General features: G+C 57.0%; 220 protein-coding genes, 1 pseudogene and 2 riboswitches (2 of these 223 only partly in view). Of the genes and pseudogenes, 121 read left to right on the top strand and 100 right to left on the bottom strand.

The genetic code is table 11. From position 1 onward, the window contains the following. Together ACQY4Z_RS08085 and ACQY4Z_RS08080 are read left to right on the top strand one after the other, a co-directional pair. Positions 1–649, top strand: the 3' end of a protein-coding gene (locus ACQY4Z_RS08085; protein WP_428528245.1) for a glutamate--cysteine ligase. The gene continues 725 nt to the left of window position 1, outside the view; only the last 649 of its 1374 coding nucleotides appear in the window; its start codon lies beyond the left edge, outside the window; its stop codon occupies positions 647–649. Between the two features lie 140 nt (positions 650–789). Next, positions 790–1548, top strand: coding sequence for a DUF937 domain-containing protein (locus tag ACQY4Z_RS08080; protein WP_428528243.1), 759 nt, complete (start codon positions 790–792; stop codon positions 1546–1548). 84 nt (positions 1549–1632) lie between these two features. On the opposite strand, the gene ACQY4Z_RS08075 is transcribed toward ACQY4Z_RS08080, so the two are convergent. Beyond that, complete coding sequence (locus ACQY4Z_RS08075; RefSeq protein ID WP_428528241.1) at positions 1633–1959, bottom strand: DUF1127 domain-containing protein; 327 nt, start codon at positions 1957–1959, stop codon at positions 1633–1635. Between the two features lie 246 nt (positions 1960–2205). Here ACQY4Z_RS08075 and ACQY4Z_RS08070 point away from each other — a divergent pair, with 246 nt between their 5' ends. Both ACQY4Z_RS08070 and ACQY4Z_RS08065 read left to right on the top strand, forming a co-directional pair. After that, positions 2206–3081, top strand: coding sequence for a LysR substrate-binding domain-containing protein (locus ACQY4Z_RS08070; protein ID WP_428528239.1), 876 nt, complete (start codon positions 2206–2208; stop codon positions 3079–3081). A gap of 101 nt (positions 3082–3182) precedes the next feature. Then, on the top strand, positions 3183–4073 hold the full coding sequence (locus ACQY4Z_RS08065) for a LysR substrate-binding domain-containing protein (protein WP_428528237.1): 891 nt from the start codon (positions 3183–3185) through the stop codon (positions 4071–4073). A gap of 34 nt (positions 4074–4107) precedes the next feature. Here ACQY4Z_RS08065 and ACQY4Z_RS08060 read toward each other — a convergent pair whose 3' ends face one another. From ACQY4Z_RS08060 to ACQY4Z_RS08050, 3 genes are all read right to left on the bottom strand, one after another. Next, the gene (locus ACQY4Z_RS08060; protein WP_428528235.1) at positions 4108–5019 is read right to left on the bottom strand and encodes a DMT family transporter; all 912 of its coding nucleotides are present in this window, start codon (positions 5017–5019) and stop codon (positions 4108–4110) included. A 184-nt stretch (positions 5020–5203) separates the two neighbouring features. After that, the gene (locus ACQY4Z_RS08055) at positions 5204–6340 is read right to left on the bottom strand and encodes an alpha-hydroxy acid oxidase (protein WP_428528233.1); all 1137 of its coding nucleotides are present in this window, start codon (positions 6338–6340) and stop codon (positions 5204–5206) included. Positions 6341–6356: 16 nt separating this feature from the next. Beyond that, positions 6357–7133 (bottom strand): FadR/GntR family transcriptional regulator, encoded by a 777-nt coding sequence (locus tag ACQY4Z_RS08050; RefSeq protein ID WP_428528231.1) that lies wholly within the window; start codon positions 7131–7133, stop codon positions 6357–6359. Between the two features lie 145 nt (positions 7134–7278). Here ACQY4Z_RS08050 and ACQY4Z_RS08045 point away from each other — a divergent pair, with 145 nt between their 5' ends. After that, positions 7279–8661 (top strand): DUF3422 family protein, encoded by a 1383-nt coding sequence (locus ACQY4Z_RS08045; RefSeq protein ID WP_428528229.1) that lies wholly within the window; start codon positions 7279–7281, stop codon positions 8659–8661. Positions 8662–8724: 63 nt separating this feature from the next. On the opposite strand, the gene ACQY4Z_RS08040 is transcribed toward ACQY4Z_RS08045, so the two are convergent. Both ACQY4Z_RS08040 and ACQY4Z_RS08035 read right to left on the bottom strand, forming a co-directional pair. Continuing rightward, positions 8725–9123: a c-type cytochrome gene (locus ACQY4Z_RS08040; RefSeq protein ID WP_428528227.1), complete on the bottom strand. Its 399-nt coding sequence runs from the start codon at positions 9121–9123 to the stop codon at positions 8725–8727. A 136-nt stretch (positions 9124–9259) separates the two neighbouring features. Further along, complete coding sequence (locus tag ACQY4Z_RS08035; protein ID WP_428528225.1) at positions 9260–10204, bottom strand: LysR family transcriptional regulator; 945 nt, start codon at positions 10202–10204, stop codon at positions 9260–9262. Between the two features lie 170 nt (positions 10205–10374). Between ACQY4Z_RS08035 and ACQY4Z_RS08030 the strand changes: the two genes are divergently transcribed. Both ACQY4Z_RS08030 and glcE read left to right on the top strand, forming a co-directional pair. Further along, the gene (locus tag ACQY4Z_RS08030; protein WP_428529486.1) at positions 10375–11856 is read left to right on the top strand and encodes an FAD-linked oxidase C-terminal domain-containing protein; all 1482 of its coding nucleotides are present in this window, start codon (positions 10375–10377) and stop codon (positions 11854–11856) included. Positions 11857–11865: 9 nt separating this feature from the next. Further along, complete coding sequence (gene glcE / locus ACQY4Z_RS08025) at positions 11866–13056, top strand: glycolate oxidase subunit GlcE (protein WP_428528223.1); 1191 nt, start codon at positions 11866–11868, stop codon at positions 13054–13056. Between the two features lie 56 nt (positions 13057–13112). On the opposite strand, the gene ACQY4Z_RS08020 is transcribed toward glcE, so the two are convergent. Beyond that, positions 13113–13742: a hypothetical protein gene (locus ACQY4Z_RS08020; protein ID WP_428528221.1), complete on the bottom strand. Its 630-nt coding sequence runs from the start codon at positions 13740–13742 to the stop codon at positions 13113–13115. Between the two features lie 264 nt (positions 13743–14006). Here ACQY4Z_RS08020 and glcF point away from each other — a divergent pair, with 264 nt between their 5' ends. After that, on the top strand, positions 14007–15344 hold the full coding sequence (gene glcF / locus ACQY4Z_RS08015; RefSeq protein WP_428528219.1) for a glycolate oxidase subunit GlcF: 1338 nt from the start codon (positions 14007–14009) through the stop codon (positions 15342–15344). A 3-nt stretch (positions 15345–15347) separates the two neighbouring features. On the opposite strand, the gene clcA is transcribed toward glcF, so the two are convergent. The 3 genes from clcA to ACQY4Z_RS08000 form a co-directional block, all read right to left on the bottom strand. Continuing rightward, complete coding sequence (gene clcA / locus ACQY4Z_RS08010) at positions 15348–16685, bottom strand: H(+)/Cl(-) exchange transporter ClcA (RefSeq protein WP_428528217.1); 1338 nt, start codon at positions 16683–16685, stop codon at positions 15348–15350. Positions 16686–16862: 177 nt separating this feature from the next. Then, entirely contained in the window at positions 16863–17633 is a 771-nt protein-coding gene (locus ACQY4Z_RS08005; RefSeq protein ID WP_428528215.1) for a L,D-transpeptidase, read from the bottom strand. Positions 17634–17881: 248 nt separating this feature from the next. Then, on the bottom strand, positions 17882–18619 hold the full coding sequence (locus tag ACQY4Z_RS08000; protein ID WP_428528213.1) for a DUF2927 domain-containing protein: 738 nt from the start codon (positions 18617–18619) through the stop codon (positions 17882–17884). 256 nt (positions 18620–18875) lie between these two features. Between ACQY4Z_RS08000 and ACQY4Z_RS07995 the strand changes: the two genes are divergently transcribed. After that, positions 18876–19631, top strand: a complete 756-nt coding sequence (locus tag ACQY4Z_RS07995) for a protein phosphatase CheZ (RefSeq protein WP_428528211.1) — start codon at positions 18876–18878, stop codon at positions 19629–19631. 139 nt (positions 19632–19770) lie between these two features. Next, positions 19771–20439: a DNA-3-methyladenine glycosylase I gene (locus tag ACQY4Z_RS07990; protein WP_428528209.1), complete on the top strand. Its 669-nt coding sequence runs from the start codon at positions 19771–19773 to the stop codon at positions 20437–20439. 19 nt (positions 20440–20458) lie between these two features. On the opposite strand, the gene hisG is transcribed toward ACQY4Z_RS07990, so the two are convergent. Genes hisG through hisS form a run of 3 tightly spaced genes read right to left on the bottom strand, consistent with a single transcriptional unit; the run spans position 20459 to position 24131 of the window. Next, positions 20459–21427, bottom strand: a complete 969-nt coding sequence (gene hisG, locus ACQY4Z_RS07985; RefSeq protein WP_428528207.1) for an ATP phosphoribosyltransferase — start codon at positions 21425–21427, stop codon at positions 20459–20461. 3 nt (positions 21428–21430) lie between these two features. Further along, positions 21431–22585, bottom strand: coding sequence for an ATP phosphoribosyltransferase regulatory subunit (locus tag ACQY4Z_RS07980; protein ID WP_428528205.1), 1155 nt, complete (start codon positions 22583–22585; stop codon positions 21431–21433). A gap of 1 nt (position 22586) precedes the next feature. After that, positions 22587–24131 carry a histidine--tRNA ligase gene (hisS, locus tag ACQY4Z_RS07975; protein ID WP_428528203.1) on the bottom strand — a complete coding sequence of 515 codons (1545 nt, stop codon included), beginning with the start codon at positions 24129–24131 and terminating at the stop codon, positions 22587–22589. Positions 24132–24503: 372 nt separating this feature from the next. Here hisS and ACQY4Z_RS07970 point away from each other — a divergent pair, with 372 nt between their 5' ends. From ACQY4Z_RS07970 to ACQY4Z_RS07955, 4 genes are all read left to right on the top strand, one after another. Then, positions 24504–25664, top strand: a complete 1161-nt coding sequence (locus ACQY4Z_RS07970; protein WP_428528201.1) for a glycosyltransferase — start codon at positions 24504–24506, stop codon at positions 25662–25664. 7 nt (positions 25665–25671) lie between these two features. Further along, entirely contained in the window at positions 25672–27171 is a 1500-nt protein-coding gene (locus ACQY4Z_RS07965; protein ID WP_428528199.1) for an ArnT family glycosyltransferase, read from the top strand. Positions 27172–27273: 102 nt separating this feature from the next. Further along, positions 27274–28071 (top strand): ChbG/HpnK family deacetylase, encoded by a 798-nt coding sequence (locus tag ACQY4Z_RS07960; RefSeq protein ID WP_428528197.1) that lies wholly within the window; start codon positions 27274–27276, stop codon positions 28069–28071. A gap of 207 nt (positions 28072–28278) precedes the next feature. Continuing rightward, a complete protein-coding gene (locus tag ACQY4Z_RS07955) occupies positions 28279–28968 on the top strand; it encodes a Crp/Fnr family transcriptional regulator (RefSeq protein ID WP_008195708.1) in 690 nt (229 codons plus the stop codon). 16 nt (positions 28969–28984) lie between these two features. Here the strand turns inward: ACQY4Z_RS07955 and ACQY4Z_RS07950 are convergent, their stop codons facing one another. After that, complete coding sequence (locus ACQY4Z_RS07950) at positions 28985–29419, bottom strand: RrF2 family transcriptional regulator (protein WP_209179344.1); 435 nt, start codon at positions 29417–29419, stop codon at positions 28985–28987. A 72-nt stretch (positions 29420–29491) separates the two neighbouring features. Between ACQY4Z_RS07950 and ACQY4Z_RS07945 the strand changes: the two genes are divergently transcribed. The 3 genes from ACQY4Z_RS07945 (at position 29492) to ACQY4Z_RS07935 (ending at position 30783) form a co-directional block, all read left to right on the top strand. After that, entirely contained in the window at positions 29492–29965 is a 474-nt protein-coding gene (locus ACQY4Z_RS07945) for a group III truncated hemoglobin (RefSeq protein WP_428528194.1), read from the top strand. A 12-nt stretch (positions 29966–29977) separates the two neighbouring features. Further along, positions 29978–30196: a hypothetical protein gene (locus tag ACQY4Z_RS07940; protein ID WP_133948456.1), complete on the top strand. Its 219-nt coding sequence runs from the start codon at positions 29978–29980 to the stop codon at positions 30194–30196. 230 nt (positions 30197–30426) lie between these two features. Next, positions 30427–30783 carry an acyl-CoA thioesterase gene (locus ACQY4Z_RS07935; RefSeq protein WP_133949632.1) on the top strand — a complete coding sequence of 119 codons (357 nt, stop codon included), beginning with the start codon at positions 30427–30429 and terminating at the stop codon, positions 30781–30783. On the opposite strand, the gene ACQY4Z_RS07930 is transcribed toward ACQY4Z_RS07935, so the two are convergent. From ACQY4Z_RS07930 to ACQY4Z_RS07905, 6 genes are all read right to left on the bottom strand, one after another. Continuing rightward, positions 30784–31080 carry a hypothetical protein gene (locus ACQY4Z_RS07930; RefSeq protein WP_209172628.1) on the bottom strand — a complete coding sequence of 99 codons (297 nt, stop codon included), beginning with the start codon at positions 31078–31080 and terminating at the stop codon, positions 30784–30786. It abuts the gene before it with no gap. Between the two features lie 40 nt (positions 31081–31120). Next, positions 31121–31244: riboswitch (SAM-I-IV-variant riboswitch) on the bottom strand. A gap of 60 nt (positions 31245–31304) precedes the next feature. Next, positions 31305–32018: an ABC transporter ATP-binding protein gene (locus tag ACQY4Z_RS07925; protein WP_428528191.1), complete on the bottom strand. Its 714-nt coding sequence runs from the start codon at positions 32016–32018 to the stop codon at positions 31305–31307. 1 nt (position 32019) lies between these two features. Beyond that, a complete protein-coding gene (locus tag ACQY4Z_RS07920; RefSeq protein WP_428528189.1) occupies positions 32020–33258 on the bottom strand; it encodes an ABC transporter permease in 1239 nt (412 codons plus the stop codon). After that, positions 33255–34271, bottom strand: a complete 1017-nt coding sequence (locus ACQY4Z_RS07915; protein ID WP_428528187.1) for an efflux RND transporter periplasmic adaptor subunit — start codon at positions 34269–34271, stop codon at positions 33255–33257. Before ACQY4Z_RS07915 ends, ACQY4Z_RS07920 begins: the two co-directional genes overlap by 4 nt. A gap of 165 nt (positions 34272–34436) precedes the next feature. Next, entirely contained in the window at positions 34437–35438 is a 1002-nt protein-coding gene (locus tag ACQY4Z_RS07910; RefSeq protein ID WP_428528185.1) for an NADP-dependent oxidoreductase, read from the bottom strand. A gap of 199 nt (positions 35439–35637) precedes the next feature. Further along, positions 35638–35850 carry a SlyX family protein gene (locus ACQY4Z_RS07905; RefSeq protein WP_428528183.1) on the bottom strand — a complete coding sequence of 71 codons (213 nt, stop codon included), beginning with the start codon at positions 35848–35850 and terminating at the stop codon, positions 35638–35640. A 642-nt stretch (positions 35851–36492) separates the two neighbouring features. On the opposite strand from ACQY4Z_RS07905, the gene ACQY4Z_RS07900 reads away from it, so the two are divergent. Further along, a complete protein-coding gene (locus ACQY4Z_RS07900; protein WP_428528181.1) occupies positions 36493–36951 on the top strand; it encodes a cache domain-containing protein in 459 nt (152 codons plus the stop codon). Positions 36952–37041: 90 nt separating this feature from the next. Then, positions 37042–38742, top strand: coding sequence for a methyl-accepting chemotaxis protein (locus ACQY4Z_RS07895; protein WP_428528179.1), 1701 nt, complete (start codon positions 37042–37044; stop codon positions 38740–38742). A gap of 386 nt (positions 38743–39128) precedes the next feature. On the opposite strand, the gene groL is transcribed toward ACQY4Z_RS07895, so the two are convergent. From groL to ACQY4Z_RS07875, 4 genes are all read right to left on the bottom strand, one after another. After that, entirely contained in the window at positions 39129–40772 is a 1644-nt protein-coding gene (gene groL, locus ACQY4Z_RS07890) for a chaperonin GroEL (RefSeq protein WP_428528177.1), read from the bottom strand. A 55-nt stretch (positions 40773–40827) separates the two neighbouring features. Further along, complete coding sequence (gene groES / locus ACQY4Z_RS07885) at positions 40828–41115, bottom strand: co-chaperone GroES (protein ID WP_141188295.1); 288 nt, start codon at positions 41113–41115, stop codon at positions 40828–40830. Between the two features lie 302 nt (positions 41116–41417). Next, complete coding sequence (locus tag ACQY4Z_RS07880) at positions 41418–41993, bottom strand: hypothetical protein (RefSeq protein ID WP_428528175.1); 576 nt, start codon at positions 41991–41993, stop codon at positions 41418–41420. Between the two features lie 109 nt (positions 41994–42102). Beyond that, the gene (locus ACQY4Z_RS07875; protein ID WP_428528173.1) at positions 42103–43593 is read right to left on the bottom strand and encodes a sigma-54 dependent transcriptional regulator; all 1491 of its coding nucleotides are present in this window, start codon (positions 43591–43593) and stop codon (positions 42103–42105) included. Positions 43594–44376: 783 nt separating this feature from the next. Between ACQY4Z_RS07875 and ACQY4Z_RS07870 the strand changes: the two genes are divergently transcribed. Further along, positions 44377–45885, top strand: coding sequence for an EAL domain-containing protein (locus ACQY4Z_RS07870; protein ID WP_428528171.1), 1509 nt, complete (start codon positions 44377–44379; stop codon positions 45883–45885). A 173-nt stretch (positions 45886–46058) separates the two neighbouring features. Here ACQY4Z_RS07870 and ACQY4Z_RS07865 read toward each other — a convergent pair whose 3' ends face one another. The 5 genes from ACQY4Z_RS07865 to ileS all read right to left on the bottom strand — a co-directional run bounded on the left by ACQY4Z_RS07865 (position 46059) and on the right by ileS (position 53287). Then, complete coding sequence (locus ACQY4Z_RS07865) at positions 46059–47396, bottom strand: M16 family metallopeptidase (protein WP_428528169.1); 1338 nt, start codon at positions 47394–47396, stop codon at positions 46059–46061. A gap of 2 nt (positions 47397–47398) precedes the next feature. Next, on the bottom strand, positions 47399–48916 hold the full coding sequence (locus tag ACQY4Z_RS07860) for a M16 family metallopeptidase (protein WP_428528167.1): 1518 nt from the start codon (positions 48914–48916) through the stop codon (positions 47399–47401). A gap of 55 nt (positions 48917–48971) precedes the next feature. Further along, complete coding sequence (locus ACQY4Z_RS07855; protein ID WP_133948426.1) at positions 48972–49694, bottom strand: hypothetical protein; 723 nt, start codon at positions 49692–49694, stop codon at positions 48972–48974. Positions 49695–49783: 89 nt separating this feature from the next. Beyond that, positions 49784–50308 (bottom strand): signal peptidase II, encoded by a 525-nt coding sequence (gene lspA, locus ACQY4Z_RS07850; RefSeq protein ID WP_428528164.1) that lies wholly within the window; start codon positions 50306–50308, stop codon positions 49784–49786. A gap of 18 nt (positions 50309–50326) precedes the next feature. Continuing rightward, entirely contained in the window at positions 50327–53287 is a 2961-nt protein-coding gene (ileS, locus tag ACQY4Z_RS07845; RefSeq protein ID WP_428528162.1) for an isoleucine--tRNA ligase, read from the bottom strand. A 382-nt stretch (positions 53288–53669) separates the two neighbouring features. Between ileS and ACQY4Z_RS07840 the strand changes: the two genes are divergently transcribed. Further along, complete coding sequence (locus ACQY4Z_RS07840) at positions 53670–54902, top strand: glycosyltransferase family 87 protein (RefSeq protein ID WP_428528160.1); 1233 nt, start codon at positions 53670–53672, stop codon at positions 54900–54902. Here ACQY4Z_RS07840 and ACQY4Z_RS07835 read toward each other — a convergent pair. Together ACQY4Z_RS07835 and ACQY4Z_RS07830 are read right to left on the bottom strand one after the other, a co-directional pair. Then, on the bottom strand, positions 54862–55785 hold the full coding sequence (locus ACQY4Z_RS07835; RefSeq protein ID WP_428528158.1) for a DMT family transporter: 924 nt from the start codon (positions 55783–55785) through the stop codon (positions 54862–54864). The two genes, ACQY4Z_RS07840 and ACQY4Z_RS07835, sit on opposite strands and share 41 nt — an antisense overlap. After that, the gene (locus tag ACQY4Z_RS07830; RefSeq protein WP_428528156.1) at positions 55782–56780 is read right to left on the bottom strand and encodes a bifunctional riboflavin kinase/FAD synthetase; all 999 of its coding nucleotides are present in this window, start codon (positions 56778–56780) and stop codon (positions 55782–55784) included. The genes ACQY4Z_RS07835 and ACQY4Z_RS07830 overlap by 4 nt, the downstream gene beginning before the upstream one ends. Here ACQY4Z_RS07830 and ACQY4Z_RS07825 point away from each other — a divergent pair. Continuing rightward, positions 56779–56925, top strand: coding sequence for a hypothetical protein (locus ACQY4Z_RS07825; protein ID WP_428528155.1), 147 nt, complete (start codon positions 56779–56781; stop codon positions 56923–56925). The genes ACQY4Z_RS07830 and ACQY4Z_RS07825 overlap by 2 nt on opposite strands. Positions 56926–56930: 5 nt before the next feature. Here the strand turns inward: ACQY4Z_RS07825 and ACQY4Z_RS07820 are convergent, their stop codons facing one another. Next, a complete protein-coding gene (locus tag ACQY4Z_RS07820) occupies positions 56931–57377 on the bottom strand; it encodes a MaoC family dehydratase (protein ID WP_286182821.1) in 447 nt (148 codons plus the stop codon). Between the two features lie 253 nt (positions 57378–57630). On the opposite strand from ACQY4Z_RS07820, the gene ACQY4Z_RS07815 reads away from it, so the two are divergent. Together ACQY4Z_RS07815 and ACQY4Z_RS07810 are read left to right on the top strand one after the other, a co-directional pair. Then, complete coding sequence (locus tag ACQY4Z_RS07815; protein ID WP_006935666.1) at positions 57631–58014, top strand: response regulator; 384 nt, start codon at positions 57631–57633, stop codon at positions 58012–58014. Positions 58015–58191: 177 nt separating this feature from the next. Next, positions 58192–58893 (top strand): protein phosphatase CheZ, encoded by a 702-nt coding sequence (locus ACQY4Z_RS07810; protein ID WP_209002308.1) that lies wholly within the window; start codon positions 58192–58194, stop codon positions 58891–58893. Positions 58894–59027: 134 nt separating this feature from the next. Here the strand turns inward: ACQY4Z_RS07810 and ACQY4Z_RS07805 are convergent, their stop codons facing one another. Beyond that, a complete protein-coding gene (locus tag ACQY4Z_RS07805; protein WP_428528151.1) occupies positions 59028–60041 on the bottom strand; it encodes a zinc-binding alcohol dehydrogenase family protein in 1014 nt (337 codons plus the stop codon). A 23-nt stretch (positions 60042–60064) separates the two neighbouring features. Continuing rightward, positions 60065–60355: a putative quinol monooxygenase gene (locus ACQY4Z_RS07800; RefSeq protein WP_428528149.1), complete on the bottom strand. Its 291-nt coding sequence runs from the start codon at positions 60353–60355 to the stop codon at positions 60065–60067. 99 nt (positions 60356–60454) lie between these two features. Here ACQY4Z_RS07800 and ACQY4Z_RS07795 point away from each other — a divergent pair, with 99 nt between their 5' ends. Further along, entirely contained in the window at positions 60455–61387 is a 933-nt protein-coding gene (locus ACQY4Z_RS07795; RefSeq protein ID WP_428528147.1) for a LysR family transcriptional regulator, read from the top strand. A gap of 110 nt (positions 61388–61497) precedes the next feature. On the opposite strand, the gene ACQY4Z_RS07790 is transcribed toward ACQY4Z_RS07795, so the two are convergent. Continuing rightward, a complete protein-coding gene (locus tag ACQY4Z_RS07790) occupies positions 61498–62373 on the bottom strand; it encodes a TIGR01459 family HAD-type hydrolase (protein ID WP_428528145.1) in 876 nt (291 codons plus the stop codon). Positions 62374–62485: 112 nt separating this feature from the next. On the opposite strand from ACQY4Z_RS07790, the gene mutL reads away from it, so the two are divergent. Both mutL and ACQY4Z_RS07780 read left to right on the top strand, forming a co-directional pair. Next, the gene (mutL, locus tag ACQY4Z_RS07785) at positions 62486–64381 is read left to right on the top strand and encodes a DNA mismatch repair endonuclease MutL (RefSeq protein WP_428528143.1); all 1896 of its coding nucleotides are present in this window, start codon (positions 62486–62488) and stop codon (positions 64379–64381) included. Positions 64382–64437: 56 nt separating this feature from the next. After that, positions 64438–65322 (top strand): alpha/beta hydrolase, encoded by an 885-nt coding sequence (locus ACQY4Z_RS07780; RefSeq protein ID WP_428528141.1) that lies wholly within the window; start codon positions 64438–64440, stop codon positions 65320–65322. A gap of 89 nt (positions 65323–65411) precedes the next feature. On the opposite strand, the gene ACQY4Z_RS07775 is transcribed toward ACQY4Z_RS07780, so the two are convergent. Both ACQY4Z_RS07775 and ACQY4Z_RS07770 read right to left on the bottom strand, forming a co-directional pair. After that, positions 65412–66569, bottom strand: coding sequence for a porin (locus tag ACQY4Z_RS07775; RefSeq protein WP_428528139.1), 1158 nt, complete (start codon positions 66567–66569; stop codon positions 65412–65414). Between the two features lie 130 nt (positions 66570–66699). Further along, a complete protein-coding gene (locus ACQY4Z_RS07770; RefSeq protein WP_428528137.1) occupies positions 66700–67167 on the bottom strand; it encodes a nucleoside deaminase in 468 nt (155 codons plus the stop codon). A gap of 159 nt (positions 67168–67326) precedes the next feature. On the opposite strand from ACQY4Z_RS07770, the gene ACQY4Z_RS07765 reads away from it, so the two are divergent. Both ACQY4Z_RS07765 and rsmD read left to right on the top strand, forming a co-directional pair. Continuing rightward, positions 67327–68823 (top strand): pseudouridine synthase, encoded by a 1497-nt coding sequence (locus ACQY4Z_RS07765; RefSeq protein WP_428528135.1) that lies wholly within the window; start codon positions 67327–67329, stop codon positions 68821–68823. After that, positions 68820–69380: a 16S rRNA (guanine(966)-N(2))-methyltransferase RsmD gene (rsmD, locus tag ACQY4Z_RS07760; protein WP_428528133.1), complete on the top strand. Its 561-nt coding sequence runs from the start codon at positions 68820–68822 to the stop codon at positions 69378–69380. The genes ACQY4Z_RS07765 and rsmD overlap by 4 nt, the downstream gene beginning before the upstream one ends. A 12-nt stretch (positions 69381–69392) precedes the next feature. Here the strand turns inward: rsmD and ACQY4Z_RS07755 are convergent, their stop codons facing one another. The 6 genes from ACQY4Z_RS07755 to purD form a co-directional block, all read right to left on the bottom strand. Beyond that, on the bottom strand, positions 69393–70253 hold the full coding sequence (locus tag ACQY4Z_RS07755; protein WP_209179371.1) for an MBL fold metallo-hydrolase: 861 nt from the start codon (positions 70251–70253) through the stop codon (positions 69393–69395). A gap of 192 nt (positions 70254–70445) precedes the next feature. Beyond that, on the bottom strand, positions 70446–70787 hold the full coding sequence (locus tag ACQY4Z_RS07750; RefSeq protein ID WP_428528131.1) for a hypothetical protein: 342 nt from the start codon (positions 70785–70787) through the stop codon (positions 70446–70448). Between the two features lie 110 nt (positions 70788–70897). Next, a complete protein-coding gene (locus ACQY4Z_RS07745; RefSeq protein WP_428528129.1) occupies positions 70898–71752 on the bottom strand; it encodes a patatin-like phospholipase family protein in 855 nt (284 codons plus the stop codon). 121 nt (positions 71753–71873) lie between these two features. Beyond that, entirely contained in the window at positions 71874–74987 is a 3114-nt protein-coding gene (locus ACQY4Z_RS07740) for a putative bifunctional diguanylate cyclase/phosphodiesterase (protein ID WP_428528126.1), read from the bottom strand. Between the two features lie 289 nt (positions 74988–75276). After that, on the bottom strand, positions 75277–76182 hold the full coding sequence (locus ACQY4Z_RS07735) for an alpha/beta fold hydrolase (RefSeq protein ID WP_428528124.1): 906 nt from the start codon (positions 76180–76182) through the stop codon (positions 75277–75279). Between the two features lie 77 nt (positions 76183–76259). After that, complete coding sequence (purD, locus tag ACQY4Z_RS07730; protein WP_428528122.1) at positions 76260–77531, bottom strand: phosphoribosylamine--glycine ligase; 1272 nt, start codon at positions 77529–77531, stop codon at positions 76260–76262. Positions 77532–77696: 165 nt separating this feature from the next. On the opposite strand from purD, the gene ACQY4Z_RS07725 reads away from it, so the two are divergent. Further along, positions 77697–78158, top strand: coding sequence for a GNAT family N-acetyltransferase (locus tag ACQY4Z_RS07725; protein WP_428528120.1), 462 nt, complete (start codon positions 77697–77699; stop codon positions 78156–78158). Positions 78159–78349: 191 nt separating this feature from the next. After that, the gene (ubiA, locus tag ACQY4Z_RS07720) at positions 78350–79300 is read left to right on the top strand and encodes a 4-hydroxybenzoate octaprenyltransferase (protein WP_428528118.1); all 951 of its coding nucleotides are present in this window, start codon (positions 78350–78352) and stop codon (positions 79298–79300) included. A 22-nt stretch (positions 79301–79322) separates the two neighbouring features. On the opposite strand, the gene ACQY4Z_RS07715 is transcribed toward ubiA, so the two are convergent. Next, complete coding sequence (locus tag ACQY4Z_RS07715; protein ID WP_428528116.1) at positions 79323–79913, bottom strand: DUF6101 family protein; 591 nt, start codon at positions 79911–79913, stop codon at positions 79323–79325. Between the two features lie 309 nt (positions 79914–80222). Between ACQY4Z_RS07715 and ACQY4Z_RS07710 the strand changes: the two genes are divergently transcribed. From ACQY4Z_RS07710 to lpxK, 6 genes are read left to right on the top strand one after another with little or no spacing between them, the layout of a single operon-like run. After that, on the top strand, positions 80223–81566 hold the full coding sequence (locus ACQY4Z_RS07710) for a TldD/PmbA family protein (protein WP_428528114.1): 1344 nt from the start codon (positions 80223–80225) through the stop codon (positions 81564–81566). Continuing rightward, positions 81553–82353 carry a 3'(2'),5'-bisphosphate nucleotidase CysQ gene (locus ACQY4Z_RS07705; RefSeq protein ID WP_428528112.1) on the top strand — a complete coding sequence of 267 codons (801 nt, stop codon included), beginning with the start codon at positions 81553–81555 and terminating at the stop codon, positions 82351–82353. Before ACQY4Z_RS07710 ends, ACQY4Z_RS07705 begins: the two co-directional genes overlap by 14 nt. A 33-nt stretch (positions 82354–82386) precedes the next feature. Further along, positions 82387–82626, top strand: coding sequence for a DUF4170 domain-containing protein (locus ACQY4Z_RS07700; protein WP_428528110.1), 240 nt, complete (start codon positions 82387–82389; stop codon positions 82624–82626). 32 nt (positions 82627–82658) lie between these two features. Continuing rightward, on the top strand, positions 82659–83357 hold the full coding sequence (locus tag ACQY4Z_RS07695) for a lysophospholipid acyltransferase family protein (RefSeq protein ID WP_428528108.1): 699 nt from the start codon (positions 82659–82661) through the stop codon (positions 83355–83357). Beyond that, on the top strand, positions 83350–84669 hold the full coding sequence (locus tag ACQY4Z_RS07690; protein WP_428528106.1) for a 3-deoxy-D-manno-octulosonic acid transferase: 1320 nt from the start codon (positions 83350–83352) through the stop codon (positions 84667–84669). The genes ACQY4Z_RS07695 and ACQY4Z_RS07690 overlap by 8 nt, the downstream gene beginning before the upstream one ends. Further along, entirely contained in the window at positions 84653–85675 is a 1023-nt protein-coding gene (lpxK, locus tag ACQY4Z_RS07685) for a tetraacyldisaccharide 4'-kinase (protein ID WP_428528104.1), read from the top strand. The genes ACQY4Z_RS07690 and lpxK overlap by 17 nt, the downstream gene beginning before the upstream one ends. Positions 85676–85689: 14 nt before the next feature. On the opposite strand, the gene ACQY4Z_RS07680 is transcribed toward lpxK, so the two are convergent. Next, positions 85690–85911: a DUF2093 domain-containing protein gene (locus ACQY4Z_RS07680; protein ID WP_040452894.1), complete on the bottom strand. Its 222-nt coding sequence runs from the start codon at positions 85909–85911 to the stop codon at positions 85690–85692. Between the two features lie 106 nt (positions 85912–86017). Then, positions 86018–86245: a hypothetical protein gene (locus ACQY4Z_RS07675; protein ID WP_428528102.1), complete on the bottom strand. Its 228-nt coding sequence runs from the start codon at positions 86243–86245 to the stop codon at positions 86018–86020. A gap of 507 nt (positions 86246–86752) precedes the next feature. Between ACQY4Z_RS07675 and tldD the strand changes: the two genes are divergently transcribed. Further along, entirely contained in the window at positions 86753–88177 is a 1425-nt protein-coding gene (gene tldD, locus ACQY4Z_RS07670; RefSeq protein ID WP_428528100.1) for a metalloprotease TldD, read from the top strand. Between the two features lie 82 nt (positions 88178–88259). Here the strand turns inward: tldD and ACQY4Z_RS07665 are convergent, their stop codons facing one another. After that, complete coding sequence (locus ACQY4Z_RS07665) at positions 88260–88829, bottom strand: hypothetical protein (RefSeq protein WP_428528098.1); 570 nt, start codon at positions 88827–88829, stop codon at positions 88260–88262. Between the two features lie 90 nt (positions 88830–88919). Between ACQY4Z_RS07665 and ACQY4Z_RS07660 the strand changes: the two genes are divergently transcribed. Beyond that, positions 88920–89549, top strand: coding sequence for a glutathione S-transferase family protein (locus ACQY4Z_RS07660; RefSeq protein WP_428528096.1), 630 nt, complete (start codon positions 88920–88922; stop codon positions 89547–89549). A gap of 186 nt (positions 89550–89735) precedes the next feature. Further along, entirely contained in the window at positions 89736–91526 is a 1791-nt protein-coding gene (locus ACQY4Z_RS07655; protein WP_428528094.1) for a monovalent cation:proton antiporter-2 (CPA2) family protein, read from the top strand. Between the two features lie 48 nt (positions 91527–91574). Here the strand turns inward: ACQY4Z_RS07655 and ACQY4Z_RS07650 are convergent, their stop codons facing one another. Further along, complete coding sequence (locus tag ACQY4Z_RS07650; protein ID WP_428528092.1) at positions 91575–92126, bottom strand: invasion associated locus B family protein; 552 nt, start codon at positions 92124–92126, stop codon at positions 91575–91577. Positions 92127–92661: 535 nt separating this feature from the next. Here ACQY4Z_RS07650 and coxB point away from each other — a divergent pair. From coxB to ACQY4Z_RS07610, 8 genes are all read left to right on the top strand, one after another. Beyond that, positions 92662–93564: a cytochrome c oxidase subunit II gene (gene coxB / locus ACQY4Z_RS07645; protein ID WP_428529484.1), complete on the top strand. Its 903-nt coding sequence runs from the start codon at positions 92662–92664 to the stop codon at positions 93562–93564. Between the two features lie 79 nt (positions 93565–93643). Then, positions 93644–95239 (top strand): cytochrome c oxidase subunit I, encoded by a 1596-nt coding sequence (ctaD, locus tag ACQY4Z_RS07640; RefSeq protein WP_428528090.1) that lies wholly within the window; start codon positions 93644–93646, stop codon positions 95237–95239. A 150-nt stretch (positions 95240–95389) separates the two neighbouring features. Further along, a complete protein-coding gene (locus tag ACQY4Z_RS07635) occupies positions 95390–96325 on the top strand; it encodes a heme o synthase (RefSeq protein WP_133948355.1) in 936 nt (311 codons plus the stop codon). Positions 96326–96330: 5 nt separating this feature from the next. Beyond that, complete coding sequence (locus ACQY4Z_RS07630) at positions 96331–96492, top strand: hypothetical protein (RefSeq protein ID WP_166672681.1); 162 nt, start codon at positions 96331–96333, stop codon at positions 96490–96492. Positions 96493–96503: 11 nt separating this feature from the next. Further along, positions 96504–97109 (top strand): cytochrome c oxidase assembly protein, encoded by a 606-nt coding sequence (locus ACQY4Z_RS07625; RefSeq protein WP_133948353.1) that lies wholly within the window; start codon positions 96504–96506, stop codon positions 97107–97109. A gap of 48 nt (positions 97110–97157) precedes the next feature. After that, positions 97158–98018: a cytochrome c oxidase subunit 3 gene (locus ACQY4Z_RS07620; RefSeq protein WP_209172681.1), complete on the top strand. Its 861-nt coding sequence runs from the start codon at positions 97158–97160 to the stop codon at positions 98016–98018. Between the two features lie 93 nt (positions 98019–98111). Further along, positions 98112–98513 (top strand): DUF983 domain-containing protein, encoded by a 402-nt coding sequence (locus ACQY4Z_RS07615; protein WP_428528086.1) that lies wholly within the window; start codon positions 98112–98114, stop codon positions 98511–98513. A gap of 15 nt (positions 98514–98528) precedes the next feature. Further along, positions 98529–99293: an SURF1 family protein gene (locus ACQY4Z_RS07610; RefSeq protein WP_428528084.1), complete on the top strand. Its 765-nt coding sequence runs from the start codon at positions 98529–98531 to the stop codon at positions 99291–99293. On the opposite strand, the gene ACQY4Z_RS07605 is transcribed toward ACQY4Z_RS07610, so the two are convergent. Both ACQY4Z_RS07605 and ACQY4Z_RS07600 read right to left on the bottom strand, forming a co-directional pair. Further along, entirely contained in the window at positions 99290–99772 is a 483-nt protein-coding gene (locus ACQY4Z_RS07605) for a peroxiredoxin (RefSeq protein ID WP_209172686.1), read from the bottom strand. The genes ACQY4Z_RS07610 and ACQY4Z_RS07605 overlap by 4 nt on opposite strands. 112 nt (positions 99773–99884) lie before the next feature. Beyond that, on the bottom strand, positions 99885–100697 hold the full coding sequence (locus ACQY4Z_RS07600) for a protein-disulfide reductase DsbD domain-containing protein (RefSeq protein WP_428528082.1): 813 nt from the start codon (positions 100695–100697) through the stop codon (positions 99885–99887). 185 nt (positions 100698–100882) lie between these two features. Between ACQY4Z_RS07600 and ACQY4Z_RS07595 the strand changes: the two genes are divergently transcribed. The 5 genes from ACQY4Z_RS07595 to ACQY4Z_RS07575 all read left to right on the top strand — a co-directional run bounded on the left by ACQY4Z_RS07595 (position 100883) and on the right by ACQY4Z_RS07575 (position 107983). Continuing rightward, complete coding sequence (locus ACQY4Z_RS07595) at positions 100883–101479, top strand: YqgE/AlgH family protein (protein ID WP_209172690.1); 597 nt, start codon at positions 100883–100885, stop codon at positions 101477–101479. A gap of 204 nt (positions 101480–101683) precedes the next feature. Then, complete coding sequence (thrC, locus tag ACQY4Z_RS07590; protein ID WP_428528078.1) at positions 101684–103090, top strand: threonine synthase; 1407 nt, start codon at positions 101684–101686, stop codon at positions 103088–103090. Between the two features lie 4 nt (positions 103091–103094). Then, positions 103095–104384 carry a M16 family metallopeptidase gene (locus ACQY4Z_RS07585; RefSeq protein ID WP_428528076.1) on the top strand — a complete coding sequence of 430 codons (1290 nt, stop codon included), beginning with the start codon at positions 103095–103097 and terminating at the stop codon, positions 104382–104384. Positions 104385–104400: 16 nt separating this feature from the next. Next, positions 104401–105039 (top strand): GNAT family N-acetyltransferase, encoded by a 639-nt coding sequence (locus ACQY4Z_RS07580; RefSeq protein WP_428528074.1) that lies wholly within the window; start codon positions 104401–104403, stop codon positions 105037–105039. 31 nt (positions 105040–105070) lie between these two features. After that, positions 105071–107983, top strand: coding sequence for an EAL domain-containing protein (locus tag ACQY4Z_RS07575; protein WP_428528072.1), 2913 nt, complete (start codon positions 105071–105073; stop codon positions 107981–107983). A 13-nt stretch (positions 107984–107996) separates the two neighbouring features. Here the strand turns inward: ACQY4Z_RS07575 and ACQY4Z_RS07570 are convergent, their stop codons facing one another. The 4 genes from ACQY4Z_RS07570 to ispH all read right to left on the bottom strand — a co-directional run bounded on the left by ACQY4Z_RS07570 (position 107997) and on the right by ispH (position 111644). Continuing rightward, positions 107997–108923: a diacylglycerol/lipid kinase family protein gene (locus ACQY4Z_RS07570; protein ID WP_428528070.1), complete on the bottom strand. Its 927-nt coding sequence runs from the start codon at positions 108921–108923 to the stop codon at positions 107997–107999. A 299-nt stretch (positions 108924–109222) separates the two neighbouring features. Continuing rightward, complete coding sequence (gene rnhA / locus ACQY4Z_RS07565; protein ID WP_209172709.1) at positions 109223–109675, bottom strand: ribonuclease HI; 453 nt, start codon at positions 109673–109675, stop codon at positions 109223–109225. Continuing rightward, entirely contained in the window at positions 109672–110637 is a 966-nt protein-coding gene (gene thrB / locus ACQY4Z_RS07560) for a homoserine kinase (protein WP_428528068.1), read from the bottom strand. The genes rnhA and thrB overlap by 4 nt, the downstream gene beginning before the upstream one ends. A gap of 5 nt (positions 110638–110642) precedes the next feature. Then, positions 110643–111644 carry a 4-hydroxy-3-methylbut-2-enyl diphosphate reductase gene (gene ispH / locus ACQY4Z_RS07555; protein WP_428529482.1) on the bottom strand — a complete coding sequence of 334 codons (1002 nt, stop codon included), beginning with the start codon at positions 111642–111644 and terminating at the stop codon, positions 110643–110645. A gap of 178 nt (positions 111645–111822) precedes the next feature. Here ispH and ACQY4Z_RS07550 point away from each other — a divergent pair, with 178 nt between their 5' ends. The 6 genes from ACQY4Z_RS07550 (at position 111823) to gcvPB (ending at position 117820) form a co-directional block, all read left to right on the top strand. Continuing rightward, positions 111823–112407: a hypothetical protein gene (locus ACQY4Z_RS07550; RefSeq protein ID WP_428528066.1), complete on the top strand. Its 585-nt coding sequence runs from the start codon at positions 111823–111825 to the stop codon at positions 112405–112407. 144 nt (positions 112408–112551) lie between these two features. After that, a riboswitch (glycine riboswitch) is annotated at positions 112552–112644 on the top strand. A gap of 184 nt (positions 112645–112828) precedes the next feature. Further along, positions 112829–113980, top strand: a complete 1152-nt coding sequence (gene gcvT / locus ACQY4Z_RS07545) for a glycine cleavage system aminomethyltransferase GcvT (RefSeq protein WP_428528064.1) — start codon at positions 112829–112831, stop codon at positions 113978–113980. 26 nt (positions 113981–114006) lie between these two features. Beyond that, positions 114007–114378: a glycine cleavage system protein GcvH gene (gcvH, locus tag ACQY4Z_RS07540; protein ID WP_133948321.1), complete on the top strand. Its 372-nt coding sequence runs from the start codon at positions 114007–114009 to the stop codon at positions 114376–114378. Positions 114379–114381: 3 nt separating this feature from the next. Next, entirely contained in the window at positions 114382–114867 is a 486-nt protein-coding gene (locus ACQY4Z_RS07535) for an OsmC family protein (RefSeq protein WP_306149917.1), read from the top strand. A 17-nt stretch (positions 114868–114884) separates the two neighbouring features. Beyond that, the gene (gene gcvPA / locus ACQY4Z_RS07530) at positions 114885–116231 is read left to right on the top strand and encodes an aminomethyl-transferring glycine dehydrogenase subunit GcvPA (protein ID WP_428528061.1); all 1347 of its coding nucleotides are present in this window, start codon (positions 114885–114887) and stop codon (positions 116229–116231) included. Continuing rightward, the gene (gcvPB, locus tag ACQY4Z_RS07525; protein ID WP_428528059.1) at positions 116228–117820 is read left to right on the top strand and encodes an aminomethyl-transferring glycine dehydrogenase subunit GcvPB; all 1593 of its coding nucleotides are present in this window, start codon (positions 116228–116230) and stop codon (positions 117818–117820) included. The genes gcvPA and gcvPB overlap by 4 nt, the downstream gene beginning before the upstream one ends. Positions 117821–117875: 55 nt before the next feature. On the opposite strand, the gene ACQY4Z_RS07520 is transcribed toward gcvPB, so the two are convergent. Further along, entirely contained in the window at positions 117876–119882 is a 2007-nt protein-coding gene (locus ACQY4Z_RS07520) for a hydantoinase/oxoprolinase N-terminal domain-containing protein (RefSeq protein ID WP_428528057.1), read from the bottom strand. A 310-nt stretch (positions 119883–120192) separates the two neighbouring features. Between ACQY4Z_RS07520 and ACQY4Z_RS07515 the strand changes: the two genes are divergently transcribed. Continuing rightward, the gene (locus ACQY4Z_RS07515; protein ID WP_428528055.1) at positions 120193–121734 is read left to right on the top strand and encodes an acetolactate synthase large subunit; all 1542 of its coding nucleotides are present in this window, start codon (positions 120193–120195) and stop codon (positions 121732–121734) included. Positions 121735–121756: 22 nt separating this feature from the next. Here the strand turns inward: ACQY4Z_RS07515 and ACQY4Z_RS07510 are convergent, their stop codons facing one another. Further along, positions 121757–122629, bottom strand: a complete 873-nt coding sequence (locus ACQY4Z_RS07510; protein ID WP_428528053.1) for a LysR family transcriptional regulator — start codon at positions 122627–122629, stop codon at positions 121757–121759. A 134-nt stretch (positions 122630–122763) separates the two neighbouring features. Between ACQY4Z_RS07510 and ACQY4Z_RS07505 the strand changes: the two genes are divergently transcribed. Further along, positions 122764–123828 carry a sodium-dependent bicarbonate transport family permease gene (locus tag ACQY4Z_RS07505; protein ID WP_428528051.1) on the top strand — a complete coding sequence of 355 codons (1065 nt, stop codon included), beginning with the start codon at positions 122764–122766 and terminating at the stop codon, positions 123826–123828. A 55-nt stretch (positions 123829–123883) separates the two neighbouring features. On the opposite strand, the gene ACQY4Z_RS07500 is transcribed toward ACQY4Z_RS07505, so the two are convergent. After that, positions 123884–124585 (bottom strand): glutathione S-transferase family protein, encoded by a 702-nt coding sequence (locus tag ACQY4Z_RS07500; protein WP_428528049.1) that lies wholly within the window; start codon positions 124583–124585, stop codon positions 123884–123886. A 132-nt stretch (positions 124586–124717) separates the two neighbouring features. Here ACQY4Z_RS07500 and ACQY4Z_RS07495 point away from each other — a divergent pair, with 132 nt between their 5' ends. The 4 genes from ACQY4Z_RS07495 (at position 124718) to tyrS (ending at position 127900) form a co-directional block, all read left to right on the top strand. Beyond that, the gene (locus ACQY4Z_RS07495) at positions 124718–125137 is read left to right on the top strand and encodes a MarR family winged helix-turn-helix transcriptional regulator (RefSeq protein ID WP_428528047.1); all 420 of its coding nucleotides are present in this window, start codon (positions 124718–124720) and stop codon (positions 125135–125137) included. 103 nt (positions 125138–125240) lie between these two features. Then, on the top strand, positions 125241–125723 hold the full coding sequence (locus ACQY4Z_RS07490; RefSeq protein WP_428528045.1) for a MarR family winged helix-turn-helix transcriptional regulator: 483 nt from the start codon (positions 125241–125243) through the stop codon (positions 125721–125723). A 19-nt stretch (positions 125724–125742) separates the two neighbouring features. After that, positions 125743–126414, top strand: coding sequence for a cysteine hydrolase family protein (locus ACQY4Z_RS07485; RefSeq protein ID WP_428528043.1), 672 nt, complete (start codon positions 125743–125745; stop codon positions 126412–126414). A 208-nt stretch (positions 126415–126622) separates the two neighbouring features. Next, a complete protein-coding gene (gene tyrS, locus ACQY4Z_RS07480; protein ID WP_428528041.1) occupies positions 126623–127900 on the top strand; it encodes a tyrosine--tRNA ligase in 1278 nt (425 codons plus the stop codon). A gap of 50 nt (positions 127901–127950) precedes the next feature. Here the strand turns inward: tyrS and ACQY4Z_RS07475 are convergent, their stop codons facing one another. The 3 genes from ACQY4Z_RS07475 to ACQY4Z_RS07465 are packed head-to-tail and all read right to left on the bottom strand — an operon-like array spanning position 127951 to position 129163. Continuing rightward, positions 127951–128163: a tautomerase family protein gene (locus tag ACQY4Z_RS07475; protein WP_428528039.1), complete on the bottom strand. Its 213-nt coding sequence runs from the start codon at positions 128161–128163 to the stop codon at positions 127951–127953. 2 nt (positions 128164–128165) lie between these two features. Further along, positions 128166–128552, bottom strand: a complete 387-nt coding sequence (locus ACQY4Z_RS07470; RefSeq protein ID WP_428528037.1) for a nuclear transport factor 2 family protein — start codon at positions 128550–128552, stop codon at positions 128166–128168. Then, the gene (locus tag ACQY4Z_RS07465) at positions 128549–129163 is read right to left on the bottom strand and encodes a glutathione binding-like protein (protein ID WP_428528035.1); all 615 of its coding nucleotides are present in this window, start codon (positions 129161–129163) and stop codon (positions 128549–128551) included. The genes ACQY4Z_RS07470 and ACQY4Z_RS07465 overlap by 4 nt, the downstream gene beginning before the upstream one ends. Before the next feature lie 208 nt (positions 129164–129371). Between ACQY4Z_RS07465 and ACQY4Z_RS07460 the strand changes: the two genes are divergently transcribed. Then, on the top strand, positions 129372–129710 hold the full coding sequence (locus ACQY4Z_RS07460; RefSeq protein ID WP_428528033.1) for a winged helix-turn-helix transcriptional regulator: 339 nt from the start codon (positions 129372–129374) through the stop codon (positions 129708–129710). Positions 129711–130260: 550 nt separating this feature from the next. Here the strand turns inward: ACQY4Z_RS07460 and ACQY4Z_RS07455 are convergent. After that, a complete protein-coding gene (locus ACQY4Z_RS07455) occupies positions 130261–131058 on the bottom strand; it encodes a transporter substrate-binding domain-containing protein (protein WP_428528031.1) in 798 nt (265 codons plus the stop codon). A 197-nt stretch (positions 131059–131255) separates the two neighbouring features. Here ACQY4Z_RS07455 and ACQY4Z_RS07450 point away from each other — a divergent pair, with 197 nt between their 5' ends. Continuing rightward, complete coding sequence (locus ACQY4Z_RS07450; protein WP_428528029.1) at positions 131256–132767, top strand: AMP nucleosidase; 1512 nt, start codon at positions 131256–131258, stop codon at positions 132765–132767. A gap of 399 nt (positions 132768–133166) precedes the next feature. Here the strand turns inward: ACQY4Z_RS07450 and bcmE are convergent, their stop codons facing one another. The 4 genes and pseudogenes from bcmE to mutY form a co-directional block, all read right to left on the bottom strand. Then, positions 133167–134681, bottom strand: a complete 1515-nt coding sequence (gene bcmE / locus ACQY4Z_RS07445) for a thiamine pyridinylase (RefSeq protein WP_428528027.1) — start codon at positions 134679–134681, stop codon at positions 133167–133169. 165 nt (positions 134682–134846) lie between these two features. Beyond that, positions 134847–135332, bottom strand: coding sequence for a bacterioferritin (bfr, locus tag ACQY4Z_RS07440; protein WP_040451567.1), 486 nt, complete (start codon positions 135330–135332; stop codon positions 134847–134849). 246 nt (positions 135333–135578) lie between these two features. Continuing rightward, complete coding sequence (locus ACQY4Z_RS07435) at positions 135579–136061, bottom strand: fasciclin domain-containing protein (protein WP_428528024.1); 483 nt, start codon at positions 136059–136061, stop codon at positions 135579–135581. 219 nt (positions 136062–136280) lie between these two features. Further along, a pseudogene (gene mutY, locus ACQY4Z_RS07430) lies at positions 136281–137363 on the bottom strand (A/G-specific adenine glycosylase). Positions 137364–137639: 276 nt separating this feature from the next. Here mutY and ACQY4Z_RS07425 point away from each other — a divergent pair. From ACQY4Z_RS07425 to ACQY4Z_RS07390, 8 genes are all read left to right on the top strand, one after another. Continuing rightward, positions 137640–138098 (top strand): DUF721 domain-containing protein, encoded by a 459-nt coding sequence (locus ACQY4Z_RS07425; protein ID WP_428528022.1) that lies wholly within the window; start codon positions 137640–137642, stop codon positions 138096–138098. A 170-nt stretch (positions 138099–138268) separates the two neighbouring features. Further along, entirely contained in the window at positions 138269–138904 is a 636-nt protein-coding gene (locus ACQY4Z_RS07420; protein WP_428528020.1) for a thioredoxin domain-containing protein, read from the top strand. 87 nt (positions 138905–138991) lie between these two features. Beyond that, positions 138992–142450, top strand: a complete 3459-nt coding sequence (smc, locus tag ACQY4Z_RS07415) for a chromosome segregation protein SMC (RefSeq protein WP_428528018.1) — start codon at positions 138992–138994, stop codon at positions 142448–142450. A gap of 207 nt (positions 142451–142657) precedes the next feature. Further along, on the top strand, positions 142658–143047 hold the full coding sequence (locus ACQY4Z_RS07410) for an AtpZ/AtpI family protein (RefSeq protein WP_209179418.1): 390 nt from the start codon (positions 142658–142660) through the stop codon (positions 143045–143047). 65 nt (positions 143048–143112) lie between these two features. Further along, positions 143113–143862 carry a F0F1 ATP synthase subunit A gene (locus ACQY4Z_RS07405; RefSeq protein ID WP_133948274.1) on the top strand — a complete coding sequence of 250 codons (750 nt, stop codon included), beginning with the start codon at positions 143113–143115 and terminating at the stop codon, positions 143860–143862. An 85-nt stretch (positions 143863–143947) separates the two neighbouring features. Next, positions 143948–144175, top strand: a complete 228-nt coding sequence (locus ACQY4Z_RS07400; RefSeq protein ID WP_008191441.1) for a F0F1 ATP synthase subunit C — start codon at positions 143948–143950, stop codon at positions 144173–144175. A gap of 79 nt (positions 144176–144254) precedes the next feature. Then, positions 144255–144800 carry a F0F1 ATP synthase subunit B gene (locus ACQY4Z_RS07395; protein ID WP_428528015.1) on the top strand — a complete coding sequence of 182 codons (546 nt, stop codon included), beginning with the start codon at positions 144255–144257 and terminating at the stop codon, positions 144798–144800. A 10-nt stretch (positions 144801–144810) separates the two neighbouring features. Next, positions 144811–145290, top strand: coding sequence for a F0F1 ATP synthase subunit B (locus ACQY4Z_RS07390; RefSeq protein ID WP_008194478.1), 480 nt, complete (start codon positions 144811–144813; stop codon positions 145288–145290). Positions 145291–145529: 239 nt separating this feature from the next. Here the strand turns inward: ACQY4Z_RS07390 and ACQY4Z_RS07385 are convergent, their stop codons facing one another. After that, complete coding sequence (locus ACQY4Z_RS07385) at positions 145530–145991, bottom strand: GNAT family N-acetyltransferase (RefSeq protein ID WP_428528012.1); 462 nt, start codon at positions 145989–145991, stop codon at positions 145530–145532. A gap of 197 nt (positions 145992–146188) precedes the next feature. Between ACQY4Z_RS07385 and ACQY4Z_RS07380 the strand changes: the two genes are divergently transcribed. Further along, positions 146189–147574 carry a DUF3179 domain-containing (seleno)protein gene (locus ACQY4Z_RS07380; protein ID WP_428528010.1) on the top strand — a complete coding sequence of 462 codons (1386 nt, stop codon included), beginning with the start codon at positions 146189–146191 and terminating at the stop codon, positions 147572–147574. 6 nt (positions 147575–147580) lie between these two features. Here the strand turns inward: ACQY4Z_RS07380 and ACQY4Z_RS07375 are convergent, their stop codons facing one another. Together ACQY4Z_RS07375 and ACQY4Z_RS07370 are read right to left on the bottom strand one after the other, a co-directional pair. Beyond that, the gene (locus ACQY4Z_RS07375; RefSeq protein ID WP_428528008.1) at positions 147581–148237 is read right to left on the bottom strand and encodes a ribonuclease HII; all 657 of its coding nucleotides are present in this window, start codon (positions 148235–148237) and stop codon (positions 147581–147583) included. A 157-nt stretch (positions 148238–148394) separates the two neighbouring features. After that, the gene (locus ACQY4Z_RS07370) at positions 148395–149459 is read right to left on the bottom strand and encodes a PA0069 family radical SAM protein (RefSeq protein WP_428529749.1); all 1065 of its coding nucleotides are present in this window, start codon (positions 149457–149459) and stop codon (positions 148395–148397) included. A 176-nt stretch (positions 149460–149635) separates the two neighbouring features. Here ACQY4Z_RS07370 and ACQY4Z_RS07365 point away from each other — a divergent pair, with 176 nt between their 5' ends. Continuing rightward, the gene (locus tag ACQY4Z_RS07365; protein WP_428528006.1) at positions 149636–150328 is read left to right on the top strand and encodes a glycosyltransferase; all 693 of its coding nucleotides are present in this window, start codon (positions 149636–149638) and stop codon (positions 150326–150328) included. A 337-nt stretch (positions 150329–150665) separates the two neighbouring features. Here the strand turns inward: ACQY4Z_RS07365 and ACQY4Z_RS07360 are convergent, their stop codons facing one another. Further along, the gene (locus tag ACQY4Z_RS07360) at positions 150666–151724 is read right to left on the bottom strand and encodes a saccharopine dehydrogenase C-terminal domain-containing protein (protein ID WP_428528004.1); all 1059 of its coding nucleotides are present in this window, start codon (positions 151722–151724) and stop codon (positions 150666–150668) included. A 315-nt stretch (positions 151725–152039) separates the two neighbouring features. Here ACQY4Z_RS07360 and ACQY4Z_RS07355 point away from each other — a divergent pair, with 315 nt between their 5' ends. After that, complete coding sequence (locus ACQY4Z_RS07355; RefSeq protein ID WP_428528002.1) at positions 152040–152462, top strand: Lrp/AsnC family transcriptional regulator; 423 nt, start codon at positions 152040–152042, stop codon at positions 152460–152462. A gap of 45 nt (positions 152463–152507) precedes the next feature. On the opposite strand, the gene ACQY4Z_RS07350 is transcribed toward ACQY4Z_RS07355, so the two are convergent. Then, a complete protein-coding gene (locus ACQY4Z_RS07350) occupies positions 152508–152939 on the bottom strand; it encodes a YHS domain-containing (seleno)protein (RefSeq protein ID WP_428528001.1) in 432 nt (143 codons plus the stop codon). A gap of 259 nt (positions 152940–153198) precedes the next feature. Between ACQY4Z_RS07350 and ACQY4Z_RS07345 the strand changes: the two genes are divergently transcribed. Continuing rightward, positions 153199–153387 carry a hypothetical protein gene (locus ACQY4Z_RS07345; protein WP_428527999.1) on the top strand — a complete coding sequence of 63 codons (189 nt, stop codon included), beginning with the start codon at positions 153199–153201 and terminating at the stop codon, positions 153385–153387. A 251-nt stretch (positions 153388–153638) separates the two neighbouring features. Here ACQY4Z_RS07345 and moaB read toward each other — a convergent pair whose 3' ends face one another. Next, positions 153639–154196 (bottom strand): molybdenum cofactor biosynthesis protein B, encoded by a 558-nt coding sequence (moaB, locus tag ACQY4Z_RS07340; protein ID WP_428527997.1) that lies wholly within the window; start codon positions 154194–154196, stop codon positions 153639–153641. Between the two features lie 155 nt (positions 154197–154351). Beyond that, positions 154352–154630, bottom strand: a complete 279-nt coding sequence (locus ACQY4Z_RS07335; RefSeq protein WP_428527995.1) for a GIY-YIG nuclease family protein — start codon at positions 154628–154630, stop codon at positions 154352–154354. 281 nt (positions 154631–154911) lie between these two features. Between ACQY4Z_RS07335 and ACQY4Z_RS07330 the strand changes: the two genes are divergently transcribed. From ACQY4Z_RS07330 to ACQY4Z_RS07300, 7 genes are all read left to right on the top strand, one after another. Beyond that, entirely contained in the window at positions 154912–156138 is a 1227-nt protein-coding gene (locus ACQY4Z_RS07330; protein ID WP_428527993.1) for a PLP-dependent aminotransferase family protein, read from the top strand. Positions 156139–156177: 39 nt separating this feature from the next. Beyond that, positions 156178–156822 (top strand): ceramidase domain-containing protein, encoded by a 645-nt coding sequence (locus tag ACQY4Z_RS07325; RefSeq protein ID WP_428527991.1) that lies wholly within the window; start codon positions 156178–156180, stop codon positions 156820–156822. A 107-nt stretch (positions 156823–156929) separates the two neighbouring features. After that, positions 156930–159233 (top strand): NADP-dependent malic enzyme, encoded by a 2304-nt coding sequence (locus ACQY4Z_RS07320; RefSeq protein WP_422019261.1) that lies wholly within the window; start codon positions 156930–156932, stop codon positions 159231–159233. An 86-nt stretch (positions 159234–159319) separates the two neighbouring features. Next, the gene (locus ACQY4Z_RS07315; RefSeq protein ID WP_428527989.1) at positions 159320–159673 is read left to right on the top strand and encodes a chorismate mutase; all 354 of its coding nucleotides are present in this window, start codon (positions 159320–159322) and stop codon (positions 159671–159673) included. Positions 159674–160245: 572 nt separating this feature from the next. Then, entirely contained in the window at positions 160246–160971 is a 726-nt protein-coding gene (locus tag ACQY4Z_RS07310) for a hypothetical protein (protein WP_428527987.1), read from the top strand. 187 nt (positions 160972–161158) lie between these two features. Continuing rightward, on the top strand, positions 161159–162268 hold the full coding sequence (locus tag ACQY4Z_RS07305; RefSeq protein ID WP_428529747.1) for a PQQ-dependent sugar dehydrogenase: 1110 nt from the start codon (positions 161159–161161) through the stop codon (positions 162266–162268). Positions 162269–162637: 369 nt separating this feature from the next. Next, positions 162638–163936, top strand: coding sequence for a DEAD/DEAH box helicase (locus ACQY4Z_RS07300; RefSeq protein ID WP_428527985.1), 1299 nt, complete (start codon positions 162638–162640; stop codon positions 163934–163936). Between the two features lie 860 nt (positions 163937–164796). Here the strand turns inward: ACQY4Z_RS07300 and ACQY4Z_RS07295 are convergent. After that, the gene (locus ACQY4Z_RS07295) at positions 164797–165174 is read right to left on the bottom strand and encodes a winged helix-turn-helix transcriptional regulator (protein ID WP_428527983.1); all 378 of its coding nucleotides are present in this window, start codon (positions 165172–165174) and stop codon (positions 164797–164799) included. A 148-nt stretch (positions 165175–165322) separates the two neighbouring features. Between ACQY4Z_RS07295 and ACQY4Z_RS07290 the strand changes: the two genes are divergently transcribed. After that, a complete protein-coding gene (locus ACQY4Z_RS07290; protein ID WP_428527981.1) occupies positions 165323–166123 on the top strand; it encodes a nuclear transport factor 2 family protein in 801 nt (266 codons plus the stop codon). Between the two features lie 86 nt (positions 166124–166209). Here the strand turns inward: ACQY4Z_RS07290 and ACQY4Z_RS07285 are convergent, their stop codons facing one another. Next, positions 166210–167886: an electron transfer flavoprotein-ubiquinone oxidoreductase gene (locus ACQY4Z_RS07285; protein WP_428527979.1), complete on the bottom strand. Its 1677-nt coding sequence runs from the start codon at positions 167884–167886 to the stop codon at positions 166210–166212. Between the two features lie 396 nt (positions 167887–168282). Here ACQY4Z_RS07285 and ACQY4Z_RS07280 point away from each other — a divergent pair, with 396 nt between their 5' ends. From ACQY4Z_RS07280 to ACQY4Z_RS07265, 4 genes are all read left to right on the top strand, one after another. Continuing rightward, a complete protein-coding gene (locus ACQY4Z_RS07280) occupies positions 168283–169182 on the top strand; it encodes a uracil-DNA glycosylase (RefSeq protein WP_428529745.1) in 900 nt (299 codons plus the stop codon). 283 nt (positions 169183–169465) lie between these two features. After that, positions 169466–170101 (top strand): PilZ domain-containing protein, encoded by a 636-nt coding sequence (locus ACQY4Z_RS07275; RefSeq protein WP_428527977.1) that lies wholly within the window; start codon positions 169466–169468, stop codon positions 170099–170101. 91 nt (positions 170102–170192) lie between these two features. Continuing rightward, positions 170193–171050, top strand: a complete 858-nt coding sequence (locus tag ACQY4Z_RS07270; RefSeq protein ID WP_428529743.1) for a S49 family peptidase — start codon at positions 170193–170195, stop codon at positions 171048–171050. A 48-nt stretch (positions 171051–171098) separates the two neighbouring features. Beyond that, a complete protein-coding gene (locus tag ACQY4Z_RS07265; protein ID WP_428527975.1) occupies positions 171099–171284 on the top strand; it encodes a hypothetical protein in 186 nt (61 codons plus the stop codon). Positions 171285–171336: 52 nt separating this feature from the next. On the opposite strand, the gene ACQY4Z_RS07260 is transcribed toward ACQY4Z_RS07265, so the two are convergent. Next, entirely contained in the window at positions 171337–172737 is a 1401-nt protein-coding gene (locus ACQY4Z_RS07260; RefSeq protein WP_428527973.1) for an MATE family efflux transporter, read from the bottom strand. A 290-nt stretch (positions 172738–173027) separates the two neighbouring features. On the opposite strand from ACQY4Z_RS07260, the gene ACQY4Z_RS07255 reads away from it, so the two are divergent. Next, complete coding sequence (locus ACQY4Z_RS07255; protein ID WP_428527971.1) at positions 173028–173261, top strand: hypothetical protein; 234 nt, start codon at positions 173028–173030, stop codon at positions 173259–173261. 139 nt (positions 173262–173400) lie between these two features. Here the strand turns inward: ACQY4Z_RS07255 and ACQY4Z_RS07250 are convergent, their stop codons facing one another. The 3 genes from ACQY4Z_RS07250 to ACQY4Z_RS07240 form a co-directional block, all read right to left on the bottom strand. After that, a complete protein-coding gene (locus ACQY4Z_RS07250; RefSeq protein ID WP_428527969.1) occupies positions 173401–173991 on the bottom strand; it encodes a hypothetical protein in 591 nt (196 codons plus the stop codon). A 94-nt stretch (positions 173992–174085) separates the two neighbouring features. After that, on the bottom strand, positions 174086–174472 hold the full coding sequence (locus tag ACQY4Z_RS07245) for an MAPEG family protein (RefSeq protein WP_428527967.1): 387 nt from the start codon (positions 174470–174472) through the stop codon (positions 174086–174088). Positions 174473–174667: 195 nt separating this feature from the next. Continuing rightward, positions 174668–174985, bottom strand: a complete 318-nt coding sequence (locus ACQY4Z_RS07240) for a hypothetical protein (protein WP_306149963.1) — start codon at positions 174983–174985, stop codon at positions 174668–174670. Positions 174986–175094: 109 nt separating this feature from the next. Here ACQY4Z_RS07240 and ACQY4Z_RS07235 point away from each other — a divergent pair, with 109 nt between their 5' ends. Next, positions 175095–175691: a TetR/AcrR family transcriptional regulator gene (locus tag ACQY4Z_RS07235; RefSeq protein ID WP_306149964.1), complete on the top strand. Its 597-nt coding sequence runs from the start codon at positions 175095–175097 to the stop codon at positions 175689–175691. Positions 175692–175807: 116 nt separating this feature from the next. Here ACQY4Z_RS07235 and ACQY4Z_RS07230 read toward each other — a convergent pair whose 3' ends face one another. The 3 genes from ACQY4Z_RS07230 to ACQY4Z_RS07220 are packed head-to-tail and all read right to left on the bottom strand — an operon-like array spanning position 175808 to position 177499. Then, positions 175808–176422: a transmembrane anchor protein gene (locus ACQY4Z_RS07230; protein WP_428527964.1), complete on the bottom strand. Its 615-nt coding sequence runs from the start codon at positions 176420–176422 to the stop codon at positions 175808–175810. Between the two features lie 12 nt (positions 176423–176434). Next, positions 176435–177166: a HupE/UreJ family protein gene (locus tag ACQY4Z_RS07225; RefSeq protein ID WP_428527962.1), complete on the bottom strand. Its 732-nt coding sequence runs from the start codon at positions 177164–177166 to the stop codon at positions 176435–176437. A 54-nt stretch (positions 177167–177220) separates the two neighbouring features. Next, positions 177221–177499, bottom strand: a complete 279-nt coding sequence (locus tag ACQY4Z_RS07220; protein ID WP_428527960.1) for a hypothetical protein — start codon at positions 177497–177499, stop codon at positions 177221–177223. A 526-nt stretch (positions 177500–178025) separates the two neighbouring features. Here ACQY4Z_RS07220 and ACQY4Z_RS07215 point away from each other — a divergent pair. From ACQY4Z_RS07215 to ACQY4Z_RS07180, 8 genes are all read left to right on the top strand, one after another. Next, entirely contained in the window at positions 178026–178478 is a 453-nt protein-coding gene (locus tag ACQY4Z_RS07215) for an ABA4-like family protein (protein WP_409689343.1), read from the top strand. A 37-nt stretch (positions 178479–178515) separates the two neighbouring features. Beyond that, entirely contained in the window at positions 178516–179280 is a 765-nt protein-coding gene (locus ACQY4Z_RS07210) for a hypothetical protein (RefSeq protein ID WP_428527958.1), read from the top strand. 263 nt (positions 179281–179543) lie between these two features. Beyond that, a complete protein-coding gene (locus tag ACQY4Z_RS07205; protein WP_428527956.1) occupies positions 179544–180509 on the top strand; it encodes a glycine--tRNA ligase subunit alpha in 966 nt (321 codons plus the stop codon). Between the two features lie 337 nt (positions 180510–180846). Continuing rightward, the gene (locus ACQY4Z_RS07200) at positions 180847–181404 is read left to right on the top strand and encodes a LemA family protein (protein ID WP_428527954.1); all 558 of its coding nucleotides are present in this window, start codon (positions 180847–180849) and stop codon (positions 181402–181404) included. 22 nt (positions 181405–181426) lie between these two features. After that, complete coding sequence (locus tag ACQY4Z_RS07195) at positions 181427–183388, top strand: DUF2207 domain-containing protein (RefSeq protein ID WP_428527952.1); 1962 nt, start codon at positions 181427–181429, stop codon at positions 183386–183388. 258 nt (positions 183389–183646) lie between these two features. Then, a complete protein-coding gene (gene gltS / locus ACQY4Z_RS07190; RefSeq protein ID WP_428527950.1) occupies positions 183647–184867 on the top strand; it encodes a sodium/glutamate symporter in 1221 nt (406 codons plus the stop codon). Between the two features lie 137 nt (positions 184868–185004). Then, positions 185005–187092 (top strand): glycine--tRNA ligase subunit beta, encoded by a 2088-nt coding sequence (glyS, locus tag ACQY4Z_RS07185; protein ID WP_428527948.1) that lies wholly within the window; start codon positions 185005–185007, stop codon positions 187090–187092. Between the two features lie 66 nt (positions 187093–187158). Continuing rightward, complete coding sequence (locus ACQY4Z_RS07180) at positions 187159–187599, top strand: 6,7-dimethyl-8-ribityllumazine synthase (protein WP_428527946.1); 441 nt, start codon at positions 187159–187161, stop codon at positions 187597–187599. Between the two features lie 72 nt (positions 187600–187671). Here the strand turns inward: ACQY4Z_RS07180 and ACQY4Z_RS07175 are convergent, their stop codons facing one another. After that, the gene (locus ACQY4Z_RS07175; protein WP_428527944.1) at positions 187672–188907 is read right to left on the bottom strand and encodes an MFS transporter; all 1236 of its coding nucleotides are present in this window, start codon (positions 188905–188907) and stop codon (positions 187672–187674) included. A gap of 409 nt (positions 188908–189316) precedes the next feature. Here ACQY4Z_RS07175 and nadA point away from each other — a divergent pair, with 409 nt between their 5' ends. From nadA to nadC, 3 genes are all read left to right on the top strand, one after another. Further along, complete coding sequence (gene nadA, locus ACQY4Z_RS07170; RefSeq protein ID WP_428527942.1) at positions 189317–190399, top strand: quinolinate synthase NadA; 1083 nt, start codon at positions 189317–189319, stop codon at positions 190397–190399. 99 nt (positions 190400–190498) lie between these two features. Next, complete coding sequence (locus ACQY4Z_RS07165; protein ID WP_428527940.1) at positions 190499–192103, top strand: L-aspartate oxidase; 1605 nt, start codon at positions 190499–190501, stop codon at positions 192101–192103. Positions 192104–192117: 14 nt separating this feature from the next. Continuing rightward, positions 192118–192978 (top strand): carboxylating nicotinate-nucleotide diphosphorylase, encoded by an 861-nt coding sequence (nadC, locus tag ACQY4Z_RS07160; protein ID WP_428527938.1) that lies wholly within the window; start codon positions 192118–192120, stop codon positions 192976–192978. A 6-nt stretch (positions 192979–192984) separates the two neighbouring features. Here nadC and ACQY4Z_RS07155 read toward each other — a convergent pair whose 3' ends face one another. Continuing rightward, entirely contained in the window at positions 192985–193578 is a 594-nt protein-coding gene (locus tag ACQY4Z_RS07155; protein WP_409689369.1) for a HupE/UreJ family protein, read from the bottom strand. 332 nt (positions 193579–193910) lie between these two features. Between ACQY4Z_RS07155 and ACQY4Z_RS07150 the strand changes: the two genes are divergently transcribed. Continuing rightward, positions 193911–194411 (top strand): YqhA family protein, encoded by a 501-nt coding sequence (locus ACQY4Z_RS07150; protein ID WP_133948196.1) that lies wholly within the window; start codon positions 193911–193913, stop codon positions 194409–194411. Between the two features lie 36 nt (positions 194412–194447). Then, entirely contained in the window at positions 194448–195485 is a 1038-nt protein-coding gene (locus ACQY4Z_RS07145; protein ID WP_428527935.1) for a GlxA family transcriptional regulator, read from the top strand. A gap of 37 nt (positions 195486–195522) precedes the next feature. Here the strand turns inward: ACQY4Z_RS07145 and ACQY4Z_RS07140 are convergent, their stop codons facing one another. From ACQY4Z_RS07140 to ACQY4Z_RS07120, 5 genes are all read right to left on the bottom strand, one after another. Further along, the gene (locus ACQY4Z_RS07140) at positions 195523–196683 is read right to left on the bottom strand and encodes a cell wall hydrolase (protein WP_428527933.1); all 1161 of its coding nucleotides are present in this window, start codon (positions 196681–196683) and stop codon (positions 195523–195525) included. Positions 196684–196999: 316 nt separating this feature from the next. Continuing rightward, complete coding sequence (locus ACQY4Z_RS07135; protein WP_409689376.1) at positions 197000–197983, bottom strand: NUDIX hydrolase; 984 nt, start codon at positions 197981–197983, stop codon at positions 197000–197002. A 12-nt stretch (positions 197984–197995) separates the two neighbouring features. After that, complete coding sequence (locus ACQY4Z_RS07130; RefSeq protein WP_409689378.1) at positions 197996–198505, bottom strand: tyrosine phosphatase family protein; 510 nt, start codon at positions 198503–198505, stop codon at positions 197996–197998. A gap of 69 nt (positions 198506–198574) precedes the next feature. Beyond that, positions 198575–199237: a YfbR-like 5'-deoxynucleotidase gene (locus tag ACQY4Z_RS07125; protein WP_428527930.1), complete on the bottom strand. Its 663-nt coding sequence runs from the start codon at positions 199235–199237 to the stop codon at positions 198575–198577. A 25-nt stretch (positions 199238–199262) separates the two neighbouring features. After that, positions 199263–200153: a YgfZ/GcvT domain-containing protein gene (locus ACQY4Z_RS07120; protein WP_428527928.1), complete on the bottom strand. Its 891-nt coding sequence runs from the start codon at positions 200151–200153 to the stop codon at positions 199263–199265. Between the two features lie 364 nt (positions 200154–200517). Between ACQY4Z_RS07120 and ACQY4Z_RS07115 the strand changes: the two genes are divergently transcribed. The 3 genes from ACQY4Z_RS07115 to ACQY4Z_RS07105 all read left to right on the top strand — a co-directional run bounded on the left by ACQY4Z_RS07115 (position 200518) and on the right by ACQY4Z_RS07105 (position 203839). Further along, positions 200518–201759, top strand: a complete 1242-nt coding sequence (locus tag ACQY4Z_RS07115; RefSeq protein WP_428527926.1) for a L,D-transpeptidase family protein — start codon at positions 200518–200520, stop codon at positions 201757–201759. 144 nt (positions 201760–201903) lie between these two features. Then, entirely contained in the window at positions 201904–203166 is a 1263-nt protein-coding gene (locus ACQY4Z_RS07110) for a DUF3419 family protein (RefSeq protein ID WP_428527924.1), read from the top strand. 19 nt (positions 203167–203185) lie between these two features. Beyond that, complete coding sequence (locus ACQY4Z_RS07105; protein ID WP_428527922.1) at positions 203186–203839, top strand: class I SAM-dependent methyltransferase; 654 nt, start codon at positions 203186–203188, stop codon at positions 203837–203839. 10 nt (positions 203840–203849) lie between these two features. Here ACQY4Z_RS07105 and ACQY4Z_RS07100 read toward each other — a convergent pair whose 3' ends face one another. Next, the gene (locus tag ACQY4Z_RS07100) at positions 203850–204539 is read right to left on the bottom strand and encodes a hypothetical protein (RefSeq protein WP_428527920.1); all 690 of its coding nucleotides are present in this window, start codon (positions 204537–204539) and stop codon (positions 203850–203852) included. Between the two features lie 171 nt (positions 204540–204710). Here ACQY4Z_RS07100 and ACQY4Z_RS07095 point away from each other — a divergent pair, with 171 nt between their 5' ends. After that, the gene (locus tag ACQY4Z_RS07095; RefSeq protein WP_209172809.1) at positions 204711–205349 is read left to right on the top strand and encodes a LysE family translocator; all 639 of its coding nucleotides are present in this window, start codon (positions 204711–204713) and stop codon (positions 205347–205349) included. Positions 205350–205436: 87 nt separating this feature from the next. On the opposite strand, the gene ACQY4Z_RS07090 is transcribed toward ACQY4Z_RS07095, so the two are convergent. The 4 genes from ACQY4Z_RS07090 to ACQY4Z_RS07075 all read right to left on the bottom strand — a co-directional run bounded on the left by ACQY4Z_RS07090 (position 205437) and on the right by ACQY4Z_RS07075 (position 207354). Further along, complete coding sequence (locus tag ACQY4Z_RS07090) at positions 205437–205709, bottom strand: hypothetical protein (protein WP_008193146.1); 273 nt, start codon at positions 205707–205709, stop codon at positions 205437–205439. 192 nt (positions 205710–205901) lie between these two features. Next, a complete protein-coding gene (locus ACQY4Z_RS07085) occupies positions 205902–206315 on the bottom strand; it encodes a TIGR02301 family protein (RefSeq protein ID WP_428527918.1) in 414 nt (137 codons plus the stop codon). A 69-nt stretch (positions 206316–206384) separates the two neighbouring features. After that, the gene (locus ACQY4Z_RS07080; RefSeq protein WP_428527916.1) at positions 206385–206813 is read right to left on the bottom strand and encodes an NUDIX hydrolase; all 429 of its coding nucleotides are present in this window, start codon (positions 206811–206813) and stop codon (positions 206385–206387) included. Between the two features lie 28 nt (positions 206814–206841). Continuing rightward, positions 206842–207354: a hypothetical protein gene (locus ACQY4Z_RS07075; protein WP_209172812.1), complete on the bottom strand. Its 513-nt coding sequence runs from the start codon at positions 207352–207354 to the stop codon at positions 206842–206844. Between the two features lie 118 nt (positions 207355–207472). Between ACQY4Z_RS07075 and ACQY4Z_RS07070 the strand changes: the two genes are divergently transcribed. From ACQY4Z_RS07070 to ACQY4Z_RS07055, 4 genes are all read left to right on the top strand, one after another. After that, the gene (locus ACQY4Z_RS07070; protein ID WP_428527913.1) at positions 207473–208219 is read left to right on the top strand and encodes an SOS response-associated peptidase; all 747 of its coding nucleotides are present in this window, start codon (positions 207473–207475) and stop codon (positions 208217–208219) included. Positions 208220–208501: 282 nt separating this feature from the next. Then, positions 208502–209293 (top strand): prephenate dehydrogenase/arogenate dehydrogenase family protein, encoded by a 792-nt coding sequence (locus ACQY4Z_RS07065; protein ID WP_428527911.1) that lies wholly within the window; start codon positions 208502–208504, stop codon positions 209291–209293. 200 nt (positions 209294–209493) lie between these two features. After that, positions 209494–210921, top strand: coding sequence for a DUF1254 domain-containing protein (locus ACQY4Z_RS07060; RefSeq protein WP_428527909.1), 1428 nt, complete (start codon positions 209494–209496; stop codon positions 210919–210921). A gap of 131 nt (positions 210922–211052) precedes the next feature. Further along, positions 211053–211250, top strand: coding sequence for a tetratricopeptide repeat protein (locus ACQY4Z_RS07055; protein ID WP_428527907.1), 198 nt, complete (start codon positions 211053–211055; stop codon positions 211248–211250). Here ACQY4Z_RS07055 and ACQY4Z_RS07050 read toward each other — a convergent pair. Beyond that, complete coding sequence (locus tag ACQY4Z_RS07050; RefSeq protein WP_428527905.1) at positions 211231–212118, bottom strand: LysR substrate-binding domain-containing protein; 888 nt, start codon at positions 212116–212118, stop codon at positions 211231–211233. The two genes, ACQY4Z_RS07055 and ACQY4Z_RS07050, sit on opposite strands and share 20 nt — an antisense overlap. A gap of 83 nt (positions 212119–212201) precedes the next feature. Between ACQY4Z_RS07050 and ACQY4Z_RS07045 the strand changes: the two genes are divergently transcribed. The 3 genes from ACQY4Z_RS07045 (at position 212202) to ACQY4Z_RS07035 (ending at position 215026) form a co-directional block, all read left to right on the top strand. After that, positions 212202–213413, top strand: coding sequence for a hypothetical protein (locus tag ACQY4Z_RS07045; protein WP_428527903.1), 1212 nt, complete (start codon positions 212202–212204; stop codon positions 213411–213413). Next, positions 213410–213925 (top strand): N-acetyltransferase family protein, encoded by a 516-nt coding sequence (locus tag ACQY4Z_RS07040; RefSeq protein ID WP_428527901.1) that lies wholly within the window; start codon positions 213410–213412, stop codon positions 213923–213925. The genes ACQY4Z_RS07045 and ACQY4Z_RS07040 overlap by 4 nt, the downstream gene beginning before the upstream one ends. 231 nt (positions 213926–214156) lie before the next feature. Beyond that, on the top strand, positions 214157–215026 hold the full coding sequence (locus ACQY4Z_RS07035; RefSeq protein WP_428527899.1) for a methyltransferase: 870 nt from the start codon (positions 214157–214159) through the stop codon (positions 215024–215026). A 50-nt stretch (positions 215027–215076) separates the two neighbouring features. Here the strand turns inward: ACQY4Z_RS07035 and ACQY4Z_RS07030 are convergent, their stop codons facing one another. The 3 genes from ACQY4Z_RS07030 to ACQY4Z_RS07020 all read right to left on the bottom strand — a co-directional run bounded on the left by ACQY4Z_RS07030 (position 215077) and on the right by ACQY4Z_RS07020 (position 219728). After that, on the bottom strand, positions 215077–215511 hold the full coding sequence (locus ACQY4Z_RS07030; protein ID WP_428527897.1) for a glyoxalase superfamily protein: 435 nt from the start codon (positions 215509–215511) through the stop codon (positions 215077–215079). A gap of 352 nt (positions 215512–215863) precedes the next feature. Continuing rightward, positions 215864–217324 (bottom strand): chromosomal replication initiator protein DnaA, encoded by a 1461-nt coding sequence (dnaA, locus tag ACQY4Z_RS07025; RefSeq protein WP_409689402.1) that lies wholly within the window; start codon positions 217322–217324, stop codon positions 215864–215866. Positions 217325–218315: 991 nt separating this feature from the next. Continuing rightward, entirely contained in the window at positions 218316–219728 is a 1413-nt protein-coding gene (locus tag ACQY4Z_RS07020; protein WP_428527895.1) for an FAD-binding oxidoreductase, read from the bottom strand. A gap of 171 nt (positions 219729–219899) precedes the next feature. On the opposite strand from ACQY4Z_RS07020, the gene fabI reads away from it, so the two are divergent. The 3 genes from fabI to ACQY4Z_RS07005 all read left to right on the top strand — a co-directional run bounded on the left by fabI (position 219900) and on the right by ACQY4Z_RS07005 (position 222775). After that, on the top strand, positions 219900–220718 hold the full coding sequence (fabI, locus tag ACQY4Z_RS07015; RefSeq protein WP_428527893.1) for an enoyl-ACP reductase FabI: 819 nt from the start codon (positions 219900–219902) through the stop codon (positions 220716–220718). A 99-nt stretch (positions 220719–220817) separates the two neighbouring features. Next, entirely contained in the window at positions 220818–221471 is a 654-nt protein-coding gene (locus tag ACQY4Z_RS07010; RefSeq protein ID WP_428527891.1) for a histidine phosphatase family protein, read from the top strand. A gap of 122 nt (positions 221472–221593) precedes the next feature. After that, positions 221594–222775 (top strand): DUF3095 family protein, encoded by a 1182-nt coding sequence (locus ACQY4Z_RS07005; protein WP_428527889.1) that lies wholly within the window; start codon positions 221594–221596, stop codon positions 222773–222775. 30 nt (positions 222776–222805) lie between these two features. On the opposite strand, the gene ACQY4Z_RS07000 is transcribed toward ACQY4Z_RS07005, so the two are convergent. Beyond that, complete coding sequence (locus ACQY4Z_RS07000; RefSeq protein WP_428527887.1) at positions 222806–225064, bottom strand: putative bifunctional diguanylate cyclase/phosphodiesterase; 2259 nt, start codon at positions 225062–225064, stop codon at positions 222806–222808. A gap of 268 nt (positions 225065–225332) precedes the next feature. On the opposite strand from ACQY4Z_RS07000, the gene aroC reads away from it, so the two are divergent. After that, on the top strand, positions 225333–226418 hold the full coding sequence (gene aroC / locus ACQY4Z_RS06995; protein ID WP_428527885.1) for a chorismate synthase: 1086 nt from the start codon (positions 225333–225335) through the stop codon (positions 226416–226418). 18 nt (positions 226419–226436) lie between these two features. Here the strand turns inward: aroC and ACQY4Z_RS06990 are convergent, their stop codons facing one another. Next, entirely contained in the window at positions 226437–226997 is a 561-nt protein-coding gene (locus ACQY4Z_RS06990) for a hypothetical protein (protein WP_428527883.1), read from the bottom strand. Between the two features lie 24 nt (positions 226998–227021). After that, positions 227022–227707 carry the 3' portion of a 3,4-dihydroxy-2-butanone-4-phosphate synthase gene (ribB, locus tag ACQY4Z_RS06985; protein ID WP_209176947.1) on the bottom strand. 634 nt of this gene lie beyond the right edge of the window, so 686 of the gene's 1320 nt are visible here — the last part of the coding sequence; the start codon falls outside the window, past its right edge; its stop codon occupies positions 227022–227024.

Raw genomic sequence — 227707 nt, 5'->3', positions numbered from 1 at the left:
CATGCCCTTTGCCTTTGACGACGGCTTCGGCTTTGAACGCTATGTCGAATGGGCGCTGGATGTGCCGATGTATTTCGTTAAGCGGGGCACTGAATATCACGATGTCACCGGAACCACGTTCCGGGCCTTCATGAATGGGGCACTTGAGGGCAAGATCCCGGATGCTCGTCCGAGCCTTGGTGACTGGAACAACCACTTGTCGACCTTGTTCCCGGATGTGCGGCTGAAGAAATACATCGAAATGCGGGGTGCCGATGGAGGCCCATGGCGGCGGATATGCGCGCTGCCGGCCTTGTGGGTCGGACTGCTCTACGACACCGGTGTTTTGGATCAGGCGTTTGAACTGGTGAAAGACTGGACAGCAGAAGAGCGAGCAGCGTTGCGGGCAGGTGTGCCGGAAACCGCATTGCAGACACCGTTCCGCACTGGAACCGTGCTGGATGTAGCCAAGGACGTCTTGGCGTTGTCTCAAGAAGGCCTCAAACGCCGCGCGCGCATGAGTGATGGCGACCTGGATGAACGGGTCCATCTGGCACCCGTTGAGGAAGGTCTGGCAGCAGGCATGTGCCCGGCCGACATTCTTCTTCAGCGGTACAACGGATCGTGGAACGGAGATCTCTCGCAGATCTTCCGGGATTACGCTTACTGATCCTCTCAAAAGCCTAAGTGGTTTTTCTTATCCCGGCAAAAGCTTTGCCGGGATCAATTGACGTTCTGCCGTGAAGCAGTCACTGTGAGCGAGATAGCCTTGTTTCTCAGGGCCTTGCGCAAGACAGTCGAGGCAGCGTGATGACAGCACATGACAAGGCGGCGCCGCCGTTCGATATCTTCTCCTTGAGCAAAGATATGCAAGAGCGCTTTGGCTGGTCCAATGACGACCTTAATCGTGTCATGGAACATCTGATGCCTGCCGCGCTGTCCGGGTTTCAGCATTTCGGTACGCCGAGCAAAAGCATGCCAGACTGGTTTGCTCAGGCAGCGCAACTGTCAGCCGGTTCCGGCAATCCTTTTGCTGACTATGCAAAATTCTTCCAAGCCCCCACACAACAATCCCTGACGCCATTCTTCGGTCCGGAAGCCGTTCAGCAGGCCGTTGCTGCGCAGATTTCCACGATGACCGGGGTTCAACGAGACGCTGTGCAGGAGTTGATGCCGGTTGCGGCAACACTTGCCTTTGGGCAAGCGGCAAGACCCTTCCTGCAAGGCGAGGCTCAGGTTCTTTTGGATGCCTACCTACGCGGCTTTGCGCGCGGGCGGCCAAAACGGGCGCCAGCCCCAATCGATTACCTTCAAGGGTACACGGAAGCAATGAACGCCTTTTGGGGGTCGTTCCTGCAACCTGCCGCGGCGCGCGATGCTGAGGAAGAAGCTGAGCTGGAGCCGGAGCTCGAAGACGATCTGGTCGATGAAGAGGTCGAGGAAGACGAGGCGTCGGAATTCGATGAAATGGTGTCCGGTTGGATGTCGGCGGGGCGAGACCTGCAGTCCAGCCAATTCAAGGCGTTTGACGATTTTTTCGCAACTGCAACCAAAAACCTCGGCAAATAAGAAGAACAAAAAAAGACCCGCCAAAAAGGCGGGTCAGTTGACGTCAGCAAGGCTTGCCGACAGGGGCTGCTAATAAGTTTCCAATCAAGCTGCGATTTCCGGCCGGGGATGTGCCGGAATAACTGTCAGTCTCGGAGCTTTGGGACCCTCGTTGGCGGCACGGGGCATAGACTGCAGTGCGGCAGTGCAGTGCCCGTTGGCCATCTGCGTCAAAAAAGGTACCGGATCGGTGTGAACCGGTAGCGCGATGGCTCGTCGAACATCGCTTCGGGTCAGTCCAATGTCCTTCAATGCTGCGTCGCTCAACTCCGAGAGCTTGCCCATTTGGCGGCGGTTCTTGAACACGCGCAGGGCACGGGCAACCAGCTGCCCGGAAAGAGCGAAAATGGGGTGGTGTGCGATATGTGACATGGCGTAATTCTCCTGTGAGCCGCCGGAGGAATTTCCGGCTGCTTGTTCCGCGCCCTTGGGGCCGTCCTTTGTTTGGAACACGCTCTAAATGCGATGAATTAATCCATTATTCCAACGAATGTTTTTGATATGAATAATCAGATATTGTGATATGAAGGCTGTGTCTTTGGAAAAACTCCCGGATTCGAGCCAATTTGGATGGCTTGGGTCCGATTTTGAATCTTCAGAAATTATCGGTGAAGCGGCATGTTAGACTTGGATCAGCTGCGGACATTTGTTGCCATTGCAGAAAGCGGAAGCTTTACCAAGGCTGCTGACAACGTGCACAAGACCCAATCTGCAGTCTCCATGCAAATGCGGCGGCTTGAAGAGCGGATCGGAAAACCGCTGTTTGTTCGTGTCGGGCGGCAGTCCCGCCTGACCGAGCACGGGGAACGTCTTCTGCACTATGCCCGTAGGCTTGTGCAGCTGAACGACGAAACGCTTGCGGCCTTTGACGACACAGAACTTGCCGGCCTTGTTCGTTTGGGCACACCGGATGATTACGCTGACCGGTTTCTACCAGAGATCCTCGCAAGGTTTTCAAGGTCCAATCCAAAGGCCGAAGTGAGTGTTGTATGCGCGCCGACGCCGAACCTTGCGGATATGATCGGCGAGGGCGAGCTTGATGTGGCGATCATCACGCACGTACAAAAAAAAGGCCGCAAAAACGTTGATATCCTTCGCCGCGAGCCATTGCTTTGGGTCGCGTCCGCGCGCCATGCAACGGAAAACGAGGCGGTTCTGCCGATGGCATTGGGCCGGGCAACATGCGATTGGCGAAAGGCTGCATTGAGCGCATTGGAGGATCAGCTGCGGGAGTACCGGCTTTTGTATTCCAGTTGGAATTCCACTGCCGTTGGCGCCGCAGTTTTGGCCGGCCTTGCGATTTCTGTTCTACCGGAATCTGCTCTTCGTTCCGGAATGCGTGTTCTGACAGAAGCGGATGGGTTTCCAAGGCTGCCGGACTGCGAGATTGGCATCATGCGCTCCTGGCACAATAATTCCCGTGTGACAGATGCCTTGGTGGAGCACATCATGTCGTCACTCGACAACCTTTCCGTTCCGCAGGCGGCGGAATGATCATGAATTGAAGTGCCATAGGAATTGATGTAAGAAAAGGTAATTAATCATATTTTGTGATGGGCTTGTGACTGTGTTTTGTGTCCATACAGGAGGGCTTCATGAGCCACGCGCTGGATATTGATCAGCTTAGGACCTTTCTCGCAATTGCCGAGCTCGGCAGTTTCACAAAAGCTGGAGAAGCCGTTCACAAAACACAGTCCGCAGTTTCCATGCAGATGCGCCGCCTGGAAGAACGGGTCGGTCAACCCATTTTCCTCAAAGATGGCCGGCAGTCGCGATTGACTGAACAAGGTTTGCGGCTGGTGGAATATGCCCGCCGCATGATCCAGTTGAATGACGAAACCTTACTGGCGTTTAACGGCAAGAAAGAACTCGGTTTCGTCAAGCTGGGCGTTCCTGATGACTATGCTGATCGACTGCTGCCCCAAGTGCTCGCCGCGTTCAACCGGCTCAATCCTTCCATTGAGGTTCAGGTTGAGTGCACCAGCAGCGCGAAGTTGACAGCCGCGGTGCGGAACAATGAACTCGATGTAGCCATCACGACATCGGGTGACACCAGCGAGTTGCGCGGTGAGATCATTCGGCGTGAACCTCTCTATTGGGTCACATCGGAACAACACTGTGCGCATACACAAGACGTTCTGCGGCTTGCCCTTGGCCCGTCCAGCTGCAGCTGGCGCCGGTTGTCCATGGATGCTTTGGACCGCGCCGGACGCCAGTACCGCGTGTCCTATACGAGCGCGAGCGGCTCTGCCCTGATCGGGGCTGTGCAAGCTGGACTGGCGCTAACGGTGTTTCCCGAAAGCGCTATCCGGGATGGCATGCGCATTCTGGACGAGAGGGACGGTTTCCCGGCGTTGCCGCATTGTGATATTGCCATGCTGCGTTCAGACAACGCCCGCCTGCCAATGCATGACCGGCTGTGCAATCACATCATCGCCGCCATTGGCAATGTGGGGACCGTGTCCTCTCGCGAGGCGGCTGAGTAACTCTTCGTTTCCCGGATCACTTTTGAAATCTTATCTATCGGGTGCGCAGCATCATGACATTGCCGCCAATGACACAGGCGAGGCCACCGATTGCCAGCGGGGTCCAATGATAGCCTTCAAAGATCGTTGACAGAGCCAGCGCGACAATCGGAAACAACACTGTGGCGTAGCCAGCCCGGGCAGAACCGATCCGTCCAAGGAGTGTCAGATATGAGGTTAACGCGATGACTGAGGCGATCAAAGCCAGATAGACCAGGCTGACGATATAAGGCAGGGTCCAGTTAACGGCAAAACTCTGACCACGGATTGCGGAAAACAGTCCAAGAAATACCATCCCATAAACCATGCCCCAGGCGGTTGCCGGCATAACTCCAATCCCGCGGCGTTGGGTATCAGCGGCCAACATGTTGCCGAAGCAGAACGATAGAGTGCCGCAGATACAAAAAACCAGCCCGATCGCGGTGTTTGTATCAAACTGCGTTCCGGCCATCTCTTGCAAAAACATCAGCGCAATGCCTGCAACGCCAAGAAAACCAGCGGTAAGAGTGAGTGCGCTCGGGCGTTGCCGGAAGAGGACAAGTCCCAGAAATACGTTGAAGACAGAGGCGGTTGAAAACACAACGGCCAAAAGCCCGGACGGAAGATAGCCCGCTCCGTAGTAGAACAGGGTGAAGTTCGTGGAGAACAAGAGCGCGCCGAGTCCAGCGAAGCGAAAGTGATCCTTCAGCGGAAAGCTCAATGGATAGTCTCTTAACCGCACCCAGGTCATCATAATCGCAGCGGCAACGACGAAACGCCAGAACACCGATACTTCCGGGGCTACACCAGAAATCTGCCCTTTCATCGCAATCCAGCTGAAGCCCCAGGCAAAAACGGTGACGGCGTAGAGGCCAAGGTCGGTGGAGTCCATACTGGACCGGTTCAGCGTTGGCTGGGCAATGCTCATGGAAGATACTCGTTTGTGCAGGAACATGCACAATCTGAGCTCAAGAATACTTCAGCGCAAATGACAGTTTTTGATAAGATAATCAGCTTTATGAATGATTGGGGAGGTCACGGTATGCGCCGCCTGGTGGTGCATCATCCTCAAGCGGCGCAGATTTTTCCGTTAGGCCAAGCTTCGGGAAACCCTAAAGCACAAGATTGTGTCTACCAACCTTCTTGATGTCAGTTTCGCCACATAGGCCCATGGTGACATCGAGTTCTTTGTGCATGATCTCAAGGACTTGACGGACGCCAGGCTTGCCCATGGCGCCAAGACCGTAGATGAAGGCACGCCCGATGTAGGTGCTGTGGGCTCCCATTGCGACAGCCTTGAAGACGTCCTGGCCGGAGCGGATTCCACCGTCGACATGAACTTCGATCTTGTCGCCGACCGCATCGACAATGTCCCGCAAGATGTCATAGGAGGCGAGGGCACCATCCAGCTGCCGGCCGCCGTGGTTCGACACAACGATCGCATCTGCACCGAGATCCGCTGCAATCCTGGCATCTTCAACGTCGTTAATGCCTTTCAGGATCAGTTTACGGTCCCAGTGTTTTTTGACCCACTCGACTGACGACCAGTCTAGCGTCGGGTCGAACTGGCTGGCCGTCCATTCGGCAAGCGAAGTCATATCCTCAACACCGGAAACATGACCTACGATGTTGCCGAACTCGCGCCGCTTGGTTTGCAGCATGTTCCAGCACCAGCGTGGCTTGAAGGCAAGATCAACGAGTACATGCGGCTTTGGTTTTGGCGGCGTGCTGAGCCCGTTCTTGATGTCGCGGTGGCGTTGACCAAGAACTTGAAGATCCAGTGTCAGGACGAGGGCCGAACAGCCAGCCGTGTGAGCGCGTTGCATCAGGTTTTCAGAGAAGCCTCGGTCGCGCATCACATAGAGCTGAAACCAAAATGGATTTTTAGTGTGTTCGGCAACATCCTCGATGGAGCATACGCTCATGGTTGAAAGCGTGAAGGGGACCCCGAACTCCTCGGCGGCCTGTGCCGCCAGAATTTCACCGTCCGCATGCTGCATCCCGGTCAACCCGACCGGCGCGAGTGCCACAGGCATGGCGACATCCTGCCCGATCATGGTTGTTTTGACCGATCGGTTGTCGATGTTGCGCGCAACGCGCTGGCGCAGCTTTTGCCGCTGAAATGCCGCCTCGTTGTCCCAATAGGTGCTTTGGGTCCAGGAACCCGTGTCGGCATAGTCATAAAACATTTTTGGGACTCGCCGTTTGGCAAGAGCCTGCATATCGGCGACATCAGTTACAATCGGCATTACTCGTTCCCCTGACCTATTTCTTGACCGCTCGATCGGATGCTTGGGACCGGCGCAGGCCGGCCAGTTTCTCGCGCTGATCCTGCTGTTCCGTAGCAGCGAGTGTGGCGCGAACGTAGTCGATGTGTTCTTCCGCACAGCGCTGTGCGAGTTTTGGGTCCCCCGCGGCGATTGCTTGAAAAATCGCCTTGTGCTGTTTCAAGACCTCTTTCCGTGCCGATGGGTGATGGTAGAGACGGTCTCGATTGTAAAAAACGCCATTTTCCAACAGCCGGTAACAGGAATGAAGCGTGTGCAGCAACACCACATTATGTGCAGCTTCCCCAACTGCATGGTGGAAGCCGACATCCAGGCGGCCCTCCAGGTGGAGATCTTCCGCCGCAAATGCTGTCTCCATCTGGTCAACGATGTCGTTCAGTCTGCGAATGTCCGACGGGGCTGCGCGCATCGCCGCCATAGCTGAGGCTTGACCCTCAATGCCACGGCGGAAATCAAAATAGTCGCTTACCGCAGACGGGTGCCGGGAAATCAGTTGCACGATTGCTTCGGAAAAGATCGGCCCAATGAGGTCACAAACAAATGTTCCGCCCCCCTGACGTGCTTCAATAAGGTCCCGGTCTTCAAGAGTTTTTAGTGCGTCCCGTAACACGGGTCGGGACACATGAAGCTGCTCTGCCAACACGCGTTCCGCCGGGAGCCGGTCACCGGATTGAAGGACTCCTTTGAGGATCAGTTCTTCAATTTGATTGACAGCTGCGTCGGCAGTTTTGTGGGTGTTGATTGGCTGAAACATCGGTTTTTTCGCTGTTGTATCGACGCGAAACTAATCGAAATCCGAAAATTGGTCAAATAATTTATCCAATTTTGAGGTTGCTGTCGATGCAAACAAGCCAAAAAAGGCCGCACGTGCGCTTATGTCATCTTTCAAGAATCTCAAAATGCCTGTGGTCTTGAGCAATCGAAACCGCCATGCTGTACCGGCTGTTGAGCGCAAGGAGGGGCTGTCGTTGGAAAACAACCTGGAAACCGGTGGGGCATTGCCCACATTCCGCGCTTCGCCTTTACGGCAAAAAGTTCTCGGTGAAGTTCACGCGCGGCCTTTCCGGCCACTTGCGACCCCGCGAACGGTTCTCCACTACGCCTTTCTGACCAACAGTGATGAGGCGGCAGCTGACAAGGAATGGCTGAAGGAATTCGGTACATCCCGAGGCGTTCCCGGTCCGGCAGACGGTGGCCGTTATCATACCTTGGAGTTTGGGGAAGGCCACTTGAGCTGGGAGCAGCACGCGGAATTCACCACCTACACCTGGGATGGTTCTGCGGATATTGAACACTTGTTTGGCGCGCCCCCGGCTGGTCACCCCTTCGGAGCAGCTTTCCGGGCTCCGGGCGAGCTGCTCGTTGCTGTGCGTCTTGAGTTGCGGGACGAGATTGATGAAAGCCGCTGGCGGCCCACCTTCGAAGAAGGCAGCTTGACGGTCTCGTCGCTGGAGCGGGGGCAAGCGACCGTTGCAACGGACTTCCGCCAGGACGGCGATGGGCTATCCCGCTTTCTGGTGTTGAACCACTCCATGAGCGACGTGCAGACCGGGGCGATTGTTCAACGGCTTCTGGAACTCGAGACTTATCGAACACTGGCCATGCTGGGCCTGTTCGAGGCGAACACTCTGTCACCCGACATTCGAAAGTTTGAGATAGAGCTTGCCGATTTGACCGAACAAATGAAAACAGCGGCTGGTCTCGACAGCAATCGCGACTTGCTAAACAAATTTACCGAACTTGCGGCCTCCCTTGAGGCGGGTGCAACTGCGAGCACCTTCCGCTTTGGCGCAAGCCGCGCCTATTATGAGATTGTGAAAATCCGATTGTCTGCCCTCCAGGAAGAGGCCATGCCAGGCGAGTTGACGATGTCGTCTTTCTTGTCCCGCAGGTTGTCGCCTGCGATGCGCACTTGTCAGGCTATTGAAGATCGTCAGGCGATGCTGTCGCGCAAGTTAGCAAGAGCGACCAATTTGCTGCGCACGCGGGTTGATGTGGATCTGGAACAGCAAAACCGCTCACTTCTGGAATCCATGAACAGGCGGGCACGGCTGCAATTGCGTCTGCAGCAGACAGTTGAAGGTTTGTCTGTCGCCGCGGTCAGCTATTACATCGTGGGGCTGTTTTCCTACCTTGCGAAAGGGGCAAGCGGATCTGGACTGCCATTACCGCAGCCCTCAGTCACCACGGCAATAGCTGTACCAATTGTTGTTTTGTTCATTTGGTGGATGGTGCGCAGAATACGGGCACATCACGTCACACAAGACAAAGACGACGTGTGATGCACAAAAAGAAAAGGCCGGATCCAAGACCCGGCCTTTTTTGAATTCAACCTATTTAACAGCTTAGTTGGTTGTGCCGTCTTCGCTGTATTGTGCCAAATATGCAATGACATCGGCGCGATCTGCGTCCTTACGAAGACCAGCAAAAGCCATACGGCCCTTCGGGATAACGTCGCGTGGTTTCAGCAGATAGGCGTCAAGGGTTTCAACATCCCATACGCGGCCCTCACCAGCACCTTCCATCAGGGTTGCTGAGTACTTATAACCGTCAATCGTGCCCCAGGCGCGTCCGACGACACCGTTGAGCTGCGGGCCGACTTTGTTCTTGGCGTCTTCGCCAACGGCATGGCAAGCCGCGCACTTTCTAAATACTTTTTCGCCCTTGGCCGGGTCGCCCTCAGCGCTGGCGTGTGCGGTAAATGCAATTAGCGCAGTGCCGGCGATCATCAGCATTCGCTTCATGTGTATCTCCCTCAAATTGGGCAATGCCTGCCCCTTCACAAATCAACAGTATGTTGCGTTTGGATGCAAGCGACGTGCCGTCGCAGGCAGAACCAAGCCGCAGATGCTCCAGACTCAAACGGCGAAAACTGCTCCCTCAGCTCGCTTTCGCAGTTCTCGGCCGGTGTAACCAATCCTCCAGACCGGCATCCCAGTAAGGCGAAGAGCCGTAAAGGGCGGCAAGAAAGTCAATAAACACCCGAACCTTCGCAGGCAGGAACTGCCGACTTGGGTATACGGCATAAAGCCCCACATCTTTGGAGGCTCTGTACTCAGGAAGAAGGATTTGCAGCTTTCCCTCACGTAACTCCGGTCCGATGTCCCAAGTCGATCTCAAAGCAATTCCGACGCCTGACAAAAGGCATTCACGCACCACTTCACTTGAGTTTGTTTTGACCGGCGATTGCGTCCGCACGGTCTCAATGCCGTTCGGGCCTGCCAGACGCCACGGATCCTGATTGGCCGCGGCCAATGTCACGTGATTGGCAAGGAGGTCATCAATTGACTCCGGCGTGCCATACCTTTCAAGATAGTCTGGGCTTGCACACAAAATACGGTGAACCGGCGCAAGACGGCGTGCGACAAGGCTGGAATCACTTAATTCCGCGATCCGGATCGCCAGGTCGTAGCCTTCGCCGACGATGTCAACGAACTCGTCCGACAAGTCCAGATTGATGGAGAGATCCGGATTGTTGGTCAGAAACTTGCCCACATGTGGGGCAATGTGTAGTCGCCCGAAGGATGTGGGTACGGCTACCTTTAGGTTCCCTCGCGCTTTGGCCGACCCACGCGAGACAAAGGACTCCGCTTCTTCAACCGAAGCGAGGATCGCAATAACCCGTTCGTAAAATCCTTGGCCGGCTTCTGTCATCGCAATTTGGCGGGTCGTGCGTTGGAGCAGGCGGCTGCCCAGCTTTTCCTCTAATCGGCGGATCCGTTTGGAAACGACAGCTGGTGATAGGTTCATCTCGCGGCCCGCCGCCGACATGCTGCCTGCGCCAACGACCCTTGCGAAAATCTCCATGTCAGTCAGATTGCTCATTTTCAAACTCTCAGAAAGACAACTTGTGTGCCTTTAACCGTTTTCCTTGCGTCTGAAATCTGCCAGACTCAGGAACAATTAGGGATGTAAGCGTTTTTACGCACCGATGGCTCATGTGGATCAAATAGGGTCCGCGAAAGGGAAGGGAACCGCCCGTGACTGCAATTGCAATGCCCGCTCCGGACCAGGGCGTACTCGATCGGCGACAGGAAATTGTCAAGGCTTTGCAGGCTATTATACCCGGTGAAGGTGTCATACACGATGAGCGTGAAATGCGGGCTTACGAGACCGATGCACTCACAGCTTATCGCCAGTTGCCTTTGATAGTTGCTCTCCCGGAGACCGTCGACCAGGTGTCGAAGGTCCTGAAATACTGTCATGAGAACAATGTTAAGGTGGTACCGCGCGGTGCTGGCACCTCGTTGTCAGGCGGCGCATTGCCGCTTGAAGATGGCGTTCTCCTATCGATGATGAAATTCAATCAGGTGCTCGATATAGACTTCGACAACCGCGCTGTCGTTGTTCAGCCGGGCGTTACAAATCTCGGGATCACGCGTGCGGTTGAGCATGAAGGCTTTTATTACGCACCGGATCCGTCATCCCAGATTGCCTGTTCCATCGGCGGGAACATTGCCGAGAACTCCGGCGGTGTGCATTGCCTGAAATACGGCTTGACCACCAACAACGTTCTTGGGCTCGAGATGGTCCTGATCACAGGCGAGGTCATTCGCTTGGGTGGCAAGCACCTCGACAGCGAAGGATATGACCTTTTGGGGCTCATGACCGGATCTGAGGGTCTTCTTGGTGTGGTGACCGAGGTCACCGTTAGAATTCTGCAAAAACCGGAGACAGCCCGCGCCTTACTTATTGGGTTCCCGACCAGCGAAGACGGAGGGCGCTGCGTTGCGGAGATCATCGGTGCGGGCATCATTCCAGGTGGCATGGAAATGATGGACAAACCGGCGATCCACGCGGCGGAAGACTTCGTGCATGCAGGATATCCGCTGGACGTGGAAGCGCTTTTGATCGTCGAGCTGGACGGTCCGGAGCGCGAAGTCGATTACCTTATCGGACGTGTCGAGGAAATCGCCAAGGCCAACGCCGCCAGCCATCTTCGGATCTCCGAGAGCGAAGAGGAGCGCATGACCTTCTGGGCGGGCCGAAAGGCAGCGTTCCCGGCTGTAGGGCGAATCTCGCCGGATTATCTTTGCATGGACGGAACGATCCCGCGCCGGGAACTTCCCAAGGTTTTGGCCCGAATGCGTGAACTGTCTGAGAAACACGGGCTTGGCGTTGCCAATGTTTTTCACGCCGGCGACGGCAATCTGCATCCGCTCATTCTGTATGACGCCAACAAACCCGGTGAACTCGATGCCGCGGAGGCATTCGGTGCCGACATTCTCCGACTGTGTGTTGAGGTCGGTGGTGTCCTGACCGGCGAACATGGCGTTGGCATTGAAAAACGTGATCTGATGACGGACATGTTCACAGAAGCTGACTTGAAACAGCAGCAGCGCGTTAAATGTGCCTTTGATGAAAAACATCTCTTGAACCCGGGCAAGGTGTTCCCGGTGCTCCATCGGTGCGCGGAGCTTGGCAAGATGCATGTTCACAAGGGACAGTTGCCATTTCCAGATATCCCGCGGTTCTGAGGTTAATAGATGGGTTCTGCATTGAAGCCGCGCACTGCGCGCGAAACAGAAGACGCAGTCAAATGGGCTGCGGCGGAAGAACAGCCTTTGGAAGTCATCGGAGTAGGGTCCAAGCGAGCCTTGGGCCGGCCGGTTCAGACCGCACATGTTCTGGATCTGTCGGACCTTAATGGCGTCGTCAGTTATGAGCCGGCTGAACTGGTTTTGACGGTTTTGGCAGGCACACCGATTGCCGATGTTGAGAAGCTTGTGGACGACAACGGGCAGGAGTTGTCATTCGAGCCACTGGACTATGGTCCCTTGTTTGGCACAGAGAACGGCAAGGGAACCATCGGCGGAGTGCTTGCGGCCAATCTTTCAGGCCCCCGGCGCATTAAGGCAGGAGCGGCGCGCGACCATATCCTTGGAATGGAAGCCGTCTCTGGCCGTGGCGAGATTTTTGTGTCCGGCGGAAAGGTGGTCAAGAATGTCACGGGTTATGATCTCCCGCGTGCCCTGTGCGGTTCTTTCGGCACCCTGGCGGTAGCGACGGAAGTCACCCTCAAGGTGAATCCCAAGCCTGAAACCTCTGCGACTTTCCAGATCGAAGGGCTTGATGACCAGGCCGGTGTAGCTGCGTTGTGTGCCGCGCTGGGCTCGTCGGCCGAGGTCTCCGGTGCAGCGCATCTGCCGTTCGATTTAGGCGGATCGAAAAGCAGGACCGTTCTGCGGTTGGAGGGGTTCGAGACCTCTGTCGATTATCGTTTCAAGACCTTGGAAAAACTGCTGGGCCGGCAGGGAAGTGTTTCAAGGCTCGCGGAAGAGCAGTCCGTCGATCTTTGGCGCGGAATTCGGGATTTGCAGCCGTTTACCGGTAAGAACACACCCGTGTGGAAAGTCTCAGTTGCTCCCACCAGCGGACCGCAACTTGTGCGCATGCTGAAGGAGCGGATCGACATTCGGGCACTTTATGATTGGAGTGGCGGTTTGGTCTGGTTCTCGTGTGAAGATGGAGACGATCACTCGGACTTTGTGCGCAGCGCCGTTAAAAACGTTGGCGGGGGCCACGCTACATTGGTTCGCGCGGAGGCCTCAACGCGCACAAGTCTGCCCGTCTTCATGCCGCAGCCGGCTCCCCTGGCAGCCCTGTCGGCGCGTTTGAAAGAACAGTTTGACCCCAAGGGCATCCTGAATCCCGGACGTATGGTTGCCGGCAGATAACGTGAAGTGACCGGGCGGGCAGGGATCCCGCCCAGTCCATTCATGACATACTTCGATCAAACACTCTTGCGGCATTTGACGCGAACTTCATACCCGTAACCATCGCGTTGGTTTGTGGTGTTTTTGATGTTCCATTTGTTGTTTTTGGCTTTGCCTTTCTTGGCAGCCACAGCATCAAGCTCAAAATAGGCCTTTGCGGTTGTGATCCATTCTTTGGATAAGACTTCCGATTTGCTCATGCCGGACTTGATTTTCTTGTCCATATTCAGAGCGCAGGCCTGACGCGGGTCCCAGCCCTGCCAACGAAGTTTGTTCACCGGAATAGTCGGTTTGTAGGTGGTGGCGACAGTTCTTTTGGACCCCGAACCGACATCGCGGTGCTGAAAGCTTTTGCTCCAGAGCGCGCCATCAGCTTCGAAATACCGGACACCCTTGAAGGTGCCAAGCTTCATGGCAACGATCCTTTTGCCGCTTGTCGCTTTACCGTAAAGGCGCAACAAGAACCGGTGAGAATTCGATGCAATGCCGGTGTAGGCGTTGGAATTGGCGGTCACCTCAACCGGGATGACATCAATCCCATCCTTTTTCACTTGGACTTTTTCAATCCAATCCTTGGCCGTCGCTCCGCCGCTCAAGCCGGCCAGTGTGAGGACAACAATTGCTGTCTTGGTAATCATTCTAATCATCAGTCACATCCTAACGAGTTTCTCTCTCGCCCACTGATGATCACATTAAGAGTGGCGCCTTGAACCGGAACTGAGCGGTCTATTTAGGTCAGGTTCATATGAAGGTGGAAGAAAAAAGGTTCCCAAGCGGCATTTCCGCCTAAGCGAAACGGTTGTGACGGAAAGGTACCTTGTCTGACTCAGTCGCAGTCCTTACGATCCGCGCAAATAGAGATAACGGGCCAATGCTTGCCGAAAGAGGCCGTTGAGGGAACGATACGTATCATGCAGACGAACTTTACCGCAGAGCAGTTGAAAGACAGCCATGTCGCGGAATCGGAGAAGATTCTTCGCAAATGCGTGCACTGCGGTTTCTGCACGGCGACCTGTCCAACCTTCACGCTTCTTGGTGACGAACTCGACAGTCCACGCGGCCGGATTTACCTGATCAAGGACATGCTGGAAAATGACCGGCCGGCGGATGCGAAGATCGTCAAGCACATTGATCGCTGCTTGTCCTGTCTGGCCTGTATGACAACCTGCCCGTCCGGTGTTCACTACATGCATTTGGTCGATCATGCCCGGGTGCACATCGAGAACACCTACAAGCGCCCCTTGAGCGATCGTTTGTTGCGCTCAATTCTTGCTTTCGTCCTTCCTTATCCAAAGCGGTTCCGGTTCGCTCTCATCGGGGCGTTTTTTGGCAGGCCCTTTGCGGGGATCTTGAAAAGGATGGGTGGGCCGGTCGCAAAGATGGGCGCCATGTTGGAGTTGGCACCCGCCCGCGCTCCGATGCGCGGGACCATGGAAGGGCCCGGAACATTCCAAGCGGAAACTCCTGACAGGAAGGGCAGGGTAGCCCTGCTGTCCGGCTGCGCGCAGCCGGTGCTGAACCCGGGTATCAACGATGCCGCGATTCGAATTCTGAAACGCAAGGGCTACGAGGTTGTCTTGCCTGAAGGAGAAATCTGCTGCGGCGCGTTGGTACACCACATGGGCAAGGAAGATGCATCCTTGGAAAATGCGCGCCGGAATGTTGATGTCTGGACGCGGGAGATGGAAACCAAGGGTCTCGACGCAGTCCTTATCACGGCCTCGGGATGTGGCACGACCATCAAGGATTACGGCTATATGCTTCGTGAGGACCCGGCTTACGCGGAAAAAGCCGCAAAGGTCTCTGCGCTCGCAAAAGACATCACTGAGTTCTTGGCTGAAGCAGATCTTGGCGTGCCGGACATCCAACCTGGCCTGACAGTTGCCTACCATTCGGCGTGCTCGATGCAACACGGCCAGAAGATCACGCAGCAGCCAAAACAGCTATTGAAAGCAGCTGGTTTCACCGTCAAGGACGTACCTGAGGGCCATCTGTGTTGCGGATCCGCCGGGACCTACAACATTCTCCAGCCGGAAATTGCCGGAAAACTGCGGGAACGCAAGGTTGCCAATATCATGAAGACCAAACCGGACCTGATTGCCACAGGCAACATCGGCTGCATGACGCAAATTGGCCTCGGCACAGAAATTCCGATCGTGCACACCGCCGAGCTGCTCGACTGGGCCTATGGCGGGCCGGAGCCCGAAGCCTTGTCTGGACTTCAGCAAGGTCTTCAGGCGGCTGAATAAGCCTCAGCTTCTTCGAGTGCCAAGTTGGACCGGGGTTTTGTCCGGCTCAGCATCCGGGGCCTGTCCGGCAAGCCTCAAGGTGCGCTCCAGCAGCTGTTCATAGATAGGTCGTCCACCGATATGGTGGGCGGTCAAAGCTGCAACGGTACAGGTTACGAGCACCGGCAGGATCAACGCATAAGCACCTGTGAGCTCCATCACCAGAACCACGCCGACCAGGGGCGCGCGAACGGAAGCTGCGAAAAAACCACCCATGGCCGCAATTGCGCAGGCAGCTTTGAAATCGGCATCGCCGACCGGAATGATGTCTGTCGTGATCACTCCGAATGCCAACCCCGCGCAGGTCGCAATCGAGAGCATCGGGGCAAATATCCCGCCCGGCACACCCGAGGCATACGAAAAGAGCACGCCGCCGAACCGGAACAAGGTCAGCAGCAGTAGCGCGAGAATACCGTAATCCTTGGTGACGAGATCCCGGACGAGATCCTCGCCGCCACCCGTCGCATCGGGAAAGGCAACCAACAATATGCCGGTCGCAGCGCCAATCATCATGGCAGGTATCCAGCGCGCGCCCTTCGGGATGGAGTGGAAGAGGTCCATAACCCTTAAGAGCGCCCAATTGAAAAAGACGCCCAGGAACCCGAGGCACACGCCCAAGAGCCCAAGAAGGGGAAAACTCCAGACCGGGATGTAAGTGACTTCAATGAGAAGCGGGGGCCCAATATGCGTCAATTGTTCGGTGATGGCTGCGCTCAGGATCGATGCGATGATGACGGCCATGTATGTCCGGTATCCAAAGGGAAACTGCCGGCGGGTTTCTTCGACGATAAAGAGGATTGCTGCGAGCGGTGCATTGAACGCCGCCGCCAGCCCTGCCGCTGCACCTGCCGCGAGCAGCCCCTTGTGGTCTGCCGATTGCAATCCTTGTGATCTGGAAAGCGCTTCTGCGGTCATCGCGCCCATATGAATGGTTGGCCCTTCGCGGCCGAGAACCAAACCGGAGCCGAGCGCGAGCAGGCCGCCGAAAAATTTCACTACGAGAACCCGTGCCCAATGCAGCGGGCGTTTGTCTTCCATCGCTCCTTCAATTTCCTGGATGCCGCTGCCAGCGGCTTCTGGGGCAAAGCGGGCGACGAGAAAAAAGGCTCCGGTGACGCAAACTGCGGAGACGACCGCTGAGACGACATAAGTCAGCATGCCCGAGCCGATGCTCGCGCGCAGGTTGGCATAGGTCGAGATGAGAATTTCCACACCGGAGTGGAAACTTGTGGCCAGACCGCCGACAAGAATCCCAACAAGAGCAGCCTTCAGAAAGTATGGAGTGTCTGAGGTTTTCAGCAAAGTTGGGTTTCCAAGAGTATGCGAGAGGCCGAAGTCTAATTGCGGCGGATCGATGAGCATAGTTTCGCACCGATACCGCTGTTGCAGCAAGAAGTCGATCGCAGGCCGTACCCGCTCAAACGCAAAAACGCGCAGCTGAAGCCGCGCGTTTCGGATGACTGCTGCGAGTAATCGCCTTTAGATGACGTGCACCGTTGTGCCAACGCCGACACGCTCATAAAGATCTATGACATCTTCATTGCGCATCCGGATGCAGCCGGAGGAGACGGCGTGCCCGATCGTCCAAGGCTGGTTGGAGCCATGGATCCGGTAGAGTGTCGAGCCAAGATAAAGGGCGCGTGCGCCAAGCGGGTTGTCCGGTCCGCCAGCCATGAAGACCGGCAGTTCCGGGCGCCGTTTGCGCATGGCCGCCGGTGGGCGCCAATCCGGCCACTCGGCCTTGCGGGTGACCTTGTGCGACCCGGCCCATTCAAAGCCCGGTTTGCCGACCCCCACTCCATACCTACGTGCGGTTCCATCGTTCTGGATGAGGTAAAGATACCGGGCATTTGTGTCGATCACGATCGTGCCCGGCTTGTACTTGCTGTCGTAGCTGACGATCGTCGGCAAAAATTGCGGGGCGACCTGGCGGGTCTGAGCACGCGGTTGTTGCTGCTGCCGAACGGGTTGTTGACGCGGGGACCACCAATTGGCGCGCTGGACACGCGGCTGCTGGACCTGGCGTTGAACCCGAGGCTGCTGAATTTGCCGCCGCGTGGGGGCAGCGGTGCGCCGCTGCACACGCGGCTGGAGCTGCAGCATCCACGGTTCGGTGAGATTTGGGCTCAAGACGAGCGGCGGTGGTGACACCTGGCCAGCTGCGGCAGGACCGGACGCAAACCCGCTGGCCACAAAGGCGAGACCAGCAGCAATCACCGCGACAGGCACGGATTTAGACAATGAGAACATGGCACAACTCGTTACTTATGGATAACCACGTTCAGCGGAACTTTCGCCCCGCCGGTTAACGGATTGGCAACGATGATAGGTGTGCGGGCTGTGCCAAAGATGAATCAACGGCATCTGGTGCCGACATTCGGCATTTATGGTTAGTTGTTGGTTGAAGAACGAGATGAATCGAAACTTAAGATGAATGACGTACTTCTCAGAGCGATTTTCTTGCCATTGAGAACATGAAGGTTTTGATGAAAGGATGGTTAACGCACGCGTCTGCGGGCGTCGCGCGCGATTTGAAGCAGAATGTCTTGTGTTTGCTTCACCGACATGCCCGGCTTGATCCGCGGGTCGTAAAGCATGTTCAAAATGATCTGGTCGAACACCGTAAATCGGTTGTGACGCGAGGAATCGTTAAAGACCGAATGCACCAGTTTGTGATTGTCATTCATGGGACCAAGCCCCTGCAGCACTTCTTCCACAAGGCAGCGCTGAAACAGGAATTCGCCTTCATCAGAAACAATCACCGCTGCTGATCGCTTTATGCCGTTCCGGCCTGAAATGACACGGACCAGGCATCGCCCTGGAACCTTTGCCTTCGGGTTCTTGTAAATATCGGTCCGCACCACCGGTTTGTATTGTTTTCGGTCAACAACATAGATCTCGAAATTTGCGTCTGCTGGCCGCCTGACCACCGTGGCAGACAAACCGCTCACCCGCCGGTCAATCTCCTTTACAAAGCGGCGGACTGTGGCCGTTCGGTCCCGGCGTGCAAGGTTATGGATATAAAAGCGGACCGGTGTCGTGAATTTTTTGACCAGGTAAGGCCGCCATCCCCAACTGCGATGTTCAAGACCGAAGACAGTCTGTTCAAATCCGAACATGATGTCTTCGGTCGTAAAGGCTTCACTCGACGCCCGGCCTGGCATGCTTGCCGACAAAGCCAACATTGCCATGAAAATCAGGATCTTGCGCATCATGTTCGCTGCAATGGACTTCACTCCGATCTATGCCGAATTCAGATCACGCCCCCGGCAACTTGTCCAGCCCAATACCGGGATGCGATCTTCAACCGGCACCAGCTTGTTTCTGTTCTAGGCAGTGTTGGCAGGGTGCGAGTGCGCCGCCTTGTAACCAATGCGGGAAACCATTGGCCGATGTTGTTAGTATCGAAAAAACAATTCCTTAAGCTTCCGTCGGTATAAGGACCGAAGCGTTATGAGAACAAGCCTGCAGGGGCCAGGGACGGGAGTAGGTATGACCGCTGTGAAACGATCCTTCCGAGCGGAAACCTTAATACGTATGGAATCCGTATCGAACACGGACCCTGCGTTTGCCGAAGAGCGTCGGCATCAGGAAGTTTTAGCTGAACTCTCGACCTTGAAGGCGATGATCCAATCGGGCGAAGGTCAGCAGCAACAAGCTGCACTTGACCCGGAAGCCATGAGCCAGAAGTTCATGTCCGAGTTTCGCAAGGAGCTTTCGGAGGCGGCAAAGCTCAAGGTGGAACTGGACGCGATCTATGAAGCGATCGCCCAGACCAAGAAGGAAATCGCAACCCTGCACCAGAAGACCGGTTCGGAAGGCGAGGATATGACTCGCGTGACGAACGAGCTTGATGCGGTCGTGGTCGGGACAGAAGGCGCGACAGAAAGCATTCTGTCAGCAGCCGAGTTCATTGATGAAACCGCGAACACTCTGTCCGCCCGTCTTAACGGGCAGGACTCAGAGCTTGCCGGTGACATCCAGGACCGCGTAATCCAGATCTTTGAGGCCTGTAACTTCCAGGATTTGACCGGTCAGCGGATTACAAAAGTAGTCGGTACACTGCGCTTCGTTGAAGATCGCATTATCCAGATGATGGACATCTGGGGCGGCATTGAGAGCTTCAAGGACATTGAAGTTGAAGAAGCCAAAGCCGCAGAAGGCGACGCCGCGCTGCTCAATGGCCCGGCACTGGAATCCGATATCGATGTTGCAACCCAGGACGACATCGACGCGCTCTTCGCTTAAATACTGTCCACAAGATCTACGAGACCCGGCCATTGAGCCGGGTTTTTTGTTGACTGCACACCGGAGTCTCGGATTGCACCTCGCCGCCATCTCGTGTAGCAAATGGATTGGAACAAAACGTGAATAATTGAGAGGCGCAATGGTCGAGGCAGGACTAACCATCAAGGCAGAGCGGGATCCGGAGACCGGTCTGCTCCTTGGGGCCGATGGCAAGCAGCGCTGCTGGTGGCATGGCAATTTGCCAGACTATTTGCATTACCACGACACGGAGTGGGGCTGGCCGGTGGATGATGACCGGCGTCTCTTTGAAAAAATCTGCCTGGAAGGATTTCAGTCTGGCTTGTCTTGGTTGACGATCCTCCGCAAGCGCGAGGGGTTTCGGGCGGCTTTTGCCAACTTTGAATTTGAAGAAGTTGCGAAATTTTCGGAAGCCGATGTTGAACGGTGCTTAGCCGATGCCGGGATTGTCCGTCACCGCAAAAAAATCGAGTCCACGATCAACAATGCCAAACGCGCGATCGAGTTGAAAAAGGAATACGGATCTCTGGCGGCTTATTTCTGGTCTTACGAGCCAAAGCCGGAAAACCGGCCATCAGAAATCACCTTCGCGGTCGCCAAGACACTTGGAAAAACAGAAGAAAGCACTGCGCTTTCAAAAGACCTCAAAAAACGGGGCTGGAGCTTCGTTGGCCCAACCACAGTATATGCCTTTATGCAATCCATGGGCATGGTCAACGATCACCTGGATGGGTGCTGCTGCCGGGAACCCGTGGAAGGGGCACGCAGAACATTCAAGCGGCCGCGGTGAAGCGTGTTTGGGTTGGCTGTTATCCGCCAACCTTTTCCTTCAGCGGCGCAAATAGCGGATTGTCTTTCGAAAATACGTAATCCAGTGTCTCCACCGTCACGGTGTCTGCGCCCTCCGCGATCAGCAATTTTGCACATGCAGCGACAGCGTCCTTCGGGCACAACACGCTTACATAACCGGTCGACCCCGATTCCGAGAACCGCTGGATCGCGCCGACATTGCTAACCGCCCGAAGCGCTTGTGTCCGGTCATCGACCACAGCCTTGACCAGTTTCACATTACGCGCGGCTTCTTCAGCTGCGACCCGGTCGAGGATTTCCCGAGCCCCGCTGAGGGCCGTTTCCGACCAGTCAGCATTGAGGGAGGCTACCAGATTGGCCTGGCTCATCAACATCACACCATCAGACAAGACCTTCAGGTTATTGGCCTGAAGGGTTGAGCCGGTGGACGTGATGTCGACGATCAGTTCTGCAGAGCCAGCCGCAGGAGCGCCTTCGGTGGCACCGGCGCTTTCCACGATGCGGTAGTCCGCGATGCCATGTTTTGCAAAGAAAGCCCGGGTCAGGTTGACGTATTTGGTGGCAACCCGCAGGCGGCGGCCGTGGCGGTTTCGGAAGTCTGACGCAACATCGCCGAGATCCGCCATGCTTTCCACATCGATCCAGGATTTGGGGACGGCTATCACGACATCGGCGTGGCCAAACCCCAGCGGTGTCACGATGTGGACGGCGCTCGCCGGATCGGCAATGTTTTCATCCACCAGATCCAATCCGGTGATCCCGAAATGGACAGCACCGTCGGCCAGTGCTCGGGCGATTTCAGAAGCGGAGAGGAAGGCAATCTCGACCGACGGCAGGCCTTTGATGGCACCGCGATAATTCCTGGCCCCGCCCGGTTGCGTAACCTTTAAGCCGGCACGGCCGAAAAAGGCATGTGTGTTCTCTTGAAGCCGGCCCTTTGAGGGAACCGCGATCACAAGTTTGCTCATGGGTTAGCCTCCGATCCGCGCTGCAACCCGGTCCAGCCACATGGAAAATCCGATCGCCGGGACATCCGTTTTTGCCCCAAGCAGGGTGACCAGTTTGTCGTAACGGCCACCGCCGACGAGCGGGCCGTCGTGAGATCTTGTGTCGCCATGGATTTCGAAAACGAAACCAGAGTAGTAGTCGAGCCGCCGTCCGAAGTCGGCCGCGAACGCCAGCCGGGCCGGATCAATGCCCTTATCCTTCAACGCTTCCAAACGCTGCTCAAACGCTGCAATCGGTTGGTTCAAGTCCAGGTCGTAATCCGCCGCAAAGGCGTTGAGTGCCGACACCGCGTTGGCACCATCTGTCTTGATCGCGAGATAGCTCTTGAGAGCATCCGCTGCCTTCCCGTGTCCTGCGGTTCCGCGGGTCAAAGCGGCTTGCTCCAGGAAGCGGTCGGCGATTTCAGCAGGTGTCCGCCCGCCAACGGCGGAAATCCCGGCAATCGACAAGAGATCCTCGACCACTGCATGTGCTGCCTTCGGATCAGCGCCCTCAAGCGCTGCCAGAAAACCGAGGCGCACGTCGCGGGTCTCGTCGTCGCTTGTCGTACCACCGGCCATCCGCTCGACAGCTGCTGCCAATTTGTCGGTTTCGCCAAAAAGGTCACGCAGGCGGCGCTGCCATACGGCTGGGAGACCGAGCCCCGCTAGTACAGCTGCGAAAATCGTCTCATCGCCAATCCGGATGGAGACATCTTCAAGACCGAAGGTACTCAGAGCTTCAATCGCCAGGGCCAACAAGTCAGCGTCGGCTTCGGCAATATCAGTACGGCCGAGGCTTTCTGCGCCCATTTGCGGGATTTCGCCAAGTCCGTCCGGACGCTGGCGGAACACAGGGCCATGGTAGCAGTAGCCCGTCGGCAGGGCGTTGTCGCCATAGGCAACGTGGTGACGGCAAACAGGGATTGTAAAATCTGGCCGCAGGCACAAATCCGCGCCGTCTGCCCCTTGTGTCAAGTAAAGGCGGCGGCGAATGTCCTCACCAATCAGATCAAGCAAAACATTTGCCGGCTGGAGCATGGGCGGTGACACCAGAGCGTGTCCGGCCGCCTGGAACAAGTTCAGGACCGCATCAATTTTTGCTGGATCGAGAGCCGTCGTGTCGCCCGCGGTTGCCATATCAGTCCCCGTTTGCCTGTCTGCGGTCTTCGGCCTGCGCAGCCAAAATTCCGCGAACGGTCTCGATTAGATCCGTTTCTTTTATCGTGACCTGAGCCGGTCGGCTTTCACGCCACGTGACATTGTCTACGTCTGTTGATTCAGAGGCCAGCCGGGCGCCTTCGATCAGGTCCTTGATCTGGATCTCTCCAGCCTCACGTTCGTCCGAGCCCTGAATGATGGCGATCGGACAACCACGCCGGTCAGCGTATTTCAGCTGGTTGCCGAACTTCTTCCAGTTGCCCTGATACATCTCGGCCCGGATACCCGCTTGGCGCAGGTCCTGTACCATTTTCTGATAGCGGCCGAGCGCCTCGGCGTCGCCGTCCATGACGGTTACCAGCACCGGTGCCACGACATCGGTAGTCTGCAGCTTGCCAAGGTTTTTCAGCGCGGTCATCAGGCGCGAGACGCCAATGGAAAAGCCGGTTGCAGGCACGTCGCGGCCAGTAAAGCGCTTGACCAGCCCGTCATAACGGCCACCACCACCCACAGAACCGAACTGAACGACTTCACCTTTTTCGTTGGTGACGTCGAACAGGAGTTCGGCCTCATAGACTGGGCCGGTGTAGTACTCCAGGCCACGGACGACAGACGGATCGACCGAGATTCGGTCGGATTGGTAACCGGCGGAAGTCACAAGATCCGAGATCAGTTTTAATTCGCGAAAGCCAGCCTCGAAACTCTCGTTGATCGCAAACTTGGACAGCGCGGCCGTCTTGAAGGTCAGATCGTTTGTGTAATCGATCAGATCGTCGATCGCAGAAGCTTCCAGAATTTCGACAATGGCATCGATCGCCGGAGCTGATAGTTTAGCGCCGTCTGTATAGTCGCCGCTTTCGTCTTTGCGTCCTTCGCCCAAGAGAAGCCGAACACCCTCGGTGCCAAACTTGTCGAACTTATCCATGGCCCGCAGGACAGCCAGACGGCGTTCTGCATCGTCCTCACCGCCGAGACCAATGGCCTCCAAAACACCGTCCAGAACCTTGCGGTTGTTCACGCGGATGACGTACTGGCCGCGTGGAATGCCAAGCGCTTCCATGGCGTCCGCCATCATCATGCACATTTCAGCGTCGGCCTGGACACCTGGTGCACCGACGGTGTCGGCGTCGAACTGCATGAACTGGCGGAACCGGCCCGGCCCCGGCTTTTCGTTCCGGAACACCCAACCATTGCGATAGGTGCGGTAGGGCAGCTGAATTTCGTTGATGTTTTCCGAGACATGCCGGGCGAGCGGCGCGGTCAGATCATACCGCAGGCTCATCCATTGCTCGTCATCATCCTGTACGGAGAAGACGCCGGCATTCGGCCGGTCTGTATCGGGCAGGAATTTGCCAAGGCAGTCTGTGTATTCGAAGGCCGGTGTTTCAACCGGGTCAAACCCGTAGCTTTCGTACACCTGACGGATCTTGGACAGCATCTCGTCTGTGGCACGGATATCGGCGGCAGAGCGGTCAACGAAGCCACGCGGCAAGCGCGCCTTCAGTTTGTTTGGTTTTTTGGCCATGAGATCTTTGTGTCCTGGCGGGTTTTCCGCGCATGCACCGTTTGGCGAACGCATCTGGAAAAGTCTTGTGATGTTGCCGGTTGTCCTAGACGAAAGCGGTTCTGAGAGCAAGCGCGGGAGCAGATCGTGCTGACCCGCAAAACACAGTCATCTTAACCGAGATGAAAAAAGGCCGCGCCATGCCTTGTTTGCATCACAGTCCGGGCTAAAAGGACGGCAACGGAATGCCGTCCCGATTGCCGCTGTTTGAGACAGGGCGGTAGGTGCGTTCTTTCTTGTATTTAATCTGCGCCGGGCTATGGTCCGCGCGAGTGAGACCCGGCGCTCTCAAAGTAAGCGTCTGGATCTGTCAGGCCTGGAATTGGAACAACTATGGACGGCGTCGTGAACCTGGTGGGTGATCAGGGCGGAGAGACCAGCGCACCGCGTTCTTGGAAACGCGAAGCATTGCCCGCTGAGCTTAGCATCATTTTGCCAAGCTTCAACGAGGCTGAGAACATTCCAATCCTCATTGGCCTGTTGGACAAGGCGCTTGCCGGGACTGCCTGGGAGGCGATCGTCGTTGACGACAATTCCCCGGATGGCACTACAGAAATTGCCCGGAAGCTGGCTCTAAGTGATCCGCGCGTGCGTGTGATCCGGCGTATTGGCCGGCGCGGACTGTCCGGGGCCTGTATTGAGGGGATCCTTGCCTCTTCCGCGCCTTATGTCGCTGTGATGGATGCTGACCTGCAGCATGACGAGACGTTGCTGCCCAAGATGCTTTCCGAGATCAAGTCAGATGACATCGACCTTGTGGTGGCAAGCCGGAAAGTGGAGGGCGGAACCGTCGGCGAAGGACTGTCCAAGGTCCGGGCTTGGGGGTCCAACATCGCCAACGGGCTGGCGCAGAAGCTTTTGAATGTAACGCTCAGCGATCCCATGAGCGGGTTTTTCATGGTGCGCCGGGAAAAAGCCGAAGAGCTGGCCCCGAAACTGTCGCCGCAAGGCTTCAAGATCTTGCTTGATCTAGTGTCGTCCGCAGCAGGCACATTGAAGATAAAGGAACTGCCGTTCACGTTCCGCGAGCGCCAGCACGGCGAAAGCAAGCTCGACACCCTGGTTACGCTCGACTATTTCGGGCTCCTGCTCGCCAAATATTTCGGCGACATCGTCTCTGTCCGCTTCCTGATGTTCGGCCTTGTCGGTGCCAGCGGCCTTGTTGTTCACTTGGCAGCCTTGCGTGTGTTCCTGCTGTCAGACATGAGTTTCAATATGTCACAGACCGCGGCATCCTTTGTTGCGATGACGTCGAACTTTTTCCTGAACAACCAGCTGACCTACCGGGACCGGCGTCTGCGCGGTCTTGGAGCGCTGATCGGTCTCTTGACCTTCTATGCAGTGTGTTCTGTCGGCGTTCTGGCAAATGTCGGTGTCGCCAACCTCATATATGCTGATCCGGCGTACTGGTGGTTTGCGGGCGCTGCAGGTGCGATCATGGGTGCTGTCTGGAACTATGCGGCAAGTTCCGCACTGACCTGGCGGAAAAGCTGAGGCATTCGTGACAAACGCACACAGCTCTGAAGACTTGCCCTATTTTCTTCGGCCAGCCGGACTTGTGCTGGTTGTTGTGGCCCTGATGGCTCTCAAAGTTTTTGCCGCGAGCCACGCGCATTTTGTCGAGGACGAAGCCTACTACCGGATCTGGGGACTTTTTCCGGCGCTCAGCTACTATGATCATCCGCCGATGATCGGCTGGTGGATTGCAGCGGGGCAATTCATTTTTGGAGACACCGTGTTTGCGGTGCGGGCATTGGTTATCTTTTCCGGCCTTATCGGATCGCTGGCACTTTGGCGGACGGCCTCCATCCTGTTTGATGCCCGCGTCGCCGGTTGGGCAGTCCTGTTCTTGAACACCAGCTTGCTGGTCGGTATTGGCGGAATTCTTGCTACACCGGATGCCCCATCGGTCCTGTTTTGGGGCTTGAGTTTTTGGGCGCTGGCCGAGCTTATCACTTCCAAAAACGCGAACTGGTGGTTGGTTGTCGGGTTGATGGCCGGGTGCGGGCTCTTGTCGAAATACTCGGTTTTGTTTCTCGGGGCCGGGATCGTGCTGTGGCTCTTGTGGGTTCCGGACGCCCGCCGCTGGCTGTTAACCTGGCAGCTCTGGGCCGGTGGATTGATTGCGGTCCTGACGTTCGCGCCGGTGCTCTACTGGAACCATCTGCACGACTGGGTCAGCTTCTACAAACAGTTCGGGCGGGCCGGCAGTGATGGGTATACCGCCAAGTACATCTTTGAGTTTATCGGCGCGTTTGTCGGTCTGCTCAATCCGTTAATCGCTCTTTTGGCAGCGTTTGGCGCAGGCCGTTTGTTCGGCCGCTTTTTGAAACAGGATGTGATTGCCTCCCTGATCATCCTGACCGTGATGCCGTTTGTGATTTATCTTGCCTATCACTCGCTGCACTCGCGCGTGCAGGCCAACTGGCCAGCGCCACTGTTTCCTGTCATTGCATTGATGGCAGCGGTCTTTGTAGGCGATCTTCAAGGCCGCTCGCGAAACTGGGTCAAGCTTGCCACAACCGGAGTCTGCCTTGGTCTTGTGATTGCGTTCGCCGTTCAGCTCCATGCGGTCTCGGCCTTTACAGGGCAGTTCGCGCGAAAAGACCCGACCCATCAGCTGCGCGGATGGCCGGAAATCGGCTCGGCTCTGAAAGACGTGGTCGGTAAGACGGACGCAGCCTTTGTTCTGACCTCCGGTTATGGCCTTAACGGTCAAATCGACTTTCTCATGAAAGACACGGTGCCGGTTTACCAGTTTACCCAGCGGATCCGCTACATCATGGCGCCAGAGCCGCAAGAAGGCGATTTTGATGGCACCGGGCTGTATGTTGCTGAAAGCCGCCGCGACCAAGCGGATGTCCTCAAGGCCCGGTTTGAAACCGTAGAGCAGGTCGCGACTTTGAAGAGATTGGTGAAGGGTGTGCCGTTGGAAGAGCTGGTGGTGTACAGGCTCTCAGGCCGGGAAACGGCTGCTCTTGATCCGTTAGAGACCAAGTAACACCGACTCAATAAGTGACGGATGTCACGATAAGACTTGCAAAACTCTACGAAGTTTTGCAGGGAGGAGCGTGTCGTTTCTTATGTATCCTTACCGCGCTGCATGAAAAGAATTACGCTTGGAGCCTTAGACTACGGACTTGCATTCGGGGTTGACCGCGCACTGCGTGATCTCGCCGAGCAAGGGCGTATCAGTGCGCTTGGTGCGCTCGTTGCGACGGAACTGTGGCCGCGGGAATTCCGGCCGCTGATCGAAACCGTCAAGGCCTCAAGTTCACGCACCCTTTTCGGGATCACGCTGGCCTTTACCGGCGACAGGGTATCGCCCATCAGCAGCCGGATGCATCAAACCTACGGCGATCGCATGTTTTCCCGTTCGAAGATGAACCGCCTGGCGCTTTTGCGGCTTCTCCCCGATGAGCTGCTGCTGGAAGAAACGCTGGCGCAACTGGGCCGCTACACGGTCTTGATGAAGCGGCAGCCGGACTTCGTTGCCGTTCGAGACGGGATGCTGGCGCGCAGCAGTGTGGCCCGAACAGTTTTCAAGGCAATCGGACACGCGGGATTTGATACGCCGCCGCATATCATTTCTCCGGTGCGGTCGGGCCTGAAAACCCTCCGGCTTCAGCGCTTGGCGAAGCCCTACGATCTGAAATTCTTGCCGAAAGCAGATCCGCTGCCTGAGGTCAGTGACAGGGAAGAACTGCACCGTCTTCTGCACAATCATTTTGACGGGATGGCAGACATGAGCTTTGTAGCCGCTATTCCTGGAAAAGCTGATGATCGGCTGCGTCGGGAGGAACCCAAAGCCAAGATCGCGATCCGGGAGTGTCAGTATGATGTCCTGGCGAGTGACCGTTTCTTTCACACGCTGGAAAAAAAGGATGTTTTCCTGAACTGAAAGTTTGGATTGCCCTTAAAACGAAAAAACGGCTCTGGGGGGGAACAGAGCCGTTTTTCGTGGAGGTCCGGAAGAGGGGGAGGGGCAACCCCGCTTCCATGTTTTTCAATATAGGGGTAGTTTGCGCATGGGCACGTGATGCACATCACAACAATGCGCGTATTTCGAAATTGGCCGGTTTGACGGCAATGTCTGCAGGGGGCAGGTGTGGCAAAGATCGATGATTTTCTGAAAAACAGCTTTTCTTTACAAGGGCTTGATTCGGAATTGGCGCTCGGGCTGTCAAAACTCGCCCGCCCGATAAAAATGGCTGCCAATGCCACTCTTTTCGAAAACGGGGACCCTGGAAACGGCTGTTATGCTGTTCTGGAGGGCTCTTTGAAGGTGTCGATCCTGTCAGTTGATGGGGATGAGCAGTTGCTTGCGGTTCTCGGACCAGGCGATCTGGTTGGTGAGCTTGCCTTGCTGGATGGCCGTCCCCGGTCTGCAACGGTCAGCGTTTTGAAAGAAGCGCAGCTGGCATTCATTGAAAAGTCCGCCTTTGAGCGGTTCGCCGATGAAAACCCCGCCGTCTACCGCCACATGCTGTCCATCGTCGGTAAACGTTTGCGCCATGCCAACGACGTCCTGGCGGCGCGTTCTTTCCTGCCGCTTCCAGGACGTGTCGCGCAGACATTGCTGCAGCTGGCCGAAACGTTCGGCAAGCCTCTCGATGATGGCCGCGTCCTCATCCACTACAAGCTCAGTCAGGCTGACATTGCCAACATGGCCGGAGCTGCCCGTGAGAATGTCAGTCGGGTCCTGAACGATTGGAAGCGCTCTGGAACGATCAGCCGGATCTCCGGCTACTATTGCCTGGAACAGGTTGATTTCCTGGAACAAGCTTCGACACTTTAGTCAGGACACCAAGCCTTCATATCTTCTGCGTGCCGGCCAGGATCGAACCAAGCGTTTGTTCATTCAGGCTGTCGAGGAACGCCTCCGCCGCCCTTGCCATTGCGCCCTTAAGCGCGCAGCGCGGTAAAAACGGGCAGCTTGCCGGTTCATCCTTGAGGCACGCGACCACGCCAAGATCCGGTTCAATCAGCCTCACCACATCGCCAATGCGGATGTCATCTGCCTCTTTGGCAATGCGGATCCCGCCGCCACGGCCCCGGGTCGTTTCCAGGTAGCCGGCCTTGGCAAGTTGAGCCACGATTTTCATGACATGGGATTTCGCCAGGCCAAGTTGCGCGGTCAGCTTGTCCACTGTCTGCGGTGCATCTGATTGGCTGATTGCCATCAGGAGTCTTAAGGCAAAATCACTGGCTTGACTGAGGCGCATTTCCAGAACTTTCAAAACATTCATTTTATATGTTGATTTTAGCGTGGACTTCTGCCATTTAAAAGATACATTTTAGATGAATGTTATGAGGTTGCGATGCAAATTAAACGAACACCACAGGAAACAGGCGGTGCTGTCTTCCGCTCCGACGGAGCTTGCAAGGAGCAATACGCCGAGGTTACTCCCGAGACGATCCGGATCCTTGTGCATTCATTCTATGGGACTTTGCGCCAGCAACCGCATCTCGGTGAGATCTTTGAAACGCGTCTCGGAGGGCGTTGGCCGGAGCACCTTGAGAAGATGGAACGGTTTTGGCAGTCCGTTCTCCTGAAAAACGGGACCTACAAAGGCAAGCCGGTTCCGGAACACCTGAAACTAAAGGAAGTGGTCAGCTCGGATTATGGCGACTGGCTCGACGTATTCCGGCCGGTAGCACGCGAGATTTTTGTTCCAGACGTTGCCGAAGAGATCATCGCCATTGCCGAACGGATTGCTCAGAGCCTGTGGCTCGCAACGTTCGGATTTGTCGGCAGTACACCGCCGGCGGAACTTTTTACTGAACAAGCCTGATAGGAGGGGCTCATGTTACCGGCAATCGTATTGGTGGCCGAAGGTCTGGTTGTTTTGTGGTTCGCGGTCTTCATCGGAATGATGGTGTCCATGTATCTGGATTCCAGATCCATGCCTTTGCCACGCCTCGATGTGGCGGGGCGAACGTTGATTGGCAGCGCCAAACTCGCCTTTGCAGTCGGAATGACCGCATTAGCGGCACTGACCTATTATGAAATCCCTATGTTCTGAGTTTACAGGAGACACCAATGTTCAGTGCAAAATGGACACAACGTGTCTTACCCATCCTCTTGATCTGGATTGCAGCACCAATGCCGCTTTGGATCATGGCCATTCTGATGCTGATTATCTGATTGATAGCGTTGTGTTTTGAAGCGGTTGGGCTAGGCTCGGTAAAACACGAAACTGGAGCGACCGCTTTGAGTGAAGAAACACCGCAAGGAGAACTGACCCTCCGGACAATGGCAATGCCGGCCGACACCAATGCATCTGGTGATATCTTTGGCGGGTGGGTACTTTCTCAGATGGATCTCGCCGGTGGGATTGCCGCCGGGCAAAGAGCGCAGGGCCGCGTTGTCACGATCGCAGTCGACAAGATGAAATTCATCCGCCCGGTCCATGTCGGAGACGTCTTGTGTGTTTACACAAGCGTCGGCCGCGTCGGGACAAGCTCCATGGAAATCAAACTGGAAGCCTGGGCTTTGCGCCACCGTTTCGGCGGCCGGGAAAAAGTCACCGAAGCGATTTTCACGATGGTCGCCGTTGATGACCAAGGCAAGCCACGTCCAGTCCCCAAGGACACTCCGGCTCCACAGTAATCAGGCGCGCAAGGATCTGCGCGCCAGCAGGTCCGCAAACAGCTCTTCATCGACCGCGCAAATGCAGCCATTGGCCCAAAGGCGCAACAATGCCTGTAAGCGGTCGACCCGCTCATGCTGGGTCAACCGGCGTTTGTGGCGTGGCAGTCCGCCATACACCCGAATGGTCTTCATGCGGGCCAGCACACAATCTTCCGCGGTAGATTGCCAGATCTCGGCCGCTGTCTGATCGGCCTCTTCGGCGTCCTGGTATCTGATCAACTCGGCCGCTTGTCCGGCCAGCGCATCTTGAAACAAAAAATCCTCCATCGGTTGCCCGAGGAGGACTGGCGCATGAAAACTACCGCTTCGTTGCCGCGCAGCCTCTTTTGAGTGTCTGGACGGCCGCATCCCTGTTGCGGAAACCACCTTGCCCGGTCGGCAGGTTGGCGAGGGCGCCAGCCCTTCTCTTGATGATGGCGGGCTTATGCCATGAGTTCCGTTTTTTGGCAAGTCATCCAAGAACCGAAGAACTCCAACGGTTATTGATTGCGGTCATAGTCGATTTTGCCATCGACCAGATGAATCCGCCTCTGCATTCGGCCGGCAATATCCATGTCGTGCGTAACGGCTATCACTGTGGTCTTTTGCTGATCGACAATTGATTGAAGCGACATAAATACCTGCTCTGTCGCGACAGAATCGAGACTGCCGGTCGGCTCGTCTGCAAGGATCAGGTCCGGCGCGTTGGCAAGCGCTCTTGCAACGGCGACGCGTTGACGCTGCCCGCCGGACAATTGAGCAGGTTGCCGGTGCAAAAAGTCTTCCAGACCGAGATCTTCCAAGAGACCTGCCGCGCGGTCTTTTTGCTCAGCTGCAGCAAGAGCGCCAAGTTTTTGCATTGGAATCATCACGTTTTCCAGAGCGGTGAATTCCGGCAAGAGAAAGTGGAACTGGAAGACAAAGCCGATCTTTTCCAGCCGCAAGTGAGCCATTTCGGACTTCGATAGATCGTGAGTCTTGCGGCCGCCAATCAGGACTTCGCCCTCCGTCGGCCGATCCAGGAGTCCAAGCAGATACAATAGAGACGATTTACCGGAGCCCGATGGGCCGGTAATTGCGACGAACTCCGATGAGCCGATCGAAAACGAGATGTCCTCTACAAGGGTGACCGGAACTACGGCTGGAAGAATGCGGGTCAAGCCTCGCGTCTCCAAAAGTGGGGCAGGGGTGGCTGGGATTGGGGCAACACTCATGTCAGGTCGCGCCCCGGATGATGTCGACAGGATTGAGCGCGGCGGCTTTTCTGGCCGGCACAAAACCGGCAATGCCCGCTGACAGAAGCGCTAGGCCACTCGCAATCATGTAATGCACATGAGAAAAGTATATCGGCAGACGGGTCATTTCGATGTCAGTGGTGACCTCGAATTTGATTGTTGCAAGATAACTCGACAATCCAAATCCAAGTGCAGACCCGACAAGTGCTCCGAGAACACCAATCACCAAACCTTCCAGGACGAAAATCTGCTGGATGTCGGGTTCCGGAAACCCCAGCGATTTCAGGATGGCAATGTCCCGGACCTTTTCGTGCACGATCGTTGAGATGATGTTGTAGATCCCGAACCCGGCGACCAGAAGAATACCACCGACAGCGGTGAACATGATCACGTTTCGGACAACGAAAGCCTCCATCAGCCCTTCATTGGCTTCTTCCCAGGAAATCGCCTTGTAGCCCAATTGCCGCTCGGCCCTTGCAGCAACTGCGACGGCTTCATCGATGTTTCTCAGCCGGATCGTGATGGCATTGATGATGTCAGGTTTTTCCAGAAGGATCTGGACGGCTTTGAGAGGCGCATAGGCGAGGCTTTCGTCGCTGGTGGTGATCCCGGTATGGAACAGGCCGACAATCTTGAACCGTTTCGCGACCCCGTTTGCTGAGGTCAGCGTGACTGTGTCTCCAAGGTCAGCGCCAAGCCGTGCGGCTGCCTTGTCGCCTAGAACCAATCCGTTGGAGGTTGTACCGAGGTCCTCAAAGGCCCCCTCCCGGATGTCCTCGCCAATGTTGGACACGAGAAGTTCCTGCTTTGGGCGGACACCAATCAGCGTCATGCCAATGTCCTGACCGCTGTAGCGCAACACAGCCTGACCCGCCAGGCGCTGGGCGATGTCGCCGTCAACCCAATCTCGCAGCGACGCTAACGCTTCCGTTGGATTGCGGATCCCACGCAAGTCCTCCAACGGCCGCAAACCGCGAAAGGCAACAGCATCATAAACGGAGCTGGCCGGTTGGGCTGTTGGCGTCCGCTTATCATCCTTGATCTCCACATGCGGAATGGCGTCGATTAAGGTTGCCATGAAGTCTCGTTGAGAGCCCTCCATGAGGGCGGCCATGGCAATGGAAAACCCAACACCGAGTGCAACACCAAGCGTGGAGACCACCGTTTGCCGGAGCCTGTTGCGCACATGGGTCGCAGCGATGCGGAGCTGAAGGATCATTCTGGCGTGCCCTCGGCCACCGGCTCAACCTTCTGGCCATCAGAGAGATCGTCGCGAAACGGCAGGAGAACAGCATCTCCGTCAGCAAGGCCGTCGAGAATTTCGACAGCGCGGGTTCCGGTAATTCCTGTTTCGACCACTATGGTCTCAACGGTGTTGCTGCTGGAAACAGTCTGAAGCCGCTGACCATCGAGAGCGGCCACCGGTATGAGCACCGTTTCCGGCTTTTCAAGGGTGACTATGTTGATTTCGGTGGTCATGCCGATGTGAAGCGGCGTGTCCTTTGGAAGATCCAGATAGACGCGATAGTTCTTCAAAATCGGATCGCCTTTGGGCGTAATCCGGGCAACGGTCGCAGTGAGGTCTTGCCCCGGAAAGGCGTCCGCACGAACCAACGCTGTTTGGCCCGCAGCGACTTTTGGAATGTCCTCTTCATTCACCTCTGCGACAAGTTGCAAGGGTTTGGGCTGGCCGATCCAGAACAGGATGTCACCGGGTTCAGCGACCTCGCCGACAGACCCGTCCTGCCGCAAAACGACGCCATCCATTGGCGCGACGATCTTGTAGTCCCGCAGACGTTCTGTTTGCGCGGCTATGACGGCATTGACCTGGATAAGCTCGCTCTGCGCGCGGTCATAAAGATGCTGGCTGATGACCCGGCGCTCCAGCAGCTGCAACGCCCGCTCACTCTCAGATTTCGCTAGGGATTGGCGGGCTTCCAATTCCGCAAGTGCGGCCCGCGCATCGCCGCTGTCGAGCTCGGCCAGTTGATCGCCCTTTTGCACGACCATGCCCTCACAGCCGCACAAGGATACGATGCGTTCCCGTAAAATGGACGTGACCTTCGCCCAGTTGACCGGTTCGACCACGGCCGTCGCATAAACAACGTCCGCAGCCGATCCAATAAACGCTTCAGTGACGGTTACCTTCGGAGGTCTGGCAGACCACCAGCTCCATGCTGAAAAAGCCGCACCGAGAGCGGCAAATATGAGCAAATAGCGGAAGTATCGCATGGCACTACCTGTTTCGTATCCGGCCAAACTAGTCCGTTTGACGAGGCCCGCCATGCGGTGGATCAATCGACAGATTTCACGAGGAATTTAGTCTCTCAACCCTGCTCAGAAACAGAAAAGCCGGCGGATTACTCCACCGGCGATATTCTCAAAAGTAAAGGATAATCAGAGGTACGAGACCTTGACCACCAGCTTGCCTGTATTGCTGCCATCAAACAGCTTGTTGAAGACGACTGGTGCGTTTTCCAGCCCTTCTTCAACATGAAGCCGGTACTTGAGTTTGCCTTGCATCATGAGTTTGCTGAGTTCTGAAAACAGCATCGGATAGGACGCATAATGGTCCGGCATGGTGAAGCCCTTGAGCATCAAACGCCGCCGGATGATGGTTGTCATATCAAGTGGATCAGGGTCGACATCGCCGTTGTAAGCGGAAATGAACCCACAGAAGATCATGCGGCCATGCGCGGCCATATTGCGGAAGGCTGCCTTGAAGGGCGCACCACCGACATTCTCGAAATGCAGGTTGATGCCGTCCGGAGCGAACTCGGCAAGCCCTTTGCTCAGATCATCGGTCTTGTAGTTGAGGGCTGCGTCAAAGCCGAGGTCCTTGGTCAGCCAGTCACACTTTTCCTGTGTCCCCGCAATACCGATCACGCGCAAGCCGAGCGCCTTGCCGATCTGGCCGACCAGAGAGCCAACCGACCCGGCGGCTCCGGTTACACAGAGCGTTTCGCCTTCCTTCGGTTGACCCTCAATGACCAGGCCCTGATAGGCGGTGACCCCCGGAAGGCCAAGGACGCCCATATAGTGCTCAATCCGGTCCATTTGCGGCACGACGCTGATTTCGCCGGGAGCTACGTCAACATACTCGGTCCACCCGGGCGTTCCTGACACCCAATCGCCGACCTTGTAGGCATCAGACTTGCTTTCCTCGACAATGCCGACGCCGAGAGATCTCATCGTCTCGCCCAATTGGACAGGCGGGATGTAGCTCTTTGTGTCCGGCGACACCCAGCCGCGCATGGCAGGGTCCAGGGAGACATAAACGACACGAATGCGCGCCTTGCCATCTGCCAGAGGTCCCATGTCTTCTTCGACACGGTCGAAGTGCTCCGGTCCAAGTCTTCCTTCTGGACGGGATTTCAGGGTCAAGCGCAGGTTCTGCATCTCAATGTCCTTGGTTTAACTCACAATGTGTATATGCACCGCATTATACGTAAGCGAACCATTGGGGAGGGCGCAAGGGGCAAGAACGTGCCTTTGCGTGTTCCGCTGTTGTCACCGCGGAGGGCGACTGACCGAGAGAAGAATTGCTTTCAGGAAATTCGAGTTCGAATAACCGCACTGATGCCAGTCATGATGCCGGTCAGTAATGCGGTGGTTTTTCGACCTGGTGACCAGGCAACACGTTTTCAATCAACTCTTCGACCTGATCGGTCATGTTGAGGAGTTTTCGGGCCAGCCGGTCAATCTGTTTCCCTTGCTCAACGACAACGCCATTGAGCTCATCAATCGTATGATTGGCGTGAGCAAGGTCGATCTCAAGTTTTTCGAGCCTACTGTTCAAATCGGCGCTCATTAGGAAGGTCTCTTTGCATCAAAAAGCTTGGGTCACTGTCTAGTGGCATTCCCAACTGACAGCAAACGAATCTGTCATTTGACGGAACCAGATTGCGATGTGGCGAATGATTCTAGTCTTTCAGAATAGATCGGCCTGCGACAAAAAGTTTCGGATTTAAATATCGACTTGGGCGACGAAGCTGATGCCGATTTGACATGCAGGATCAATAAGCTGAAAGAAAATCGAAACACCGATACCGGTTGTGCCGTAGGGTCAGAGATGATCCGGCTGAGTCTTGGGTGGGAATGGTTCTCAAGTTGCCATTGAGTGGGCAGGGAGCTCTTTTTGTAAGGATAACAAATGATCTCCGGTGAGCAATATGCTCAGGCGACCTGATTTGACACGGATCTATATGTCGTCAAAGTTGCAACCAAAAATAGTATATAAGTAAATTTATGAATAGGCGAGGTGTCGTTAGGAGAAAATGCTGCAGTGCAATATAAATAATTAAATAAAGTTGTATGAAAAACGATCTATAAATCAAAAATTGCTTTTGGTTACTTGGTGAGGATCAAGTCCGATTTATTCCATTATCCGAATATTAGGTTTTCTCTCTTCTGTTGGGAGCATCTTTGATGACGTCTCAGGAGGAGATAGGGAATGATCAAATCAAAAATTGCGGTACTCCTGATTACCGGACTTTCCATAGCTGGTGCCACCACTGCATTCGCGAGTGACCGCGGCACAGCAGATGAGGCGACGGCAATGCTCGACAAAGCCGTGGCTCACTATCAGTCGGCTGGGGCGGATACGGCACTCGCAGATTTCTCTGCAACCGACAAGGGTTGGCAAGATCGGGATCTCTACGTTTTTTGTTTCGATGATGCAGGTGTGACGGTCGCTCACGGTGCCAACGCAAAACTAATTGGCCGTGACCTGTCGGGCCTAAAAGATGCTGATGGCAAAGAGTTCGTGATGGAACTTGTGAGCACAGGCAAATCTGGTGGTGGCTGGGTTGACTATCGTTGGCCGAACCCGGTGTCCAAGAAAATCGAGCCGAAGTCTTCGGTCGTTAAATCCGCTGGTGACCACATCTGCGGCGTTGGCATCTACAAATAAGGCGTCTGCGCGCTTCATTTCACCTTACTGAATTTGTCGATGGCCCTATGGGCCATCGGCCGTCAATCAAAATAAATATTGGATGGAAAAATGAACTGGTTCGCCAACCTTGCCTTAGCAAAAAAGATGTTCGTCACGCCGGTCATCCTGTTGGTGGGATTGGGAATTGTTTCCGTCATTTCGTTCTTGGCGATCGATCAGCAGCGTGCTGCGGTTGAAAATCTGAGCCATGTCCAGATCAAGGCCTTTGCGGATATGAACCGCGTCAAGGAAAACCTCTCAGGCGCTCAACTGTCGCTCTATGACCTGATGACGACCGCTCAAAATGAATCGGACATGGACAAAATCAATGCCAAGTTCGAGCAATCGACCGCGCAGCTCAAGGCGATCGTGACTGATTTCGAAGAGTTGGATTTAAGCAAGCTGAACAATACGGACCTTGCCCAACTCCAGGCCGGCGCGGTCGACAACGCCAAAAAATACTCAGAGTCGGCCCTCGGGACAGCAGACATGGCAACTCTTGATGTCGCGACAGCAAGTATCTTTATGAACGATGCGACTCAGCTTCACGCCATACTCGTAGATGACGTTGACAAGCTGAAGACCGTTGTCGACGGTCTGCGGGTTGAGGCCACGGACGCGACACTCAGCGGCGCGCAAGAGGCCATGCAATTGTTTTTGCTGACAGTGGGTCTTGTTGCTCTCGTCGGGCTGGTTGCGAACTGGTTTATCTCCCGCATGATTTCCCGTCCGATTGTCCAGATCATTGGCTCGATGACCGCACTTGCCGATGGAAACTCTGACGTGGATGTTCCGGCGACGGACCGTCGCGACGAGATCGGGCAGATGTCACGCGCCCTTGCCGTCTTCCGTGAGAACGCTCTCGAAGTGGAGCAGCTTGAACAGGAGAAAATCGAGCGCGAGCGCCTGGCAGCGGAAGAAAAGCGGGCTTCGATGAACGCCCTTGCCGATCAGTTTGAGACGGCGTTGATGGGGATCGTCGATACCGTTACGGATTCCTCGACCCGCATGCAATCGACCGCCCAATCCATGTCGTCCGTTGCGGAGCAGACCCAGCAACAGGCCTCCACCGTGGCATCTTCTGCGGAAAACGCATCACAGAACGTGCAGACTGCGGCTTCTGCGGCGGAAGAAATGTCGGCTTCCATCGGGGAGATCAATCGGCAGGTTGCTGAATCTGCGGATATCTCCAACCAGGCCAATGCGGAAGCCGAACGGTCCAACGACTCCGTCCGGGGCCTGGCCGACGCGGCAAGCAAGATTGGAGAAGTGATCGAACTGATCAGCGGGATCGCAGAGCAGACCAATTTGCTGGCACTCAATGCAACCATTGAGGCCGCAAGGGCCGGGGAGGCTGGCAAGGGGTTCGCTGTTGTTGCCTCGGAGGTGAAAAACCTTGCAACCCAGACGGCCAAGGCGACCGAAGAAATCGGTGCGCAGATCTCCGGCATGCAGTCGGCAACGGGAGAGGCCGTCGAGGCGATCCAGTCCATCAGCCAGACCATTGGGCAAATCAAGGATATCTCGGATACGATTTCGGGCGCCATGAACGAACAGGGCATCGCAACGCGTGAAATCGCTGCCAGCACGCAACAGGCGGCCTCCGGCACCGCCGAGGTCGGGCACACGATCAATGACGTCGCCCAGGCGGCATCAGACACCGGCAATGCGGCCAAGGAAGTTCTTGAAGTGGCTGTCGATCTGTCGGATCACGCCAGGACCTTGCGTACCCAGGTTGAGGACTTCCTCGGTCAGGTCCGCGCCGCCTAAATAAGGCTTTTTCAAATACATCACAATGAGAAAGGCGGTTGTCATACAGGCCGCCATTTCTTTTTCATCAGACTTCTCCCGGCAACCATTCCAGGACAAATCCGTCCGGAATTGCGATGGTTGTCGGTCCCAATGAAGCTGCCTTGACTTGGAACTCCCTAGCTGCAAATCGGCACAAAGAAACTTTGGTGAGTGGCCCATTGTAGTGTGCAAAAGGGCGGCCTGGGGCCGCCCTTTCCGTAAGACTTTGTGAGCTGAGGCTTCTTGGAAGCCCATGCTGCCTCCCGTGCCGCACAGCGACACAATCAAAATGATGGGCGGTTTTAGAAACAAAAAGGGCGGCCCGAGAGCCGCCCTTTCCGCAAAGCTTTTTGAGCTGAGACTTCTTAGAAGCCCATGCCGCCCATGCCGCCCATGTCGCCGCCCGGCATTGCCGGTGCTGCGTCTTTCTTCGGCAGCTCAGCAACCATGGCTTCGGTGGTGATCAGGAGACCTGCGACAGAAGCTGCGTCCTGCAGGGCAGTACGGACAACCTTGGTCGGGTCAATGATACCAGCTTCGATCATGTTGACGAATTCTTCGGTCTGAGCGTTGAAACCGAAGGTGTCGTCGCCGTTTTCCTGGATCTTGCCAACAACGATGGAGCCTTCAACACCAGCGTTCTCGGAGATCTGACGGATCGGAGCTTCCAGAGCGCGCAGGACGATCTTGATCCCGGCAGCAATATCAGCGTTGTCAGAAGCCAGGCCTTCGACAGCTTTCTTCGCACGCAGCAGAGCCGTACCACCACCCGGGACAATGCCTTCTTCAACCGCAGCGCGGGTTGCGTTCAGAGCATCATCAACGCGGTCTTTTTTCTCTTTCACTTCGATTTCGGTCGCACCGCCAACACGGATCACAGCAACACCGCCAGCGAGTTTCGCCAGACGCTCTTGCAGTTTTTCACGGTCGTAATCGGAAGTGGTTTCTTCGATCTGAGCCTTGATCTGACCAACGCGGCCGTTGATGTCGTCCTTGGAGCCAGCGCCATCGACGATGGTGGTGGTTTCCTTGGTGATCGCGACTTTCTCAGCGGTGCCGAGCATATCGAGGGTTACGTTTTCCAGCTTGATGCCGAGGTCTTCGGAGATCACGGTGCCGCCGGTAAGGATCGCGATGTCTTCCAGCATGGCCTTGCGGCGGTCGCCGAAGCCCGGTGCCTTTACAGCTGCGATTTTCAGGCCGCCGCGCAGCTTGTTGACAACGAGAGTTGCCAGAGCTTCGCCTTCAACATCCTCTGCAATGATGAGCAGCGGACGGGAAGACTGAACAACAGCTTCGAGGATCGGCAGCATGGCCTGCAGGTTGGAGAGTTTTTTCTCGTGCAGCAGGATGTACGGCTTTTCCAGGTCAGCCAGCATCTTGTCAGCGTTGGTGACGAAGTACGGAGACAGGTAGCCGCGGTCGAACTGCATGCCTTCAACGACTTCCAGCTCGGTTTCCAGAGACTTGGCTTCTTCGACGGTGATCACACCTTCGTTGCCAACTTTCTGCATGGCTTCTGCAATGTCCTGACCAACCTGCACGTCGCCGTTGGCAGAGATGGTGCCAACCTGAGCAACTTCTTCAGACGTCGTGATGGTCTTGGAAGCAGCTTCAAGGGACTTGACGGCTTCAGCTGCAGCAAGGTCAACACCGCGCTTCAGGTCCATCGGGTTCATTCCGGCAGCAACAGCCTTTGCGCCTTCTTTGACGATGGCCTGTGCCAGAACGGTTGCGGTGGTCGTGCCGTCACCAGCGATGTCGTTGGTCTTGGAGGCAACTTCGCGCACCATCTGTGCGCCCATGTTTTCGAACTTGTCTTCCAGTTCGATTTCCTTGGCAACGGAGACACCGTCCTTGGTGATGCGCGGAGCACCGAAGGCTTTGTCGAGAACGACGTTGCGGCCTTTCGGGCCAAGGGTCACCTTAACGGCGTTTGCAAGGGTATCGACACCACGGAGCATTTTCTCACGTGCGTCGGAGGAGAACTTTACTTCTTTAGCAGACATAGGGTCGTCTCACCTAAATTGTTGAGTTTGAAGTCGGACAAAAGCGGTTCGCTGATTAAGCGATCACACCCATGATGTCGGATTCCTTCATGATCAAGAGATCTTCACCGTCGATCTTGACTTCGGTGCCGGACCACTTGCCGAACAGAACGCGGTCGCCAGCTTTGACGTCCAGGGCAACAATGTTGCCGGAGTCGTCACGGGCGCCGTTGCCAACAGCAACGATTTCGCCTTCTTGCGGCTTTTCCTTAGCGGTGTCCGGGATGATGATGCCACCAGCGGTCTTCTCTTCGGAGTCGACGCGGCGAACTACGACACGGTCGTGAAGTGGACGAAATGCCATAAGACTGTTTCCTCTCATGAGCGCGCCCCACGCAATAGGCAGCGCGCGAGACATGATTATTGGGTTACTGAGAACAGGAGAGATTACCCCTCCCATCCGCAATTAGCACTCCCTTGTGGCGAGTGCTAACAGCGCCCAAGGATTTATGTATCGGGAGGGGGCTTGTCAATGGCGGACGGAAGATTTTCTGACCGGACTCGGCACATCAGTAGCGCACTGTTAACGCTTGCCATTCCCCGCGTCGAAGTCAGGACTGTATCCGCTTGATTTGCGAGCGGTTTCCGCCGCCCTTTGCTGGCGGATCAGTTGGCAGTTTGAACGGTAAACGGCAGTTTGAAGCTGGCGGTCTGATTGCCGGTTTGATCCGCAAAACTGGCTTCGAGTTCATAGTCTCCAGCGGGCAAACCATCGAACTGAAAAGACAGGCTGGCGGAAAGCTGGCGTTGCTTGGACCGGGTTGTGCCAGTGAATTCTGCGAAATCGGATTGCTCGCTCAAGACCTGACCAGATGGGTTGAGCAGGCGATAGCTGGCGGCGAGTTTGTAAGTGTAACCGTCTTGCGACTGTTCGAACGCGTAACCTACGGGCTCGGCATAAAGAGCAATCGTATCCCCCGAAGAAAACGTATTGTTCGCGCGCGCAGTGTACTTTCCGTACCCGCTGCCCGGACCATCAGTGAAAGTTACGGTCGAAAAAGCGAGACCATCGGCAGTCCAGGCCGCATCGAATGCGGTCAGGGCTTCGGTGAAAGCTGGCGAGGGTGATGGGAAATCCGGCGTTTGAGCAAAGGCAGTGCCTGCCGCCGCGAATATACCAAACACCAATGCAAGAGAAGTTGAATTCCGCCCAAGCTTTAACCGGCTAGCCTGCTTCGTCATATAAATCCCCGCCGCCCTTAGATCTTGTCTTTTCTTAGCGATTTTGCCGATATAGACCGAGCGCCGCCAAGAAACAAGGAAATGTGTGCGTTGCGGTAAATATAGCCGGTTAAAGGCTGCGGGCAGACCAGGATTGTTTTTTGCGATAGATCGTAGACGGGCTGATCTCGAGTGCCGCAGCGGCCATGGCTATGTTCCCATCAAACGCATCCAGGGCATCTTCAATGATCCGCCGCTCTTGAGCCCAAAGAGGTTCGATTGCACCGAAGGGCCGGCTGGCCGGAGCTGCGCGGGACCGCTCGCGGGACAGGTCGATAACTCCGTTCGGACGCGTCAGAGCATCGCGAATGACCAGAGGCAGCATGTCATGGGTGACTGCGGCGCCATCGTTCATCACAACGATCTGGCGGATTGTATTCTCCAGTTGGCGCACGTTGCCCGGCCAGCCGTAGGAGACGATCCGGGCTTCTGCATCCGCGTCAAATCCGCGGAAATTGCGCCGTTCTTCACTGGAGTAGCGTTTCAGAAAAGCCTCTGCCAACGGAAGGATATCGTCCCGCCGCTCCCTCAATGAAGGTAAGTGTACAGGCAGCACATGAAGGCGGTAGTAGAGATCCTCGCGGAACCGGCCGGCCGTGATTTCCGTCAACGGGTCCCGGTTGGTCGCGCATATGATCCGGGCATCGACTTTGCGGCTTGCGGTGTCGCCAAGTCGCTGGAACGTGCCCGTTTGTAAAAAACGCAGCAGCTTGCTCTGCAACAGCAGATCCATTTCGCCGATCTCATCAAGGAACAGCGTGCCGCCATCGGCTTGTTCTGCCGCGCCGGTTCGGTTGTCCGCAGCCCCGGTGAAAGCGCCCCGGACATAACCGAAGATTTCGCTCTCGATCAGATCCCGGGGAATGGCTGCACAATTCAGGGTCACAAAACGGCCGTTGCTGCGGTCGGACAGTTCGTGCACCGCGGCAGCACACAGCTCTTTGCCGGTTCCAGATTCACCGGTAATGAAAACAGGTGCCTGCGATGGTGCCATGCGGCGCACCTGATCGTGAATATCCAGCATCGCGGCGGATGTGCCGAGCAGCCTGTCGAGACCCAAAGCTTGTTTCGGCTCAGGAATACTACGTGTCGCAGGCAGGTTATCCTGGCTAACGGCCTCGACCTGGACGGCCCGATCTGCCGTCTTTTGGCACGGTTTCGGCACAGGCCGGCGTTGTTGCAGCTGGAATGTGATTTTCGATGCGAGTGCATCCAAGGAAAACGGTTTGGTCAGAAAATCGTGCGCCCCGGCACGCATTGCACTGACGGCGCGGGAAACAGAACCCATGGAAGAGACCGCAAGTATAACAGCCTTGGGGCAGCGCACTGCGTAAGCTTCGAGTGCTTCGTCGCCGCCAATCGTCTCGAGATCAATGATGAGTATGTCGGTTGTTTTGTCAGCCAAGTCTTGCAGGCAAGGAGCGGTGTCTGTGTAGAGGATCGGTTCAGAACATTCGGCAGATAACCTTCCGCAAACTGCCGAGGTGCGGGCTGCTTCAGACGCCGATGCGTCTAAAACGCGTACAATCACAGGCAAAGTCTTGCCCTCTTTACTCCCCATCGCAGGGCAACTCCCATCGCTTCGGTCATAATCCTTCGGGGCTCGAAAGATTGACTAATGGGATAATTCGCCAAACAGGGTAAACAAAGCGTTGTCACAAAGCGCAAAATGCAGTTTTTGCCCGGAAAGGGATTGAAACGCGGAAGTTATTCACTGCCTGCCCAAGAACCGGCCAGGAAACAAGCTGCAATCGCAACGACAATCCAGCCAAGTGGATATCGCGGTTGGAAGACTGTGTTTATGAACCACCCAAACATGGGGGCACGGCTCGTGAGCAAAGCTTGTGATGAGGTGGATAGACCGCTCGGATCCTCCAGTTCCAGATTTGCGGAACGAGCAGGGCCTCCCTAGAAGCATGCAAGGTGTGTGTCGGTTGTGGTTGCACCTTCTTCGAACGGGTCAAACCGTAGTGATTGCCCTGACACGGGCCTATAGAACGCCTCTCCGCTCCAGCGAGATTGCTTGTAGACATGAAGCTTGCGTTAGGAAATTCTATGACGTGAGCATTTGATTTCAATTCTTAATTGCCGAAAAAGGGGCAAGGTGGTTCCATTCAATGCGGAACGCGCGAGAGATATCGGGCAATTGAATTGGTGTGCGGGTCTTTTTAGAGCCGCATTGCACGCATAGTCGGGGACAAGTCGCCAAAAACAGGTTTTCCAGCAGCTTACGGATTCGGAGGCTGCGCTGTCTTAAGGCATGATTAACCAGTCTTTTTTGATTCGTATCGGGTAGATTCAGTACCAAATGGGCCGAACTGCGACCATATTTGTAGCGATATGCATGGTGATCATCGCGCTGTCTTCGGCAGCGGTGCTGATTTTCCAATTTGGCCGTCCATTTGGTGAAGCCGTGTCCCTGTCGCTAGCGCTAATGTGCACGATGATTCTTGTTCATCTGCTGATTGGGCGGTCGCGAGACCGCGGCGCTGTGAGCGACGCCGTAGAGCGCCTTGAAGAGCGCATGACGGATCTCGACGAGGATGTCGGCAATCTGGAAGGCCGCCTTACTGGCATGGAACACACGATGCCGCGCCGGACCCGGGCCGAAATCGACCCGTTGTTTGCAGAAGTCGAAGTGCTCGGCACTCTGGTGAAGCAGATGGCTGAAGCCATGTCTGACCTTGAAACTAAGGTGGAGGATCAGCAGGCCATTGCACCTCCGCCACCCATGCAGAGTTTGCCACAATACCAGCCGCCTCAGCAGCCAAACCAAGGATATCCGCAGACCAACGGCCAAGGTCAAGCTCATCCGGGTCAGTACCCGCAGCAAGCGCCAGTACCGCACCATACTCCTTACGCGCCACCGCAAGTGCCGCAACCTGGCCCTTACAATGACGGCGTCGTTCCGACCCATCGTGATATGTCTGAGCTGGACCGTCGCTATGGCGTGCACGTGCCACGCGATGGTCGTGTGCCGGATAGTGGTGCCGGTGCGCGCGAAATCGATGAAGGATTTGCCGATCTTCCGGCTGAACCATCTGCGGAGCGCTCGACCAAGCCAGGGCCCAACCCGGCCATGAATGAGCTCATCACATCGGCGCTGAATGCAAACCGCGTTGAACTTTTTCTGCAACCGATTGTGAGTTTGCCTCAGCGTCAGGTGAAGCACTACGAAGCGTTTACTCGCCTGCGGAACGCCAATGGCGATTCCATTGAGGCGCAAGCCTTCATGCCCGAAGCCGTTCGCTCCGGACACATCGCCCGCATCGACAACTTGCTTCTGTTCCGGTCGGTTCAGGTTATCCGCAGGCTGATGTCGCGCAATCGCAACGCTGTCCTGTTTTGCAACATCTCTTCATTGTCGTTGTCGGACAATACTTTCTTTCCCGGCTTCCTGGAATTTGTCCGGTCCAACCGTGAGTTCTCAGACGCCCTGATTTTCGAGTTCTCGCAATCCGATATCGCTCAGATGGGCGCGGTTGAGCTGGAAAGCCTTGCAGCGCTTTATGAATCCGGTTTCCGCTTCTCTGTTGATCAGATTGACGACATGAGAATGGACTTCAACAGCTTGGCGGGCCGTGGCTTCAAGTATGGCAAGTTGAATGCGGATTATCTGATCGGCCGACGGGAAACCAATCACGGTCACATTCACCCGTCCGATTTTGGGGATCTGCTGCACCGCTATGGAATGGAACTGATCACTGATCACGTTGAAACCGAGTCCCAGGTGCTTGAGCTTCTCGACTTCGACGTAAAACTGGCCCAGGGCAACCTCTTCTCACCGCCGCGGCCTGTGCGGGCGGAAGTCTTGCAAGGCACACCGGCGCCACGCAAAAAAGCGGTAGGCTAAACCAGCTCCGGTATCAAGCCGTCCGTGATCCGCCAACCGCGTGGCGCAGGCGTTCTTGCAGAGCCATTAGCTTAGCGTCACGGATAGGTTTCTTCACGACGAGCCCCAAATAAAAAGCGGCGGGAAAGTACCGCCGCTTATTTTGTTTTGAAGTCTAAATTCTGGCCTTCAGGTCAGTCGGTTGCAGGTGGGTTGTTAGGGCCGACCTGGATAATTGTCGGTTCGACACCCGCTATGAGGCGCTGGGCGACCCGGTTGACATCGTCCAGAGTGACAGCCTCGATTTCACTGTTGCGCCGGTCGAAGTAATCAATGCCAAGACCGGCATTTTGAAGCGCAACCAGCTGCCGGGCGATTTTTCCGGAACTGTCAAACCGGAGCGCGTAGGAACCGGTCAGAAACCGTTTGGCACTTGCAAGTTCGGCTTCTGTCGGTCCTTCCTCGGCCATCCGTTTTAGCTGAGCCAGCATGACGTCGACGGTCTCGGATGAACGCTCTGCTTTTGTTGAGGCAGAACCAATGAGAACGCCTGTGTGCTTGTAAGGCGAAAGGGACGTGCCTGTGCCATAAGAGAGGCCGCGCTTCTCCCGTACTTCCTGATACATCCAGGAGGTGAAGGTTCCACCGCCCAGAATGTGGTTCATGACAAACGCTGCTTGATAGTCCGGATCGTCCCGCTTCAAACCTGGCAGCGATAATAGGATCGTTGTCTGCGGTACATCGAGGAACTCTTCGACATTGTCTCCGGTTCGCGGGGTGAGCTCTTCGATTGGCTTGAGGTCGGCTTTCTCCGACAAACCTGCAAAGACTGTATCCAGGACTGACTTCAGGGTTTCAGCATCAATCGCGCCAACAACACCGATTTTGAGCCCGTCCTTTGCAATGAGCTTGGGCTTGTGCGCTTTCAAGTCATTCGGTTGAAGGCCCTCCAGTGTCTCAGATGTACCAAGCGTTGGTTGCGCATAAGGATGATCGCCGAACACAGCCTTCGACAGTGCAAGGCCCGCAATGGCATCCTGGTTGGTCTCATTCCGCTTAGCGCGGGTGATCAGCTGGGTTTTCATGCGTTCAACTGGCTCAACATCGAACCGCGGTGCGTTCAGGGCGAGTGCGAGCATCTCCGTCGCTTCGGGAAGCGTTTGGGTCAGAGTGCGCATGCTGCCGAAGAACCTGTCCTTGCCAGTGCTGAAGTTGACGCTGACGGCCAGCTCCTCAAGCCGTGCCTGATAGTCTTCAGAGGTCAGGTCACCTGCGCCCTCATCCATTGTCGCGGCAAGAAGGCGTGTCAGACCGGCTTTGTTTGCCGGATCTTGAGCCGAGCCGCCTTCAAAGGAGAAGTTTAGGGCAATGATCGGCACCGTGTGGTCTTCAACCAGCCATGCTTCGATGCCCTTCGGACTGATGACCCGTTCCACTTCCACAGCAAAAGATGGACGCACTGCGAGCGCTACAACGGCTAACACGAATGCGAACAGGGCCGGGGTAGTGGGGAATACGTTTTGGAATCTCATGATCAGGACTCCTTGCCGGACTTATTGGCGGTGTCGGCGTTTGATTGCGGGCTTCTGAGTTCCCCGGTCACAGGTGTTGCGGTCAGATAGTCTCTCGCAGCAGCTTCAACGTCTTCGGGTGTGACAGCTTGGATTTGGCTTGGCCAAGTCTGGACATCTTCGACTTCCATGCCGGTTGTGAGGGCCGCACCGAACAGCCTTGCAAGGCCAGTCTGGCTGTCTTGAGCGTAAATCGAACTCGCGATCATGCTACGTTTTGCCCGATCGACTTCTTCTGCGGTCACGCCCTCTTCCAGCAACTTGCTCAGTTCTTGCGCTGCAGCCGCTTCGACGTCTTCCAGCGTATGGCCGGGCCGCGGTGAAGCGTAGACAACAAAACGTCCGCTGTTCAGGGCTGTGCTCTGGTAATAGGCGCCGGCACTTGTGGCGAGGCCAGCATCCAGCACAAGGGCCTTATAGAGACGGCTGGATGGTCCCTGACCCAAGACGTAGGACAGAATATCCAGCGCTTCCGGTGTCCGGCCTTCGCCAGTTGTCTGGCTCGGCACGATCCATGTGTGGGAGATCGCCTCTTGCCTGACCCGCGGATCTGTGACCGCGATCCGTCGTTCTCCGGCAAGCGGCGGTTCCGCAGGACGAAGACGCTCGCCCGGCTCTGCCCGGCGCGGGACCTTGCCATATGTATCTTGGGCGAGATCCAGAACGGTAGCTGGCTCTACGTCACCTGCGACGACAAGCACGGCGTTATTCGGGGTGTAGAAACGGTCATAGAACGCGATTGCTGCATCCTTGTTGAGAGCTTCGATCTCATTCTGCCAACCGATAATAGGCGATCCGTAGGGATGATTTACGAACGTGATGGCGTTCATCGCTTCCCGCAAGCGTGACCCGGGATCGCTCTCAACCCGGTCCCGCCGCTCTTCCAATACAACGTCCCGTTCGGGCGCGACCACTGCGTCGCTGAGAACGAGGTTTTCCATCCGGTCCGCCTCCATTTCCATCATCAGCGGCAAGTGTTCTTTTGCAACACGTTGGAAATAGGCGGTGTAATCGTAGCTGGTGAAGGCGTTCTCCTGGCCGCCGCGGTCAGCAATGATTTTTGAAAACTCACCGTCCGGATGGTCCTCGGTTCCCTTGAACATCAGGTGTTCCAGGAAGTGAGCGACACCGGATTGACCTTCGGGCTCATCGGCCGATCCGACCTTGTACCAAAGCATGTGCGTGACAACGGGAGCCCGGCGATCAGGGATCACAACCACTTCCAGTCCATTGTCGAGGACGAAACGCTCCAGGTTCGGCGCGATGACAATTTCGTCTTGCGTGACTTCCAAAGCGTTTGCCTTGGACAGGGTTACGCCGGATAGCGGAACGGCAAGCAGCGTGGCGGATAAAAGGCTTGCCAAAAGTGTGCTGCGCAATGCGGGGTCAAAACTGAGTATCGGTATTGGTTGGCGCAATCCAATCACGGGGAGCTCCTGTTGTATGCCCAAACGAAAAGGCCTCCGGCCCAAACACCCCATATAGGGTCGAATGGATCGGAGGCCTCATTAAATGTCTGTAATTTGGCGTGATGAGTTAGTTACAGTATTTGGATTCGCCCGCCATACATCTTGGATCGAGGCGGTTCGTTTCGTGGTCCCGCTGTACCTTCACGTATTCTTTCTTCACTTCGATTTCTGTCGATGGCATCGGAGCGTCGGCAGACGGCGTGCTGTACGCTGCAGGCGGCTCGATCAGGTATTGCCGCTGAAGCGCAGCGCCAGCCGTCTGTGTGCCGGCTTGCTGCTGTTTCAGCGCATTAAACCGCTCTGACTCGATTTTCATTTGTTCCGGTGACAGACGTTTGCCCGGGCCAAGCGCAGTATCCGGATCGGATGCTGCCCGCAGTTCCGGTGTCGACGCAGGACGTTCAACACCGACGATTTCAATTCCTGCCATCTGTTCTGGTGTAAGCCGCTTCAGGTCACCGCGGTGGTCCGTGGCGACTTTGTAGCGATCCCGCAGGGCGTTCATCTCATCTTCGTTGCGTTGCTCGGGCCAATTCTGTGACCCTGCACCAGCAACTTCGGTGGACGGCGATGGCAACGTAGTGTTGTCGGCCGGCATGGCAAGTGGAGCGCGTGGTTTGTACTCGATCTCTTTTTTGTTCGGATCGACAGCGCCAAGGCCCGACATGATGTTGTTCACCAAAGCCGTATCGGGAGCAACGGTCGTTCCGTCGGCTGCCTGACAAGCTGCGAGGCCTGTCACTGCTGCGAGCAGGAGGCCTTTGGAGATAAAATCGCCGAGCGTGCGCACCACAACGTATCCTTCAAGAAATCGGACACTGTCTGACCACTGCCAAACAGAAAATAACGGGTCCAGCCCATAAACCGCTAATTTGCGGCTTAATTTGGACCGTTTGCGAAACTGTCATACAGGAGACCGATGACACCTGCAACGATCCACACGTCAGCTAGGTTAAACACGTACCAGGAGAACGTGCCGACGTGGAAGTGGACGAAGTCGACCACAGCTCCGTAAACAATCCGGTCTACACCGTTACCGATTGCGCCGCCGATGATTAGGGCAAGTGCAAGAGCCGGAAGCTTCAAATCGACGCGGGTCGACCAAATCCACAGTGCGATCGTCGCTGCAATGGTGAAACCGGCAAGCAACCAGCGGCCCAAATCACTGTCTTGCTGGAAAAGGCCGTAAGAGATGCCGCGGTTCCATACGAGAACAAAATCCAGAACCGGTAAGACCCTTACGGGGCCGTTTGCGGCAAGATCAAAGCCATGGACGAACCAGATCTTGGTTGCTTGATCCAGAAGAAGGCAAATGGCAGCGACAGACAGAACAAGCCAGCTTAAGCCGCCCCAGACATAGGTCGGTTTTGCGGGGTGATCTGAGTTATCACTGCCATTTGTCATCAAGGTCTCATCGATCCGTTATGCGGCAACGTTGGCTGCGTCCCATTCACGCAGCGCGTCGGCGTCCCTTGGTGTCACGTCTGGATAATCCGGGTCTGTTCCGACTTCTGGCAGGATCTTCCAGGACCGGGCGCATTTGGTGCCCTCCGCAAGTGCGGGTACGACCGCAACGCCCTTGGTATCGTCCAGCGAAAACGCGCCTTCCGGAGCCGGATCCGAACTCAGGGTGAGTTGGCTGGTGATGGCAATATCAGCCATATCCCGGCCTTCCAGCGCAGCCATGAGGTCTGGATCGGTCACGTGAACAACAGGATGCGCTTCCAAAGAGGAGCCGATCCGCTTCTCGCGACGTTCGATCTCAAGAGCACCGGTGATCACACGGCGAACCGTTTTGATCTTGGCCCACTTCTCCGCGAGCGCATCGTCTTTCCAGTCTGCCGGAACCGCCGGGAATTGCTGCAGATGTACAGATGTTTCTTCGCCGTAGCGGGAGACCCAGGTTTCGTCCATCGTAAACGGCAGCATCGGTGCCATCCATGTCACCAAGCTGTTGAACAACTTGTCGATGACATAGAGAGATGCCTTGCGTCGTTTGGAAGACCCGGCGTCGCAATAAAGCGCGTCCTTGCGGATGTCGAAATAGAACGCCGACAGTTCCACCGTCATGAATGTGAACAGCTGGTGGAAGATCTTCTTGTAGTCGTAATCGGCGTAGGCCTGGCGCACCATGGCATCAAGCTCTGCAAGCCGGTGCAGCATCAGGCGCTCCAGCTCCGGCATGTCGCTGAGTGCAACGTCTTCGCCGGTCGCATGCGCCAGGGAACCCAGCATCCAGCGGAGTGTGTTCCGCAGCTTGCGGTAGCTGTCGACGCTGGTCTTGATGATTTCCGGACCGATCCGCTGATCTTCCGAATAGTCGCATGACGCTGCCCAAAGACGCAGGATGTCCGCGCCGTATTGCTTGATGATGTCCTGAGGGAACACCTGGTTGCCGAGCGACTTGGACATTTTGCGTCCATCTTCGGCCATTGTGAAGCCGTGCGTCAGGACCGCATCATATGGTGCATGACCGCGGGTGCCGCAGCTTTCCAGAAGCGAGGAGTGGAACCAGCCGCGATGCTGGTCCGAACCTTCTAGATAGAGCACGTAATCCTTGCCGCCGGCAGTCTTGCGCTGCGGATTGAGGTCTTCACGCTTTTCAAGGCAGAAGGCATGGGTGGACCCGGAATCGAACCAGACATCCAGGATGTCCATGACCATGTCCCACTCATCAGCCTTGTGGTCGTTTGCGAGGAAGCGTTCCTTTGCGCCTTCTGCAAACCAGGCGTCCGCACCTTCTTGCACAAACGCTTCATAGATCCGCGCATTGACCGCTTCATCCTTGAGGACTTCGGATGTGTCCTTGTTGATGAAGACCGTGATCGGCACGCCCCAGGCGCGTTGGCGGGAGAGGACCCAGTCCGGACGGTTTTCGATCATCGAGCGCAAGCGGTTCTGACCGGAAACCGGTACGAAACGGGTTTCGTCAATTGCTTTGAGGGCCCTTGTGCGCAGCGTGTCGCCTTCGCCGGACAAGGTCTTGTCCATATAGACAAACCACTGTGGCGTATTGCGGAAAATGATCGGTTTCTTGGAGCGCCATGAATGCGGATACTGGTGCTTCATGCGGCCAAGCCCGATCAGAGCGCCTGCCTGCTTCAGATACTCGATGTTGGCTTTGTTTGCCTTTCCCTTTTCACCCTTGTGCGTGATGACCTGATTGCCTTCCAGGCCTGGCGCATCCTTGGTGTAGAAGCCGTCGTCGGCGACCGTGAAGGGGATTGCGGTGTCGATGCCGCGATCATCAAGGTCCTTGGCGTTTGCCATCCAGATTTCAAAGTCGTCCGCACCGTGACCTGGAGCCGTGTGTACGAAACCGGTACCGGCGTCATCTGTGACATGGTCGCCGTCAAGCAGCGGCACATCGAACTGATAGCCGCCGAGATCCATGTCCCGGTATGGGTGCGCCAGCGTGAGCGCGGCCATCTCATCCGGAGACACTGCGCGGACCAGTTTGAAGTCCTCGATGCGAGCGTTTTTGAAGACGTCGCCGGCAAGTGCGTCGGCGAGGATCAGAAGATCACCTTTTTGCACCCAGTTGTCATCCGGCAGGCCGTCCTGGGTTACTTCATAAAGACCGTAGTTGATCCGGGACGAGAAGCACACGGCCCTGTTACCCGGGATGGTCCACGGAGTGGTCGTCCAGATGACTACGGAGGCATCCAGCAGCTGCTCGGCTGCAGCTTCATCGGTGCCTCCGGCCTCAACGATCGGGAATTTCACCCAGATCTGGTCGGACTGATAGTCGTGGTATTCGATTTCCGCTTCAGCCAGCGCAGTCTTTTCGACAACGGACCACATCACCGGCTTGGAGCCGCGGTAGAGTTGGCCGGACATGGCGAACTTCATGAGTTCCTGTGCAATGACCGCTTCGCTTTCAAAGCGCATGGTCAGGTACGGGTTGTCCCAGTCGCCTTCAATCCCAAGGCGTTTGAACTCCTCGCGTTGCACGCCGATCCAGTGATCGGCGAAGTCCCGGCATTCCTTGCGGAACTCGTTGATCGGCACTTCGTCCTTGTTCTTGCCCTTGGCGCGGTATTGCTCCTCGATCTTCCATTCGATCGGCAGACCATGGCAGTCCCAGCCCGGAACATAGTTGCTGTCATAGCCCATCATTTGCATCGACCGGGTGACGATGTCTTTCAGGGTCTTGTTCAGCGCATGTCCGATATGGATGTTGCCGTTGGCGTAAGGAGGGCCGTCATGCAGGATGAATTTGTCGCGTCCTGCGGACTGATCCCGCAGCGTCTTGTAGATGTTCAGCTTTTCCCAGCGTGCCAGGATTTCCGGCTCTTTTTTGGGAAGGCCGGCCCGCATCGGAAATTCGGTTTTCGGCAGATTGAGCGTTTCAGAATAGTCGCGTTTTGGTGCGTCGGTCATCGGTGGTCGATCCGGTCAGCGGGACGAGGCCCGCAGTCAATTTTCATGAATTGTCTGCCGGCACAATGACGGCAGTCGAACGAGGCTTATCCCGGTCCCTGGCGCCGCAATTGCGTCAGCCGAGGGCCGGGCCGGTAATTCGCTTGATGTACGCCACCTTCATCCAGGGGCGGAAGACAACCTGTTTTTGCATGGCATGGGACATAGCAGCAGTTCGGCAAGGAATAAAGAGGGGCAAGGGATTTGATCAGAGGCACGGCTGTCTCCGCATCCAAGTATCCGCCCCGAGCATGTCAAAATTAGCGGTTCTGCAAGAATTGATGGGCATATCTGGGCGAAGTGGAACCCGAGTTCAAAATTCACGGCTGACCGGATGGAGAAATTGAAACACCTTGAGACGATCCTGACACCCGACCGGATCGATGTGTTTTTGCGGCTCGCGCCGATTTTCTATCTTATCGGGATGGCTGGGTACCACTTTCAAGAAGCCCATTACCGCGACGCCGTGCACGGCCTGTTCCTTTTGGGCGATTACATCTGTTACTGGCTAGCGGCCGTTACCGTGTTGGCTGGCACTCCATTCGACGTCTACGATAACGATGCATTCCGGCTGGTCGCGGACAGCTTTTTTGCCGAACACGGCTATTTGCCGTTCATGTACCCGCCGACCTATCTGCTTGCCATGGTGCCGTTCGGGCTATTCCCCAACTGGCTTTCGCATATTCTGTTCTTTTCCCTGACCCTGGGTGCGCTGGCACTCGCGGGCCGTTGTATTTGGGGGAGCTGGAAAGGCGCGTTGATCGCCTGCGCTTTTCCAGGTGTTCTGGGTGTTCTGATCCATGGCCAAAACAGTTTTCTGACAGCTGCGTTGTTCGGTGGGGCATTGGCAGCGCTGGGCGGCAAACGCTATATCCTGGCCGGTATCTTGATTGGCTGCATGACCTATAAGCCGCAAGTCGGTGTTCTCATTCCATTCGCTCTTTTGGCAGGACGTTATTGGACAACCTTCATTGCCGCCGGAGTGACCACCGTGGTGTTGGCGGCGCTGCCAGCGTTTGCATTCGGGCCTGAGATTTGGCTGGCGTTTTTTGAGCAAAGCAGATTTGCGGCAACGCTCCTCAATCAGGAGTTCGTCGAATACTGGAAGTATTTGTCGATCTATGCCGGTCTGAGGATGGCTGGGTTACCAGATCAAGCCGCAATGCTGGCCCAACTCCTGTTCGCGGCAGGTTGCCTTGTTTGGATCGTGCGTCTTTGGTGGAGTGACGCGCCATTCGCATTGAAAGCGGCCGGGCTTGTCGCGGCGAGCCTCTTGGCGTCCCCTTACATGCTAACCTACGAGTACATCATTCTGGCCGTCCCGGTTCTGTTTCTCGCGCGCCATGCCGGTAACGGCAATCTGATGCCCTTTGACACAGCGCTCTATGTTTTGATCGTGCTTCTTATCCTGTCGGCACGCGCAGTTGCTGATTATACCGGGATCCCCCTGGGCAGCGCTCCGGTTTTATTGACCATGTTCCTGACGCATCGCTACTACAAGCAATGGGAACATAGACGGACAAACGTTGCGGGTTCTATTCGGCCGCCTGTTTCCTCACCCGCTCCCGGTGCGTGATGTAAAGACCGCTGCCAACAATCAGGCTGATACCAACCCATGTGAGCAAATCCGGGAAATCGGCAAACACCAGAAACCCGAACAAGGTCGCGCTTACGATTTCCAGGTACTGCAGAGGGGCAAGCAGGCTCGCGCTGCCACGTTGAAACGCAGCGACCACAAGTCCATGGGCACAGAAGGAAATGAGGCCAATCAAGGCCAACAACCCTGCTTGCGAAGCGTTCGGCCAGACAAAGGTGACATCTCCCACGTCGAGCGTGGTGGCCGCGATGAGTATGACGCCCAGGTAGAGGCTCCCGGCCAGCCCGGCACTCAGTTGGATCGTCAGCAGATCATCCCGGACGGGGTACAGCCGGTTGAGCAGCAGATAGAAGGAAAACAGCACGGCCGTTGCGACCGGCAACAGGCTCACAAGGCCGATCTCGGCAAGGTTTGGCCGCAAGATAATGAGCGCGCCCGCAAGACCGACGGCAATCGCACCGATCCGCCGGGGGCCAACGGGTTCTTTCAAGATGAGGGCTGCAAGGATCGTCAGGATCATCGGCTCGACAAAAAAGATCGAGATGGCTGTGGCGACCGACATGTACTTCACCGCGATGAAGAAACACAGCGACGCGGAGGCCAGCAAAATCCCGCGCAGAAAATTCACGAAGGGTTGCTGTCCACCAGGGCGTGGCAAGCGCAACAAGATCAGCGCGAACGCCAAGCTGACCAGAAACTGAAAGACAAACCGGCCAAAGGTGACTTCTAGCGGATGGATGGAGGACGAAAGGTATTTTGCGATGATGTCCATCACAGGCACGATCAGCATCGCGCTGGACATCAAAAGGATTGCCTGTAACGGATTTTCGCTGACGTCGATCGCAGGCGACCGTTGTCTCACGATTCGAAGTCCAAGAGTTTCAGATCGATTTCGGACAAAGGCTGCAATGATGCCAGCGCCGCACGCGCTTCTTCACTGTCCCGGTCCATCTGAGCTATAAGCGCTTCGGCGCTGTCGAACTTTGCCTCACCTCGAAGATAAGAGACCACGTGCACCCGCAAGGTCTTTCCATAAAGGTCGCCTTTGAAGTCGAACAAGTAGACTTCAAACACTGCGGCACCGTTGTCAAAAGTCGGCCGTCTTCCATAGCTGGCAACGCCGCCATACCAATCATCTCCGACCTTGACCTTGACGGCGTAGATGCCTTGCAGCAGCGGGCAATCTTCCGGCATCCGAAGATTTGCGGTCGGGTAGCCGAGATCCCGGCCCCGTTTGTCGCCATGCTGGACTTGCGATTCGAAAAACCACCGGTAGCCGAGGAGGGCATTCGCTTCGGCCATGTCGCCGGTCGCAAGGTTGTCCCGGATGCGCGAGGACGAAATCACGTCAGCATTCTCGTCTTCTTCGCGCTGGACGATTGTCACGCCAAAGCCGTGCTCAGCCCCGGCAGCGCGCAAGTAGTCCGGGGTGCCTTGGCGGGCGCGGCCGAAGTGGAAGTCGTAGCCGGTAACGGCGTGGGAAATGCCGAGCGTGTCGATCAGAATATCTTGAACGAATGCGTTGGCTTCGACAGCTGCGAAGTCTTTTGTAAACGGCAGGATCAGCGCACCATCAAGACCGCAGACGCGCAACATTTCGGTCTTGAGCGGCGGCGGCGTCAACCGAAACACGGGTCTGGCCGGATTGAACACGGTGCGCGGATGCGGCTCGAAACTCATAGCAAAGACCGGGTGATGCGTTCCGCGGCCAAGTCCGAGGGCAGCGTCAAGAACAGCCCGGTGGCCACGGTGTACGCCGTCAAAATTGCCAATCGCAACCACACCGCCTTTGAGACTGGAAGGAAAACTCTCCAGCGATTCGGCGATTTGAAACTCAGAGGATGGGGTGCGGTTCATGCAGCTGACCTATGCGCAAGGTGGCGTTCGTTTTTGGCGTCGTGGAACAGAGGAAGAAAATCCGCGGGATCCAAGCCGCGTGGAACGTGCCGCCAACACCAAAAAAGGTCAAGCTGCTCTCATGATGAAATTGAACTGGGTTTGATCAGATCAAAGCCGGGAGCGGTCTTCGGTTTTGCTCGGAACCTTGACCAAAGCTTCGCCTTCAAGCACCACGGTGTCTTCAACACTACAAATGCAGGACAGCCGGGCCCTGTTGCCGCGCTCCATCAGTTCTTCGACGCGCACGGTCACCGTGACATCATCGCCGATCTTTACCGGTGCCTTGAAATTCAAGGTCTGGGACAAGTAGATCGCGCCAGGCCCGGGCAGGCGGGTGCCAAGAACAGCGGAAATCAGGCTTGCGGTATAAAGGCCGTGCGCGATCCGCGTTTTGAACGGCGTTCTGGCTGCAAAATGCTCAGAGAGGTGGATCGGGTTTCTGTCGCCCGAGACTTCGGCAAAGCCCACCACGTCGGAGGAACTGACATGTTTTACGAGTTCTTCCGTCATGCCGACAGTGAGATCTTCGAAACAGAGTTTTTGCAATTCCAGCATGATGTTTTCGGCCCTGTATATCCCGTTTTTTTGTGCGTTGGACGCTAAGCGCGCCCGGGAATTCTGACAATTATGCTTTCGGTGAAGAAAAAAAGTGTCTGTTATTAACGGTCTTTTCAGTTGCTGCCGTTAGTTTGCGTTGAGTGTGGGGAGGTGAGGACACAAATGAATGTGTCGCTCTCCTTCGAAGTCATAACGCGTTTCCAACGGCCCACGGCCAGGGGCCGCGCACCTTGACAGTATGGAGTAGACAATGGCCCTTGATCTTCAGATGCCGGTCCTCGTGGTCGATGACTACAAGACGATGATTCGCATCATTCGCAACCTTCTGAAACAGCTCGGTTTCGAAGACATTGACGACGCTGCGGACGGCACCGAAGCCTTGGAAAAAATGAAGCAGCGCCGCTATGGTCTTGTGATCTCGGACTGGAACATGGAGCCGATGACCGGTTACGAACTGCTGAAGCAGGTTCGCGCCGATGGTTCCCTCAGCAAAACACCGTTCATCATGGTGACAGCTGAATCCAAGACCGAAAACGTGATTGCAGCAAAAAAAGCCGGTGTAAACAACTACATCGTGAAGCCGTTCAATGCGCAGACATTGAAAGGGAAAATTGAGGCTGTCTTCTCCGACTAAAACACTTTGGCTTGGCGGGGACCGGTGTGCGTCTCCTTCTCCGCCGTTGCCGGCATTCTTTTTCAAGTTAAGCAGTCGGGCTGGGCAGGCAGGCTGCAGCCGGACAATTGCGCCAAAAATGTTTTATTGCCGGTTTTCAAGAGCTCGGCATCTGCTGTTTGGAGGCGGCGGTTAGCAATGGACACCATTGAAAGGCTGGATCTCATGGCCAAAATAAAACAAGAAAATGTCGCGCAGATCATCGATTTCCTGGAACAAAACAAGACCCGGGATGGGGAAGTTTCCTTAAACGATGTCATGCATCTTGCCGAAGTCATGTCGGGGTCCATGCACGACTTTTTGTCGACAGTTCAGCCGGCTGTTACGGAAGAGCTGACGGCGATTGCCAAAGAAATCACGCGCATGAAGCAGGAGATTTCCGCGCTTCGTGCGAATGATATGACCGGCAACAAGATCCCGGATGCCGGCCGCGAACTTGACGCCATCGTTGAAGCGACCGAGAACGCGACCAACACCATCATGGAAGCCGCCGAAGAAATCATGGCTGCGGATCCGAGTGATTCCGAGGCCTACCAGGACCTTGTCAGCAACAAGATGATCGGCATCTTCGAAGCCTGTACCTTCCAGGATATCACCGGTCAGCGGATCTCAAAGGTGGTCGAAACTCTGCGCTTCATTGATGAGCGGGTGACGTCCTTCATTGAACAGCTGCGCATCCCGGCGAGTTTTGAAGCCGAGATCGAGGAAACCGATGAAGAGCGCCGCAAGCGGGAGCTGATCCTTCACGGACCGCAGCACTCCGGCGAAGGCGTTTCCCAAAATGACATCGACGCGCTTTTGGGCGACAGCCAGGCAGACATCGACAAACTGTTCGACTGATCATCGCCGGGCACAGAATTGAAAAAAGGCCGCTCCCTTGGGCGGCCTTTTTGTTGTTCCATCAAAGACTTGCCAGGGCGAAAACGAGACCGCTACTCGGATGAGAATGTTGAGCGAAATGCCGGTAAGGCCTCTCAGAATCCTTCCAACACGATCTTGCCCTTAGACTTTCCGCTTTCAAGCAAAGCGTGGGCCTTCATAAGGTTTGCAGCGTTGATTTTGCCAAAGCTCTCGGCGACCGTCGATTTGATTGCGCCTGCATAAATCAAGGACGCAACTTCATTCAATATGTCTCCCTGGCGTTGCATGTCACTTGTTCCAAACATCGGGCGTGTGAACATGAACTCCCAATGGACCGAGATCGCTTTGGACTTGAAGGGCATAATGTCGAAGGTGTCGGGATCGTCAATCAGCCCGTACCGGCCCTGTGGTGTCATGATCTCTGAAACTTCTGCGGAATAAAGATGGGAATGGGTCGTCGAGTACACGAAATCGACGGTACCGACGCGCAGAGCATCGATCTGCGGCCCGAGGGCCTCGGCGTGACTGATAACGTGATGCGCCCCCAACTCTTCTACCCATGCCTTCGTTTCCGGTCTCGAAGCGGTCGCGATGATTGTCATATTTGAAAGAGCACGAGCCAGCTGGATGGTAATGGACCCCACACCACCCGCTCCGCCGATGACCAAAAGCGTGTTGTTGCCGCCGGGGATCGCTTCGTTTATCCGCAATCTGTCGAACAGCATTTCGTAGGCGGTAAGGCTCGTCAACGGCATAGCGGCGGCTGCATCGGTAGGTATTGAGCTTGGCGCTTTGCCAACGATCCTTGCGTCCACCAGGTGGAACTCGGAGTTTGCGCCCGGCCGGTTCACCGCACCCGCATAGAAAACACGATCACCTACCGAGAAATTGGCGACAGCGTCACCTAAACCAACAACTTCACCGGCGGCATCCCAGCCCAAGATATCGGGTTTCCCGTTCGTGGGTACACGCCGCTGGCGGATTTTAGTATCCACTGGATTAACGGAGATCGCATCGACCTTCACCAAGAGGTCATGACCCGATGCCATTGGCGTTTCAGTCTCGAAATCAATCAATGCGTCGGGCCGGTCAATCGGCCCAGTTTCAAGATATCCAACTGCTTTCATGGCGTGCTCCTTTGATCTGGCGCTTAGCCTATGATGGTCATCTCGTTCAGCGTGAATTCTTCAACAGCACCATCCGTGGCCTCCATGTATGCTGCCAGGTGTGGCGCACCCATGTGGCTCTGCCACAACTCACGGCTTTCCCAGTTCTCATAAAACATGAAGTGCGCTGGATTATCGTTGTCTTGGTGTAAGTCGTAGTTGACGCACCCTTGTTCGGCGCGGGTGACGTCGATGAGCTTGAGAAGCTCAGCCTTCACCAGGCCGATCTTGTCCGGGTAGGCTTTGATGTTGGCGACAATTGTCAGCTTAGTCATTGGAAACTTCCCTTTTTGTTCCTCAAGCTGCAATTTACGAGGCCGCTTATCCGGGATAAACAGGCGTTCTCCGAAAACATAATCCGGAAATATCGGCTAATGCTTCTCGATAATCTTCGATTGTTCATGATCATCGCGGAGAAGGGCAGTCTCGCGGCAGCTGCCCGCGAAACCGGAATATCGACGACCACTGTCTCCGAACGCCTGGCTGCACTCGAAGCTCATTACGGCGTGGTGTTGTTCAATCGCACAACACGGTCCATCAGCTTAACGGAGGAGGGCCGTACGCTTGTTACCGGTGCACGGGCGGTTCTGATTGAAGTTGCAGATCTCGACACACGCATTCGTCATGGGGCCGAGACCCTCTCCGGGTTGATCCGCATCTCAGCGCCTGTCGATCTGGGCCGCAGCATCGTCTCACGGGCGATATCGGCATTCACAGAAGAAAACCCTGCAGTTTCTATCGAACTATCCTTGTCGGACGGATACGTTGATCTCGTCGGTCAAGGATTTGACATGGCGGTTCGTTTTGGCAACGTGACAGATTCGACCCTAAGGGTGCGGAGCCTTGGGTCTTTTCAACGCCTTATCTGTGCTGCACCTGAATATCTGAAGAGGCATGGTACCCCGAAAACCCCTGAAGATCTGATGAACCATAATTGTCTTGTCATGCGCTTTGGAGAGACCTTGGACAATGTTTGGGAATTCGGCAAAAAATCAAAAAAGAAACGTGTAACAGTTCGTGGGAGCCGGGTTGTCAACGATGGCTGGCTCATCAGGTCCTGGGCCTTGGCTGGACACGGCATTGTTTTAAAGTCCGAGCTGGATGTCGCCGAAGACATTCGATCCGGAGACTTGGTATCTTTGCTGTCTGAGCATTTGCCGCAGCCGAACCCGCTCCAAATGATGTTCCCGCCAGGAAGAGCACAGCCGCGACGTGTTACGGCTTTTGCTGACCACCTTCGCAGGATAGTTCCGGTTTCCCGCTTTGACGTGTCGAGTGTTCGCTCGAATATTGAGACGTATAGCTAAGGCAAATATGAATTAAGTTCCCGTTCAAGCGTAATTCCGCTACCGCGCAATTCCCGCGGGCTGGTCCTTCATACCGCAACACGAGCCTGAATTTCGCCCAGTTCAGCCCCTCACCATGATAGCCGCGGGATGGCGGCGCGGGCGCGCAGGCCTTCTTCGATCAGGCGCTTGCGGATCAGGTGCTCTTCCGGGGCTTCGCTCGGTCCAAAATCCGAAGCATGAATGCCGGCGGTGATGAACAGAACGTCGATGTCCTGGGACACCGCGCCGCGAATGTCGGTCGGCAGGCCATCGCCGATGGCCAGAACATCTTCCTTTGCGATTGCTGTCCCGGCGTGCTCGGCCAAACGCCGCAGACCCGCCTCATAGATCGGCGCGTGCGGTTTGCCGAGAATGGCAACTTCACCGCCGAGGTCTTCGTAAAGGCGGGCGAGGGCCCCCGCGCACCAGACCAAGCGATCGCCCCGTTCCACAACGATGTCCGGGTTGGCGCAAATCATCAAAAGATTGCGGGCGGCCAGTTTTTCCAAGCGCTCCCGGTAATCGTCCGGCGTTTCGGTCTCGTCATCGCGGAAACCGGTGCAGCTGATGGCTTCCGCATCCTCGTCAACGCTGGTGAAGGTTGCTTCCAGATTGTGATAGAGCGGCTGGTCCCGGTCCGGTCCGATGTGCAGCAGCGTCTTGGAACCTTGCGCTTCCAAGACTTCGCGGGTGACATCGCCTGAGCTGACGATGCTGTCGTAAGCCTCTTCCGGCACGCCCATGTTCGTCAGCATTTCAGCGACATATTTTGCCGGCCGCGGGGCATTCGTGATCAGAACCACATGGCCACCGGTTTCTTCCCGGAAGCGCCGCAATGCGATATGCGCATCTTCAAAGGCGGATACACCGTTGTGCAGCACGCCCCAGACATCGCACAAGATCCCTTTGTACTGCGGGGCAAGGGCATGGAGCCCGTCAACAAGAAGCGGTGCAGAAACGGTCATGGCGGCTCACTCGGATGAGAAATTATCTGATAGGATTGCACGGAATCGAAGTAAATCCGGCGCGGACCATATCCGAAGCGCGCGCCAAACGGAACCAATCAAAGGGCAATTCATGCAGGTCAGGCAACTTGGCGAACAAGTGATCAATCAGATCGCCGCCGGCGAGGTCATTGAACGGCCTGCCAGCGTGATCAAGGAGCTGGTTGAAAACGCCGTTGATGCCGGGGCGTCGCAAATCGACATCGTTACCGCCGCGGGCGGCAAAACGCTGATGCGGGTCGCCGATGACGGGGCCGGCATGCGTCAGGACGATCTCAAGCTGGCCATCCGCCGTCACTGCACCTCCAAGATTTCCGATGATGACCTGTTTGATATCCGCACGCTCGGGTTTCGGGGGGAGGCGTTGCCGTCGATTGGCTCCGTGGCCCGTCTCGTCATTCAGACCCGCCACGGCGAAGAAGACCACGCTTGGGCAATCGCCGTGGAAGGCGGCAAGGAACAGCCGATTGTGCCTGCCGCCCGCTCAAAAGGCACCCAGGTTGAAGTCCGTGATTTGTTCTTTGCAACACCGGCTCGCTTGAAATTCTTGAAGTCCGACCGCGCGGAAGCCGCCGCCATCACCGAGATCGTCAAGCGGATTGCGCTTGCCTATCCGCAAATCGGGTTTTCACTGTCCGGTGCCGACCGTCAGCCGCAATCCTGGCCGGCAGCGCGCGGAGACGAGCCGCATCTGGCCCGGATCGCTCAGATTTTAGGGCCCGATTTCGTCGACAACGCCATGGAGATTGATGCGGCGCGGGAAGGGGTCCGGCTCACCGGGTATGCTGGTTTGCCCACCCATCACAGGGGCAATGCCCAGCATCAGTTCTTTTTTGTCAATGGCCGACCTGTGAAGGACAAGCTGCTTTTGTCCGGTTTGCGCGGGGCTTATGCAGACGTTCTTGCGCGCGATCGTCATCCGGTGGTGGTTCTCTTCATTGATCTGGATCCTGCACTGGTGGACGTGAACGTCCATCCGGCCAAATCCGATGTGCGCTTTCGCGATGCGCAGTTGGTCCGCGGCCTGCTTGTCGGGGCGATCAAACATGCGCTGGTCCAAGCGGGGCACCGGTCGTCGACGTCCAACGCAGCCGTCGCCTTGGACGCGCTTCGAAAACAATCTCCACAGCCGGGATGGCCATCCGGTGCCACTGCTCCCGCTTACGGTTCTGCAGCGAGCGGATCGGCAAGTGCGCATGGGTTCGGTGCAACGGCAACAGCGGAGCGCTGGGCGCCGGAGGCTTTTCGGCCATTGGAGACGGCGACAAATCCTATGCAGGGGTTTGCTGAGGACCGGATTTCAGAGGTCCAGAACGGCTTTTCTGCGTTGGCCACACCGTCAGCCGATGCAAGGGCACATGATGTTCCGCTGGCCTCGGAGAAAACCGAGCTGCCACTTGGCGCCGCGCGGGCACAGGTCCATGAAACCTACATCATCGCGCAAACAGAAGATGGCGTTGTTATCGTCGATCAGCACGCAGCGCACGAACGGCTTGTCTATGAGCGCCTGAAGGAGGCCTTGGCCAAAAAGGATGTTGCCCGGCAGATCCTTTTGATCCCGGAGGTTGTCGACTTGCCGGAAGAAGATGCGGCCCGACTGGCGGAACGCGCGGAGGATCTGGAAAAGGTCGGCTTGTCGCTTGAGGCTTTTGGGCCGGGTGCAATCGCGGTTCGCGAAACACCAGCAATCCTTGGCGACATGGACATTCAGGGCATGGTGCGCACGCTCGCCGATGAACTGGCGGAGTGGGAGACCGCCGACACTCTTCGGGAGAAACTTGACCACGTTGCCGCCACGATGGCCTGTCATGGCTCGGTCCGGGCCGGACGCCGCATGCGGCCGGAAGAAATGGACGCGCTCTTGCGCGACATGGAAGCAACACCACTTTCTGGGCAGTGCAACCATGGGCGCCCGACCTGGGTTGAACTGAAACTCAGCGATATCGAAAAGCTTTTCGGCCGCAAGTAACAGCCGGTGGGAAATCCGTCCCGTACGGCGAGATCGGCAACCGTACGGAGACCGGAATGACCGCAGAAGACAGCAACAACAGCACACCGCCTGCACCGGACGGCACGGAAACCGCGCGGAAGGTTGGCAGGACCGTCAGAAAGGTCCTGGTCGCTGGCGCGATCGCCTACGGCATTGCGGCTGGCTACATGTACCTCAATCAGCGGAATTTCGTCTTTGTCCCGACCGGTGAGCTTGAGACGCCCGGCGCAACGGGGCTGGAGAACGTCACCGTTGAATCGGTCACAATGCAAGACGGCACCAACGTGACCGTCTGGACGTCTGAGGGGCGTGAAAACACGCCAGTCGTTCTGTATTTCCACGGCAACTCCAGCAATTTGTCCACGCGCCACAAGCGCTTTGCGCAGGTTCTGGACAGTGGCTTCGGGCTCTATGCGCCGAGTTATCGCGGCTATCCGGGCAGTGAAGGGTCACCGTCCGAGGCAGCATTTATTCGGGATGCGCTGGAGCATTTTGACAGAGCCTCGGCAACTGGCAGACCGGTCATCGTGCACGGGGAGAGCTTGGGCACTGGCGTTGCCACTGCCGTCGCAGAACAGCGCCCCGACGCCGGGTTGCTCGTCCTGGAAGCGCCCTATACAGCTCTGGTCGACATTGCGTCCGCGCAATATCCCTGGTTGCCCGTGTCAGTGCTCATGAAAGATCCAATGCCGACACGGGAGCGGATTCAGAATATTCAAAGCCCGGTTCTCATCGTGCATGGAACGGATGACCGGGTGATCCCTGTGGCGCACGGAGAACGCTTGTACGAGCTGGCGCCTGAGCCGAAGACACTCAAGATCGTTGAAGGCGTCAGTCACAGCGGTCTTTGGGGCAACGGTCTCTGGGACGCGGTCCAAGACGCTTACTGCACCTCGAAGGTCGCAACGCGCGCCTGTTGAGTTTGGGCGAAGACCAAAACCGAACAGTGATCAGGAATATCCGTGTGCGTCACGCACTGCGCGGTGCTGCTTGAGGTCTTCCCCGCGGCTCAAAACGTCTTCTGAACCCGAAGCGTTGTGTAGATTTCATCCGTATCGGAAAGCCCGGAAGCTCTATCGAAATCGACGTTCCGGTATTGCATTTCAGCGCCAATATCCAGACTGGAAACCGGTGACCACACGAGATTTCCGGTCAAGGTCCATTGATTGAAATCATAACTGTCCAGGGCGGCATCGACCGTGTGGTATCCACCTTCAAGGTTGGCACTAAGCGTGTCGGTCACGGCGTGACGCCAACCGCCTCCAATGTTCCACGTCTTGGTCGTCTTGGTGGATCCGCCAACATTGATGGCGTCGGTAATCCGCCTATTCCAACTGTCGAGCGGAAACCGGCTGGCGCCGTCAGAATACCCAACCTGCAGTGCAATCTTGTCCCGGCCGCCAAGGAAGGGAACCTTGATCTCCGCGCCGGCTCCGACAGCCCAGCCCACCGCAGAATCCGCGGCCGTGTCAACGAAGTAGACCTGGTGCAATGCGCCCATAACTTGCGCGGAGCCCCAGGCCTGATCAATCCGGATGTTGGCGACAGCATCCGGGATTCTAAAGCCGCCATACCCGTTGGCGTTCGGAGAAATCAGTTCCACCCGGCGGGAAACCGGGCTTTCGATTGATAGGCTGGCAGAAAATCCGTTGCCAAATGCATGGGTGTAGGCTGCAACGTTCGATTTGGTGTCGGAGTAGGATGTAACCCGGGCGCCAAAGGAATAGCCTGTCCAGAAGTCCCAGAAGGATTGGGCCCGGCCGAATGTGAAGCCGCCCAACTGGATAAAACTGTATTCCAGAACAACGGAATTTGCGTCATCTACGTTTGTGACGAAAACGGCGTTGTAGGTGCGCAGCATTCCGTATTCCGTTGCCGTACGCGAATCCAGATAGCTGTATCCGCGGGCAAGAAAAGAACTGGAATTCTGCGTCTTGTCGGACCAATTGTTGGGGCCGCTACCGTAATTGTTCAAACGATATCCAACACGGACCCTACCACCAATGCGCAAACAGGTTTCCGTGCCGGGCAAATAAAAGAACCGGTTTCCATAAGCGTCGCAGATCCGCAGATAATCTATTGGTTCCGGTGCGACGGGAAGATCGGCCGCAAACGCGGGGCCGGAGAGCAACACCATGCTCGCTCCAATGATGGCGGATCTGATCATGACACGATGTCTCGACAGTTTCACGGTTCACGAGCCATTACCAAAGCGTGTCTGGCACGACAGTTTTCAGCATACTCTCGGTGTTCGTGAATTCAACTGTGCTTCGTTGCAATTGAGCAACAGAGTGTGGTCAGCGTCGGCCTTGGAAAAATCCCTTTAGGAGGGCTACCGATGGGCGTTCTCCTATCCCGGCATAGGTCTCAGGGGCATGGTGGCAAATAGGCTGGCAGAAAAAGCGTGTTCCGTGGTCGACAGCGCCGCCCTTTTCGTCTCCGGCACCATAATAAAGCCGGCGGATCCGGGCAAAGGAAATGGCGCCGGCGCACATGGCGCATGGCTCCAGCGTCACATAAAGATCGCACTCCGGAAGTCGCTGGGAATGTAGCGCGGCGCAGGCCGCGCGGATAACCAGAACTTCGGCATGAGCGGTCGGATCGCTCAGTTCCAGGGTCCGGTTGCCGTCCCGGGCCAAGATCTCCCCGTTGCGCACCAGAACGGCACCCACGGGGACTTCACCGCGTTCCGCAGCCGCCGCAGCTTCCTCCAGGGCGATATCCATGAAGGTCTTTTCGGCAAAGTTGTTGTCTTGAGAGGTCATGCCGTCTTTTCCATATCCGCCGTTTTAAGGCGGCAAGGCGGATCCGTCAGCTGCAAAAAAGGAGAATTTTGGTTCCGAATGCTGGCTTCTGGCACGATTACTTTGAAATGGTGAAAACAAGCGATTCCCGAACGCGTTCTGCTCTGCTATGACGCGCCTATGACGACAAAGAAATTCCCTCCGAAACGGTCTGGCCCGGACAACGGCCGGAACCGACCCAAACGCGCAGCAGACAACCGCGGTCCGCGCAAGGCGGGGCCGCGCAAATCCGCTCCCAAAGCCGGCGAGGCGGGTGACGCACCGCGCGTAACCATTCCTGACACAGACAGCGGCGAACGCATCGCCAAGGTCATGGCCCGTGCCGGCTTGTGCTCCCGCCGAGAGGCTGAGACCTGGATCATGAACGGCCGGGTCGAGGTCAATGGCAAGGTATTGACCACGCCAGCAGTCACGGTCACCGGCAAGGACAAGGTTCTGGTGGACGGCGAACCTCTGCCGATGCGCGAACGGACACGGCTGTGGCTCTACCACAAGCCGCGCGGCCTGGTGACGACCAACAAAGATCCGGAAGGTCGGCCGACCGTGTTCGACCGCCTGCCGGATGATCTTCCGCGGGTCTTGACCGTTGGGCGTCTCGACATCAATACCGAAGGCTTGTTGCTGCTGACCAATGATGGCGGTCTTGCCCGGGTCCTGGAATTGCCTGCGACCGGTTGGCTGCGCCGCTACCGCGTGCGGGCCTTTGGCAAGATTACACAGGCCGAACTTGATACCTTGAATGACGGTGTGGCGATTGACGGCGTGCTCTATGGCGCGATCGAGGCGACACTGGACAAGGAACAGGGCGGCAATGTCTGGATGACGGTTGGTCTGCGAGAGGGCAAGAACCGCGAAGTCAAACGCGTCCTTGAACATCTGGGGATGTCGGTCAACCGGCTGATCCGCCTATCCTATGGTCCATTCCAGCTTATGGATCTGGCCGAAGGCGATGTGCGAGAAATTCGCGGCCGTGTTCTTCGCGACCAACTGGGAGATGCCTTGGCGGAAGAGGCAGGCGCCGACTTCGATGCGCCGATCTTCCATATGCCGAAGCACGAAGAGGACAAGAAAAGGTCCGGTCCGCGCAGCGGTGGCCGGGATGGCTCCTCGGAAAAGGGCCAGGGCAAATGGCTGACGGCCCGTGAAGGCAAGTCGGCGACAGATCGAAAGAAAACCTCGCGGAGCGACGACGGTGGCCCAAAACAGGGCAAGCGGAGAAACGAAGGGCCGCGCCGGGAGAAAGTCTCACCGCGGTCAAAATTCCGCATGACGTCCGAACCGCGGTTTCGCAAGGATTACAACGAAGAGCGTCCGACCTTGCCGCAACGCCGGATTTGGGGAGATGAAGGCCTCGTTGAGGACAAACAGCAGGAGCGTCGCACAAACCGCGATAAGGGTGATCGGAAGGGCGGACCTCGCGAAGACCGTCCGTTCCGCGGCGACCGGCCAGAGCGCGGCAATCGCTCAGATCAAGGTGGACGGTCAGAAGGGCGGGATCGCGCAGGCCGTGGTGACCGCCCGGATCGGGGCGACCGGTCAGGCCGCAGTGGCCGTCCAGACCGTGGCGGCCGTCCGGATCGCGGTGGTCGTCCGCCGCGCCGCGGAGACCGTTCGTGAGAATAGTTGCCGGACGTTTCAAGGGCGCTGCATTGGCAGCGCCCAAGTCAAATGCCACGCGGCCAACCAGCGACCGGTTACGCGAAACTGTCTTCAATATCCTTGCGCATGGGCTTGAGTTCGAGATTGATGGATGCCGGGTCCTCGACCTTTTTGCCGGCACCGGAGCGCTCGGTTTTGAGGCCATCAGCCGTGGTGCGCGGCACTGTACCTTTATCGAAGAAGCCGCTGAACCGCGTGGTGTCATCCGCCGGAATATGGAAAGCCTCGGGCTCAATGGCGCGGCCAAGATATTCCGACGGGATGCGACAAAGCTCGGCGAACCGGGAACGATTGAACCCTTCGATTTGGTTTTCGCTGACCCGCCTTATGACAAGGGGCTGGGAGAGCGGGCACTCGTTTCTGCTGCGAGAGGCGGGTGGCTGAAGCCAGGCGCGATCTGCATTCTTGAGGAGCGGAGCTCTGCCGATGTTGAAGTCCCGGAAGGGTTCACCGAACTCGACCGGCGCAAGGCCGGTGACAGTCAGGTTCTGTTTTTGCGGTTTGATCAGGAGTAATCGCGTTCTGATCTATGCTCCGCCGGGCATCATGATGTAGACCGTTTTTTCCGCTGGCAGGGTGCTACGGCTCACGGTCACACTTGAAGTCTCCGCACGGACGATCCGGTAGCCCTGTTCCGTTGCCCGGCCCATGAATGCCGGAAGGGCCCCAGCGAAATGAAAATGCATCGGAATGATCATCGATGGACTGATGGCTGCCAGCACGTCCATAAGGCTGTCGAGTCTAAGGGTCGAAGAGTTGTCAATGGCGGCGAAAACGACATCAATCTGCCCAAGGCGCAATAAATCGTTTTCCGTCAGCCGGTGATGCAAATGCCCCAAGTGGGCAAGGCACAAATCCGCGGCTTCAAAGATAAAGATTGAGTTGCCGAGCCGGCGGCTCTCCCCATCCCAGCCACGAATGTTGGTTTGAATATTTCGAACGCGAACATCGCCAACAAAGATATCATGATCCATAGGCCCGCCGTTCCGGTTCCAGCCATACAGAAGATGTTCGATGTTCGGGTCAGGGTTCAGCGAATAGTGGGTGCTGTGGGCTCCGTTCATCGTGGCGATCGTCGGCGGAAGAAACGGACGGTAAATGTCGTTGTAGTCGGTTGCGATGCGGATCCCTTGGGGGGTTTCCAGCTCAAAGGTAGAATGCCCGATGTAGCGAATGCTGACTTGATCTGGCTCCAGATTGGCGTTCCACACCCGGACTTCGCCCGGCCGCAACGGCTTGTACGGTGCATCGGCGACGACCTGGCAGATCGCCAGAGCAGGGCCAGCAAAGAGAATTGCCGAAAAGAAGGTGAGAAGGAACGCCGCATTGCTTTCAAAGCGTCGACGAAACCAGGTAGCTGGTCGGATGCAATGGATGGACTGCCACATGCTGAACGATCCCCACTCGCGAGTGTCACCCAAATAATACTAGGCTTTCAGGCAAGACCGGCAAGGAATTATGGGTGATCGCGAGGAATTTGATCGGTTGGACAATCATTTGCCCAAAGAAAAGGCAACCGGCCTGTTGGACGGTTGCCAGGTGGGGGCAGGTGGGAGGAAGGACCCGCCCCGGGAACTCAATCAAACGATATGCAGGCTTACAGGCGGTCTTGTGCCGCGGGGCCGTGTCTTCAGATCATCTGTCGCCGCACCTGCGGCCCTGGATTGCAAGTAGATCATTTCGCCGGCTGTTCCGGCTTCGCGTACCAGGTCGGCTTGTTCGCATTGCGCAGCGAGCTGCAAGCCGAGCCGGCGTAAATGCGCGCGCCTGTAACAGTAAACTGCCATTGCTGCGCGTTGTGCAGCCGGCCATTGGCCAGTGATCTCAGCCGTCGCGTTCAGGGCAGAATCCAAAAGTTTCTTCAGGATGTCATCCGTGACGGGGCATGTCTCTAAATCTGCAGATCCCTTTGCCATCGGCATTGCTCTACTCCTCGGTTCATAGAGAAGGATCGCGAAATTCAGTTAATTGAGTCTTAAGTATCCACAGTCGGTAAATTAAGCGAGGGAAATTGCTTGAATAGTATTTGAGATTATTTGATGGAATCGCTTGTTGTATTTAGCAGTTCTGTCAGCTTGGCCCGGGTCACACCGCGCAAGGACTCAGACTTTTCCAGAATTGCACCTGCTTTCAAAAAGTCGAGAACGCGGGTGTTGTCGTGCTGTGGGCGGATTAGGATATCTGGTTGATCCAGCTTGAGTTTTTGCGCCGTGATCGTCTGCATCAGGATCTGCGAAGATCCGAAAATCGAGTCCAGCATGCTGATGTCAGCCGGATTTGAGCGTGGAACCGGGGCACCGACAACGTCAACCGCGACTACAAAATCGCACTCTTCCCGCAGACCATCGAAGGGCAACGGATTTACAACACCCCCGTCGATCAGAAATCTTCCCTGATGCCGGACAGGACGGAAAACGGCTGGAATCGAAATAGAGGCTGCAATAGCGGGTAGCAGCGGGCCGGTTTCGAAATCGACCTCGGTGCAGCCGAAATAATCGGTTGCCAGGATTCGCAAGGGGACATCGAGGTCTTCAAATAGGGGTGGCAGATGCTCGGCGACAAAGGCGTCCAGCACACCGACGGGGTCGAATTGGACCGGCCCGGCACGGAAGAGATCCCGGATGCGTTTGGGGCCAAGTTTCCAAAAGCGCGAGAGGACTTTATTGCTGTCGGCAAACAAGTCCAGCGCGATCGCGCGCAGATCCTCACCGCTGTGCCCGGCAGAATAGCCTGCCCCAAAGATCGCGCCGATAGATGTTCCAGCGATTTTGTGGGGTCTGATCCCCAGATCGTCAAACGCCTCAAGAACGGGAATGTGGGCAAGGCCCCTTGCGCCACCACCACCAAGGGCCAGACCGATCTTGGGATGCGACGCATTCTGCAACATGTGGCCCGATACCTCTGTTGATTATACGGCGGGTGTCGGAGACGTCGTGTCGCCGAACGGCCCTTTGGCCACTCGTTGCCTGATCATAACGTCAGCAGTGTGACGGCTGGAGGTGGGGACCCTAAAATACGAAGTAGAGGTCTTCTGCGGTTTCCGACATCCAGTTGGTGGCGTCTTCGAAACGCAGGGGCTTGGCAATAAGGAAGCCCTGGACTGCAAAATCGCCCATCATGCGCAAGCGGTCATATTGCTCTTCTGTCTCAACGCCCTCGCAAACAACCGAGATGTTCAACGAGCGGGCCAGATGGATCAGCTGGTTGATCAGGATTTCCTTGCGATCGTCTTCGAGCAGCTGCTGGGTGAATGAGCGGTCAATTTTCAAACCGTTGATCGGCAGATCGACCACATGGGTGAGTGAGGCATATCCGGTGCCGAAATCGTCCAGCTCCACATGCACGCCCATCTCGTAAAGGTCCTTGAGTGTCGACAGGTGACCCGACTTATGGTCGTCCAGGAATACCGACTCCAACACCTCTGCAGTGATCCGTTCAGGTGCCAGATCATGCCGCTTCATAGCGGACTTAAACTGATCGAACAGCATGCCGGAGGATAGATGCGCCGGTGAAACGTTGACGGAGATCCGGCCGAAATCCAGCCCGGCGTCCTGCCAGGATTTGGCCGCTGCGAAGGCCTTGTCGAGAACAATTTCTCCAAGGATGGCGGCAAAGCCGGTCTTCTCAACGACTGGCAGGAAGTCGCCTGGTGAGACGACACCGCGCTCCGGATGCTGCCAGCGAACAAGCGCTTCTACCCCGACCACTTTGTGCGTGCGCATGTTGACCTGTGGCTGGAAGACGAGGAAAAATTCGTCCCGCTGGGCCGCCATATGCAGCTCGCGTTCAAGTTCCGCTTCCTTGTCGTTCACGGACTGCAGATCAGATGAGTAGAATGTGAACCGGTCTTTGCCGCTGTGTTTGGACCGGTAAAGGGCAAGGTCCGCATTTACCAGAAGCGTGTCGAAGTCGGTGCCGTGGTCCGGGCAAAGGGCGATCCCCATGCTGACCGTCGGCCAGAAGGTTGTGCCGTTATACTCCATCGGGGCACGCATCAACCGGCGGGCACGCTCACACAGTTCATTCGGGTCGGATTCCGAGGAATTGGCCAGAATAACAAACTCATCACCGCCCCAACGGTAAGGTGTCCCAAGCCCGCGGCTGACTTCGCGCAGGCGGCGTCCCGTTTCCGCAAGGCAATAATCACCGGCCAGGTGCCCAAGCGTGTCATTGACCCGTTTGAAATTGTCCATATCGACATGGATGAGGAACGCTGGTTTTTCAGGTTTTGCAAACCGCTTGCTCGCATCCCGCTGGCAGCCGGCGCGGTTTGAGAGTTTTGTCAGCGGATCAAAATAGGCAAGGCGCTCGGCCCGTTCCTTGGCGTCCCGTGTTTCGGATTCCCGTTGCACCCGATCGGAGATGTCGTTCGCCATAGCGACAATGCGATTGCGGCCCTGGTCACGCACCATCTGGATTTGGAAGTCAACCGGGTAATCCGTTCCATCCTTCCGGCGCTGCTGGGCTTCGCCTGCGATATTGGCCTCTGTGCCCTCTGCCAGGGGAACAAGTTTTTCGGCAATGGTGGACTGGCTGAACTCCTGATTGATGTCCCAAAGCGTCAGATTTTGCAGCTCGGTCAGCGTGTAGCCGAGATTCGTAATCGCGCAGGCGTTTGCGTATTCAACTTGGTAGGTATCCGCGTTGAGGACATAGATCTCGTTAAGCGACGTTTCGAGGATCTTTGCCATCAGCGTGTTCTGGCGTTCAGTGTTGGACCGTTCCGTAATGTCGTGGACTGTCCCGATACCCCGGACGCTCCGGCCATTTTCGCCTTTGAAGACACGCCCTTTGGTGTGGATCCGTGCAAGCGAGCCATCAGCTCTCAAAATCGAATGCTCCAGATCAAAAGGCTGGCATTGCGCGAGAGCATGATGAATGACTGACTTGACCCGGGGCAAATCGGTTGCTGGCACGCGCTCGATCAATTGCTCAAGCAGATTGCCAGACGCTGTCGTAGGCGAAATCCCGGTAATCCGGAAAAACTCTTCCGAGGCAGAGATCTCTTTCGTGCTGAGATCGCACTCCCAGCTGCCAATTGAGGCAATCGCTTGCGCCTCAAGAAGCTGGGCACGGCTGCGTTCAAGTTCCTTTGTGTTGGAACTGACGGCTTCTTCCAGGCTGGACCACGTCCGGCCAATTCTGCGTTGAAGCCGGGCCAGGAGACGCTGCATGACAACCCAGGCAAGGATCGCGAAGCCCAAGCTGACAAGCAGCACGACAAGGGTGGTTTTGAAAAAGGCGTTCGCAGCAGCTGTAACGTCTCGCTGCAGCATGATTTTCGAGCCCGGCGTAGCATTTGCCAATGGAAGAGTCAGGCCCTCTGTCATCAGAACCTTGTCATCTTCCTTGAACAGCAATGGCACAGCGGCTGATGCTACTTGTGCGTTCTGCTCGCTGGAACCGGCGGTGGACGCAGCGGTTACCGGCCCGCCGGTTTTGAGGATCTTGCCGTTCACGGCAGAACTCAAATGCATCAGATGGGTTTCGATACTGGAACTTAAATCGAGATAGCCGAGCAGCCGACCCTCATGCACCAAAGGTTCTGTGCTGCGAACCACAATGGTTCCAGCCTGATCGTATTCGAGGCTGTTGGAGACACGCGGCGCACTCACATGATCGTCGTTTCCGGTCATGTCAGACGAGGTTTTCAAAGTGGCTGCCGTAGGACCTTTTCGGTACAGAACCGAATGATCAGGTCCGTAGACTGCCAACCGGTAAAGACCCTCTTTGCCGTTGAAGGTCTCAAAAGCACGCTCTGCATAAAGCGCAACAGACGCGGGATCATTCTTGACCATCGCCGAAGTCAGATTTTCATCGGACGTCAAACGGTCTGTGAGCGTTGCAAGAGCCTGGGCATTGCGCTGCTGTTCCTGATGGACCAGCTTTTTGGAAGCGGACTGCACTCGATCAAATGGAACTTGCAGCCGTGCGACTTCAGTGACGATGTTCTGGAGCGTTAGAATGCAAACGATGAGCGCCAGAAAACCAATAAAGACAGCTTTAAGCGGGCGTTCAATCCGAGCGCCATCGTCGCTCCATTGAGCGGCGATGTGATCCAACCGGGATTCCACAGTATCGAGAAAATGATATCCGGACCGTTTCACTTCGGTGTCCCGCATACTCCGCTCAACCACGCCAAACCTTCAACCGTTGCGCACGGTTGCCCCCCGCATCTCGTCAGGCACTATCCTTAAATTCCGGCAGCCCAGATGGCGCCAATCAGATAGGAAGAGTCCCTGCCATAATTATCGATAGCGGGTATTCGTTAAATTGCATTGAATAAGAGTGTTAAGAAAATTAAGGACTTTCACTGAAAAGCACAGCATTTTAACAGCTTAACACCATGCGCATTTATGCTCAGCAAGTTTGGTTGAAGCTGGAATTTGATTTTTTATACTTTGGTATTTTCTACAAGGAAAAGAATTCGAGTATCTCCTGCACGATTTCTTTTGGTGACTCTTCCGGCAGGAAATGTCCGCCCTTAATCGCCTTACCTTTGGCGTGAGGACACCATGTCTGCCAGGTTGCCAGCGGATCTTCTATACTGGCCGCAATCCCCTGTTCGCCCCACAACGCAAGAAACGGTAGGGGGATGGTTTTATCTTTCCGGCGGTCCTCCGCATCATGATCGTAATCGATATGCGCCCCGGCCCGGTAGTCCTCGCAGCTTGCCGCGATGCGCGCCGGATCTGAAAACCAAGCGCGTGTATGCTGAAGCGCGCCCTCAGAGAACGGCGACAGGTTCTTTACCGCACTCCAGCTGGAAAGTTTGTGTTCCAGGAACGGGATTGGGTCGGCGGCAATCATGTTTTCAGGAAAGGGCGCTGGTTGGGCCAGAAATGCCCAATGATAGATCTTCAGTGCGAAGGTGCGGTCAAGATGGTTCCAGTAGTCAAAGGTCGGCAGGATATCGAGAACCGCAGCGCCAGAAAGCCGATCGGGCATGTCGAGCGCCATGCGGTAGACCACACGTCCGCCGCGGTCATGACCGACAGCGCCAAATTTCTCGTGACCAAGATGAACCATGACCTCGGCCATAGTCTGGGCCATGGTCCGCTTGGAGTAGGCAGCATGATCGTCACTCAAGGGAGGAACGACGGACTGCCCGTATCCGGGAAGATCCGGCATGACGAGCGTGAAGGACTTGGCAAGATCGGTTGCGATCTTGTGCCAGATCACATGTGACTGCGGATAGCCGTGCACCAGTAAGAGCGCCGGGCCATTGCCGCCCGTCCGGCAGAAAATGGGCCCTTGCGCCGTTTCGATGAAATGGCTTTCGAAACCTGGAAACAGGTCTGGCAGTGTGTCGCCCACAGTATCCTCCCAACATGAGTCGTCGGGAGGAGCCTATTTATCTGAGACGTTTGTGGCTATCGGTCTATTGGGCTAATTCAGTTCTCACGCGCGACAGCGCGCCAGCCGATATCGGACCGGCAAAAACCTTCTGGCCAATCGACTTTCGACACGGCCTTGTAGGCAGTTTCCTGTGCGTCCTTCACCGATGTACCAAGCGCCGTGACGTTCAAAACGCGGCCGCCATTTGCAAGGATCTTGTCGCCATCGGACTTTGTTCCGGCGTGAAAGACTTCGGCTTCATCAGATGAAATGGCATTCAAGCCTTTGATCTCCGTGCCCTTTTCATAAGCGCCCGGATACCCCTTGGCAGCCATAACAACGGTCAATGCAACATCATCCTGCCAGTCGGCTTGGGTTTGATCGAGTGTGCCGTCCGCGCTCGCGATCATCAGGTCCAGAAGATCGCTTTTCAGGCGCATCATCAGCACCTGGCACTCCGGATCGCCAAAGCGCGTGTTGTATTCGATCAGTTTGGGTCCGTCCGATGTGATCATCAGGCCCGCGTAGAGAACGCCCTTGAACGGTGTTCCACGCTTGGACAACGTTGCGATTGTCGGCTCGATGATGGAACGCATCACCTCTGCAACCAGAGCATCGGTGAGAACCGGAGCCGGGGAATAGGCTCCCATGCCGCCCGTGTTCGGGCCTTCGTCGCCGTCATAGGCCCGCTTGTGATCCTGCGCCGTTGCCAGAGGCAGCGCGTTGATGCCGTCGGATAGGACAAAGAAGCTCGCTTCTTCGCCTTCCAGGAACTCTTCGATCACGACTTCCGAACCCGCCGCGCCGAAGGAGCCATCAAAACAATCCGTAACGGCAGCTTCCGCATCCGCAAGTGTCATGGCGACCACGACGCCTTTGCCGGCTGCCAGGCCGTCCGCCTTGATGACGATGGGGGCGCCTTTTATGCGCACGTGATCCAGGGCCTCCGCAGCATTGTCGAACCGGCCATAACTGGCCGTCGGGATGTTCGCTTCATCGCAGACAGCCTTTGTAAAGGCCTTGGAGCCCTCGAGCTGCGCGGCGGCTTTGGTTGGACCAAAAGCCTTGATGCCCGCAGCGTCCAGATCATCCACCAGCCCGGCGACGAGTGGAGCTTCCGGACCGACGACAACAAACTCGATCTGCTTGTCGCGGCAAAAGGTGATCACGGCTGCATGGTCAGAAACGTCCAGATCGGTGAGCTCTGCATGTGCGGCAATGCCGGCATTCCCGGGAGCAGCATAAAGCTTTGTGAGCTTCTGGGATTTCGCCAAGGCCCAGGCAAGGGAGTGCTCGCGGCCACCGGATCCGATCAGGAGAACTTTCATGAAATGCCAATCTCACATGCATCAACAAGAAGGGGAGCGGATGTTGGGGCCAGCAGGGCCGCTTCCGCAAGTGAGGCGCGGTCTAACATGCCGGCGCCGGTGCCGCAATTGGGCCGGAGGTGTACCGTTGCCCGACAAGATGACCACTAACCCTGGGGTCAGGACATGAGCCGTGCCTGGCAGGTCGTGTTGGGGTCTCCGGTCAACCGGCGGGACATACTCAGCATTGTCCGGACATGCCGGGAAGAGGTGGGCCGGACGTTCAACAAGCAATATGAGAGTGCCATCAGCCGGTTTCTTGTCGATGCATCGGTCGGTCGGATCTACCTGATTGATGTGCGTGGTAACCCAGCGGGATATGCCAGCGTGTCGTTTCAGCAATCTGTTTCGTGGGGAGGTCGGCTTGCGGTACTGGAGGAGCTCCAGTTGCTGAAAGCCTATGAAGGGCAGGGGCTTGCCCAGCGGGTTCTCCGGGCAATCATTGGCGACTTGGAAAACTTCGGTCCGGACGTGGTGGTCGCCTATGTAAAGGAAGATGATCCGCTCGCAGCCGTGTACGAAATCGAAGGGTTTTCCGGGACCGCTCTCATTCGGTATTCCGATCAGGAAAGTGACGATAGCTGCTAAGAGTCGCTCCAAATTGGTCTTGCGGGACGGACTGCGTCAGTTGTGCCTCTCGCGAATGGATCTCCAGAGCTTTACTGTGTGAATTGCCGCTTGGGGGTGATTTTCATTTGCGCAGCCGGTAAAGCTGCGGGAAATCAAACGCGGACTCGGCGGAATTCTTAACGCGCGAAACGTCAATCAGGGACCACACCATGTTCTTTTCCACCCGGGATACCGGCCCGGTTGCAGATGCGGTCAAGCAGCATTGGGTTGATACTCGCCTGCCTGCGGGTTTGCGCCCTTACGCCCGTTTGGCCCGCTGGGAACGGCCGATCGGCTGGTGGCTGTTGCTTTGGCCTTGCTGGTGGTCTGCAGCGCTTGCGGCAATCGCGGCGGGCAACAGCTGGCCGAATCCCTGGCACATGCTCTTGTTCCTGATCGGTGCCGTTGCAATGCGCGGTGCTGGATGCACCTACAATGACATTGTGGACGTTGATATCGATGCCCAGGTGGAGCGGACGCGCTCCCGGCCCATCCCTGCCGGGCAAGTGAGCAAACGTCAGGCGAAGATATTTCTAGTGGTCCAGGCGCTGGTCGGCCTGCTGGTCCTCGTGCAATTCAACAGCTTCTCGATTGCGCTAGGCATCGCATCGCTGATCCCGGTGGCGATTTATCCGTTTATGAAACGGATCACCAACTGGCCGCAGCTGTTCCTGGGGTTCGCGTTTTCCTGGGGCGCGTTGATGGGCTGGGCGGCTGTTTTTGGAGAGCTGTCCCTGGCGCCAATCCTTCTCTACGTTGGCGGGATATGCTGGACCATCGGCTATGACACGATCTATGCCCATCAGGATAAGGAAGATGACGCCTTGGTTGGTGTGAAGTCGACAGCTCGTCTGTTTGGCGATCGCACCCGGCTTGCACTGATCGTGCTCTACGCTCTGGCATCTTTGCTTTTTGCCCTTGCTGCAGCCTTGGCCGATGCCGGACCGGCTGCCTTTCTTGGCATTCTTCTGGGCGCGATCCATCTTGGCTGGCAGATCGTCATCATCGATATTGATGACGGGGATCAGTGTCTCCAGCTGTTCCGATCCAACAAGATCTACGGCTGGATCCTGTTTATCGGCTTCACAGCAGATGCTTTGATTTCAGGGATGTTCGCCTGACGGGAAATCGAAAGGCGTAGGGTCAGTCCCGCGCGATGATCTCGCGTTCGTGAGCGTAACTCGCAGACACTGTGCCAAGTGATCCTGTTTGCCGGCGATTCAGGAAGCGCGGGCGGCGGCCGGTCAGGAGACGCAGTTTCCGGCGTGGTGCTGGGGCAGCAGCCGGGTTGGCTTGAAAAGCTTCAATCGGTTTGACGGCACCACCGAGATCACACACCAGCATGGGCAACGACAAGACTTGCGCCCAGCGGCTCCAATGCGTTGCCAGCTCGTCGGATGAATGTGTTTCCACCAGTGTGATAGACAGAGCACTGTCCGGGTGCTTCAGGATCAAACTGGCGAGGATCTCTCCCGGCGTATTACCTGGAACAATGCGCACCATCACGCCGTCAAAACCATGCATCGGAACAACGATTGTGACTGGCAGACCGCCAACACGGCGCTTGATGATTGCTTTTTCGCGATCAAGAAAGATATCGGCCGGAAGGGAGGTTGTTCCTGGCCGGGCTTCCAGGCGTTGCTGGAACTGGATTGGGAGGCAACCGGGATGCAGCACCTGCTCGGTGCCGATCCCGGCCGCTTGTGTCATCTGTTGTTCTGTTTGACGCTTCACTGTGACTTCTCCACCGGGCCTTTTGGCCTCTTGATGAAGTTACTCTACACACCGAAGAGTCGTGATCTGCTTAAGAGACACGGTTAAAAAACTGTGATTTTAAAGAGGGTTACTGGAGTGTAACGAGCCCGCTAACACTCTGTTGAGCATAATGGCTTGGCAAGAGCAGCATGCAGCCCCAATTTCCATGCAAATCGGTTTTCGTTCCGCCGCACACCATTAGTTATCCTCCAACGGTTGCGGCTCTATCATCCGGAGCGTAAACAACAGCCCAACATAAGGCGGTATGCCAACACTAAGGCGGTATGAATGTCCGAATTGATTGATCAAGCTGAACTCCAATCCCGAGCCGAACGTTTGGTTGCTGCAGCTCGCAATGCAGGCGCAGACGCTTGCGATGCCATTGCAGTCACTGGTGTCTCTCTGGGCGTTGAAGTCCGGGACGGCAAGGTTGAAGAGACCGAACGTGCCGAGGGGGATGACGTCACGCTGCGGGTTTTTGTTGGAAAACGCAGTGCAGCTGTGTCGGCCAATCAGTTGGACAATCCGTCAGATCTTGCGGAACGCGCTGTCGCCATGGCCAAGGTGGCGCCGGAAGATCCCTTCGCGGGCCTTGCTGATCCGGACTTGCTGGTTAAGCAGCTACCGGAGCTGGAGCTCTTGGACGGCAAACAACTGTCGGCCGACGAACTCACCAACATAGCGCTTGAAGCAGAAGCTGCGGGCCTCAGCGTGGAGGGGGTCAGCAAATCCGGTGGTGCATCGGCATCCTGGCGCCTTGCCGGTGTCGTGATGGCTACCAGCCATGGATTTCAGGGGTCATATCTTTCTTCTCGTTTCGGCATGTCCATGACGGCGGTGGCCGGTGATGGCACAGCGATGGAGCGTGACTACGATTTTGACAGCCGGACATTCTTTGAAGATCTCGACGCACCCGCTGATATTGGCCGCCGGGCCGGGGAGCGGGCTGTTCGCCGATTAAACCCGGACAAGCTGTCCACCCGCACCACCAACGTGGTTTATGAAGCGCGGGCGGCCCGCAGCATCCTTGGACATCTGGTCGGCGCGATAAACGGAGCGTCGGTTGCGCGGAAGACCAGCTTTCTTATGGATCAGATGGGAGAGGCGGTTTTGGCTCCCGGCCTGACGGTTGTTGACGACCCGTTCAAGCGCCGCGGCGCGGCGACCCGCCCGTTCGACGGTGAGGGAACCGAGGCGAGCGTTCTGAATATGGTTGAAGATGGTGTCTTGCAACACTGGTATTTGGATGGGGCTTCGGCACGAGAGCTCGGTTTGACCCCGAACGGCCGTGCCCGGCGCGCAGGCAGTGGCACGTCTCCGGGCTCCACAAACGTGACCTTGATGCCGGGAGAAAAGTCTCTGGAAGAGTTGATGGCGGACGCGGGCGACGGCCTTCTTGTGACGGATCTGATCGGTCACGGAGTAAACGGCCTCACCGGAGATTATTCGCGCGGAGCTGCCGGATTCTGGTTCGAAAACGGCAAGATCGTCAGACCCGTCAGCGAAATAACGATCGCAGGCAATTTGAAGGACATGTTCAAGCGTATGGTGCCCGGCAGCGATCTGGACAACCGCTATGCAGCTGCGGCCCCTTCAATCATGATTGAAGGAATGGCCCTTGCCGGGAATTGATGCTGCTGCCTTTGAAGCAGACCTGAAGCTTTTGGAAGATGCGGCGCTGGAGGCCGGTGAGCTGGCGCTGACCTATTTCGGCCGCGATCCCGAAACCTGGTTCAAGGGAAATAAGTCTCCGGTCTCGGAGGCTGACATCGCCGTCGACCGTTTTCTTGGTGAAACCTTGCGCGCGGCCCGGCCGGACTACGGCTGGCTGTCGGAAGAAACCGCTGACGATCCGATCCGGCTGCAGCATGACCGCGTGTTCATCGTGGATCCGATTGATGGAACCCGCGCTTTCCTGGCGGGCGGTGATGAGTGGACTGTATCCGTCGCAGTTGTCGACAATGGGCGGCCTGTTGCGGGCGCGGTCTATTGTCCAAGACGGAACGAAATGTTCCTTGCGGCAAAAGGCAGTGGGGCGTCCTTGAACAAGGATGAGATAGCGGTCTCGAACAGAACCGAAACGTCAGGAGCCCTGTTAACCGGGCCCTATTCGATTACCGCCAACAAAGACGTTCAAGCGGCCGGATTTGAGGCAACGGATGTGTTGCGGTCTCTTGCTTACCGGCTCGCCATGGTGGCCTGTGGCCGGGTGGATGTCGGAGCGGCACGGGGTGGGCCAAGCGATTGGGATCTTGCAGCCGCCGATCTTTTGGTGCAGGAAGCTGGCGGAACCCTGACCGATCTGTCGGGTGAGCAACTGCTTTACAATCGCGCGAAGACGCGCCATCCCGCACTTGTTGCAGCCCCTGTGCAACTGAGCGGGCCGGTGCGCAACGTTCTGGGAAAGCTGATTGCTTAAAGCCTCGAGGATCCAGGCAAACAAGGACTGTTCATGAGCGATATAGAAGCACCGAAACAACTCCTGCATCTGGTCTTCGGCGGCGAACTGGAAAGTCCCGACGGTCTGACATTCCGCGATCTGGATGAACTGGACATCGTCGGGATCTATCCGAACTATGCGGAGGCTTACACGGCTTGGAAAGCCAAGGCGCAGGCCACCGTCGACAATGCGCATATGCGCTATTTCATTGTGCACATGCACCGCTTGCTGGATCCTGACACGGCCAGCTGACGGCGCCGCTCCATACCTGGGCAAACAGAAAAATGCTAAAACGCATCGGCCGACATCCGCTTGTTCTTTCGGCAATCGGCTCCCTGCTCGCTGGATATTTGAAGCTGGTTTATTATACGAACCGCTTTACCATCGAACCTGTGACCATCCATGAAGACACGGACAAGGACCTGCCCGTGATCGTGGCCATGTGGCACGGACAGCATTTCATGGTGCCGTTCGCCAAACCATCGCATTGGCCGGCCAAGGTGATGATCTCCAAATCTGCGGACGGCGAGATCAATGCGATTGCGGCCCGGAAGCTGGGCATGGGATTGATCCGGGCCTCTGGCGGGCGGACTGCGCACCAAATCAAGAAACGCGGTGGCATGCGTGGGTTTATTGAGGCGGTAAGGGCCCTGAAGGACGGATACTCCATTGCAATGACAGCCGATGTTCCGAAAGGGCCCGCTCGGCACTCCGGGGCCGGGATTGTGCAGCTCGCCAAACACTCCGGTCGTCCGATTTTGCCGGTCGCAGTGGCCACGAGCCGCAGCATCGAGCTGAACAGCTGGGACAAGGCGAGTGTCAACTTGCCTTTTGGCCGCGGCGGCATTGTGGGCGGTGACCTGATCTGGGTGCCGTCCGACACGGATGATGAAGCTTTGGAAGCCTACCGCCAGAAGGTGGAAGACGGACTGAACACGGCAACACGCCGGGTCTACGAGCTTGTCGGAAGGCCGAATGGCTGAGCGGCGCCCCATCGCCCTGACGCTTTACCGGGCCCTTGGACGGGCATTGACGCCACTTCTGCATCTTTTGTTCCGGCGGCGCGCCGCAAACGGCAAAGAAATCGAAAGCCGTAAGGGGGAGCGCTTCGGTGGTCCTGGAGTGCCGCGGCCAAAGGGATCACTTGTTTGGATCCACGCTGCCAGCGTCGGCGAAACCATGTCTGTATTGCCGCTGATCGAACAGCTCGCACGCGACGGCCACTCGGTGCTTTTGACCAGTGTTACGGTAACGGCTGCTGAACTCGCCGAAAAGCGGTTGCCGGAAGCGTGTATTCATCAGTTCACGCCGTATGACACGCCGGGATGCGTTTCGAACTTTTTGGATCATTGGCGGCCCGATCTGGCCATGGTGGTGGAATCCGAGATTTGGCCCTGCATGTTCGACGAGGTGCATCAACGTGGTATCCCGTTTGCACTTCTGAATGGACGGATGTCGGAGAGCTCGTCGCGCAACTGGATGAAAGCCCCGAAAACTTCTAGCTACATCTTCAAGTGTCTCGATCTGGTTTTGGCGCAAAGTGATGCAGACAAGGAGCGGTTCTTAAAGCTCGGATGCCGGCACGTCGAAATGCCGGGCAATTTAAAGTTCGATGCGTCAGAACCAGCTGCTGATGAAGAAGACCGCCGTCACCTTGCCGATCAAATCGGCGATCGCCCGGTCTGGATGGCGGCCCTGACGCATCCGGGCGAAGATGAAATAGCGTTGAAGGCGCATGCGCGTCTTCTTGAAGAACATCCGGACCTGCTTTTGCTCCTTGTTCCCCGCCACCCGGCCCGCGCAGATGATGTGGCAGCACTTGTCAGTGAACGTGGCCACGTGATGGCCCGGCGGAGCTGCGGCGATCCGGTGACCGCCGAAACCGGGGTCTATTTAGGTGACACGCTCGGCGAAATGGGTTTGTTCTATAGACTGGCGCCAGTCACATTTCTCGGGGGCTCTTTCAACGACGCCGGTGGACACAATCCTGTCGAAGCCGTGCTTTTGGGGTCGGCTCTGGTTACAGGGCCGAAAGTCGCCAACGCCAGAGCCGTTTACAAGGACCTCTGGGAACACGGCGCCGCTCTAAAGGCCGCGGAGCCCGCTGAGCTTGCCGCGGAAGTCGCCCGCCTCATGGAGCACCCTGATATCCGCAAGGAGCAGGTCGACCGGGCGATGAACCTGGTCATCAAGGGACGCGGCGCCTTGACACGGACAGCTGACTTGCTGAAGCCAATGCTTTCAGAAACATCTCGGGCCGACACCATGGAGAGGGGCGATGGGCAAGGCGCCTGATTTCTGGTGGACACCCAATCGCAGCGCGGCTGCGCTCGCGCTTGCCCCTTTTGGCTGGATCTACGGCCTCATCGCTGGCCGCCGGATGGTGCAGCATTCAAAAGCAAAAAGCGCATTGCCGGTTATCTGCATCGGTAATTTTGTGACCGGTGGAACCGGCAAGACCCCTTTTGCGCTCCGCTTGGCAGACCGATTGCTCAAGGAAGGGCACACGCCCGGCTTTTTGTTGCGCGGCTATGGCGGGCGTCTCAAAGGGCCTGTGCTTGTTGATCCGGCACGACACACTGCGGCGGACGTTGGCGACGAAGCGCTGATGTTGGCTCAAGCCGGGCCAACAGTGATTTCTGCAGACCGTCCGGCCGGAGCTGAATTGCTGGAAAAGCAGCCGGTCGACATGATCCTGATGGACGATGGTTTCCAGAACCCGTCTTTGCACAAGGATCTCAGCTTGGTCCTGGTGGACTGCGCGACCGGCTTTGGCAATGGTCTGTGTTTTCCAGCCGGACCGTTACGTGCGCCAGCGGAAAAACAGATCGTCAAGGCCAACTGCCTGGTCCTGGTCGGTGATGGCGAACGGGCTTCGGAAGCCGTACATTTGGCGGGGCGGCGCGGGCTGCCGATTCTGCATGCTTATATCGTTCCTGAAACAAACGATGCTCTCTCGGATCAAAAGCTATTGGCCTTTGCGGGCATCGGCCGGCCTCAGAAGTTTTTTAAGACCCTCACCGATCTCGGTCACAAGGTGGCAAGGACACGGGAGTTTGCCGATCACCATGATTTCAGCGAAGCAGATGCCCGGGAACTGTTGACGGAGTCCGATCGGGACGGGCTGCAACTCGTTACCACGGCCAAGGACATGGCGCGCATCACCACACAGCGCGGCGAAATCTTCCATTGGCTCGCTGCCAAGACTGAAGTTCTAGATGTGCAAATGGAGATCCCGGAGGAAGACCGGCTGGTGTCCCTGATCAAGGATTGCCTGAGAAACCGCGCTTTCAGGTCCTAAACCGGCAAAACGGTTTAGTTTTTACCCTGCGTTTCCAGGTAGCGTTTCATGGACGCGTGAGCGTCGACATAGGGTTCTTGAAGTTCAACCGACCAGTATTTCAGCTCATCCAGCGGGATCGCGGTGCCCGTCACGGCGCAGCGCACGAAGGTTCCCGGCGTCTCAACCTGATAATCTCCATCGAGATACCGGATGCGGGCTTCGCTTGGGATGCGCGGATTTTCGTAGCGGTTCATTGTAGCCTGATGCTTTTGTTCCGGACGTTTAGCGTCCTCATGGGCCTCTTTATGGCACATTGGGCGGGTTCGGCAAGTCCGGTCCGGTTTGCAAAGGCGATGTCACCTAGAAAATTGGCGCTGTGCGGGCATCCGGCGCGATCGTGTAACGGCACCTGGACATAACAACGGTCTCGTCTGGAAGATCGTCCCGGACCCGGCCCATTTCCGGTTCACGGGCAACCTGACAGGCGTCCATATCCTCCCAATACTCTCGGGTGGCGGACAGATCCTCACAGATCAGCAGATTGGGCTGACACGCGACCAGGTGGAGGGCGATCAAAACGCCGTTCATGACCTTGCAGATCCCGTCTTCCGATCAGGTGCTTGGATTTTTGAAAAACAGACGCGGACCACGTTATCGGCAGTTTCAGATGAAAGGGGCGGACCAGAGACAGGCCCTGTCTTGGCCAAGGCCTCGGCAAGCCGCGGATGCAAGCCATCTCCACGGGCTGTGGCAAAGGAGTTGAATGCAATTAAGCTGGACGGCAGCCGCCATCTGGTCTGATCAGTCATGAGCAAGCCTCTTTGCTGCGGGGAGGCCGCAGTCGATTTTTCAGGATTTTTGGAAGGTCTGGCTTGGGTCTTCGGAAGATGCCCAGCTGGATCAGTGGCAGGAAATCATCCGCACTTAAATATGAGTATTACAGTCATATTAAAATGATGCCAAGTGGATTTCTGCGCTTTTGGGGTGATTTGCCTCGCCAAATCCCTATGTTGTTGTCAAGAAGACATACATGCCGCCCGGTTTTCAGCTCAGTCTGGTATCTCGCAGCGGCACTGGATCAACAAGGAAACTCTGATGGCTCTGTCCAGTTCTGATCTGATTGAAACATCCGGCCTGGGTTTGGAAACAGCCAGACGCATCACCAAGGAAGCGCTTGCGAACGCCGATGATGGCGAGCTCTTTGTCGAATACCGCCAGACCGAGGGCCTCGTTTTTGACAACGGCCGTCTGAAAGGTGCCAACTATGACACGGCACAAGGGTTCGGTTTGCGGGCGGTGGCCGGAGAAGCGGCCGGTTATGCCCATGCAGGGGACATCTCAGAGGCGGCCCTAAAACGTGCGGCCGATGCAGTGAGCGCGGTGTCGAAAGGCTATTCCGGGACCTATGCCGCTGCCCCGGCGCGCACCAACCTGTCGCTCTATACAGATGCCAACCCGTTGGGCGGTCCAAGCTTTGAAGACAAGGTCAAACTACTTCAGGAAATCGATGCCTATGCACGGGCAAAGGACCCGCGCGTGCGCCAGGTTTCCGCATCGCTCGCCGGGTCATGGCAAGTGGTGGAGATCCTGCGCGCCGACGGGCATCTTGTGCGGGATGTCCGCCCGATGGTGCGCCTCAGCATTTCCGTCGTTGCGGGCAATGATGACCGCCAGGAAAGCGGCTCTTACGGGTGCGGCGGCCGGGAAGGGTTCGAGCGGTTCATCACGGCAGAGAATTGGCAGGGCGGTGTCGATGAAGCGCTGCGCCAGGCGCTGGTCAATCTGGATGCCATTCCGGCCCCGGCGGGTGAGATGGATGTTGTCCTTGGACCAGGCTGGCCGGGCATTTTGCTGCACGAAGCCGTAGGTCACGGCTTGGAAGGCGACTTCAACCGCAAGAAAACCTCGGCCTTTGCGGGCCTGATGGGTGAGCGGGTGGCGTCACCTGGTGTGACGATCGTCGATGACGGAACGATCCCGGATCGCCGTGGTTCTCTGTCGGTCGATGATGAAGGCACGCCAGCGGCCCGGACGACCCTCATCGAGGACGGTATTTTGACCGGTTACATGCAGGACCGCCAGAATGCCCGATTGATGGGAATGGAGCCGACGGGCAATGGCCGAAGGCAGTCTTATGCCCACATCCCGATGCCGCGCATGACCAATACCGTCATGATGAACGGAGATAAGGATCCGGAAGAAATTCTAGCTTCCGTGAAGGACGGAATTTACGCGGTCGCCTTCGGCGGCGGCCAAGTGGATATTACGTCCGGAAAGTTCGTTTTCTCCTGCACGGAGGCCTACAAGGTCGAAAACGGCAAGGTCGGCGCGCCGGTCAAGGGTGCCATGCTGATCGGCAACGGTCCGGATGCCCTGACCCGCGTTGAGATGATCGGCAATGACATGGAGCTTGACCCGGGCATGGGCACGTGTGGCAAGCAGGGGCAGGGCGTTCCGGTCGGTGTCGGCCAGCCCTCCATGCGCATCAATGCCATGACGGTGGGCGGGACTGCGGTGTGAGGTTTTTGAAACGCCGGGTTGCCTTTGAATGTATCTTGCTACACCGGCTAATCTCTGTGGGGGGATGGAAACTGTTTAAAGATTAATCGATGAAAGCCTGAACAAACAGTTTTTGATCCGGCAAGACATAGTATTGATTGTACCCGCTACCTGCGACGTAGCCGGTTCCGTCCTTTATTCCCTTCAGGATCGATTCTGCAGGAATATTGGAACGTCCACCGCAATCCAAAACCCCCATTATAACCGTCTCAGCAAGCGATTTCATGGGGCGCATTTCTCGCCAGTTCCTGTAAAAAACTGTCTGATGACGTGGGTTCGAATTTGATCTGCTTCTAGTGGCATTGTGAAAAAATGCCAAACCTTCAACTTTGATTCTCGACGCCGTTGCATCCGTGATCCGGATAGCGTTGACCCCGCAACTGTCAGGGATAAGGCTATGTATAAACCCAGTTTTGACATTCCGCATCAGAAGCCCGTCGGTTTCAATTGCGGATGGTAATCCTGCAACAAACCGATCGGACATCTCGATTTTTGCTCGAGCTGCTTGTTCTTTCTGCTCCCGCCAAAAAATGAAAAGGAATATAAGAGTGCCGAAAAGCAGGAAACAAACCATGATGAAATTTTTTGGTTTTCTGAAACTTCTAAACTGCATCTGAGCCGCTAAGGTTTTGAATTTATATGACTGATTGAAATGGAATTACATCCGCTCTAATGGAACGGCAGCTTGGCATTGGGGACAGAAATGAGTGACCAAATTAAGATCTGGGGGCGGATCAACTCGTCCAATGTGCGCAAGGTCCTGTGGTGCCTGGAAGAACTTGGTCTGAATTATGAGCAGATTGACGCCGGTGGGGCCTTTGGCGTCGTTGATACGCCTGATTATCTCGCGCTGAACCCGAATGGCCGCATTCCCTGCCTTCAGGACGGCGATTTCACGATGTTTGAGTCCAACGCCATCTGCCGCTACCTGGCCAGAACCTATGGCACTGCGCCGTTTCTCTTAGACGATCCGAGGGAATGGGCGCTGGCGGATCAGTGGATGGATTGGACGACGTTTTCGTTCGGAATGCCGTTCAGAAACCTGTTCTGGAATCTGGTCCGAACGGCCCCGGAAGACAGGGACGAGGCGGCCATTACGCATGGTATCGAGCATTGTTCCGCCCAGTTTGCCGTCGTGGATACACTGCTGAAAGATCAGCCTTTCTTATCGGGTGCCGCATGCGGGGTCGGCGATATCCCGCTTGGGTGCCTTGCCTATGCCTGGTTCAATATGGACTTTAAGCGTCCTGATCAGCCGAATCTTGCGGCTTGGTACAAACGACTGACCGAGCGTCCGGCCTACCAGAAGGGTGTCATGAGCCCGCTCACCTGACCGCTTATCTGAGAGCAGGAAATGGTCGGATGATTTCTTGGCGGCACGGTATTGCTTTAGACGCTGTCTGCCTTGGCCTATCTCAATGTTTGTTTCTGACAAATCGCTAGCATGTTTAGGAATCTTTCGAGATTTCCGCCGTTTAATTCGGTAAGATGAAACACCAGGCTGGGGGCCGGAGAGAGCATGGCTGCAGAAAGTGCGCCTCCCTTATTTGCTGAAGCGATAATCTTTCTGTCGGCAACCGTTGTGGCGGTGCCGATCGCGAAGCGTCTCGGCCTCGGCTCTGTGGTGGGCTATTTGGCGGCCGGCGCTGCAATCGGGCCGCACGGCCTTCAGCTTCTGGGCTCCGGCGAGGACGTGCTGCACGTCGCCGAGCTCGGCGTCGTCCTGCTGTTGTTTGTCATTGGCCTTGAACTGGATCCCCAAAAACTCTGGCGCATGAAGCGTGACATTTTCGGCCTTGGCACGGCGCAGGTGATGTTGACCGGCTTCTGCCTCTTCGGTTTTGCGCAGCTCGCCGGCATGGGCCAATCAGCGGCCCTCGTCGCGGGCTTTGGATTGGCGCTGTCCTCAACGGCCTTTGCACTACAGATCTTGCAGGAGCGCGGCCAGCTTTCATCAGAATATGGTCAGCGAGCTTTTGGTATCTTGCTGTTGCAGGACATTGCCATCGTCCCGCTCTTGGCCATGGTTGCTATTTTGGCACCCGGAGAGGGCCCGTCAACGACCGCGGAAATTGTGCAGGAAGTGCTGCTCGTTTTGTCTGCAGTGGCAGCGGTGATTCTGACCGGGCGATACCTGATTTCACCGGTCTTCTTGCTGCTCGCCGCGACGCGGGCCCGCGAGGTCATGCTGTCCGCGGCCCTGTTGGTCGCGCTCGGCAGCGCCGGGATCATGCACACGGTCGGCCTGTCGATGGCGTTGGGCGCGTTTTTGGCCGGCGTGCTTCTTGCGGAATCGAGTTTCCGTCACACACTGGAAGCCGATATCGAACCCTTCCGATCGCTCCTTATGGGTCTTTTCTTCGTCGCCGTCGGTATGTCGCTCGATTTTTCACTGGTCATGGCGAACTGGGCTTACATCGCGGGCGGAGTGTGCGTGGTCATGGTGGTTAAGGGGCTTTTCTTGTGGGGGCTGTCACGGGGGACCGGATCCAGCAACTCCGATGCCATGCGTATCGCCGTGACCCTGCCTCAGGGCGGTGAATTTGCGTTTGTCCTGTTCACCGCGGCCGTGGTGAATTCGATCTTCGACTATGAAACCGCCAACCTGTTGAATGCGATTGTCATTCTGACAATGCTTTTAACCCCGGTTGCCTGTCTGGGGTTGGATGTGCTGGCCACGCGGGCCAAAGCGCGGGGTGTTGAGAACCCGTCCATTGAAACATTCGATGAGGCAACGCCAACGGTACTTGTCGTCGGTTTCGGCCGGTTCGGTATGGTCGTTGCGCAAATCCTTACCTCGGAAGGCCTTGAGATCACCGCGATCGACAACCGGCCGGACCGGATCGCCTATGCACGGAAGCAAGGCTACAGGGTCTATTATGGCGATGCCACGCGCGCAGATGTTTTGGAGGCGGCAGGCGCTGGCGATGCGGCGCTTGTCGCCATGTGCATTGAAAACGACAAGGTGATGGCGCAGTCGATCGAGATGATCCGCGAGGATTTTCCCAAAGCGCTCATCTTCTGCCGCGCGACTGACCGGGCGCATGCCATGGACCTCACCAAACAGGGCGTTGACTTCCAGATCCGTGAAACGTTCGAATCGAGTGTAGTGTTTGGCCGGGCTGCCCTGGAGGCTCTTGGAACGCCGCTCGATCGAATAGATCAGATCGAGGAAGATGTGCGGTATCGCGACGAACAGCGTCTGGCCGAACAACTGTCCGGTGGCATGTATGCCGGTTCGGACAAACTGCACCGGGTGACCCCGCGCAGGACGGCCGAGGCGACCAACCCGGACGCTGCAGCAGAATAAAAAAGGCGCCTGATGAGGGCGCCTTTTCGATCACAGATCAAGTGTGCATTAGGGCAGGGCGTCAAAGCCTGCAGAGAACCCATTCAACGAGATCGGAATACCGATCCCTTCTTCGGGTGTCTGGAAAATAATGAAAGTCGCTTGGGAACCGGACTTCAGTTGGTTCAGAAGCTCGTCTTCCAGAATCACTTCCGCAATACAGCCGTTGGGCAAGCAGCGGACGAAACCCGCCCGTCCGATGTCGTTGCCGTCAACCTTCAGGCCGAGGCCGGAGGGTAGCAACACGCCGAGCGGTGCCAAAACCCGCAAGATGCGGGCCTGCTTGTCGGCCGTCCGCAAAATGATGACCGACAATCCAACGTTCTCACGATCGGCAGCGGTCACGTTCTGGATCAGCGCACATTGCTCGCTGGCGGCGCCTGGGGGCGTGTCGCAGCGCATTTGCCAATCGCCGTGATTGGCGCGGATTTCGCCTTGGGCGCTGGCCGGTTGCAGGCTGTGCGCAAATGCGGTTAAGCCGATCACGGCGGCAGCCGCCAGTTTCGGCAATGTGGAGAGAAGCGAGCGGCTACGGCGCTGCTGCGGCAACTGGGTCGACAAGAATTCCTCCAGTCGTTCGTGGTCAGATCCGCACAGCGCACGTTTAAAAACGTGCTGACCGCAGCGAATCAGGAGTGTTTTCCGGCCAGACATTGCCGCATGAATGCGGACGATTCCAGTCACCGCCGGTGCAAAGCTCTTGGATAGTCGGTTTTTTTGTCGAAAATCCGCCTGTCCTTGATCTCTCTCAATTGGAAAAAAATCCGAGCTACTTGTGAAATCGCGCAAATTTCGTTGCAGCGCAGGGCGTCTTGTGGTTTTTGTGCGGCCAAAAGGGGCCGATGAAAAGATGCGGCAGATCGCCGCCCTAGCCGATTGGTAGCATCGCTCTTTAACCGCGGATGTGGTTATATCCGGCAATCCTTATCAGGACGACCGGGTCTGGAACCGGCAGTTTAAGCTTGCGGAGTTCCGGCAAGCCTATTACTGCGGCACTTAGGTATTCGACCGGGCAGGGTCCGGAATTTAGCATGCGCCGCCATTTGGGCGGCTGAGGGAAGGGAGCGCGGACGTGAAGGCAGTCTTCAAGCGTCTCATGAATTTGGTCACGATGGCGACCGCATTCGCCGGTGTTTCGACAGCGGCATTGGCAGCAGAACCTGGGTTCAACAACTGGCAGCTCGGGTTTCAGGCTTCAACCAGCGATGTGATGGACGACATCACCTGGTTCAACAACTTCACTCTCATCATCATTACGGTCATCACGCTGTTTGTTTTGGCGCTGCTGATCTACTGCGTTGTAAAGTTCAGCGCCAAGAACAATCCGGTGCCGTCCCGCACGTCGCACAACACGACGATCGAGATCGTCTGGACCGTTGTGCCGATCCTGATCCTCGTCATTATTGCGATCCCGTCTTTCCGGTTGCTCTACAAGCAGCTTGAGATCCCGGAATACGACATGACGGTCAAGGCTATCGGTTATCAGTGGTACTGGGGTTACGAGTACACTGATGAAAACATGGGTGAGCTCTACTTCGACTCCATCATGGTTCAGGATGCTGACCGTCAGGCCGTCGCAGACGCGCGCGGTGTGTCCATCGACGAAGTGCCGCGCCTGCTCGCAGTCGACTACGATCTGGTTATCCCTGTTGATACGACAGTGCGCCTTCAGGTCACCTCTGAAGATGTCATCCACGCATTCGCAATGCCGACATGGGGCGTCAAAATCGACGCGATCCCGGGCCGCTTGAACGAGACCTGGTTCCACGCCCGCGAAGAGGGCGTCTACTACGGTCAGTGTTCGGAGCTTTGCGGCAAGGACCATGCCTTCATGCCGATCGCAGTCCGTGTGGTCTCTGCGGATCAGTTCCAGCAGTGGGCTTCTGCAGCGCAAGACGATCTGGACGTTGCCAACGAGCAGCTGATGGCCTCCATCGCGGAAGCCAAGAAACTCGCCGCACAGGGCGATCTGGACGAAATCTCCGTCGCCGCGAAGTAACGCGGCGGCGAGCCTATTTGGCGATTGCGCGCGATTTGACACGCAGCGCCGCTGAAAACGACTAAAGAGGGAGCCCAAAATGGCTGCGACCGAAGCACATGCGGCACATGACCATCCTTACGGATGGCGCCGCTGGGTCTATTCGACCAACCACAAAGACATCGGCCTGATGTATTTGTACTTTGCGATTTTCGCTGGGATTATCGGCGGCGCTCTGTCCGTCGGTATCCGGATGGAATTGCAAGAGCCGGGCATGCAGATCTTTGCAAATGCTCACACCTTCAACGTGTTCACCACGTCCCACGGTCTGATCATGATCTTCTTCATGGTCATGCCGGCCATGATCGGTGGGTATGCCAACTACTTTGTGCCGATCATGATCGGTGCGCCGGACATGGCGTTCCCGCGGATGAACAACATCTCCTTCTGGCTGCTGCCGCCGGCGTTCCTTCTGCTGATCCTCTCGCTCTTTGTTGAGGGTCCTCCGGGAGCCAACGGTGTTGGTGGGGGCTGGACGATCTATCCGCCGCTGTCCACATCTGGTCAGCCGGGCCCGGCAATGGATCTCGCGATCCTGTCCCTGCACATCGCAGGTGCCTCTTCGATCCTGGGTGCGATTAACTTCATCACGACCATTTTCAACATGCGCGCGCCGGGCATGACCCTGCACAAGATGCCGCTGTTTGCCTGGTCCGTTCTGATCACAGCCTTCTTGCTGTTGCTGTCCCTGCCGGTTCTGGCGGGTGCCATCACCATGCTTCTGACTGACCGTAACTTCGGCACGACGTTCTTCGATGCTGCAGGCGGTGGCGACCCGGTTCTGTTCCAGCACTTGTTCTGGTTCTTCGGCCACCCGGAAGTGTACATCCTGATTTTGCCGGGCTTCGGCATCATCAGCCACATCATTTCCACGTTCTCCCGTAAGCCGATTTTCGGTTACCTGGGCATGGCCTACGCCATGGTTGCGATCGGTGTTGTCGGCTTCATCGTGTGGGCCCACCACATGTACACCGTCGGCATGTCCGTTGAGACGCAGGCGTACTTCGTGGCAGCGACCATGGTGATTGCGGTCCCGACCGGGGTTAAGATCTTCTCCTGGATCGCGACCATGTGGGGCGGTTCCATCGAGTTCAAAACCCCGATGGTCTGGGCAATCGGCTTCATCTTCCTGTTCACCGTCGGTGGTGTGACAGGCGTGCAGCTGGCGAACGCTGGTCTCGACCGTGCCTTCCACGACACCTACTACGTTGTGGCTCACTTCCACTACGTTCTGTCGCTGGGTGCCGTATTCGCGATCTTCGCGGCCTGGTACTATTGGTTCCCGAAGATGTTCGGCTACATGTACAACGAGACGATCGGCAAGGCGCACTTCTGGATCACCTTCGTTGGCGTGAACCTGATCTTCTTCCCGCAGCACTTCCTTGGCCTGAACGGCATGCCGCGCCGCTATGCCGACTACCCGGACGCGCTGGCTGGCTGGAACTTCGTTTCCTCCATCGGATCGTACATCTCGGCCTTTGCTGTGCTGGTGTTCATCTACGGTATTGTCGAAGCCTTCTCCAAGAAGCGCGTTGCCGGCAACAGCCCTTGGGGTGAAGGTGCAACGACCCTGGAGTGGACCCTGTCTTCTCCGCCACCGTTCCACCAGTTCGAGACCCTGCCGCGGATCAAGTAATTCCGCGGCCGGAAGGTCTGTCCTTCCGCTCTGAACTTACGCACCGCGCCGGACACCGGCGCGGTGCGCTCTTGAAAACAACCTGTCCGGAACCGAGCTCTGAATTGGGCACCCAATCCGGCAGAAGATAAAGAATTAAGGGACGCGCCCATGTCGCTCGCAGAGCGCCAGGATTTGATGGATCAAAGCAGCACCGTTTGGAACGGTGGCGAGGGGTCAGTGAGCGACTATGTGGCGCTCCTGAAACCGCGCGTGATGTCTTTGGTGATCTTCACCGCTTTTGTCGGCATGATGTTGGCACCAGGCTCCATTCATCCTGTGCTCGGCGCCGTGGCGATCCTCTGCATAGCGATTGGCGCAGGCGCTTCCGGTGCCTTGAACATGTGGTATGACGCGGACATCGACGAAGTGATGTCGCGCACCGCAAAACGGCCGATCCCGGCAGGAAAGATCACACCAGAAGAAGCCTTCGCATTTGGCATTACACTGTCGATCGGCTCCGTCCTGACGCTCGGGCTGCTGGTCAACTGGTTTGCCGGCGCATTCCTGGCATTCACGATCGCATTCTACGTTGTCATCTACACGATGTGGCTGAAGCGCTCGACACCGCAGAACATTGTCATCGGCGGTGCGGCTGGTGCATTCCCTCCGATGGTCGGTTGGGCGTCCGTGACAGGCGGCGTCAGCTTGGAGAGCTTCGTTCTCTTCCTGATTATCTTTATGTGGACCCCGCCGCACTTTTGGGCTTTGGCGTTGTTCAAAAAAGGTGACTACGAAACGGCCGGTGTTCCGATGCTGCCGGTGGTCGCCGGTGAAACCAACACCCGCCACCAGATCCTGATCTACTCAATCCTGCTCGCGCCGATTGGCGTGGCACCATACTTCATGGGTTATGCCAGCCTGTTCTACGGTGTTGCATCCGGTCTTCTTGGACTGGCCTTCGTTGCGATGGCTGCTGACATCTGGCGCAAGCGGGAAGGCGACGTTGCGCGCAAAGCCTGCCTGCGTCTCTTCAAGTTCTCGATCTTTTATCTGTTCATGCTGTTTGCACTTCTTCTCGGCGAAAGCCTGGTAGCGGGGATCTGACGGATATGGACAACAACGAACAGGGTATTGTTCTCACCGACGAACAGAAAAAGAAGCGCCGCTCCCGGTCGATCGCGATCGCGGTTGTGCTGGCTGCTCTTGTCTTGCTGTTCTACTTGGTGACGATTGTTAAGCTGGGGCCTGACATCATGAACCGTCCGTTGTAACGAGAGGTAAGATGACCGAAGTCAACGATCAGAACAACCTGTCCCGCAGCAACCGTAAGGTCGCGTTTGCTTGCCTGGGTATGTTCAGTTTTATGATCGCTGCTGCCTACGCAGCCGTCCCGCTTTATGATCTTTTCTGCCGGGTCACCGGCTTCGGCGGCACGACACAGGTTGCGGAACAGGAAAGCGAAATGGTGATCGATCGCGTGATCACTGTTCGATTTGACGGCAACGTCAATCACGCGCTTCCCTGGGACTTCAAACCTGCTCAACGCTCTGTCACGTTGAAAATGGGTGAAACCGCGCAGTTGCCGTACATTGCGGCAAATGTCAGCGATGGGCGGACCGTTGGCACGTCCACGTTCAACGTCACACCGACGTCGGCGGGCGTTTACTTCAACAAACTGGACTGTTTCTGCTTCACCGAGCAGGCGCTGGAACCCGGCGAGTCAGTCGAAATGCCGGTCGTCTTTTTTGTCGACCCGGAGATGGACAAGGATCCCATGCTTGAGCATGTGAAGGAAATCACTTTGTCCTACACCTTCTTCCCGGTAGAACAACCGGAACAACCTGTTGCGGCGCGGGCAGATTCGCCTGCGGCTGAAACGAACTTGTAAGAAACTGGCGCTTTGCGCCCGTACAGAATGTGTTTGGGGAGCTTGCCGATGGCTGGTGCACATACCAAGAACCACGATTACCACCTGGTCGAACCCAGTCCGTGGCCGTTTATGGCGTCCGTTGGCGCTTTCATTCTCGCACTCGGCTCGATTGCCTGGATGCGCTACGCCTCCGGCAACTCTTTCGAACTCTTTGGCCTGGAGTTGTCCGCTGCAAAGTGGATGCTGTTCGCAGTTGGCCTGCTGATTGTTCTTTACGTGATGTTCGCCTGGTGGCGTGACACCATCAAGGAAGCGCATGAAGGCCATCATACGCGTGTTGTGTCGCTGCACTTGCGTTACGGCATGCTGCTGTTCATTGCGTCTGAAGTGATGTTCTTTGTTGCCTGGTTCTGGGCCTACTTCGATGCGGCCCTGTTTGCTGGCGAGGCAATCAACTTTGCGCGCGCTGAAGCAACGGGCGGTGTTTGGCCACCGGAAGGCATCGAAACCTTTGATCCGTGGCACTTGCCGCTGCTCAACACGCTGATCCTGCTTGCGTCCGGCACCACCGTTACCTGGGCACACCATGCGCTTCTGCACGATGACCGCGAAGGTCTGAAGTGGGGTCTGACGCTGACCGTTCTGCTCGGTGTTCTCTTCACCATCTGCCAGATCTACGAGTACACCCACGCAGCCTTTGGCTTCAGCGGCAACATCTACGGCGCAACGTTCTACATGGCGACGGGCTTCCATGGCTTCCATGTCGTCGTCGGAACGATCTTCCTCGCGGTTTGCCTGTTCCGTGCCCTTGCTGGCCACTTCACCAAAGAGCAGCACTTCGGTTTTGAAGCAGCAGCCTGGTACTGGCACTTCGTTGACGTTGTCTGGCTGTTCCTGTTTGTGGCGATCTACATCTGGGGCGAATAAGCCGGAAGACGTTCTCAACGAACACTGGAAAAACAAGCGCCCGGCGGATCATCCGACCGGGCGTTTTTCAAATCCGGCCCTCGGAGCCAAAAGATGGAAGACAAGGCACATTTCCCACCGGTAAACCCGGTGACAGCCGGACTATCAGGCGCATGCCCGCGTTGCGGCCAGGGAAAATTGTTCGACGGGTTCTTGAGCGTGAAGGGGTCGTGCTCCACCTGCGGGCTCGATTACAGTTTTGCCGACAGCGGGGACGGACCAGCCGTCTTTGTCATCATGATTGTCGGGTTCATCGTCGTCGGCCTGGTGCTCTTTGTTGAATTGTCATTTCAGCCTCCCATTTGGCTCCATCTGATCCTTTGGCTGCCGCTGACCGTAGTGCTTGCGGGTGGCATTTTGCGCCCCCTGAAAGGCTTGATGATTGCCGTGCAATACCGGCATAAGGCAGAAGAAGGCCGTCTGGACACCGATGGCGATCAAATCGACCAGTTGTAAGAAAGAAACTTGCCAATGGGCCGCGCCCGTAAACTCATCATTCCTGCCGTTGCTGCTTTGATTGGATTGGCGATCCTGTTGAATCTTGGTTTTTGGCAAGTTCGGCGGTTGGCTGAAAAAGAAACACTGATAGAACAAGTTGAGACTGGTTTGAAATCGGCCCCGGTGGCCGCGCCCGGCATAGCCGATTGGGAGGGGCTCGGTGATGAGGACGATTACCGCCGGGTCTCGGTAACGGGCCGTTTCCTGGACCAAACCGTTTTCTACTACATTTCGCTCACCGATCCGGTCGGCACATACGGCGGGCCGGGCGAACTCGTCTATAGTCCGTTCGAAACGGCAGAGGGATGGACGGTCTTGATCAACCGGGGTTTTTTGCCCGACGGCGTTCCGGACGATATCAAGCGTGAAGCCCTCAATCCGCCACCGGGAGACCTGACGCTGGTTGGACTATTGCGACTGAGTGAGACGCCTGTCTGGACCACGCCGGCGCCGGACCTGAATGCAAAACTCTGGTTTGCCCGCGATACAGATGCCATGGCGGAGGCAATGAACGTCGGCGGAAACCTTGCGCCCTACAGCATCGACCTGGAAGCCGGGCATACGCCGGAGGGTGGTCTACCGCAGGCCGGTGAAACCCTGGTGCGTTTTAAGAACGATCATTTGGGTTATGCGCTGACCTGGTTTGGTCTTGCAGCAACCCTCGTTGGGGTTTTCTTGGCTTACGCGGCCGCCGTATTGTGGCCGCGTAAGCAGGAGCATTCAGCAAACCTGAATTAAAGCGCTTCCAGGATCGCTGCGGCGCCAGTCTTGGTCGCATCGCCCGGGCTGTCTTCGACGGCGATGAAGCTCACTTCGCCGTCTTTTGCAATCAAAGCAAACCGCTGGGACCGCAGGTGGCCAAAGATCGGTGCCGGGCCAAGGCCGAGACCGGCTGCTTCGACAAACTCTGCCCCGGTGTCAGCTAGAAAAGTGATCGCATTGGCATTGGAGGCTTTCTGCCACGCGTCCATGACAAATACGTCGTTGACGGAAACGACTGCGATCGCGTCGACACCTTTGGATTTCAGTGTATCGGCATGCTCGACAAAGCCGGGCAGGTGGTTCATGTGGCACGTCGGCGTGAAGGCGCCTGGAACACCAAACAGGACAACTGTTTTGCCGGACGTCAGGTCTGCTGTTGAAATTTCACCAGGACCATCGGAAGTCATGGTTTTGAATGTTGCATCCGGCAGCTTGTCGCCCACCTTGAGTGTCATGTCTAAATCCCCTTGTTTAAAAACCGCTGCCATTTATTCCGCAGCCCGCTGGAGAGATAGGGCTTCCAGAGCAGACCGTCGAGGGAGAGCCGAGAAATCTTTGCGAAAGAAGTTAGTTCAACCAATCCGGTTGGATCGGTGCGAGGTGTTCCAGCGCGTTTTCGCCGTCGGATAGAACCAGGCGCAGGCTCGTATCGGAAGCGGTTGTTTTCAGGCCCTTTGTCGACAAGTGCCAAACGGGATTACCTGTTTCACCTTCGGCCAGTTTCGGTAGAGCGATGTAAGAGCCTTCAGGCCCCGCCGCAAACAGATCCGGAGTGCCCACTGATCCGGTTTCAGCTTCAATTCTCAAACGCTTTCCATCGCTTTCAACAAGCGTGACAGAGACAATATTCAGTCCGCCAGTTGGGGCAATGCCGGGGACGGCCTGTAAATCGCGTTTGATCAGTTTAGCTGAGAGGCTGTCCGGGCGGGCATCCGGGTCAAGTTGAAGGGACAAAGTGGCTTCGCCCGGCACGCAAATGTCCTTGCAAACGCCAAAAAACAGCTCCAGCGAAATCTGCGCAGGCTTGGAGGCATCTTCCGGCAAGATCTTTAGCGGCAGGATAATGCCGTCGTGGTAGACGATAGAGTCTGAGAACCCATCGCTGTATCGCTCCGGAACCGGGTAGAGAACTTCTTTGTCCTGAATGTTGGACGTGTCCGTCCAGGTTATTTGCGGCGGTATGCCAGCTTCGCCCGGATAGCGCCAATAGGTGTGCCAGCCTGGTTCCAGTTGAAACTCCAGTCCCGCCCAGTAAGTGCCGTTTTCAGGTGGTCCTGCCGTGATCAGCCGAACGGCACCACCTTTGACGGTGACCCATTCGCTGGCCGCAGCAAGAGCTGCGGTTGGGAGTGTGATTGCCAGAAAAAAGAGGAGTGCCAATGCTGATTTCATGGACCAACAGCTACACCAAAGCAGAAGGCGCGTCAGCATCGCACAACGCTCGAATGGTCATATCCTCGTGACGCGATTGTGAGCATGCTACTCAATCAGTCATTAACATGCAGTGCTATTGGGGCTATGCTGAGAAATAAAGGCGGTGGGCGTTGAACAGTAACGAGGTGCGTATGTCCGAAATCGGAGCAGCAGACACCCTGGAGGGTCAATTCCTGATCGCCATGCCCAGCATGGCGGACAGCCGCTTCGAGCATTCGGTCATTTATGTGTGCTCTCACTCCGAACAAGGCGCAATGGGCCTGATCGTCAATCAGGTGGCAAAACATCTGTCTCTTGAAGAGTTGCTGATCCAACTGGACATCGTGAATGACGATGATGCGATCCGCTTGCCACCTCAGGTGCGGGGCATGAGCGTTCATAAGGGCGGACCGGTTGAGGTTGAGCGTGGCTTCGTCCTGCATAGCGATGATTTCCAGCTCAATCAATCGACCCTTGCGATCGACAACGGGATCTGTCTGACAGCGACGCTGGAGATTTTGAGAGCCTTGGCCGAAGGCACAGGGCCGCGGCAAGCCATGCTGGCGCTCGGTTATGCTGGCTGGGCCCCCGGTCAGTTGGAGAATGAAATCCAGTCAAATGGGTGGCTGACTGCCCCGGCGGATCGGGACATCCTGTTTGATGCGAATTCGGAACAAAAATGGCACCGGGCCCTCGGCAGTCTCGGGATTGATCCAGCCATGTTGTTTTCAGACGCCGGACACGCCTAAGGCGTCGCCGGTCAGCAGGATTGCCGGAAATCGGACACTTTTTTACCGACCTGTGGCTTGCGTCCGATTAGGATGGCGCGTAAGTCGCTAGACTGGCTTGCTTTGTTCCAAAGCTGACAAAATTCGGGTAGGGTTGAGGCTTGCGGCCAGGCAATGGGCGAAACTGCCTCCGACCCGGCTGGAAACACTAGAGGAAGTGACGCGGTGAAATACAGCAGTACGCGCGGTGATGCACCTGTATTGGAGTTTTCGGACGTTTTGCTCCAGGGCCTTGCCCGCGATGGCGGCCTTTATCTTCCAGAAACATGGCCGCAGTTCGATGCTGAGACCATCGCCTCATTCGCTGGAAAGTCCTATGAGGACGTCGCGTTTGCGGTGATCAGCCCGTTTGTCGACGGGGCTATTCCGGATGTGGACCTGAAGTCCATGATCGCGGAGTCCTATTCTGGTTTCCGGCACCCGGCGGTCACGCCACTGGTTCAAACTGGTTCCAACACATTTATCCTTGAGCTTTTCCATGGTCCGACCCTGGCGTTCAAGGATGTCGCTATGCAGCTGCTTGGCCGGATGATGGATTATGTGCTGACGCAGCGGGGCTTGCGCGCAACCATCGTCGGGGCAACCTCGGGTGACACCGGCGGGGCTGCCATCGAAGCCTTCCGCGGCCGGGACCGGACGGACATTTTCGTCCTCTTCCCGGACGGCCGGGTTTCAAACGTTCAACGCCGCCAGATGACAACGCCGACAGAAGCGAACGTTCACGCCTTGGCCCTGACCGGCAACTTTGATGATTGCCAGGCGATCGTGAAAGGCATGTTCAACCATTTCAATTTCCGCGACCGAGTGGCCCTGTCCGGGGTCAATTCGATCAACTGGGCGCGGATTTTGGCTCAGATCGTCTACTACTTCGTGGCTGGTGCCGCACTGGGCGCACCGCATCGTAAAGTGTCCTTCACCGTTCCGACCGGCAACTTCGGGGACATCTTCGCCGGCTATGCCGCCATGAAAATGGGCCTGCCGGTCGACAAGCTGGTGGTGGCGACCAACGTCAACGACATCCTGGCCCGCACGCTTGAAACCGGCCGGTATGAGAAAAAGGGTGTTCACCCAACGATTTCTCCGTCAATGGACATCCAGGTCTCGTCCAACTTTGAGCGTCTGCTCTCAGAGGTGAACGGCCGCGACGGCGATGCCGTCCGCCGGATGATGAACCAGCTGAACCAATCCGGCAGCTTTACCATCGAAGACGGACCACTTGCCGAAATGCGTCAGCATTTCGCTGCCGGCCGCTGTGATGAAGCTGAAACCTCGGCAACAATTGCTGAACTCTGGAAAGAGGCGGGTTATCTGCTTGATCCGCACACGGCAATCGGTGTGCATGTTGCCAAAGCGCACTCGAGCGGTGAAACGCCGATGGTTGTCCTGGGCACCGCCCATCCGGCCAAGTTCCCGGATGCGGTCGAAGCGGCAAGCGGTGTCCGTCCGGATCTGCCGGAAAACCTGAAAGACATGATGTTTGCCGAGGAGCGCCAGCAGGTTCTGGCGGCCGAGCAGGGCGCGGTTGAACAATACATCGAGAAACACGCCCGTGCCGTGGGGGCAGGGGTGTAACTGAATGAAAGTAGAAACGACAGTTCTCGAAAATGGTCTGACCGTTGTCACCGATCAGATGCCGCACCTGAAAACCGCAGCGCTCGGTGTCTGGGTTCGCACCGGATCAAGAGCGGAAAACGCGGATCAAAACGGCATCACGCATCTTCTTGAACACATGGCGTTCAAGGGGACGAAAAGCCGGTCCGCCCGCGGGATTGCGGAAGAAATCGAGGCTGTTGGCGGCGAACTGAACGCCTCTACGAGCATTGAGCACACCAACTATTATGCGCGGATCCTGGCCGAAGACCTTCCGCTTGCCGTGGATATCCTGGCGGACATTCTCCAGAACTCGACCTTTGAGGCCGAAGAGCTTGTACGTGAGCAACACGTCATCCTGCAGGAGATCGGTGCATCCAACGATGCTCCGGAGGACCAGGCGTTTGATCTGTTCCAATCCACGGCTTGGCCTGAACAGGCAATTGGCCGTCCGATCCTGGGTACACCGGAAACCGTGCAAGGGTTCGGTCGCGACAGTCTCAATGCGTATCTGGCAAGCCGGTACCGGGCCCCGGACATGGTTCTGTCGGCTGCAGGCGCGGTGGACCATGACGAGCTGGTCGCATTGGCCCGTGAAAAGTTTGGTGCCATCAACAGCGAGCCGGCCGCGCCGGATGCCGATGCCCGATACTCAGGTGGTGAAAAACTGCTCAACAAGGACCTGATGGAAGCGCAGGTCCTGATCGGCTTTGAGGGCCGCCCCTACAAGGCCAAGGATTACTACGCCATCCAGATCCTGGCGTCCGTGCTGGGCGGGGGCATGTCGTCTCGCCTGTTCCAGGAAATTCGTGAAAAGCATGGCCTGTGCTACGCGATTTACAGCTTCCACTGGGCGTTTTCCGACACGGGGCTCTTCGGTATTCATGCCGCGACAAGCCACGAGGACCTCGGAGCTCTGATGCCGATGATTGCGGATGAGCTGGTGTCGGCTGCCCACACGATCACCGATGACGAAGTCGCCCGGTCCAGGGCGCAGATCCGAGCAGGACTGATGATGGCTCTTGAGAGCCCGGCGGCACGGGCCGGTCAGATCGCAAGACAGATCCTGGTGCACGGCCGGGTTCTTGGTCCGGATGAGATCTCCGCCAAGATCGAGGCGGTGACGGCGGCAGATATTCGCGAGGCAGCCTACAATACCTTTGTCGGCACAGCACCTACACTAACGGCAATCGGCCCGATCAACGGCATCATGACTGCCGATGAGCTGGCGGCGCGGCTTCAGCAAGCGCCGGTCCGGCAGGCTGCATCAATGTAAAGAGGCGAGGACCGGCATGTCTCTGCTTCGCCCAGGTCCGCCTCCCGACGCCGAGCTTCTCATCGAAGCCGGTGCGCATTATCTGCGCCCCCCGATCATGAGCGACTTCAAGGCCTGGTGCTTGCTTCGCAGCGATAGCCGGGCCTTTTTGACGCCATGGGAGCCGCTGTGGCCCTCTGATGATCTGTCCAAGTCCGGCTTTCGCCGCCGCCTGCGCCGCTATGCGCGGGATCGCAAGGAAGGGCGGAGCCTGACCTTCCTCCTTTTCAACGCACGAACCGATGTTTTGCTTGGCGGACTGACGCTCAGCAACATCCGGCGCGGGGTCAGCCAGTCGGCAACACTTGGCTACTGGATGGGGGAGCGTCACGCGGGCAAAGGGCACATGTCGGCGGCCGTCGCCATGTTCTTGCCGTTTTGTTTCGACGTTCTGAACCTTCATCGCATTGAGGCTGCCTGCATTCCAACCAACACACCGTCCATCCGGCTTTTGGAAAAGGCGGGGTTCAACCGGGAAGGATATGCGCGTAACTATCTGTTAATAAACGGAACTTGGCAGGATCATCTTTTGCTCTCCTGTTTGGCGGAAGACCACGCGGCGCGTCCGGATGCGGTGTCGCCGGTCGTCGAAGGAATTTTGAAAGACTTCTTGTGACATGTGCTCCAAACCGGTAGTTCTTCGCCCCATGTCGATTTCTGTGCCGGCCCATATTTTCAATCTGATCCGAAGCGCCATTTTCGTGGCCGCCGCAATGATGTTTATCTTTGCGCCGCAGGCCGCGCGTGCGCTCGAGCCAATTTCTGTGCCTTTGGATATTGAGGCGCTGGACATCACCAATGCGATTGATATGCACAGGGACGCTGGAACCCGTTTGCAGGTGTCAACCGCGCCGGGCGCGGACGGAATTGTTCGGCGGATCGAAGTGCCATCGCGCAGTGGGGAAAACACCAACTGGGCTGTCTTCGCGCTCGCCAACACCAGCGATGAGCAGGTCGACCGCCTGATCGTTGCGCCGAACTACAAATTTGTGGGCTCCGACCTATTCTGGCCCGATCTCGGGTCCTCCCGGATTGCCAGCATTACCCCGAGCCAGGGGATCGCGCCCTCCCGCCAAAAGAGCCTGGAAGCCGATGTTTTCCTGGTCACTTTGGACCCCGGTTCTGTCGTCACGTTCGTGGCTGAACTCACAACACCTAACCTGCCGGAAATCCGGATATGGGAACCGGATGTCTATAAGGAAACGGTCAACGCCTATTCGTTGTATCGCGGCATCATTCTTGGCATTTCGGGCCTGCTCGCCCTCTTCCTGACGATTTTGTTCGTGGTCAAGGGCACGGTCATGTTCCCGGCGACGGCGGCTTTGGCCTGGTCGGTTCTCGCTTATCTCTGCATTGATTTCGGCTTCTGGGGCATGGTCTTCAAATTGGAAGGCGGCAGCAGCCAGCTGGCCCGGGCCTCGGCGGAAGTCATGCTGGCCGCCAGCTTGATCATCTTCCTCTATGCCTATTTGAACCTGAACCGCTGGAACATCCACTATTCCCATCTGGCATTGACGACCCTGATCCTACTATTGGGGCTGCTTGGTGTTGCGGTTTGGGATCCGTCGATTGCAGCCGGAATTGCCCGTTTGTCTCTGGCTATCATCGGCATCCTAGGTTTCGTCACAATCGCCGTGCTGGCGTATCAGCACTACGACCGCGCGATCCTGTTGATCCCGACGTGGTGTCTGCTGATTGCCTGGCTGGTCGGCGCGGCGATGACTGTGACGGGCCGGCTGTCGAACGACATTGTCCAGCCGGCGCTGGGTGGTGGACTGGTGTTGATCGTTCTGCTGATCGGGTTCACGGTAATGCAGCATGCCTTTGCCGGTGGCGCAATCGCTCAAGGGCTCATCTCTGATGTCGAGCGCAAGGCGCTTGCCTTGACCGGTGCTGGAGACATCATCTGGGATTGGGACATCGACCGCGACAAGATCCACACGGGCAACGAAGTCGAAGACCTTTTGAACCTCAAACGCGGCACCCTGGAGGGACCTGCGCGGGACTGGCTGGAGATCCTCCACCCGCAAGACAGAGACAGGTTTAGGGCGACGCTCGATGCGGTGATTGATCAGCGCCGCGGCAAGATCCAGCAGACCTTCCGTTTGCGTTCTGAGGACGGTCATTTCCGGTGGTTCCGCCTGCGCGCCCGGCCGATCGTGGGCGCCGACGGGGAAGTTATCCGCTGTGTCGGCACGATGCTCGATGTCACCGAAGAGCGTACCGCCGAAGAACGCCTGTTGCATGATGCTGTCCACGACAATCTGACCGGCCTTCCGAACCGCGAATTGTTCGTTGACCGCCTGCACACAAGCGTGGTCCGGGCTCAGGCGGAAGAGACGACCAAGCCGACGGTGCTTGTTATCAATCTGGACCGCTTCAAGCAGGTTAATGACAGCATTGGCCTTTCCGCCGGCGACAGCATTTTGTTGACCGTCGCACGGCGTCTAGGCCGCCTCATCGGCCAGCAGGACACGTTGGGGCGCTTGTCCAGCGACCAGTACGGTCTGGTGCTCTTGTCAGAGAATGAGCCGGACCGTATCGTTGCCTTAGCCGATGCGCTGCGCAAGGCTGTGCGCGCGCCCATCACATTTAGCGACCGCGAAATCTTCCTGACCTGCTCTGTTGGCATTTCCTTCTTTGAAGGCGGCAAGCAGGCGGTTGAGGACATGCTGACCAACGCCGAAATCGCTTTGAACCACGCCAAACGCCTCGGTGGTGACCGCCAGGAAGTTTACCGGCCGATCCTGCGCCCCCTCGGCAAGAACATTGTCGACCTGGAAGCAGACCTGCGCGAAGCCATTAAAAAAGAGACGCTTGGTGTCTTCTTCCAACCGATCATACGGCTGGAAGATCAGGCGATTGCCGGATTTGAGGTGCTGGCGCGCTGGAACCATCCGAAGCGTGGCAAGATTTCACCAGCCGAGTTTATTCCGATTGCTGAGCAATCGGGTCTGATCAACGACCTTGGCATGTACATGCTCGACAAGGGCGCCAGTCAGCTGGCGTTCTGGCAGCGTGAGTTCCCGATGCCTCGGCCTTTGTTTGCGTCTGTGAACCTGTCTTCCCGGCAGCTTTTGAAACAAGATCTGATCAATGATGTGAAAGCGATCTTGTCCAGGAATTCACTGGAGGTCGGGACGCTGAAGCTGGAGCTGACGGAATCCCTCGTCATGTCCAACCCGGAGTATTCGGCAAAGGTTCTGGAGCGGTTGCGGAGCCTGGGGGCTGGCCTGTCGCTGGACGATTTTGGCACCGGTCATTCATCGTTGTCCTATCTGCAGCGGTTCCCGTTCGACACGATCAAGATTGATCAGGCCTTCGTCAAACCCGATGGGTCTGCCGCGCGTCCGGTGCTGTTGCGCACGATCGTCGCCATGGGTCACGACCTCGGAATGTCTGTGGTCGCCGAGGGCGCGGAGAGCGAAAACGACGCGCTGGAGCTGTTCCAGCTTGGCTGCCAATACGCACAAGGGTTCTATTTCGGCGAAGCCGTATCAGCTGCGGAGGCGACCAAGATGCTGCGGAAAATGCCGGTGGCAGAAGCCGCTTCGGCGTAAACAGCCTCAGCCGTCAGGGAACAAGAATCGGAACCGAATTTGCCGCGGCCTGGATGTGCAGTGGGGTGACCGCGAACGGATCACCATCCATTTGCGCGGCGACCGGTTCCGGACTGGAAATAACCGCTTCCTGAAAGGCTTGAACAGTCGCGCCCTTGGCTTTGGAGATCCGGCCCAGCATCAACGCGATGCTGTATCGGATCGAGGACCAGGGGTCGTCGCGCTCCAATATCAGCATATGCAAACCAGGATCTGTCGCTCCGCCTGGGCAGATGACAAACGGGCCGCCATAATGCTGGGCATTGCTGGCAACGGCAAAGCGCCCGTCAACCGGCGCAGCGCCATCCAGGGAGATCGTCAATGGTGTCGCTTTGCGTGTCAGACCGATCCGGATCGCGGTGATCACATAGGCAAATTTCTTCAAGCGCCGCTTCAGGTCCAGCGGGACCGCGTGGACGACTTCGGCGTCAAATCCGGCCGATGCCATCAGAACAAACGGACGATCATTGGCGAGACCATAGTGCAGCGGTTTGGTGCGCTTGTTCAGGATCATCCGGGCAATCTCTTTAGCGCCTTTCGGCAGACCAAGCTCGAGTGCCAGAACGTTCGCGGTTCCAAATGGGATGATTGCCAGGTTGGGGACGCGTTTTTTGTGCTGCAGCCCCGTGAGGGCTTCGTTGACCGATCCGTCACCGCCGGCAATGATCAACGTCTCCGCAGCCAATCCGGGTGCGGCACACACCTCGCCGATCTCACCGGCATGGGTTGTCAAACGCAGATCAACCCGGCAGCCGGCAGCTTCGAGATGGCCTTTGACATCCTGCAATTTTTGGCTGTTGTAGCCGCCCGATGTCGGGTTGGCCATGATAAGCACGAGGCCAGCCGTCTCCGGGGCCTCAACTCCGGATAAAACCGGAGCGGTCTGCAGCGAATCGATCACCCGAAATCCTTGCTCGTTGGCAGCGACGCTGTGTGCTTATACCAAAGACAACTGATTATATTCCATCTGACCGGATTTGGATGGTTTTCGGACAGGCGCATGTCGCCGTGCGATACGGTGTATCGGTCAAGACATGGAACGCAGCCGAAAGCCATCCAGGTCCGGCCTCCGGTGGTCTCTTCTCGTCCTCCGGACGTCGTTGCATCGCTTGCCCGGTCATCCAGACCGCGCAGCGCGACGCGCCTTGCCGGAAAACGAGAAGAGACCATCAGATGGGTTATAATCGGTTGCCTTTGGTATTAAACGTTTTTCTTAAACGGTTCCATACCGCCGCGCGCCAATTCGTCTGCGCGCTCGTTGTCCGGGTGGCCCGCATGGCCTTTGACCCAGTGCCAGGTGACATCATGGCGGTCGCGGGCTGCGTCCAAAGCCTGCCACAAATCCGCATTCTTGACGGGCTTGTTCGCGGCCGTCTTCCAGTTCTTCCGCTTCCAGCCGTACATCCACTCGCTGATACCGCTGCGCACATATGTGCTGTCGGTATAAAGATCGACGGCACAGGGGCGCTTCAGGGCGTTCAGCGCTTCGATCGCCGCTGTCAGTTCCATGCGGTTGTTGGTGGTCTCGGCCTCGCCACCCTTCAGTTCACGCTCATGTTCGCCGAAGCGCATGATGACACCCCAGCCGCCTGGGCCGGGATTTCCAGAACAGGCACCATCCGTGTAAATCGTCACGCGATTTTCCTGGCTCATCCTTCAAGCCCGTATGCGTTGGCGCTGTCTACGGTTTGGTGGAACCGCAGTTTTTTCAGGTATTCCATCGGGTCCTTCGGGGTGACAAGCGCGCCTTCAGGAACACTCAGCCAATCATAAAGACGTGTCAGCAGGAATCGCAGCGCAGCTCCACGGCAAAGCACGGGCAATACGTCAAACTCGGTAGCCGTCAGCGGACGCACGGATGTGTATCCTTTGAGCATGGCTTTGGCCTTGGTGACATTGAATGCCAGATCCTGCTCAAAACACCAGGCGTTGAGGCAGATGGCGATGTCGTAGGCGAGGGCGTCATTGCACGCGAAATAAAAGTCGATAAGGCCGGACAGGCGGTCGTTCAGGAAGAACACATTGTCCGTGAAGAGATCGGCATGGATAACGCCGGCTGGGAGATCCCTCGGCCAGTTCTTCTCAAGGAATTCCAGCTCGGTGGTGATCTCTGCGCCCAGTCCCGGATGAACGGTGTCGCAGCGGTCTTGGCTCTGTTCAAACAGCGGTCGCCAACCGTTCAGGTCCAGTGCGTTCTTGCGGGTCAGTTCATAATCGGCCCCAGCCAAGTGCATGGCGGCCATGGCCTTGCCGAGTTCCTCGCAATGTTCCGGGCGCGGCCGCTTGACCGACATACCTTGAAGAAACGTGACGAGGGCTGCGGGCCGTCCAGCAAGCGTGCCAAGAAGCTCTCCGTCTCGCGAAGCGACCGGAGTGGGGCAGGAGAGGCCCTTTCCGGCCAAGTGTTCCTTGAGCTTCAAAAAGAAAGGCAGGTCGTCAGGGTTCACCCGCTTTTCATAGAGGGTGAGGATGAAATAGGCCGTGTCGGTCTGAACGAGATAGTTGCTGTTCTCAACGCCTTCAGCGATGCCCTTGTAGGACAGAAGCTGCCCGACATCATACTGTGCGATGAAGGCGTTCAGCTCTTCATCGCTGACTTCCGTATAAACGGCCATTCTTGTTATCCGGTGGCTTTTTCTGTTTGGACGGGCATGTCCCGCAGTTCGCGCGGCAGGTTGAAGGCGATGGTCTCTTCGGCCGTCCGCACGATCTCGACACTGACGTCGAAACGCGCGTCAAACGCGCTAATGATCTCTTCAACCAGTGTTTCAGGCGCAGAGGCTCCGGCTGTCAGGCCAAGGCTGGTAACGCCCTCAAAGTCTGCCCAGTTGATCTCATCAGCCCGTTGCAGGAGAACCGCAACCCGGCAGCCTTCCCGCTCGGCGACTTCCCGCAGCCGTTGCGAGTTCGATGAATTGGGCGCGCCTACCACAATCATGGCCTCAACGCCCGGGGCCACATGTTTCACCGCTTCCTGGCGGTTGGTGGTGGCGTAGCAGATGTCTTCCTTGTGCGGGGCGACGATGTCCGGAAACCGGTCCTGAAGGACGGAGACGATCCCTGCGGTATCATCAACGGACAACGTGGTCTGCGTGATGTAGGCGAGGGGACGGTCGCTGCTTTTGCGTTCGAACCGCCGTGCGTCGTCTTCGGTCTCGATCAGGGTGACAGTGCCTTCCGGGAGCTGTCCCATCGTGCCGATCACTTCCGGGTGTCCCGCGTGGCCAATCAGGAGAATGTCGCGCTCGCGCCGGAAATGGATCTCGGCTTCCTTGTGCACCTTGGAAACCAGCGGACAGGTCGCGTCCAGGTAAAACATGTTGCGTTGCTGGGCATCGGCCGGCACAGATTTCGGCACGCCATGTGCGGAAAAAATCACGGGGCGCTCGGCGTGTTCCGCCGGGATCTCATCCAGCTCTTCAACAAAGATCGCGCCTTTGGCTTTCAGTCCGTCTACAACATATTTGTTGTGCACGATCTCATGGCGGACATAAACGGGCTGGCCGTATTTCTGAAGGGTCAGTTCGACAATCTGAATTGCCCGGTCAACACCTGCGCAAAACCCGCGCGGGGCGCACAGTTTGATCTCCAGAGATGGTTTGTTTGTCGCGATCTGTGTCATGGTGCTCATTTAAAAGCCTGCTTTGGCGCAATAAGGGCTTGTGACGCTGTTCTGTCAACCCGGTTGGCATGCTTTCTGATATAGGTGCAGGGCCAACAAATACCCACCGCCATCTCGCCAAGTGGCCGGTCAACTGCTATGAAGCTGCGCCAAATACATAGTTTTCAACAGGTCCACGATGTTCAAGGCGTTCCAAGCACTGTCTCATGTCAACAGCAAGACCACGGTTTCGGTCGCATTATGTGCCGCTTTTCTGACAGGATGCGGCGCAACCGGAGATATCGCGGAGAACGTGATTTCGGGCGGTGCTGAACCGGTTCAGGTCTCCCGCGAGACATTTGCACCGCCAGTGCCGTGCCCGCCGCTGCAGATGAAAACGAATTCCCATCTTATCCGTGAGTTTGTAAGAGGCAAGGATGGCGAGCGCGACGGCCTCATATACCAGGCACTGGTGGAGGATTCGGCGGTCAGCTGTTCCGAAGAAGCAGGTGGCCAGCGCCGTTTGAAGCTCGGGTTTACCGGTGACGTGACACCCGGACCAGCGTGGAGAGGTGGCGATGTTGTACTTCCGCTGCATGTCACGATCCCGGCGTCTTCCGATGCGGATCAAAAACCGCTGGTTTCTGAAGTGATCCAGATCCCGGTTTCCATCGAAGCTGGTGGCCGCGGGCAACAATGGACCTATGTGGATGAGAAATTCGTCATTCCGATGAACCAGGGCAGCAAAATCCAGTTTGGTTTTGACGAAGGGCGCCGGCGCTAAGCCAGGGGTCTGAGGGCCATCCCTATTGGCATCTGGCTTTCGCAATTGAACAGTTTGATTGCCGCATATTGACAAGGTGGTGTCGGCCACTCACAATCGCGGCGAAATCGGGGTCGTTCCCTGATGATCGTGTCTCTGGCACGAAATGCCACTGCGGGAGAGGCCAGGTGAGAAGATCCTGGCGCCGAAGGAGCAACCGCCCCGGAAACTCTCAGGCAAAAGGACCGCAGAGGCTTCAACGCTCTGGAAAGCAGTGATCTGCGCCAACACATGCGCGGACTGCTCACCGAAGGAGTAACCACCGGGCCGGTTTGGTCTGGCTGGGAAATCTCTCAGGTACTCGGACAGAGGGGGTGCAGACGAATCGAAACCGTTCGCGGCGAGGTTCGGGACTGCGCAACCCCTAACGCGAGGACCGTTCATGGCGGAAACCGTTGCAGACGAAGATCTGAAACAAACGCCTCTTCACGACCTTCATATCGAGCTGGGTGGCAAAATGGTGCCGTTTGCCGGCTATTCCATGCCCGTTCAATACAAGCTTGGCATTATGGGCGAGCACCAGCACACACGCGCGAAAGCGGGTTTGTTTGATGTGTCCCACATGGGCCAGGCTGTTCTGATTGGCCCAGATCACGAAACCACCGCCAAAGCACTGGAAGCTCTGACACCGTCCAACTTCGTTGAACTTGGTCATGGCCGTCAGCGCTACACGGTCCTGTTGAACGAAGACGGCGGCATCATCGACGATCTGATGGTCACCCGTCCGCTCGATCCGAACGATGATGGCCGTCTCTTGCTGGTGGTCAATGCTGCACGCAAGGATGTCGACTACGCGCACCTGCGGGCCAAGCTGCCGGAAACGGTCACACTCGAAGTGGTCGATGACCGCGCCTTGATCGCGGTGCAGGGCCCGGAAGCTGTTGCGGCTGTCGCAGCCCATGCGCCGGCTGCTGCCGAACTCGGCTTCATGTCCGCAGCTCCCATGGAATTTGATGGCATTGCGTGCCACATCGCGCGCGCCGGATACACCGGGGAAGACGGTGTCGAGATGTCGGTGCCTGCAGGCGCTGCCGAGGCTATTGCCCGCGCGCTTTTGGCAGATGACCGGGTTGAAGCGATCGGCCTCGGGGCCCGCGACAGCCTGCGTCTGGAAGCCGGCCTTTGCCTTTATGGCCACGACATCGACGAAACCACGTCGCCGGTTGAAGGCAACATCACCTTTTGCATGCAAAAGCGGCGCCGCGAAGAAGGCGGGTTCCCGGCTGCGGACCGCATCCAGAAAGAATTGGCCGAGGGCACAGACCGCATTCGCGTCGGCCTGCGGCTGGACGGCAAAGCCCCGGCACGCGAAGGCGCCGAAATCGCTCTGCCCGAGGGGGATGTCATCGGCATTCTGACCTCCGGCGGTTTTGCTCCAACCGTCGGAGCGCCGATTGCCATGGGCTATGTCCCCGCCGAACACGCAAGTGAGGGAACACAGCTGGAGCTGATCGTCCGCAACCGACGTTTGCCGGCCACGGTCTCCGAAATGCCCTTCGTGCCCAATCGCTATTATCGAAAACCAAAAGCCTGATTTTTTCCAGAGAACGGACGCAAAACATGACGACTTATTATTCAAAAGATCACGAGTGGATCTCCGTCGAGGGCGGCACTGCCACCATCGGTATCACGGCCTATGCGCAGGAACAGCTCGGCGATGTGGTCTACGTGGAACTGCCGGAGACCGGCAAGGCCCTGTCCCAAGGTGATGAAGCTGCGGTTGTGGAATCTGTGAAAGCTGCCAGTGAAGTCTACGCGCCGATCGACGGCGAGGTCACTGCAGCCAATGACGTGCTGGCTGATGAGCCCGCCAAGGTCAACGAAGATCCGGAAGGCGCAGCCTGGTTCATCAAGATGAGCGTTGGTAATGAAGGCCAGCTCGCCGACCTGATGGATGAAGCGGCCTACAAGGCCTACATCGAGACCCTTTGATCCATGGCGGGGCATTACTACACGGCGGTGGTCGAATGGGCGTGTGACGGGGATTACGCGGCCAACAAATATTCGCGCGGCCACATCTGGCAGTTTGACGGTGGTCTGAAGATCCCGGCTAGCTCCTCGCCGACCGTTGTGCCTCAGCCTTATTCGATTGAAGCAGCCGTTGACCCGGAAGAGGCGCTCGTTGCAGCGATCTCGTCGTGTCACATGATGTCGTTTCTGGATCTTGCCCGGCGCGCCGGTTACGTCGTTGCCAGCTACCGCGACAGCGCAAAAGGCGAGATGAGCCGGATTGCCCGCGGCAAGATGGCCATCACCAAGGTGGTTCTGAAACCCGAAATCGTGTTGGTCGCCGACAGCGATCCGGATCCCAGCTGGATCACGGATCTGCACGAAAAGGCCCATGACGTCTGCTTCATCGCAAACTCGGTCAAATGTGAGATCGTGGTGGACCCGGAACCGGTCCGCACGGTCGCACCGTAAATCTGGAGCCGCAGACAATGCGCTATTTACCACTTACCGACACTGATCGCGGCGACATGCTCGCGCGCATCGGCGTCAATTCGATTGATGACCTCTTTACCGACATTCCGGAGGATGTTCGGTTCAAAGGTCTTCTGGATCTGCCGAAACGCGCCAGCGAAATGGAAGTCGAGCGCAAGCTTTCGGCCATGGCTGCAAAAAATACCTCGGCTGGATCCGTACCGTTTTTTGTCGGCGCAGGCGCCTACAAGCACCACGTTCCGGCGACTGTCGATCATCTGATCCAGCGCTCGGAGTTCCTAACGTCCTACACACCGTATCAGCCGGAAATCACTCAAGGCACCCTGCAGTACCTGTTCGAGTTCCAGACACAGGTTGCCAAGCTGACCGCCATGGATGTTGCCAACGCCTCCATGTATGACGGTTCCACCGGAACCGGCGAGGCTGTTCTGATGGCCCACCGGGTCACCAAGAAGAACAAGGCGGTCCTTTCCGGCGGTCTGCACCCGCAGTACCGGGAAGTCGTCGAGGGCCTCTCCAACATGGCGGGCGATCAGGTCGTCAGCCTGCCGGCCGACCCGATGGGCACGGAAGACATTCTGTCCCAGATCGACGACGAGACCTCCTGTGTGGTGGTCCAGTCACCGTCCTTCTATGGCCAGCTGATCGACCTGAAGCCGATCGCGGAAAAGGCACACCAGCACAAGGCGCTGTTGATCGCCGTCTTCACCGAAGTGGTGTCGCTCGGGCTCATTGAGCCTCCTGGGACGCAGGGCGCGGACATTGTGGTTGGCGAAGGCCAGTCCATCGGCAACGGCCTGAACTACGGCGGTCCATATGTCGGTCTTTTCGCCACCCGCCAGAAATACGTCCGGCAGATGCCGGGGCGCCTCTGTGGTGAAACTGTTGATGCGGAAGGCAAGCGCGGTTTCGTTCTGACGCTCTCCACCCGCGAGCAACACATCCGCCGCGACAAGGCGACGTCGAACATCTGCACCAACTCCGGTCTGTGCTGCCTCGCCTTCACGATCCACATGTCACTGCTTGGCCAAAAGGGTATGACCCAGTTGGCGCGGATCAACCACGGCAACGCGGTGAAGCTGAAGAAACAGCTTGGTGCCGTACCGGGCGTGGACGTACTGAATTCGGCCTACTTCAACGAATTCACTCTCCGCCTGCCGAAAGCGGCCGAAGGTGTTGTCGAGGCATTGGCGGCCAAGGGCATTCTGGCCGGCCTGCCGGTCTCCCGTCTGGAGCCGGGCAAGGCGGATCTGGAAAATCTGCTGGTGGTGGCCTCCACCGAAGTCAACACGGATGAAGACCGCGCGGCCTTTGCCGATGCGCTGAAGGAGGTGCTGGCATGAGCATGAATACGCAAGGCCGCCCGACGGCGGCAGGAGATGCGGGCGAGAGTTTCCGCCCGAAAACCTTCACCGGGAACCGCGGCCTCGACATGGAAGAGCCGCTGATCTTTGAGGTGGGCTCTCTGGAAAACTGCGGCGTTGATCTCGACGAAGGCGATCTGCCTGAGGTTGAGCTTGGCGGTCACGCCCGCAGGGCCGAGATCGGTCTGCCGGGTCTCGCAGAACCTGAAGCCATGCGCCACTATGTGCGCCTGTCGCGTAACAACTATGCGATCGATGCCGGGCTGTATCCGCTTGGCTCGTGCACCATGAAGCACAACCCGCGCCTCAACGAGAAGATGGCCCGCCTGCCGGGCTTTGCCGATGTGCACCCGCTGCAGCCGGTGTCATCCGTCCCGGGCGCGATTGAGCTGATTGACGAGCTGGCCCACTGGCTGATGGTCTCCACCGGCACGCATGCGGTCGCCATGAGCCCGAAAGCCGGCGCCCATGGTGAGCTTTGCGGCATGATGGCGATCAAGGCGGCGCATACCGCTGCCGGCCGCAGCCCGGAAATTGTTCTGGTTCCTGAAAGTGCTCACGGCACCAACCCGGCAACCGCCGCTCTGCTCGGCTACAAGGTCGTCTCCATTGATGCCAAGGACGACGGCACGGTCGATCTTGAGGCGCTCAAGACCACGATCGCCGAGCACACCGGTAACATCGCAGGCATCATGCTGACCAACCCGAACACTTGCGGGTTGTTCGAGCGGGACATCAAGGAAATCGCTGACCGGATCCACGAGGCCGGCGGTTTCTTCTATTGCGATGGCGCCAACTTCAACGCCATCGTCGGCAAGGCACGTCCGGGGGATCTCGGCGTTGATGCCATGCACATCAACCTGCACAAGACCTTCTCAACGCCGCATGGCGGTGGTGGTCCGGGCTCCGGTCCGGTGGTCCTGTCGGACAAGCTGGCTCCCTTTGCCCCGCTGCCATTCATCCGCAAGACGGATGATGGCCTGGAGCTGGTTGAAACAGAAGCTGCCACGAAAGACGGCGAACAGCCTTTTGGCCGTATGACGGCGTTCCAGGGCCAGATGGGCATGTATGTGCGTGCGCTCAGCTACATGATGAGCCACGGTTCGGACGGCCTGCGCCAGGCCTCTGAAGATGCGGTCCTCAACGCGAACTACGTCCGGGTCGGTCTGCAGGATCTGATGAGCCTGCCGTTTGGCGAGCGGCCCTGCATGCACGAGGTTCTGTTCGACGACAGCTTCCTCAAGGACACTGGCGTGACCACGCTCGATTTCGCCAAGGCGATGATCGACGAGGGCTACCATCCGATGACCATGTACTTCCCGCTTGTGGTGCATGGCGCGATGCTGATCGAGCCGACGGAATCGGAAAGCCGCGCCTCCCTTGACCTGTTCATTGCCACCATGCGCGATCTGGTCATGAGCGCCAAACGCGGAGAGACACAGCGCTTCTCCGGAGCGCCCTATCTCGCCCCGCGCCGCCGCCTGGATGAAACCGGCGCGGCCCGGAAACCGATCCTGAAATGGACCGAGCCGGAACCGGCACAAGTGACGCCGGAAGCTGCGGAGTAAAAAATGGAAAAACGGGGCGGGCGTCAGGTTCGCCCCGATTTCTTTTTGCCAGCTCCTAAACGGCGACGCGGGGCCGGCCGCTGGCTTCGACGACAATCTCCGCCTCGATGAACATCGGCCGGGATTCGATCTCGACCGAGCGCACGTCGCGCTTCGCTGAGACCTGGATGCCGACGGCACCGGCGTCCTTTGCGGCCTTTTCGGCCTCTTCGCGAAGAACGGTTTCCAGCCGGTCCAGAGCGGCCTCGGTTTCCGGAAAGTCTTCCGGTCCGCTCTCCAGATGCACTCTGTAGCGCCCATCGGCGGGTGATGTGACTGTGCCGCTGCGGCGCAGGATTATGCGTCCAACGACGGCGCCGATGGCATTGGCCACCCCGGCATGCTGGGACAAGAGCATCGGGCACCGTAAGCGCCTGCCAACTTCCGGATAGTAAGTCGGAGCCGAAGCGCCGAGGCCGACCACCTCCACGTTCAACCGCGCTTGCAGATCGATGAAACCGGCATGGCCGGAAAGTCCAGCCTGCAACAATTCATGGCGTGCAAGGGTGCGCGGGTTGTCCTGAAACCGGCCGCCTTCCTCTCTAAAGGCCACTTCGAGCAGCGCATCCACGGTCTGCTGCGTCAACTGGTCAATGATCATCTGCGCAATGGCGTCCGCGCTTGAAGCAAGCACCTTGCCATCGCCGCGCCTGCGCCGCGCAAGCTTCTTAAGCGCAAGGCGCGCAGCCTCCGCATCCCAGGCATCGAGCAGTCCGAGGACATGGGCCGCATCGGAAGGGGTCACTCCGGACACTTGCACCATGCCGCGATCGATCAGACGTCCAAGCGTGGCATTTTCCATGCGGTTTCGAACGATGGAAGAAACAGGATGAATGTCATCCCCGATCCGTACCATCAACTCGCTCTCACGGGCGTTCAGGTCCTGTTCGGCCATTACACCGCCGACACACCGGACAAACCTGCCGTCATCTTCGCCCGGGAAGTCCGAACGTTCCTGTTGTTCCAGAACCGGTACCACCTTCTCTGGAGCAAGATGAGCAATCAGGGAGACGGGGAGTACGCGCTTCGGGCCAAGATGCAGGCCGCCGGTCAGGCCCGTGTCGAGAAAATGGACTTGGCTGTCGCCGCCAAGGCCGATCGTGCGCATGGCAACGGCTTCGACCATTGTGCGGAAGGATCCCACCTGCGCGCCATCGGGATCGATCGCCGGGCGTCCTTTGCGGATCAGGGCAATGTCGGTCGTGGTTCCGCCGATATCGGACACCAGCGCCGTATCAACTCCGGTGAGCCAATGCGCCCCAACAACCGAAGCTGCGGGTCCGCTGAGGATCGTTTCGATCGGCCGGGCTCGGGCGTCGGCCGCCGACATCAAGGCACCATCGCCGCGCACCACCATCATCGGCGCATGAATGCCCAACTGGACAAGAGCATCCTGGGCCCGGCCGATCAGGCGGTCGATCATGCCGACCAGGCGGGCATTGAGGAGCGCGGTAAGGGCCCTTTTCGGTCCATTGAGCTTGGCGGACAGCGTGTGCGACATCGTCACGGGACGGCCCGCAATCTCCGCTATTTTCCCGGCGGCGGCGTTCTCGTGCGCGGGATTTCTGGTGGCAAAACGCGCGGCCACGGCAAGCGCGGTGACCCCCGGATCGAGATCTTGCAAAAATGCGCAGAGCGCGGCGTCATCGAGCGGGGCAACTTCGGATCCAGCGTGGTTGTGACCGCCGCGCAGCAACAGCACAGGATCGTCTTTCAGGGCCGTGCTTAGGCCGGCCTGCTGAAGGTCCTTGGCGTCGAACCCAATCGCAATCAGGGCAACCCGCGCGCCTTGGTCCTCGACCAGGGCATTGGTTGCCAGTGTGGTTGAGAGGGATGCGAGCTCGATCTCTGCAGGGTCGATTGTCGCCTGCACCAGCACCGATCGGACGGCCTCTCTGATGCCTTCGGCAAGGTCGTTCCGGGTGGTGAGGGCCTTGGCAGAGGCAATGACCTCTTCTTCGCCGCGCAGGATGACCGCGTCGGTATAGGTTCCGCCTGTATCGACCCCAAGGCTGTATGTCACACCACGTTCCTCTGCCCATATCCAATTCACTGGGGAACGAGCATTCGCCGTCCCTGATGGAGCGTTCCGATGGATACCGTTTCCTCAATTGTGTCAAACAAAAACCGCGCGAACTCACGCGGCACAGTCTGGATGAGGCCGCGGCAGCTTGTGTGCAGTGTTGGAAATCTGAGTGATGAAACAGTTTTGCCGGCCGTAACAGCGGGTACGGGGATTTTTTGATTGCCCGATGAACTCATTGCCCGATATGGGATAGGAACTTTCATGTCTTTCAAATTGCTTTCAGATTTCAAACGGGGAGGGGATTTCCATGAACGGTGCAGAAGCGCTGGTGAAAACGATGTTGGCGTCCGATGTGTCGGTGTGCTTTGCAAATCCGGGCACATCCGAAATGCACTTCGTGGCGGCTCTCGACACCCATCCCGACATGCGCTGTATCCTGTGCCTGTTTGAAGGCGGTGTGACGGGCGGTGCTGATGGCTATGCCCGGATGAGCGGCAACGTTGCCGGGACGCTGCTTCATCTTGGACCGGGTTTTGGCAATGGCTGGGCCAATCTGCACAACGCCCGCAAAGGCCACTCCGGCATTGTCAACATTGTTGGTGATCACGCCGGTTATCACCTTAAGCATGATGCGCCGCTGCAGGCTGATCTCGACGGGGTGGCGGGCTCCGTATCCCATTGGGTGCGCCGGGCGACCGACAGCACCATGGTGGCAAGCGCCGGAGCCGAGGCCATTCGGGTTGCGCGTGGCGGCGAGATCGCGACCGTGATCCTGCAGGCAGATTGTGCGTGGGGCGACAGTCAAACCGGCCCGAGCAAAGCTCAGGCTCCGGCCCAAAAACACCGGCCGGACAAGGATCGCGTTGTGGCAGCGGCCAAAGCCTTGAGCGAGCCCGGCGCGGCCCTCTTGGTAAGCGGCCTCGGACTTTACGGTGAGGGGGCGGAACTGGCCGGCAAGATTGCTGCCAGAACGGGCTGCCGGTTGCTGGCCCCGTTTTTTGCGCCGCGCATTGCTCTCGGCGAGGGCGCGGTTGCCTTTGAGAGCTTGCCCTACAATGCTGATCTCACCGCCGAGTTCCTTGCCGGCCAGGCACGGATTGTCCTGGTCGGTGAAGATCCGCCCGTGAACTTCTTTGCCTATCCCGGCAAGCCGTCAACACCGGAGCCGGCTGGCTGCGCGCTGGACCGGCTGTGTTATGGCGACTGGGATGTCATGTGGACCCTTGAAACGCTGGCGGAGGCTGCGGGTGTGGATGGCAGCGAGACCATCGCGCGGATTGAACGCCACGTTCCGGACATTGAACCGGGTGCGCTGACTGCCGAAGGGATTGGCCGCGGTCTTGCCAACGCCATCCCGGAAGGGGCCATCATGGTCAATGAGGCCGTGACCGCCGGCGCCGGGATTTGGCCCTCTGTGAATGTCGCTGCCGCCCATGACCGGATCAACAACACGGGCGGCTCCATTGGCCAGTGTCTGCCAAATGCGCTGGGCGCGGCGGTTGCGTGCCCAGATCGTCCCGTGTTCGCGGTCTCCGGTGACGGGTCTGCCATGTATCAGGTCCAGAGCCTGTGGACCGCGGCCCGGGAAGAATTGGACATTACGGTCGTGATCGTCGCCAACAGGGGCTATCAGATCCTGCATTTCGAACTGGAAGCCCAAGGGGCACCGAAGCCCGGACGCAACGCCAGTGCGATGTTCGATATCGAGAACCCGTTGCTCGACTGGGTGGCACTGGCCGCCGGCCATGGTGTTCCAGGCGTGCGGGTCGACAGTGAGGAAGGTTTGGCGGACGCGCTGCAAACGGCGTCAAACACCAAAGGGCCGTTCCTGATCGAGGCCGTTATCTGAGGAGCCGCTGACAGGTCCCGGTTCAGTCCATCCGACCTGTCAGCAACTCCCGCAGAATGGGGTGCGGGAACGACCGTGTCACGGTGACCGCGTAAAACGCTTCAAAGATCTGAAGATCAAAAGGGGCACTCTCCAGAAGTCCTGCAGCAATCTCATCGGCCATGACGACCGGCGGGGCAATAGCGATGCCGACATCGGCCCGGGCCAGCAGCCGGACCATGGCCATGTCGTCAACATCCGCAAAGATGCGCGGGGTTATGCCGATGCGTGCCACAAGGCTGTCGAAACCGGTCCGGATCGAACTCTCATTCGGAACAATCAGGGGTTCGTCGCTCAGGAGCTGTTGCAGCGTTTTGCCGGCAATCCGTTCCGGCGTTCCGTGAATGGTGACTTTCTGTTCAGCCAGCCGGTGTGCCGTAAAGTCTCCGGACAAGGAGCTGTCCGGCGGGTCCGTGGTCAGGACGATGTCCAGGGCGAGCGATTCCAGCGCCTCCAGCAGGACTGAGGCGCTGCCGGACCGCAGGGTGAAGTCGACTTCTCCGCTGGACAGCAGCGGCTTTAAAAAGCGGATCTGAAAGTTCCGCGAAAGGGTCGATTGGGCCCCGACCCGCAAGGGCGGGGTAGATTGACTGGACCGCTGCAACGTTGCGATCAGCTCTTCTCCAGTCCCGAAGATCCGGTCGGCATGATCGAGCACAATCCGTCCAACTTCGGTCAAAACAAGCTGGCGCCCGGACCGCTCGAAAAGATCATGGCCGAGCCGGGCTTCCAGTTGGCGGATTTGAGTGGAGAGCGCGGATTGCGACAGGTTCACCCGCTCCGCAGTTCGGGTGAGGTTGCCCTCATGCGCCACTTCGCGGAAGTAGCGCAAGTGGTGGTAATTGAGGTTGTCCATCGGTTTCCAGCTCGCTCAAATCATCAATAGTTCTATTAAATAGAACGATAAATAATAAAACATATATTTTTTATTCTCTTCGAACTGCGTCATAAGCCCCCGGACCACGCTTTTTGACGACAACCGAGGCCGGAATGGACATTTTCTTTGAGATCATCACGACGCTTGCAGCGCAATTTCAAAAGCCGACGCTGGCGTTTTTGATGGGCGGCATGCTGATTGCCGCAATGGGCAGCAAGCTGGAAGTGCCGGAACCGGTCTACAAGTTCGTTGTCCTTTTGCTGTTGTTGAAGGTCGGTCTGGGTGCCGGGATTTCGGTCCGCTCCGCGGATGTCATGTCGCTCGCGGTTCCGGCGATCTGTGCCGCGCTCTTAGGCGTCGTGATTGTTATCTTTGGCGGCAAGATCCTCGCGATGTGGCGGGGTGTTTCCAATGCCGACGCGATGGCAACGGCCGGTCTGTTCGGCGCGGTCTCGGCCTCGACGCTCGCCGCTGGCATGGCGATGCTCGACAGCGAAGGCATCTACTATGAAGGCTTCATCGGCGCCCTTTACCCGTTCATGGATGTCGCGGCGCTGGTCACCGCGATTTTCCTGGCGCGGATGAGTGCCGAGCGGCGGGCAGCCGCTACTGTCCAGTCTGACGGCACTGCGACCATGTCGACTGGTGGCGGCGGCTTCGGGTTTGGCGGTTTTGACGGCCAACTCGCCAAGGGCATCATTGTTGACACTATCAAGAGCCCGGCCATCTCCGCCTTGCTGCTTGGCATCGGCATTGGCCTTCTAGCCCGGCCGGAAGCGGTCTATGAAAGCTTTTACGAGCCGCTATTCCGGGGTCTTCTGTCCATCCTGATGCTTGTCATGGGCATGGAAGCCTGGGCCCGGTTGTCGGAACTGAAGAAGGTTGCACATGCCTATCTGATCTACGGCCTGACAGCGCCTTTGCTGCACGGCCTGCTTGGGTTCGGTATGGGTCTTGTCGCGCACCATTTCACAGGGTTCTCTGCCGGCGGTGTCGTTTTGCTCTCGATCATGGCGGCCTCAAGCTCGGACATTTCCGGTCCGCCGACCATGCGGGCCGCCCTGCCGGAAGCCAATCCGTCAGCTTACATCGGATCCTCGACCGGGCTTGGAACACCGGTGGCGATCCTGAGCATCCCGCTCTTCATCACCCTCGCGGAGCTGGTCATCGGGTTTTAGAGCTGGAACTTTCCGATAGTCGAAATGGGCGGATTTTGGTCCGCCCATTTGCCTTTTATTTGTTTGTCCGTCGCGCCCTTTGTTCGTGTTTTCCGAGAAGACCAGTCATCCAGCTTCCTCTTTTGCGAAGGAACGTTTTGAGATCATCTCCATAGGTGGCACCGACGGCATTTTGGACTGAAGATCGCTCCGCCAACTGCAGCCGCCAAGCTTGCGTCAGCGGAAGGTTATGGAGCACACGAAGGGCAACAAACTCCTCAAAAACATCGAAATACCGGAATACCGGTGCAAAGGCGGCATCGACGAGCGTCAGCCGGGGCCCAGCAAAGAACGGGCCGTCTGGATCAATCACCGTTTCCAGGTGCTGAAACCGGGTGTGCAGTGCTGTACTCGCTGCGTCAAAGGAGACCTCATCTGGTGCATTGTACAGAGCTCCGATGCCGTTCAGTGTTTGGGACGCAAACTCGATGTAGGCCCGGTGACGGGCTTTTTCGATTGGATCCTGTGGATGAAGGCGGCCGGGATAGGTTTCGTCCAGAAACTCAACAATCGGCGCTGATTCAAAGAGATACGAGCCATCTTCTGTTTTGAGGAGTGGCACCTTACCGAGAGGCGAAGCCTGGCTGAACCACTCCGGTTTGTCGTTGAGATCGATATAGACCCGGTCAAAGGTCGCCCCTTTTTCCAAAAGAACAATGGCCGCACGCTGGACGTAAGGGCAGAGCGTATGGCTGACGAGTGTCGGTTGAGTGGACATGTGAAACTCCATTTAAATGCATATGCATGTATAAATAAATGCAGTTGCATTAAAATCAAGCTTGATGCAAGTGCATGGAAAAAATAAGATCGAGGCATGGCGCACTCCGGATCTGAACAAAACGATATTTTTATGGACGCTTGGGCCCGCTTGCATCGGGCGGGCGGTTCCGTTCTGAGCCGTGTGGAGGCGAAACTGAAAACGGCAGGATATCCGCCGCTGAGCTGGTACGATGTTCTCCTGGAACTGCGCCGGGAACCCGGACATGCACTCCGTCCGGGCCAGATCGAGAAACGCATTCTGCTGGCCCAATACAACGTATCGCGCCTCATCGACCGGATTGTTGCCGAGGGGTACGCGAGAAAGCGGAAAGCTGCCGAAGATGGCCGCGGAGTTTTTGTGCAGCTCACAGGCAAGGGGGCAGCCTTGCTCGATGAAATGTGGCCAGTCTACCAGCGTGCGGTCCATGAGGTTTTTGCGGATCACTTGACCGATCAGGATGCGAAGGACCTCTGGCGTATCCTCGCCAAGGTCGTCCCCGAGGAAGGCTGATCTGTTGTCGAGCTGAACCGGTCTTTTGGCCTTGAAGCCGCAAAAACTCTAACGCAGAGAATTGTATTGACAATAAATATGTCAATATGACAAACATATTGTCATGATAAAAGCGCGGCAGCAGAACTCTGATGAACTTTATGAGGTGATCCGGTTGATCCGGCCGGTGCACCGGCGATTGGCCCGGGCCGTTGAGTCACAGCTGGACGGCACCGGCGTGTCGGTCGGGATGCGGGCGGTCATGGAGGTACTGGAAGAGGCCGGGGCGTTGTCTGTTCCGGATATCGGCCGGACTTTGTTTCTGGCCCGCCAGCAAATCCAGCTGATGGTCAACGAGCTGGAGCAGCTCGGGCTGTTGGAGCGGCGCCCCAACCCTGCGCACAAGCGTTCGCCGTTGTTTGCTCTGACAGGGCGCGGCCTGGATGTTTTCGGCGAGATCCGCTCAAAGGAAAACGATGAGATTGATGCCGTCAGTGCGCATTTTTCCAAAGAAGAGGTTCAGGTAGCCCAACGGGTTCTGTGCGCCATGCTCGATCACTTTGCAGAATTTGAGGACGACCCTAACCGCCCGCGCGGTCTGGAATGAGTTTGTTTAGGAGTTCGATATGTCTTTTTTGACTTCAGCCGTGAGTGGTCTGGGTGCCTTGGTGCTATGGGCCACCGGCTATTTTTTCTGGGTTGTCTGGATATCCAGCAAGGCGACGATGGGAAAACCGATCGACCGAGCGATGCGCCTGAACATCGCCCTGCTGGTGATCGATGTTCAGGAAGACTTCACACGGAACAGCCCAAAACCATATTCCGAAGACGTGCGGTCCCACGGAATTGCCCGTATAAACCGTGAAATCGAGGCAGCGCATGCTGCCGGTCAAGAGGTCATCCTGATCAAACAGGTGTTTCGCCACTGGCCGGCCATTCTGGCCATGAAACTACTGATGCGTGGCATTGGCACGCCGGGACGCAAGGGGCTGGCGTTCGACGAGGATCTGAAGGCTGGCAATGCGCCCGTTTTCGAAAAGCCGATCGGGGATGCGTTCTCTAATCCGGAGCTGGACGCCTATCTCGCGGAGAAAAATGTCGGTCACCTCCGCCTGACCGGCCTCGATGCCTGCCAGTGTGTCCAGTTTACTGCCAAAGGGGCGCTCAACCGCGGCTATTCCGTTGAGATCATTGAACAGGCAACCATGACCGTCACGCCGGAAAAGTGGGGGACTTTCAAGGAGGAACTCGAAGCACTTGGCGCGCAGGTTATCAGAGACGCCGAACAAGCCGCTTGACATTGCCTCACAGCTCGCGCATCTAAACTGGCATGATCAACTTGAGCGCATCCTTCGTGTATTTTTATTACGTCACCGACATACCGGCGGCTGCGTAGGATCTTGCTCTGACAAATCAAACCTAAAAAGCCGCCGCGTCAGGCGGCTTTTTGGTTTTCAAGATACCGGCCCCTGGCGGGAACTTCCCAAAAGACCCAGGAAGCCGAAAATGACCAAACACATGATCGAAGCCGGAAAACCGGCGACAAAGCTCAAATCGGAAGCCCTTGCCGTGCTTCTGGAGCGCGGGCTCGTGCATCAGTCCACCGATCTGGAAGCCCTCGACCAGCGCCTCAACGACGGTCCGATCACCGCTTACGCCGGATTTGATGCAACGGCGGCAAGCCTTCATGTCGGTCACTTGATGCCCTTGATGACCTTGCGCTGGCTGCAAAGACTGGGGCACCGGCCGATCGTGGTTCTGGGCGGGGGCACCAGCCAGGTCGGTGATCCGAGTTTCCGCAATGACGCCCGCCCACTCCTGGAGGAGCGCCAGATCGCGGCCAACATGGCGACCATCCGCCGCTCGGTGGAACGTCTCGTGGATATGGATGGGCCGGAAGGGGCGCTGCTGGTCGACAACGCAGAGTGGCTGAACGAGTTCCGCTTCCTGGAGTTCTTGCGCGATTATGGCTCTCAGTTCACCGTCAACCGGATGATGACCTTCGACAGCGTCAAGTCGCGGCTCGATGCCCAGATGCCGCTGACGATCCTGGAGTTCTGCTACATGATGCTTCAGGCCGTGGACTTCCTGGAACTCGCCAAACGCCACGACTGCGTTCTCCAGGTCGGCGGCTCCGATCAGTGGGGCAACATCGTCAACGGTGTCGAGCTTGGCCGGAGAGACGGACGCAAGCTGCACGGTCTGACCGTCCCGCTTCTGACAACGGCCAATGGGTCCAAGATGGGCAAAACCGCGTCGGGCGCTGTCTGGCTGCATCCGGAGCATCTGTCGCCGTTCGGCTTCTGGCAATTCTGGCGCAACACGGCGGACGCCGATGTCGGAAGGTTCCTGCGTCTCTTCACCGAACTGCCGATGCGCGAAGTGGAGCGTTTGTCGGAGTTGCAAGGTGCGGAGTTGAACGAGGCCAAGAAGATCCTTGCAACGCAAGTCACCGCCATCGTGCATGGTCCGGAAGAAGCGCGTGTGGCGTTGGAGCAGGGCGATGCCCTGTTCTCAGGCGATGCCGAGTTGACCGAACCAACCCACACAATGGCCCTTTCCGTCTTGGCTGAAGGGGTCGGTCTTCTGGAGCTTGTGGTGGCAAGCGGCTTTGCCGCCTCCAATGGCGAAGCCCGGCGGTTGGTTGAGGGCGGTGGCGTGCGCCTCAACAACAGGGTGGTCGATGATGCGCGCCGCCGGATTTCCTCCGGCGATCTTGGTGCCAATGACCGCCTGTCCCTTTCTGTCGGCAAACGCCGCAAGGCGTTGATCGGCTTCGAGTGATCTTTCGCAACGGTGCCCCGAATAGACCGGGGCACCGTCTGACCTTCTGATCAGGATCCGGCTTTCTTGCGTGCCCTGAATTCGGCCACCGGCAAACCGGCGATGCCCCAGTTTTCGAGAGGAACCTCTTCGATGACGACAAAGGTGGTGGCAGGCTCCTTGTTCAGAACATCAACAAGCAGATCCGTCGTCCCTTTGATCAGTTCGGCTTTTTGGTGCTCGCTGACACCTTCATCTGTCACCTGGATATGGACATAAGGCATCTTCAAACACTCCCTGATTGGCGTGGAATGATCTGGAAGATTTTCGCCATGATCTGCCAGCGCCCACCGTCACGCACGAAGGTCAGGAAATCGACGAAGTCATTGTTCCCGATTGAACAGCGGACACGGGCAAAGGCTGTGTTGGCTCCAGCCAGCTGGATCTCGTCAATGGCATCCGTGCGAACTTCTCCGCGCGAGGCCGGGGATTGGCGTGCGGCGACCACCGGAACATACTCTTCCATGGTCCGGTAAAGCAGCGGCGTTTCATCGGCGGTGGCATAGATCGCCTTGGAGTGAAACACCTTCTGCAAGAGGTCCGTATCGCAGCGGTAAAGCGCTTCGAAATAGTCAGCGATCACAGCTTCTAGTTCGAGAAATACAGAACTCATGCAGCCAGTCCTTCTTCCTGCAGGGTGCGCCGGGTGGCGGGCCGGGCCTTGATCTGGTTCACGTAGTCAGTGATGCGCGGCCACTCGGTGAGGGAGACCCCGATAAAATTCGTCCAGTTCAAGATGACGAAGGCATAGGCATCTGCAACGGAGAAGGTCTCGCCCAGCAGATACCCCTTGCTGTCCGGCAGCATGGCTTCGAACTGGGAGATCTTTTTCTTCAAGACGGCAAGATGACCAGCGCGTTCATGTGCCGAGAAGGTTTTGCCTGAGAAGTACGGGCTGAAGGCCTTGTGCAATTCGGATGTTAAAAAGCTGACTGCTTCCAGCATCCGGTATTTCTGAAGTGCCGAGGTTCCACCCTGGGGCCCAAGCTGGGGGAACTGTTCGGACAGCCATGTGAGAATGGCAACGTTCTCGGTCAGCACTGCACCGTCGTCAAGCTTCAAGGCCGGAACATAACCCCGTGGATTGATCTTGGAATAGGCGATGCCGCTTTCCGTTGTGCCGGCATCCGTATCCACCTTTTCAAGCGTGTAGGGAACGTCGGCCTCGTTGAGGAGAATATGCGCTGCCATGGAGCAGGCGCCTGATTTGTAAAAGAGTTTCATCGGGTGGCTCCTTCTGGTTCCGATGACCGGAAGATGCTCACGGAAGTTTCCATTGACAATATGGTAACTGATGGTAACTGATATTATGAAGTTACCGCGGAGAAACCTGTTTGCACGCGGTTCGCTGGTTGGAGATCTCGCTATGGCACTGAAAATGCGAAAGAATAAAAGTCCACAACCACCCGCGCCATGCCTGTTGACGGAGTGCATGCAGGTGATTGCCGGGGCGTGGGCGCCAAACGTCATTTGGTGTTTGAGAGCGGGACCGAGGCGGTTCAGCGAGCTTCGGGCTGACATACCGCCGGTATCGGCGAAGGTCCTGTCGGCACGGCTTAAGGAGTTGGAGGAGCGGGATGTGATCGTCCGCCATGTCCGCCCGACATCGCCGCCGTCCGTTGAATACGAGTTGACCGAAATTGGCCAGGAGCTGATCCCGGCCCTGGAAGGCATCGTCCGTGTCGGGCACAAACTGAAGGTCCGCAGCGGATACTATCCGTCAGACGCGGAGGCGGACGCAAACCTGGTGCGTGCGCTGGAGCCTGCTTGAGCCATCAATGGTCGTCACCCAGTTTTTGAAAAACTTATCCACGCTCTGCGAACCAGCCGTATACTTCCTCCCGTTCCTGTCCCAGGGGGCCGAGGCCGGACCGTCCGTTCGAGGTGGCAGGAACCGGAGGTTGGGCGCTTTTTTGAGGTAACGGATCAAAGAACGCGCCGTCAGCAGTCAGCCGGTTATTTTGCATGTGTCCGGGTTCCAGACGGATGCCGCTTAGGCTGGAAGAGTTTCTCTTTTCAGGTGGCGCCAATCTATGGCAAAGCACCTGTGTTTTGGGAAACGGCAAGACAGCTGACCGGGAACAGCCTTCGGGCAGGCGTGCCGCCTTGCCAATCTAACCCACTCTTTATTCTTCGCCCCGGCAAGTCCGGTGCGCCTGCCATCCCGTTCGTTTCGAACGGAGCAATAATACCTGAAACGCCGGAGGCAGACCTCGCGGCGGAATTTGCGCTGGCCGTTCCTGCCACAGCTCATGCTGTCCCGGCCAAACTGCCGGGCCCGTTCAAAGGGCAACCGGCGCCGCCATGTGCAGCCGACCGGTCTACTGGTCCGCCTTGTAGTCGTAGAACCACTTCTTGTTCAGCGCCTCCAGAGTGCCGTCAGCACGCATGCTGGCAATCGCGGCATTGACCGGCGCAATCAGGTCGGAGCCTTTTGGAAAGATAAAGCCGAAGTCCTCCGATCCCATGGGCTCACCAATCAGCTTGAACGTGTCCGGATTGGCCGCAACATATCCTTGTCCACCGGTACTGTCGGTGAGGACCAGATCCACATCGCCCGCCCGCAAGGCCTGAACGGCCGCTCCAAACGTTTCGAACAACTTGATGCGCGGGTTGGCTTCATCACCGTCCAGAACCTCATACACCGTGACATAGAATGGAGTTGTGCCCGGTTGAGCACCGGCCAGGAAATCAGCATCGGCTGCAAACTCCTCCGGCCTGGAAAACCGGTCTTCATCTGCCCGCACCAGCATAAACATCTCTGAACGAATGTAAGGATCTGAGAACGCAACCTTTTCCGCCCGGTCCGCGCGAATGGTGATGCCGTTCATGGCCATGTCATACTCACCGGCAGAAATGGCCGGGATCATGGCATCCCAACTGAGGTTTTCATAAGTGACGAGCGCATTGATCCGCTGCGCGATTTCGGAAACTGCATCGTACTCCCAGCCGACAGGTTGACCTGTGGCCGGATCGACAAATTGCATGGGCGGATAGGTGTTTTCCGAAGCAATGACAATCTCGCGTCCATTCAGGTCAGGAAGCTCGGAGGCAAAGGCACTGACGGGCAGGATCAGTGCAAGAACGCACCGGATGAAAAACGGCAGACTACGAAGCATCTTTAAACCCCAAGTGGTGGATGACCGGGACCTTACCGACTTGCATGAGCATGGGAAAGATCCTCTCTTCGTGTTTTGGAAGGGTGGTGAAAATTATTGCCTAGAGTGAAAAAATTTTCAATTTCCGTTACTGCACCTATTGACCGCGCTGGCTTCTGGCGAGACTGTTCAAGGATAACAAAAATAAGGATGATCAAATGACCAACTCGATCCACAGAGCCTTTCAACAACCGGCCCGGCCGACCCGTATGGCGCCATCGCACCCTTTGCAGGTTTTCAGCGATCCCAAGGAAGCTGTCGCGCGGTTGATTGAAATTTTTGAGGCGAACACGGCCTTCTTGAGGAAGCATTTTCAGGCGCTTCTCGACGGGGAAGAGCCGGAACATCGGGTGCGGGCCTTTTATCCGCAGGTTCAGATCGTCACCGACAGCCATATTCGCCACGACAGCCGCTTGTCCTACGGTTTTGTCTCCGGGCCGGGGCGCCATGTTGCGACCATCACCCGGCCGGACCTGTTCCGCCATTATCTGGAGACACAGCTGTCGCTTCTCATGAAGAACCACGAGGTGCCGGTTCTGGTTGGCGATAGCGATATGCCGATCCCGTTGCATTTCGCTTTTTATGACGGAACGCATGTGGAAGGTGGCGCCGCGGCGGCGAGCCTCGACCGGCCGCTGGCAGACGTCTTTGATCTACCGGACCTGACCGTGATGGATGATTCCATCGCCAACGGAACCTATGAACCGGCCGATGGCGAAATGCCGTTGGCCTCTTTCACGGCACCCAGGGTCGATTATTCCCTCCACCGTTTGCAGCATTATACCGCAACCGCCGCAGAGCATTTTCAGAACTACGTGCTCTTCACGAACTATCAGTTCTACATCGATGAATTTTGCCGGATGTCTCAGGACTATCTGGCGGATCCGGACAGCGGCTACGAGGCCTTCGTTGGGCCGGGCAATCTGCTGACAAAGGCCGGCGACACGGCCCCTTGCAGCGGTACAGAACCGGCAAAGCTTCCGCAAATGCCGGCCTATCACCTGAAACGAGCCGACGGCAGCGGCATTACAATGGTCAATATCGGTGTTGGGCCCTCCAATGCAAAGACAATCACCGACCATGTGGCGGTCCTGCGTCCGCATGTCTGGCTCATGCTCGGGCACTGCGCGGGCCTGCGCAACAGCCAGACCCTTGGAGACTATGTTCTGGCACATGGTTATGTGCGCGATGACAATGTTCTCAATCAGGATCTTCCGATTTGGGTGCCGATCCCGCCGCTTGCAGAAGTGCAGGTCGCCCTTGAAGACGCGGTTGCCGAGATCACCGGATATGACGGGTATGAGCTGAAGCGGGTGATGCGCACCGGCACGGTCGTGTCGCTCGACAACCGGAACTGGGAGCTTTGGGATCAGCCGGAACTGGTCAAGCGCTTCTCGCAGTCGCGGGCGATCGCACTCGATATGGAATCGGCGACCATCGCAGCCAACGGCTTCCGCTTCCGGGTGCCCTATGGAACGCTTTTATGTATTTCCGACAAACCGCTTCATGGCGAGTTGAAGTTGCCGGGCATGGCGACCGACTTCTACAAGCGCCAGGTCGCTCAGCATCTGGAAATCGGCATTCGGTCTCTGGAGAAGATGCGTCAGATGCCCGCCGACCGCCTGCATTCGCGGAAACTCAGAAGCTTTGCGGAAACCGCGTTTCAGTAGGTTGTCCGCTGAACCGGTGTTTACGAAAGCCGGAAGCTAAACGGACCCATTCCTCTCAGCAGTCATCCTCGGCCTCGTGCCGAGGATCCATTTTTCTTCAATTAGTCTTGGATGTTCGGAACAAGTCCGAACATGACGCCAGAGGAGAATTTGACTTTTTGAGCAACCGAAGGCCCCGGTTTCAGACCAGGGCCTTAGCTGATGACTGTGCTTTCACCGTTTCTCTACCACTGTGCCGCACCGGCCTGGAGCCGGTGCCTTCTGTCAACCATGCCATAATTCTAATAGGCACTTCGTTTAGATCCCGGATCTTCACTGCGCTGCGTCCGGGAACGCCCCCGTGGGGAGTTTGGTCATCAGTCAAAAACGCCGGTATCCTGACGACCGGGGCCTGCGCACTTAATTACGCATGTAGCGCTTCAACGCCGGTCCGGACTGGACCATGGTGGTTGCTTCTTCTTCCTCAACGGACTGGGGAAGGGGCGATGCCTGGACACAGGTGTTGCAGCCGCAGGCTGAGTATCCTGGCCAGGCAGGGGGAGACTGATTGGTCCAGGAGCCGATCCAGCCGCCTGCCGATTGGCACAGCGGGGTGCAGATGGACGGCGCCTGCGAGTTGTCGCCCGGAAAATCGGTGCTCTCCAAATCGCAATGGCCGCTGAAGTCGCCAAGGACGGCCGTTTGAACGGATCCGCCGAAACTGTGAAACGCAGTCCGGTCGGTCGTCGGCATACTGACGAGTTCCGTTGTCTTGGCATTCAGGATGTCGGACATTTGCTGGTACAGCGGATCAACCGAGCTCAAGGCATTAAGCACACTGGTCCGCGCGGGGAAGAGATAGGACAGCTGCCCATTGGGAGGCGCGATGGCGTTCTGCATTGTCGCTTGCTCGGTCATGATGTTTGCAAGCACGAACGGCAGCGTTCCGTTGTTGGCGAGGAACGGTGAGTTGCTGTTCACACCGGCAACATCTGCGTAAAACATGTTCGGGGAATTGGTGTTGTCGGTCCAGGGAAATGCACGGAGTTTCAGGTTCTGCCGGGTGGCATTCGACATCTGTGACATGCTTTCAGAAAAACCGATGGACGTCCGCCCATAGCCTTCACTGAAATATCCGGCCCGGACATACTGGTCCTCCACGCCCTGCAGCGGTGGCACGGCTCCGGTCAAGGCATTGTAATAGCTCGCAGTCTCCGCAACGCCAGCAAGAGATTGGACAATCGAGGGATCCAGCTGGGTCATGGATGGCCAGTTGCCGGTGTCGAGATACCCCTTGACCATGTAATTGACGCCGATGGTCGTCTTGCCGGACATGTTCATCATGGCGCCCGACATGCCGAAAGGCACGGGGCTGATATAGATCCCGGCCGAATTGACGGTCTCAAAGTCCGACAGGGTGGTCACACCCGCCATGCCTGAATCGCCGTTCCGGTAGAACATGATGTTCGTACAGCCCAGCATGGGCAGGGCATACATGTCGTTGTTGGGAAGCTTCAAGGCTGTGTCGGCGTAAGGCACGAAGTCTGTCGGGTTGCTAATTTGCGCCGCTGGGATCTGGGTTGTTTGCGTCTTCCAGTACTCCAGATACATCGCGTCATAGACAAAAACGTCGATCGGCGTCTGTTTGCCGCTGCCATTGGTATAAACCGGATTGGAATCGTACCCGCCGTCCCAGACATTTTCATCTGCGATCAGATAGAGTTTCTCCGTCTGCCCCGCCGACTGCCATGCCGAACAGATGGCGGACGTAAACGCGCTCATATCGGGGACATATGGATAGACCGCCGCGGAGATACAGGTTTCACCATCTGTGCAGATCGCATTGCAGTTCTGCGCCGAAGCTGCGGTCGAAAACAATGCGCCGATGACCAGTGCACTTTTCAAGATGACGATGTTTCGGAATTGCTGATGCATGACTTCACCTCCAGGCAGTCTCGGTGGAGGGAGTGTCTCACGATGCCGTTGCGTTATGCAACTTATAATTTAATAAGAAGAAATTACCCGTTAAAACCGTGTAGAGCCAACAAAAAACGCGGCCCCGAACAGAGCCGCGTTCCGAAATTGTGGCTGACGATTGCTTTATTCAGCTTCGTCCGCAGAGGCTGCGTTCAGCATGCCGTAGCGCTCGACGCCGATTTTCTCCAGAAGCTCAAGCTGGGTCTCCAGGAAGTCGATGTGACCTTCCTCGTCCTTCAGGAGCTCTTCAAAAATTGCCATGGAGACGTAATCGCCTTCTTCCCGGCAGACTTCGCGGGATTTGGAGTAGGCTGTTCTGGCGTCGTATTCACCGGCAAGATCTGCTTCCAGAACTTCCTTGATGTCCTGGCCGATGCGCAGAGGAGCGACCTTTTGCATGTTCGGCAGGCCTTCCAGGAAGATGATCCGGTCAACCAGCTTGTCGGCATGTTCCATCTCCTCGATGGATTCCTCGCGTTCCTTTTTCGCCAGTTTCGCGTAACCCCAATCGGCCAGCATGCGGTAGTGCAGCCAGTACTGGTTGATCGCGCCAAGCTCCAGGAACAGAGCCTCGTTCAAACAGGCAATAACCTTTTCATTCCCTTTCATGGCCGTCACTCCTTGTAGCCGAAATTTTCCGTACTTTAGAATTGTTCTACACTGGGTGTCCAGTGTCTAAATCATGTTTTTTTTCAGAAATTTGCGAGGTTTTGAATGTAGGGGAAGTATCAGATGGAGTGTTCGAAATCAGTTCATTACGAGGCGCTGGAACATGCTGCCGCAAAAAACAAAAGGCGCAGCCGATGAAAGCTGCGCCTATTGACTTACCAGAGGAGGGGTAAGACGCCGGTGGTATTAGGAGGCCGGCAGGATCACGCTGTCGATGACGTGGATGACGCCGTTGCTGGTTTCGATGTCGGCGGTGACAACGTTTGCTTCGTCGACTTTCACGCCGTCTGTTGCGTCAACGGCAATTGTGTCGCCCTGAACAGAGGCAACATCAGCTTTCTTGCCGGCAATGTCGGTAGACATCACTTTACCCGGGACCACGTGGTAGGTCAGAACAGCGACGAGCTTGTCCTTGTTTTCCGGCTTCAGCAGGTCTTCTACAGTGCCGGCCGGCAGTTTAGCGAAGGCTTCGTCGGTCGGTGCGAAAACAGTGAAGGGACCATCGCCTTTCAAGGTGTCGACAAGGTCAGCGGCCTGAACAGCGGCAACCAGAGTGTTGAAGGTGCCTGCGCCGACGGCAGTGTCGACAATGTCTTTCTCGGCAGCTTTCGCAGCGGAAAGCGGCAGAACGAGAAGTAGAGCAACTGCGAGTTTCTGGATCAGTTTCATGTAGATGACTCCCTTGCTTGAGTTCAAGCCAAAGATCAGCGTTCCCGGAAATGATGTTCCGAGGGTTTAAACTTGGATGCAGTCTTTGCTTGCAACGTGAACACTTACGGGAGGGGTGGGTAAACGGATGAGGAAAAAGTCTTTCCTGACTTTTCCAAGAAAAGACGTGATCTGATCGCTGCATTGGAGCGTCACGTGCGCCCGGGACGCGTGACAGGTTCAGTCCAGCGCCGCTGACAAAACCTTGCGCATGACTGTCGGCAAAGCTTCCTCGGAAAGCGTGTCCGGAGCTGACCACCAGCCGGTGTCTGTGCCAAGCGGATCGTTACCGGACATCTCTGCCCTGAAAACGGTCAGCTTCAAATGAAAATGGGTGAATGTGTGTTTCACCTCACCAACGCGCTTCTGCCAATCTGCGTTAAAGGGCGCATGGGAGAGACTGCTGTCCATGTCAAAATCTTCGGACCAGACAGAACCAGGCACTTCGGTCATTCCGCCAAGCAGCCCTTCCGGCGGACGGCGGCGCAGGAACACGGCACCGCTCGCCGCGTCGACTGCGACGAAGGCCGCGCCGTGCCGGGTCGGCTTTTTCGTCTTGGGGGCTTTCCGCGGCAGGGTTTCCGCAAGCCCCGCGCGGTGGCCTTGGCACCCTTCCCGCCAGGGACAGAGGGCACAGGCGGGTTTCTTCGGTGTTCAGATGGTCGCGCCAAGATCCATGACAGCTTGCGCAAAGTCTCCGGGGCGGGCGTCCGGGGTCAGGTCTGCCATCACGGCTTTGATCTCCGGCTTGGCCGCGGGCAAAGGCGTTTCAATCAGGTTCAGGCGCGACAGGACACGTTCGACGTTGCCATCAACAACGGCTGCATGGCGGTCGAAGGCAATCGTCGCAATGGCCGCGGCCGTATAAGGGCCGATGCCTGGCAGCTTTAGAAGCGCCTCTTCTGTGTCCGGAAATCGGCCGTCATAGTCGCTGGCAACGAGGTCGGCGCATTTTTTCAAGTTGCGCGCCCTGGAATAATAGCCCAGCCCCGCCCAGGCTTTCATGACGTCTTCTTCGTCCGCTGAGGCCAGATCCTTGACCGTCGGCCAGGTGCTGGTGAAGGTTTCGAAATAACTCTTCACGGCAGCAACTGTGGTTTGCTGCAGCATGACTTCCGACAGCCAGATACGGTAGGGATCCGGCACTTCGCCAAGACGCCGGTTTTCCGGGCTTACGCGCCAGTGCAGGGTGCGCGCATGGCGGTCGTACCATTCCAGTAGACTTGATGATAGAAGACTTGGTGATGGGTGGGTTTCAGCCATGGTTTGCTGCACGCCGGTATGCGCCAAGATGCTGCGGATCAACGGTGATTTGCGTCTGGATAGCTTGGGGACAATTGCGGTGATAAGCCGGCGCCAAAACGTGTGTTAAAGTAATCGTCTTCATTTTGTCTTATTCTACTGGAACACAACAGACTTCGAAAAGCGCATCTGCGCGCCGCGTAAAAGGTCCGGGCAGGCGTCAGGAGGTAGGCCATAACCGCGTCGAAGGCAAATCGAAAGGGTGCAAAACTGCTGGCCGATTTGGTCGGCAAGGCGATGACCCCTGCCTGCAAGAAACGCGGCTTCGCCTCCATCGATATCATCGCGTCCTGGGCCGATATTGTCGGCGAGCGCTATGGCACCCGCGTCCAGCCGGACCGGCTGATCTGGCCGCGGCAGCCGGAGTTGAGTGACCCGGAGCGTCCGCTCCAACCTGCAACCCTCGTGGTTCATACAGATGGTCCAACCGCGCTGATGCTGTCTCACGACAGTCCGCAGGTGATTGAGCGGATCAACACATTTTATGGCTGGGCCGCCATTGGCCGCATCAAGATCCAGCAAAAGCCGGTTGCCGTGAAACGCGCCAGCACGCGCAAGGCGCTGAGGCCATTGACCCGGTCGGAAGAGCAGCAGCTCGATGCGAAACTCGAGACGGTAGAAAACGATCGCTTACGCGAAGCGTTGAAGAAGCTGGGCGCGCAAGTCATCGCCCGGAACGCCGGAACGGCCGCCTGATCGCTTCTAGCCTTCACGCGGCAATAACAACACTGTGACCTTACCTGCCAATATGTCCACGCTGCCGCCACATTTGCCAAGCTGTGTTGACCTTGAGGGCCTGAAAGGGCACATGGAATAACAATGGCGCCGGAAGGTGCAGGACATCAATTTGTGACAGGACGATCTTCGTGACACAGACCCGCAGACAGTTTCTCAAAACCACCGCTTTGACCACGGCCGCACTTGGGCTCGCCTCTGTAGCGCCCGCATGGGCCCAGTCAGTCGACGAAGACGAACTTCTGAAACCGGGCCCGCTGGGCGACAAAATCTTGGGTGATGAGAACGCACCGGTCACGATTGTCGAATATGCGTCCATGACCTGTGGACACTGCGCCAATTTCCACAAACGCACCTGGCCGGATTTGAAGAAAGATTACATCGAAACCGGTAAGGTTCGCTTCATTATGCGGGAGTTTCCGCTCGATCCGGTCGCCTCGGCTGCCTTCATGCTGGCGCGCTGTGCGCCGCAGGAAAAATATTTCGACATTGTGGACATCATGTTCGAAGAGCAGCGCGCCTGGGCGTTCACCGACAACCCGTACCAATCCCTGCTCGACTTTTCCAAACAGATCGGCTTTACACAGGAGTCCTTTGAGGAATGCTTGACAAACCAGGGTTTACTTGACGCAGTAAACGCTGTGCGTGAGCGCGGGGCGAACGAGTTTGGGGTGAACTCGACGCCGACATTCTTCATCAACGGCGAAAAGCACTCGGGGGCGCTTTCGATTGAAGAGATGGGCAAGATCATCGAGGAAAACCTCTGATCCTGCAGCAGAGCTGCGGGCCATGCGCCTGCACCTGCAATCTGATATGATTTCGTCGGCGTCTGGACCGGAGAGGTGCGGGCGCCGATGAGGTTTTCAAAGCTCCGCATTGCCGGGTTCAAATCTTTCGTCGAGCCGATGGAGTTCATCATCGGCAACGGCCTGACCGGTGTTGTCGGTCCCAATGGCTGCGGCAAGTCAAATCTCGTGGAAGCCCTGCGATGGGTGATGGGCGAGAATTCCTATAAGAATATGCGCGCGTCCGGCATGGATGACGTGATCTTTTCCGGAAGTCTCAATCGTCCGGCCCGCAACACCGCGGAAGTGACGTTGTTTCTGGAAAACAACGATCGCACGGCTCCGACCGCCTTTAATGATGCCGACCTTCTGGAAGTCAGCCGCCGCATTGAGCGGGAACAGGGCTCCAACTACAAAATCAATGCCAAAGATGTCCGTGCCCGCGACGTCCAGCTCCTGTTTGCGGACGCCTCCACGGGTGCGCGCTCACCCGCGATGGTCCGGCAGGGGCAGATTGGCGAGCTGATTGCCGCAAAACCGACATCGCGCCGCAAGATCCTGGAAGAAGCGGCCGGAATCTCCGGTCTGCATTCACGACGCCATGAAGCGGAAATCCGCCTGCGCGGGGCCGAACAGAACCTTGAACGCCTGGAAGACGTGCTGGTGCAGATCGACAGCCAGCTCGACAATCTGAAACGCCAATCGCGTCAGGCTTCGCGCTACCGCAACCTGTCGTCGGAAATCCGCGGCGCCGAAGCTGCCATTCTTTATATCCGGTGGACAGAAGCGCGGGATGCCCTGAGTTCGGCTGAAAAACAGTTCACTGAGGCGCAAAGCCAAGTCAACGAGGCGAGCGGCCTGCAGGCGGAAAGTGCGCGCATTCAGGCAATCGCCGCGCACAAGTTGCCTGAGCTTCGGGAAGATGCAGCCAAAGCCGGAGCCGCGCTGCAGCGGCTCGTGATCGCCCGCAATGATCTGGATGCCGAAGAGCGGCGCATCAAGGAACGCTTGCAGGATCTGGAGCGCCGCCTGGTGCAGCTGGCCGAGGATATCCGCCGCGAACAGTCCATGGTCTCGGAAAACGACGAAGTTCTGGAACGCTTGGCAGAAGAGCGCGCCGAACTTCTGGAAGAAAACGAGATGGTTCAGGACCGCACCGAAGCGGCCCGGGAAAAGGTGACCGAGGCCGAAGATATCGTGCGCGGCAAGGAGGCAATGCTCTCCGAGCTGACGGCCGCCGAAGCGCGGGCAACGGCGGAACGCCAGCAGCTGGAACGCGCCGTTGCCGAAAGCCGCCAGCGGGCGGACCGGCTGATGTCGCAGGCACAGGAAGCTCAAACGGCGCTCGGTGCTCTCATCGCGCGCATGGATGAACAAGATGGTGTGGCGGAGCACCGTGAAACGCTAGAGCTTGCAAGCGAAGAACTCGCTGAGGCTGAAGCGGCCGTCGAAGAAGCAGAAGCTGCCACCGCAACGGCACGGGATCAGGAACAGGCCGCGCGATCCCCCTTGAGCGATGCCAAGGCTTTGCTGCAAGGCCTTCAGACAGAAGCCCGGACCCTTGAACAGGTATTGAACGTGCACAGCGAGGCGGATCACACGCCGGTCGTTGAGCAGATCACAGTTGAGACCGGGTACGAGACAGCGCTGGGCGCAGCGCTCGGCGAAGATCTGGATGCCTCTCTTGATGAGGCCGCTGCGGTCCGCTGGGGCAATGCGCTCGGAACGGACGGGGATCCGGCTCTGCCTCACGGTGCCAAACCGCTGCTGGATGTCGTAACCGCACCCAAAGAACTCCACCGCCGATTGTCTCAGATCGGTTTGGTGTCCCAGGAAGACGGTCCACGCCTGCGATCTGATCTGAAACCCGGTCAGCGCTTGGTGAGCCGGGAAGGGGATCTCTGGCGATGGGACGGGTTTGTCGTTGCCGCCAACGCGCCGACACCGGCAGCCCAACGGTTGGCGCAGAAGAATCGCCTGGCCGAACTGGACGACGAAATCGAGACCGCGCGTCAGGCGGTTGAGCGTCACCAGCTGGATCTGGAAGCCGCTGCGAGCCGGGTCAGGCAGTCCGTGGAATTGGAACAAACCGCCCGGGGCAAGGTCCGGGATGGTCAGCGGCAGGTCACCGCGGCGCGCGAGGCCTTGGCCGCTGCGGAGCGGTCCATTGCGCAGCTGACGTCTCAAAAGGCGGCAGCGGAAGACCGGGCGCAGCGCCTGAATGAAGAAGCAGAAGAAGCACGGGCCTACTTGGAAGAAGCGCAGGAGCAGTTGGAAACAGCTGCTGAGGCAACCGGCTACGCCGACCAAATCCGGGACCTGCAAACGGAGGTCTCCTCTGCGCGGACAGCACTTGCAGAAGCGCGGGCGGTCTCGGAAGGCCTCTCCCGGGAACAACAGATGCGCGACCGGCGCCTGGAGGCGATCGCCCGGGAATATGACAGCTGGAAGTCCCGCGCGGCCAATGCGACCCAGCAGATCGCGGTTTTGAGCGAACGGCGTGACGAAGCTGAAGAGGAACGGGCCGAGTTGATCGAGGCACCCGAAGACATCGAGATCAAACGCCGGGAGCTGTTTTCCGCGATCGCAAAAGCCGAAGACGCCAAGAAGGAAAAGGACGATCAGCTCAGTCAGGCAGAGCTTGATCTGGCGGACGTCGACCGGGCCGCAAAACTGGCCATGGAAGGCCTGGCCGGGGCGCGCGAGCAAAAGATTCGTGCCGAGGAGCGTCTCGACGCTGCGCGGGAGCGGAAAGAGACCCTTGAGCGGCGGATCGACGAGGACCTCGAAGTGCCGGTCGTGGCTCTACCGGAAATCGCCGGCCTGAAGGAAGGCGCGCCATTGCCGGATCCGGAGGCGATGGAGAAGAAACTGGACCGTCTCAAGGCCGAACGGGAACGCTTGGGCGGGGTTAATCTGCGCGCAGAAGAAGAATTGCGCGAGATGGATGAGCAAAAAACCACCCTGACGTCTGAGCGGGACGATCTGATTGAGGCAATTCGTCGCTTGCGGACCGGGATCTCAAATCTGAACCGCGAAGCGCGGGAGCGTCTGCTGGCCTCCTTCGAGGTGGTCAATGGTCACTTCCAGCGTTTGTTCACGCACCTCTTTGGCGGTGGTACGGCGGAACTGCAGCTGGTCGATTCGGACGACCCGCTGGATGCCGGGCTTGAGATCATCGCGCGGCCGCCTGGCAAAAAGCCGCAAACCATGACATTGCTCTCGGGCGGTGAACAGGCGCTTACCGCCATGTCATTGATTTTTGCAGTCTTTTTGACGAATCCTGCGCCGATTTGCGTGCTGGATGAGGTCGACGCACCGCTTGATGATGCCAATGTGGAGCGTTATTGCGACCTCCTGGATGAGATGGCGCGCAACACGGATACCCGTTTTGTGGTGATCACCCACAACCCGATCACCATGGCCCGCATGAACCGTTTGTTCGGTGTCACAATGGCGGAACGGGGTGTCTCGCAGCTTGTTTCGGTGGATTTGGAGACCGCGGAACGATTCCGCGAAAGTGCTTAATTTTCAGCCGAACCGCGCTCCTTCGTGAGTTTCCCGTAAGACTTAGGTCATGGAAAATGTGAAGAAGGGCGAATTTGTGTTATAAATCAGATAAATAGCGGAAATCTTAGTGTTCTTGACAGGGCAAGGGCCCCCGACTATGGTGCGCGCGGCTTGAGGGGGTGTCCAAAGGCTGGGTCTCACGGCTTGACGGGGGCGGGGAACAACATGAGTGGCTCTTCGCAAAACGGCAATTCAGATGACTTGGACAAGGGTGCCTCCGAGGCGGATCTGTCGGAACGGCGGGACCGTCTGAACCGGAAGCTGGACGGCCAGCGCAAAGCTGAAGAAGCAGAGCGCGCGGCCAAGAAAAGCGACAATTCCGGCTACGCGCAGGCAATGAAACTCTCTTCTGAGTTCATTTCTGGTGTGGTTGTTGGAGGCGGTTTGGGATGGTTCGTTGACCAATGGTTTGGGACAAAGCCCTTTGGGTTGATCGTGTTCCTGCTGATTGGTTTCGCGGCGGGCGTTTTGAACGTGATGAGGGCTGCAGGGCGTATCGCCGAGCCAGGTCAACGGTACAAACGCGAGAGTTCTGACGACGGCGGGTCCAACTGAAGTTGTGCATCTGGGCGCCTCGCGCACCCACGAATAGAAATGATTTGAGCGAAGAAGGCTGACCGGTGGCGAACGATCCGATCTCGCAGTTCAAAATCCAAACCCTGTTTCCGATTGAAGTCGGCGGAATGGATTTCTCTTTCACCAACTCTTCGCTGTTTATGGTTGCGACCGTAGCAGCAGCTTCTGCCTTCCTGATCTTCTCTACGTCCGGCCGCGGCCTTGTGCCGAGCCGCGTGCAGTCGGTCTCGGAAATGGCTTATGAGTTTGTTGCAGGCATGCTGCGAAGCTCGGCGGGCACGGAAGGAATGCGGTTCTTCCCGCTTGTGTTCTCGCTCTTCATGTTCGTCCTTGTGGCAAACCTCTTCGGGATGTTCCCGTACTTCTTCACGGTAACCAGCCACATCATCGTGACGTTTGCGCTTGCGATGCTGGTGTTTCTGACTGTCACGATCTACGGCATCATGAAACACGGAACCAAGTTCTTCCACCTGTTCGCACCATCAGGCGTTCCGCCGGTGTTGCTTTTGATCGTTGCACCGATTGAGGTTGTTTCCTTCCTCTCGCGTCCGATCAGCCTGTCCGTCCGTCTGTTCGCAAACATGCTGGCCGGTCACATCACCCTTAAAGTTTTCGCCGGGTTTATCGTGTCCATGAGCGCCGCTGGCGGCGTGGGCATTGTCGGCGCAATCCTTCCGCTGAGTATGACAGTCGCGATCACCGCGCTGGAGTTCCTCGTCTCGTTCCTGCAGGCCTACGTCTTCACGGTCCTGACCTGCATGTACCTCAACGACGCCCTTCATCCGTCACACTAAGCGAAACGTCTCATGCGGCGGCCCAACCCGGGTCGCTGCCTGAAGAAATCTGAAATCTGCAAAACACTACTTAGGAGCACGTGTCATGGAAGCAGAAGCAGCAAAATACATCGGCGCTGGTATCGCATGCCTCGGCATGGGTGGTGCAGCGATCGCACTCGGCACCATCTTCGGTAACTACCTGAATGGCGCTCTGCGCAACCCGACTGCAGCTGATGGCCAGTTCGGTCGTCTGGTTTTCGGCTTCGCCGTTACCGAAGCTCTGGGCATCTTCTCCCTGCTCATCGCTCTTCTCCTCCTCTTCGCTGTCTAATTCTCTTTCGTTTCAGAGAGTTTTGACGCGACTCCGGGGGCGGCGTCTGCGCCGCCCAACCGGATTTTGGAGATAGGATATGGCAGGCAACGCCGAACATAATACGGAACTCGGAATTCCGGCTGAAGAGCACGGTGCCGGCTTCCCGCCGTTCGACGCAACGACCTATTCTTCGCAGCTCCTGTGGCTGGCCATCACTTTTGGCTTTTTCTACTGGATCATGAAGAACGTCGCTGTGCCTCGGATTGCAGGCATCCTGGAAGACCGCAAGGACCGCATTGCCGGTGATCTCGGCGAGGCCAACCGCCTCAAAGATGAAACCGACGCGGCGATCGCGGCTTACGAACAGGCACTTGCTGAAGCGCGCAACAAGGCACACGGGATCGCAAGCGACACCCGCACCAAGTTGAAGGCGGATCAGGAAGCCCGCCGGGAAAAAGCCGAAGCGGATATTGCCGAGAAGCTGAAAGCAGCTGAAGCTCATATCGCCGGTATCAAGACCGAAGCGCTGTCCCAGATTGGTGACATTGCCGGAGACACCACGTCTGCGCTCGTTGAGCAGCTGATGGGCAAGGCTCCGACAAAAACCGATCTGACCAAAGCGCTCAAGTCGGCGATGAACTGAGGAGACCGTCATGGACGCATCATTTTGGGCCCTGGTCGGTCTCGTTCTCTTCTTCGTCCTGATTGCCTACCTCAAGGTGCCGGGCATGATCGGCGGGGCGCTGGACAAGCGCGCTGACGACATCAAGAAGGAACTGGAAGAAGCACGCAAGATGCGTGAAGAAGCCCAGGAACTTCTGTCTGAGTATCAGCGCAAGCGTCACGAAGCTGAAAGCGAAGCCGAAGCAATCGTTGCGGAAGCCAACGCGGAAGCCGAGCGCCTGACCGTTGAGACGAACCAGGCACTGGAAGAGATGATCGCTCGCCGCTCCAAGGCTGCGGAAGAGAAAATCGCTCAGGCCGAGACTCAGGCTATCGCCGAAGTCCGTGCGAAGGCTGCCGACATCGCTGTCGCGGCTGCCGAGGAAATTCTCTCCGCCAAAGTCAAGGACAAGGTGGCAGACGACATTCTCGCCAAGAGCATCACTCAGGTGAAGGATCAGCTGAACTGATCTTCAGCACCATCCGGAAACAGTTCTGAAAAGCGGCCTCAACGGGCCGCTTTTTGTTTGTCCGTCGTCTGCGAATAAAACTCTATCCGCGCATTTATTCGCCATCCCTGCGAAGGCAGGGATCCAGTAATCCGAGTCGGTACGCTTAGTTTCACTTATGGGCAGATGTGGCTCCTGAGCCCCTGCCTTGCCAGGGGCGGCTGGATGTGTAGGGTGTTGGTCTGAATCATCTGAGGGCGCTAAGCCCGTTCCTTCTCCATGACCACCAACGGTGTCCGGCCGTTTTCCATCATCTCGCCGGTCACCTGATAGCCAAGGCTTTCATAAAGCCGGATGTTGCCGGAGCTCAGCTTGCCGGTAATCAGCCGGTAGGAGTGTGCAGAGGGAAACTTCTCTTCCGCTGCGATAAAGAGCCGCCGGCCGATCCCCCGTCCCTGATGTTTGGGAGCCACAAAGAGCCGGCCGATATGACATGTGTCGTCCTCAGCACGGACCCGAACTGAACCAATGATGTCGGATCCCTTCCGGGCGATAAGAAAGACATGCGTGGTGAAAGCCGATTCTGTGTCGGCGAGGGCCTCAACCATAGGGGCGATCTGCATATCACCATTTAGCGCTGCTTCTTTGTGAAAGGCGATTTTCTGAAGTTCGAGGATTTGTTGCGCATCGCTTTTGTCTGCGACTGTGATTTCGACGTCCATTTCCCACTCGCCGGATTGTGATCTCAATATTTTCTGATGCGTCGTGATTCGATAGAATTGGCCACTCAAGCCATCCTCATCGGGTTACGTCGCCTAAGGCAATTCACTGGAGGTGATACCAAGCAAGGCGCCGGTCATGCAATGCTACCGCGGTCCAGTCAGCGGGGTTCATTGGTGTTTTCAGGAAAGGCGCCGCAATGAAGTCGTCTCATCGAGTTTTCGCACATCTCCTTATTGCAGCGCTCATACCGCTGTTGTCACTTGTCGGCAGCGGACCTGCCCAAGCTCAGGAGCGCGCGCCCCTTCCAGACTATGTGATTGAAAAATTCGGCACCCCTCCCACGATACCGGATGGCCCGCTTGCTGATGATCTGAAACGGGCCGTGAAAATGGCGCTTGTCGACCCGGTGACCCATGCGGGCTGGGGACGGGACCAAAGCCTTGCGCTCGCCGAGGTCGCTGCATCCAAAGATCCGCGCCTGGTCTGGATCATCAGTGATTTGATGCGGTTTGCAACCGGCCCGCAGCTGAACCAGGCCTTGAGCGAAGCCGCGTCCGAACTGTTGGGCAAACAGATCCCGCTGCGCAACAGTTGGGGCGTGGTGACCGATCATCTCATGGCCTGGGATATTCCCGCACCGCCCGATTATCTTGCCTCCAAGCGCGAGATCTTCACAACGGTCGTACCCGGCTGGGACAGGATCTTTGTCGAGGGCGATGTTGATTGGCGGCTGGTGTCCTGGGGCGGGGTACTGATCGATGACCGCCCGTATGACCAGACCGACAATCAGTGCAACTGCATTCCGGCCGTGGATAATCCGGAAGTCAGCAGCGCTGAAGACGCAACCTGGCTCAAGGACAGCGATATCGTTTTCGGGATCGGTGTAAACGGTGACTATCGGGCCTATCCACGGCGCATCATGGAAGTGCGGGAGATGGTGAATGACACCCTTGGTGGCCGGACGCTGGGTATTCCATACTGCACCTTATGTGGCGCCGCGCAGGCCTATCTGACAGATGAGTTGCCGGAGGGAATTGAGCGGCCGGTCCTGAGAACCTCCGGGCTGCTTATTCGGTCCAACAAGGTGATGTATGACGTCAACACCTACTCGGTTTTCGATACGTTCCTCGGCACCGCGGTGACCGGCCCGCTTGCGGAGAAGAACCTCAAGCTAAAACAGGTCAGCGTCGTGACGACCGATTGGGGCACCTGGAAGAAGGCGCATCCGGAAACAACCGTATTGGTGGAAGCGCTTGCGCTTGGCCGTGACTTCGATTTCCGCAATGGCCGGGACGCCAATGGACCAATCTTCCCAATCGGCGATGTCGATCCCCGGCTGCCCGTGCATGAGGACATCATCGGGATTGTCACAGCATCCGGACAGCCGGTCGCCTTTCAGCGGAGCAAGGCCTTTGCCGCACTCAAGCAGGGGACAGAGATCCGCGTTGAGAACGTTCGTCTGGAACTGGATGCCGGTGGTATCCGGGCCGTTGGCGAGGACGGAGCGGATCTCGGCAGTCATGAGGCGTTCTGGTTCGCGTGGTCTCAGTTCTACCCCGGTACAGATCTTTGGGACGGCTGACTAACCCTATCCGGGAACTCCGGCGGCCAGCCGGACTGGTTTGAAGCTCATCCGGTGATGCTGTGTCGGCCCCAGAGCATCCAAAGCGGCCTGATGCGCCGGGACGCCATATCCCTTGTGCTGAGCAAAGCCATAGCCGGGGAACTCAGGTTCCAAGGCGACCATCATGCGGTCCCGCAGCACCTTGGCAACGATGGAGGCTGCGGCGACACACAGGCAGCGGCCATCGCCCTTGATCAGCGCCTGCCCGGGCTGCGTGAGGCCAGGGGGGATGTCGCGGCCATCGATGAGCACATATTGCGGCACTTTCGGCAGCCCGTTCACTGCCCGCACCATGGCACTCAGCGTCGCCGTCCGAATGTTCAATCGGTCTATGGTGGCAGGGGAGGCACTCGCCGCGCACACCCAGCTTGTTTTCAGGATTTCACCGAACAGGGTTTCCCGTTTGGCCTCAGTCAGTTTCTTGGAATCGTTCAGTCCGGCCGGCACATTTTTGTAGTCCAGCATGACGGCAGCCGTCACAACAGGACCCGCCCATGGTCCACGTCCGGCTTCATCGACCCCGCACAACAGGCCGTCATAGGATTTGGCGTGTTTTTTCTCGGTTCTGAGATCCGGACTGTCCGGGAAGCTGAGGTCGAAGAGGGAGGGTGTTTTGGTCATTGCGCCAAAATGCCGTTTGCCAAAACAAGGCGCAAGACATGTTGGAGCCGTCCCGGTCTTGAGCCGGGACCACAGCCCATGCCTGTAGGTCCCGGATCTCCGCTTTGCTGCGTCCGGGAATGCGTTTGGAGGGCAAATGCGGTCACCTCACTGCGCTTTAGAACAAGTCCAGTTGCACGCCGCCTTTCTGCGGCTGAACAAAATGCTCGGTGGAAAGCTTTTTCCTGCGCAAGTTCAGGCCGAGACGTTTGGCCGCCAACGAGAAGCGTTTGGCGATCTGGTCGGCATAGGGGCCGCGCCCGCGCATGCGCTCGCCCCATTTGGCGTCATAGTCCTTGCCGCCGCGCATGGAGCGGATCAGGTTCATCACGTGCCGGTAGCGGTCCGGGCGTTCCCGCAAAAGCCAGTCGCGAAAGAGTTCCGACACTTCCAGAGGCAGGCGCAGCAGAATAAAGGCCGCTTCGCTGGCCCCGTGCTCTGCCGCTGCCTCCAAAAGGTTTTCAATTTCACTGTCCGTCAGCGCGGGAATGATGGGGGCCATCATGACGGAGGTCGGAATGCCTGCATCGCTCAAGGCTTTGACCGCTGCAAGACGCTTGTGCGGCGCGGATGCGCGGGGTTCCATGGCGCGGCACAGCTTTTTGTCGAGCGTGGTGATCGACAACGCCACCTTGACCAGATTGCGCTCGGCCATCCGCGACAAAATGTCGATGTCCCGTGTCACGAGCGCCGATTTGGTGACGATGGCGACCGGGTGGCCGCAGGCCTCCAGCACATCCAGGATCTCCGGCATCAGCTTGTAGCTGCGTTCCATCGGCTGGTAGGGATCGGTGTTGGTGCCTATGGCAATCACTTTTGGCTGGTATCCCGGCTTGGAGAGCTCCCGCTCAAGGAGCGCTGCGGCGTTGGGTTTGGCAAAAAGCCGGGTTTCAAAGTCCAGCCCGGGTGAGAGGCCCATAAACGCGTGGCTGGGCCTCGCAAAACAGTAGATGCAGCCATGCTCGCAGCCGCGATAAGGATTGATCGAGCGATCGAAGGAGATGTCCGGCGACTCGTTGCGGGTGATGATCGTCCGCGCGCGTTCTTCTTGCACCTCTGTCTTGAGAGGCGGCAATTGATCGAGGCTGTCCCAGCCGTCGTCAAAGGCTTCTTTCGATAATGGTTCGAACCGCCCGGAGCGGTTCGTTGCGGCCGCACGTCCCCGGCGCCGGTCGGCCGCCATATGGCTCAGATCCGCCGCATCGGGTGCCAATTGAGCAGAACCAGAAGAAATTGGGGGTGCAAGTGTCATAGACTGCCGACTCTTCATGAGAACAATACAAGAACATTATCTAGAATCGGGCGCCGAACAAGCCCCTTCTCTCGCACTTTCGAAAATTTCATGTCATAGAAAGGGTCATGATCAGTGTCATAATTCCGACTGAAAACGCAGAACTCGACCTTGTTCACGCACTGGCTGCCTTGGTGCCTGCCGCCGCCGAAGGCGTTGTTCGGGAAGTTGTCGTTGTGGACGGCGGATCGACCGATAATACGGACATGGTCGCCGATGCGGCAGGCTGCACGTTTGTGACGCGCAAAGGGCCACGCAGCGAGCGCCTCGCACATGGCGCAAGTGTTGCCAAACGCGGCGACTGGCTGTTGTTCCTGCAGCCTGAAACTCTTCTGGAAAGCGGTTGGCACCATGAAGCGCAGGCGTTCATCGAGCGGGCAGGGCGCACCCCGAAAGGGCCAAAGACGGCTGCAGCCTTCCGCTTGCGGTACGAGGCTTTCGGGCTTGGTCCCAGATTGTCTGAAAAGGCAGCTTCAGTGCGCAGCCAGCTGCTTGGCATGCCCTACGGCAATCAGGGCCTTCTGATCTCCCGCCAGTTCTACGAAAAGCTTGGTGGCCACCGGCCGTTGCCCGAAATGGAAGATTTGGACCTTGCAAAACGCATCGGTCGCAGCCGCATGGTGTTTTTGCGGGCGGCAGCCGTATCCGCGGGTGAACCCGGCGCAGCTGGCTATGCCACCGGTCTGCGTCAGGCTCTGGCGCGCTTTGCCGTTGGCGCCCTTCGTGTTCCAACAAGCCTCGCGGTCAAGCTGCACGGGTAATCGGCAGCCTTAGAAGCCTGCCGTCGGTTTATGAGTCCCGCGGTCACATCGGCGCCGTTCTGGTCTCTGAGCCAGAACCAGCAAGACTTCGTGTTTGGTCCCGGATCTAAGTGTTGCTTCGTCCGGGAGGGCACCTCGATCGCGTTGCGGTGCTGATTACAGTGAAGCAAAGCTTGCTTACACAGTAGAAAGCAGACAAATGGTGCCATCCCTGCGAAAGCAGGGATCCACTATTCTGTGGCCTAAGCCTTTTTCTGCGCTGGCGGTGGTGATGACTGGGCCCCTGCCTGCGCAGGGGCGGTCACGTTGAAGAAGGGCTTTGGTCTGGGGAAGGGACTTACGCCGCGTAGAGCGATCCGGTGCGGGTCTTCAAGAACGCGTCCAGGGGAATGTCTTCCTGCTTCAGGAAGCCGGTTGCCGGCAAGGCGCCGTTGCGAACCATTTCGATGACTGCAACGACAGAGGCTGATGTGGTCCAGGCAATCGCCGTGCGCATCTGGCCGCCGATCTCGATCGGCTTGTAAGCCCGCACGAATTCCTCCCGGCGCGGGCGGCTGTCGATGGTGCCTTCGGAGGCCACATGCACATAGACGACATCATTGTCGGTTGGTGGTTTGGCGTGCACCAGAATTTCCCCGGCTTCCTGACGGCGCTCACGCATGAGGAGCTCGTGGAAAAAGAAGTTCATCAATTCGGCATGGCCCGGATAGCGCATGGTCTTGTAGTCGATGTTGGCGACCTTGCCCAAATAGGTCTCGCACATGGTGCCGAGCCCGCCGGAGGTGGTGAACGCCTCCAGCTTCATGCCGTCGATGTAGATCGTTTCCAGCCACTCCATCGGAGAGACCCACTTGCGCACGCCGTCCTCGATCACTTCACAGTCGTTGAGGTACTCGTTAACGACCCCGTCCGGGGACCAGTTGAAGGCATAGCCCATCAGCCCGGTCGGGTTTTGCGGCAGCGCGCCGACACGCATCCGGCAAGACCGGCAGTCGTCGAAGTCGCCGATTTGTTTGGCGCCAACGATGCCAACAAACCCGGGCGCCAGACCGCATTGCGGGGCCATGAGACCCTTGGCGGTTGCGCTCATCTCGATGATCGCCTTGGTGGTCGGAACATCTTCCGTCAGATCAAAATAATGGATCCCGGTCGCATGGGCGGCCGTCGCAACACCGACATTGAGCTGATAGGGCAGGCAGGAGAGGACGGCATCGACGCCCTTGAACATCTGCAGTAGGCCATCATAGGCTTTCAAATCCGCAGACTGTACAGAAAACGGCAGGTCTTCGCGGGGCGCATGCTGGTCATAGGCATGAACCTCGAAGCCGGAGTCGTGCAACAGCCGAGCCGCCAAAGCGCCGACCTTACCCAATCCGAGCACTGCTATTTTCTTCATGAATTTCCCCCTTGGCTGATGACTGGTTTCCCCAGACAGGACCGGCTCAGTCACCACAGCAATCAACATTCCGCTTCCCGCCAGGAAGCAGTTGGACCGCATTAAGCCGTGAATCTGCGTCAATCAAAATGTCAAAAAATCTTACAAAACGGGAGTTTTATGGCAAAATGATAACTGGAGACGAGGCGCCGCCCCGGCCACGAGCCGGGGCCGGTTTTGTTTCGGCCCTGGTCCCGGATCTCCATTGCACTGCGTCCGGGACAGCACATGGACGGGCCATTGATGCTGGCCGATGACAATAAATGAGAAGTAATCATGGATGACCTGGATCACCGCCTGCTTCATCTCTTGACGCGCGATGCCCGTGCTTCTGTCACGGATTTGGCGGCCGCGCTTGGGGTGTCGCGCGGCACAGTGCAGAACCGGATCGACCGCCTCTTGCACCAGAAGGTCATACACCGGTTCACGGTTGAGCTCGGGCAATCGGAAGAAGACCACCAGATCAGCGCCTTCACATTGATCCGGTTGAGTGCGGACGATGGCCGGGCAACGCAAGCGGCGCTCCGGCGGATCGATGCGATCACGGACATTCACACGCTCAGCGGTGCCTTTGATCTGGTCGCCGAACTGCGTGTCCGTTCGCTCAAAATTCTTGATCAGACACTGGATCAGATACGTGCTCTTCCTGAAGTGGCTGAAACTCAGAGCCATATCCGTTTGGCCTTGGCGGGCAGATAGGACAAGGACGGAGCATAAATGCTCCGCCTCGTCGTTGTTGAACATTCAATAAGGTGCGATTTTGGTCCAATTGTCATCGCCGTCTACGATATGCTTGGCCACATCGGCACGCCATTTTTCCTGAGCGCCTTCATGAACTTTGACATAGAGCTTGCCGTCTTCGATTTGCCAGACCAGCGGGTCTCCGGGGCGTTTGTAGTTCTGTGAGGCAGCCCAGGCGCAATAGCCATCATATTGAGGAGCAAAGGCTGTTGGATCTGCCTTGAATGTGTCGCGGTTTTCTTCGGAGGAGAAGTACCAGACCGCTCCGTTCCAGAAATGGTGGAACTTCGCCCGGCCCTGAACTGGCTTGCCTTCTGTGAAGTAGGAAACGGTGTCGTAACCTCCCAAAGCTGTTGCAAGCTGATTTGATGCAAGAGCGCTGAAGCTGGTCAGCAGTGCTGCGGAAAAAGCCGTCGCGGCCAGTAGTTTTTTCATGAAATTCATCTCCGATTTGTATTTGCAGTGTTTATAATCTGGAAAAATTTTTGAAAGTTAAGTAAAAAATAGATAACTGTAATTTTACATTTTGTTTCTTATAATATTTATATATAAATACTGTAAAAATATTGTGATGCGCAGAGATTTGATTTTTCCTTGCAGACGTGTGATCGACCGTGGTGTCGGGCTCAGAGAGCCGACAGCAAGTCCAAGGACTGCGTTGGCAGCGCGGCCAGATACTATGCGGGCGATGCAGGTGATCCTTCATCGAGACGGAAAAATCAGCGGCGTTCGTGCGCTCAGTGGCACTTTCACTCTGGTCGCCGGGCGGCGTCTCCGCTCGCTCAAGAGCCTGGGACAGGCACTGGATCAAATTCCGGCGCTGCCACAGGCTGCGGAAACGCAAAAACTTGTCCGCCTGGCTCCAGCTGGCGAGTGCGAATAGATCGAACAACCCTAATGTATCTCAGAATGGCCATCCCTGCGAAGGCAGGGAGCCAGTTCGCTGTAAGGTTGGGGTTTGTTGCCATCGCCGGCCATGTGGTTACTGGGCCCCTGCCTGCGCAGGGGCGGCTGATGCAGATGGGATAGTGTTGCACGAGCAACTACGGCTGCAGTCCCGGCTTTTCACGTCCCCAGATCATGGATCTTCGCCGCGTTGCCTTGAGAGCAGCGCATTAATCGCAGTCGGTGGCCTCAGGCTTCCTGCAGTTTCCCGCGCTTCAGGTGTTCGTCGAGCCGCGGCATGATTTCCACGAAATTGCAGGGCATGTGGCGGTAATCGAGCTGCCACTTCAAGATGCCGTCCCAAGCGTCCTTGCAGGCGCCGGGCGAGCCGGGCAGGACGAAAATGTAGGTTGCGCCTGCAACACCGCCGGTTGCCCGGGACTGAATGGTTGACGTGCCGATCTCGTCATAGGAGATCCGGTGAAAGACTTCAGAAAACCCGTCCATTTTCTTTTCAAACAGCGGTTCCATCGCTTCCGGCGTGACGTCCCGGCCTGTAAAGCCCGTGCCGCCGGTGGAGATGATCACGTCGACGCCGTCCCTTGAAATCCAGTCCTTGGCAATCGCCTGGATCGCAGGCACGTCGTCTTGAACGATCTTGCGGTCGGCCAGTGTGTGCCCTGCCTTTTCCAACCGATCCACCAGCGTGTTTCCGGACCTGTCGTCCTCCCGCTTCCGCGTGTCGGACACGGTCAGCACGGCAATGTTCAGCGGAATGAATGGACGGCTTTCATCAAGACGGGACATTTTGGGCTCCTGTTTGACAAGAGACATAGGTGATTGCCGAAGCCTATGCCAGAGTAATGGCCCAGCTGCGTCCCGCCGCCACGGAATTTACATCGGCTGGAACAAGATGATCTGCGAGTAGGCCCCGGGTCTCGCTGTGCTCGCCCGGGGTGACATTATTGGCTATTCAAGAGGTCTTTCCATCCGGGGTTTTCTGTTTCAATCAGCTGAATTTTCCAAGCCCGTCGCCATTTCTTTAGGCGCTTTTCCTCGGCGATTGCCTCGTTGATGCTTTCGAACTGCGCAGCATATACGAGCCTCGTCACGGCGTGTTTAGTGGTGAAGCCGGAGCCAGTTCCCTGTTTGTGTTCAAAAACACGCCGTGCGAGATCGTTGGTAACACCGACATAAAGCGTTCCGTTCAATCGGCTTGCAAGGGTGTAAACGTAATACATCCTCTATCCTTGGTAGAAGTTAAGCAGCTCAGCAACCCCGACGTCACCCCGGGCGAACTTGTGAGACCCGGGGCCTACTCGCTTTTCGGTCTGGCAAAGGGATCGGAAACGGCACGGGGTTCGGGGGCGGAGCTTATTCCAGATCAAAAAGAACCAGTACTTGCTGATTAATGAGGGAAATAAAATTACAAAAAATAACAAGAATAAGACACTTGCATTCAAAATAGGTCAGTATTATTGACTTAAATAATCAACGTCACAAGAAACCGAATGAGCCAAGCATGATGACCTGGGACGCCGTATTGGCGACACGCGCAAAGCGCATGAGTGCATCTGAAATCCGCGAACTCCTGAAACTCCTGGACCAGCCGGACATCATTTCCTTTGCCGGTGGCATACCCGACCCGGCACTGTTTCCGGCGGATGCTTTCCGCACGGCCTATGCGGATGCGCTCAGCGGAGCCGGAGCGGCTGCCGGTCTGCAATATTCGGTCAGCGAGGGCAGTCTGCGGCTGCGCCGGTGGCTTGTTGGAGAAATGGCAAAACTTGGCGTTTCATGCGGCCCGGAAAACATTCTGATCACCTCAGGCTCGCAGCAGGCGCTCGATTTCCTCGGCAAACTGTTCTTGTCTGCAAACGACACTGCTCTGGTTGGCTGGCCGACCTATCTAGGGGCTTTACAGGCCTTCAATGCCTACGAGCCGAATTACGACCGGCTGGACCCGATGACCAACCGGTCCGCAGAAGATTACCGGGCATCAGCTGAGGAGCGGGGCGGCAAGGTCAAGTTTGCGTATCTGTCGCCTGACTTCGCCAACCCGACGGGCGAAACACTGGATGAAGCGGGCCGCCGGCGGTTACTTGGACTTGCCGACGAATTGGATTGCGCCGTCATCGAGGATGGCGCGTATCAGAGCCTGCGGTATGACGGGACACCTGTTCCTCCCGTTCTCGCGCTCGATTGTGCCCGGTCCGGCGGTATTGAAAGCACGCGGACGCTCTATTGCGGCAGCTTTTCAAAAACACTGTCTCCCGGCCTGCGGCTTGGCTGGGTCTGTGCTGCAAAAGATGTGATCTCCCGTCTGGTGCTCTTGAAGCAGGCAGGCGACTTGCACTCTTCAAGCCTTAATCAGGAAGCCATTGCACGCGTTGCCGAAACCGTCTTTGACGCCCAAGTCGAGAAGGTGCGCTCTGCCTACCGTGAGCGCCGGGATGCCATGCTGGCCGCCCTTGAAAATCACATGCCGGAAGGGACCCGTTGGACCCGGCCTGAGGGCGGCATGTTCGTTTGGGTCGAGTTGCCGGAAGGCACGGACGCGGCAGGCCTCCTGAAGGAAGCCGTCGAAACGGCCAAGATCGCCTTTGTTCCGGGCAAGGCGTTTTTCGCAGATGGAAGCGGCGGCAACACCTTGCGTCTCAGCTTTTCAGCCACGACACCAGAAAAGATCACCGAGGGCATTTCCCGTCTCGGCGCCTTGATTCCGAAGACTGTCACACCCGCGCTGTAATAAGGTTCAGAATCAAAAGCAGCAAAGGCACAGCGCAGGATGGATTTGACGGATCAGCTCAACAATTATTGTGAACGCCTCGGTCCGGAGTTCTGGTCAGAACCGGTCAACGCCATCACCAACGCCGCCTTTGTTGTGGCGGCTCTCGCCGCTTATCTCTTGTGGCGGCGCAAGACGCCGGATGATTGGGTCGCGCTGTTTCTGATTTGTGTCGTGCTTGCGACCGGGATCGGGTCGTTTCTGTTCCACACATTCGCGACACGGTGGGCGCTTCTGGCAGATGTCATTCCGATTGTTGTCTTCATCCATGGGTTTTTGCTGTTCGCGCTCCGGCGCTTTCTCAACCTCCATTGGGTGATCAGCGTGTCGATCGTGATCGGCTTTTTTGTTCTCTCACCGATGGTGGGCGAGGTTTGGGCGCCGCTGATCGGGTCGTCTGCCGGATACCTTCCCGCACTTCTGGCAATTTTCGTTGTGGGCGGGTTCTTTTATCAGCACGACAAAGCGCTCGCCAAACAAGTGCTTCTCATCGGGATACTGTTTACCGTTTCGCTGACTTTCCGGACGTTCGACGGTCCGGTATGCAGTCAGCTGGCCCTCGGCACGCATTTCCTGTGGCATATTTTGAACGCTGCCGTGCTGTTTGGGCTGTTACGGGTTCTCATTTTGCATCGCGCCGGGTAAAGGTCGAAGACAATTCATGAAATTTCGAAGGTCAGGATCGGATCGCCGGCTTAAACAGACGCACCAGATCAATGACCTTAGGGAAGCGGTAGGGAGACAAGCACGTCATGAGCGATAACAACAAAACAGAAAGCGACCTGACCGAAGCTGCCCTGTTCTTTCACGAGCATCCAAAGCCCGGCAAGCTGGAAATCCAGGCGACCAAACCGCTCGGCAACCAGCGCGACCTCGCGCTCGCCTATTCGCCGGGCGTCGCAGCACCCTGTCTTGAGATTGCCGACGATCCATCGAAAGCGGCCAATTACACGGCCCGCGGCAATCTGGTCGCCGTCATCTCCAACGGCACAGCAGTGCTCGGGCTTGGCAACATCGGGCCGCTCGCCTCAAAACCGGTGATGGAAGGGAAGGCGGTTCTATTCAAGAAATTTGCCGGGATAGACGTGTTCGACATCGAGGTCGATCAGCTGGATGTCGACAAGTTCGTTGATGCGGTGGCCGCGCTTGAGCCGACCTTCGGCGGCATCAATCTGGAAGACATCAAGGCGCCGGAATGCTTCATGATCGAAGCAGCCTTGCGCGATCGCATGAACATCCCGGTCTTCCACGACGACCAGCATGGCACCGCAATCATCGCCGGGGCGGCTGTACGCAACGGTCTGCAGCTCGCCGGCAAGAAAATCGAAGACGCCAAGATTGTCGCATCCGGCGCGGGGGCGGCATCCCTTGCCTGCCTGAATATGCTTGTCTCGCTTGGAGCCAAGCGCGAAAACATCTGGGTCACCGACATCGAAGGCGTGGTCTACCAAGGGCGCCAAGCCTTGATGGACCAGTGGAAAGCGGTGTTTGCACAAGAGACCGACAAGCGGACACTTGGCGAAGTGATCGACGGTGCGGACGTGTTCCTAGGGCTGTCGGCTTCTGGTGTTCTGAAACCCGACATGGTCGAACGGATGGGCAAGGGCCCGTTGATCCTGGCGCTCGCCAATCCGAACCCGGAAATCATGCCGGAAGACGCCATGGCAGTGCGCGACGATGTCGTCATGTGCACCGGCCGCTCCGACTACCCGAACCAGGTCAACAACGTCCTGTGTTTCCCATATATTTTCCGCGGCGCGCTCGATGTAGGTGCAACCACCATCAACGAGGAAATGAAGCGCGCGGCCGTCGAGGCAATCGCTGGCCTCGCTCAGGAAGAACCATCGGATGTCGCCGCACGCGCTTATGGCGGCAAGACCGAGACCTTTGGCCCGAACTACCTGATCCCGTCTCCATTCGACCAACGCTTGATCCTGCGGATCGCGCCCGCGGTCGCCAAAGCTGCGATGGACACCGGTGTTGCGACCCGGCCGATCGAGGATTTCGACGCGTATCAGGACCGGCTGAACCGGTTCGTCTTCCGCTCCGGCCTGATCATGAAGCCGATCATCCAGAACGCGGCCAAGGATCCGAAAAAGATCATCTACGCGGAAGGCGAAGACGAACGGGTACTTCGCGCCGCGCAGGTGCTGATTGAAGATGGCATTGCCAAACCGGTTCTGGTCGGCCGTCCGGACGTTCTGACAGCACGCTGCGAACGGTTCGGTCTGAAGATCCGTCCGGATGTGGATTTTGAGTTTGTGAACCCGCAGGACGATCCGCGCTACCGCGATTATGTCGATGAATATCTGGAGTGTGTCGGCCGCTTGGGCATGCCGCCCACCGCCGCTAGAACCGTGCTGCGGACAAACCAGACGGTCATCTCAGCGATTGCCGTGCGCCGCGGCGAAGTGGACGCCCTGATCTGCGGCCTGGAAGGCCGGTTCACCAAACACATGCGCGACATCCGCCAAGTGATCGGCGTTTGTGAAACGGCCCGCGATCTGTCGGCCATGTCGCTCTTGATCAACAGCCGCGGCGCGATGTTCCTGTCTGATACGTTCGTGACGGAAGATCCGACGGCAGAGGAAATCTCCGAGATGGCGATCCTGGCGGCGCAGGAAATCCGCCGGTTTGGCATTGAGCCGAAGGTTGCGCTGCTCTCCATGTCGAACTTCGGTTCGCGCGACACAGCCTCGTCCCGCAAAATGCGCGAAGCGCTGGAGCTGATCTGGGAGCGGCATCCCGAACTGGAGGCAGATGGCGAAATGCACGGGGACTCGGCCTTGAGTGTCGCCTTGCGCGAGCGTGTCATGCCGAACAGCAAGCTGAAGGGCGAGGCAAACCTTCTCTTGTTCCCGAACCTGGATTCCGCAAACATTGCGCACAACCTTTTGAAGGTCGCAACGGATGCGCTGCATGTTGGCCCGATCCTGCTCGGCACAGCAAAACCGGCCCACATCCTGACACCGTCGGTGACGTCCCGTGGCGTGGTCAACATGTCCGCGCTTGCGAGCGTTGAAGCGCAGACAAGGGCTCCAGAACAGTCCGCATAACGAACTGTTCGAAACACCCCTGCATTTCCGGCCGGTGCGTCCTTGTGACCGCTGGCCGGTTTTCCGTGTTTGCGAAACAAGAGCGCATGACCGACATCAAACGCCCCGCAGACTGCCAGACCAAGGCAGACATCCGAACAGCCATCGATGCGCTGGATCAGGATCTCTTGAAGCTTTTTGCGCAGCGCCAGGGCTATGTCCGGCGCATGGCGGAGCTGAAACAGCACCCTGACGAGGCCTTTGACCACGACCGGATTGAAACCATGGTGGCAGCGCTCAAACACCGTGCCGAAGGTCTGGGTTTGGAAGCTGATCAGGCCGAGCTGGTCTGGCGGGTTCTGATCGACTGGAATGTCGCCTATGAGAAGCGGACGATTGCGGCTCGGTTGGAAAAGGGGCTTGGCACAAACATTTCGCTGATTTCTAAAGGGGCTGGATGAGGCACCAAACCGCGCCGGCACATTAATCATCGCATCGGCTTTGTTCCTGCCAAAATCACTCCCTATCTGTAGAACTGGAAATCGCGCCGGCGCCATATGCCATGGGACCGGATGGATGGTTTTCGGGAGGGTGATGTGCAGCACGCATATTGGTGTTAGGGCTCAAGGTGCGGATTGTTGAGATACGTTTTGACGGTGTTGGTCGTCGGGGACACCTTTTTCGTCCTTGCGGACAGGCCAAACACGCCTGCGGTGAGGAACCTATGATTTAGGTAGGAAACAGTCTGAAGAATTCCCGATGAAAGGCCGCCAAAACACCGATTGAGAAATGCTGCCAATAGAGAGTGATCCGGTTGCCTAAAGGGGTTTCATGAAGACAATGACTTGAAATTTTTGAAGTAAAATAGCTTCGTATCTTTTTTGATAATTATTAATACTGATTTTTTGATTATTGTAATATTTCGCCATGTGGGGGGTGTATTTCTCTTTGGGTCTAGTTTTTGCATTTAATGTTATGGATTTTTAAGTAATTCAATGCGCCAAATCTTCTTTCTAGTGTCGAGGAGGTGCGCATGATGTCAATGCTTGGAAAAAATATTGTTTTCGGGATGGGCCTGCTTATCCTGCAGTTTTCGAACTCAGTGTCAGCGCAGAACTATCAAGTTGATCTCGCCCTTCCGGACAGCGAGCCCGTTGTTGGAACGACGAAAACGGAGCTCGTCGGCTCCATGGGGCAGGATTATGCAGCCATCCTGAACGCAGATTCGACCATATCTCACCAAATCATGTCATCGGATCGAGCTTACAACGGCTTTTACCGCGGGCTTTTTGCCTGCGTCTCTCCAGATTCCAAGGCATATTATCCGGAAGGAAGTGGATACTTGGACTCCAAATCTCTTTCGAAAACCAGTTGGGTCGCGGTGACGGCTGCAGGGAAGCCGGTTATCTCTGACCAGAACGTCCTGAAAGATGGGTTGAAGGTCGGTCTCCCCTATGAACCTGCTGCGTTGTTGCCGGTTGTCCCTCAAGAGGGCATGAACTACGAAGTCGCGGACAATTACCTAACCAACTTGAAAAAGGTTGCGGCTGGGCGGCTTGATGTTGCAGTTCTCCCTTTGAGTAGCATTGACGTTTTTCTAGACAAAGACAAGTCGCTGCAAAGCGCGGTTTCTTATGACCCGGACAAACCACTGGCGGTGGTGAGTGATGCCATCATGTGCCACGATAGTGAAGCTGGCAGAGCAGTATTGGAAAAAGTGAATACAGCTATCCAGGCTGCCGGCATCGGCAGCAAATAGACAACTTCCGCCGAGGCGTTGGGCGATATTCGTCTGTTATGGCCCTGTTTCTAATCAAAACACATCCTATCTCTAGGGTGAACGGGTGCAATCGCACCCGGGCGTCTAGCGGCTTAGGGAGAACGATGTGCGACACGCGTATTGGAGACAGGATGCCCGGCATGAGTTGTTCAAGTATATCTGGACACTGGTTTTAGCGGTGGCTGCGGTTATCGGCTTTGTGGTCAGCCAAGGGTACAGTGCACAGGCGCAAGCGCAGTCAGCTGTCAGCGCAGAAACCGTCGCCTCCGGTTTGTCGTATCCGTGGAGCGTCGCCTTTCTGCCGGACGGCGGATACCTCGTCACCGAGCGTGATGGTGTTCTGAAAGTCGTTCACGAAGATGGCCGCCAGGATGTTGTTGCCGGGACGCCGGAAGTGTTTGCGCAAGGGCAGGGCGGTCTTTTGGACGTTGTTCTGAGCCCCTCTTTTGAGGCGGATCAGACGGTCTATCTCACCTTCTCTCAAGGATCGCCGGAGGGCGCTGGAACATCACTCTTCAAGGCAACGCTAGATGGGTCGAATGGCTCTGGCTACACGCTGGTTGAAGGGGACACGATCTTCGCCGGCAACAACAAGGCCTTTGGCGGACGCCACTTTGGCTCCCGTCTGGCGTTTGACGGCGATGGCAATATTTACATGACGCTTGGCGATCGCGGGGATGGCCCCCGGTCTCAGGACACATCCGATCACACGGGCTCCGTGCTGCGTTTGACCCCCGATGGCGAACCTGCACCGGGCAATCCTTTCCTCGACAACCCAGCCTACCAGCCGGAGATCTGGTCGATCGGCCACCGGAACCCGCAAAGCGCAGCCGTTCACCCGGAAACTGGGGCTTTGTGGACCGTGGAGCATGGCGCGAGAGGCGGGGATGAGATCAATATCCCGGAGGCTGGCAAGAATTATGGCTGGCCGGTTATCTCCTATGGCCGCCACTATTCCGGTGGCAAGATCGGTGAGGGAACCGAAAAGGCCGGTATGGAACAGCCGATCTTTTATTGGGATCCGTCGATCGCCCCCTCTGGAATGGCCTTTGTGACCAGCGACAAATACCCCGACTGGTCGGGTGATCTGCTGGTCGGCGCCCTTCGCGGGCAGCATTTGGCCAAACTCACCCTGAACGGCGAAGAAGTCGTGTCTCAAGAACAACTGCTGTCGGATTTGCGAGAGCGTATCCGGGACGTGCGTCAGGGGCCGGACGGGTTCATCTATGTGCTGACCGATAGCGATGACGGCAAATTGATCCGGCTGCACCCGTAGCCGTGACCACCGATCCATCGCTCTGATCGTTGATTGGAACAAGCAGAAGTTCTTGATTTTTCGTGGGATGCAAGAGCCTCTGCTTGACAAAACCATCAGAAAGGCAGATACACCGCACGTCATCGCCGCTGCCGCGTGAGCAGCAAGCGCAGGCCCGAACGGCCGGGAGCAGATGCTCCGATTGAATGTGCCAGGCATGACAGGCTCATGTCCAAATTAGCCGGACATATTCCCAGTACCCAGTTCACGCGGGGGCTGACGGCTTGTGCAGATGGCGAGATAGCCTCTGCAGCCGCAACCGCAACAGGACCGCGATCAACAGGCGGTCACGCAGGCGCGACCTCGTCCGCCTGACAAAGGATATTTGATTTGACCAACTTTGAAAGCCTGGGGCTTTCCAGCTCGCTGCTGAGCGCCATCAAAGACAATGGCTATGAGGCTCCGACCCCCATTCAGCAGAAAGCAATCCCGCTTATTCTTGACGGACAGGACCTGATGGGTCTGGCGCAGACCGGGACCGGCAAAACCGCCGCATTCGGACTGCCCCTCATCGAGCGTCTTCTGGCAGAGCCGCAACGGGCGGCGCCCAAAGGAACCCGTGCGCTGATACTGGCGCCGACCCGCGAACTGGTGAACCAGATCGCCAAGAACCTGATTTCCTTCCTGAAGACCACCCCTTTGCGGGTGACCTCTGTGGTTGGCGGTGTGTCCATCAACGGGCAGATCAAGCGGTTGTCGAAAGGCACCGATATTCTGGTGGCAACACCGGGCCGGTTGCTGGACCTCGTGGACCGCAATGCGGTTGATCTCGGCTCGGCATCGTATCTGGTGCTTGATGAGGCTGATCAGATGCTGGATCTCGGCTTCATTCATGCACTGCGCCGTATTGCCGGTCTTGTGGCCAAGGAGCGTCAGACGCTTCTCTTCTCGGCAACCATGCCGAAGCAGATCAACGAGCTGGCGCAATCCTACCTGACGGATCCGGCGCGCGTTGAAGTGTCACCTGCTGGCCGGACGGCCGACAAGATCCGCCAGAAGGTTCACTTCATGGATGCCAAGGCGAAGACCGGATTCCTGATCGATGTGTTGTCGGATCAGCCGGACGACATGTCGCTGGTATTCTGCCGGACGAAACATGGTGCGGAGCGCCTGATGCGCAAAATGGCGCAGGCGGGCATTGCTGCCGGATCGATCCATGGCAACAAGAGCCAGAACCAGCGCGAGCGCGCCATTAAGGAACTTCGCTCCGGTGCTATCAAAGTCCTGGTCGCAACGGACGTTGCAGCGCGCGGAATCGACATTCCGGGCGTCAGCCATGTCTATAATTTCGAATTGCCCGAAGTCGCCGAAGCCTATGTGCACCGGATCGGCCGGACAGCCCGTGCAGGTGCGGACGGCGATGCCGTTGCGCTTTGTGCGCCGGAAGAGATCGGCCTCTTCCGTCAGATCGAGAAGCTGATCGGCATCGATATTGAGGTCGTCAGTGGTGAAGTGCCGCCGTTGTCCGCTGCAAAGGCCGCCAAGCGCGCGAAAAACAACAAGTCCGGTGGTGGCGGCAAGCCACGGTTCCAAAAGGCTGCCGGCGCCGGTGCTGGCGACAACGACAACGGTCGCCGGTTTGCCAAAAACCGCCGCCGTCGCCCTCAGGCGCGCAAGAACGCGGCATAATCGAGCATTTGCCAAGTATCAGACGCTGAAAACAAAAGCACCGGGAAGTGGCCTTCCCGGTGCGGTGTCCTGTGGTCGATGGGGTCAGTGCAGTCAATCCGCGCTGAATAGTCATTTGTCACAACGAACCAAAAGTGTGAGACCGCCGCGTCTCTCGTTCAGCCCTTTGCTCCTAGTCCACAAGACACCATTTTTGACTTCGCAGTGATCAGCAAAGTGCAAGCCGGTGCCTGTAGGTGAGTGCCCACTTTGATCTTCTAAGATTTTATTTTTATCTTTCCGATACAAGTGAATTTAGGGTAATCACTTGCAAAGTGCAAATACAACCCAGGCTTCGCTAACCATGATTTTTTTCGAAGAAGAGTCAGTGAAAACAATCTGTTAGATAAGGTGTGTTGAAGAATTTACCGGTTGTGTTGCGTGAATGCTGAACATCGGATCACGCCTTGCAAAACCCGGAAAACCTTATACATCAATGAATTGTTCATTATATTTTCTTTATCTATTACCCCATAGAAAATGCTTATGTCGTTATTTATTGCGCTGCAGCTGTGGATCCAAAATCGATAATTCGGCCGAAATGGCGCGCAGACAGTCCGAATCTTTGGGAATCATGCAATCCATGGTCGCATAGTCCGTCTAGCGACCGGTGTCGGAACTGGCAGCAACGTTGGGTTTAGTGTTAAGTCTATGTATTTGATGCATCTTTCGATCCATAAACTTTCTTTATGCTTAACCCGTTCTGGTTTTAAGGGTATCGACACTTGCCCGGGGTCCAGCGCCATCGCGGACCAATTTTCGGAACGCAGGTGCCCTTAAAACAAAGGTCTGCGCGCAGTATTGCTTCCAAGCGGTTGCCTCTATTTCGGATGCGCCCGATCATACTCCAGGCGGGCTGTTTTGACCTTTTCCATCTGCTCGCCAGACCAAAAAACCAGAGGCTTCAAGCTTGCAACCAGGCTTTGACCCAGCGGGGTGAGCTCATAGGACACAGCGACCGGCGGGCCCGGATCGACTGAGCGGGTGAGATAGCCATCCCGCTGAAGGCCACGCAGGTTTTCCGTCAGCACACGCTGCGTGACGTCGCCGATACAGCGTTTGATCTCGCCAAAACGCATCGGTCCATCTTCCAGCGCCAGAACAATGATCATGCGCCATTTGCCGGTGACATTGGAGAGAACGGATCGGATCGGGCAGTTCGAGGCTTCGGCCTTGGTTTCAACACCAATTGGGAGCATGGGATGTCTCGGTATGCATAGGGAACCAGTGACAGATATCAAACTCGGATTATGTGTCAGAACACTTTGCAAAACAACAGGTATCCTGGAGCATACCTTGTGACAAAATAGTGCGTAATTGACTGTAGGTGCGAAAATGATACCACGTATGGCGACGACTCAAGCAGAGGATACAGACATGTCGCCGAAGGAATTGGTACTTGCCCTATTGACTGCAGCTTTCGTGGATCATGATCCGGAAGCTGCCAAGCCGTTGCTGGCGCCCGATTACATTCAACACAACCCCGCGATCCCGACCGGCGCGGACGGTTTGCTGGGCGCAATCCCGGTCGTGAAAGACGCCGGTTTGACGGTCACAACACATCGTGTGATCTCGGAGGGGGATTATGTCGTCCTGCACAACACGTATGAAAATGCGGATGCCTTTGGGGCGCCGAGCCTTGTGGCCTTTGATGTGTTCCGGGTTGAAGGTGGCGTTGTCGCCGAGCACTGGGACAATCTTCAGGCACCGCCTGAGACAACCGTCTCTGGCCGGTCGATGACTGATGGTCCGGTCGAGGTGGCCGACCATGACCGCACGCAGGAAAACAAGGAACTGGTTGTGGGTTTCGTCCGGGACGTTCTTGGTGGTGCCGCGCCGCAGAACGTGACCCAGTACATGGATCCGGCGGTTTACATGCAGCACAATCCGCTCATCGGTGACGGGCTCAACGGCCTTATGAAGGCCATTGAAGAGTTTGCAGCCCAGGGGCAGGTGATCACGAAGTTTGAGCCGCAAATCGTCGTTGCCGAAGGTAACTTCGTGTTCGTTGCCTCTGATGCGGTTATGGGCGGTGAGCCCTGGGCGTTTTTTGATCTGTGGCGGGTCGAGGCCGGCAAGATCGTTGAGCACTGGGACGTCGTGTCCCCGATTCCAGCAGAGATGGCGCACGACAACGGCAAGTTCTGAGCAGCCGCAACACGTTGAACATAAGAAAAAGCCGGGGCGTCCAATTGGACGTCCCGGCTTTCTGGCTTTTTCTGTGAACGAACAGATCACATGTTCGGGTAGTTCGGTCCGCCAGCGCCTTCCGGCACCGTCCACGTGATGTTGCGGTTCGGATCCTTGATGTCGCAAGTCTTGCAGTGCACGCAGTTCTGCGAGTTGATCTGGAAGCGCGGTGCGTCTTCGCCTTCTTCCACCCACTCGTAAACCCCGGCCGGGCAGTAGCGGTTGGAGGGGCCGGCAAAGATGTCGTGCTCGGACATTTTCTGCAGTGTCTCGTCGGCGACCTTGAGGTGGATCGGCTGATCTTCCTCGTGGTTTGTGTTCGACAGGAATACCGACGACAACTTGTCGAAGGAAACCACCCCATCCGGCTTCGGATAGTCGATCTTCTTGCAATCCTTGGCCGGTTTGAGCGTCTCGGAATCCCGCTTGCCATGCTTCATGGTGCCGAAGAAGGAGAAGCCGAACAGCTCGTTGGTCCACATGTCGAGACCGCCGAGGGCAACACCCAGCACCGTACCGAACTTCGACCAGAGCGGCTTGGCGTTGCGAACCTTCCACAGATCCTTGCCAATCTCGCTGTCGCGCCACGCCTGATCATAGGCGGCCAGCTCTGTGTTGGCCTCGCCGCGGCCGATCGCGGCCATGACTTCTTCTGCGGCCAGCATGCCGGAGAGCATCGCGTTGTGCGACCCCTTGATCCGCGGCACGTTGACGAAGCCCGCGGAGCAGCCCATCAGCAAACCGCCCGGGAAGGACAGTTTTGGCACGGACTGATACCCGCCTTCTGTAATGGCGCGTGCGCCGTAGGCCAGGCGCTTGCCGCCTTCGAACGTCTCGCGGACGGCCGGGTGCGTCTTGAACCGTTGGAACTCGTCGAATGGCGACAGCCAAGGATTCTCATAGTTCAGGTGCACCACGAAGCCGACGGCCACCTGATTGTCTTCCAAGTGATACAGGAAAGAGCCGCCGCCGGTCTTGCCGTCGAGAGGCCAGCCGAAGGAGTGTTGGACCAGGCCCTGATTGTGTTTTGCCGGATCGATCTGCCAGAGTTCCTTGATGCCGATGCCGAACTTCGGAACATCGCTGTCCTTGTCGAGCTCGAACTTCTCGATCAGCTCCTTGGCGAGCGATCCGCGAGCACCTTCGCCGATCAGCGTGTACTTGCCGCGCAGCTCCATGCCGCGGGTGAACATCGCATTCGGCTTGCCATCGCGGCCGATGCCCATATCGCCGGTCGCAACACCCGTGACATTGCCGTTGTCGTCATAAAGGATTTCGGCAGCGGCAAAGCCCGGATAGATTTCGACGCCAAGTGCTTCCGCTTTCTCCGCGAGCCAGCGGCAGACATTGCCGAGCGACACGATGTAATTGCCATGGTTGTTCATGAGCTTCGGCATGAACATGTTTGGCAGGCGCATGGAGCCTGCTGGCCCAAGCACGATGAACTGATCGTCCGTGACAGGGGTTTTCAGCGGCGTGTCTTCCTCGCGCCACTCCGGCAGCAATTGGTCGAGGGCAATCGGATCGATCACAGCGCCAGACAAGATATGCGCCCCAACCTCGGAGCCTTTTTCCAGCACAACGATGCTAATGTCTTCGCCCTTTTCATTGGCGATCTGTTTCAATCGTATCGCGGCAGCCAGACCAGCCGGGCCAGCGCCAACGATCACCACATCCACGTCCATGCTTTCACGTTCGCCGAGCGCGTCCTGTTCGCTCATGAAATGTCTCCCTCCGCAAGGTTCGCAGTGCCGGTTTCGCGCGATTTGCCGCTCAATGACGGGCAAATCGCGACATTTTTCATATGAAAATGCGAAGCCGGTTGCCGAATGCTCCTATTTGGGGCCAGATAGACCAAAGCTCGGCTCGGGCGTCAAGTGCAAAAGTAACGCTTACGTAAACGTAAGTAATTCTCCGTTTGGGTTTGATGCTCTGATGCACACACGCAAAAGCCTTTACCCACAGGGTGTGGCAGGATATCTGCGGCTTGGGGATGTTACCTTGGCAGGTATCACCTCTTAGCTTAGTTTACCGACCTGCCAGATGCCTGCATTGGCCGTCAGGTTCTGGGCGCTTGCCCATCTTGGAGAGTTCATTTGCAACACAGCCCATCTGATATGCGGCATCTGGAAGCCCTGCTGGATTTCTATCTGGCATCCGGTGTGGACGCATCGCTGGGGGACGAGGTTGTCGACTGGTTTCAGCTCTCCGAAGTTCAGGCAAAAGCACGTCAGCAACGTGTTGTGCCGCAGGCGACGGCTCCGGCAGTGTCCCCGGGACAGAGCACGCCCCAACAGACACGGCAGGCACTTTCTCAATTTCAGCCGTCCTCCCAGCTTGGTGCAGCGCAAACTGCTGGTGCCACGGGGGCAAACACACAAAGTCTCACCGATCACGGCGCGATCCCGGATCAGGCGGTCATTTCCATGGCCCGTGAACAGGCTTCCAGCACCGGATCTCTCACCGAGCTGCTGGCCTGTCTTGAAGCTTTTGATGGCTGTAACCTTAAGCGCACAGCCAAATCACTTGTATTTGCCGATGGCAATCCGGAAGCTCGTGTCATGTTCATCGGTGAAGCGCCGGGGCGGGATGAGGATCTGCAGGGCAAACCCTTCGTCGGCCGGTCCGGTCAATTGCTTGACCGGATGCTGAAGGCGATTGGCCTAGACAGATCCCAAGTCTATATCGCCAACACGGTGCCCTGGAGGCCGCCGGGAAACCGCACGCCGACACCGCAGGAGACGGAGATCTGCCGCCCATTCATCCAACGCCAGATCGAGCTGGTGAACCCGGATGTCGTGGTGTTTCTCGGGGCTGCCTCTGCGAAAACACTTCTTGGCGTGCAAGACGGTATCCGGAAAATGCGCGGCCGCTGGATGACCTATCCAGTTGCGGGGCGTCAGATTGCTGCCTTGGCCACCTACCATCCGGCCTACCTGTTGCGCAGCCCGCTGGAGAAACGACTGTCCTGGCGTGATTTTCTGAGTGTGAAATCAAAACTGTCTGAAGTCGGTTAGCCCGCCGCCAGCAGGCGTAGCAACTCCCGGTGGCGGCCGCATCGCGGGCAATCTGCTGAAGCAACGCCTGCCGTTCAAATCGGCAGGAATGCTTCAAGATTTATCTGGATAAAAGCAAATACTTGAAACGAAAGGTAAACTCGAACTGAGCGAAGTACGTTGGTCGGTGTCTCAGATTTGCATCGAAGAATCTTAGTAGAATTAACAGTATTTTTGTTCTTTGCCGGCTATGATCATCGCCTACTGGAAGTGGTTGAAAACCGCTGTCAGCTGGAGACTGGATGTGAAGGAAATCGTTGATCGTTATTCCGGCGGCTCAAATATCATGGTCTTGGTTCTCGACTTCGAGACCCTGGATTGCGAGGAGGCGATCGCAACGGACATTACCCGCTCGGGGTGCTTGCTTCGGGATACATCGCACACTGCAAAAAACAAGCTGATCGGTTTGCGTTTGTCCGGCCTGGACAAGATGATCAAGGGCAAAGTTCAAGAAATCCTGGCAGAAGAAGTCCGGGTCTCCTTTCTTTTCGAAGACGACACCAAACGCGAGAAGCGCAAGGAGAAGCGCCGGACCGTCTCCATTTCTGCGTCGGTGCTACCCGGCAACGGCAGAGGCCCTGTAAAGTGTCAGATCGTGGACGCAAGTTTGTCCGGGTGCCGCTTCTTCTGTAAGCAGCTGGACGAGTTGCCGGACTCGATTGCTTTGCGAATCCCGGGTATGGACCTTCCGGTTGGCGGCAGCATCGTTTGGCGCGCCAACGGTTACGCGGGTGTTAAAATGAATTGGCAGTTTAGCGGAAAGACCGAGTTCATGGCTGCCAAGACCATCCGACCGCCAAGCCTGGCTGGAAAGGTCGGTGCCAATGGCAGCCGCAAGAAGACCCTGGCAAAACAACCGAACGTTATCCCAGCCCGATAACCCGGCGGGTCTTGTTACGGGGCTGCGGTGGTATCTTTTGAACCAGCACCTATATCTCCTGAAACAACAGGCTATTCAGGATTATCTTTTCGTGCTGTCTTCTCTACGCCGGTTTTTGCCCGGCTTCTTGAAAAACGACGCTCCCGTTATTCCGGTCGTGCGCCTGCAAGGGCCGATTGGTATGTCCAGCCCGCTGCGGCCCGGCCTGTCGCTGGCTACCGCAGCCCTGCCGCTGGAGCGCGCCTTTTCCATGAAAAAGGCGCCAGCTGTGGCGCTCATCGTGAATTCCCCCGGGGGCTCGCCGGTGCAATCGCGGCTGATTTTCCAGCGGATCCGGGACCTTGCCAAAGAGAATGAGAAGGACGTTCTTGTCTTTGTCGAGGATGTGGCGGCCAGTGGCGGCTACATGATTGCGCTGGCGGGCGATGAGATCATCGTTGATCCATCTTCTGTCGTCGGATCGATCGGTGTCGTTGCCGCCGGGTTCGGTTTTACAGAGCTGATCGGAAAAATCGGTGTGGAACGCCGGGTCTATACGGCGGGTGAAAAAAAGGTCACGCTCGATCCGTTCCAGCCGGAAGTGCCGGAAGATATCGAATACCTGAAAACCCTGCAGCAAGAGATCCATGACACGTTCATCGAGATGGTGAAATCCCGCCGGGCTGATGTCCTGTCCGACGATCCGGATCTCTTCACCGGCAAGTTCTGGACCGGAACGAGTGCGGTCAATCTTGGGCTTGTGGATTCCCTTGGCGATCTGCGCGGTGTCTTGAAAAAGCGCTACGGCGACAAGGCGGAAGCCAAGCTGATTTCTGCACCGCGCGGTCTGTTTGGCCGCAAGGGTGGTGTCGGCGTCAACCTGGAAGCCGGAGCCCTGACAGCGGGCCTTGGCAATGAATTGATCTCGGCCGCCGAGGAGCGGCTCATGTGGCAGCGTTTTGGTCTTTAAATAAACGTATTGAGGGTGTGGACTTTAAGAAACAACAGGGGACAACAGATGACCGAGTTGATTGGGGCCGCAGCATTGGCCGTTGGCGGGTACTGGATCGTCCAGCGGATCAAGCGCAAGATGGCGGATGTCGAAGCCCAGATCTCCAAGGCGGCCGCGAAGGCCGACCCTGCCGGCCGCGGCGAAAAGCTGGTTCTGGACCCGGTAAGTGGAAAGTACCGGCCCCAGGGTTGAGGCCGGTCAGTTTATGCGTGATCAGATGACTGCCGTAGACTAATTGCGGCGGTCACAATCCTGCGCTCTGTGCCGGAGCGGCAAAAAGTCCGAATTTCAAGGCTTTTTTCCGCGCCGTGGCGACGAGCAGACTGCCCGTTAGCAACACGAGAAGCAGATCTGACAGCGGGCCTGCCAACCAGACACCAGGTTCCCCCAACATTGATGCCAGCGCAAAGATTGCAGGTATTAGGAACGCATACGGTTTGGTCAGACTGAGAAGCGCAGCCCGGCCGGCGTCACCGATTGCCTGAAAATAGGCTGCAATGATCATCAGCGGGCCAAACACGAAGAATAGCGCCGTCATCACAGGCAGAATCCGAACAATTTCCCCTTTCACCACCGCATCATCCGTGAACAGGCCCGCCACCCAAAGTGCGTTGAGGTTCACCAGAAGCTGGGCCCCCAGACAGTAAATCAAGGAGACGGCCATTCCCAGCCGGAGTGCGGTGTCCGAACGATGCCAGAGCCGGGCGCCATAGTTGTTGCCGATGATGGACTGGAGCGCCATCGACAAGCCCAAATGGGGCAGGATGAGAAAGGTCATGATGCGGGTGATGATTCCGTAGGCTGCAATGGTTGCTTCATAGTGGGCAACATGCACCCACTGCAAAGCCGCAATGGTGGCGATGGTTCCAAGGGAGATCCCCAAAAAGCTAAGGCTTTGCGGTGCGCCAAGGGCAAGTATGGGCCGCCAGCCTGCCAGAAGAGAGTAGCGGAGCAAGGCCTGCGGCTGGAGATGTGTTCGTGTCCGGGCCCTGTAGGCAAGGATGATGATGAGCGACAAAAGCTGGGCTAAGACAGTTCCGTATGCGGAGCCTGCAACCCCGAGATTCAAGACCGCGATCAAAATGTAGTTGAAGACGATATTGGACAGGGACACCAGCAAACTGGAGGCTGCCATGAAGCCGACACGGCCTTCATTCCGCAACGCGTCCGAGTTCAGTGCCAGGACGAAAAACACAGGTCCTGATGCGATGGTGATCAGCATATAAGTGTGGGCCATCCCGGCGATCGAAGTGATCCCGTTTGAAGCACCCAAGACAAGGGGTCTGCCGAAACCGGCGAAGAGTGCAATCAGGACCAGGCTGATGAAGAGGGCAAGGCCATGGGCCCCGGAGAAAACGGAGCGGGCCTCCTCAAACCGGCCCGCGCCGAGATGGCGGGCCAGGATGCTTGCCATGCCGTTGGAGACGAGTGTGGCGAGCGCGATGACCAACATGGTGGCCGGAAACATCAGGGTCACTGCGCTGAGTGCATCAGCCCCCACGTAAATTCCGAGAAAAACAGCATCCACAACGGTAAGGAGGCCGTTCATGCTCATCACGAGGATGATTGGCAAGGCGGTCTTGGCCAATAAGCCGCCCAGCGGACTTGTGACAAAATAGTTGTCCTGAACAGTGCCTGTCGACATTCTGCTCTCCGATAATACCATTTCGTATGAAGGGCTATGCCCGGGGGAAGGGCCCGCATTGCTTCCGGCACAAAATGTGTGGCGGAACAAAAAGTCGAACTAGCCAGAACTTTACCGTGACACGTGTCTGCGGGCGGCAGGGGCTGGACCCGGCCCCGTGCGTATCTCCAATTTCGCTTCATGTCAAAATGAAAGACAACCGGCATATGTGTTGCGCGGTCCATCGACAGAGTTCTTCAGTGCGTTATTTACATTTCCAACTGTTGAAACCGGGATCGGAAATCGAAGTCATGTTGCAGGAAAAACGGGGCGATCTTGATGCTGAAAAGCGCAAGAAACTCATTGTCCGCTTGCTGGAGGATTTGAGCAGTTCAAACCCGGATCTTTACTATCAGCCGACCAGTCAGGTCGCGATTCAGATCAAGCAAAATATTGATGACGGCACAAACCTCAACAATGACGACCGGGCGCTGCTATTGCCGCTCACCTTGCGGGACATAGAAGTGTTGCTGAGCCTGCATTGACTGGCCTAACCTATCGGCCTTTTTGATTGATACGCCCAAAGATGCTCGGCCACATAAAAACGATCAACCTTGGGCGTGAAATCTATCCTGGTTTGACGCCCGCTGATTGATGTAGCGGAACGGACTGCATTCTCGATCCCTAGCCGAAAAAACCAGACCCCAAGGCTTTCCGGCGTTTCAGCGGTTCGGATTGCACGGCCTTGCGCTGGATGAACTTGAAGTGCCCGAGTGCTTCACGGATCGTCTCATGGACCGGTTTGCGCTCCAGATAATCCATCAACCGGTAGAGATTGATCGGTTGCTTTTGAATGAGCGCTGACACCTTTTCCAAAGCGTCATCAAAGGAATAGGTGTCGATGATCTGGCAGGCCGTTTGCGTGGGCGTGAGGATGTAATAGTCCCGCTCCCGCTTCGGCGTGTAGCGCAGGACATCGAACGGGGATGCTCCAAGCACCTGGGGTTTTGGGATATAACAGAAGACATCATCGGCCTTGTTGTGCAGGACAGACCCGGAGGTTTGCTTGAATCCGAAGGGTTTGAGCTGCTGAACGGCATGCGTGCGCATGCCCGGGCTCATAATGTCCGCGTCCGAGCGGTCGTAGCGCAGATCGTCGAACACGGAAAAGATGTTCAGCCAGTCATCCACCAGCATCATGTAAACGCTGAGTTCCCGCTCTGCTCCAAGCGCTTTTGAAGTCTGTGTTTCCGTGCGTGCCGAACTTTCGTCCATGATCCGTCTCCTGTTCTTGGAGAGGTAGGACCGATGGGCCGGCGGGCAACTTGGTTTTTCTGAAGCCGGATTGGAGATTTGGTCCAAGTGTGGTTCAAAGCCAAGTCTGCAGAAGAAGCCACAAGCCCATCAACATCCCGGGAAGCAAGGTGATCAGCATGGCAAAGCCCCGTTTGCTGCTGTCGAAGAGAATGAAGTGCAAGACACGCCCAATGAGAAACACGGCAACAGCCAACCACAGCCACTTTTGTCCAAGCCCAGCCATTTCGGATGCTCCCAGAACCAGGATGAAGACCGGCGCATTCTCCATCAAGTTTCCGTGAATCCGGATGCGTTTGAAGAGCGTCGCATCATCGCCGTCGCCTCGAAAGACACCACCGATTTTTTCGCGGCGCAGGCCGATCCAGCCGGTCAGCGGGATGAGAGAAATAGCGAGCAGGCTTGTAAAAGTAATTGTGACGGGCAGCAGGACTTGGGTCATTGATTGTCGCCTTTGATTTCCATCGGCGATGCAGGCTCCGTTGATGACAACAAAGCGAGCATCGCCGATCAATTGTTTTCGATAAAAGGGTGGCATCGATCGAGGCGTCTTACTGATCGAAGGGGCGAGCTGCTTGGTTTCCAACCAGGCTCTAGACGAGCCCGGTGTCTATGTCAGTGGGCAGGTCTTTCAGGCTTACATGTCCATGTCCAAAGCTTCTGCGATCTCAATGGTGCCAGTCCCGCTGAGATGAGGACAGCCTTTGGCCAAGGCAATCGCATCTTCCATAGTGTCGGCTTGCAGAACGGTCATGCCGCTCGCTGGATTGGCTCCCCCGTGATCCTCGACACCATCTGGCGTGATGGTTTTCGACGGCCCGACCGGAAGGCCTGGATCAATGACAGCCTCAGCGATGGAGGCGCTCCAGGCTTTCCACGCCTGCATGTGGTTGACACCATCCTCCCGGCTCTGGATGTCAGGCTTCCCGTGATAAACCAGCAAAAATTTGGGCATGTTGAACTTTCCTTGTTTCAATCAAGGGGAGAACGATTGGCACAAATCAAAATATGATAAAGAACATTTTTAAAGGCGGTGCTAAGTACACCTCGTATCGGAGGAAGCGATGCCCTACAGCGCTGAGCATAAGGACAAAACGCGAAAGAAGATTGTGGAGACAGCCCGTGTCCTGTTCAATCGGCATGGCTTCAACGGCGTGTCGATCGACATGGTGATGCAGGAAGCCGGACTGACCCGCGGCGGTTTTTACAATCATTTCAAGAACAAGGAAGAGCTCTTCAGCGAGGCGGTGATGAGCTTTCTGATGGGGCGCGGCGCAGAGTGGCGGGAAGATGCCGGTGTCGATGTCAGCAACTTGCGGCCCGAAATGGCCCACCAAATGATCAACGCATATCTGTCGCCAGAACACTTAAATGATCTTGATGGGCAGTGCCCGATGATCGCATTGCCTTCGGATATTGCGAGAGGTGGGGTAGAGGCCCAGAAGTCTTTTCAGACCCTGCTGGAGGCGATGGTCTCTCTATTTGAGACTAATATGTCCTCCGACGACAGCACCAACCGGCAGTGGGCTCAGGCGATCGCTGCGCTGTGCGTCGGCGGAATGGTTCTTTCCCGTGCGCTACCGGATTCAACGCTGGCGAAGGAAGTGCGCGTTGCTGCGGGCCAATCGGCAAAACGTCTCCTGAGCGAAGGTCAACGTTAGGTGTTTGGAGCAGCGGCGGCTCGCAGATTGGAATGTCGTCTCAATTAATTTGGTCGGCTAAGTAATGGGTTTATTGGGTGCCACGCGCCCTTTGACGAGGGCGCGTGGCAGCCAGCTTAGTCGCTGCGGACCAGGCCGGAGTAGTCTCCGCGCAATTGCAGGGTGACCGTGACTGCTGACTTATCGCGGTTCCGCCAGAACCAACCATGATCCCCTGCGAACGGGGTCTCAAAGCTTCCTGCGCCCGAGGTTTCGCCGCGGCCCTTTTCATAGGTCACGTTTTCCCCGCCAGCGTGGGCGTGCAGATCAAAGTTGATCCGTCCGCCGTCAGCCATCCAGGCATATGTCAGCGTGGCGCCCTTTTCCATGGTGGCCTTGATCTCGGTGTAGGCACCGGGTTCAAGGGTAAAGGTCACGACGTCTTTCCAGGCGTCTTGCGCCTGGGCGGTGGAAACGAAAAGCCCCAACACGCCGTCGATCAGCGACGATGAGTCCTGGCTGCCATGAAGTTTTTCGTCTTCGGCTGCTTCCTTCGCCAGTTGTTGCTTGATCTCGCCCATCTCGGTGAGGCCGAGCACACTGCCGACACCCGTCGGATCGATGCCGTACTCAGCTGGCAGGTAGACCATCACGCCAATGGCCGCAGCTCCTATGGCGGCCACGACGGACATTCGGCCCAGTTGCCGATTGCTCGGCAGGTCTTCAAGTTTCGGCTGGGGTGCGTTGTACATTGCTGTCTCCGATCATGAGGTGCTGGCGATGTAACCGGCGATTTGCTGGTAGGTCAGCAGCACGCCAAGGAATACCATGATGATGTTGGCGATTGTGGCTTGGCGCATGAAATTCGGACTTTTGCGCCAATATCCCATGACGATGAGGATCACAAACAATGCCAGAAGCTGTCCGATCTCGACCCCCACATTGAACGCCAGAAGATTGGCGAGGAGGCCATCCGGGGAGATGTTGTACTCCAGGATTTTGGAGGCCAAACCTGTCCCGTGAAACAGGCCGAAGATAAGCGTTGCGGCCTTCGTGTTCGGCTGAAACCCCAAAACTCTTTGAAAGACGCCGAGGTTGTCCAGCGCCTTGTAGACCACGGACAGGCCGATGATCGCATCGATGATGTAGGCGTTGATACCCCAGCCGTACCAGACACCAAGAAGCATGGTGACGGAGTGACCAAGCGCAAACAGGCTCACATAGATGGCCACATCCTTCATCCGGTAGAGGAAGAAGACGACCCCCAGCAGGAAGAGGATGTGGTCGTATCCCGTGACCATGTGTTTGGCCCCGAGATAGATGAAGGGGATGATGTGAACCCCCCAGATTTCCTGGATGTATCCCGCATCGCCGGGCGTGACATCATGCGCGGCGGCGGTTTGAACGCCAGCGGCGTAGAAGAGAAATGAGAGTGACAGGGCAAAAACAAAGGCGTGAGTCAGCCGTGTCTGCCCATGAATAGAAGTAGGCTTCATAAGGTCCTTCCAAGTGTATAACAGATTTCTGATGAGCCCGAACCGGGCAATCTGTCAGGTCCTTGGAGGGCGCTCCGGGGGAAACACAAAGGCGGACGTCGCATCGCTGAAGGGCAGCCGCCAGGATGATGTGTCAAAGACGTGAGGGGATTTCGGCGCCGGTTTCACAAGCACTGCGGAGTTGTGGTCATGGTCACCCAGGTCGTGTTGGTGGCCGTGCATGGCCCAAAGCAGATCGAGTTCAAACCCATGCGAATGGCCGTGGTCTTCAATCATCTCAAGATGATCTTGCACCGTATCGAGATACTTCGGCGTGTGAGACGCCGCAGGCACCGTCGTCCAGACGCACAGGCAGAGGCAGAGCAGCCCTGCCAGGAGCCTCTGCCATTCCGAATGTTTTTGGATCCGCATCCAGTTCAAAACGGGTTCCTGTTTACATCAGGTTTCCAACGACGAATCGCTTTTTGTCCGTATCGCCTCGATTAGGCGCGAAATATGGCCAAATGGAGAGAATTGGCAACCCTTTTGCTCTTTGAACCGGTGGCTTGTCCGGAATAACCTTGAACTTGCTCACCACCATTGATCGCGCTTCGGTCCATCAAGTGAAGAGGCGCTTCCATCGCCAGCTGGAGACCAATTCTTAAAGCCCGGAGAGGCGCGCAAAACCCGCAATTGGGACGTATGTGGTGGAATTTACGGACCAGACAGAAAGCGAGCGCAGGGTCTTTTGCCCTTCCTGTGGGAGATGTTGCTTAGATGATCTTGCCGCCGAACTGCCCATTGATGTGATCCAGTTCGGAAGTTAATGCTTATAACATTCGTATCTGTTGAGAATTTGAGCGACACTGGCGGAGATCGAATGACACTGGATCAGGTATTCTCAATCACCGGCACGATCGCCATGGCAGGCTGGGTCATCCTGGCCGTAGCCCCCCGGCGCTGGCCCGTGCTCAACGCACTTCCCCGACTTGTTCTGCCGGCGGTTCTAAGCCTGTTTTATGCCGCCTACATTTTTGCATTCTTTGCGGAATCTGGCGGAGGTTATGACAGCCTCGCGGACGTGCGCCAGCTCTTCACACTCGACGAACTTCTTCTGGCGGGCTGGATCCATTATCTGGCCTTCGACCTGATGGTTGGCGCTTATCTCGCCGACCGGCTCGATAGAGTGGGTATCGGCCGTCTGCTGCAACTGCCTGTGTTGGCCGCAACGCTGTTCTTCGGCCCTGTGGGTGTCATTCTGGCGCTGTGCATGGAAGGGAGCGTGCGCTTTGTTTCCTTCAACACGAGAGGGCTCGCCCATGTCCGGGTATGATGACGCCGCAGCATGCGATCCAGCCAGGGGCCCTTCATTGTCTGTGGTCCTGGCTGGCTTCTCAACGGCCTTGTTGCTCGTGTCTCTGGCTGCCAGTATCGTTGATCCACGGCTTCTGGACGGGGTGCCGGTCTGGAACAAACCTGCAAAGTTCGCCCTGTCCTTTGTGGTTCTCTTTGGAACCATCGCCTGGCTGGAGACACGACTTTCCCAACCTTGGCGAGCGGGGTGGCTGCTTCGCGGTACAATGGCCGTCATGGCCATCTGCATGATCGCGGAAATGGGATACATCATGATGCAGGCAGGTCTTGGGCAGGCCTCCCATTTCAATCTGTCGACCCCGTTCAATCACTTCATGTATACAGTCGTGATGGCCTTTGGAGCAGTCCTTCTGGTTACCGGTATTGGGGTCTTTGGATATGCGGCCTGGGCGGACAGGCAAGCCGACCTGACACCGGCTTTGCGTATCGGCACCGCCTTGGGTTTCGGCGTGTCTTTCCTGCTCACACTTTTTGTTGCCGGTTACATTGGAGGTCAGGAAAGCTCACTGATTGGGACCGTTGGCACCAACCATTCCACCTTGCCGTTTTTGGGGTGGTCTACCGAGGTTGGCGACTTGCGGCCTGCCCATTTCCTCGCGCTGCATGCCATGCAGGTTCTGCCGCTGTTAGGATATCTTCTCGACCGCTGGGCAATTTATCATCGGCCGGTATGGGTAGTGTCCGGCACAGTTGTCTATACGGCTGCGACACTCTTGCTTTTTGTACAGGCGCTTGCCGGACAACCCCTGATCTCGCTCTGAACTTTTAAGCCGTGATATGGACTGGGGCCATCAGTTGGGGGCTGCACCCAATCCGGGTCTCCGACAAGAACGCGCAAGTGTCAGGAAAGTCAACGGCCGGCACAGCGTTGGAGAAGCAAAAAGGGCTCAAAACCAAGTCGCCCCATAGCTTCCTTTGGCCGAACCCTTGACCTCTCCCGTCCACCGTGGCACCTGTCGCGCCAACAGGCGAGGGGGAACCCTTGCCGCAAGCAATTGGTCCCCGTTCTCAGGAACACAAAAAAATGTCGAGCGACGTTCCGGCGCATATGCGCCCTGAAAACTCCTTCCAAGGCCTCATCCTCACCCTTCAACAGTATTGGGCCGACCAGGGCTGCGTGGTTCTGCAGCCCTATGACATGGAAGTCGGGGCCGGAACGTTCCACCCGGCAACGACCTTGCGCTCGCTTGGACCGCGCCCATGGAAAGCGGCCTACGTGCAGCCGTCCCGCCGGCCGACCGATGGCCGCTACGGCGAGAACCCGAACCGCCTGCAGCATTACTATCAGTTCCAAGTGCTGTTGAAGCCGTCGCCGTCCAATCTGCAGGAGCTTTATCTCAATTCGCTCTACGCCATCGGCCTCGACCCGAAGGTGCACGACATTCGCTTCGTAGAAGACGACTGGGAAAGCCCGACGCTCGGCGCGTGGGGACTTGGCTGGGAATGCTGGTGCGATGGCATGGAAGTGTCGCAGTTTACCTACTTCCAGCAGGTCGCGGGCTTTGAATGCTCACCGGTTTCCGGCGAGCTAACCTATGGCCTGGAGCGCCTGGCGATGTACATTCAGGGCGTCGATAACGTCTATGACCTGAATTACAACGGCATGGAAGGCGCCGATAAAGTCACCTATGGCGATGTCTTCCTGCAGGCCGAGCAGGAATACTCCCGCTACAATTTCGAGCACGCCAACACCGAAACCTTGTTCCAGCACTTCAAGGATGCGGAAGCCGAATGCCGCGCCATTCTGGAGGCCGGGGCCAAGGCGCGCGACGACAACGGTCTGTCGGTTCATCAGGTGGTGCTGCCGGCCTATGACCAGTGCATCAAGGCCTCTCATGCCTTCAACCTGCTCGATGCCCGCGGCGTGATCTCCGTGACCGAGCGCCAGAGCTATATTTTGCGGGTTCGCGAACTTGCCAAGGCCTGCGGCGCAGCGTTTCTGGAAACGGAAGCCGGCGGTGTCGGCTATCACAATCAGGCCGCTGAATAAGGCCGGGGTCCAACAATAATCCTGACGAGGTCACCCCGGACGCAACAGTGTTCCGATCCGGGGCCCACGCGCAGATCCACGTGCCGAAACGTTTGAAGCGAAGTCACCACCGCTCTGCAAACGAGTAGATCCCGGCTCGCGCTTCGCTTGGCCGGGATGACAAACTGCCGAGTTGCAGCTGTAATAACATCAGCTTAACCCCGGTAAACTCGTCTCGGACCGTCAAAAGTGTGGTCTGGATTACACTTTTACCGTTTTGGCCGTTTCGCCTACGGCCGGGCGATGACATCCGCTGAAAGTCCGGCTAGCCTCCGCTGAAGATGGTTCGGAGGTTTTTATGGCCACGTGGTTTATTCTCGCTCTTTTGATCGCGCTCTCGGTTTTCGCGATCCTTCTTTACAACGCGCTGGTGAAAAAGCGGCAGATGGTCGAGGAAGGCTGGAGCGGGATTGATGTCCAGCTGAAGCGCCGGGCCAACCTGATCCCGAATCTCGTTGAGACGGTGAAGGCCTACGCGTCCCATGAGAAAGAAGCGCTGGAGAACGTAACCCGGCTGCGCACGGATGCCGCCGCTGTTTCGGGAAGCGACATTGCTGGCCGGGCCAAGGTCGAAGGCGCGCTGACCCAGGCGCTGGGCCGTTTGTTTGCCGTCGCCGAAGATTATCCAGACCTCAAGGCCAGCCAGAATTTCGCAGATCTGCACAATTCCCTTGATGAAATCGAAAACGCCATCCAGATGGCCCGGCGCTATTACAATGGCGCAGTGCGCGGCCTTAACGTTGCCGTAGAAAGCTTCCCGTCAAACCTGATCGCGAGCCAGTTCGGTTTTCAAAAAGCAGAGTATTTCGAGATCGAGGACGCGGCGGAGCGCGCTGTTCCGAAGGTCGAGTTTTAGGAAGTTTCTGGGAGATCCGATCATGCGGTTCCATCAAGGTCTGATGGCGGTCCTGGCGGCTGTCTTGTGGCTCGTGACAGTCAGCGGTGCGGTCTCGGAAGAACGCATCCTCACCTACGTCTCCGACATCGACGTTCAGGAGGACGGATCCTTAATTGTGACGGAAACCATCCGGGTCCGGGCCGAAGGCGATGAGATCAAGCGTGGCATCTTCCGCGACATTCCCTTGCGTGCGAAAGACGCCAATGGCTGGGAGCATGATGTGCCGTTTGAGTTGCTGGAGGTCTTGCGGGACGGGCAGCGCGAAAACAAGTTCACGCGGGACAACGGGCGCGGTGTCCGGATCTACATTGGCCGCGAAGATGTGTTTCTGGATCCCGGCGTTTACACCTACACGATCAAATACCGCATGTGGCGCCAAGTTCGTTTCTTTGACGGCTATGATGAAGTCTATTGGAACGCGACCGGCAACGAGTGGATCTTCCCGATCGATGAAGCCGTTGCGAGGGTCCGCTTGCCTGCTGGGGCCGACGCTACGCAATATGCCGCCTACACCGGCGCATTCGGCTCTGATGCGACCGATTATGAGGCCTCCGTCGACCCGGCAACGGGACAGGTGGTCTTCGAGACCACGCAGCCGCTCGGCGCTTACGAGGGCCTGACGGTCGCGGTCGGATTCCCGAAGGGCTTTGTCGCAGAGCCAAGCGAGTCTGAAAAATGGGACATGTGGCTCCAGGACCAGCGGGTCTTTGCGATCGGCGCGCCCGCGGTTCTGATTCTTGTTCTTTACTACTTGATTTCCTGGTGGCGCGTTGGCCGGGATCCGGCCCGCGGTGTCATCTTCCCGCGCTTCAAGGGACCGGATGGCGTGTCGCCGGCGATGGCCAACTACATTACCAATCGCGGGATCGAAGGGCAGCGCTGGGTTGCACTGGCCGCGGCCTGTCTGAGCCTTGCCACCAAGGGGCGTCTCAAACTCTCAAAAGACGACAAGGATCTTGTTCTGGAAATGCCTGAGGAGGGCACACCGATAAACGATGAGCCGCTGCCGAAAGGCGAGGCCGTTATCGAAAGTTACATCCGGGGCCGGGGAACACCGCTCGCCTTGAATGACAAGAACGGCAAGGCGATCAGCGCGCTGGGAGACAAATTCGTTTCAGCGATCAATCGCGAATACAGCGGGGTCTATTTCAAGCACAATGGATTTTATCTACTGCCGGGTCTTGCGGTCAGTGTTGTGACGATCTTCTCGCTGTTTTATTTCGGCAATTTGAGCGATGCGCAGTTCGAGCAGTCCTTTCTGTTCGGCTTTTTCACCATTTTTGGAATTGCGGGCTCCGTCGGCCTGACAATTCTGGTTCAAAGCCTGTTTGACAAAACGACAGGGCGAAGCTCCAAGGCGCTGGCATTCTGGCTGGTTTTTGCGGTGATTTTTGCTGGCGCGGTCTACCTTGTCATGCACCTCACCGCGTTTATCCTTCAAATCCCGCCGGAAATTCCCCTGCTGCCCGCATTTGTGATCGGGATTGTCCTGATGTTCATTGTCTATGCCAATGTCATCGACATCCCGACCACCCATGGCCGGGTGGTCATGGACGAGATCGAGGGCTTGAAGCTTTATTTGTCGGTCGCCGAAAAAGACCGTCTGAACATGACGGATGCGCCGGACATGAGTGTTCTTCATTTTGAAAAGCTGCTTCCCTTTGCGGTTTCGCTGGGCGTTGAAAAGCCCTGGACCACGCATTTTGAAACCTGGCTGTCGAGTGCAGCCAATGCAGGACAGTCGCGTGAATACCGCCCGAGGTGGTACAGCGGCCGTGACTTCGACAGCCGGGACATCTCGCGCAGCGTTGGCGCAACGGCAAGTGCCATGGCCGGATCTTTCCAGTCCTCCTTGCCGGTGTCTTCCAGCTCCAGTTCCGGCTCGTCCGGTGGCGGGTCATCCGGCGGTGGCGGAGGCGGTGGCGGCGGCGGCGGCTGGTAGGCAGCCTTTACCGCCATATTTGCCGCCCCTGCGCCGGAACGGCTTGGCGGGGCTGGGCCGTTGCCGCTGTCCCGGCCCTGAGCCGGGACCGGGCGACGTGGCCCCGGACCATGTCCGGGGCGGCTCCGATGCTTCTAATAATCTGCAGAATAGCGAGCGGGGAAGATTGGTAGCCGGCCGCGCTGGCTCGGCGCTGAACTGGTAAACCTCGTCATTCTTCGCTAGGGTCGCCTCGGGCTAAAAAGGGGCAGGTTTGATATGAGCGGCGAAGTGCTGACGCTGGATGAGTTTCTCAGCTTCAATATTGCGATTCTTGTTTATTTTCTGGGCGTTCGCCTGAACAAGCAGTTCGCGTTCCTGCGCCACTATAACATTCCAGAGCCGGTCTCAGGCGGTTTGATGGTCGCAACACTCGCGCTTGTTGCCTACGGGGTCTTCGACAAGGAAATCAGCTTTTCGCTGGGTGCGCGTGATTACCTGCTCTACTGCTTTTTCACCGCCATCGGTTTGAACGCCCGCTTCTCGGATCTTGCCAAGGGTGGCAAGCCGCTGTTGATCCTGTTGATGCTGACAGTCGGCTACATGCTGTTCCAGAACGTCATCGGCACCGGGATCGCCGTTGCCATGGGATTGCCTGTCGGCTTTGGCCTTCTGGGCGGAACGATCTCGCTGGTGGGCGGTCACGGCACGGCGATTGCCTGGGGACCACGCTTGGTCGAGCAATACGGCGTTGTCGGTGCCGTTGAAATCGGCGCGGCAACGGCAACTCTCGGACTGATCGCAGCGAGTTTGCTGGGCGGCCCGATCGGCAACTATCTGATCCAGGTAAAGGGCGGCAAGCCGGACCCGAACCGGCCGGATGAAGGTCCGGTGATCGGGATCGAGACCGAAGACGAAGCCGATACCAGCGTGACCCATACCGGCCTGATGCGGGCGATCCTTGTGCTGAACATCGCGATTGCGCTCGGTGTCATGCTTCAGGAAGCGCTGGTTTATGGCTTCAATCTGGATCTGCCGGTGTTCGTCTGTTGCCTGTTCTGCGGCATCATCCTGTCCAACACCGTGCCTCTCATTTTCAAGAACATCATCTGGCCGGCCCGGTCGCGCTCACTCGCGGTGATCTCGGATTTGGCACTTGGAATTTTCCTGACCATGTCGCTGATGAGCCTGCAGCTCTGGACCATCGCTGGGCTCGCCGGACCGATGATGCTGATCCTGGCAGCTCAGATCATCGGGGCAGGGCTGTTCATCATCTTCGTGCTCTTCCCCGTGATGGGGCGGGACTACAATGCCTCGGTGCTTGGCGCGGGGTTCGCGGGTTTTGCGCTGGGCGCGACCCCAACGGCCATTGCCAACATGACGGCGGTGACCAAGCAATACGGCCCGGCCATGCAGGCCTTCCTGATCCTGCCGCTCGTCTCCGCCTTCTTCGTCGATCTCGCGAATGCGGTGATTATCGTACTGTTTCTGGGGAACTAGCCCGCGGTCACCGTGTCTTTGAAGTGCCTTCGCGCGTATGTGCTTGCCAAAGGGGGTGACAAGTTGCAGCTGACTTGGTAACGGACGGCCAACGCATTTCCGGTGGTTTCCACCCAGACCCGAAGGCTTTTGACCCTATGCCCGATCTTCTGCTTGAGCTGTTCAGCGAAGAAATCCCGGCCCGTATGCAGCGCAAGGCGGCCGAAGACCTGAAAACGCTTGTGACCAATGCCTTGGTGGATGCCGGTTTGCCCTACGAGGGGGCCAAAGCCTTTGCAACGCCGCGCCGCTTGGCGCTTCATGTTGCCGGTGTGCCAGCCGGCTCTGCCGCGACCCGGGAAGAGCGCAAGGGCCCGCGCGTCGGCGCGCCGGAAAAGGCTGTTGAAGGGTTCTTGCGCGGGGCCGGGCTGGCCTCCATTGACGAGGCGACGATCCAGACCGATCCGAAGAAGGGCGACTTTTATGTGGCCGTGATCGAGAAGCCGGGCCGGTCCGCCATCGACATCATTGCCGACTTCATGCCGGGCATCCTGCGCAACTTCCCGTGGCCGAAATCCATGCGCTGGGGCACGACGTCGACCCGCTGGGTGCGCCCACTGCATTCCATCATCGCAACATTCGGTCCGGAAACCGAAGAGCCGGATGTCGTGCCGTTCGAGTTTGACGGCATCAAGTCGGGCAAGACCACCCGGGGTCACCGGTTCCTTGCAGATGTCGCCTTCGATGTCCGCCGGTTCGACGACTATGCGCCCGCCCTTGAAAAGCACAAGGTCGTGCTGGACGCGGATCGCCGCAAGGAGATCATCCTTGCCGACGCAAAAGACCGCGCATTGGCGCTTGGGCTTGAGCTTGTCGAAGATCCGGGGCTTCTGGAAGAAGTCGCCGGCCTGGTCGAATGGCCGGTCGTTCTTACCGGGTCCTTTGATGAGGCGTTTTTGGAAATCCCGGACGAGTGCATTCAGTTGACCATCAAGGTCAACCAGAAGTGCTTTGTGCTGAAGGACCCGAAAACCGGCAAGCTTGCCAACAAGTTCGTTCTGATCTCCAACATCGTTGCACCCGATGACGGCCAGCTGATCATCGCCGGCAATGAGAAGGTGATCCGTGCGCGCCTGTCGGACGCCCAGTTCTTTTGGACCAGCGATCTGAAAACTAACCTCACCGATAATCTGCCGAAGCTGTCGGATGTGAAGTTCCACGAAAAGCTTGGCAGCGTCGGCGAACGGGTTCAGCGCCTGATCGCGCTCTCCGCAGAGCTTGCACCGCTGGTTGGCGCGGATGCAGCCAAGGCCAAACGCGGTGCGGAACTTGCCAAGGCCGATCTTGTCTCCGCGATGGTCTTCGAGTTCCCCGAACTGCAAGGCCTGATGGGCCGCTACTACGCCACCGCACAGGGCGAGGACGCCTCGGTCGCGACCGCGATCGAAGAGCATTACAAGCCGCAGGGTCCGAGCGACAACGTGCCGGCCGATCCGGTCGCGATTGCCGTGGCCTTGGCCGAAAAGCTCGATCTTCTCACCGGCTTCTGGGCGATTGACGAAAAGCCGACCGGCTCCAAGGATCCTTATGCCCTGCGCCGCGCTGCTCTGGGTGTCATCCGGATTGTTTTGGAAAACAATTTACGCCTGAAGCTGGGGGATCTGATCCTCTCGGCGCTGAAAGCCCAGTCTGCAAAAGCGGATGATGAAGCCGCACTGGTTGCCGATCTTCTCTCCTTCTTCGCCGACCGCTTGAAGGTCCACTTGAAGGACGAAGGCGCGCGCCATGATTTGATCGATGCTGTCTTTGCCTTGGACGGTCAGGACGATCTTTTGATGGTCGTGAAACGCGTTGAAGCCTTGCAGAAATTCGTCTCGTCCGATGACGGCACCAACCTGGCAGCCGGCTACAAGCGCGCGGTGAATATTCTGAAGGCGGAAGAGAAAAAGGACGGCAAACCGGTTACCGGCAGGCCGCACGCGGATCATCTGTCCGAGCAGGCCGAGATTGATCTGGCAGCTGCCATCGACACGGCACGTGCGGAGGCCGCCGAGGCTGTGAAATCGGAAGACTTCGAAGGCGCCATGGAGGCGCTGTCAAAACTGCGTGCTCCGGTCGACAAGTTCTTCGAGGACATTCTGGTCAATGCCGACGATCCGGCACTTCGGATGAACCGCCTCCAGCTGCTCGCCGAAATCCGCGACGCCACCCACGTGGTTGCCGATTTCTCCAAAGTCGCCGGTTAACTCACAGATCCGGGCCTCATCCGATGAGGCCCGTTCCACTTGTTCTGTTGCATATAGGAGTCAGCCGTGACTGCAGCACCAACCCGCTATGCCTTCATCAAGGCCAACTGGCATGCCGACATCGTGGACCGCGCTCTGGACGGGTTTTGTGAAGTGATCCCGGCCGACCAGGTCGATGTCTTCACCGTGCCCGGCGCCTTCGAAATGCCGTTGCTCGCGCGCGATCTGGCCAACAGCGGCAAATATGCTACTGTCGCTGCGGCGGCTCTGGTGGTCGATGGCGGGATCTACCGGCATGACTTTGTGGCGCAGGCCGTTGTCAGCGGCCTGATGCAGGCGGGTCTGGACAGCAATGTGCCGGTCCTGTCGGTGTCTCTTACCCCGCATCACTTCCAGCCGACCGAGCACCACATCGGAATCTACAAGGACCACTTCGTCGAAAAAGGCCGGGAAGCCGCGCAAGCGGCCCTCATGATCGGCGAAACCCGGGAGAGCCTGAAGGGCTGAGGGGCTCGGATAGTAGAATTCGGGACGATGAAATGAATAAAGCCAGACAGGGCTGCCTGCCTGGCTTTTTGTTTACTCCGCTGCCTGCTGGGCGAGACGGTCCACGGGCTTTTCCTGGATCGGCCAGTGGATGATGGCCGCTGCAATGCCAAGGGCAATGCCCATCCACCAGATGGCGTCGTAAGAGCCGGTTTCATCGTAAAGTTTGCCGCCGAGCCACACACCCAGGAACGAGCCGATCTGGTGCGATAGGAACACAAAACCAAACAGGGTTGCCATGTAGCGCGGCCCGAACATGACGGCGACCAGCCCTGAGGTCGGTGGTACGGTGGACAGCCACAACAGGCCCATGAGCGCGGAGAACACAAGCACCGAAATCGGGGTCACCGGCAGCATGATAAAGCCAAAGATGACCACGGCCCGGGCAAGATAGATCAGCGACAGGAAGATCGGCTTGGAATAGCGCCCGCCGATGTATCCAGAAGCGAGCGAGCCGACGATGTTGAACAGGCCGATAAGCGCAATCGAGGTCGCACCCCATGACGGATCGAGCCCGAGATCAGCTATGTAGGGCGGCAGGTGAACGGTGATGAAGGCCACGTGGAAGCCGCATACGAAAAAGCCAATGGTCAGCAGAACAAACCCGCGGGTGCCGAATGCCTCGGCCATCGCGCTTGTGAGGCTCTGGTCCGCAACAGCCTGATCGGAAGAGGGTGGAGCGGCCTTGCCTTTCAGAGCGATCGCCAAAAGCGGGATCAGGGCGATCAGTCCCATGAAAACGATCAGAGTCTGCTGCCAGCCAATGCCGGCAATCAGCGCACCGCCCAGTGGGGCAAACAGGAACTGCCCGAGAGACCCGGAGGCCGTTCCAATGCCGAAAGCGAGAGACCGTTGCTCCGGCGACACTGTCCGGCCAAACGAAGCCAGAACAAGTGAAAACGATGAGAAGGCGACGCCGAGGCCGATGAGGACACCTGCCGAGAGATGCAGCGCCACCGCGCTTTGGGCATCGACCATCAGGAAGAGGCCTGCTGCATAAAGCGCCGCACCAATGGCCATCGCTTTCCAGGTGCCGAACCGGTCGGCGAACATCCCCGCAATCGGCTGGCCGATCCCCCACATGAGGTTCTGGATGGCAATCGCCAGCGCGAAGATCTCCCGGCTCCAGTCGCGGGCTTCTGTCATCGGCTGGAAGAAGAGGCCCATGGCGGAGCGGGGCCCGAAGGAAATCAGCGCGATCAGACAACCGCAGGCGATCACCAGGGGAATGTTGGGGCCATCGCGCCGCGATGTGGATGCAGTTGACATCAGAACCTCTCATCGTGAATTGCCGATAAGATACTCCCGTCCGCCAAAACGGCCAAACGTGTATTTGTGATGTGTCCATCAATCTTGAGAATGAATTGCCGGTTGAGGTCAACGGAAGGCCGGACCGTCCCTAAGTGCAGACGAACTCCTGCAGGCCCAAAATGCCCTTTGGTTAGCCGGCGTTGGAAACGGTATATTTTGTCAAGGAATATCAATCGCTTGCGAATTGTTTTTGTATTAATTGCCAGAAAGTAATAGATTTTGCCGCGAAAGCCTCTTATATAAACTCCGAACGAGCAAAAGAGTTGGGCGCAAGCCCGTTTTCTTTTGAACTTAATATGCTCAAAATGAGTATAAGTGTGCATCGGACCAAAACACCGGTGTTCGAGCCAAAATGAGGGAGGTCGCCATGACCATTGCCCAAACAACCGTACCGGTCGGCACACCGATCAAGGACGGCCTGTCGGCCCTGGATCGCTATGGCAAATTGAACCGTCCAGATCTGAGCTATACCGCCGAAGTTGCTGAAGCGACGGCCCCGATCTACGAGAAGGTCAAACACATCATTCCGGAGATCGAGTGGCCCGCCTTGGCCCCGACAATCCACGCGATCAACAAGCTGAAAAAAGAGCGGAATGCGGTCATCCTGGCGCACAATTACATGACACCGGACATTTTTCATGGCGTGGCCGATATCGTGGGTGACAGCTTGCAGCTTGCGATCGAGGCGACCCGCACCGATGCGGAAGTCATCGTCCAGTGCGGCGTGCACTTCATGGCGGAAACCTCCAAAATCCTGAGCCCGGAAAAGACCGTTTTGATTCCGGACATGAAGGCCGGCTGTTCCTTGGCCGAGTCCATCACCGGCGCGGATGTACGGGCCTTGCGCGAGCGCAACCCAGGCATCCCGATCATCACCTATGTGAATACGTCTGCCGACGTGAAGGCCGAATGCGATATCTGCTGCACGTCGTCCAATGCCTTGCAAGTCGTTGAGAGCTTCGGCGTCGACAAGGTGTTCCTGATTCCGGACAAGTATCTGGCAGCGAACGTCGGCAACAAGACTGATGTCGAAGTCCTGATCTGGGATGGCGCCTGTGAGGTTCACGAGCGGTTCACGGCACAGGAGCTGCGGGATTATCGGAAGATCGAGCCGGAAGTGAAAATCATTGCGCACCCGGAATGCCCGCCCGAAGTGGTCGCGGAAGCTGACTTTGCCGGCTCCACCGCGCACATGATCGATTGGGTGAAGACCAAACAGCCGGAGAAGGTGATGATGATCACCGAATGCTCCATGGCAGACAATGTCGCCAGCGAGACCCCGGAAGTGAACTTCATCCGTCCGTGCAACCTGTGCCCACACATGAAACGGATTACCTTGGACAAGATCCTCGATACCCTTCTTGAGATGAAGGACGAGGTGGTTGTCGATCCGGTGATTGCCGACAAGGCGCGGGTGGCGGTTGAGCGGATGATCAACTTGAAAATTTGACCGCTCAAGGTTAGGTCACACATCTTCAAATGAATATCTTCCGGGCTTGGGTCCGGAAGCTCTTTTTGGGCATCGCCCAGTTCCATCCAGGAAGGTCCCATGGCCATCTCGACCGATGATTTTGTACCTGCCTATCCGGGCAAGGATGTCGATGACGTTGTCATTTTGGGCGGTGGTTTGGCCGGCCTCTTCTGTGCACTGAAGTTGAGCCCACGGCCCGTTACGATCATCTCCAACGCACCGATCGGGCAGGGCGCGTCGTCCGCCTGGGCCCAAGGCGGTATTGCTGCTGCGATTTCTGAAAAGGACTCGGTCGAAAAACACCGCGACGATACGTTGGCGGCCGGCTGCGGCATTTGCGAAGAAAACATAGTCGATCAGATGACCCGCGAAGGCAGCGAACGCGTTCGGGATCTTCTGTCTTATGGCGTGCCGTTTGATCAGGATCTGGAAGGCCGCCTTCAGTTGTCCCGGGAAGCGGCGCACTCGCACAGCCGGGTCGTCCGTGTTCGTGGCGACATGGCCGGCAAGGCGATCATGGACGCGCTGATTGCAGCTGTTCGCCGAACCCCTTCGATCCGGGTGCTTGAAGGCTATATGGGCGAAAGCTTCATCGGTGAAGGCCGGTATGTCACCGGTGTTCTTGCCCGGCGCCGTGGCGGTTTGGAACGAATGGCCTTCCCGGCAAAGGCGGTTGTTCTGGCGTCTGGCGGCATCGGACACCTTTATGCCATGACGACCAATCCCGGCGAAGCCAATGGCCATGGATTGGCGATGGCCGCCCGCGCCGGTGCGGTCATTTCGGATGCCGAATTCGTTCAGTTCCACCCAACGGCCCTGGATGTGGGCTCCGATCCCGCTCCCCTGGCAACCGAGGCCTTGCGCGGCGAAGGCGCGATCCTTGTCAATAAAGCCGGCGAGCGGTTCATGGAAGGTATCCATGCCGATCTGGAACTCGCGCCCCGTGACATTGTCGCCAGAGCCATTCATCGGGAGATCCTCGAAGGCCGCGGGGCTTTTCTCGATTGCCGGGAGGCGATTGGCGCCCGCTTTAAAGACGACTTTCCAACCGTGTTTGCCGCCGCGCAAAGCGCTGGCCTCGACCCGGTAAAAGATCTTCTGCCGGTCGCACCGGCCGAGCATTACCACATGGGCGGTGTCCTGACCGATGCCAACGGCCGGACATCCCTCGACAATCTTTGGGCTGCAGGGGAAGTTGCCAGCACGGGTGCGCACGGCGCCAACCGGCTGGCCTCCAATTCCCTTTTGGAAGCCGTGGTGTTTGCCGCGCGCATTGCGGAAGATATCCAAGGTTTGATGCCGACGCCGCGCAGCGCCTTTTGGGACGAGATGGACGCAGCGCCGGGTCTGCCGAGCCAGCGGAACATCGAAGAGCGCGATGCGATCACGGTCCTGCGGAGCACGCTCTCTGACAATGTCGGTGTTCTGCGCAATCGGGAAGGCCTGAGAAAGGCGTTGGCGGATATTCAAAAAGCCGAAAGCGTCTGTGTGCGCCAGTCCATTCAGAACATGATGGTGACCGGCAAACTGATTGCCGCAGCGGCGCTCATGCGCGAAGAAAGCCGCGGCGGCCATTTCCGTACCGATTTCCCGGATGAAAACCCGGCGATGGCCAAGCGGTCCTACACGACCTTGAAAGAGGTCAACGCGCTTGTCGCCGAGAGCCTCGAAACAGCGATCTGATTGCGAGTATTTCCATGCCGAGACATCTGCCGGACCTGCCGCGCCTGATGGTGGACGATGCCGTTAAGGCGGCCCTTCTGGAAGACTGGGGCCGCGCCGGAGACATCACGAGCCAGGCAACCATCCCGGCAACCGCCCGTGCTAAGGCTGTCATTGCAGCGCGCAAGCCGGGCGTGTTGTCTGGTGTTACACTTGCAGAAAGCGGGTTCCGCCAGACGGACGCCAGCCTGTCTTTCGCAGCTGAAAAACAGGATGGCGACCGGCTTGAACCCGGTGATGTTGTTGCCCGGATTAACGGGCCGGCTCGCGCGCTGCTGTCGGCCGAGAGGGTGGCTTTGAACTTCCTTGGCCATCTTTCAGGGATTGCCAGTGCTACGGCACTTTTCGCTGACCGGATTGCCCACACCAAAGCGTCGATCGTCTGCACGCGCAAAACAACACCAGGTCTGCGCGGGTTTGAAAAATACGCAGTGAAATGCGGGGGCGGATCCAATCACCGCTTCGGTCTGGATGATGCGATCCTGATCAAGGACAATCATATCGCCGTTGCCGGCGGTGTAGTAGAGGCTATCTCTGCGGCCAAGGCCTATGCCGGGCATCTGGTAAAGATCGAAGTTGAAGTCGATACGCTGGAGCAACTTCAACAGGCGCTTGGCGCGGGCCCCGATGTGATCATGCTCGACAACATGCCGCCGGAAACGCTTCGTAAGGCGGTTGAGATAACCGGAGGCAAAGCGCTTCTGGAAGCCTCCGGCGGAATAGAACTGGACACTGTCCAGGCGGTTGCCGAGGCCGGGGTCGACCTGATCTCGTCAGGCTGGATAACCCATTCGGCCCCGGTTCTCGATCTCGGGCTTGATATCGAAATCAGCTAATCAGTCTCAGCTCACGACAAGCAGAACACCGCCTGCCGCCGTTATAGCTCCGATGGCGCGGATGATTGTTTTGGCAACCGGGCCATCCCGGCCGGCTGCCACATTCGCACCATGGCCGATCAGCACACCGGCTGCGTGAAGAATGGCCGTTGCGAGCGCGAAACCGGCGGCATAACCGAGCCAGCCGGCATCCCCCATCTCGCCGCCATGCGCATGTCCGTGGCACAGTCCAAAGACAGCGACCAGGGCAATGCTGAGCCAGCTCGGCAGGTTGACGGCTGCTGCCACGATCAAACCAAGAATGATCACGGACGCCAGAATAACCGGTTCCACATATGGAATAGGAACGCCGCCGAGGGACAAGCCAAAGCCAGTCAGCATTGCACCAACAAATACAGTCGGCAGCAACCAGATTGCGCGGCCGCCGGCAAGCGCCGCCCACAAACCAACGGCGATCATCGCTAGAACATGATCAAGGCCGAACACCGGATGCGTGAAGCCGGCGGCAAAGGAGCCATGCTCTGCCGGGTCCAGGTGGGCGAATGCGGGCGAGGCCGAAACGGCCACAAGCAGCGCGGCGGCGGCGAAACGAATACTCATGTGTGATCCTTCATTTGGTCTTTCGGGTGCCCCGGAGTGGGTCGCACCTGACATGTGGGTTTTGGGTAACCCTTCGCGGTTATGGCTGATTCTTTTGCCTTTGAAAAATCAGATAAAATACGAAGGCATTTTGTTTTGATTGAGCGCTGCTCTGCGCACCTAAAGCTGTGAGGCCATTATCTTCCGGTCGGATGTATGTTGGCAGAAGCCAACTGGCGTTTTCAATGAACCGGCTTGATTTTGAACAATGCGTTGCCCGGCGAAATTGCGCTGAATGATCCGTAGAGGGTCGTAGTCCAGAAGCATCGGTTTCAACTGGCAGGAAGGAATGAATGAGCGACAAGGCGGACGATACAGAAAAAGAAATGGATGTAGTCACGCGCTTGACCAGATGGGCTCAGATCCCGCTTCTGATCGGGCTTGCCATAGGCATGATGCTGTTTCTGGTCACATTCTTTGTCGATATCCTGGATGCGGTCCGGACTTTTGAATTTATGGATCGCAAGAAGACCATTCTGCTGATCCTCAACCTGCTGGACATGGTGTTCATTGCCAACCTGGTGATCATGGTGGCGACAAACACCTACAACAGCTATCGGATCCGGGCCTCTGCGCATGGCGAAGATTACATTTTGCAGGGCCAAATGGCCTACCGGCGCATGAAACACCGGATCGTCTCCACGATCATCATCATCTCCTCGATCCATGTTCTGAGTGAGCTTTTGGAGTACTCCCAGGCAACCGCGCTGCAAGTGGCCGCCTTGTTTGGTTTTCATTTGATCTTGCTGGCGACCTATGTTGTGACCAATGTCTTTGAATCAAACGAGAGATAGTGCAGAAGCGCTGCCCCTTGAGACACTGGTCTTGAAATGCCGCAACTTGATGATAGTCCCGAAGCCATACTCCAAACGGCCGAATTGAGCGGTGCCGCACAGGCGGCATCCGGGGTCACCAGCATCTGTTTCCTGCTTCTGGACAATTTCTCGCTGCTGTCCTTTGCATCCGCCATTGAACCCTTGCGCATCGCCAACAAGATCATGAAGCGCAAGGCGTTCGAGTATGTGTGTTGCACTCTGGACGGCAACGACGCCCTGGCGAGCTCCGGTGGGATTATGCGGGTGGATTGCGCATTGGATGATGTGAAGTCGGCGGATCTTCTGGCGATTTGCAGCAGCGATGATGTCGAACTGAACAGCCTGAGCCCTGCGCACAAAAACCGGATCCGCCGCTTTGCGCACCAGAAAACCCGGATCGCGGGTATTTGTACTGGGGCCTACGTTCTTGCGGATCTTGGGTTACTCGAGGGGCGGCAATGCACGATCCATTGGGAATATGCTGATCTCTTTAAGGAGCGTTTCCCGAGGGCCAGACTCATCGACAGCCTGATCCAGACCGACGATCACTATTTAACATGTGCCGGCGGGACGACGGCGCTTGATCTGATGATTGGCTACATCGCCGATCTGCATGGTGGAGCGGTGGCCAGCGATGTTGCGAGCATCGCGCTGCATCAGGACATGAGATCGGGTAGTGAACGGCAGAACACGCTCATGCGGGATGAGCTCTACCTGATCCCGCCGCGTCTGCGCCGATGCATTGAACTGATGACTGAAAACGTCGGCGAAACCCTGTCTCAGAACGAGCTGGCGGCGCGGCTCAATGTCAGCCCTCGGCAACTCCAGCGGGATTTTCAGCACTATTTCGAATGTTCGCCGCTCGCCTATTACAGCAAGATCCGGCTCGATATTGCTCAGCGGCTGGTCTGCCGGACCGCCATGCCGATTATTGAAATCGCGGTGGCTTGCGGGTTTGCCAATGCTTCACATTTTGCCAAGCGCTACAAGAGCTTGCACGGCAAGAGCCCGATCGAGGATCGGCAGGCGAAAGGCCGGCCCCGGCAGCAATGATCGCAGAAACAGATTGAGAAGCCGAAGGACGGCTGGATCAGTTCCAGCCGCCGGCGTAGGTCTTGTAGAAGATGTGCAGGCCGATCTTGCCGCGTTTTGCCATGGACTTGGCCCACCGCGGATTGACGTAGTCGGCATGGTAGTGGGTCGATGCGTCGACCATCTTCAGGAATTCCTTGCCGTCGGTGACGTCCCGAGCGATACGCTCAGCTTTCTTCCACGCACCAGGGCTGGCGATCCGGTCGCGTATGCCATCACAGGCGAAAGAGAACTGGCAGCGGTTGCGCTTGTGTTTGTTCTGATAAACGACACCGCAGATGGAATCCGGATAAGACGGGTTCTTGACCCGGTTCAAGACCACCTGTGCAACTGCGATTTGCCCCTCTTCGGACTCGCCGCGTGCCTCAAAGTAGATGGCTTCTGCGAGACACTTTTGTTCTTTGCGGGTGCCGACAGAAAGGGGAAGCGGGACCTGGGCCCACCAATGCGGATTATCAGGATCTTCCGCCGGCGGCAGTTCCTGTTCGTACTTCGCAGCGCCAAAGAGTGCATCAAACGGCTCTTTAGTTTCTTTCACGGAATCTGGTGCATAGGCGGATACGAGAGAGAAGCTGGCCGCGGCTGCGTTGCGGGCCATCATGACCTTTTGAAGATCAATCGGAGCGCCGGGCTCGAATTCGTCGGAACTGGATTTTTCATCCAGTGGTTCGGGCTTTACAAATGCCACTCGCGGTAGGTCTTCATGCTTCTTCTCGGTCGAAATGAGACTGGACATGGCGTAGAGATTGCCAGCGGCCTGATCCACCATGTGGCGGTCCGGTGCCATCGTGATCTTCCGGTTTCCCTTGGCCGACACATTCGTTTTGATGCCGTCCGGAACCGTATCGGGGCGAACGCTGCGGGCAATATCCTCCAATCCGAGGATCGGTTTGGCGTCAAAGTCCTTGTCAGCGGATGTCAGCGTCAGAAGCGGTGCGGACGTATGGTCGGGAACCGCCGGGGTCGCAAGATCCAGCATCGGTGCGATGCGAGACGTGAAGTTTGCCGGTTCCAACGCCAGCATCCAGCGCGGTGTTTCCTGATGTTTTGCATTGATTAGGGCAAAAATGTCCTGATTGCCGACTTGGCCCTGGAGACCGAAGAACAGTAAAGGACTTGCCAGAAGCACACGCGACATCTGTCGTAGACGCGCACCCATCTTGCGGGAACCTTGGTTTTTGCGAGTAGAAAACCGCTTTACTTCGCGGGACTTAAGGCCAGACATACGCAGCCAACTCCAACTCAATACACGCTGTCCGAATGCGCCGGATCAATCATCGCTAACGTTGTGTAAACGTCCGCTCTGAAAGACAAGATGTCTGCTTAACCTTGAAAGACCGTTAATAAGCTGGAAATTGGCAGAATTTCTTGAGGTATGCGGAAATAATCAGCGGCTTATGGTTAATACCACTGAGAAAAATCAGGATGAATTGACAACCTGTGGCCTTGTTGCAGGGGCAGATGATCTCGGGGTGTTACCGGCCGCCAACACGCAGGCCAGGTGCCGGCCGTTCGCTCAAGAGCTGATGCTTGAATCGGAAGAGGGCAGCTGGCCGCCCACCGGTCGCCGTTGATGTCGCACCGGTCGGTTCCACCAGGTCGGCGTTTTCAACGAGGCGCCGGAAGTTCTGTTTGTGGAGATGCCGGCCTGAGATGGCTTCGACCGAGTTTTGAAGGTCAGTGAGGGTGAAGGCCGAGGGCATGAGCTCAAAGATCACCGGCCGGTATTTGAGCTTGCCGCGCAGCCTCGAAATCGCGGTCGCAAGGACACGGCGGTGGTCAAACTCCATGGAAATGCCAAACGGCGGGATCTCATCCCGCTTCAGGGCCGCCGGACGTCCATCCCTTTTGGCCTCGGCGACAAGGCCCGCCTCGTAGAGGAGCTCAAAACGTTCCAAAGCCCGTTCTTCGTCCCAGTCGGTTCCTCCGGTTCCAAAGGCAAGGCGGACGCGTTCGCTCCGGGCGAGGGCGCGCGGAGGCTCACCTTCTTCCGGTGGCTCTTCAGCCCAGCTCTCCAGAGCTGGCAGCATGTCGGTATCCAGCAAACCCGGGCGTCCGGCCCGCCAATCTTCCCATGGGAAGTAGTCGTACCAGGACCGCCATGCCGAATGATGGCGGGACAGCGTCTCTTCTGAATCCGGTGTTTGGCGTGTCAGGGCGAGATATCCGACAGACACCACATGCGGGCCCTCGTCTCCCGACACCCTGTGCCGTCCCCGGTCTCCAAACGTGTAGAGCTGTTCGATGTAGCCCAGCCGGAGTGCGGTCTGGTTTTCCACCCAGGCGCGCAGCCCGATCTCAAAAGTCCGGTGATGGAGAGGGTCGAAAGGACCAAAGGGCAGGCTGTCCGCCATATCCTTTTCCGGTTCTTCCACATGCACGATTTGCGGCATGCCACCCGCGACCGACACGATGACCGCATTCAGACCAATTTCAATGCTGGCGTGCCGGTGCGGCATGAAGGCTCCTCGTTAATCGTATATGGGCATCTCGAAGGGGGCACCCTCGAACGCGTTGGCACCGCGCCCGATGCCCCGGATGGCGTCAATCATCCGGCCATCACGATTGAGGATTTTGTCCGCCATCGCAACAATACGCGGGTTGGGCGTTGCGGAGGGCGATTGGCGGCGCAGCTTCGCGGCCACAGTGTATTCGTCTGCCTCCGGATTGAGCGCGCAAGCGGTCACATAAGCACCCGCGGTGGAGCGGCTGATCCCGGCCCAGCAATGAATGACCATAGGCGATGTCCGATCCCATGCCCGGACAAATGCCAGAAGCTGCTCAACATGGCTTTCACCGGGCGGTGTCAGCCCCTTAACCGGCGCTGGGATATCATTGAACGACAGGTTCAGATGACGCTCTGCAGAAATGCTGGGCGGTGTCGGAACCGGCATTTCGGCATTGATCAGGGTAACGAGTGACTTGGCGCCGGTTTTTTCAACCGTTTCGCTCAGCCGGGACAGGGAGCACACGTGCAGCATTCAGGTTCCAGAACGAAAAATCAGTGCCGTTGGGGCGTAAGGTGAAGGTAGGGCTATTCGCCGGTCAGGTCACCTGCTTGCGCGTCCGGTTTTCGGTTTTTTCCCAGCTTCCCGCAGGGCTTCGATCAGTTCGAACCGTTCCATAAACAAGGTTTCTGCTTTCGCGACGGGCAAAGGTTTCAAACCGTACCGCAACTTGCCATCCGCATCGGCGGGATAGCCACGGGGACGGCCGAAGATTTTGGCAGCTTCCTTGTCATCGAAGCCAGCAAGTTCCACGGCTTCAAAATAGGCACAAATGATGTCCGCCCGTTTGCAGAGTTTCTTGATCGTCTGCGGCATGTCCGCAGGCAGGCCGAAACGCAAATGAATGGCACCTTGCAGACGGTGTTCAACCGCCTTGTAGGCTTCACCAATCACCGTTTTAAACGGGGAAATCATGTCGCCGATCACATATTCCGGGGCATCGTGGAGGAGGATTGCAAGCCGCCAGTCCGGCGAGATATCTGGCTTCAAGCTGAGAGCGATGTCTTCCACGATCAGCGAATGTTCCGCAACGGAGAACGCATGATCGCCGTAGGTCTGACCGTTCCATCGGGCGACACGAGCAAGGCCGTGGGCAATGTCGGAAATCTCAACATCGAGCGGCGAGGGGTCCAAGAGGTTCAGCCGGCGGCCGGACAACATGCGTTGCCAGGCGCGGGGTGGCTCATCGGAACGGGAAGCAGACATTGGACCCCTGTCGGTGGGTGGAACGTTACTCCGCTGCCTTGGCATCCGGCCAGCCGAACTCTGCCCAGTCTGGCAGCTTGACGGTGATGGCCACATCTCCGCAGGTCAGCGGGACGTCGTTTTCAATGGCTTGGTGCACCTTGTCAAGGCGCAGCAGGGCAACGCCAAAGGCTTGGCCGTCGATCATTGTGGACGAGCCGAGTTCGCCGACGCTTTTGTCGTTGGCGATGACAGCTGTGCCCTTGTCCGGAAGCGCGCCGGCTGCTTCGATTTGGATAAATCGTTTGCGGGCCGTGCCCCGGTGGTGGACACGCGAAACCACTTCCTGTCCGACATAGCAGCCCTTTTTGAAGGAAACGCCGCCGAGCTGATCCATATCCGCATCGTGCGGGAAAATGTCGGAGTATGCGAAATCTTTCAGACCCTCCGGAACTCCGAGGGCGACACGATGGGCGTCATACGCTTCAAGATTCTTGATCGTGGCCCCAGACTTTTCCGCAAAATCGGCAGGGCCGACGACCCGCTGACCGAGCGCTGCAAGACGCGGATCCGTCACAACAAATTCGGCGCCATTTGTGTCTGTGAGGTCTTCCCCCCAAACGGCAAACACGCAGACATCTTCACCGGCAGCTTCCAGGTCCACCTTTGCCCGCAAGCGGTAGAATGTCAGGCGCTTCAAAAGATCCGCGGATGTTTCTTTGGGCGCATCAATCAGGTAGCCGCCGTTCTGTTTGTAAATGAGGAAATCGAAGAGGATCTTGCCTTGGGGTGTCAGCAGCGCGGAAAGAGTTGCGCCCGGGTCCGCCAGCTCATCGATGTCGGCCGTCACGAGGTTTTGCAGAAAGTGCTCGGCATCCGGGCCAGCGACGCGGATCAGGGCACGATCATGAAGCGGTGCGATATTGGGGGATGACACGGAAAAACGCTCCTTGAAGTTCTGCCAGACGAGGCCTTGGACGGCAGATAAGCCCTTTCGTGTACACAGACAAGGTATCGGCCGGAGATCGCGCCCGGACAATGCGGCTGAACCCTTCAGCGAAACTCGGTAACTGGTGTGCCGCGCCGGCCAGAAAGAATGTGTCCTGAAAAACACACCCGGAAACTCTTCGAATTTGTGATGTGAATAACAGCCAGCCCCCCGCTAGTGTGCGAGGAAAGGTGCGCTTAGAGGGACTGGACGCTTGGAAACCATTTGGTAACCTTATGTCCTAACCCAAAATACACGGCTCACTTGTAAGGTTTTCTAAGGGCTTATGGGTATTGCGTTGGGGAGCTCGGGAATGTTTGTGACGAAGTACGGTGAAAGACCTTCGAAATCGCGCGCCGCTGGGCGCAGGCTTTCGCAGCTCGCTTGTGCGGCTTTTCTGACCCTGGCAGCGGGCTCAACCAGCCTTGCCAGCGAAGCAGTTCAGGGCACGCCTGAAGAGGTCCAAAAACAAGACCCGTTGCATTTTCTTGTGTCTCTCGATGAGCAACGTATTGATGTTTATCGTGGGTCTGAACTGATCGAAACATCGCCGATTTCGTCCGGAAAACGTGGCAACAGCACCCCAACGGGCGTGTTTTCCATTCTGGAAAAGCGGCGCAAGCACTTCTCCAATCTTTATGACAACGCCCCGATGCCGTTCATGCAGCGCCTGACGTGGTCTGGGATTGCGCTTCATCAGGGCAAACTCCCCGGGTATCCGGCGTCTCACGGCTGCATTCGTCTGCCGCGCAGCTTTGCCAAGTCAATCTTCGGCATGACAGCGCGCGGTAATCACGTGGTCGTAACGCGTGCCGCGGCAACACCAATGACTGTCACGCACAGCGCTCTGCCACAGCCTTTATCGCCCTCCACCAAGGTGGCGAGCTTGTCTGCACAGAACATTGCCATGGATCCGGCGCTGCGCGGCGCGATCCAGCCAGCTGTTCTCCAGACGCCCTTAGCAGCTGCAGAACCGGAAAACCCTCATTTCGATCAACCGCTTCGGATGATCATCACGCCGCAAAAGCCGCCGAGCAAAAACAAGGTACTGCAGCGGCTTTTGAACGAGCTTGGATACAATGCCGGGCCGGTCGATGGCGTGGTCGGGCGCAAGACCCGGGCAGCGATCGAGCTTTATCAGGAAGGCGCGGACCTGCCGATCACCGGCAACATCACCGACAGTCTGGTGGCGCGGATTTACCGTGAGGCCGGGTATGAAAAGCCCCACAATGCCAAGCTCCGGGTCCGCCGCAAGTTCCGCGATGTTTACAGCGCGCCTGTCACAATCAAGGCTGCCGGCGATGACATCGGCACCCATGTCTTCACCGCACTTGATTTCAAACAGGGCGACCCGTCTGTCGAGTGGATTGCCGTCTCCGCAGAAGGCGAACGCGGCGGCGCATCATACGAAATCCTGGATCGACTGGTGATCCCGCAAAAGGTCGCCGAAGACCTTTCGAAAATGCTGACGCCGGGAACATCATTGACCGTGACGGACCGCAGCTATCAGCGCAACACGGGTCTTGGCACTGACTTCGTTGTGATTACGCGCTGACTGATCGACCAAGCGTCTTGTGCCGGAAATCCGGCGCAAGACTATTATCCGGATAACCTCACAATTCTGGCGTGAACGTCACCAAACTGTCGTCACTCTCCCGTATCGCAAGGGAACTTTCGAACAGCGATCCGGGAGAGCGAGATGCCTCAGAGCACGTTAACTGCATCCAAAAAACGTCTGAAAAACGCGGTGCACCGCTCGGATGCCGCGTCCCGCGATGGAATGCTGGAACGGCTCTTTACCTTTGCATTCAAGGGCCTGGTCTATCCGCAAATCTGGGAAGACCCGGATGTCGACATGCGGGCGCTCCGTCTGACCCCGGAAAGCCGGATGGTGACGATTGCTTCTGGTGGCTGCAACGTGATGTCATACCTGACCGCCAATCCCGCAGAGATCACCGCAGTTGATTTGAACCGGGCACATGTGGCCCTTGGCCGTTTGAAACTCGCTGCGGCAAAGCATTTCCCGAACTACGAGACATTTTACCGGTTCTTCGGTGAGGCGGACGAGAAGGCCAACGTCGCAGCGTATGAGCGTTTCCTCAAAGCCAACCTTGATCCGGAAACGATTCACTACTGGGAAGGCCGGGATCTGGCCAACTGGGGCCGCAAGCGCATAACGCTGTTTTCGCGTGATCTCTACCATCATGGTCTTCTCGGCTACTGCATTGGTGCCGGGCATCTGGTCGCCCGCCTATACGGCATTGATCCCAAGCACATGGTCCGGACCAAGTCTCTTGAAGAGCAGCGCAGCTTCTTCGACACGGCTCTGGCGCCACTGTTTGACAAACGCCTGGTCCGCTGGGCGACGTCGAAGAAGATGTCTCTTTATGGTTTGGGCATTCCGCCGGCACAGTATGACGCGCTGGTATCCGGCAATGCGGACGGCAACATGTCTGCGGTTCTCAAAGAGCGTCTGGAGAAACTTGCTTGCGATTTCTCCATGTCAGACAACTACTTCGCGTGGCAGGCCTTTGGCCGGGGTTATGCGCCTCAAGATGGCGGAACGACGGGTAAATCCGGACCTCTGCCGCCGTATCTCAAACGCAATCATTTTGAAGATATCCGTGACCGCGCTGGCCGCGTCCGGGTCTTGAACCGAAACTTCACCGAGCATCTGCAGAGCGTTGGCGAGGATGTCCTGGACGCATACGTGCTGCTGGATGCACAGGACTGGATGACGGATCACCAGCTCAATGCACTTTGGAGCGAGATCACGCGGACGGCGCGTCCGGGCGCGAGGGTGATCTTCCGGACGGCTGCCGAACCGAGCCTATTGCCGGGCCGTGTTGCCGACGAGATTCTAGACCGCTGGACCTATGAAGCTGAGGAGAGCCTTGAGCTCGGCCGCCAGGACCGATCCTCAATCTATGGCGGGTTCCACTTGTACGTCTTCAAAGGATAGGCGACCGCCGCAAAACGTCATGAGCCACACAGCTGACACCGCAAGCCTGATGGATGCGGTCTACCGCAACCAGCGCCACATCTACGATCTGACCCGCAAATATTATTTGCTCGGCCGGGACCGGCTTATCCGCGATTTGGCGCCGTCGGGCGGCAGTCATGTTCTTGAGCTTGGCTGCGGCACAGGGCGCAATCTGATCGCGGCGGCCAAGCGTTATCCTAACGTGCGGTTTTATGGCCTCGACATTTCTGAACAGATGCTGGAGACGGCCCGCGCGAATGTCGAAAAAGCCGGCCTCTCAGACCGGATCATTCTTGTTCGCGGAGATGCTTCAGACCCGGCGGCGGTAAAGCCTCTGGGTGTCTCCCAGTTCGAGCGGGTGTTCTTCTCGTACACCCTGTCCATGATGCCGATTTGGCGTGAGGCGCTGGCGGCTGGATTGGCGCATCTGGCTCCTCAAGGGCGTATTCACATCGTCGACTTCGGCCAGCAGAAGGAGCTGCCGGTGTGGTTCAAGGCGCTACTAATGAAATGGCTGGCCTCTTTCCATGTCACACCGCGTGCGGATCTGCAGGATGAACTGCAGGAATTGGCGCAGGACAACGGCGCCACATGTTCCTACAAGCCGATCTATCGCGGCTATGCGGTAATGGCAGACCTCCGCAAACCGTGATCTTTCCGGGTCAATCGCCGGCGACAAAGTAATGCAGGGTGCCATCCGGGCCAATGCCGACCCGGTAGAAATTCCAGGCGCCGTATTGCTCCATTTCTGCAAAGTCTCCAGAGGTTACGATCCGGAACAGCTCAACCTTTTGCTCCGGCGTTAGCTCCTGGATCGGATAGCGGGAGAAATACGGCCAGACATACATTTCCTGCGGGGTACCGGCGTCCACATGTACGAAACCGGCGTCCAGTATGTCTGCGAGTATTGCCAGGATCTCGTAGCCTTCCCCATCGCCGGAGCTCTCTTTCAGGAAATCGATCGGATCTTCAATTTCTCCGAACGACAAGGTCGGCATGACCTCGTTGCTTTCCAGAATGATGCGCATCCGGTTTATATCGCCGGACAGAGCGGCCTCCATCATCTGGGAATGCATGCGGGCGACGGGTTTGGGCAGATAGGACTTGTTGTAAAGGATTTGCGGGCGATCCTGGAGGACGTCCGGGACGTCCGGGACGTCACCAATCACCTCATCAGCACCTTCCAGGGTGCCAGGCAGATCTCCCAGTGGGATCGTTTCTGGGGAAGCCGCAGGACTGTCTTCACCTTGAGCGGGCGACACTTCAATCGTCTCGACAGTGACTGTTTTGGCTGGAGCGTTCCCAACACACAAGAGAAAGGCAATGCATGCCCCGAGGGTGTGCCATTTCATGGGTCTTTCTCCTTTAGAATCGCCGTACCTTCACCCGCTCTTGTTTAATCAGTTCATGCCAATGTGAAAACAATAAGAAACGGCGAGGATATGCTTGTGGCGCATGGGCTGCGGCGCTATCGAAGGTATTCCCTCCCGCTCGGGCGACGAAAACATACCTAAGGCTGGCCTGTGACCTTTCTGGAATATGCCGTTATCGGCTTCTTCATCGGTATCATCACCACTGCGCCGGTCGGACCCGTCAACGTCATGGCCATCCAGCATGCCGTGCGCAGTGGGTTTCGCCATGGGGTGTTCGTTGGACTTGGGGCTGTTGTCGCAGACACGCTCTACGCGACCGCCGCGATATTTGGCGTCTCCGCCGTCACGCGGTTCATCGAAGGCCAATTCGATCTGATTGAAATCGTCGGTGGGGCGCTTCTGATCATTTTCGGCTTGAAAATCTGGAACAGCCATCCGCATTTGAATGGCGGAGATGACGGCAAGGAGCACGGGTTCTGGGGCGATGCAACGGCGGCGTTCTTTATGGCCATCACAAACCCTGGAACAATTCTCGCGTTTATCGCGATTTTCGGCAGTCTAGGGGACTGGCGCCCGGACCACGACAACTATTTCGGATCACTGATGATGGTCGCTGGCGTCACGGCGGGCGCCTGTTCCTGGTGGGTGTTCATCTCTGCGACAGTGACCCATTTCAGATCCCGCATCGACGATGCCTGGCTTGACCGCGCAAATCATATTGCCGGGGCCATTTTGATGATCTTCGGCGGGCTGATCTACCTGAAACTGGCTTACGATCTGATCCGCTGATTTTGCAGTCTAGGCTTTGCGCGAAACGAGACTCAAAAAGGCCGGACGAACCGGCCTCTCCAAATGTCGGTATTTGCCAAGCTGATGCTACTGCAGAACCCGGTTGACCGTATAATCGCCGCGCTGAATGCGGTCCGGCAAACCTTCGGCCAGTTTGGCAACTGCATCTTCGCCATAGGCCGCAACGAGGTCGGCGAGGGCGGTGAACATGGCAGCATGTGCGACAGCATCCGCATCGACACCATTTGCGATAGCTTCTGACCAGGCTTCAGAGATGAAACCCAGTGCAGCGCGCCGAATATCCTCGTCTTCGGCAAATTCGGCTTCCATTGCCGCTTCGGCGTAATCGTCGTTGATCATTCGTTCCCTTACCGGTATTTCCCCGACGCGCATGGAATCAACTCCCGCGTGTCCCATTCCCGAATCTCATGAACTGATCCTAGCACGGTGAATCGCGCTGATAAGCAACCGTGAACACAAACTTAACGGCCACCCACAAATTTGATGCAAAAAGTTTACGAACTGATAACGAAATGGAAAAATCTGCCGGGTTCAGCGCCCGTAACGGCTGGTCACGTCGGATATGATCGTTTCGCCTTGGCCCAAATACTGTGCCATGGCGAGACGTGCGGCATCCGTACAGTCCTGATAAGCGACTGAAAAACCGCGATAACCCTGATTGAATCGCTCGATGAATCGCCGCCGCCGGTTTTCATCCCGGGTTTCAGCGTCGAGGAATTCCTCCATACGATCCCGCCAGGTCGGCGTGTCGTCTTCTCCGCACAGCGGACGCAGGTAATGCAATGCTCCGAAGATTTCAGACAGCCGCATCAGCTGCGGTTCATAGGGCGGAGCGTTGACGCCGGGCGTGTCTTGAGCAGAGGCCGAAAAAGGTACGGATACCACAAGAAACGCCGCCAAATAGGCGGCGGCGGGAAACCCAGGTTGTATCGCGTTTCCGAACATAGGACGATCATGCGCCGGGCGTGCGCGTCCTGCAACAGCTATGGTGCGTTGACCCCAGGAATTCGCTTCTCAGGAGAGCTTGGAGAGCAGGCGCCGGATCCGCGCCGGTGTTCCAGGTGTCGTGATGCGGCCGTCCAGGTCTTCTAGGGCCACCCATTCAGCCGCGGTGGCATCATCACCGGCCATCACGGTCCCGGACGGGTTTTTCGCAACAAAAACCGCCAAAACGAAATGAGAAAGGATGTTCCCGGTTTCATCACGTTGGATGGAGTCAAACACCTCGACGGGTCCGGCAAGCTCTGCCTTCAGCTCGGTCTCCTCGCGCAGCTCCCGCGCCGCGGACTCTGCAAGTGTTTCGCCGAACTCCACCTTGCCGCCAGGCAGGCTCCAATGGTCCTTGTAAGGTGGTTTGCCGCGCTTGATGAGCAGCGCGGAGCCATCCTTATGGCAGAGCACACTGACGCTGAGAACGGGGACGGAAGGAAAGGGGCGGGACATACCCAAACTCTGTCACATAAAAGGTCGATCAGGCAAACAGGGCGTCGATCTCTGCCTGTGCGTCATCGCCTTCGGGTTGCTCGGCTTCCGGTTTGACGTGACCGTGGATCACACCACTTGCCGTCGAGATCAGTGGTTTGATCTCGTGGGTCGCGAAGTCGGCGATCTCCGCAGCGATCACTGACGGGTCTTCGGTTTCGCGGAGCTGATCCTGGATTTGAGCCACGAGCGCATTGATGTCGGAGACGCGAGCTTCAAGGTGCTCGCGGAGGTGGGCCGGTGCGGCATGATAGGCAAGGATCGCCAGTTTCTTGTCCTTGAAGGATGAATTCTCAAAGTGCCCTTCATAGTCGAGCGGCTGCCATTCCAGAACGTCAGCGGCGCAATCCGGCATTGCCGGCAGCATTTCGAGCAGCATCATCACTTCATTGAAATGGTTTAGGTAGTCGGTTGCCAGGCCGGTCTGGGAATTGATATTGGCCTGCTCCAGCCGTTCGGCGGCCAGCTCACCGGCGCCCAAAACTGGATCCACACATTCCATACCCGACCCCCGATTATGTTACTTTTGAAAAAGCTAGCGCTTTATCGTTTCAAATTGCCTAACTTCACGTCATTTCTTGATAATTCGCAAACGGGCATGTGAATAAGGACAACCAGACATGTGCGGACGTTACAGCCTGACAGCCACACCGGACGATGTACGGGCGCTTTTTGGCTACATCGATCAACCGAATTTTCCGGCACGCTACAACATCGCGCCGACTCAACCGGTGGCGACAGTGATCAATGCGCATGGCCAGCGGCGGTTTCAACTTGTCCGCTGGGGCCTGATCCCGTCCTGGGTCAAGGATCCGGCAAGTTTCACGCTTCTGATCAATGCACGCGCAGAGACGGCTGCCGAAAAACCATCTTTCCGGTCGGCGATGAAACACCATCGGTGTCTGTTTCCAGCCTCCGGTTTTTACGAGTGGCGGCGGACGCCCGAGGGCAAGCAACCTTTCTATATTTCGCCTGCAGATGGTGGGCTGATGGCCTTTGCGGGCCTTTGGGAAACGTGGTCGGATCCGGACGGCGGCGACATGGATTCCGGGGCGATGCTGACCACGCAATCCAACCGGATGATGGCGGAGATCCACCATCGAATGCCGGTGATTCTGAAGCCGGAGAGTTTCGAGACATGGCTGGACACCGGCAATGTGCCCGTTCGCGATGTGAAACAGCTGATGCTGCCAATCGAAGACGATTATCTGAAAGCTGTTCCCGTCTCGTCGCGGGTCAACAAAGTCGTGAACGATGACCCGGATCTGCAAGTCGAGGTTCCGCTTGAGCAGACAGACGCTCCGGAAAAGACAAGCCGAACTCATAAGAAGGCGGCTACAGGCGGTGGACAATTGGATCTGTTTTGAGTGTCCAGGAACTTATGGTTTTCGAGCCAGTGGACTGGCCGGTGTGAGGCCAAACTTCCAGACTGCTGCGCCGCAGTTCATAACCGCTATACGGCGGTCATTGACTTTGTTCGATTGGGTGCATTAGACCTAGCCACATGATGAAGTTGAGTTCGCCATGTCAGGATTATTATCCGCAGTTTACATAGCTGCGGGTCATTCATCATTGGTTTTCCGCTGCCCCTGACAGCGGTCAACATACAAACGACCTTTTGCCGGGCGGCAATTACAAAGGTCGAGATATTGAACACCAAAAGAAGAATTCATCACACGTCACTGGGCATCGTAGGCTTTGGTGCTTTCGGGCAACTTGCCGCGCTTCATCTGGGCAGGCATTTCGAGATATCGGCGTATGATCCATCCCCGAGCCTTGCGAAGGTTGCACAGCAACTCGGGGTGACGCTCTCGTCGTTTCATTCAGTGACCCAGGCAGATGTGATCCTAATTGCCGCACCGGTCTCTTCCTTCGAGCAGGTCGTTCGCGAAATCGCTCGTACTTGCAAGCCGGGTGCGCTGATTGTCGATGTTGGCTCGGTCAAAGTAATTCCGTCGGAAATCATGCAGCGGCTGCTACCGAACGGCGTAGACATCGTAGCAACTCACCCGTTGTTTGGTCCTCAGAGTGCTGAGAAAGGCGTTAATGGGCTGAAAATTGCGGTTTGCCCCATTCGGGGAAAACAACACGTTCGGATGGCGGCGTTTTTACGAAAATCTCTTGGATTGAAAGTCATTGTAACGACACCAGAAGATCACGACCAAGAAGCCGCAGTTGTTCAAGGGCTCACACACCTCATCGCTAAAGTGCTATTGAGAATGGGGCCTTTACCAACGCGCATGACAACAAAGAGCTTCGACTTGTTGTCAGAGGCAATATCCATGGTTCAGTACGATGCACCGGAAGTTTTTGATGCGATTGAGAAGACCAATCCCTACGCTGAGGCCGTGCGACGCCAGTTTTTCGATTTGGCGGCGAGTCTGAATGCCGATTTGGAGGCGGCCTCGACGACAATTTCACGCAACGACACGGGACGTTGATAGAGCAGTAAGGATTCGATGGTTCTTGAGCCAGAGGAACGACCGGTGTGAGACCTAAGCAGACGGGGCCCACCCCTTTTCTTTTCCATAGCGATACATGCTACGAAACAAACGCTTCGCTTAACAACGTGATTTGCAATGATTAGTGCCTTCTAGGAAGCTTTTCATCTGGTAGGCCGCACATTTTCAGAGTGAAACAAATGCCCTTAGACCGAATCCTTCAGAGCATTCGCGCAGTTGCAACCATTTTCGCGCTTGCATTTGCTGTTACCAGTGTAGCCGCGAACACAGACGTAGATTTGTCCGAACGACAGAAAGCCGAATATGACTATGCTTACACCTTAGGGGTTCAGGCGGTGGTCTACGGCTGGGCACCTGTCATGATGGACGTGGCACGTGTACTGCAGACGTCTGTTGACTCACCGACGAACAACGGACAAGCGCCAATCAATCAACTGGGTCCAATTACCCGGCTTTGGGACTACCGTGATCAGTCCTATGCAACACCTAACAACGACACACTTTACATTCAAGGCTGGGCTGATCTGGAAGAAGAACCGCTCGTGTTGTACGTACCCAAGATCGAAGATCGCTACTGGATACAGCAAATTTTGGACATGTATACTGAGTCGGTTGTTGATCTGACTGGTGCAACAGTGGGCGATGGCGATGAATATTTTGTCCTTGCAAAGCGTGGGTACGAAGGACCCATCCCGGACGACCTGTCGGTGTACTATTCGAACACGCGTTACATTTGGCTCGCAGGACGCTTGGGCGTCAGTACCCCTGAGGACCAAGAAGCGGCACGAGAAGTTCAGAAGCTGTTTCGTTTGATGTCCCTTAGTTCATACCCGGACGGCGGTGAACAGCCCGAACCGCTTGTGTCCAACGGTGCGCCCACGGTGTCGTTCCCGTCGGGACTGGATTGGTTCAAACGTCTTGATGATGTTCTTGAGGCAAATCCCTTGCCTGAAGCCGCGGCTATGACGGACCAATTTGCTTTCATAGGCATCGGGTCAGACGACGCAGACGTCATTGACTTGTCCAACACGCGGAAATCAGCGCTGAAAGCGGCATTTCAAGATGGCTTTAGCATTGTTGCCGATACGGCCAAGTTCACCGGCACGCCAGTGAACGGTTGGAATTGGGAATACGAAGCCGGACGCTACGGCAACAATTTCCTCTTGCGCTCCGCAGTCAACATGAACTCGGTGGGTCTGAACTCGCCAGAGAGGGCGATGTACCCCAAACGTTTCGTAGATGATCAGGGGCAGCAACTTAATGGCAATAACGCATATGAGATTACGTTTCCTCCCGACATGCCGGTCAGAGGAGACGTAGGCGGCTTCTGGTCTATGACTATGTATGACGACACAGACCGGTTCATGGTGGAGAACGAGATTGATCGCTATAAAATTGGTACCACAACTCAAGGCTTGCAGCGCAACGGCGACGGCTCGTTGACAATTTTCATTTCAAAGGACAGGCCCAACGATGCCAAACGTCTGGCCAATTGGCTACCTGCTCCGGATGGTAATTTCATGCTGCAGATCAGGCTTTACGAGCCGCAGGACAATGTAATTAGTGGAGACTTCGAATTGCCGCAATTAAACAGGGTCGAACCGTAGGATTGATCAATTTCGGAACAACTGCTTTGTCCGCAGAGTAGTGATTTGAATTTGGTTCAAGAACAACCTTTTGCCGTGCATTGTAACCAAGGCCGCGATAGGAGAGGGCTTCAACGAGAAATGAGAGCCTGATGAGCGACGATCAAACCGATTTCGACGTATCTGACATGCCTGCCGCAACCGTCGAGAACGCCGCGCTTGCTGAAGCTTACAATCGGGGTTTGAAACTCGAAAAGGCAGGTGATCTCGTCGCAGCGGCCGGGTCCTACCGGGAAGCTTTGGCACTCGATCCGTTCGATCCTGGCGGCTTTATTCGCTGTCTGCCATGAACTGTTCTACGAGCCATGCTTTGACGGAAGCGACGGCAACCGTCGGCGCAATGCCTTTGGGCTGGACGAACCAATACGCATGGCTTGCATCCAGCGAAACGGCAAATGGAGCCACCAAGCGCCCGGCCGCAATGTCCTCGGCAACGAGCAGGGATCGGCCAAGCGCAACTCCCTGATGTTCGACAGCCGCCTGCAGGATTGCGCCGTCGTCCCCAAGGCGCGGCCCGTCGGGTGGGGTGCGGTCACATCCTGCAGCCTTGAACCAGGTCGGCCAGTCTTCCGGGAGGTCACCGTAGAGGAGCGTGGCGCGATACAGATCACTCGGTGCAGTCAGCTCATACGTGCGCTGATACTCTGGCGAGCACACCGGGCGAAGGGTCTCGTTGCCGAGCCTAAGCGTGTCCAGATCAAACCCGGGCGAAGGGCTGTAGCGGATTGCTGCATCCACACCCTCGGCGGCAAAATCCACCAAATGCCTGGATGCTGTAATGCGAAGATCAATATCCGGATTCGCGGCCTGGAAACTGCCAAGCCTCGGCGCAAACCATCGCGCCGCGACGGAGGGCAGCATGGAAAGTGTAACGACGTGATCGGATCGTCTTGCATCGGCAACGGCAGACCATGTGCGGGAAAATGCATCTGCCAGCCGGTCAGCCAAACGCTCGCCTGCCGGAGTGATACGCAGCCTTGCGCCATTTCGAACAAATAGAGCAACACCAAGTGTGGCTTCCAGGTCTGACACTTGTCGCGACACACCGCTTTGTGTGATGCCGAGTTCGTCTCCCGCCGCGGTGAAACTGCCGCAACGCGCGGCCGCCTCGAACACCTGTAGCGACCTGAGAGGTGGCTTTGCATGAGTAGGAGGCATGCTGATCCTCACATATTCGCATTATGTCATTCTTGTAGAATAGCTTAACATGATTCTGACTCAAGAAGATGATGGCGTCGTACATGACAGATTTTCCTTCGCATGCGTCCGCAACGGCGGGTTTGAAACGCACTTTGCCGGATTTACCGATGGTACTCTGGATGGTCTTGCTCACGCTGGCGCTCGCGTTAGCGAGTGGGCTTTCCGCGGGCGAGACAATCGATCGATTCAATGTCGGTTTTGGGCGTGCTCTGGGTGAGTTCGCTCTCATACTCTTGCCCTCCTTTGCATTGGCTGCTGCGCTTTCGACGCAGAACGTGGCTACCAAGGCTGTGGGAAGAACGGCGGCGTTGGCCTCACCTGCTGCAGGGGCTGGGATGATCTGCCCCGATACAGCCTACGCCGCCCTGTCACCGGCGGCGGGGCCATATAAGATCGAAACCGTGTTCGGGGCCTACACGGGCTTCAAGCTGCTCTACCCCGCAGGACCGCTGATCGTGGCCACAGGGCTAGGTGTGAGCGGCATGGAAACCGCGAAACCTGCAACGCTCCTAATGTGCGGGGGGCTTCTAACGCTGCCAGTATGGGCGGCAGGGATCCTCTGGGGGCGACTTCTGGCTGGTGCGGGACCAAATCCGGCCGTTGTCAAAATGGCGTTGAACAGCAGACACTTGTTCATCACATTTGCACCGTTTCTGGCGATGGCGGGTCTCCTGTTCATTGGCGGTGCTATTGGCCAAACGGGTCTCGGACTCCTGGACTTTCTCCTCACGCCCAAGGGCGCGTTGTGGGCAGCTGCGATCCTCGCTTTGCTGCAAACGCCATTGCAAAAACGGCGCGAATGTCTGGACAGTGCCGTTCGGCGGAGCGGATCGCTGCTGTTGATTATCGGAGCAGCAGGCGCCTTCGGCGCGGTGTTGACCGGGACGGTAAACATCGATCGTTTTGTGCCGCAGGGCAGCGGGATGCTGACCCTTATGGGGCTCTTCGTACTAACCGCGCTGTTCAAGTTGGCACAGGGATCGTCGATGGCAACCTTCGCGGCCGTCGGGCCCGTCGCTTCCCCTATCGTGATGGCCAGCGGCGTGAACGACATTGCAGCTGTTTTCGCGATCTGCCTCGGATCTTTCATCGCGATCCTGCCCAACGATAGCTACTACTGGATGGTCCGCAGAGATGCTTTGGAAAACCAGAAACAGGAAGGGCGCGCAGTTCTTATTCTATCCGGTGGCACGAGTGTGCAGGCATTGGCCGGAATGGCCGTCCTGCTGGCTGTGGTGGGGATATGGTTATGACAGAAATCCTGACCCGCTTTCCAGTGCCAGGAGATGCGACCGCGATTTCCGCAATCGATGCCCAGGGACTGGCATCAGGACATGCATCGTTTCGTGAACAGCCCCACGACTGGAGCAGTTTTCAAAACAGCTTCATGGAGGGGCGTGGACTGGCTCTGGTTGCGGAAGATAACCACGGTGTCGTCGCCTGGGCAGGCGTAAGCCCGACCTCCAAACGGGCGGTCTATCGGGGTGTGGGCGAAGTCTCGATCTATGTGTCTCCGCGCAAGCAGAAGTGCGGTGTCGGAAGAATTCTGTTGGACGCCTTGGTGATTGCGTCAGAGCAAGCCGGCTTTTGGACGTTGGTCGCCCAGATCTTTCCGGAAAACAAATCAAGTCTGTCGCTTCATGCCGGATGTGGGTTTGATGTTGTCGGGACAAGAAAGAGGCTTGGGCAGATGAGCTACGGGCCATGTGCCGGTGACTGGCGCGACGTGATCATGCTGGAACGCCATAGTCCGCTTTCTTGCTGACATCCCGGACTGCCCGTCTCTGACCTGACAGACAAAACAGAATTGTCTCCGGATCGGAGCGAACATTTATTGCAGCCGTAATGTCGTCCGTTCCGGGCCACGACTACCATTTGGTCAATGGTCCGAAACGTGCGCAGGGCAGTCACTGGAATATGGTTCAAAAATAACCATTCGACGTGCAAAATCTGGCGGGACGAGATAGGAGAGGTTTTCTTTTGTGGCTGGACACTGATGAGCGACGATCAAACCAATTTCGACGAATCTGACATGCCTGCAGCAACCGTCGAGAACGACGCGCTTGCGGAAGCTTACAATCGGGGTTTGAAACTCGAAAAGGCAGGTGATCTCGTCGCAGCTGCCGAGTCCTACCGGGAAGCTTTGGCACTCGATCCGTCCGATCCTGGCGGCGTCAGTATCCGGCTCGCAGCCATGGGCGTGGCGGAGACGCCCGGCAAGATGCCGGATGCCTATGTGGCGACCTTGTTCGATCAACACGCAGATGTCTTTGATGAAATCCTGGTCGATGACCTTGGATATTGTGTCCCGTTGCTACTTCAGGACCTTGTCGGGCGATTGCAGCTGGGACCGTTCGACCGTTTTCTGGATCTTGGCTGCGGCACCGGATTGACGGGTCTCGCGTTCTCCGAGACCGCACAGCATCTAACCGGCGTTGACCTGTCGGAACGGATTGTCGAACTGGCTTATGATCGGGAGGTCTATAATGACCTCTATGTCGGAGAAGCCGTCGAGTTTCTTGAAGAATTTGAGGAAGAAGACGGCAGCCGTCCATCTTGGAACTTTATCGCCGCAACGGATGTGTTTCCCTATCTCGGCGCGATTGAACCCTTTCTGAAAGGCGCGTCCGAGCGGCTGGTAGCGGGCGGGTATCTCGCCTTTTCGACCGAAACCCTGCCGGATGCCATGCTGGACGGACGGGACTATATGGTCGGGCCGAAGAGCCGGTTTGCTCAAGGCGAAGCTTATGTTCGAAAAAGGCTTGAGGAATTCGGTTTCGACATCCTGGCGATGGACCAGATTACCGTCCGGATGGAGGAAGGGGAGCCGGTTCCGGGCCATCTCGTGATGACCCGGAAACGGTAACAGCGCCGCAAAGAGCGTCGGGCGTTTTGTTTCAGACGCCCAATGCTGCTCTACGCAGCCAAGTCCATGACCAAATGCGGGCGCCCGTCGGACGTCCGGTTGATCGCAACCCCGTTTTCCCGAATGGTGCAGGTGACGCGGCTCCGGTAAGCGGAGAAGCTGTCAAATGTCACCACATCCACAGGGGCGTCAAACTGGATCGTCACCCTGTAGGTCCCGGTTTGCGAGGTTTTTGCGAAGCCGAGAATTTCGCCTTCGAAAGACTGGCCAAGATATGTGCCGTTTACCCGGTCCCCCACAGTGAAGGGACGGAAGCCGTTGCTCTGGGTGGCCGCATGCAATGTATTCCAGTCCCGGTAGCCATATTGTTTGGCAACCAGTTCCAGCGATTTGCTATGGCTGATGTCGGCACTGTCAGAATTTGAGATCGCGAGCCGGAGGCGTTTCGCCTGAGACTTCAGATCAGTCAGATTAGGTAAAGTCATTACGCACCCTTCCAAGAAAGGCAGGCATGTTCAGATGGGGTCCGCATTGCCATCGGCCTGCACAACTTAGTCAGGAACGATTGAAGCAGCCTGGCGGCTGCGAAGGTGTTCACCGAGGCTTGTCGCCCGCGGACGGCTGGTCCCTTCAAACCGGACGCACATGTAAGTGGCCAGTTCAAATAAATCAAGAGGGCAAAAAGAAAGCCGCACGCGGCGGCTTCAAGGGAGGGAGGAGTAGAAACTCAGGTACACAACGCTTCACAATCAAATGGCAGGGCAATCACATCTGCCATACCAAAAGGCTATTGGATGAAGCTGGCCTGAAGCTGGTGCATGTCAGGCCAGCATCGTCTCATGCATGGACGAGACGCTTCAACAGTTCGACCTCTTGGGCCAGCGCCGCATCGCCCGCAACCATGCTTTCGATCTTGCGCACAGCATGGAGAACCGTGGTGTGGTCCCTGTTGCCGAACCGGCGTCCGATTTCCGGCAAGGACCGCCCTGTCATGACCTTTGCGATGTACATCGCGATCTGGCGCGGACGGACTAGGGTCCGGGCACGGCAGGAAGACAGCAAGTCGGCCTTTGTAACGCTGAAGTGCTTGCAGACAACGTTTTGAATGTCTTCAACCTTGATCGACCGCGGCTCGCCAATCCGGACCAGATCATGCAAGGTCTTTTCGGCAAGCTGCATGGTAACCGGCTGTTTGGTCAGCTGGTTGTGTGCAAACAGGCGGTTCAAAGCGCCTTCCAGATCCCGTGCGGAGGAAATCACATAGCGGGCGATGTAGTCGATCACTTCATCCGGAACCGTGAAACCGGGATGGGTCCGGCGCGCCGAGAAGATCCGTTTCTTGAGGATATCGTGACGGAGCGCGTAGTCGGTCGCCTGGATCGTGACAACTTCACCGGTCTGGATGCGTTGGCGGACCGTGGTGCCCAAAGTGCTCATTTCGTCCGGAGCCCGGTCTGCGGCCATGATGATTTTCATCGGCGATTCCATGAGCATTTCGAGAGTTTTGCCGAACTCTTCATGGCCCTGTTTGCCGTGCAGGAACTGCAGATCATCGATCAAAAGCAGATCGATGGACTTCATGGCCTGGCGCAGAACCGGATAGGCCGGTGTGCGCAGGGCCGGTACCAGGTGGTACATGAAGAATTCAGCAGACAAATAGGCCACCCGGCGCCCACCTTTCCGTGCTTCGGTGGCCGCAGCCTGGAGCAGGTGCGTTTTGCCGATGCCGGTGGAAGAGTGGATGTAGAGCAAGCCAAGCGAGCCATCGTGACCGGCCGCCATTTGACGCACTGCTGCACAGGCGAGGCTGTTGGACGTTCCCTCTGCAAATGTATCGAAGGTCAGTTTCGGATTCAGCGCGGCACCATTCAGGAAATCAGCTGCAGCATCTTCGCCCGTGTCTGCCAGGCAAGGGATGGACGCAGCCGTGTTAACCGAGCCGAATTGAGGATTTGTGGCAAATGGGGCAGCCCGGCCGCTGATGCGGCGTGCCTTGATCGGTTTTGGTGACTGGCTTCCAGCCGGCCGCGGACGGAGCGCGCCGCGAACCGTCAGCTCAACCCGGCTGATGTCGTCGTGCTGCCGCTGCCACAGGTTGACCAGCTGCTTTTCGTAATTGCTCAAGATCCAGTTCTTGAGAAATGGTGTCGGGACCGACAAACGAACCGCATCTCCGTTTGTCTCTTCGTGTTTTACCCTGCCGAACCAGTTGGAGAAAATGTCTTCGCCCAGTTCATTTTTCAGTTCCGCCTTCACCCGATCCCAAGGATCGGACACTTGTAGAGTCTGAACCTGCATTGTGGCCTCCATCCAAAGAAACGCACTCGTCGCTTCTTCACGTGCACTGTCCTGCCTGACTGCGGTTGCTCTTGCCGCAGCCTTTTGGCTGTTATCTGGCCTTAACGGCCGGTTGGCTTATTCTTGCCTATGACAACGTTAACTATTTGCTTACCATATTTTCAAATAGCTAATTTTTATGGGGTCATAGACGTTTTGTATTGTAATTTTTGTAGATGCCCAGTCTTCGATTCTGTTGATTGGGGAAGGAGACTTGCCCTTTTACTCGCCGCCGAGCAGAGAGCTAGATCCCGCCCAGTATTCCTCCTTGGTCTGCTATTGGTTCCTGCCGTTGCAAGTTTGGATTTTAGGAAATTTTTAACTATTTCGAAAATTATCCAGAAGTTTTCAAAAGGTAAGCGCGAAAATAGGGAATTCTTTGTATGTGAATTCTGCGATCGCGCTGAGAAATAATGAGAATTTTCCCAAGGCGGCGTTCGCCGAAAAAACGGCCCGAATTCAGGATGGACCCGATTTTTTTTGAAAATTTGCCTTTTCGGCAGTGGATTTGTGGGAAAAACCTGGCCTTAGGAACTTAGGACTGAGGCGGGGTAAACCGTCTTTTGACCACTTGGTCAGAATCAAAAAATTCGTCTAAACAGGCATTTACTTCACAGAATGAAATTATCGGGTCAGCAATCGCCGCTAAGTCGGTTGGTCTGTGCGTTCCTGTTCAGGGCATAAATCGCTGCAATGTGGTAAGTTTGACAATTGCACGCCTCAGCAGGAATGCTCCGCCAATCCGTTTGGCCTACCTTTTGACGCCGTTTACCGAACCGGCAAGTACAGCATTCACTGTTGGAAGTAAAAATAGACATTTACTCCAAAGGGGAGTGAGCGCAGCCGATGGATATTGCCAAGTGGCTGATTTTTCAAAGCAGCAGTTTTGCGTGTTGAGCCCGACGAGGCACACGGCCTAGGGGAGGCGAGCACCTCCCCATTTTCAGTATATTTAGAGTACCCGGCCCGGGTTCATGAGGTTTTTCGGATCGAAGGCCGATTTGATCCGGCGCATGAGATCGAGCTCGATCTCAGATTTGACGTCGCGCAGCAGATCCTTCTTCAAACGCCCGATGCCGTGTTCGGCAGAAATGCTGCCGCTAAAAGCTGCAACGATGCCGTGGACGATCGCATTCATCTCGTCCCATTTTGCGAGGTAGGCTTCCTTGTCCGCGCCAACCGGCTGGCTGACATTGAAATGGATGTTGCCGTCGCCCAAGTGGCCGAATGGCACCGTCCGGCACCCGGGAACGAATGCTTCGACGGCAGCAATCGCCTCATCGAGAAAGTCTGGAACAGAGGCAACCGGTATAGAGACATCATGCTTGATGGATCCGCCTTCGGCTTTTTGGACTTCCGACATGCCGTGGCGAATGTGCCAGAAGTCCTGAACCTGGGTAAGGTTCTGGGCGAAGGCTGCGTCTTCAACCAGCTCGGCTTCAAAAGCTTCGCCCAGAATGCCTTCCATAAGGTCCCTGACCGGGAACACTTCAGAGCCGCTGGACAGCTCCATCAGCACATACCAAGCGTGTTCGCCTTCCAAGGGATCCCGTACCCCGTCCAGATGATCGAGACAGAATTGCACGCCGACACGCGGCATGATTTCAAAACCGGTGAGCAGCGGTCCGGCCTGCGCCTTGGCCATTGAAAAGACCTTCAACGCGGCATGCGGGTTGGCGAGGCCGATAAACGCAGCTTCCAGTTTCTTCGGCTTAGGAAACAGCTTCAAAGAGGCTGCCGTAATAATCCCCAGGGTGCCCTCTCCACCGATAAACAATTGTTTCAAATCATAACCGGTATTGTCCTTGCGAAGGGTGCGCAGGCCGTTCCAAATCTCACCCGTCGGCAGCACAACTTCGAGCCCGAGAACCAGGTCGCGGGTGTTGCCATAAGCCAGCACGGCGGTGCCCCCGGCGTTGGTCGAAATGTTGCCGCCGATCTGACAGGAGCCTTGCGCGCCGAGTGACAGCGGGAACAGGCGATCGACTTTTTCAGCCTCGTTTTGCACCGTCTCAAGGATCACGCCGGACTCTACGGTCAGCGTGAAACCGTCCGGATCGACGGCCCGCACTTTGTTCATCCGGGTGAGAGAAAGAACGATTTCGTCCCCGGATTCCTGCGGAATTTGACCGCCGACGAGCCCGGTGTTCCCGCCTTGCGGGACGACCTTCAGATCGTTCTCATAGGCATAGCGCACCACCGCACTGACCTCTTCGGTGGATCCTGGCCGCAGCACCATTGGCGTGACACCTTTATAGAGGTCACGCCACTCTGTGAGGAACGGGGCTTGGTCTTCGGCGGTCGTCAATACGTTGGCTGCGCCGATCATTTCGGCGAAGCGTTCAGCGTGAGGGGAGGGCTCCATAGTCGGGATTCTCGTCCTGTTCCGTGATCAAATTTTGCGGCCAACATAGTGATTGAACCGGCCCCCGTCGACGCTTCATTCCGTCTCGGTCTGACTTGAAGGAGAAAATGCCTTGTGCCATAGGAGGCCAGCCCGCTCGGGTGGTGAATGGAATCCTAATCGGAGAATACGATGGCGGAAACGCGCGGACTGATGAACGGCAAACGTGGCTTGATCATGGGCTTGGCAAACAAGAAGTCAATTGCCTGGGGGATCGCCAAATCGCTTGCCGATGCCGGTGCCGAGCTTGCCCTCACATACCAGGGCGACGCTCTGAAGAAACGCGTGGAGCCGCTTGGGGACGAACTGGGTGCGTTTGTGGCCGGGCATTGTGATGTGACCGACACTCAGTCCATCGATGACGTGTTCAAGGCGCTTGAAGAAAAGTGGGGCAAGATCGACTTTCTGGTTCATGCCGTTGCATTCTCCGACAAGAACGAGCTGACCGGCCGTTTCGTTGATACGACCGCCGATAACTTTGCCCGCACGATGGACATCTCCTGCTACTCGCTAACCGCTGTCACCCAGCGCGCGGAAAAGCTGATGACCGATGGCGGGTCGATTCTCACCATGACCTACTATGGTGCAGAGAAAGTCATGCCGCACTACAACGTCATGGGTGTTGCCAAGGCGGCTCTGGAAACCAGCGTCAAATACCTCGCTATGGATCTCGGACCGCAAAACATTCGCGTCAATGCGATCTCTGCCGGACCGATCAAGACGCTGGCGGCGTCCGGTATCGGCGACTTCCGCTATATCTTGAAGTGGAACGAATACAATTCTCCGCTGCGCCGCTCTGTTACCATTGAGGAAGTCGGCGACAGCGCCCTGTTCCTCTTGTCCGATCTTGGCCGTGGTGTCACTGGCGAAGTCCAGCATGTCGATTGCGGCTATAACATCGTCGGCATGAAAGCCGTCGATGCGCCGGATATTTCCGTCGTCAAAGATTGACGCTCAGGCAGCAAGCCGAGGCGGGCCCCGCCGGGCATATTCCAATTTCAGCGCTCCGGCTTATATCTTGCCGGAGCGTTTCCATATCCGGACATCTTCATGACGATCGTACCTGCGCCCAAAGCCCCTGAATATCTGAAGAAGCTTTTTGATCCCGGATTCCTGATTTTTATCCGCCATGGTCAGACCGACTGGAATGCCGAAGGCCGGATGCAGGGCCAGAAGGACATTCCCTTGAACGCCCACGGCGAAGGCCAAGCGACCAACAATGGCGCGCTTTTGAAGGCGTTTTTGGAGAAGGAGGGGATCGACCCGGTTTCTCTGGACTTTGTCGCGTCTCCGCTTGGCCGGACACGGGCGACGATGGAACGTGTGAGGGCGGAAATGGGCCTTGCGCCGGATACGTACCGGCTCGAAGACCAATTGAAGGAAATCACCTTCGGCAACTGGGAAGGTTTCACGCTTGAAGAGCTGGCCGTAAATGATCCGGATCTCGTCGAACAACGGCGCTCGGACAAGTGGCGTTTCGTGCCGCCGGGCGGGGAGAGCTATGAGATGCTTGCAGATCGCATCGGACGGTGGCTTGTGACCGTTGACCGTCCTTCGGTCGTGGTGTCCCATGGCGGTGTCTTCCGGGTTCTGCGCGGTCTTCTGGAAGGTGGCTATACGGACAAGGTTCCGAAATACGATGTTCCGCAAGACAAGGTGTTCGTTTGGCGGGACAGCCAGATGACCGCTGTTGAAACAATCTGAGAGCAACCCGGCCGCTTACGGGGCCGGTGTCTTGACGCATATGTGAACTGAAAGCGGTCGGTGCGGTCATCGGATGCCGAGCTTCAGTCCGTATGAATCTGTACTCATACGGAGACAAAGACATGTCCGCAGAAGACTTCTATTCCGAGCTTCCTAGCTGCCAAGATTTCAAGTCGGACAACATACGTAACGATTTCATTCCCGTTCCGGAAGACTGGGTCGTCCTGACTGCCGACATCGTTCGATCCCGCGACGCCATTAACGCGGGACGCTATAAGCACGTCAACATGGTCGGTGCGGCCGTCATTGCCGCTGTCCTCAACAAGACTGACCGAGAGCGCGTGCCCTTTGTTTTCGGCGGGGATGGGGCTGTTGTCGTCGTTCCAGAGGCCGACAGAAAACTCGCAGAGGAAGCGATCGCCAGCGTTGTTGCTCTGGCACGGGATGTTGTGGATCTGGAATTGCGGGCTGCGTCCATTCCGGTTGCAGACATCCGGAAAAGAGGCGGCGACATCAAAGTCCGCAAATACTGCCTCAGCCCGGGAAATCACCTTGCCATGATCATCGGCGACGGCTTGCTGATCGCGGACAGGATCCTCAAAGACCCCGAGGCCGTAAAGCCCTATGCTTTGGCGGCATCTTCCGATGATCCCGTTTTGAGCGGATTGTCCTGCAGATGGGAACCGTTGGATGCCCAAAATGGACACATCGTTTCCGTCATCTTGAAACCGGCGACGGACGAGAGTTTGCCGCAGATTATCGAGGGATTGGCCGGTGGACTTGGTTTTAATCCGCTGACAGACGACGAAAAGCTCCGTTTGGCAGAGGGACCGCGTCTGAAGTTCCGGTTTCCGCCGCGCACCTTGTCCCTGGAAGCAAGTTTCGGGTCGCCGGGCCGCTGGCTGAAGGGTTATCTCATGGGGATCGTGGAGAGCCTTTTCTTTATGTACGGGTACTACACCGGACGCCGGGCAGGGCCCTTCGAGCCCAAGACATATATTAAAGAACTCAGCCTCAACACAGATCACAGGAAGCTCGGGGACAGTTTGCAGCTTGTTCTCGACCTGACACCAGACCAGTTGAGCGCGCTGAAAACGTATCTGGAAAGCCAGTCAGAAGCAGGCCAGCTGATCTACGGGCTCCATGTGTCTGACAGTGCCCTGATGACCTGTTTCGTGCAGGATGTGTCCAACAACCAGCACATCCACTTTGTGGACGGGGCCAATGGCGGCCTGTCTTTGGCTGCCATCGATTTCAAGAAGAGGCTCGCAGACCGGGTCGCAGCTTCTCAGATCACCAATTGATCCGCCGCTAGAATTCGCAAGTTTAGAGGCTCACGCGGTTACAGCATACATCTTGCCGTCCGCGTTCAAGACCGACTGCCGCTGGATCATGTCCAGGATTTCACCTTCCGGAATAGCCTTTGAGACCAGAAAACCCTGAATGTAGTCGCAGCCGTTTTGCTGTAGCCAGAGCCGTTCGCCCTCGGTTTCAACGCCTTCTGCCAAAACACTGATATCGAGGCTCTTGGCGAGATTGATCAGGGCGCTTGTGAACTTCTGCAGGCCGGGATTGGTGTCAACACCGGTGACAAAGCTGCGGTCGATCTTCACGCGATCCACCTTGAGGTCCCGTAGACTTGAAATGCTGGAATGGCCGGTGCCGAAATCATCGAGTTCAATGAAAAAGCCAAGCTCTGACAGGCGCGCAATGTTGGCCTTGACCGGCATGGCTGCGATCTCGTCGATCATGACGGCTTCAAGGATTTCCAGGTTGAAGTTGGAAGGCTTAAGACCGAGGCTGACGATCTTGGCGTAGATCTCTTCAGCAACATTTTCCTGCTCCAGAAAGCTCGCTGAAACGTTCAATCCGAGATGAATGCCATGCATGTCCCGGGTTTCGAGCGTCGTTGCCAACGAGAGCACGTTCTCACGAACCGCTGTTTCGATAAGTTCCATGTATCCGGCATCTTCTGCGGCGGGCAGGAAAGCGCCTGGAAAGCGGACCTGATCTCCATCTATCCAACGGGCGAGGGCTTCCGCGCCGATGATCTGTCCGGTGTGGATATCCACCTGAGGCTGATACCAGGGAACAATGTTGCCATGTTCCAGAGCCGAGAGGACTTCCTTGGCGGTCTCCGCGTTGCTCTCGAATATGGCACGCATCATCGGCGAGAAAACTTCGAGCTCTTTCGATCCCTTCTGTTTGGCCGCGCGCAAGGCAAGTGTTGCGTCCGTCAGAATGTTTTCGCTGAGTGCTGTGCTGGCCTTGTGGAAGGAAACCCCACCATTGGCATCGATTACGGTTTCCTGGCCTTCCACCACCTTGACCGAGCAGATTTTCTTCAAGACCCTCCGGGCAAAGGCTTCAAAGTCTGCGATGCAGTTGGCGTCCCGGCGGAGCAGGGCAAACTCACTGCCTCCCGTCCGGCAAAGGAAGTCTTTAGGACCTGCAACCGCCGTGAGGTCGCTCGCAATGGCCCTTAAGATCATGTCGCCAGATTCGTCCCCGAAACGATGATTGATTTTCCGAAACTGACGGATATCGAACACGACAAGGCCCGATGTGCCGTTTGCGCTGGACGGACGCACGGTTCTCAGCGCTTCCAGAAGAGCTCTGCGGTTCGGCAGGCCGGTCAGCGGATCGTGAAATCCAAGTTTCTCGAACTCCTTTTGGGTCCGGTCGGCAAGTGCCCTGACAAGAACAGCGCCGATGCCAAAGGCGATGAGAATGACGGCTGTTGCTACAGCACCTGCCAAGGAGACCGCTTGAATCGTGTCCTGCTTTTCCGCGATCAACGCGTTTCGCAGATAATCCAGCGTCTCCCGCCAAAGCGTGTACGCTGCCTCGACCAGCATGGGCTCCGCAGTTATAACGGGCTCGGCGTCGATATCGGCACCTCTTTGGGCCTGTATCGTCGAGGTCAAGAATTTCGCACCCTGGGTCTGAAAAGCCACGTTTGCTTCCCGGTACTGGCGAGCCTTGAGGCGCAGGGCATCGGCTGCCGGGCCGGTGAGATCCGTGAATAGCAACACGGTGTCGCGGGCCGCACCATCGGCGGCCACTTTGAACTGACCACCTTGGACTGGGACCATCATCTTGTCCCAGACGTTAATGGTGTCCTTTGCAGACAGGAGTTCGGCATTCTCGCGCATTTTCGACGTTTCGATAATGACGGAGGGCAGAATTTCAGTCAGCAAATGAGGGAGTTTTGTTGTCTCGTACGGACTGGATGATGAGATCTTGGCAAGGGCCGCAATCGAAAGTGCCAGACTTCTGGCATGTCTCAGCGATTTGGAGACATCTTCTTCCGTCGCAAATTCTGTCAGTTGGGTGTCCAGATAGTCCGCATAATCAGGGCCACCGAAGCGGATAAGCTGGTTGCGGTAGTCGTCTGGGATCTCCAGTGACGGAACGCCACGCGACTTTTCCTCCGTCAGTGGTCCCAGCGCTTGAAGCAGGCCAACGCCCTTCAAACTGCGGTCAATCGCGCGGACACTTTCGAAATTCCCGTAAAACCAAAGCGAGGCAAAGAGCAGGCTTGGCGCCAGCAAGAAAATGATCAGACCTGTTAGCCAACCACGAATGCGCACGATAGAATCCCGCTGACCTCAACTTAGGGCAACACGATAAAGATTGGTGTTTAACGATTGGCAAATCCGGTTTTATAAAAACGGGTCTATCGCCGGTTCACACGTATAGGTGATCTGTTTTTGATCAATCAGCGATTTTCTTGTTTTCTATCATTTTGACGTGCGTCGAAATAGAAGACCGCTCCAACGCCTCATGGGCTTGAGCTTCAAGGGCGGATGGCTTATCGCTCGCAGTCTTGGTTCACGCTGCTTTTTGGGAAAGCCACGGATGTCGCACAACAGTTTCGGTCACATGTTTCGGGTCACCACTTGGGGGGAAAGCCACGGACCTGCAATCGGCTGTGTTGTTGATGGCTGTCCGCCGCTCGTTCCGCTGACCGAAGCCTACATTCAGGGCTTCATGGAAAAGCGTAAGCCCGGCCAATCCAAGTACACGACCCAGCGGCGTGAGCCTGATGAAGTGAAGATCCTGTCCGGCGTCATGGTTGATGAAGACGGCGTGCAGAAAACAACTGGCACACCGATTTCGTTGATGGTTGAGAACACGGATCAACGGTCCAAGGATTACTCGGAAATCAAGGATCGGTTCCGCCCAGGCCACGCCGATTTCACCTATGATGCGAAATACGGCATTCGCGACTATCGCGGCGGTGGGCGATCCTCTGCCCGTGAAACGGCGATGCGTGTTGCTGCCGGTGCCGTTGCGCGGAAGGTTCTGCAGGGTGTCACGATCCGCGGCGCTCTGGTTCAGGTTGGGCCGCATAAACTTGATCGCGGCAATTGGGACTGGGCGGAAGTCAACAACAACCCGTTTTTCTGTCCCGACGCGGCAGCGGCTGCCCAGTGGGCAGAGTATCTCGACGGGGTGCGCAAGGCGGGGTCCTCTGTCGGCGCGGTGATTGAAATCGTGGCGGAAGGTGTGCCAGCTGGTTGGGGCGCGCCGATCTACGGCAAACTGGATACGGACCTGACCGCAGCGATGATGTCCATCAATGCGGTAAAGGGCGTTGAAGTTGGCAACGGCTTTGAGTCCGCGACCTTAACCGGTGAAGAAAACGCCGATGAAATCCGCGTGGATGATGTCGGCCGACCGGTGTTCCTGACAAACAATGCCGGCGGTGTGCTCGGCGGGATCTCAAACGGTGATCCGCTGGTGGTGCGCTTTGCGGTCAAACCAACCTCGTCGATCCTGACAGAGCGCAAATCGATCACGCGTCAGGGCGAAGAAGTCGACGTGATGACCAAAGGCCGCCACGATCCGTGCGTCGGCATTCGTGCCGTTCCGGTTGGAGAGGCCATGATGGCTTGCGTTTTGGCCGACCACATGATCCGCCACCGCGGCCAGGTCGGCTAAGATTGAACGACCGAAGGTTTAGACAAACTTGAACGTCCGGATGCGGGTCAGAACTTCGTCCGGGTCGCCGACAAGGGTGTGCAGGTTGACGGAAATCAGCTCCCGGCCGTGTTCGCGTTTGCTGCGCTTCCAGTTGCGCATTGTGAACCGCTTCCACAAGGGTGTGTGCTGGCCTTGAGTGACGGCGTCTTCCAATGGGCGGGTTAGAAGCACGTTCAGTTTGATCAACTCGATGCTGCGGACACTCGTGCGGGTCAGATCGATCATCCGGATGGCGCCCCAATCGATAAAGCCGATTCGGTCGATAAAAAGTCCATCCTCATTCGCGCCCAACTGTGGGCGCTTTTTCTCAAGCATTGGAAAATGCCAATAGGCGATGACCGCTGGACCAAGCGCTGCAAACAGCAACAGGTACATGCCGGACACGATGCTCACGACTGCGAAGAGACCTGCAAGCAGCATACAGCCATAGACGATGGCCTCGCTGTTCCGTCGGTCGTAGCCGATTGTGAACGGCGCGGGAGCTGGCTTTTCAGATCCCTTGCTCTCGGCTTCCTTGTCGACCACCTGATCTTTCATGCAGCATTATCCAATCTGTTGACCTCACAAGTCGAGGATCTCTGTTTCGTCGATCTTGATGTCAAATCCCTCCAGCCCAACGTAGTGCCGCTCACGGGAGGCCAGCAGACGAATGGAGCTGACACCCAGATCTTTAAGAATTTGAGCACCCAGTCCGACTTCCCGCCATTGTTCCTGTCTAGCTTGCGCGGAGCTGTGGTCTTCGGTTTCCGCAGCTTCGAAATCCGATCTTGGCCTGGTGGACTGACGGGCAACCCCCACAGATCCCTCGCGCAGATAGACAACAACGCCGCGTCCCCGGTCGGCAAAATGCTTCATGATGGTGTCAAGCGGGCGGGCATCCCCGAACGTGTCGTCCAGTACTGATTCCAGCTGCAGGCGAACCGGCACGCTGCGACCATCCAGAATATCACCATAGACGATGGCAACGTGGTGCATCGGGTCGTAAGGCGTGGAATAAGTCATGGCGTAAGCCGGGCCTGCAATGGTCTCGACCGGCTGCTCGTTGACCCGCTCAACCATGCGTTCTGTGCGCTGGCGCCAGGCGATCAGGTCGGAGACCGACACCATCTTCAGATCATATTCGGCGGCAAATTCGGCAACCTGCGCGCCGCGTTTGACCGTGCCGTCGTCATTGACCAGTTCACTGATCACACCAACCTGTTCAAGGCCGGCCAGGCGGCACAGATCGACAGCGGCTTCCGTATGCC

This window comes from Roseibium sp. (assembly GCF_965276855.1).
In the GTDB taxonomy this organism is placed as follows: domain Bacteria; phylum Pseudomonadota; class Alphaproteobacteria; order Rhizobiales; family Stappiaceae; genus Roseibium.
Note: the sequence above shows the minus strand (reverse complement) of the source record. Positions and strands in the feature narration are given on the sequence as shown.

Bases quoted from the DNA above. Each gene is read 5' to 3' on its own strand.
- ACQY4Z_RS07610 (WP_428528084.1), top strand. From the start codon at position 98,529: ATGGGCCGCGCCCGTAAACTCATCATTCCTGCCGTTGCTGCTTTGATT.
- ACQY4Z_RS07515 (WP_428528055.1), top strand. From the start codon at position 120,193: ATGAACGGTGCAGAAGCGCTGGTGAAAACGATGTTGGCGTCCGATGTG.
- ACQY4Z_RS07205 (WP_428527956.1), top strand. From the start codon at position 179,544: ATGTCGAGCGACGTTCCGGCGCATATGCGCCCTGAAAACTCCTTCCAA.
- ACQY4Z_RS07110 (WP_428527924.1), top strand. From the start codon at position 201,904: ATGCCTCAGAGCACGTTAACTGCATCCAAAAAACGTCTGAAAAACGCG.
- tldD (WP_428528100.1), top strand. From the start codon at position 86,753: ATGGCTCTGTCCAGTTCTGATCTGATTGAAACATCCGGCCTGGGTTTG.
- ACQY4Z_RS07940 (WP_133948456.1), top strand. From the start codon at position 29,978: ATGTTACCGGCAATCGTATTGGTGGCCGAAGGTCTGGTTGTTTTGTGG.
- ACQY4Z_RS07595 (WP_209172690.1), top strand. From the start codon at position 100,883: ATGTCCGAAATCGGAGCAGCAGACACCCTGGAGGGTCAATTCCTGATC.
- ACQY4Z_RS07680 (WP_040452894.1), bottom strand. From the start codon at position 85,911: ATGAACCGCTACGAAAATCCGCGCATCCCAAGCGAAGCCCGCATCCGG.
- ACQY4Z_RS07490 (WP_428528045.1), top strand. From the start codon at position 125,241: ATGATAAAAGCGCGGCAGCAGAACTCTGATGAACTTTATGAGGTGATC.
- ACQY4Z_RS07905 (WP_428528183.1), bottom strand. From the start codon at position 35,850: ATGAGCGCCGATTTGAACAGTAGGCTCGAAAAACTTGAGATCGACCTT.
- ACQY4Z_RS07240 (WP_306149963.1), bottom strand. From the start codon at position 174,985: ATGCCCAAATTTTTGCTGGTTTATCACGGGAAGCCTGACATCCAGAGC.
- ACQY4Z_RS07175 (WP_428527944.1), bottom strand. From the start codon at position 188,907: ATGTCAACTGCATCCACATCGCGGCGCGATGGCCCCAACATTCCCCTG.
- ACQY4Z_RS07800 (WP_428528149.1), bottom strand. From the start codon at position 60,355: ATGACTAAGCTGACAATTGTCGCCAACATCAAAGCCTACCCGGACAAG.
- ACQY4Z_RS07085 (WP_428527918.1), bottom strand. From the start codon at position 206,315: ATGTTCGGAAACGCGATACAACCTGGGTTTCCCGCCGCCGCCTATTTG.
- ACQY4Z_RS07195 (WP_428527952.1), top strand. From the start codon at position 181,427: ATGCGGTTCCATCAAGGTCTGATGGCGGTCCTGGCGGCTGTCTTGTGG.
- ACQY4Z_RS07075 (WP_209172812.1), bottom strand. From the start codon at position 207,354: ATGGAATGTGTGGATCCAGTTTTGGGCGCCGGTGAGCTGGCCGCCGAA.
- ACQY4Z_RS07585 (WP_428528076.1), top strand. From the start codon at position 103,095: ATGAAAGTAGAAACGACAGTTCTCGAAAATGGTCTGACCGTTGTCACC.
- ACQY4Z_RS07780 (WP_428528141.1), top strand. From the start codon at position 64,438: ATGACCGCAGAAGACAGCAACAACAGCACACCGCCTGCACCGGACGGC.
- ACQY4Z_RS07620 (WP_209172681.1), top strand. From the start codon at position 97,158: ATGGCTGGTGCACATACCAAGAACCACGATTACCACCTGGTCGAACCC.
- ACQY4Z_RS08045 (WP_428528229.1), top strand. From the start codon at position 7,279: ATGCCTGTGGTCTTGAGCAATCGAAACCGCCATGCTGTACCGGCTGTT.
- ACQY4Z_RS07960 (WP_428528197.1), top strand. From the start codon at position 27,274: ATGAAAAGAATTACGCTTGGAGCCTTAGACTACGGACTTGCATTCGGG.
- ACQY4Z_RS07040 (WP_428527901.1), top strand. From the start codon at position 213,410: ATGACAGAAATCCTGACCCGCTTTCCAGTGCCAGGAGATGCGACCGCG.
- ACQY4Z_RS07145 (WP_428527935.1), top strand. From the start codon at position 194,448: ATGCCGCAACTTGATGATAGTCCCGAAGCCATACTCCAAACGGCCGAA.
- ACQY4Z_RS07395 (WP_428528015.1), top strand. From the start codon at position 144,255: ATGGCAGGCAACGCCGAACATAATACGGAACTCGGAATTCCGGCTGAA.
- ACQY4Z_RS07090 (WP_008193146.1), bottom strand. From the start codon at position 205,709: ATGATCAACGACGATTACGCCGAAGCGGCAATGGAAGCCGAATTTGCC.
- ACQY4Z_RS07435 (WP_428528024.1), bottom strand. From the start codon at position 136,061: ATGAAACTGATCCAGAAACTCGCAGTTGCTCTACTTCTCGTTCTGCCG.
- ACQY4Z_RS08035 (WP_428528225.1), bottom strand. From the start codon at position 10,204: ATGAGCAATCTGACTGACATGGAGATTTTCGCAAGGGTCGTTGGCGCA.
- ACQY4Z_RS07285 (WP_428527979.1), bottom strand. From the start codon at position 167,886: ATGAGCGAACAGGACGCGCTCGGCGAACGTGAAAGCATGGACGTGGAT.
- ACQY4Z_RS07355 (WP_428528002.1), top strand. From the start codon at position 152,040: ATGGATGACCTGGATCACCGCCTGCTTCATCTCTTGACGCGCGATGCC.
- ACQY4Z_RS07225 (WP_428527962.1), bottom strand. From the start codon at position 177,166: ATGAAGCCTACTTCTATTCATGGGCAGACACGGCTGACTCACGCCTTT.
- ACQY4Z_RS08030 (WP_428529486.1), top strand. From the start codon at position 10,375: ATGCCCGCTCCGGACCAGGGCGTACTCGATCGGCGACAGGAAATTGTC.
- ACQY4Z_RS08070 (WP_428528239.1), top strand. From the start codon at position 2,206: ATGTTAGACTTGGATCAGCTGCGGACATTTGTTGCCATTGCAGAAAGC.
- ACQY4Z_RS07550 (WP_428528066.1), top strand. From the start codon at position 111,823: ATGTTCAAGGCGTTCCAAGCACTGTCTCATGTCAACAGCAAGACCACG.
- ACQY4Z_RS07665 (WP_428528098.1), bottom strand. From the start codon at position 88,829: ATGCAGTTTAGAAGTTTCAGAAAACCAAAAAATTTCATCATGGTTTGT.
- ACQY4Z_RS07900 (WP_428528181.1), top strand. From the start codon at position 36,493: ATGATCAAATCAAAAATTGCGGTACTCCTGATTACCGGACTTTCCATA.
- ACQY4Z_RS07510 (WP_428528053.1), bottom strand. From the start codon at position 122,629: ATGGACAACCTCAATTACCACCACTTGCGCTACTTCCGCGAAGTGGCG.
- ACQY4Z_RS08040 (WP_428528227.1), bottom strand. From the start codon at position 9,123: ATGAAGCGAATGCTGATGATCGCCGGCACTGCGCTAATTGCATTTACC.
- hisG (WP_428528207.1), bottom strand. From the start codon at position 21,427: ATGAGCAAACTTGTGATCGCGGTTCCCTCAAAGGGCCGGCTTCAAGAG.
- ACQY4Z_RS07920 (WP_428528189.1), bottom strand. From the start codon at position 33,258: ATGATCCTTCAGCTCCGCATCGCTGCGACCCATGTGCGCAACAGGCTC.
- ACQY4Z_RS07700 (WP_428528110.1), top strand. From the start codon at position 82,387: ATGAGCGATATAGAAGCACCGAAACAACTCCTGCATCTGGTCTTCGGC.
- glcF (WP_428528219.1), top strand. From the start codon at position 14,007: ATGCAGACGAACTTTACCGCAGAGCAGTTGAAAGACAGCCATGTCGCG.
- bfr (WP_040451567.1), bottom strand. From the start codon at position 135,332: ATGAAAGGGAATGAAAAGGTTATTGCCTGTTTGAACGAGGCTCTGTTC.
- ACQY4Z_RS07030 (WP_428527897.1), bottom strand. From the start codon at position 215,511: ATGACTTTACCTAATCTGACTGATCTGAAGTCTCAGGCGAAACGCCTC.
- ACQY4Z_RS07380 (WP_428528010.1), top strand. From the start codon at position 146,189: ATGAAGTCGTCTCATCGAGTTTTCGCACATCTCCTTATTGCAGCGCTC.
- ACQY4Z_RS07245 (WP_428527967.1), bottom strand. From the start codon at position 174,472: ATGACCCAAGTCCTGCTGCCCGTCACAATTACTTTTACAAGCCTGCTC.
- lspA (WP_428528164.1), bottom strand. From the start codon at position 50,308: ATGACAAATGGCAGTGATAACTCAGATCACCCCGCAAAACCGACCTAT.
- hisS (WP_428528203.1), bottom strand. From the start codon at position 24,131: ATGGCCAAAAAACCAAACAAACTGAAGGCGCGCTTGCCGCGTGGCTTC.
- ACQY4Z_RS07475 (WP_428528039.1), bottom strand. From the start codon at position 128,163: ATGCCTTATGTCCATATCCAGGTGACAGATGAAGGTGTCAGCGAGCAC.
- aroC (WP_428527885.1), top strand. From the start codon at position 225,333: ATGTCGCACAACAGTTTCGGTCACATGTTTCGGGTCACCACTTGGGGG.
- ACQY4Z_RS07325 (WP_428527991.1), top strand. From the start codon at position 156,178: ATGGATTTGACGGATCAGCTCAACAATTATTGTGAACGCCTCGGTCCG.
- ACQY4Z_RS07115 (WP_428527926.1), top strand. From the start codon at position 200,518: ATGTTTGTGACGAAGTACGGTGAAAGACCTTCGAAATCGCGCGCCGCT.
- ACQY4Z_RS07250 (WP_428527969.1), bottom strand. From the start codon at position 173,991: ATGGACGAAAGTTCGGCACGCACGGAAACACAGACTTCAAAAGCGCTT.
- ACQY4Z_RS07155 (WP_409689369.1), bottom strand. From the start codon at position 193,578: ATGAGTATTCGTTTCGCCGCCGCCGCGCTGCTTGTGGCCGTTTCGGCC.
- ACQY4Z_RS07005 (WP_428527889.1), top strand. From the start codon at position 221,594: ATGTCCGCAGAAGACTTCTATTCCGAGCTTCCTAGCTGCCAAGATTTC.
- ileS (WP_428528162.1), bottom strand. From the start codon at position 53,287: ATGACCGACGCACCAAAACGCGACTATTCTGAAACGCTCAATCTGCCG.
- ACQY4Z_RS07740 (WP_428528126.1), bottom strand. From the start codon at position 74,987: ATGCGGGACACCGAAGTGAAACGGTCCGGATATCATTTTCTCGATACT.
- ACQY4Z_RS07755 (WP_209179371.1), bottom strand. From the start codon at position 70,253: ATGTGGCAGTCCATCCATTGCATCCGACCAGCTACCTGGTTTCGTCGA.
- lpxK (WP_428528104.1), top strand. From the start codon at position 84,653: ATGGGCAAGGCGCCTGATTTCTGGTGGACACCCAATCGCAGCGCGGCT.
- rnhA (WP_209172709.1), bottom strand. From the start codon at position 109,675: ATGAGCCAGGAAAATCGCGTGACGATTTACACGGATGGTGCCTGTTCT.
- ACQY4Z_RS07265 (WP_428527975.1), top strand. From the start codon at position 171,099: ATGACCGAGTTGATTGGGGCCGCAGCATTGGCCGTTGGCGGGTACTGG.
- ACQY4Z_RS07400 (WP_008191441.1), top strand. From the start codon at position 143,948: ATGGAAGCAGAAGCAGCAAAATACATCGGCGCTGGTATCGCATGCCTC.
- ACQY4Z_RS07770 (WP_428528137.1), bottom strand. From the start codon at position 67,167: ATGACCTCTCAAGACAACAACTTTGCCGAAAAGACCTTCATGGATATC.
- ACQY4Z_RS07980 (WP_428528205.1), bottom strand. From the start codon at position 22,585: ATGGCAACCGCGGGCGACACGACGGCTCTCGATCCAGCAAAAATTGAT.
- gcvPB (WP_428528059.1), top strand. From the start codon at position 116,228: ATGAGCATGAATACGCAAGGCCGCCCGACGGCGGCAGGAGATGCGGGC.
- ACQY4Z_RS07135 (WP_409689376.1), bottom strand. From the start codon at position 197,983: ATGCCGCACCGGCACGCCAGCATTGAAATTGGTCTGAATGCGGTCATC.
- ACQY4Z_RS07330 (WP_428527993.1), top strand. From the start codon at position 154,912: ATGATGACCTGGGACGCCGTATTGGCGACACGCGCAAAGCGCATGAGT.
- ACQY4Z_RS07385 (WP_428528012.1), bottom strand. From the start codon at position 145,991: ATGGACGTCGAAATCACAGTCGCAGACAAAAGCGATGCGCAACAAATC.
- ACQY4Z_RS07310 (WP_428527987.1), top strand. From the start codon at position 160,246: ATGATGTCAATGCTTGGAAAAAATATTGTTTTCGGGATGGGCCTGCTT.
- glcE (WP_428528223.1), top strand. From the start codon at position 11,866: ATGGGTTCTGCATTGAAGCCGCGCACTGCGCGCGAAACAGAAGACGCA.
- gcvT (WP_428528064.1), top strand. From the start codon at position 112,829: ATGGCGGAAACCGTTGCAGACGAAGATCTGAAACAAACGCCTCTTCAC.
- ACQY4Z_RS07320 (WP_422019261.1), top strand. From the start codon at position 156,930: ATGAGCGATAACAACAAAACAGAAAGCGACCTGACCGAAGCTGCCCTG.
- ACQY4Z_RS07690 (WP_428528106.1), top strand. From the start codon at position 83,350: ATGGCTGAGCGGCGCCCCATCGCCCTGACGCTTTACCGGGCCCTTGGA.
- ACQY4Z_RS07350 (WP_428528001.1), bottom strand. From the start codon at position 152,939: ATGAAAAAACTACTGGCCGCGACGGCTTTTTCCGCAGCACTGCTGACC.
- ACQY4Z_RS07790 (WP_428528145.1), bottom strand. From the start codon at position 62,373: ATGACCGTTTCTGCACCGCTTCTTGTTGACGGGCTCCATGCCCTTGCC.
- ACQY4Z_RS07295 (WP_428527983.1), bottom strand. From the start codon at position 165,174: ATGCTCCCAATTGGTGTTGAAACCAAGGCCGAAGCCTCGAACTGCCCG.
- gltS (WP_428527950.1), top strand. From the start codon at position 183,647: ATGAGCGGCGAAGTGCTGACGCTGGATGAGTTTCTCAGCTTCAATATT.
- ACQY4Z_RS07150 (WP_133948196.1), top strand. From the start codon at position 193,911: ATGAGCGACAAGGCGGACGATACAGAAAAAGAAATGGATGTAGTCACG.
- ACQY4Z_RS07615 (WP_428528086.1), top strand. From the start codon at position 98,112: ATGGAAGACAAGGCACATTTCCCACCGGTAAACCCGGTGACAGCCGGA.
- ACQY4Z_RS07140 (WP_428527933.1), bottom strand. From the start codon at position 196,683: ATGGGTGCGCGTCTACGACAGATGTCGCGTGTGCTTCTGGCAAGTCCT.
- ACQY4Z_RS08065 (WP_428528237.1), top strand. From the start codon at position 3,183: ATGAGCCACGCGCTGGATATTGATCAGCTTAGGACCTTTCTCGCAATT.
- ACQY4Z_RS07950 (WP_209179344.1), bottom strand. From the start codon at position 29,419: ATGAATGTTTTGAAAGTTCTGGAAATGCGCCTCAGTCAAGCCAGTGAT.
- ACQY4Z_RS08075 (WP_428528241.1), bottom strand. From the start codon at position 1,959: ATGTCACATATCGCACACCACCCCATTTTCGCTCTTTCCGGGCAGCTG.
- ACQY4Z_RS07830 (WP_428528156.1), bottom strand. From the start codon at position 56,780: ATGAACCGCACCCCATCCTCTGAGTTTCAAATCGCCGAATCGCTGGAG.
- ACQY4Z_RS08055 (WP_428528233.1), bottom strand. From the start codon at position 6,340: ATGCCGATTGTAACTGATGTCGCCGATATGCAGGCTCTTGCCAAACGG.
- ACQY4Z_RS07070 (WP_428527913.1), top strand. From the start codon at position 207,473: ATGTGCGGACGTTACAGCCTGACAGCCACACCGGACGATGTACGGGCG.
- ACQY4Z_RS07260 (WP_428527973.1), bottom strand. From the start codon at position 172,737: ATGTCGACAGGCACTGTTCAGGACAACTATTTTGTCACAAGTCCGCTG.
- thrB (WP_428528068.1), bottom strand. From the start codon at position 110,637: ATGGCCGTTTATACGGAAGTCAGCGATGAAGAGCTGAACGCCTTCATC.
- ACQY4Z_RS07750 (WP_428528131.1), bottom strand. From the start codon at position 70,787: ATGCCGATGGCAAAGGGATCTGCAGATTTAGAGACATGCCCCGTCACG.
- ACQY4Z_RS07500 (WP_428528049.1), bottom strand. From the start codon at position 124,585: ATGTCCACTCAACCGACACTCGTCAGCCATACGCTCTGCCCTTACGTC.
- ACQY4Z_RS07775 (WP_428528139.1), bottom strand. From the start codon at position 66,569: ATGATCAGATCCGCCATCATTGGAGCGAGCATGGTGTTGCTCTCCGGC.
- bcmE (WP_428528027.1), bottom strand. From the start codon at position 134,681: ATGCATCAGCAATTCCGAAACATCGTCATCTTGAAAAGTGCACTGGTC.
- ACQY4Z_RS07200 (WP_428527954.1), top strand. From the start codon at position 180,847: ATGGCCACGTGGTTTATTCTCGCTCTTTTGATCGCGCTCTCGGTTTTC.
- ACQY4Z_RS07625 (WP_133948353.1), top strand. From the start codon at position 96,504: ATGACCGAAGTCAACGATCAGAACAACCTGTCCCGCAGCAACCGTAAG.
- ACQY4Z_RS07810 (WP_209002308.1), top strand. From the start codon at position 58,192: ATGGACACCATTGAAAGGCTGGATCTCATGGCCAAAATAAAACAAGAA.
- ACQY4Z_RS07820 (WP_286182821.1), bottom strand. From the start codon at position 57,377: ATGCTGGAATTGCAAAAACTCTGTTTCGAAGATCTCACTGTCGGCATG.
- ACQY4Z_RS07100 (WP_428527920.1), bottom strand. From the start codon at position 204,539: ATGAAATGGCACACCCTCGGGGCATGCATTGCCTTTCTCTTGTGTGTT.
- ACQY4Z_RS07230 (WP_428527964.1), bottom strand. From the start codon at position 176,422: ATGTACAACGCACCCCAGCCGAAACTTGAAGACCTGCCGAGCAATCGG.
- gcvPA (WP_428528061.1), top strand. From the start codon at position 114,885: ATGCGCTATTTACCACTTACCGACACTGATCGCGGCGACATGCTCGCG.
- ACQY4Z_RS07660 (WP_428528096.1), top strand. From the start codon at position 88,920: ATGAGTGACCAAATTAAGATCTGGGGGCGGATCAACTCGTCCAATGTG.
- ACQY4Z_RS07825 (WP_428528155.1), top strand. From the start codon at position 56,779: ATGCAGCTGACCTATGCGCAAGGTGGCGTTCGTTTTTGGCGTCGTGGA.
- ACQY4Z_RS08020 (WP_428528221.1), bottom strand. From the start codon at position 13,742: ATGATTAGAATGATTACCAAGACAGCAATTGTTGTCCTCACACTGGCC.
- ACQY4Z_RS07375 (WP_428528008.1), bottom strand. From the start codon at position 148,237: ATGACCAAAACACCCTCCCTCTTCGACCTCAGCTTCCCGGACAGTCCG.
- ACQY4Z_RS07465 (WP_428528035.1), bottom strand. From the start codon at position 129,163: ATGAAACTCTTTTACAAATCAGGCGCCTGCTCCATGGCAGCGCATATT.
- nadA (WP_428527942.1), top strand. From the start codon at position 189,317: ATGACCATTGCCCAAACAACCGTACCGGTCGGCACACCGATCAAGGAC.
- smc (WP_428528018.1), top strand. From the start codon at position 138,992: ATGAGGTTTTCAAAGCTCCGCATTGCCGGGTTCAAATCTTTCGTCGAG.
- glyS (WP_428527948.1), top strand. From the start codon at position 185,005: ATGCCCGATCTTCTGCTTGAGCTGTTCAGCGAAGAAATCCCGGCCCGT.
- ACQY4Z_RS07215 (WP_409689343.1), top strand. From the start codon at position 178,026: ATGACACTGGATCAGGTATTCTCAATCACCGGCACGATCGCCATGGCA.
- ACQY4Z_RS07725 (WP_428528120.1), top strand. From the start codon at position 77,697: ATGAGCCGTGCCTGGCAGGTCGTGTTGGGGTCTCCGGTCAACCGGCGG.
- ACQY4Z_RS07925 (WP_428528191.1), bottom strand. From the start codon at position 32,018: ATGAGTGTTGCCCCAATCCCAGCCACCCCTGCCCCACTTTTGGAGACG.
- ACQY4Z_RS07970 (WP_428528201.1), top strand. From the start codon at position 24,504: ATGGACGGCGTCGTGAACCTGGTGGGTGATCAGGGCGGAGAGACCAGC.
- ACQY4Z_RS07315 (WP_428527989.1), top strand. From the start codon at position 159,320: ATGACCGACATCAAACGCCCCGCAGACTGCCAGACCAAGGCAGACATC.
- ACQY4Z_RS07910 (WP_428528185.1), bottom strand. From the start codon at position 35,438: ATGCAGAACCTGCGCTTGACCCTGAAATCCCGTCCAGAAGGAAGACTT.
- ACQY4Z_RS07745 (WP_428528129.1), bottom strand. From the start codon at position 71,752: ATGTTGCAGAATGCGTCGCATCCCAAGATCGGTCTGGCCCTTGGTGGT.
- ubiA (WP_428528118.1), top strand. From the start codon at position 78,350: ATGTTCTTTTCCACCCGGGATACCGGCCCGGTTGCAGATGCGGTCAAG.
- ACQY4Z_RS06990 (WP_428527883.1), bottom strand. From the start codon at position 226,997: ATGAAAGATCAGGTGGTCGACAAGGAAGCCGAGAGCAAGGGATCTGAA.
- ACQY4Z_RS07020 (WP_428527895.1), bottom strand. From the start codon at position 219,728: ATGGAGCCCTCCCCTCACGCTGAACGCTTCGCCGAAATGATCGGCGCA.
- ACQY4Z_RS07335 (WP_428527995.1), bottom strand. From the start codon at position 154,630: ATGTATTACGTTTACACCCTTGCAAGCCGATTGAACGGAACGCTTTAT.
- mutL (WP_428528143.1), top strand. From the start codon at position 62,486: ATGCAGGTCAGGCAACTTGGCGAACAAGTGATCAATCAGATCGCCGCC.
- ACQY4Z_RS07045 (WP_428527903.1), top strand. From the start codon at position 212,202: ATGACAGATTTTCCTTCGCATGCGTCCGCAACGGCGGGTTTGAAACGC.
- ACQY4Z_RS07290 (WP_428527981.1), top strand. From the start codon at position 165,323: ATGGCGACGACTCAAGCAGAGGATACAGACATGTCGCCGAAGGAATTG.
- ACQY4Z_RS07795 (WP_428528147.1), top strand. From the start codon at position 60,455: ATGCTTCTCGATAATCTTCGATTGTTCATGATCATCGCGGAGAAGGGC.
- ACQY4Z_RS07575 (WP_428528072.1), top strand. From the start codon at position 105,071: ATGTCGATTTCTGTGCCGGCCCATATTTTCAATCTGATCCGAAGCGCC.
- ACQY4Z_RS08080 (WP_428528243.1), top strand. From the start codon at position 790: ATGACAGCACATGACAAGGCGGCGCCGCCGTTCGATATCTTCTCCTTG.
- ACQY4Z_RS08050 (WP_428528231.1), bottom strand. From the start codon at position 7,133: ATGTTTCAGCCAATCAACACCCACAAAACTGCCGACGCAGCTGTCAAT.
- ACQY4Z_RS07915 (WP_428528187.1), bottom strand. From the start codon at position 34,271: ATGCGATACTTCCGCTATTTGCTCATATTTGCCGCTCTCGGTGCGGCT.
- ACQY4Z_RS07675 (WP_428528102.1), bottom strand. From the start codon at position 86,245: ATGAACGGCGTTTTGATCGCCCTCCACCTGGTCGCGTGTCAGCCCAAT.
- ACQY4Z_RS07450 (WP_428528029.1), top strand. From the start codon at position 131,256: ATGACCAACTCGATCCACAGAGCCTTTCAACAACCGGCCCGGCCGACC.
- nadC (WP_428527938.1), top strand. From the start codon at position 192,118: ATGCCGAGACATCTGCCGGACCTGCCGCGCCTGATGGTGGACGATGCC.
- ispH (WP_428529482.1), bottom strand. From the start codon at position 111,644: ATGACACAGATCGCGACAAACAAACCATCTCTGGAGATCAAACTGTGC.
- ACQY4Z_RS07130 (WP_409689378.1), bottom strand. From the start codon at position 198,505: ATGCTGCACGTGTGCTCCCTGTCCCGGCTGAGCGAAACGGTTGAAAAA.
- ACQY4Z_RS07370 (WP_428529749.1), bottom strand. From the start codon at position 149,459: ATGGCGGCCGACCGGCGCCGGGGACGTGCGGCCGCAACGAACCGCTCC.
- ACQY4Z_RS07010 (WP_428527891.1), top strand. From the start codon at position 220,818: ATGACGATCGTACCTGCGCCCAAAGCCCCTGAATATCTGAAGAAGCTT.
- ACQY4Z_RS07875 (WP_428528173.1), bottom strand. From the start codon at position 43,593: ATGGGGAGTAAAGAGGGCAAGACTTTGCCTGTGATTGTACGCGTTTTA.
- ACQY4Z_RS07655 (WP_428528094.1), top strand. From the start codon at position 89,736: ATGGCTGCAGAAAGTGCGCCTCCCTTATTTGCTGAAGCGATAATCTTT.
- ACQY4Z_RS07460 (WP_428528033.1), top strand. From the start codon at position 129,372: ATGCAGGTGATTGCCGGGGCGTGGGCGCCAAACGTCATTTGGTGTTTG.
- ACQY4Z_RS07945 (WP_428528194.1), top strand. From the start codon at position 29,492: ATGCAAATTAAACGAACACCACAGGAAACAGGCGGTGCTGTCTTCCGC.
- ACQY4Z_RS07425 (WP_428528022.1), top strand. From the start codon at position 137,640: ATGACCCCTGCCTGCAAGAAACGCGGCTTCGCCTCCATCGATATCATC.
- ACQY4Z_RS07165 (WP_428527940.1), top strand. From the start codon at position 190,499: ATGGCCATCTCGACCGATGATTTTGTACCTGCCTATCCGGGCAAGGAT.
- ACQY4Z_RS08060 (WP_428528235.1), bottom strand. From the start codon at position 5,019: ATGAGCATTGCCCAGCCAACGCTGAACCGGTCCAGTATGGACTCCACC.
- ACQY4Z_RS07105 (WP_428527922.1), top strand. From the start codon at position 203,186: ATGAGCCACACAGCTGACACCGCAAGCCTGATGGATGCGGTCTACCGC.
- ACQY4Z_RS07860 (WP_428528167.1), bottom strand. From the start codon at position 48,916: ATGGGGTGTTTGGGCCGGAGGCCTTTTCGTTTGGGCATACAACAGGAG.
- ACQY4Z_RS07495 (WP_428528047.1), top strand. From the start codon at position 124,718: ATGGACGCTTGGGCCCGCTTGCATCGGGCGGGCGGTTCCGTTCTGAGC.
- ACQY4Z_RS07990 (WP_428528209.1), top strand. From the start codon at position 19,771: ATGGTCGAGGCAGGACTAACCATCAAGGCAGAGCGGGATCCGGAGACC.
- ACQY4Z_RS07360 (WP_428528004.1), bottom strand. From the start codon at position 151,724: ATGAAGAAAATAGCAGTGCTCGGATTGGGTAAGGTCGGCGCTTTGGCG.
- coxB (WP_428529484.1), top strand. From the start codon at position 92,662: ATGAATTTGGTCACGATGGCGACCGCATTCGCCGGTGTTTCGACAGCG.
- ACQY4Z_RS07035 (WP_428527899.1), top strand. From the start codon at position 214,157: ATGAGCGACGATCAAACCAATTTCGACGAATCTGACATGCCTGCAGCA.
- moaB (WP_428527997.1), bottom strand. From the start codon at position 154,196: ATGTCCCGTCTTGATGAAAGCCGTCCATTCATTCCGCTGAACATTGCC.
- dnaA (WP_409689402.1), bottom strand. From the start codon at position 217,324: ATGCAGGTTCAGACTCTACAAGTGTCCGATCCTTGGGATCGGGTGAAG.
- ACQY4Z_RS07630 (WP_166672681.1), top strand. From the start codon at position 96,331: ATGGACAACAACGAACAGGGTATTGTTCTCACCGACGAACAGAAAAAG.
- ctaD (WP_428528090.1), top strand. From the start codon at position 93,644: ATGGCTGCGACCGAAGCACATGCGGCACATGACCATCCTTACGGATGG.
- ACQY4Z_RS07895 (WP_428528179.1), top strand. From the start codon at position 37,042: ATGAACTGGTTCGCCAACCTTGCCTTAGCAAAAAAGATGTTCGTCACG.
- ACQY4Z_RS07535 (WP_306149917.1), top strand. From the start codon at position 114,382: ATGGCGGGGCATTACTACACGGCGGTGGTCGAATGGGCGTGTGACGGG.
- ACQY4Z_RS07050 (WP_428527905.1), bottom strand. From the start codon at position 212,118: ATGCCTCCTACTCATGCAAAGCCACCTCTCAGGTCGCTACAGGTGTTC.
- ACQY4Z_RS07235 (WP_306149964.1), top strand. From the start codon at position 175,095: ATGCCCTACAGCGCTGAGCATAAGGACAAAACGCGAAAGAAGATTGTG.
- ACQY4Z_RS07580 (WP_428528074.1), top strand. From the start codon at position 104,401: ATGTCTCTGCTTCGCCCAGGTCCGCCTCCCGACGCCGAGCTTCTCATC.
- ACQY4Z_RS07935 (WP_133949632.1), top strand. From the start codon at position 30,427: ATGGCAATGCCGGCCGACACCAATGCATCTGGTGATATCTTTGGCGGG.
- ACQY4Z_RS08005 (WP_428528215.1), bottom strand. From the start codon at position 17,633: ATGTTCTCATTGTCTAAATCCGTGCCTGTCGCGGTGATTGCTGCTGGT.
- groL (WP_428528177.1), bottom strand. From the start codon at position 40,772: ATGTCTGCTAAAGAAGTAAAGTTCTCCTCCGACGCACGTGAGAAAATG.
- ACQY4Z_RS07280 (WP_428529745.1), top strand. From the start codon at position 168,283: ATGCGGCATCTGGAAGCCCTGCTGGATTTCTATCTGGCATCCGGTGTG.
- ACQY4Z_RS07055 (WP_428527907.1), top strand. From the start codon at position 211,053: ATGAGCGACGATCAAACCGATTTCGACGTATCTGACATGCCTGCCGCA.
- ACQY4Z_RS07870 (WP_428528171.1), top strand. From the start codon at position 44,377: ATGGTGATCATCGCGCTGTCTTCGGCAGCGGTGCTGATTTTCCAATTT.
- ACQY4Z_RS07605 (WP_209172686.1), bottom strand. From the start codon at position 99,772: ATGACACTCAAGGTGGGCGACAAGCTGCCGGATGCAACATTCAAAACC.
- ACQY4Z_RS07505 (WP_428528051.1), top strand. From the start codon at position 122,764: ATGGACATTTTCTTTGAGATCATCACGACGCTTGCAGCGCAATTTCAA.
- ACQY4Z_RS07815 (WP_006935666.1), top strand. From the start codon at position 57,631: ATGGCCCTTGATCTTCAGATGCCGGTCCTCGTGGTCGATGACTACAAG.
- groES (WP_141188295.1), bottom strand. From the start codon at position 41,115: ATGGCATTTCGTCCACTTCACGACCGTGTCGTAGTTCGCCGCGTCGAC.
- ACQY4Z_RS07880 (WP_428528175.1), bottom strand. From the start codon at position 41,993: ATGACGAAGCAGGCTAGCCGGTTAAAGCTTGGGCGGAATTCAACTTCT.
- ACQY4Z_RS07080 (WP_428527916.1), bottom strand. From the start codon at position 206,813: ATGTCCCGCCCCTTTCCTTCCGTCCCCGTTCTCAGCGTCAGTGTGCTC.
- ACQY4Z_RS07995 (WP_428528211.1), top strand. From the start codon at position 18,876: ATGACCGCTGTGAAACGATCCTTCCGAGCGGAAACCTTAATACGTATG.
- ACQY4Z_RS07865 (WP_428528169.1), bottom strand. From the start codon at position 47,396: ATGAGATTCCAAAACGTATTCCCCACTACCCCGGCCCTGTTCGCATTC.
- ACQY4Z_RS07455 (WP_428528031.1), bottom strand. From the start codon at position 131,058: ATGCTTCGTAGTCTGCCGTTTTTCATCCGGTGCGTTCTTGCACTGATC.
- gcvH (WP_133948321.1), top strand. From the start codon at position 114,007: ATGACGACTTATTATTCAAAAGATCACGAGTGGATCTCCGTCGAGGGC.
- ACQY4Z_RS07695 (WP_428528108.1), top strand. From the start codon at position 82,659: ATGCTAAAACGCATCGGCCGACATCCGCTTGTTCTTTCGGCAATCGGC.
- ACQY4Z_RS07805 (WP_428528151.1), bottom strand. From the start codon at position 60,041: ATGAAAGCAGTTGGATATCTTGAAACTGGGCCGATTGACCGGCCCGAC.
- ACQY4Z_RS07635 (WP_133948355.1), top strand. From the start codon at position 95,390: ATGTCGCTCGCAGAGCGCCAGGATTTGATGGATCAAAGCAGCACCGTT.
- ACQY4Z_RS07390 (WP_008194478.1), top strand. From the start codon at position 144,811: ATGGACGCATCATTTTGGGCCCTGGTCGGTCTCGTTCTCTTCTTCGTC.
- ACQY4Z_RS07060 (WP_428527909.1), top strand. From the start codon at position 209,494: ATGCCCTTAGACCGAATCCTTCAGAGCATTCGCGCAGTTGCAACCATT.
- tyrS (WP_428528041.1), top strand. From the start codon at position 126,623: ATGACCAAACACATGATCGAAGCCGGAAAACCGGCGACAAAGCTCAAA.
- ACQY4Z_RS07255 (WP_428527971.1), top strand. From the start codon at position 173,028: ATGTTGCAGGAAAAACGGGGCGATCTTGATGCTGAAAAGCGCAAGAAA.
- ACQY4Z_RS07470 (WP_428528037.1), bottom strand. From the start codon at position 128,552: ATGAGTTCTGTATTTCTCGAACTAGAAGCTGTGATCGCTGACTATTTC.
- fabI (WP_428527893.1), top strand. From the start codon at position 219,900: ATGGCGGAAACGCGCGGACTGATGAACGGCAAACGTGGCTTGATCATG.
- ACQY4Z_RS07365 (WP_428528006.1), top strand. From the start codon at position 149,636: ATGATCAGTGTCATAATTCCGACTGAAAACGCAGAACTCGACCTTGTT.
- ACQY4Z_RS07485 (WP_428528043.1), top strand. From the start codon at position 125,743: ATGTCTTTTTTGACTTCAGCCGTGAGTGGTCTGGGTGCCTTGGTGCTA.
- ACQY4Z_RS07765 (WP_428528135.1), top strand. From the start codon at position 67,327: ATGACGACAAAGAAATTCCCTCCGAAACGGTCTGGCCCGGACAACGGC.
- purD (WP_428528122.1), bottom strand. From the start codon at position 77,531: ATGAAAGTTCTCCTGATCGGATCCGGTGGCCGCGAGCACTCCCTTGCC.
- ACQY4Z_RS07710 (WP_428528114.1), top strand. From the start codon at position 80,223: ATGTCCGAATTGATTGATCAAGCTGAACTCCAATCCCGAGCCGAACGT.
- ACQY4Z_RS07410 (WP_209179418.1), top strand. From the start codon at position 142,658: ATGAGTGGCTCTTCGCAAAACGGCAATTCAGATGACTTGGACAAGGGT.
- ACQY4Z_RS07125 (WP_428527930.1), bottom strand. From the start codon at position 199,237: ATGTCTGCTTCCCGTTCCGATGAGCCACCCCGCGCCTGGCAACGCATG.